Source organism: Rhizobacter fulvus, from assembly GCF_964020785.1.
This window is the reverse complement of the sequence record NZ_OZ224516.1, coordinates 3,211,171-3,434,056: the sequence shown is the minus strand read 5'-3', so window position 1 is coordinate 3,434,056 and position 222,886 is coordinate 3,211,171. Positions and strand designations below refer to the sequence as shown.

Here is a 222,886-nt window from a genome sequence, read left to right as displayed (position 1 = left end):
CGGCCCGGTCATGGTCGAGGATCAACGCCATCAGACCATCTCCTCGGCTTTGCGCTTCTTCGCGGCCTTCAGCGCCAGGCGGCGCTGCTCCGCCTTGAACTCGGGGCGGTCCTGGGGCACGCCCTGCGATGCCTCCCAGACGCCCGAGGCATGGGCACTGCCGGCACCCCCGAAGAACTCCTTCATCTGCTCGAAGCGCGCCTTGTTGCCGATCGCCGCGTTGATCACGGTCGCCAGCGACCCGGCGCCGGCCGGGCCCATCAGCGGGCGGGCCGAGATCAGGTTGGTGAAGTACAGCGCCGGAATCGTCAGCTCCTTGGCGGCCTGCACGATCGGCGTGGTGCCGATCGCGAGATCGGGCTGCCACTCGTGCATCGCCGCGAGGTCCTGTTCCAGCGAGGCGCGGAACTGAACGTGCACGCCCTTCGCTTCGAGCCACTGCCGGTCGGCGTCGCTCCACGCGGTGCGCGGGCAGGCGGTGCCGACATAGCGCAGGTCCGCGCCGCTCTCGACCAACAACCGCCCGACGAGCAGCTCCGACCCTTCGTACCCGCTCAGCGTGATACGGCCCTTGATCGGCAACGCCGCGAGCGCGCCCTTGATCGCCGGCAGCATCCGGTTCTTGACCGCATCGATCTTGTCCTGCGCGACGTTGACCGACTGGCCGATGGCCTGCAGCCAGGCCTCGGTGCCGTCGTGCCCCACGGGCGCCGAGCCGACGATCGGCCGCCCTGCCGCCTCGAACTCGCGGATGCTTGCGGTGTAGAACGGATGGATCGCCGCGACCGCCGAACAGTCGAGCGCCGCATAGAGCTCGCGCCATTCGCGCGTCGGCACCACCGGGCCCGCGGCCAGGCCCATCGGCTCCAGCATCATCCCGATGATCACCGGGTCGGCCGGGAACATCTCGCCCAGCAGCGCGATCGTCGGCTTGCTGGAGCGGCCTGCGCGCGGTGCCTGTACCGGTCCGGCCAGCACCTCGGCGCGCGCGTACTTCAGCATCGCGCCGGCGAGCACGTCCTTGGCCTCGGCGTGGGTCGGCACGCCGAAGCCCGGCACGTCGATGCCGATGATGCGCACGCCGTTGATCTCCTTCGGCAGGATCTGCAGCGGCACGCCGCTGGCGGTCGGCACGCACAGGTTGATGACGACGATTGCATCCAGCCTGGCCGGATCGGCCTGCTGGTGCACCGCCTCGCGGATGTCCTCGAACAGCTTGCCGGTCACCAGCGATTCGCTGTTGAACGGCACGTAGCCGACGCTGCGCTTCGCGCCGTAGAAGTGGGACGTGAACGTCAGGCCGTAGACGCAGCAGGCCGAGCCCGACAGGATCGTCTGCGTGCGCCGCATGCGCAGGCCGACGCGCAGCGCGCCGAACGCCGGGCACATGCTCTGAGGCTGGTCGTGCGGACCCGCCTTCGGGTCCTTGGGATAGTCGGCCGCGTAGCGATCGAGCACCTCGGACTTGCCCGCCGATTTCGCGGCGGCCAGCATCGCCTCGCCGCCCGAGTGGCAGCCCATGCCATCCCCTTCGATGGCGGTCGTCACTTTCAGCGGGACGATGGGGATCGTGGTCGCGGTGCCCACGGCTCAGACCTCGTCGTAGACCACTTCGAGGGTCTGCTTCGTGACCTCGGTCTTGCCGCACATGTCGAACTGCGTCGCGGGTTCGAGCACCACGTCGCGGCCGACCGACGCGGCCGAGAACAGCCCGAGCAGCGCGTCCTGCGTCATCGGCTTCGGCCGGATCGGCACCGAGGTGCCGACGTTCTCGGCCAGCTCGGCGAACATCGGGCCCCACGGCGAACCGGGCCGGCCGATGATCTCGTAGCTGGCGCTCTTGCGGCGGATGTCGTCGTTGGCCGGGATCACAGACAGCACCGGGATGCCGACCTGCTCGGCGAAGGCCGTGGCCTCGCCGGTGCCGTCGTCTCGGTTGATCACCATGCCGGCCACGCCGACGTTGCCGCCGAGCTTGCGGAAGTACTCGACCGCGCTGCAGACGTTGTTGGCGACGTAGAGCGACTGCAGGTCGTTGCTCGCGACGACGATGACCTTCTGGCACATGTCGCGCGCGATCGGCAGGCCGAAGCCGCCGCAGACCACGTCGCCGAGGAAGTCCAGCAGCACGTAGTCGAAGCCCCACTCGTGGAAGCCGAGCTTCTCGAGCAGCTCGAAGCCGTGGATGATCCCGCGCCCGCCGCAGCCGCGACCCACTTCCGGGCCGCCGAGCTCCATCGCATAGACGCCGTCGCGCTTGAAGCAGACATCGCCGATCGCGACCGCCTCGCCGGCGAGCTTCTTCTTCGACGAGGTCTCGATGATGGTCGGGCAGGCGCGTCCGCCGAACAGCAGGCTGGTGGTGTCGCTCTTCGGGTCGCAGCCGATCAGCAGCACCTTCTTGCCCTGCTGCGCCATCATGTAGCTGAGGTTGGCGAGCGTGAAGCTCTTGCCGATGCCGCCCTTGCCGTAGATCGCGATGATCTGCGTCTCCTTCGTCGGCTTGGCGGTGGACACCGGCGACGGCTCGACCGCGGCCTCGGCGCGCAGGTCGCGCATCATGATCGTGGTGGCGGTGCTCATGAGCAGGCCCTCCAGTCGAGATCGGCGAGGTGGACGAGCTGGGCGAAACCGTCGCAGGCGCGAACGAGGTGGTCGATCAACGTGCTCATGAGCAGTCTCTCCAGGCTAGGGTCATCTTCAGGCAGGCGGGATCGCCGAAGGCGGTGCGGTAGGCGGCATCGGCGCTGAGCGCGTCGTGCCGGTGGGTGATCAGGCCGGCCAGCGACAGTGCGCCGGACTCCGCCATGTCGCGCACCGCGACGAGGTCGGCCGGCTGCCACTGCGCGGCGACGCGGATGCGCGCCTCGCGCATGAAGGCCGGCGCGAACACGAACGACAGCGGTTTCTCGTAGAAGCCGGCGAGCACGACCTCGCCACCCGGCGCGAGGCGGGCGATCAGCGTGTCGAGCAACGCCGCGTCGCCGCTCACGTCGCAGATCGAGCGGTAGTCGCGGCGCGGGTCCGTCGACGGGTCGACGACCCGGTAGCCGAGGGCCCCGTCGCGCCGCGCGGCGTTCGTCTCCCAGACCACCGGCGCGGCGCCCGCCGCGACCGCGAGGCGGGCGATCAGGCGGCCGAGCACGCCGTGGCCGATGATCAGGTCGGGTTGCCGTTCGAGCGCACCGCCGGCAACGTGATGCGCGGTGGCGGCCAGGGCCAACAGGACGCCCTGCTCGCCGAGTCGCTCTGAAATCCGCACCGTGCGCGCACCCGGCAGCACGACGCGCGAGGCCGCGCCGCCGAACAGCCCGCGCACGTCACCGAAGCACTTGGCACCGGGCACGAACACGCAATCACCGACCGCCGCGCCGGAGCGCGCGCCGGCCTGCCGCACGCGGCCGACCGATTCGTAGCCCGGCACCAGCGGGTAGCCCATGCCGGGGAACGACGGCATGCGGCCGGTCCACAGCAGGCGTTCGGTGCCGGTGCTGATGCCGCTCCATTCGATGTCGACGACCACGTCCTCGTCCGTCGCGGCGCTCAGGTCGAGCCGACTCAGGGTCAGCACTTCCGGCTGCTGCAGCACGACGGCCAGCGCGTTCATGCGGCGCGCCTCGCGGACCGCGGGTTCGGGGGAGTGTCAGGTCGCGTTGTCATGTCGAGTGTCATCCTATGCTTACTGTCTGGAGTGTCAATCTTGATTTACATCAAAATCACACAGGGTTTTCACTGCCTCGACGGCGGGCGACCAGCAGGCGCGTCTGCAGCGGCATGCGCGTGGGCTGCTCGTGCACCGACTCGAAGCCTGCCGCGACGAGCATTGCGCGCAGCTCGGCGACGCGGCGCGGGCGGCCGCGGCCCATCGCCAGCAGGTAGAAGCCGAAGTACGCGTCGCCCATCGCCTCGGCGCCCCGCGTGCCGGCCATCGGCTCGGCCAGCAGCAGCGTGCCGCCCGCCGGCAGCGCGTCGTGCACCGCGCGCAGCACGGCCAGCGCGTCGGCGTCGTCGTGGTCGTGGATCACGCGCACCAGCGCGGCGATGTCGGCGCCGCGCGGCAGGGCATCGGTCAGGAAGCTGCCGCCGACAGTGCGGGCCCGGTTGCCCAGCGACGCGGCAGCGAAGCGCGCCCGCGCACGCTCGGTGACGGCGGGCAGGTCGAACAGCAGCAGGCCGAGCGACGGGTAGCGCTGGCCGACCGTCGCGAGGAAGCGGCCATCCCCGCCCCCGACATCGAGCAGGCAGCGGTGTCGATGCAACGGATACGCATCGAGGATCTCGTCGGCGACCAGCGGCTGCGACGCCGCCATCAGCGCGGAGTAGGCCGCGATGCGTTCGGCAGCGGCCGGATCGGGCGCGGGCGCATCGTCGTACGCCCAGTAGCGCGCCAGCGCGTTGGCGCGCCGCTCCTGCGGCGTCGATCGCAACAGCGCCACCGGGTCCGCGAGGTCCGCATACAGCGCCGCGTGGTGTTGCACCATGGCCGTGACGGCGGCGTTGCCGACCATCGGCGCGCCGAGTTCGCCCAGGCCGTAGCGCTGCCCACTGCGGTGCTCGAGCAGGCGCAGCGCCACCGCCGCGTCGAGCAGGCGGCGCGCTGCCTCCCCGGACAGGCCCAGGCGCGGCGCGAGCTGCGCCAACGCTTGCGGCCCTTCCGCCAGGATCTCGAAGATGCGCAGCTGCACGCAGGCGAGCAGCACCTGCGAATAGACGAAGCCCGAGACCAGGTCGAACAGCTCGCGTGCATGCCGGCGGGCCACCGGCCGCGTCAACGCGAACGAGGCGGCGCGGCGCTGGAACAGCGGACTCGCGAGCAGGCGGTCGCGCCAGGCCAGCCCGCGGTCGAGCCAGCCGCTCCACCGGGACATCGCGAGTGCACCGGGGACGCTGCTCATGCCCGGGACCGGTCTAGACCGTGACCCGCACCAGGTCTTCCGACATCGTCTGCGGCACCAGCCGCTCGGCCTCCAGCCGCACCAGCTGGCGCAGTTGCTCCGCACCGCGGCACTCCGGCACCGCGGCGATCGCGAAGCCGACGAGTCGGTCGAAGTGCGCGATGGCGCCGTCCAGGCCGAGTTCGCTCGCGGTGCTCGGGCGCAGCAGCGCCACGTCGCGGCCGATCGGCTTGCCCATCACGCGCGGGTCGCCGACCACGTCGCGGATGTCGTCGGCCGCCTGGTAGGCCTCGCCCAGCCACTCGCCGAGCGCGCGCCACGGCGCGGCTTCCGCGCCCGCAGCCTGCGCGCCGGCCATCGTGGCGGCGGCAAACAGCGCGCCGGTCTTGGCGCGCTGGTAGTCGGCCAGCGACACGCGCGGCTCGCATTCCCAGGCCTGGCCGGCGACGATGCCGCACGGCATGCCGACGCCGCGCGAGATCGTCGCGAGCAGCGGCGCGAGCCGCTGTGGCGATTGGCCGGCGTGGACCGCGAGCGTCTGGAACGCCAGCACGATCAGCGCGTCGCCGGCGAGCACCGCCAGGCTCTCGCCGAACGCATAGTGCACCGACGCGCGACCGCGGCGGGTCGGCGAATCGTCGAAGCACGGCAGGTCGTCGTGGACCAGCGAGGCGCAGTGGAGCAGTTCGATCGCCGAGGCCGCCGCTTCCGACAGCGCGGGGTCGTCGTCGCCGCAGGCCTGTGCGACCGCGAGGCACAGCTGGGGCCGAATGCGCGCGCCGCCGGGAAAGACCGCATGGCGGATCGCGCCGGCGAGTTTGGGCGGGCACTCGGCCGACTCGCCGGATGCAATGGCGGTGGCCAGGGCCTGTTCGATGCGCGTCATGGGCTTCATGAGATTCCGCCGTTGCCGGCGTGGCAGCTGAGGGAGGGTGTAACGGGCTCGCGTCGTCGTCGAGTGTCACGTAGCATAGACACATGCTTTTGACGCGTCAACCTGACACTCGACGGAGCTCCGGCCCATGAGCACGGCCCGCGTCGTCGTGATCGGCGCCGGCATCGGCGGCCTGGTCACGGCGCTCGAGCTGGCCTCGAACGGCGTCGACGTGACGGTGCTCGAACGCGCCGGCGGCCCGGGGGGCAAGCTGCGCGAGGTGGCGCCCGGCGGCGTGGCGATGGACGCCGGCCCCACCGTCTTCACGATGCGCTGGGTGTTCGACGAGCTGTTCGACGCGCTCGGGCTGCGGTTGGCCGACCACCTGACGCTGCAGCCGGTGTCGGTGCTGGCGCGGCACGCGTGGCGCGGCGATCAGCGCCTGGACCTGTTCGCCGACATCGCGCGCTCGGCCGATGCGATCGGCCGCTTCGCCGGCGCCGCGGAGAGCCGCGGCTACCTCGCCTTCTGCGAACGCGCGCGCGGCATCTATCGGGCGCTGGAGATGCCGTTCCTGCGCGGCACGCGGCCGACCCCGCTGTCGCTCGTGCGCCGGGCCGGCTGGCGCGGCCTGCCGGAGCTGCTGCGGATCTCGCCGTTCGCGACGCTGGCCTCGGAGCTCGGCCGCCACTTCACCGACCCGCGGCTGCGCCAGCTGTTCGGCCGCTACGCGACCTATTGCGGCTCCTCCCCGTTTCTCGCGCCGGCCACGCTGATGCTGGTCGCGCATGTCGAGCAGGACGGCGTGTGGCTGGTGGACGGCGGCATGCACCGCATCGCGCAGACGCTGGCCGCACTCGCGCGCCAGCGCGGCGCGACGCTGCGCTTCGACGCCCCGGTCGACGAGATCCTGGTGCGTGGCGACGCGGCCTGCGGCGTCCGTCTGGCCGACGGCGAGACACTCGCCGCCGACGCCGTCGTGTTCAACGGCGACGTCGCCGCGCTGACGAGCGGGCTGCTCGGTGGCGCCGTGTTCGACGCCTGCGCGCCGGCCGCGCCGACGCGTCGCTCGCTGTCGGCGCTGACCCTGAACCTGCTGGCCCCGACCGACGGCTTCCCGCTGTCGCGTCACACGGTGTTCTTCGCGGACGATCCGGCGCGCGAATTCGACGATATCTTCCGCGACCGCCTGCTGCCCGCCTCGCCGACCGTCTACGTCTGCGCGCAGGACCGCGGCGGCGACGAGATCGGCGCAACACCCGCCTCCGGCACCGCCGAGCGCCTGCTGCTGATCGTCAATGCGCCGCCGGTCGGCGACCTGCGGCCGTTCACCCAAGAGGAGTTGGCACGATGCGAAGCACAGACCTTCCGGACGCTGTCGCGCTGCGGCCTGCAGGTGACGCGTCACCCCGAGCACACGGTGCGGACGACGCCGCAGGACTTCGAGCGCCTGTTCCCGGCGACCGGGGGAGCGCTGTACGGCCAGGCCTCGCACGGGTGGGCGGCGTCGTTTCGCCGGCCGGGCGCACGCAGCAGGCTGCCGGGCCTGTTCCTCGCGGGCGGCTCGGTGCATCCGGGGCCCGGCGTGCCGATGGCGGCGCTCTCGGGCCGGCAGGCGGCGGCCAGCGTCATCGCGCAACTCACGGCGACGGGGCCGCAGCGCTCGCGCCGGCCTTCGACCTCCACGTCGGCGCCAACGGCTACGCCTGGTGGTACCTCGACGCCCTGAGCGACGACGGCGAGCACGGCCTGACGATCATCGCGTTCATCGGCAGCGTGTTTTCCCCGTACTACGCGCAGGCGCGGCGCGGCGGCCGCGGCGCCGACCCGCTGAACCACTGCGCCGTCAACGTCGCGCTGTACGGGCGGGGCGGCAGCCGCTGGGCGATGACCGAGCGCGGGCGCGGCCGGGTCTCGCGCGACGCCACGCACCTGCAGATCGGCCCGAGCGGGCTGCGCTGGTCGGGCGACGCGCTGCACATCGTGCTCGACGAGCTCGCGGTGCCGTGGCCATCGCGCATTCGCGGCTCGGTCACCGTGCAGGTGCCGCGGCGCTTCGACCACCCGGTCGCGCTGGCGCCCGGTCACCGCTGGTGCCCGATCGCGCCGGCCGCACGCGTCGAGGTCGCGCTCGGCGACACCTGCTGGTCCGGCCCCGGTTACCTCGACGCGAACCATGGCGACGCACCGCTGGAAAGCGCGTTCGAGCGCTGGGACTGGTCGCGCGCCCATCTGGCGGGCGGCGACAGCGTCGTGCTTTACGACGTCGCGCGCATCGGCCTGACGCCGTTGAGGCTCGGGCTGCGCTTCGACATGCGCGCCGGCGAGGTGTGTGCGATCGACCCGCCGCCCGCCGCGACACTGCCACCCACGCTGTGGCGAATCGCGCGCGGCGGGCGCACCGATGCCGGCAGCACGACGTGCGTCGTGCGGACGCTCACCGACGCCCCGTTCTACGCCCGCTCGTTGCTCGACGCGCGATGGCTCGGCGAGCGCGTGACGGCGATGCACGAGAGCCTGTCCCTGCCGCGCTTCGCGAGCCCGTGGGTGCAGGCAATGTTGCCGTTCAGGATGCCGCGCCGCGCGGGTTGAAGGGCGTCACCGGTCCGGAGCCGGTGGCTCGGGCGGCGGCGGCTTGCGCGCGGCCCGGTCGCGCTTGAGTCGCCACAGTTCCCAGACCGCCAGGCCGAGCACCACGCCGAGGACCAGCGTCATCTCGGCCGCGATGATCATCGCGGAGCTCATGTCGCGAGATCGGCCCCGCCGGACCGGCCCGACGCGCGCAGCCGGTCGCGCTGCTCGAGGCGCGCGAACAGCTCGAACGTCCACGCCACGCGCTCGACCAAGCTGCGGTTCGCAGGCATCGGCTCGGCCCGCGGCGATGCCGCGACCGCCGCGTCGACGAGGAAGCGGTTGGCCGGCAGCGGCGGCAGCGCCGCAGCCGCGGCGGACGGAGCCAGTTGCAGCGCCGCGCGCAACAGCAACCAGCTCTTGCGCGCGGCCGAGACGCGCGCGCGCCCGCTCACCGAATCGAGCCCGCGCCGCGCGACCTCGCGGCCGATCTCGGCGTACATGAAGCGCGCGGCGTTGATCCCGGGGCGGCACGCCAGGGGCAGCCGCGCGACGCCGCCATCGACGCGCGCATAAAGCGCCTCGGCCGCGTCGAGCACGCGGCGCACCACGCCGGCCAGTGCCGGGGTGAACACCGGCGCCGCGAGCCACGCATCGGGGTCGAGGCCGGCATCGAGCATCCAGGCGCGCGGCAGGTACAGGCGACCCAGGCGCGCGTCCTCGCCGACGTCGCGCGCGATGTTCGACAGCTGCATCGCGACGCCCAGATCGCAGGCCCGCGCCAGCCCCTCGGCCGAGCGCACGCCCATCAGCAGCGCCATCATCGCGCCGACCGTGCCGGCCACGCGGGCGGCGTACTCGTGCAGCGCGTCGAGCGTGTCGTAGCGGCGCCCCTGCAGATCCCACTCGAAGCCTTCGAGCAGCGCATCGAACAGCGCGGCGGGGATGTGGTGGCGGGCGACCACGAGCGCGAGCGCCCGGTCCGCCGGATCGTCCTGCGGCGTGCCCGCATAGGCCAGGCGCAGGCGTTCGCGCAGGCGCACGACCGCGTCGCCGCGCTCGTCGCCGGCATCGACCGCGTCGTCGGCGAGGCGGCAGAACGCATACAGCGCCGAGGCCGGCTCGTGCACGCCGCGCGGCAGCAGGAACGACGCGGCGAGGAAGGTCTTCGAGCCGTTGCGCAGCGCTGCGCGGCACGCCGCGAGGTCGGCGCGCGCGGCGGCGGCCAGCTCAGGCGGGCGCGACCCGAACACCGTCGCGAGTGGGGTCACGGGAAGCGGCGAGCTGGTCTGCATGGGGTACCACCGAGTCGAGTACGCGGGCCGAGGAAAGCACGCCGGGCAGCCCGGCACCGGGGTGCGTGCCGGCGCCGACGAGGTACAGGCGATCCAGTTCCTCGCTGCGGTTGTGCGGGCGGAACCAGGCGCTTTGCGTCAGCACCGGTTCGAGCGAGAAGGCCGCGCCGCGGAACGACGACAGCCGGTCCTGGAAATCCTGCGGCGTGAGCAGCCGCGAGGTCACGATCTCGTCGGCCAGGCCCGGCAGTAGCGTGGCCTGCAGGCGCTGCTGGATCGCCAGGCGGTACGGCTCGGCATGCGCGGCCCAGTCGGTGCCGCTCTGCAGGTGCGGCACCGGCGACAGCACGTAGAACGCATCGCAGCCCGCCGGCGCAAGCGACGGATCGGTGGCTGTCGGGCGATGCAGGTAGAGGCTGAAATCGTCGGCCAGCAGCTTGCGATCGAAGATGTCGGTCAGCAGCTCGCGGTAGCGCGGGCCGAGCGCGATCGTGTGGTGTGCCACGTCGGGGTACTGGCGCTTGGTGCCGAAATACCAGACGAACAGGCTCATCGAATAGCGCGCCTTCTCGATCCGAGCATCGGTCCAGCGGTGGCGGTGTTCGGCCGGCACGAGGTGGCGGTAGGTCCAGGCCGAATCGGCGTTCGAGACGACCACGTCGGCGGCGACCGTCTCGCCGTTGTCCAGCCGCACCCCGCTCGCCGCCCCGTTCGCGACCGTGATCTGCGCGACGCCGCAGTTGCAGCGCACGGACCCGCCCTGCCCTTCGATCAGGCTCACCAGTCCCTTGACGAGGCTGCCGGTGCCGCCCATCGGGAAGTGCACGCCCCAGCGGCGCTCCAGGAACGCGATCAGGCAATACACCGACGTCGTCGAGAACGGGTTGCCACCGACCAGCAGCGACTGGAAGGTCAGCACGACGCGCAGCCGCGCGTCCTTCACGTGCTTGCAGGCCAGCGTCCAGACGGTGCGGTAGCCCTCCAGCTTGAGCAGCGCCGGCAGCACGCGCGCCATGTCGGTCCAGGAGTCGAACGGCTGGTCGCCGAGCTCCTCGAAGCCGACCTTGAAGATCGCCTCGCTCGCCTTCAGGAAGCGCTCGTAGCCGGCCACGTCGCCCGGCGCGAAGCGCGCCACCTCGGCCCGCATCGCGGCCGCGTCGCCGCTGTAGTCGAAGCTCTCGCCGTCGTCGAAGCGGATGCGGTAGAACGGCGCGACCGGCCGCAGGTCGATGTCGTCGGCCATGCGCCGGCCGCAGAGCGCCCACAGCTCCTCGAACATGAACGGCGCGGTGATGACGGTGGGGCCGGCGTCGAAGGTGAAGCCGTCCTGCCGGTGCACATAGGCCCGGCCGCCGGGCGCGTCGAGCTTCTCGAGCACCGTGACGCGGTAGCCCCGCGCACCGAGCCGCACGGCGGCCGCCAGCCCGCCGAAGCCGCTGCCGATCACGATCGCGTGCGGCCGGTCCTTCAGGAGCGGGCCGGCAGAGTCCACGGCGGCTGCGGGTGTAAACATATTGCCATCGTAAGAGTGTCAGCGTAAATTGACAACATCGGATGACCACAGGCAATCCCGGATGCCCTCGACCCCCTGCCCGTCGAACGGAGCGCTGGCGTGAACGCAGCGCTCGAATTGCGCGACCTGCGCTGCGTGCGCGGCCAGCGCGTGCTGTTCAGCGGCCTGTCGGCCAGCGTTCGGGCGGGCCAGATGCTGCGCGTGCAGGGCGATAACGGCGCCGGCAAGACCAGCCTGCTGCGCATGGTCTGCGGCCTGGCCTCGCCCGATCACGGCGAGGTGCTGTGGCAGGGCCGCCCCATCGCGCGGCTGCGCGAGGAGTTCAACCTTCAGCTGGTCTACCTGGGCCACGCCCCGGCGTTGAAGGACGACCTGTCCGCGCTGGAGAACCTGCTCGCCAGCGGCGGGCTCGCCGGACTCGCCTGTTCGGAGCAGGCCGCGGCCGGCGCGCTGGCGCAGGCCGGCCTGCGCACGCAGGTGCGGCTGCCGGCGCGGGTGCTCTCGCAAGGGCAGCGCAAGCGTGTCGGCCTGGCGCGGCTGGCGCTCAGCACGGCCGCGGCGCTGTGGGTGCTCGATGAGCCCTTCAGCGCGCTCGACGAGGTCGCGTGCGCCTGGCTGCAGGGCCTGATCGGCGCGCAGCTCGGCCGCGGCGGCGTCGTCGTGATGACGAGCCATCAAGGCCGCAGCTGGGACGCCGCCCAGCCGCAGGTCGCCCTCACGCTGCCGCCGCCCAGATCGAATGCCGACGCGCAGATCGGCCGCATGATGGGCATGGGCCGATGAGTGCCATCGTGCTGACGCTGCCCGCGCCGGCCCGCCCGCCCGGGCTGCTCCGCGGCATGCGCTGCGTGTTCGTGCGCGACCTGCGCGGCGTGCTGCGCCGGCGCACCGATGCGGTCGCGGCACTGGTCTTCTTCGCGATCGTCGTCAGCCTGTTCCCGCTCGGCGTCGGGGCCGATCCGGCGCTGCTGCGCACGATGGCACCCGGCGTGGTCTGGGTCGCCGCGCTGCTCGCGTCGATGCTGTCGCTGGCGCGCCTGTTCGCCGACGACCACCAGGACGGCACGCTGGAGCAGCTGCTGCTGTCGTCCACCCCGCTGCCACTGCTCGTGCTCTCGAAGATGGCGGCGCACTGGCTCACTTCCGGGCTGCTGCTGGCGCTGGCCTCGCCGCTGCTCGCGTTGCAGTTCGATCTCTCGGGTGGCGCGATCGCCGTGCTCGCGGGCTCGCTGCTGATCGGCACGCCACTGCTGAGCCTGATCGGCGGCATCGGCGCGGCGCTGGTGGTCGGGGTGCGCGGCGCCGGCGTGCTGCTCTCGCTGCTGGTGCTGCCGCTGGTGATGCCGGTGCTGATCTTCGGTGCCGGCGCGGTCGGCGCCAGCGAGGCCGGCCTGGGCAGCGGCGCACACCTGTCGCTGCTCGGCGCGATGCTCGCGCTCGCGCTGGTGCTGGCGCCGCTGGCCGCCGCCGCGGCGCTGCGGATCTCGATCGACTGACCACGGCGCCGGAGCGACCCGCATGACCACGACCCGCAGCAACTGGTTCCGCTTCGCCGCCCCGGCAAGCTTCCACCGCCTGGCCGGCCTGGCGATCCCATGGCTCGGCGCGCTCGCCGCGGTGCTGATCGCCGCGGGGCTGGCGATCGGGCTGCTCGTCGCGCCCACCGACCACCAGCAGGGCGAGGCCTACCGCATCATCTTCGTGCACGTGCCGGCGGCGTGGATGTCGATGGTGATCTACGTCGCGATGGCGTTCTGGGCCGCGATCGGCCTGGCCTTCAACGCGCGGCTCGCGTTCATGCTCGCGAACGCGCTGGCGCCGACCGGCGCGCTGATGACCTTCATCGCGCTGTGGACCGGCGCGCTGTGGGGCCAACCGACCTGGGGCACGTGGTGGGTCTGGGACGCGCGGCTGACCTCCGAGCTGATCCTGCTGTTCCTGTATGTCGGCGTGCTGTCGCTGCACGCCGCGATCGAGAACCCGCGTCGCGCCGACCGCGCCGCCGGGCTGCTGGCGCTGGTGGGCGTCGTCAACGTGCCGATCATCTATTTCTCGGTCAAATGGTGGAACACGCTGCACCAGGGGGCATCGGTCAGCCTGGCCAAGGCGCCGAGCATGGCCACACCGATGCTGCTCGGCATGCTGGTGATGGCGCTCGGCTTCTGGGCCTACTGCATCGCGGTCTCGCTGGCGCGCGTGCGCGTCGTGATGCTGGAACGCGAGCCGCACACCGCGTGGGCGCGCCAGGCCGTGGGGGAGATGGCATGAACTGGTCGAGCTGGAGCGAGTTCGCCGCGATGGGCGGCTACGGGCTGTACGTCTGGGGCGCATTCGGCGTCACCGCGATCGTGATGCTGGGTGAGATGGTCTCGCTGCGTGCGCGACGCCGGGCCCTGCGCGGCGAAGACGTTGCGGCGCACGCGCCCGTCGACTACCGCGAGGGCGCCGCATGAAGCCGCGTGCCCGACGCGGCCTCGCGATCGTGTGCGGTCTCGCGGCGCTCGGCATCGCCTGCGCGCTGGTGCTGAACGCGTTCCGCAGCAACCTCGTGTTCTTCTTCAGCCCGACGCAGATCGCGGCCAACGAGGCGCCGCGCGGCCACCCGTTCCGGCTCGGCGGGCTGGTCGAGGCCGGCAGCATCCGTCGTCTGCCGAACAGCCTGACGGTGCATTTCGTCGTCACCGACCTGGCGCAGAAGATACCGGTCGCCTACACGGGCCTGCTGCCGGATCTCTTCACCGAAGGCAAGGGCGTGGTCGCGCAGGGCCGGCTCGGCGCCGACGGCGTGTTCCACGCCGACCAGGTGCTCGCCAAGCACGACGAGAACTACATGCCGCCCGAGGCCGCGCAAGCACTGGCGGAAGCGCGCAAGGGCGAGCTGCCGATCGCACCGAAGATGCCGTCGGACGGAGACCCGCGTTGATTCCGGAACTCGGTCATTTCGCGCTGATCGTCGCGCTCGGCTTCGCGCTGGTGCAGGGCGTGCTGCCGCTGATCGGCGCGGCGCGCGGGCACGGCACGCTGATCGCGCTGGCGCGGCCGGCGGCGCGCGCGCAGTTCGTGTTCATCGCGCTGGCGTACGCGGCGCTGTCCAACGCGTTCGTCGCCAACGACTTCTCGGTGCTGTACATCGCGCAGCACTCGAACTCGGCGCTGCCGCTGGTCTACCGCCTCACCGCGGTGTGGGGCGGGCACGAGGGCTCGATCCTGCTGTGGGTGCTGATCCTGGCCGGCTGGACGCTCGCGGTCTCGCTGTTCTCGCGCCAGCTCGACGACCGCACCGTCGCGCGCATCCTCGGCGTGATGGGCCTGATCAGCACCGGCTTCCTGCTGTTCACGCTGCTGACGTCCAACCCGTTCCTGCGCCTGCTGCCGGCCGCGCCCAACGGGCAGGACCTGACGCCGCTGCTGCAGGACCCGGGCATGGTCATCCACCCGCCGATGCTCTACATGGGCTACGTCGGCTTCGTCGTCGCGTTCGCGTTCGCGATCGCCGCGCTGATCTCGGGCCGGCTCGACGCCGCGTGGGCGCGCTGGTCGCGGCCGTGGACCACGGTGGCCTGGTGCTTCCTGACCTGCGGCATCGCGCTGGGCAGCTTCTGGGCCTACTACGAGCTCGGCTGGGGCGGCTGGTGGTTCTGGGACCCGGTCGAGAACGCCTCGCTGATGCCCTGGCTGGCCGGCACTGCGCTGATGCACTCGCTCGCGGTCACCGAGAAGCGCGGCGGCTTCCGGATGTGGACCGCGCTGCTCGCGATCGTCACATTCTCGCTGTCGCTGCTCGGCACCTTCATCGTGCGCTCCGGCGTGCTGACCTCGGTGCATGCGTTCGCGAGCGACCCGACGCGCGGCGTCTTCATCCTCGGCTTCCTCGCGCTCGTGATCGGCGGCTCGCTGCTGCTGTTCGCGTGGCGGGCGCCGCGCGTCGCCGCGATGGGCGCGGGCGCCGGCTTCGAGACCGTGTCGCGCGAATCGATGCTGCTCGCCAACAACGTGCTGCTGCTGGTGGCCTGCGCATCGGTGATGCTGGGCACGCTCTACCCGCTGGTGATCGACGCGCTCGGCCTGGGCAAGCTCTCGGTCGGGCCGCCCTATTTCAACGCGGTGTTCGTGCCGCTGATGGCGCCGGCGCTGTTCCTGATGGGCGTCGGCCCGCTGGCGCGCTGGCGCCGCGCCGCGGTCGTCGACCTGGCGCTGCGGCTGCGCTGGGCCGCGGGCGTGAGCCTGGCCACCGCGCTGCTCACGCCGCTGCTGCTCGGCCCGTCGGCGCGCGCGCTGTGGACGCCGATGGTCGGTTTCGGCCTGCTGCTGGCCGCCTGGATCGCCAGCACCGCGGTGCTCAACCTCGCGACGCGCCTGCGCGAGCATCCGGCGCCCGGCTGGTCGCGGCGGCTGCGTGCGCAGCCGGGCAGCTACTACGGCATGCTGCTCGCGCACGCCGGCGTGGCGGTGTTCATCGTCGGCATCACGGTCGTCGGCGGCTTCGCGGTCGAGAAGGACGTGCGCATGGCGCCCGGCGACACCGTGACGATCGCGCCGTACGTCTTCAAGCTCGAGGGATTGAGCGAGCACCGCGGGCCGAACTACCTGGCCGTGCGCGCGACGCTCGGCGTCACCGACGACGGCCGCCCGATCGGCACGCTGGCGCCCGAGCGGCGCGTCTACACCGTCAGCCGCTCGCCGATGACGGAGACCGCGATCGACCGCGGCGTCACGCGCGACCTGTACGTCGCGCTCGGCGATGCGGTCGGGCCGAATGCGTGGGGCATGCGGGTCTACTACAAGCCCTTCGTCGGCTGGATCTGGGGTGGCTGCCTGCTGATGGCGCTCGGCGGCGTGCTGGCCGTGCTGGACCGGCGCTACCGCGTGGTGCGTCGCCCGTTCGCGCAGTCCGCCCGCTCGGCGCTCGACCCTGCGCCGAGCCGGCGCCCCGCGCTTGCGCTGAAGGGCGCACGATGAAGCGCTACTTCGTGCCGCTCGCCGTCTTCGTCGTGCTGATGGTGTTCCTCGCGATCGGGCTGACGCTGAAGCCGCGCGAGCTGCCGTCCGCGCTGCTCGGCAAGCCCGCGCCGGCGTTCGTGCTGCCGACGTTGAACACGCCGACCACGTCGCTCTCGACCCGCGACCTGCGCGGCCAGGTCTGGGTGCTCAATGTGTGGGCGTCGTGGTGCGTGGCCTGCCGCGACGAGCACGCGACGATGGTCGAGATGGCCCAACTCAAGCTCGTGCCGATCTACGGCCTGAACTACAAGGACCAGCGCGCCGACGCGCTCGGCTGGCTGGCGCGCTTCGGCGACCCGTATGTCGCGTCGCTGTCGGACACCGACGGTCTGGTCGGCATCGACTACGGCGTCTACGGCGTGCCCGAGACCTTCGTGATCGACAAGGCCGGCGTCATCCGCGGCAAGTTCGTCGGCCCGGTCACGGCGCAGACGGTGCGCGACGAGATCGTGCCGCTGGTGGCGAGGCTCAACTCGTGATCGCGCTGCTGCGACGACTCGTGCTCGTGCTGCTTTTGGCTGCGCCGCCGGCGCTGCACGCCAACGAGGCCGCACCGCTCGCCGCCGACCCGGCGCTCGAGGCGCGCGTGCTGCGCGTGGCCGAGGAACTGCGCTGCCTGGTGTGCCAGAACGAGACCATCGCCGCGTCGCAGGCCGAGCTCGCGGTCGATCTGCGGCGCCAGATCCGCACGCGCTTGCAGCAGGGCGAATCAGAGGCGCAGATCCTCGACTTCATGGTGCAGCGCTACGGCGAATTCGTGCGCTACCGGCCGGCGTTCAGCCCGACGACCGCGCTGCTGTGGATCGGACCGTTCGCGCTGCTCGGCCTCGCCGCCTTCGTGCTCGCGATGAACATCCGGCGGCGACGCGACGATGCGCGGCCGGCCGACCTGAGCGACGCCGAGTCGCAGCGGCTCGCCGAACTGCTCGGGCCCGGGACGGTGCGGCCATGACCGGCTTCGCGCTCGGCGCGTTCGCACTCGTGCTGCTCGCCGGGCTGATGCTGCGCCCGGCGTGGCGGTCGACCGCCGCGGCCGCACGCGCGCGGCCTGCTCACCTCGACGTGCTGCGCGATCAACTGGCGGCACTCGACCAGGAGCCTGTCGGCAGCGCCGCCGACGAAGCACAACGCCACGCCGCGCGCCGCGAACTGCAGCGCCGTGTGCTCGACGAATCGACCGCAAACGAGACCGCGATCGACGCGAGCCGCTCGCCGCGCATGCAGTGGGGCGTGACGCTCGCGCTGCCGCTGTTCGCGATCGCGCTGTATGCAGCGATCGGCAATCCGGCGGGGCTGGTCGCGCAAGCGCCCCCGATCGCGACGGGCGCAGCGCCCGAGCCGGACGTCACGCCCGAGGCCGTGCAGGCGATGCTCGCCAGCCTGGCGCAACGTCTCGACAGGCCGTCCGCCGACCCGGCCGCCGATCTGCAGGGCTGGACCATGCTGGCCCGCTCGTATGCCGCGCTGCAGCGCTTCGCCGACGCCGAGCGCGCCTATGCCCGAGCGAGCGCGCTCGCGCCGCGCGACGCGCAGTTGCTGGCCGACCGCGCCGATGTGCTGGCGGTATTGCAGGGCCAGCGCACAGCCGGCGAGCCGGACCGGTTGATCGCCGACGCGCTGCGCCTCGACCCGAAGAATCTCAAGGCGCTCGCGCTTGCCGGCAGCGCTGCGTTCGAGCGCCGGGACTTCGCCACCGCGCGCCGCTACTGGCAGCGGGCGCTTGATCTCGCGCCGACCGGCGGTGAGTTCGCCGCGGGTCTGGAGCGCAGTCTCGCCGCCGCCCAGGACCACGGTGCCGAGGCGCCAGCGATCGCGACCACCGCGACCCCCGCGCCCGCTGCGGCAGCGGCGCGCATCACCGGCCGCGTCTCGCTGGCACCGGCGCTGACGGCGCGGGTCGCACCGACCGACACGGTGTTTGTCTTCGCGCGCAACGCCGATGGCCCGCGCATGCCACTCGCGATCGTCCGCCGCACGGTGGCCGACCTGCCGTTCGACTTCACGCTCGACGACAGCCTGGCGATGTCACCCCAGACGCGCCTGTCCGGCGCCTCCCGCGTGATCGTCGGCGCGCGCATCTCGCGCTCGGGCGATGCCCTGCCGCAGGCGGGTGACCTGCAGGGCGAGTCGGAGCCGATCGTGACCGACCGTGCGGGCATCGATCTGGTGATCGACCGGAGCCGACCGTAGCGCGACATGCGACACGCGCGGCGGCGCGCAGCTCCGGGCTCAGACCTCCGGGTCGTCCATGAGGACGCGGACTTCCTGGGCGCACCGGCAGGCCACCGCGATCTTCGCGGCCCAGTCGAGCGCGGCCTCGCGCGTGCCGACCTGGATGATCGAGAAGCCGCCGACCACGGCCTTGACTTCCGGCCACGGCCCGTCGGAGACGACGCCGTCGGAGCCGACGATGCTGGCCCGCTGCTGGTGGACCCCACCCCCGTGGATCCAGACGCCGGCAGCCTTGGCCTCGCGAACCACCGCATGCGCGGCCTCTGCGACGGCGGTCCAGTCGTCGTCCGGAATGTGGGCCATCGCACCGTCATCGAAAGAGATCAAGTACCGTGTCACCGCGCTGCTCCTCGTCGACGCCCATCGGGCCTTCCTGAACGACGAATCGGACCCCGCCGAATCGACGCTCCAGTGTCGACGCTTTCCGGCCTGGCCGCATCGGCCGGACCAGGCCACGCCGTCGCCTGTATCCTCGGCCCCTCAACTCGAAAGGACCAAGATGGCACTGGCAAAGAAGAAGCGCGTGGGCAAGAGAACCATTTCGGCGAAGCAGGTTCGCAAGACCGCCAGCGGCCGCAAGCGCCGCAAGGCCGACGGCACGCAGCCCTCGAAGGTGGTGTTTCCAGTCTCCGCACCCGCGGCGTCCTGACGCCCCACTGCGTCACCCGCGGCGCAGCGCCGCCAGTTCGGCCTCCAGCGCCGCGATCCGCCGATCCCGCAACTCGATCGCCGCCTGGACATCGGCGGCCTCGAACCGCTGAGGGATGTGCTGCGGGCAGTTCACATCCCAGGCGCTGACGGTGAACAGCAGAACCTGCTCGGGCCGCGCCCGGTAGCCGGCCGGCATCAGTTCCCGCGTCAGGGTGTCGTCGCCCTCGACCACGCGCGCCGTGCCCCAGATCTTCGTGCGACGGCGGTTCGCGTAGTCGATGAGGAACAGGTGCGCGCGCGGGTTCTCGGCGAGGTTGCCCTGCGTGATGTACTGGCGGTTGCCGGCGAAGTCCGCGAACCCGATGGTGTGCTCGTCCAGCACCTTCAGGAAGCCCGCCGGCCCGCCGCGATGCTGGATGGTCGGCTGGCCCTGGCCATTGGCCGTGGCCAGGAAGACGCTGGTCTGGGCCTCGATCTCGGCTTTCAGGTCCGGCGTGATGACGTGTTCCCACGAGCCGTTCTGTTCCATGCGGGCGTAGGCCGCACGCGAACCCTTTCTGGCCTGGATCGACTTGACGGCCTCGGTGAAGGCCACGTCGCTGGCAACGGGGGTGGGGAGGGGCGGGGAGGACATGAAGGACTCCAGGTGGGTTCAGGCCGGTGCATTCCGGTGAAGCGACTGTAGATATTCCCGTCGCTCGCCACTAGACTGCCATTTCGCGAACGTCCCTCTCGATAACTGGAACAATGGATCGCCTCGCCGACCTGGAGGCCCACCTCAAGACGCGCCTGATCACGCGATCGACCCGCAGGCTGGTGGTGACGGACGCCAGCTCGTGTCGCCGCGCCGATCGTCTTCGGGCGCCTGCACGTGCTGCCGGTGGCCGCGGCGTTTCTCGCGCTGCACCCCGAGGTCGACATCCAGCTTCGGCTAGGGGATCGCAACGTCAACCTGATCGAGGAGCATGTCGACGTGGCGCTGCGCATCGGCGCGCTGCCCGACAGCAACCTGATCGCCGCCGCCGAAGCCGGCCTGGGCCTGACCCGCGTGCTGTCCTACCAGGTCGCCGACGCGCTGCACGAGGGCCGTCTGGTCCGCGTGCTCGCCGGCGCCGAGCCGCCGGCCGTGCCGGCGAGCGTGCTCTATCCCGGGCAGGGCGACTGCCGATGAAGACCCGGGCGTTCATCGACTTCGCGCTGGACCGCCTGCGAAAGCGCCTGAAAGGGCGCGAGGCTGTACCCTCGAGGGACTGAAGGCCGCAGGAGCACCGCGATGCAGACCGAGTTTCTGAGGAGGGGCGGCAACCCATCGCCGACGGCGCTCCGCGGGTTCGCCGAGCTGTCCACGGCGGTCGTCTCCCCCTCGCGCCGATGAAATCGCGACGAGCCGGAAGCCCAGGGGGCATGGTGCAGGTGCGGGGCGCACGCGAGCACAACCTGAAGAACGTCGACGTCGACATCCCGCGCGATGCGCTGGTGGTCTTCACCGGCATCTCCGGCTCGGGCAAATCGTCGCTCGCGTTCGGCACGCTGTATGCCGAGGCGCAGCGCCGTTACTTCGATTCGGTCTCGCCGTACGCGCGGCGGCTGATCGACCAGGTCGGCGTGCCCGATGTCGATTCGATCGACGGCCTGCCGCCCGCCGTCGCGCTGCAGCAGCGGCGCGGCACGCCCGGGGCGCGATCGTCGGTCGGCAGCGCCACGACGATCTCGAACCTGCTGCGGATGCTGTACTCGCGCGCCGGCACCTACCCGCCGAAGCAGCCGATGCTGTACGCCGAGGACTTCTCGCCGAACACCCACCAGGGCGCGTGCCCGCAGTGCCACGGCCTGGGCAGCGTTTACGAGGTGACCGAAGCGCTGATGGTGCCGGACGACTCGCTGACGATCCGCGAGCGCGCCATCGCCGCCTGGCCGCCGGCCTGGCACGGCCAGAACCTGCGCGACATCCTGGTCACGCTCGGCTACGACGTCGACACGCCGTGGCGCGACCTGCCGAAGAAGGACCGCGACTGGATCCTGTTCACCGACGAGCAGCCGAGCGCGCCGGTCTATGCCGGCTTCACGCCCGCCGAGACGCGGGCCGCGCTGCGCCGCAAGCTGGAGCCGAGCTACCAGGGCACGTTCACCGGCGCGCGCCGCTACGTGCTGCACACGTTCGCGACGACGCACAGCGCGTTGATGAAGAAGCGCGTCGCACGCTTCATGGCCGGCCAGACCTGCCCGATGTGCCACGGCAAGCGGCTCAAGCGCGAGGCGCTCGCGGTGACCTTCGCGGGCCTCGACATCGCTGCGATGGCGGGGGTGTCGCTGAACCAGCTGGCCGCGCTGCTCGAGCCCGCGGCACGTGCCGGCGCCAGCGCCGCGCCACTCGCCGGCTCGCTGACCGCGGAGAAGCGGATCGCCGCGCAACGCATCGCGCAGAACGTGCGCGAGCGGGTGGCGACGCTGCAGGCACTCGGGCTCGGCTACCTGTCGCTGGACCGCGCGACGCCCACGCTGTCGCAAGGCGAGCTGCAACGCATCCGCCTGGCGACGCAGATCCAGTCGAACCTGTTCGGCGTCGTCTACGTGCTGGACGAGCCGTCGGCCGGCCTGCACCCGGCGGACGGCGTGGCGCTGCTGCGCGCCCTCGATCGCCTCAAGGCGGCCGGCAACTCGCTGTTCGTTGTCGAGCACGATCTGGCGGTCATTCGGCACGCGGACTGGATCGTCGATGTCGGCCCGGCGGCCGGAGAAGCCGGCGGGCAGGTGCTCTACAGCGGCCCGCCGGCGGGCTTGCGGCAGGTCGGCGCGTCGCAGACGGCCGCGCACCTGTTCGGCTCGCGCACCACGCGCCGGACGCCGGTGCGCGCCCCGCGCGAGCCCACCGGCTGGCTGCAGCTCGACGGCGTGACCCGCAACAACCTGCGCGGTGTCGACGCGGCGTTTCCGCTCGGCGTGCTGACCGCGGTGACCGGCGTATCGGGGTCGGGCAAGTCCAGCCTGGTGAGCCAGGCGCTGGTCGAGCTGGTGGCCGCGCATGTCGGCAAGGTGCTGTCGGCCGACGAGGACGACGCCGCGACGCCCCGGCCGGCCGCGTCGCCGACCGAAGGCCGGCTGACCGGCGACCTGCCGCTCGTCGAGCGACTCGTGTGCGTCGACCAGAAGCCGATCGGCCGCACGCCGCGCTCGAACCTCGCGACGTACACCGGCCTGTTCGACGGCGTGCGCCGGCTCTTCGCCGCCACGCCGGCGGCACGCAGGCGGCGCTTCGGCCCGGGGCGCTTCTCGTTCAATGCCGCCGGCGGCCGCTGCGAGACCTGCCAGGGCGAGGGCTTCGTGAGCGTCGAGCTCCTGTTCATGCCCAGCGTGTTCGCGCCCTGTTCGACCTGCCACGGTGCCCGCTTCAACGACGCGACACTGGCGGTGCGCTACCGCGACCGCCACATCGCCGAGGTGCTCGCGATGACGGTCGATCAGGCGTGCACCTTTTTCGCCGACGAGGCGGCCGTGCTGCGACCGCTGCGCCTGCTCGAACAGATCGGGCTCGGCTACCTGCGGCTCGGCCAGCCCGCGACCGAACTCTCCGGCGGCGAGGCGCAGCGGATCAAGCTCGCGACCGAGCTGCAGCGCGTGCAGCACGGCCGGACCCTCTACGTGCTGGACGAGCCGACGACCGGCCTGCATCCGGCCGATGTCGATCGCCTGATGAGCCAGCTGCACGGGCTCGTCGATGCAGGCAACACGTGCGTCGTGGTCGAGCACGACATGCGGCTCGTCGCGGCGAGCGACTGGGTCATCGATGTCGGGCCCGGTGCCGGTGACGAGGGCGGGCGGATCGTGGCGGCCGGGCCGCCGGCGCGGGTCGCCGCGGCCGCAACCGGCGCGACCGCGGGCTACCTGGCCCGCGCGCTGCGCTGACCGCGGCCGCGTTGTCGGACGACACCGGCAACGGGCTGTCCTGTTCTCCGTCGCGACCCGACGCGCCCTCGCTGCACGATGGGCGACCGACGACAGGAGACCCCCATGAACATCGCCGACCTGCTCAAGCAATACGCCGAGAGCCCGACCGACACCCAGGCCGACTTCGATGCCGTCGCGAAGGCGGTGCCGCCCTCGGTACTCGGCGACGGCATCGCCGACGCGATGCGCTCCGACAAGACGCCGCCCTTCGCCAACATGGTCGGCAGCCTGTTCGGCGGTTCCGACCCGCAGCAACGGGCCGGCCTGCTGAGCCAGCTGATCCGGGCCGCCGGCCCGGCGATCCTGTCGAGCATCGGTGGCGGCGCGCTCGGGCGGATCGTGCAGGGCCTGCAGGCGAAGGACGGCGCGGGCCAGCCGGAGGTCTCGCCCGCCGATGCCGCACAAGTGACCCCCGACGAGCTGAGGGAGATCTCCGCGACCGCCGAGAAACAGGACCCGGGCATCTTCGACAAGATCGGCGCGTACTACGCGCAGCACCCCGAGGTCGTGAAGGTGCTGGGCGGCGCCGCGCTGGCAATCGCACTCGGCCGCATGGCGAACCGCACCCCGCGTTGAGCCCTCTACGCCATTGCGGTTGACACCGCGCGCCTATACTGACCCGCACCGGCCCCTGTCACCTGCGCTCGACGTTTGCCGCCGCCCGATCACCGGGCTTGCACTCGAGCGTGGCAGGAGAGGCCCCCATGCAGCTACGAGTCGGTTTCGAGATCGCGTATCAGTGTCCGCAGCCGACGCCGATGATCCTGGCGTTGAGCGTGCACTACTCGCGCGCGTCGGATCTGGTGCGACCGGACCATCTGATCACCGACCCGCCGGTCGACGTGACGGCGTACCGCGATCTGTTCGGCAACTGGTGCAGCCGGCTGGTCGCACCCACGGGCCGGATGGTCCTGAGCAGCGATTCGGTGGTTCGCGACAGCGGCCTGCCCGACACGGTGGCGCCGTTGGCCCGCCAGGTCCCCGTGGAGCACCTGCCCGAGTCCACGCTGGTCTACCTGCTGGGCAGCCGCTACTGCGAGACCGACCTGCTGAGCGAGACGGCGTGGCAGCGCTTCGGCGACGGACCGACCGGCTGGGCCCGCGTGCAGGCGATCTGCGACTTCGTGCACCAGCACATCGAGTTCGGCTACCAGCACGCGCGCAACACCCGCACGGCCTGGGAGGCCTTCCGCGAGGGCCGAGGCGTGTGCCGCGACTACGCGCACCTGGCGATCGCGCTGTGCCGCTGCATGAACATCCCGGCCCGCTACTGCACCGGCTACCTGGGCGACTACGGCACGCCGCCGCCCTATGGCCCGATGGACTTCGCCGGCTGGTTCGAGGCCTACCTCGGTGACCGCTGGTACACCTTCGACGCCCGCAACAACACGCCGCGCATCGGCCGCGTGCTGATCGCGCGCGGACGGGACGCCTGCGACGTGGCGCTGTCGAGCACCTTCGGACCCAACACGCTCGACGGTTTCAAGGTGTGGACCGACGTGGTCTAGCCGCTCTCCTACACGGGCTGGCCGGTGTGGCTGACAGCGCCCGGGCAGGGGGCTCGTAGGATGGTCGCCATGACCAACGTCCTTTTCGTCACCACCAGTTGCGACGCGCTCGCGCCCGACCATCCCACCGGCCTGTGGCTCGAGGAATTCGCCGTCCCCTACATGGCCGCGCTCGAGGCCGGCATCGACGTCACCGTGGCGTCACCGCGCGGCGGCGCGGTGCCCCTCGATCCGAAAACCGAGCCGAACGACAAGCAGCGCAAGCAATGGGCGCCGGCCCTGGAATCGTTGCGCCACAGCGTGACGCTCGAGTCGGTGAAGGACCGGGCGTTCGACGCCGTGTTCATCCCCGGCGGACACGGCCCGATGATGGACCTCGCGCATGACGCGACGCTGCATGCACTGCTGGCCCGTCAGGACGCCGCCGGCCGGCTGATCGCCGCGGTCTGCCACGGGCCGGCCGCGCTCGTGAATGCGAAGCGCGCTGACGGCGCGCCACTCCTGAAGGGCCGCCGCGCGACCGGCTTCACCAACACCGAAGAGCGGCTCGCCGGCTTGAAGGACGTCGTTCCGTTCCTGCTGGAGGACGCGATGAAGGGCGCGGGTGCCGACTTCCACTCGGCGCTGGTGCCCATGCTCAGCCACGTCGAACACGAGGGCAACCTCCTCACCGGCCAGAACCCGCATTCCAGCGCCGCGCTGTCAGAGAAGCTGGTCGACGCGCTGACGAAACGCTGAGCCTGCCGCGCTCACGCCGGCGTCCCGGCGTGCGCGCCGCCGTCGGCGGGCACCGTGCGGCTCGACGCGATGATCCGCGCCGCCACCTCGCCGGGCCGTTCTTCGTGCACCAGGTGACCGGCGCCGGCCACGACATCGATCGACCCCCCGGTGCCGGCCGGCAACAGGGCGCGCACCCGTTGTGCATCGCGCGGCGGCACCGCGCGGTCGTCGGCGCCGACGATCATCGCGAGCGGCGTGCGCAGCCGTGACAGGTCGTTTGCGAGCGGGCGCAGGTCCCAGCGCGCCATCATCGCCAGCGCGCCCGCGGCGTGGCGCGGGTCGCGCACCAGCGCGCCGTAGAGCGCGATTCCCTCGGCGTCGAGCATCGAGCCGGTACCGCCGATCAGGCGCTCGACGGCGGCGCGGTCCCAGCGCCGGCGCGCAAACAGTTGCGCGGCGAGCGGGGTCGCGGCCATCAGCCGCGCGACCGGTGGGAACAGCACGCCCGGCAGCCCGGCCAGCGGCAGGAACGCGCCGTTGACCGCGACCAGCGCGCGCGGCGCCAGCGCGCCGTCGAGCACGGCGCGCGCACCGATCGCCGCCCCGGCCGAATGGCCGACGACCAGCTCGACATCGAGCCCGAGTGCCTTCACCAGCGCGGCAATCGCCTGCGCCATGCCCGGCAGGGTCATCTGCCGCGCCGGCGGCGTGCCGGTGAAGGCGTGACCGGGCAGGTCCATCGCGACGACGCTGTAGTGGCGCGCGAGCCGCGGCATCAAGCCGCGCCACGAGTGCGTGGAGGCGCCGGTGCCGTGGATCAGCAGCGCGACCGGCCCCTGGCCCATGCGCTGGACGTGCCAGCGCAGCAGGCCGACCCGGACCATCGTGCTGGCCTGACGATGCGGCCAAGCGATGCCGTCCAGCGCCATCGAGGGCAACGACGCCGCCATCCCCCGGCCCGTGGCTCAGCGCGCCGCACCGGCGGCCTGCACCGCCTGCGACAGCACGGCGGCGCCGGCGTGCGGCAACGGCAGGTAGCGCGCGCCCATCGCCGCGGCGATCTCGCGCGCCGTGTCCTGCGGCTGCGGCGAGGTGTCGAGCAGCAGCGCGGCGAAGCCGTCGCCGCGGATCAGGCGGCCTGCAGCGAGCGCGTCTTCACCGGCGCGCGCGCGGCCCGGTGTGCCGTCGCGCGCGATGTTGGCGCGGCCGTCGGTCAGCAGCACGACGACCGGCGTCGCGCCGCGGCGCCGCACCGACTCGGCCAGCGCGTGCGCGGACGCGATGCCGGCCGCCAGCGGCGTGCCGCCGCCGCCGGGCAGGCCGGCGAGACTGCGCTTCGCCCGCACCAGCGAACGGGTCGGCGGCAGCAGCAGCTCCGCACCCGCGCCGCGGAACGCGATCACCGCGACGCTGTCGCGCCGCACGTAGCAATCGGCCAGCAGCAGCTCGACGGCGCCCTTGGTCTCGGCCAGGCGGTGCAGCGCCGACGAACCGGACGCATCGACGACGAACACCGTGGTCGTCTCGCTGCGCTGGCGGAAGCGCCACAGGTGGAAGTCTTCGCGGCGCACCTGGATGCGGGCGGCGCTCCGTGCTCCGGCCGCCTCGGCCTCGCGGCGTCGCAGGGCCTGCCACGGCGCGGCCGCGCGCAGCGTCTCGATCAGGTTCAGGCGCGCGCCGCCTTGCGGCTCGCCACGCCGCACGCCGGTCGGGCGGCCGCGCCGGTTGCCGGTCTGCGACGCGCCGGCACGCCCGGCGGCGGGCGAGCGTGGCGTCTTCGCCGTGCCCAGCGCGAGCATCGCCAGCAGGCCGGGCGGCAGCGCGGCGAGCGCCGCTTCGAGCACGCGGTCGTCGATCGGACCGGCCGGTGTGTCGGGGTCGGCCTCGTCAGGGGGTGGCGGTGGCGGCGGCGCGTCGGCAGTGTCGGCGGGTGGCGGCGCCGCGGCCTGTTCGTCGTCCGGCGCCTCCGCGGGCGACTCGGCGTCGGGTGGCGGCTCGGTGGCGGGCAGGCGCGTCGCGCGCGGTGCGAGCACGAGCGCGGCCGCCAGCGACGCATCGCGCGCATCGACCGCGTCGCGGCCGTCGAGCGCGGCCGCCGCACGCGCGGCGCGGCAGGCCAGCAGCGGCGCGCGGACCGAGTCGATGCCGAGCGCCAGCGCCGCGCCGCACAGGCTCTCGACGAGGCTGCCGTCGATCCGCACCGCGGCGAAGCGGTCGCGGGCGGCGGCGACGTCGTCACGCGTGAACAGCGCCGCCTCGTCGGGAGCGGTCGTCGGCGGCAGTGTCAGGTGAAAGGCCAGCCGTTCGCGCAGGCGTGCAGGCAGGTGCTCGTCGTCGGCGATGCCTTCGTCCAGCGCGACCACGCCGATGCGGCTCGCGCTGCGCGCGCCGATGCCGTGGCGCTCGGCGACCAGCGCCTGCGTGTCGATGGCCGATGCGACCGCCGCGGCCGTCGACGCACCGAGCCGCTCGGCCATCGCCAGCAGCACGACCCCGCCATCGGCCTCGGCCAGCAGCCCGCGCTGGGCGACCGGCCGCCCCGCCTGCAGCGTGGCCGCGAGGTCGAGCCCGCCGAGCAGGCGATCGTCGTTGACGTGCAGCGGCACGCGGCGCCACGGCGTGTTTGCCGGCAGCAACCCGTTCAGCGTCGCCAGCCAGCGGTCACGCGCCGGCCCGGCCGCGCTGCGCAACGCGACACCGCCGAGACCGACCGGGTCGACCGCGAACAGCGCGGCGACGAGATCGGCCGACGCCTCGTCGCTCATGGACCGAACAGCTCCGCCACCGCGCGGTCCACGCGCACGCTCGAGCCGGCGTCGTCGAGCGGGTTGCGGCGCAGCCGGTGATGCAATGCCGGCGCCGCCACGCGCTTCAGGTGCGCGTCGCCGACCCGCGCGTCGCCCTGCAGCGCCGCGAGCGCGCGCGCGGCGCGGATCAGCGTCAGCTCGCCGCGCAGGCCGTCGGTGCCGAGCGCCATGCACAACTGGGCTGCGCGCTCGAGCGCCGCGTCCGGCACCTGCACGTCGCCGAGGCGGGCGCGGCCGGCGACGATCTGGCGCCGCACGCGCGCCTCATCCTTCGCCCAGGCCTTGCCGAAGGCGTCGGGGTCGCGCTCGTAGGCGTCGCGGCGCTTCACGACCTCGACCCGCGACGGCAGGTCCTGCGGCGTGCGCACCTCGACCGACAGGCCGAAACGGTCGAGCAACTGCGGCCGCAGTTCGCCCTCCTCCGGATTGCCGCTGCCCACGAGCACGAAGCGCGCCGGGTGGCGCACGCTCAGGCCCTCGCGCTCGACGACGTTCTCGCCCGACGCGGCCACGTCGATCAGCAGGTCGACCAGGTGGTCCTCCAGCAGGTTGACCTCGTCGACATACAGGAAGCCGCGGTTCGCGCGCGCCAGCAGGCCCGGCTCGAACGCCTTGACGCCCTGCGCGAGCGCGCGTTCGAGGTCGAGCGCACCGACGACGCGGTCCTCGGTCGCGCCGAGCGGCATGTCGACCACCGGCACCGGCACCAGGTGGCTCTTCAGCGCACCGTTCGCCTTGCGCGCCTCGCAGTCCTCGCAGCCGACCGCCAGCGCCGGATCACAGTGGTAGCGGCACTGCAGCACCGCGCGCATCGGCGGCAGCAGCGCTGCGAGCGCGCGCACCGCGGTGGACTTGCCGGTGCCGCGGTCGCCGAAGACGAGGACGCCGCCGATGCGCGGGTCGATCGCGGCGATCAGGATCGCCAGCTTCATGTCGTCCTGGCCCACGATCGCCGAAAAGGGAAAGACCAAGGCGCACTCCAAACCTGATGCGATTGCTCTGGTTCGCGCAATGTAAAGCGCAACAACACTTCAATCTGTCAGACTATTCTGACGGTACAACCTGTTCCGATCAAGGATTCTTCATGAGCCCTACCAATCGACGTGCATTCGTGATGACGGTCATCGGCGGCGGCACCGCCCTCGCCGCTTCCAGGGTCGCGGCCCAGGCCGCCGCGCCCGGCCTGTCCGAGGCCGATCCGCAGGCGGTCGCGCTCGGCTACAAGGCCGACAACACCAAGGTGGACAAGGCCAAGTACCCGCAGCACGCGGCCACGCAGATGTGCAGCGGCTGCAACTTCTTCCAGGGCAAGCCGACCGACGCGATGGCGCCGTGCCAGCTGTTCGCCGGCAAGCAGGTCGCCGGCAAGGGCTGGTGCTCGGCCTGGGCGAAGAAGGCGGCCTGAGCGGGCCCCGGCGCGCGGGGCGGCCGGTTACCATGCTTCGGCCCTGAGCCGACTACCTGCCCCCCCATGCGCCTGCTGCCGCGCGATCACCCGGATCGCCTGTCCCTCGCCGACGAAGTCCACGCGCGGCCCCCCGAGCCGCTCGAGACGCCGTCGCGCGCCACCTATGTCGCGGTGCTGGTCGAGCCCGACGACCGCGAGCGCGAACGCGCGCACCTGACCGCCCTGTGCGCCGCGTTCGGCGTGGCCGGTCCGCCCGAAGGGGCGACGCACTTCAGCGCGTCGCTCGGCCCGTTGCGCGCCAAGTGGGAACGGCACGGCGAGTTCTCGGGCTACACCTTCTTCACCGCCGGCCGCAGCCCCGAGCCGTTCAGCGAGCCGCCGACCACGCAGCTCCCGCCCGGCTGGCTCGCCGCGATTCCCGGCGCGACGGTGGTCGGCGCGCATGCCAAGCTGGTACCGGCCGAGGACACGCTGCCCGATGCCGCGCTGCTGGCGCGCCATTTCGGGCAGAACATCGTCGTCGGCTCGGGCGTGGGCGACGGCAAGGGCGTCGCGTACACCGACTTCCGCATCCACGAGGACGGCTGCTCCCGCTTCCTGGTGCTCGACCGTGGCTTCACGCCGCGCCAGGCGGGCCGCATGCTGCAGCGCCTGTTCGAGATCGAGGCCTACCGGATGATGGCGCTGCTCGCGCTGCCGATCGCACGCCAGCAGTCGCCGCGCATCGTCGCGATCGAGCGGTCGCTCGCGGCCCTGACCGACCGCATCGCCAACAGCGACACGCGTGACGCGACGGGCCACCAGGCCGGTGATGACGAGGCGCTGCTCCAGCAGCTGACCAAGCTCGCGGCCGAGGTCGAGAGCGGCCTGGCGACAAGCCAGTTCCGCTTCGGCGCCTGCCGCGCGTACTTCGAGCTCGTGACGCGCCGCATCGCCGAGCTGCGCGAGACCCGCATCGACGGCGTGCAGCCGATCGAGGAGTTCATGGCACGCCGCTTCACGCCGGCCGTCGCGACCTGCGCCACCGTGTCGCAGCGGCTGCATGACCTCTCCGAACGGGTCGCCCAGGCGAGCGCGCTGCTGTCGACGCGCGTCGAGATCGCGCGCGAGCGGCAGAACCAGTCGCTGCTGAGCTCGATGGACCGGCGCGCGAAGCTGCAGTTGCGCCTGCAGCAGACCGTCGAGGGCCTGTCGGTCGCAGCGATCGTCTACTACGTCGCCGGCCTGGCCGGCTACGGCGCGAAGGCGCTGAAGGCCGCAGGCGTGCGCATCGATCCGGATCTCGCAGTCGGCCTGGCCATCCCGGTCGTCGCCGTGCTGGTGATGCTGACGGTGCGGCGCGCACGGCACGGCGCCGGCGTCCACCACCCGCTGGACTGACGCGCCCGGCTCAGCGCGGCGCCCGCATCGGGCACTGCAGGAACAGGCGCGACAGCGTGTCGGTCAGCGCGACGCGCTCGGGCCCGTCGCTGTGCTGCAGGCCGGCCATCGGGCCGTGCAGCATCTTCTGGGTCAGGCCGCGCGACAGCGTCTCCAGCACCGCATCGATGTCGTCGCCTTTCGCCAGCATCCTGCGCGCGCGCTGCAGCTCCGACGCGCGCCAGCTTTCCGCCTGGGTCTGCAGCGCCTGGATCAGCGGCACGGTCTCGCGCGTGCCGAGCCAGCGCACGAAGTCCTGCACGCCCGACTCGATGATGGTCTCGGCCTGGCCGACCGCGGCGAGCCGCCTGTCGCCGCCGGCCTGCACGATCTGCGCGAGGTCGTCGATCGTGTACAGGTAGACGTCGGTCAGCGCGGCGACCTCGGCCTCGATGTCGCGCGGGACCGCGAGATCGACCATCAGCATCGGCCGCCGCCGGCGCGCCTTGATCGCGCGCTCGACCGCGCCGAGGCCGATCACCGGCAGCGGGCTCGCGGTGCACGAGACGACCACGTCGAACTCGGCCAGCCGAGCCATCGCATCGGCGAGACCGATCGCCTCGGCGCCGAAATGGGCGGCCAGCGCCTCGCCGCGCTCGAGGCTGCGGTTGGCGATCGTCAGCTGCCGCGGCGCCCGCGCCGCGAGGTGCGCGAGCACCGGGGCGGCCATCTCGCCGGCGCCGAGGAACAGCACCTTCAATTCGCCGAAATCCTCGAACAGGTTGCCGGCGAGCCGCACGATCGCGGCCGCGAGGCTGATCGTGTGCATGCCGATCTCGGTGCCGGTGCGCACCTCCTTCGCGACCGCGAACGAGCGCTGGAACAACTGGTGCAGCGTGGTGCCGAGCGTGCCGGCGGCACCGGCCTCGCGCACCGCGAGCTTCATCTGGCCGAGGATCTGGGTCTCGCCGATCACCATCGACGACAAGCCGCTCGCGAGCCGGAAGGTGTGGCGCGCCGCGCCCGCGTCCTCGTGGACGTAGAAGTGCGGCTGCAGGTCGTTGGCCGCCATGCCGCCCGCTTCGGCGAGCCAGCCGAGCGCCTGGCCGGCCAGGCCGCGCGCGTCGCCGCCGGCGCTGCCGACATACAGCTCGGTGCGGTTGCAGGTCGAGACGATCGCGACCTCGGCAGCGCGCTGCAGGCGTCCGCTGAAGGCACGCAGCGTCGGCACGAGCTGGTCGCCGGGGAACGCGAAGCGGCCGCGCACGTCCAGCGGCGCGGTCGTGTGGTTCAGGCCGAGCGCGATGACGGTCATGCGATCATCCGTTGGGTGCGCGCCGGGCGCGCGTCGCGGCGCCAGCGCAGCAGCAGGTCGCTGCCGTGCGCGAGGCCCGCGGCCAGCAGCCACGCCGCCGTCCACGCCGCGCCGGCCTCCTGCGCCAGGCTGCGCAGCGCGAGCATCAGGCACAGGCCCGAGACCAGGTTCAGCGCGAAGTCGCGCGGCGCCACCCCCTTGCCGCTGACGCGGTGGTAGAGCGCGAGGGCCGCGCCCTCGACGACGGTGAACGCGATCACCAGGTCGATGAGCGGCGCGATGACAGCGGCGTCGATCAAGCGGTTCTCCTCAGCCGAACGGACCGTTCAGCCTCACGGTCTGCCAGTTCAATGCCGCCGCGATCGCGACCCACGCCAGGTACGGCGCGAGCAGCCAGGCCGCGAGCTTCGCGAAACGCGCCAGCAGCAGGATCAGTGCCAGCACCGACAGCCACAGGAACGGCACCTCCCAGAGCGACCAGTCGGGCCGGTGCAGGCGGAAGTACAGCAGGCTCCAGAACACGTTCAGGAACCCGTTGGCCGCGAACAGCACCAGCATCCCTTCGCGCAGCGCGCGCGACGACGCGCGGCGCCAGCCGATCACGCCGGCGGCGGCGGCCAGCGCGAAGATCGTCGTCCAGATCGGACCGAAGGCCCAGTCGGGCGGCTTCCACGGCGGCTGCTTCAGGCTCGCGTACCACGGGCCCAGGTCGGTCATCAGCGCGCCGAGCACGGCCACCAGCAGGGCCGCGCCCGCGGCGATCGCGATCGGGCGCCAGCGACTCATACACGCGCCACCCCGAACAGGTGGGCCAGGTCCTTGAAGAAGATGCGCACATGGGCCAGCTTCTTGCGCCGCACCAGTTCCTTGTTCATGTACGACTCGAAGGTCAGCTGCTGCACGTCCCGGTCCTGGCAGATCGAGACGAAGCGCTCGCGCAGCCGGTCGCTCGAATACCAGAACCACTGCATGACGCCGAGGACGCGGAACACGGTGCCGTGCGCCTTCATGAAGCGCTTGCGGGCCAGCGCGAGCGAGCGCACGTCGCCGGTCGCGAGCAGCGCCTCGACCGCCTCGGCGGCGAGCCGGCCGCCGAACATCGCGTAGTAGATGCCCTCGCCCGATGCCGGCGCGACCACGCCGGCAGCGTCGCCGGCGAGCACCACGTCGCGGCCGTTGTCCCAGCGCGGCAGCGGCTTCATCGGGATCGGCGCGCCCTCGCGGCGCAGTGTCTCGGCGCCCATCAGCCCCGCCGCCTGGCGCAACCCGCCGACCGCGGCGCGCAGCGAGAAGCCCTTGTCGGCGCTGCCGGTGCCCACGCTCATCGTGTCGCCGTGCGGGAAGACCCAGCCGTAGAAGTCGGGCGACAGGCTGCCGCGGTAGTAGACGTCGCAGCGCGACGGATCGAACCCGCTTGGCGGTGCCGCCGGCGTGCGCAGGATCTCGTGGTACGCGAAGACGTATTTCGTGCGCTCGGCGCCGTCCACCGTCTGGCGCGCGACGGCCGACTTCGCGCCGTCGGCACCGACGATCGCGCGGGTCCGCACGCGGGCGGGCACGCGGGCGCGGCGATCGGTCGGCGACGGCTGCTCGAAGTGCACGACGCTGAGGCCGTCGGCATCGCGCGTGATCCGGTCGAAGTCGCCGATCCGCCGCTGCGCGCCACTGCCCGCGGCGCGTTCGCGCAGCCATTCGTCGAACTGGTCGCGGTCGACCATGCCGACGAAGCCGTTGTCGATCGGGATGTCGACCTTGCGGTCCTTCGGCGAGACCATGCGCGCCGCGGTCGCGCGCGCGACGAGCAAGGCGTCCGGAATGCCGAAGTCCTTGATCAGCCGCGGCGGGATCGCGCCGCCGCACGGCTTGGTGCGCCCCGCGCGGTCGAGCAGCAGCACCGAGCGCCCGGCGCGCGCCAGGTCGTGGGCCGCAGTGGCACCCGCCGGGCCGCCGCCGATCACGACGACATCGAAGGTTTCTACATCGGACATGGCGATCACCTTGCTTGCAGGGCCGGCTGGCCTTCGGGACGGCGGGGTGCCGACGATGCGACCGCGACGGAACGACCGAGCTGGGCGGCAAGCGCCGCCGCCGCGACGAACAGGAGGGCCTCGAAGGCGAACACCGCCGCATACGCATGGGCCGGCGTGCCGATCAGCCAGCGCGCGAGGTCGCTCGCGGCGGTACCGACCAGCCCGCCGAGGCCGAACGCGACCGCCTGCGCGGCGCCCCACAGCCCCATGCGCGTGCCTTCGCGGGCGTGCCTGCCCTCTCCGGCGAGCCGCATCATCGAGGCGATCGCGGCGATCGAGAACGCGCCGTTGGCGACGCCGAGCGCGAACACGTTGGCCCTGAACGGCCACGCCGGGCCGACGACGCCGGCCGCGACCAGCCCGAGCAGCATCAGCGCCGAGACCAGGCAGCCGCCGATCTGCCACGTCCGCAGCGAGCCGAAGCGCGTGCCGCGCCCGGCGAAGGCCGCGGCCAGCATGCCGACGAGCACGCCGGCGTGCTGGACTCCCGACAGCCCGGTCGACTGCCCCGGCGTGAAGCCGAACACGCTGCCGGCGAAGGGCTCGAGGATCAGGTCCTGCGCGCTGTAGGCCAGCATCGAGATGAACACGAAGAGCGTGAAGTGCCGGGCCACTGGTTCGGCCCAGACCTGCGCGAGGGCCTCGCGGAACGCCGGCTTCGGCGCGCCGCGTTCGGTGGCTTCGGCAGGTTCGACGTCCGGCGCGGCCGCGCCCTCGAGGCGCCAGGTCGCGACCAGCGTGAGCAGCACCGCGAGCACCGACACGCCCGCGGTGACCGCGATCAGCCGCGCCGGCGAGTACGGATCGAGCAGCCTGCCCGCGACGCCGGCGGTGACCGCGAAGCCGACGATCATCATCAGCCACACCGTGGTCGCGGCGGCCGCGCGCCGCGGCGCCTCGACCCGCTTGGCGAGCAAGGCCAGCAGCGACGTGCCGGACGCGCTGACGCCGAGGCCGATCAGCAGGAACGCAACGATGGCGAGCGCGATGCCGGCGGACCGTTCGCTGCCCATCCACGCGGTCGCGACCGCGGCGAGCGCGCCACCGAACGCGAGCACGGCCATGCCGCCGACGATCCACGGCGTGCGGCGCCGACCGATGTCGGAGCCGTAGCCCATGCGCGGGCGCGCGACCTGCACCAGGTAGTGCATCGCGACGAGGAAGCCCGGCAGCAGTGCGGGCAAGGCGAGCTCGACGACCATCACGCGGTTCAGCGTCGAGGTCGTCATCACGACCACCGCGCCGAGGCAGGCCTGCACCAGCCCGAGCCGCGCGATCGCCACCCAGCCGAAGGCGCCGCGGGTCATGCCGCGCCCCGCAGCGCGAAGGCGCTGACCATCATCCCGATCACGAACAGCGGCACGCCGAAGCCGCTGTACCAGACGGCGCGCTCGCTCGGCTGCTGCAGGAAGCGGCGCATCAGCACCAGCTGCAGCGCGATCAGCGCGGCCACCGCCACCGCGTGCAGCGGCTGCTGCCATGCGACGAGCAACCCCGTCACGCACAGCTGCGGCAGGATCATCACCCAGCACGCGATGCGCGCGGCCGACTGCACGCCGAGCTGCACCGGCAGCGACGCGATGCCCATCTGCCGATCGCCTTCGACCGACTTGAAATCGTTCAGCGTCATGATCCCGTGGGCCGAGACGCTGTAGAGCAGCGCCAGCGCGAGCGAGCGCAGCTCCGGCATGGCCCCGCCGGCCATCACCGCCGCGCCGGTGACCCACGCCAGGCCTTCGTAGCACAGGCCGCAGGCCGCGTTGCCCCACCAGCCGTTCTGCTTCAGGCGCAGCGGCGGCGCGCTGTAGGCCCAGGCCAGCAGCAGGCCGACCAGGCCGGCGGCGAAGCCCCACGGGCCGAGGAAGGCGGCGACCACCAGCGACAGCAGCGTCCACAGGATCGCGATCCCCAGGCCCCAGCGCCCGGGCATGCGACCGGACGGGATCGGCCGCTGCGGCTCGTTGATCGCATCGACATGCCGGTCGAACCAGTCGTTGACCGCCTGGCTGCTGGCGCAGACCAGCGGCCCTGCCAGCAGCACGCCGACGACGATCAGCGGCCAGCGCCCTTCGGTGGCGACGCCCGATGCCACGACGCCGCAGCCGAACGCCCACATCGGCGGGAACCAGGTGATCGGTTTGAGCAGCTCCGCGACAGCGGACAGAGCGGGTCGGGCCATGCAGACATACTGCGCCTGACACCTGAAGTCGTCAACCTGGATTTACACTCAAAGTGTCAACCCAGGATTTCGGTCACTCTTCGCCCGGCACGGGCGTCAGGTCGCCGATGTTGAAGCGCCGCAGCTTCACGTACAGGCTCTGGCGCGACAGGCCCAGCATCTCCGCAGCGGAGGCCCGGTTGTCGTGGGTGAGCTCGAGCGCCGCCTCGATGCACAGCTGCTCGATCAGGTCGGTGGTGTCGCGCACGATGTCCTTCAGCGGCACGCGGCCGACCAGCTCGGTCATCTGGCCCACGGAACGCGGCATCTCGCGGCCGGTGCCGGTGGTGCGCACCTCGGCGACGAGACGCCGGCTGACGTCGCGGATCGTGAAGCCCAGGCAGGGCTGTTCGCCCTCGGTGACCGCGACGCCGGAGATCTCGACCTCGGTCGAGGCGCCGTACTCGCCGCGCATCACGGTGGCGAACAGGCGCACCGCGCCGCGCTGGCGCAGGTTGGTGATCAGCACGTTCAGGTCGACACCGGTGCGGCCGAGCCAGCGCTCGAGCGACTGGCCGCGCACCTGCGTCTCGGTGGCCAGTTCCGCCAGGTCCAGGAACGCGTGGTTCGCGGTCATGATCAGGCCGTCGAGGTCGGTCACGACGAACGCGTCGGGCGCGCCTTCGATCAGCTTCATCAGCGCGCTCTGGCCGGCGCTGCCGCCGCCGGTGCGGGCCGCGGTGTCGAGCGGGGACACGCGCACCAGCAAATGGGCGGTCTTCTCCTGACGGAACAGCGAGGCCGACACGCGCATCTCGCCCTGCCCCTTCAGCCGCGCGCCGACGCTCTCGACATGGCCGGTGGCGCTGACGCGGCCGAGCATCGCCGGCACGCTGGCGGTGTTCTTGGCACCCGGGTCGACCTCGAAGCTGTCGGAGATCAGCCAGCCCGGCCGCGACGCTTCGACCCCGAACAGCGCCAGCGCCGCCGGGTTGGCCTCCTCGAGCTTGCCGGTGACGGCATCGAGGATCAGCACCGCCTCCGACGCCACCTGGAACAGCGAGCGGTAGCGCGTCTCCATGTGGCGCAGGCGCCAGTAGTCGCGTTCCATCGCCTGCTGGGCGCTGATCAGGCGCTGTTGCAACGCCGCGTTGGCGCGCAGGTCGCGGCCGAACACCACCGAACGAACGCCCGGCTTGCCACGCCCGCCCTGCTGGGGCAGCGCGATCGCCGAATACGACAGCGGCAGGTCGGCCCCGTCGAGCGACGGGTGGTTGATGTGGCGCCAGCGCGGCGCGGCGTTGGCGCGCGACTCGCGCAGCAGCGCCTCGACCTTGGGCCGGCTCTCGACCGTGACGGTGTCGGCCCAGGGCTTGCCGAGCCACTCGTAGTAGCCCTCGCGCAGCAGGTCGTCGCTGCCGAACGCGAGGTCCCGGATCACACCCTGGTCGTCGATGATCAACGCCACATCCGCGGCGGCCGCGATCAGCTTGCCGGCCATGTCGGCGCTCAGGTCGCCCAGCGTCTTCGCTGGCGCTTCGAACTCCCTCATGGAATCAGCTTTCCGGGTCGCAGACGCATCACATCCTCGTTCTGGTTCGTCGTGGCGGATGCTCTCGCGCGCAGCGAGCATCAACCGTGGGACTCGTGCGGCCGCGCCAGGCCGACGATCAGGCCTTCGGCGAGCGACGGTGCTTCGCGCCCGTCTATTGTCATGCCGTCCGCACCCACCTGCCCGACGAACTCGGGATGCACGCCGAACAGTGGGCCGCCCACCAGGATCGCGATGTCCTGATTGCAAGCCGCGTGCCTGACGGCCGCGATCGACGCCGTCAACTGCGGCAGGTGCACCTCGGCGCCGAGCGAGAAGCCGATCACGTCGAACCATTCCGCCTGGACCAGCGTGGCGGCGTCAGCGCCGGCCGCCCAGGCGCCGCCGGTCACGTCCCACCCGGCACGCCGGAAGAACTCCGCGACCATCACCAGCCCGAAAGTGTGCTGTTCGCCGGGGCTGGGCAGCAACAGCACGCGTCGACCCTGCACGGGGTGCTCCACGCTGCGACCCAGCGCCGGGCTGAGTTCGCGCAGCACCCGCTGCAGCCGGCCGAGGCCGACCGTCACGTCGGTGAAGCTGCACAGGTCGTCCTCCCACAGCTTGCCGAGGTAGCGCGCCGTCGGCGCCAGCAGGTCGAGGTAGATCTTCTCGACCGAGACGTCACGGGCGCGCAGCGTGTTGATGGTCGCGAACGCCACGTCCTCGTCGTGCGCGAGCACGAGCTTGGCGAACTGCTCGACATCCTCGGCGGTGAGCGCCTTGCCCGGCGCGACGGACCGGGCGACCGGCTCGGAGGCCGCGCGGTGGGCGAGCATCAGGCGCGGGATGATCTCCTGCTCGATCGTGCGCGCCAGCTGCGACATGCGCATGTCGTTGGCCGCGTCGGCCTGGCGGAAGCCGGGCGGCTCGGCCTCGCAGACCTGCGGGCTCGTGTCGGGCGGTGCACCGCCTCTGGTCGAACCCTCCCGTGCCGGATGTTCCTGCGGCCTGCTCTCCATCGACGGTCTCCTCGCGATGCTCTGGCGTTGCGCCGCGGGAAGATACCTCGGGCGCCACCACCGCGTCTGGGTTTGCGATGGTCGGGAAAACGGCGGGCGCCAACGTCGTGGTCGCGCGCGCCGTGGGGACAAGTTCTACTGCCGGCCCCGCGCAACGTCAATCGGGTTAGCGCCTTTGACAGCGCCGCGTGGCCTTGCCGCCAATATAGTGTCACGTTTGATTTACGTCTAGCCCGATTGACACGTACGAACGTCAGGTCTAGATTCGCCCTCAGCAGCACACCGAGGACGTCGATGCAAGCACGTGGGGCCCCCAGCACTGCGCCGAGTTCGTACCGGCCGCTCTACACGGCCGACGAGCGCCAGCGTCGCGACGCATCGGGCTGGACGCTGGTGCAGGGCGTGCTCGCGCCGGTGCAGTTCGTCGTCTTCCTGGTGAGCCTGGGGCTGGTGCTGCGCTACCTCGCCACGGGCGAGGGGCACGACGCCGCGGCCTGGTCGGTGGTCGTCAAGACGCTGACGCTGTACGCGATCATGGTCACCGGCTGCATCTGGGAGAAGGTCGTGTTCGGCCGCTACCTGTTCGCGCCGGCCTTCTTCTGGGAGGATGTGTTCAGCATGCTGGTGCTGGCGCTGCACACCGCCTACCTGGTGGCGCTGTTCACCGGCGCGCTCGGCGCGCGACAGCTGATGGTCCTGGCGCTCGTCGCCTACGCGACCTACGTGATCAATGCGACCCAGTTCATCCTGAAGCTGCGCGCCGCGCGGCTGGACCAGGCGCAGCGCGATCGCTCGGCCATCGCCGCGGGAGCGACGGCATGAGCCCGGTGATCCCCATCCGCGCCGAGGCCGCGGGCTGCAGCGACGCCCCGGTGCTGCGCGAGCGCGGCCAGCGCGAGGTGTTCTGCGGCCTGACCGGCATCATCTGGCTGCACCGCAAGATCCAGGACGCGTTCTTCCTCGTCGTCGGCTCGCGCACCTGTGCGCACCTGATCCAGTCGGCCGCCGGCGTGATGATCTTCGCCGAGCCGCGCTTCGCGACCGCGATCATCGACGAGCGCGACCTGGCCGGCCTGGCCGACGCGAACACCGAGCTCGATCGCGTCGTGACGCGGCTGCTCGAGCGCCGGCCGGAAATCAAGCTGCTGTTCCTGGTCGGCTCGTGCCCGTCCGAGGTGATCAAGCTCGATCTGTCGCGCGCGGCGTCGCGCCTGTCCGGCCGGTTCTCGCCGGACGTGCGCGTGCTCAGCTACTCGGGCAGCGGCATCGAGACCACGTTCACGCAGGGCGAGGACGCCTGCCTGGCCGCGCTGGTGCCGGGCCTGCCGGCCGCGCCGGCCGATGCGCCCGCGTCGCTGCTGGTCGTGGGCACACTGGCCGACGTCGTCGAGGACCAGTTCACGCGCCTGTTCGCGGCGCTTGGCATCGGCCCCGTGCAGTTCTTCCCACCGCGCCGGGCGGGCGCGATGCCGGCGGTCGGCCCGAACACGCGCCTGCTGCTCGCCCAACCCTTCCTGGCCGACACCGCCCGGGTTCTCGAGGCGCGCGGCGCGCAACGCCTGGCCGCGCCCTTCCCGCTCGGCGCCGAAGGCACGACGCTGTGGCTGCAGGCCGCCGCCACCGCATTCGGCATCCACGCCGAGGTGTTCGAGCGCGCCACCGCGCCCGGCCGCGCACGCGCTTGGGCGGCGGTGGCACGCCAGCATGTTCATCTGGCCGGCAAGCGCGTCTTCTTCTTCCCGGATTCGCAACTCGAGATCCCGATCGCGCGCTTCCTGGCCCGCGAACTCGGCATGCAACTCACCGAGGTCGGCTCGCCCTACCTGCACCGCCAGCACCTCGCCGAAGAGCTGGCGCTGCTGCCCGCCGGCACGACGCTGTCGGAAGGGCAGGACGTTGAAAAGCAACTCGACCGCTGCCGCGCCCGGCAGCCCGACATCGTGGTCTGCGGTCTCGGCCTCGCCAACCCGCTCGAGGCCGAGGGCATGACGACCAAATGGGCCATCGAGCTGGTGTTCACGCCGATCCAGGGCTACGACCAGGCCGGCGACCTGGCCGAACTCTTCGCGCGCCCCCTGCTGCGCAAGCTGAAGCTGGTGGCCTGAACATGCAGCTCACCCTCTGGACCTACGAAGGCCCGCCGCATGTCGGCGCGATGCGCGTCGCCACCGCGCTGCAGGATGTCCACTACGTGCTGCACGCGCCGCAGGGCGACACCTACGCCGACCTTCTGTTCACGATGATCGAGCGGCTGCCGAAGCGCCCGCCGGTGACCTACACGACCTTCCAGGCGCGAGACCTCGGCGGCGACACCGCCGAACTGTTCAAGAACGCCGCGCGCGACGCTTACGCGCGCTTCCAGCCGGCCGCGATGCTGGTCGGCGCGTCGTGCACCGCGGAACTGATCCAGGACGACCCGGGCGGCCTGGCGAAAGCGCTGAACCTGCCGGTGCCGGTGGTCGCGCTCGAGTTGCCGTCCTACCAGCGCAAGGAGAACTGGGGCGCGTCCGAGACCTTCTACCAGCTGGTGCGCGCGCTGGCCGGCCCGAACGCACCCGCTCCGGGCACGCCGCGGGCGACTCGACCGGCCGGCCAGCGCCCGAGCTGCAACCTCCTCGGTCCGTCGGCGCTCGGCTTCCGCCACCGCGACGACGTGACCGAGATCCGCGGCCTGCTCGACCGGATCGGCATCGACGTGCGCGTCGTCGCTCCGCTGGGCGCGACCGCGCACGACCTGTCGCGCCTCGGCGAGGCCGACTTCAACGTCGTGCTGTACCCCGAGGTGGGCGCGCTGGCCGCGACCTGGCTGACGCGGCAGTTCGGCCAGCCGGCGACGAAGACGATCCCGATCGGCGCCGCCGCCACGCGCGACTTCGTCGCCGAGGTCGCGGCGCTCGCCGGCATCGACCCCGCCGAGGCGCTGGCCGCGCTGCCTTCGCGCTCGACCTGGTACGCGCGCTCGGTCGACTCGACATACCTGACCGGCAAGCGCGTGTTCATCTTCGGCGACGCGACCCACGCGATCGCGGCTGCCCGGATCGCATCGTCCGAGCTCGGCTTCAAGGTCGTCGGTTTGGGCACCTACAGCCGCGAATTCGCGCGCGACGTGCGCGACGCCGCGAAGCTGTACGACGTCGAGGCGCTGATCACCGACGATTACCTCGACGTGGAAGCGCGCGTCGCCGAGCTGCAGCCCGAGCTGGTGCTCGGCACGCAGATGGAGCGCCACATCGCCAAGCGCCTCGGCGTCCCGTGCGCGGTGATCTCGGCGCCGGTGCACGTGCAGGACTTCCCGGCGCGCTACTCGCCCCAGATGGGGTTCGAAGGCGCCAACGTGCTGTTCGACACCTGGGTCCATCCGCTGATGATGGGCCTGGAGGAACACCTGATCGGCATGTTCCGCGGCGACTTCGAGTTCCATGAGGACGCCGCGCCGTCGCACCTGGGCGGACACGCGTCGCCCGTGGTGGCCGCGGCCGAACCGGTACCCGCTCCCGCCGCCGCGCCCGACGCGCCGCCCCAGATCGTCGTCGCCGAATGGGCACCGGAGGCCGAGCAGGAACTGCGCAAGATCCCGTTCTTCGTGCGCGGCAAGGCCAAGCGCAACACCGAGCGTTTCGCCCTCGAACGCCATGTCGCGTTGATCACCATCGAGACCCTCTATGACGCCAAAGCGCACTTCGCCCGCTGAGGTCATCGCGGTGCATCCGGCGATGCGCGTGGTCATCGTCACGATGGACAGCCACCTCGCGAGCGCCGCCGAGCGTGCGCACCGCGAACTCGCGCGCACGATGCCCGGATTGAAGCTGGTCGTGCACGCCGCGGCCGAATGGGGCGGCGACGCGGCGGCACTCGCGCGCTGCAACGACGACATCGCCCACGGCGATCTGGTGATCGCGACGATGCTGTTCATGGAAGAGCACTTCCAGCCGGTGCTGCCCGCGCTCAAGGCACGCCGCGACCACTGCGATGCGATGGTCTGCGCGATGTCGGCTTCGGAGGTGATGAAGCTCACCCGCATGGGGCGGTTCGACATGGCAGCGCCCGCGAGCGGCCCGATGGCGCTGCTGAAGCGGCTGCGCGGCAAGCCCGAGGCGAAGGGCAACGAGTCCGGCGTGAAGGCCACCGCCGGCGCGCAACAGATGAGGATGCTGCGCCGGCTGCCGAAGATCCTGCGCTTCATCCCCGGCACCGCGCAGGACGTGCGCGCGTACTTCCTGACCTTGCAGTACTGGCTCGCCGGCTCGGAGGCGAACGTCGCCAACATGGTGCAGTTCCTGGTCGACCGCTATGCCGACGGGCCGCGCAAGGCGCTGCGCGGCCTCGTGAAGCCGCTGCCGCCGGTCGAGTACCCGGAGGTCGGCGTCTACCACCCCCGCATGCCGGGCCGCATGTCGGCGGCGCTGGCCGACCTGCCGCGCGTCGCGACCACCGGCAAGCGCGGCACCGTCGGCCTGCTGCTGATGCGCTCGTACCTGCTGGCCGGCAACGCCGACCATTACGACGGCGTGATCACCGCGATGGAGGCGCGCGGGCTGCGCGTCGTGCCGGCGTTCGCGACCGGACTCGATGCGCGCCCGGCGATCGACGCGTTCTTCTTCGACGCCGGCCGGCCGACGATCGACGCGGTCGTCTCGCTGACCGGCTTCTCGCTGGTCGGCGGTCCGGCCTACAACGACGCGAAGGCGGCCGAGGACATCCTCGCCAGGCTCGACGTGCCCTACCTGGCCGTCACGCCGGTCGAGTTCCAGACCCTGGACCAGTGGGGCGGTTCGCCGCGCGGGCTGCTGCCGGTCGAGGCGACGATGATGGTCGCGATCCCCGAACTCGATGGCGCGACCGGCTCGATGGTGTTCGGCGGCCGCGGCAGCGCCGCGCACATCGCCTGCACCGGCTGCGCTCACGCCTGCACGTTCAGCCGCGTGGCGTCTTCGGGTCAACAGGACGCCCACGACATGCACAGCTGCATCGAGCGCGCCGACCTGCTCGCCGCACGCGTGGGCAGGCTGGTCGACCTGCGGCGCTCGGAACGCGCGGGGCGCAAGGTCGCCGCCGTCGTCTTCAACTTCCCGCCGAACGCCGGCAACACCGGCACCGCAGCGTTCCTGTCGGTGTTCGAGTCGCTGTTCAACACGCTGGCGGCGATGCAGCGCGAGGGCTACACGGTGGAGATGCCGGCGAGCGTGGACGCGCTGCGCGACCGCATCATCCACGGCAACGCGCAGCGCTTCGGCGCCGATGCGAACGTGCACGTGCGCATCCCCGCCGACGACCACGTGCGGCGCGAGAAGCACCTGAAGGAGATCGAGGCGCAATGGGGCCCGGCGCCCGGCAAGCAGCAGAGCGACGGCAGCCACCTGTTCGTCTACGGCGAGCGCTTCGGCAACGTCTTCGTCGGCGTCCAGCCGGCCTTCGGCTACGAAGGCGACCCGATGCGGCTGCTGTTCGAGAAGGGCTTCGCGCCGACGCATGCGTTCTCGGCCTTCTACCGCTGGCTGCGCGAGGACTTCGGCGCGCACGCGGTGCTGCACTTCGGCACCCACGGCGCGCTCGAGTTCATGCCGGGCAAGCAGAACGGCATGTCGTCCGGCTGCTGGCCCGACCGGCTGATCGGCGACCTGCCGAACTTCTACCTGTACGCGTCGAACAACCCGTCCGAAGGCACGATCGCCAAACGCCGCGCCGCCGCCACGCTGATCAGCTACCTGACGCCGCCGGTCGCCCAGGCCGGGCTGTACAAGGGCCTGGTCGACCTGAAGGCGCTGCTGGAGCGCTACCGCAGCCTGGAGCCGGAAGCGACGATCGAAGCGGACGAACTGGCGCTGATGATCCAGGCGCAGGCCGCCGACCTCGACCTCGCCGCGATGGAACCGCCGTGGGGCCCGGAGGCTGCCCCATCGATCGCGAACCTGAACGACGCGGTGCTCGAACTCGAGTACACGCTGATCCCGCACGGCCTGCACATCGTCGGCCAGGCGCCGACCGCGTCCGAACGGGTCGACCTGCTGCTCTCGCTGGCCGAGGCCTCGCACGGCGCGCGACCGGAGCGCGCGCTGGTCGAGGCGATCGTCGCCGGCACGTCCGCGCCTGCCGACCAGGACGCGCTGCTGCGCGAACTCGCCGCGGCCGACGCGCTGATGGCCGAAGACCACGAACTCGCCGGCATCCTGCAGGCGCTCGACGGCCGCTTCCTGCGCCCCGCCCCGGGCGGCGACCTGCTGCGCACCCCGGCGATCCTGCCGACCGGGCGCAACCTGCACGGCTTCGACCCGTTCCGCATCCCCAGCGCCTACGCGGTGCAGGACGGCGCGCGCCAGGCCGAGCGGCTGCTGCAGCGCCACCGGGCGGACGGCCATGCGTTCCCGGAATCGATCGCGCTGGTGCTGTGGGGCACCGACAACCTGAAGAGCGAAGGCGGCCCGATCGGCCAGGCGCTCGCGCTGATGGGCGCGGCGCCGCGCTTCGACAGCTACGGCCGGCTGGCCGGCGCGCAGCTGCTGGCACTCGAACATCTCGGCCGGCCGCGGGTCGACGTGGTCATCACGCTGTCGGGCATCTTCCGCGACCTGCTGCCGCTGCAGATCAAGCTGCTCGCCGAGGCCGCGCTGCTGTGCGCGCAGGCCGACGAGCCGATCGAGCAGAACTTCATCCGCAAGCACGCGCTGGCCTACCTCGCCGAGCACGGCGGCGACCTGGAGACCGCGGCGCTGCGCGTGTTCGGCAATGCCGAGGGTGCCTACGGCTCCAACGTCAACAGCCTGGTCGACAACAGCCGCTGGGACGACGCCGACGAACTCGCCGAGACCTACACCCGCCGCAAGGGCTTCGCGTACGGTGTCGCCGGTCGGCCGGTGCAGCAGGCCGCGCTGCTGAACAGCGTGCTCGCCGGCGTGCAGCTCGCCTACCAGAACCTCGATTCGGTCGAGCTCGGCGTGACGACGATCGACACCTACTTCGACACGCTCGGCGGCATCAGCCGCGCGGTGCAGCGCGCCAAGTCGCAGCGCGACGGCGCGGGCGCCGGGGTCGCGCCGGTCTACATCGGCGACCAGACCCGCGACGCGAACGGCGGCGGCACGGTGCGCACGCTGACCGAGCAGGTCGCGCTCGAGACCCGCACCCGGATGCTGAACCCGAAGTGGTACGAGGGCATGCTGAAGCACGGCTACGAGGGCGTGCGCCAGATCGAGGTCCACGTGACCAACACGATGGGCTGGTCCGCGACGACGGGCCAGGTGCAGCCGTGGGTCTACGAGCAGCTGAGCGAGACCTTCGTGCTCGACCCCGAGATGCGCGACCGGCTCGCGAAGCTGAACCCGACCGCCTCGGCGCGGGTCGCGAACCGGCTGCTCGAAGCCTCGGACCGCAAGTTCTGGAACCCCGACGCGACCATGCTCGCCGCGTTGCGTCGGGCTGGCGAAGAGTTGGAAGACCGGCTCGAAGGCGTGTTCATCGACACCAGAGAAGGATCTCCCGCATGAGTACCACCACGGTTCCGTTCCCCGACATCAAGAGCCCGGGCGTGCGGAAGAACCTGCGCCTCGACGGCGAGGGCAGCGTGCAGGTCGAGCTCGACCCGAACCTGAAGATCGGCAACGCCAAGGTGTTCGCGATCTACGGCAAGGGCGGCATCGGCAAGAGCACGACGTCGAGCAACCTGTCGGCCGCCTTCTCCAAGCTCGGCAAGCGCGTGCTGCAGATCGGCTGCGACCCGAAGCACGACTCGACCTTCACGCTGACCAAGAAGATGCTGCCGACCGTGATCGACGTGCTGGAGACGGTCGACTTCCACGCCGAGGAGCTGAGGGTCGAGGACTTCGTCTTCCCCGGCTACAACGGCGTGATGTGCGTCGAGGCCGGCGGCCCGCCGGCCGGCACCGGCTGCGGCGGCTACGTGGTCGGCCAGACCGTCAAGCTGCTGAAGGAGCACCACCTGCTCGAGGACACCGACGTGGTGATCTTCGACGTGCTCGGCGACGTGGTCTGCGGCGGCTTCGCGGCGCCGCTGCAGCACGCCGACCGCGCGCTGATCGTGACCGCGAACGACTTCGACTCGATCTTCGCGATGAACCGCATCGTCCAGGCGATCGGCGCGAAGGCGAAGAACTACAACGTGCGGCTCGGCGGCGTGATCGCCAACCGCAGCGCCGCCACCGACCAGATCGACAAGTACAACGACAAGATCGGCCTGAAGCTGGCGGCGCACTTCCCCGACCTCGACGTGATCCGCCGCAGCCGGCTGAAGAAGTCGACGCTGTTCGAGATGGAATATTCGCCCGAGCTGGAGCTGGTGCAGAAGGAGTACATGCGGCTGGCCGCCTCGCTGTGGCTGGGCACCGAGCCGCTCAATTGCGTGCCGATGAAGGACCGCGACATCTTCGACCTGCTGGGCTTCGACTGATGAGCCACCTCACCTACCAGGATCGGCGCGGCGAGATCGAGACCTACTTCGATCGCACGGCCGTGCAGGCCTGGGCGCGGCTCACGTCCGACGCGCCGGTCGGCCGCGTGCGCGCCTCCGTTCGCGCCGGCCGGGACCGCATGCGCGCGACGCTGCTCGGCTGGCTGCCCGACGACCTGCGCGGCCTGCGCGTGCTCGATGCCGGCTGCGGCACCGGCGCGCTCGCCGTCGAGGCCGCGCACCGCGGCGCCGAGGTGCTGGCGATCGACCTCTCGCCGACGCTGGTGAACCTGGCCCGTGAGCGCCAGCCCGAGATCCGCAACGCCGGCTCGATCGACTTCCGCGCCGGCGACATGCTGGCGCCGGAACTCGGCAGCTTCGACTACGTGGTCGGCATGGACTCGGTGATCCACTACGAGACCGGTGACGCCGTCAACGTGCTCGCCGGCCTCGCGCAGCGCACCCGCCGCGGGCTGCTGTTCACCTACGTGCCGAGCAGCCCGGCGCTCGAGGCGCTCCGTGCGATCGGCAAGCTGTTCCCGCGCGGCGACCGCTCGCCGGCCGTCGTGCCGGTGGCCGAACGCTGGCTGCACCACCGCATCGACCACGACGCGCAGCTGCAGGGCTGGGCGCGCGGGCGCACCGAGCGCATCTCGAGCGGCTTCTACACCTCGCAGGCGCTCGAACTGATGCGGGCCGCCGCGCCGGGCCGCCCCAAGCAAGGCCCGACCCTCCCGGAGGGTCGTTCGCCGTACTCGGCGAACGGGGTGTAGTCATGAACCCGGCACGCGCCGCCCTGCAGCTGAACTCGACGCTCGCGCGCCAGTGGGCGAAGGTCGGCACGCGCTTCCTGCCGTTCGCCGACGCCGCGAGCGCGGAGCTGCCGCTGTCGCGCCTGCTGCGGCTGTCGCTGTTCCAGGTGACGGTGGGCATGGCGATGGTGCTGCTGGTCGGCACGCTGAACCGGGTGATGATCGTCGAGCTCGGCGTCTCGGCGTGGCTGGTCTCGGCGATGGTCGCGCTGCCGCTGGTGTTCGCGCCGTTCCGCGCGCTGATCGGCTTCCGGTCGGACACGCACAAATCGGTGCTCGGCTGGAAGCGTGTGCCCTACATCTGGATCGGCACGCTGCTGCAGTTCGGCGGACTGGCGATCATGCCGTTCGCGCTGATCGTGCTGTCGGGCGACAGCCACGGGCCGGCCTGGATCGGCCATGCCGGCGCGGCGCTGGCCTTCCTGCTCGTCGGCGCGGGGCTGCAGACCACCCAGACCGCCGGCCTCGCGCTCGCGACCGACCTCGCGCCGGCCAACACGCGCCCGCGCGTCGTCGCGCTGATGTACGTGATGCTGCTGCTCGGCATGGTCGTCGCCGGCCTGCTGTTCGGCCTCGCGCTGCGCGACTTCAGCCAGATCAAGCTGATCCAGGTCGTGCAGGGCGCGGCGCTGCTGACGATGGTGGTCAACCTGGTCGCGCTGTGGAAGCAGGAGGCACGCAACCCCGCCAACCGCGCGCGCGGCGAGCCCAAGCCCTCGTTCCGCGAGAACTGGGCGCGCTTCGCGGCGCGCGGGCGATCGATCCGCTTCCTCGTCGCCGTCGGCCTCGGCACGGCGGCGTTCAACATGCAGGACATCATCCTCGAGCCGTACGGCGGCGAGATCCTGCACCTGCCGGTGGGCGCCACGACCGCGTTGACCGCGATGATGGCCGGCGGCGCGCTGGCCGCGTTCGGCCTCGCGGCGCGCGCGCTCGGTCGCGGCAGTTCGCCGCACCGGCTCGCCGCGTGGGGCGTGCTGGCGGGCCTGTTCGCGTTCTCGTGCGTGATCTTCGCCGAGCCGCTCGCGTCGCCCTGGCTGTTCCGCCTCGGCGCGACCTGCATCGGCTTCGGCGCCGGGCTGTTCTCGGTCGGCACGCTGACCGCGGCGATGAACCTCGAGACCGACGGCCTGAACGGCCTCGCGCTCGGTGCGTGGGGCGCGGTGCAGGCCTCGTGCGCGGGCCTCGCAATCGCCGCCGGCGGCGCGATCCGCGACCTCGTCTCGACGCTGGCGACCCAGGGCGCGCTGGGCACCGCGCTGGCGAGCCCGGCGACGGGCTACAGCTTCGTCTACCACCTCGAGCTCTATCTGCTGTTCGCGACGCTGATCGCGATCGGGCCGCTCGTGCGCAGTGCGCGCCGATCGCCAGCCGCTTCACCCGACCGGAAATTCGGCCTCGCCGAATTCCCCGGCTGAATTCGTTCCACACAGGAGACACCATGGGAACCGGATCCATCACCGCCTACATCGACGTGGCGCAGGTCGCCCTCTACGCGTTCTGGGTGTTCTTCGCCGGCCTGATCTACTACCTGCACCGCGAGGACAAGCGCGAGGGCTACCCGCTCGAATCGGACCGCTCCGGCGGCCGCATCCACGTCCAGGGCTGGCCGAGCGTGCCGACGCCCAAGACCTTCCTGCTGCGCGACGGCCGGGTGGTGCTGTCGCCGAACTTCCGCGAGACGACGCAGACCCTGGGCGGCTCGCCCTCGGCCGCGCACCTGGGCGCGCCACTCGAGCCGCACGGCGATCCGATGCTCGCGGCTGTCGGGCCGGGCTCGTACTCCGACCGCGCCGACATCGCCGACACCACGGTGGACGGCGACCTGCGCATCGTGCCGCTGCGCGCCGCGCCGAGCCTCGAGGTCGCGCACCGCGATCCCGACCCGCGCGGCCTGCCGGTGATCGGCGCCGACGGGGCGATCGCGGGCACGGTGACGGAGCTGTGGGTCGACCGCGCCGAGGTGCTGTTCCGCTACCTCGAGGTCGAGGTGCCGGCGGCCGGCGGCAGCCGCCGCGTGCTGCTGCCGATCAACTTCGCGCGCATCGGCGACCAGCAGGTCAACGTGCGCTCGATCCTGGCGGCGCAGTTCGCGCAGGTGCCCGCCACGCGGCACGCCGATGCGGTGACGCTGCTCGAGGAGGACAAGATCATGGGCTACTACGGCGGCGGCACGCTGTACGCCACGCCGGCCCGCCAGGAGCCGCTGCTGTGATCACGAATCGGCAGGCGCGCGCCGACGCGCCGGAGCACGAGTTCGAGGCCGCGCTCGGCCTGCCGGAACCGCTGCCGCGCGGCGAGCGCCTGCTGTGGCAGGGCGCGCCCGACTGGCGCGCGCTGGCGCGCGAGGCGATGCACCTGCGCATGCTCGCGGTCTACTTCGCGGTGCTGCTCGGCGCGCGCGCAGTCAACGTGCTGGCGACCGGCGGCTCCGCACTCGACGCGGGGCTGGCGATGCTGTGGCTGCTGCCGCTGGCCGGCGCGGCGCTCGGGCTGCTGGCGCTGCTGGCGTGGCTGGTGGCGCGCACCAGCGTCTACACCGTGACCGACCGGCGCGTCGTGATGCGGATCGGCGTCGTGCTCAGCATCACCTTCAACCTGCCCTACTCGCAGATCGAGTCGGCCGGGCTGCGGACGAATGCCGACGGCACGGGCGACATCACGCTGGTGCTCGCCGAGAGCGACCACATCGCCTACATCCACCTGTGGCCGCATGCGCGGCCGTGGCGCCTGAAGCGCACCGAGCCGATGCTGCGCGCGCTGCCGCAGGTGCAGGGCGTCGCGCAGATCCTCGCTGGCGCACTCGCCGCATCGGCATCCACCGCGCGGCCGGTGCGCGCCCCGATCCAGGTGCCGCTGCGGACCGCCGCGACCTCCCGCCACGAGCACGCCGACACCTCGGCGCTCGCGGCCTGACGCGATGAACGCGCACGTCATCCCGGGCGATCTGCGCGAGGCGGCAGCGCCGATCCGCTTCGCACGCGCGCCGCTGTTCGCGCTCGGCGCGATGGTGATCGCCACGGTCGTCACGGTCGCCGCGGTGCGCATCACCGGCGTCGGCGCGGTGCACGCATCGGACGCCCCGGCCGTGGCCACGCGCGCGTTCCGCTTCGAGGACCGGCCCGACGGCAGCATCGTCGTGCTCGACGCGACCGGGACGCGACTGGTCGAGACCGTCCCGCCCGGCACCAACGGCTTCCTGCGCGGCACGATGCGCGGCCTCGCGCGCGAACGCATGCGTCAGCACGTGAGCCCGGCGCTGCCCTTCACGATGATCGGCCGCGCCGACGGCGGGCTGACGCTGGTCGATCCGGGCACCGGGCGGCGCGTCGACCTCGGTTCCTTCGGCCCGGCGAACGCCGCCGTCTTCGCCCGCATCATGGCCGCGCCCGTGCGCTGACCCGAAAGGCTCCCGATGAACGCTACCGCCGCCTCCGCCCCCGTGGCCGCCAAGGGCCCGATCAACACCGCGACGCAGGCCGCGCTGCAGGACACGGTGCTGACCCCGCGCTTCTACACGACCGATTTCGCGGCGATGGACCGCATCGACGTCGAGCCGATCCGCGCGCAGTGGGAAGCGCTGATGAACGAGTTCCGCGCCGACACCAACACCGACCACTTCCAGCGCCCGGCCGACATGATGGCCGACTGCTCCGACCTGCCGCCGGCGCTGTACAAGGAGTTCTCGGAGTTCCTGATCAGCTCGATCACCTCGGAGTTCTCGGGCTGCGTGCTCTACGCCGAGATCCGCAAGCGGGTGACCAATCCGGACATGAAGGAATTGTTCGGCTTCATGGCGCGGGACGAATCGCGCCACGCCGGCTTCATCAACCAGTGGCTGAAGGACTTCGGCATCGGGGTCGACCTGGGCTTCCTCGCGAAGGCCAAGAAGACCACCTACTTCCGTCCGAAGTTCATCTTCTACGCGACCTACCTGTCCGAGAAGATCGGCTACGCGCGCTACATCGCGATCTACCGGCAGGTCGAGAAGCACCCGGAGCTGTGCTTTCACCCGATCTTCAAGTGGTTCGAGCTGTGGTGCAACGACGAATTCCGCCACGGCGAGGCGTTCGCGCTGCTGCTGCGCGCCAACCCGAAGCTGCTCACCGGCGTCAACAAGCTGTGGATCCGCTTCTTCGTGCTCGCGGTGTTCGCGACGATGTACGTGCGCGACCACCAGCGCCCCGAGATGCATGCCGCGATGGGGCTGGACGCGACCGCGTACGACTTCGACGTGTTCCGCATCACCTCCGAGATCACCAAGCAGGTGTTCCCGCTGACGCTCAACCTGGACGACCCGCGCTTCCATGCCGGCCTCGAGAAGCTGCGGTTGATCTCGGTCGCCACCGAAGCGGCGCGCGCCCGCGGCGGGCTCGTCGGCGGCGCGCGGCGCCTGGGCCTGACGCTGGCCGCCGGCCTGACTTTTGCGCGCCTGTACTGCCTGCCCGCGCAGCGCAACCCGCTGCCGCAGAACGCGCGCCTGGCGCCGACCTGGTAGGGGCCCGTGTCCGTCTACCTGCTGCCGGTGGCCTACACGCTGTTCGCGTGGTGGTTCAGCACGGGCGCGATCCTGTACCTCAACGGCCTGCCGCGCCGCACCCACCCGTGGACGATGCTGGCCGCGAGTTTGCTGCTCGGCATCGCGCTGCTTGGCCTGGCGGCCACGAAAGACGACGTGCGCGTGACCGGCGCCTACCTCGCCTTCACCTGCGCATTGATGGTCTGGGCGTGGCAGGAGATCGCGTTCCTGCTCGGCTACGTGACCGGGCCGCGCCGCACGCCCTGCCCGCGGGGCTCGACCGGCTGGCGGCGCGCCGGTTTCGCGCTGCAAACGCTGCTGCACCACGAGCTCGCGCTGGTCGTGCTCGGTCTGGCCGTGTTCGCGCTCACCTGGGGCGGCGCCAACCCGACCGGGCTGCTGACCTTCGCGATCTTCTGGGTGATGCGGCAGAGCGCGAAGCTCAACGTGTTCCTCGGCGTGCGCAACCTGAGCGAGAGCTTCCTGCCTCCGCACCTGGCCTACCTGCAGACCTACTTCCGCCGCGCGCCGATGAACGCGCTGTTCCCGGTCTCGGTCGCGGTCTCGAGCTGGCTGGCGGTCGAACTGTGGCAGGCCGCGGCCGCGCACGGCATCGGCGCGTTCGACGCCACGACGCTCACCTTCGCGGGGACGCTGCTCAGCCTGGCGATCCTCGAGCACTGGTTCATGGTCCTGCCGCTGCCGTCGCAGGCCCTCTGGAATTGGGGTTTACGCTCAAGAGCGACCGGGCCACCCGCCTAGAATCCGGCGGATGAAATCCATGGTCGGCTTGCCTGTCTGTTCGAGACCGAAAGGACGTGCGGCGTGAGCGACTCGACCTCCAAGCACCCCGACCTGGCGGCGCTCTCCCCGTGGGCGCCTGAACTGGCGAAGACCTTCGTCTCGCTGGCCAGCGACATCGCGCTGGTGATCGATTCCGACGGCGTGATCCGCAACGTGGCGCAGGGCGGCGCCGACCCGATCGCCCCCGGCGCGGCGCAATGGGTCGGCCGCGCGTGGATCGACACGGTCAGCGGCGAAACGCGCCCGAAGATCGAGAACCTACTGAAGGAAGTGGCCGCCACCGGCATCGCGCGACGCCGCGAGGTCAACCACCCGCTCGGCGCCAACGAAAGCATTCCGGTCGCGTACACCGCAATCCGGCTGGGCGTCGACGGCCCGGTGCTGGCCGCCGGCCGCGACCTGCGCGCGATCGCCGCGATCCAGAAGCGCTTCGTCGAATCGCAGCAGGAGATGGAACGCGGCTACTGGCAGGCGCGCCAGGCCGAGGCGCGCTACCAGCTGCTGTTCCAGGTCGCGACCGACGCGGTGCTGGTGGTCGATGCCGACACGCTGCAGATCATCGAGGCCAACCAGGCCGCGGCGGCGATGTGGAACCTGCCGGCCGAGCAGCTGAAGGGCCGGCCGATCGGCTCCGGCTTCGAACACCATTCGCGCGGCGCGATCAACGAATTGCTCGGCAACGCACGCGCCACCGGCAAGAGCGGCGAGATCCGCGCGCGCCTGCTCGGCACACAGACAGGCACCAGCGTCGTCGCGACGCCGTTCCGCGCCGACGATGCAATGCGCCTGCTGGTGCGGCTGCGCGCCCTCGACGCGGCGCCTGCCGCGGGCGCGCTGAACCAGAGCATCGCGCGCCTCGTCGACGCCGCGAGCGACGGCGTCGTCGTGACCGATTCGAGCGGCCGCATCCAGGTCGCCAACCCGGCCTTCCTCGAGCTTGTCGGCCTGGCCACCGAGTCGGACGCGAGGGGTCACCCGCTGATGAACTGGCTCAGCCTGGCCGATTCGCCACTCGCCGCGCTGGTCGCGAAGGTGAGGCGCGACGGCATCGCGCGGCATGTCGAGTCGTGGGTGCGGCGCAGCGGCGCGGACGCGGCGCAGATCGAGATCGCGGCTGCGCTGCTGACCGAAGGCGACCAGGAGTGCATCGGCTTCACGGTGCGGCGCGTCGCGCGCGCCTCGCAGCGGCCGGCGTTCGACGACACGCAGCGCGACGGCCTGGCTGCCGCGTTGCAGGCCGGCATCGAGACGCTCGCGACCGGCCTGGGTGAGCGCGCACTGGCCGACATCGTGCGCGACGCCACGCTGCTGGCCGAAGATCACTTCACGATGCTGGCGCTGCAGCGCACCGGCGACGACCTGCCGGCCGCGGCCGCGATCCTCGGCGTCAGCACCGACAGCCTCGCGCGCCGCCTGCAGCGCCGCGCTTCCTCGGACACGGGCGCGGCGTAGTGCTGACCAGCCCCGCGTTCGGCCAGGCGGATCTCACCAACTGCGAACGTGAGCTGATCCACCTTGCCGGCTCGGTGCAGCCGCACGGCGTGCTGATGGCGTTGCACGAGCCCGACCTGCGGATCGTCCAGGCGAGCGCCAACGTCGAGTCGCTGCTGGGGGTGCATGCCGAGGCGCTGCTGAACCAGCCAGTCACTGAACTCGGCGGCGACCTGGCGGCGCAGGTGCGCCAGGCCTGCGAGAACTCGGCCCCGCTCGCCGAGCCGGTGCCCTTGCGCTGCCAATTGCCGGTCGGCGGCGCGGCGCGCGATTTCGAGGGCACGCTGCACCGCGTCGGCGCAAGCACGCTGCTGGTCGAGATCGAGCCGACCGGTGCCGAACACGCCAGCGCCGAGACCGTCGACATCCCCGGCCCGCAACTGCGCGAACTGCTCGGCGTGGCGGTGCAGCGCTTCAGCAATGCCTCGGCGATCGGCACGCTGGCCGACAGCGTGGTCCGCTGCTTCCGCGACATGCTCGGCTACGACCGGGTGATGGTCTACAAGTTCGACCCGGACGGCCACGGCAAGATCATCGCCGAGGCACGCGACCCGCGGCTCGAATCGCTTCTCGGCCACCACTACCCGGCCACCGACATCCCGCAGCGCGCCCGCGAGCTCTACCTGCGCAACCGGTTGCGCGTGCTGGTCGACGTGCACTATGAACCGTCGCCGCTGGTGCCGCGCCAGCTCCCGGGTGCCGGCGAGGAGCTGGACATGTCGATGTGCCAGCTGCGCAGCATGTCGCCGCTGCACCTGCAGTACCTGAAGAACATGGGCGTCACCGCGACGCTGGTCGTCTCGCTGGTGCGCGAGGGCAAGCTGTGGGGGCTGATTGCCTGCCACCACTACGCGCCGCGCAACCTGCGCTTCGCGGTGCGCTCGGCGGCCGATTTGCTGGCCGAGGTGGCGGCCACGCGCATCGCGGCGATCGAGAACTATGCGCACGCGCAGGTCGCGATCCAGGTGCGCCGGCTCGAGCAGCGCCTGGTCGAGGCCACGTCCACCGAAGGCGACTGGCGACTCGCGCTGTTCCGCAACCCGCGCACCGTGCTGCAGCCGCTCGAAGCGACCGGCGCAGCGCTGTTCCACGACGGCGAGCTGCTGACGGCCGGCGAGGCGCCCTCGACCGCCGAGCTGCGCGCGCTGCTGCAGTGGGTCGATGGCCAGCCGGGCGACGGGCTGTTCAGCTGCTCGTCGGTCGCGCGTGCGAACCCGGCGCTGGACCCGCTGACGCCGACCGCCAGCGGGGTGCTCGCGGTGAAGCTGTCGACGACCAAGCCCGACTACCTGATGTGGTTCCGCAAGGAGCAGCTGCTGACGGTCACCTGGGCCGGCGATCCGTCCAAGCCGATGGTGGCGAACAACCCGATGGAGCTGTCGCCGCGCAGCTCGTTCGCTGCCTGGTCGGAGATCGTGCGCGGCACCGCGCTGCCGTGGACGAACAGCGAGCTCGCGCTCGGCCGCGCGTTCGGTGCCTCGCTGGTCGACATCATCGTGCAGATCAACGCGGTCCGGCTGTTGATCGCCGAGCACCAGATCGAGCAGATCCGCCGCACCGTCGGCAGCTCGGCCGAGCCGGTCGTGATCGCCGATGCGCGCGGGTGCGTGCTGTTCGTCAACGACGCGTTCGGCATGCTGTCGGGCCGCCACGGCGACGCCCGCAGCACCGAGGTGCCGAGCCTGTTCGTGCAGGCGCCGCTGGCCGGCAAGGTGCTGGCGACGCTGCGCGACGAGCGCCAGCCCTGGCATGGCGAGCTCGACCTGCGGCTCGGCGGCGACGCCGGCACGCTGCCGGTGACGGTGCGCGCCGAGGTCGTGCCGGCGCGGGACGGCTCGGTGCTCGGCTACTTCCTGATCGTGGTCGACCGCACCGGCACCCAGCGCGTCAGCGAGGCCCGCCTGCATCTCGAGCGCTCGCTGTCGCAGACGATCGCCCAGGGCGGCGTGCGCGACGAGGCGAACACGATCGGCCTGGGCGTGCCGAGCGATGTGATGGGCGCGATCCTCGCCAACGCCAGCCTGGCAGCGATGGACATCGCCGACGGCAGCACCGCCCCGGGCGTCGCGCCGCTGCTCGAGGAACTCGAAGCGTCGACCCGCCGGGCGGCGCAGCTGTTCGGCCGCATCCGCCTGTTCGACTCGTAGCGCGGGTCAGTAGGTCTCGAGGTGCAGGCGGCCCTGCTTCTTCAGTGACGAGCCGACGAGGTCCCAGTCGAGCCCGGCCTGGCGTGCGATGTCGTGGAGCGCCAGCACGACGCCCTCCTCCATCGCCTTGAGGCCGCACACGTAGAAGTACGCGTTCGGGTCGGCCAGCAGCGGCGCGAGGTCGGCGGCGCGCTCGCGCATCGCGTCCTGCACGTAGCGCTTGGGCTGGCCGACGGTTCGCGAGAACGCGAAGTTGATGTCCATGAAGTCCTTCGGCAGGCTTTGCAGCGGGCCGAAGTACGGCAACTCCTCCTTGGTGCGCGCGCCGAAGAACAGCATCAGCTTGCCGCTCTCGAACTTGCCCGACTGGCGCAGGCGGCGCCGCCATTCGGTCATCGCCCGCATCGGCGCCGAGCCGGTGCCGGTGCAGATCATCACGACGTGGCTCTTCGGGTGGTTGGGCATCAGGAAGCTGGCCCCGAACGGCCCGATCACCTGCACCGTCTGGCCCACGCTCAGGTCGCACAGGTAGTTGCTGGCGACGCCGCGCACCGGGCGGCCCTGGTGGTCCTCGAGCACGCGCTTGATCGTCAGCGAGACGTTGTTGTAGCCCGGCCGTTCGCCGTTGCGCGGGCTCGCGATCGAGTACTGGCGCGGGTGGTGGGCGCGACCGTCGACGTCCGTGCCGGGCGGCACGACCGCGATCGACTGGCCCTCGAGCACCGGGAACGGCATCGCGCCGAAGTCGAGCACGAGGTGGTGGGTGTCGTACTCCTTGCCGACCTCCGTCACCCGCACGTTGCCGACGACGGTGGCGGTGATGCTCTTGTCGGCCGCCTTCGGGCCGTAGAGGTTGGTGTAGGCGTGGGCCGCCGACCACGGCGGCAGCGTCGCGCCGTATTGCGCGCTGTTGAACGGCGCGTCGACCGCACCGACCGCAGCGGTGGCCGCCGTTTCGACGACCTCGACGGCGATCGCGCCGGCTGCGACCCCTTCGACCGCGAGCTGTTCGGGCGACAACTCGGCCGGCAGCTCGTCCCACAGAAGCTGCTCGTCGATCGGATAGGTCTTCACCCGCGGCACCGTGCGCCAGTTGTCGATCGAGCCGGTCGGGCACGGCGAGATGCAGGCCATGCACAGGTTGCACTTGGCCGCATCGACGACGTAGTTGCGCGAGTCGTGCGTGATCGCCTGCACCGGACAGATGGCCTCGCAGGTGTTGCAGCGGATGCAGATCTCCGGATCGATCAAGTGCTGCTTGATCACCTTTGCGTCAACGGCCATGTCCATGGGGTGTCGTCAGTCGAAACGCACGTACTCGAAGTCCACCGGCTGGCGGTTGATGCCCATCGCCGGCGGGGCGATCCAGTTGGCGAACCGGCCCGGCTCGACGACCCGGCCCATCAGCGAAGCGACGAACGCGCGGTCCTCGCGGCTGGGCAGCCACTCGTCCACCTTGGCGGCCCATTCTGCCTCGTTGACCATGCGGCCGTCCGGCGAGACCTTGACGCCCGACAGCGCGCCGATGTTGCGGTGGAAGGCCTTGTGCGGCGCCGTGAGGCGGTGCGGCACGCCGGCCTTCTCGAGCACCTTGTTCCAGCGGTTGATGCCGGCGATCGAGTCCTTGATGAAGTCGTCGCGCAGCACCTCGTTCAGCGCGTTGAGCATCGGCACTTCCTTCTCGACGAGCTGGCCGTTCTGCGCCTCGAGCACGCGGTAGGTCTGGCCCTTGAGCAGGTGATCGTCGTCGCGCTTGCCTTCCTCGAAGCGGCCCTTCAGGCCCGAGCTGTAGAAGGTGGCGGCGTTGCTCGACTGGTCGGCCCCGAACAGGTCGATCGTCACGCTGTAGTGGAAGTTGACGTAGCGCTGCACCGTGGGCAGGTCGATCACGCCGGCGGCGCGCAGCTTGCCCACGTCGTCGGTCTTGAGTTCGTTCATCGCCTGCGCGGTGCGCTGGATCACGCGCGAGACGCCGCTCTCGCCGACGAACATGTGGTGCGCCTCTTCCGTCAGCATGAACTTGGTCGTGCGGGCCAGCGGATCGAACGCGCTCTCGGCCAGCGCGCACAGCTGGAACTTGCCGTCGCGGTCGGTGAAGTAGGTGAACATGAAGAAGCTGAGCCAGTCCGGCGTCGCCTCGTTGAACGCGCCGAGGATGCGCGGGTTGTTCTCGTCGCCGCTGCGGCGCTCGAGCAGCGCGTCGGCCTCCTCGCGGCCGTCGCGGCCGAAGTGCTTGTGCAGCAGGTAGACCATCGCCCACAGGTGGCGGCCTTCTTCCACGTTGATCTGGAACAGGTTGCGCAGGTCGTACATGCTCGGCGCGGTCAGCCCGAGGTGGCGCTGCTGCTCGACCGAGGCCGGCTCGGTGTCGCCCTGCGTGACGATGATGCGGCGCAGGTTGGCGCGGTGCTCGCCGGGCACGTCGGTCCAGGCCTTCTCGCCCTTGTGGTCGCCGAAGTGGATCTCGCGGTTCGCGTCGCCGGGGTTCAAGAAGATGCCCCAGCGGTAGTCGCGCATCTTGACGTGGCCGAACTGGGCCCAGCCCTGCGGATCGACGCTGACCGCGGTGCGCAGGTAGACGTCGTAGTTGGTCGAGTTCTCGGGGCCGACGTCGTCCCACCAGTTGATGAAGTTCGGCTGCCACTGCTCGAGCGCGCGCTGCAGCGTGCGGTCCTCGCTCAGGTTGACGTTGTTCGGGATCTTTTCGCTGTAGTTGATCGTGGTGGTGCTCATGGGGTACTCCGTTTAAACCCGATTCCAGTCGAACGCGGCCTTGTCGCCCTTGCCGTAGACCTTGAGTGCGCCCTTGTCGCCGACCGCGTTGGGGCGCTGGAAAATCCAGTTCTGCCACGCGGTCAGGCGGCCGAAGACGCGCGTGAACAGGTTCTCCGGGCCGTTGAAGCGCAGGTTGGCTTCCATGCCGGTCAGGGCGTCAGGCGACATCGACACGCGCTCCTCGACGGCGATGCGGACCTCGTCGGCCCAGTCGATGTCGTCCGGGTTGCTGGTGACCAGGCCGAGCGCGAACGCGGCGTCGGCGTCGAGCGGCTGGCCGGCCCGGGCGCGAACGGCGTCGAGCGCGGGCGCTTCGTCGTAGAAGCGGCGGCCGAGGCGGCTCTGGCCGGTGATCATCGGGAACAGGCCGAAGTTCGCCTCCGCCACGGTGATCTTGGGCGCGCGCGCTTCGTCGTCCGGCAGCGCGAGGTGATAGACGCGGTCGCAGGCCAGCGCCAGTTCGAGCAGGCTGCCGGTGAAGCACGAGCCCGGCTCGATGAGCGCGAACAGGCTGCGGGACGAGACGTCGAAGCGGCTGAAGGTGCGGCGCAGCAGGCCGGTGGTCTCGCGCACCAGCCAGTGGTCCTGGTTCGCCAGCAGCACGGCGTCGCTCGCGAGCACGGCGGCGGCGTCGCCCTCGGTCTTGACCAGCCAGGTGCCGATCTCGAGCTCGTTGGTGCGCATCTGCAGGATCGCGTCTTCCAGTTCACGCGCCATCTGCAGCGGGTACCAGGCGGCGCCGGCCGCGACGATGGCGGCGACGTCGGCCGGCTGCGCGCCGCTCGGGCCCCTGACCGTGAACGTGGCGGTGCGCCTGGCGCGGTCGATCGCCACGTCGACATGGGTGTAGCGCAGCGCGTCGGGCTCGATCGTGCAGGCCAGCGGCGTCAGCGCGACGCCCTGCCCGTCGGCCGGGCGATCGCTCTGCGCGGCCAGTTGCAGCGCGCGCTCCTGGACCTTGGCCGCGAACTGGGCCGGCTTGGCGATCTCGTCGACCAGGCGCCAGTCCTTCGCGCGCTGCCCGCGCACGCCTTCGACGCTGGTGCAGAACAGGTCGGCGAGGTCGTGGCGCACATGGCGCTTGTCGGTCACGCGGGTCAGGCCGCCGGTGCCGGGCAGGACGCCGAGCAGCGGCACCTCGGGCAGGCTGACGGCCGACGAGCGGTCATCGACCAGGATGATCTCGTCGCAGGCCAGCGCCAGCTCGTAGCCGCCGCCGGCGCACGCGCCGTTGACGGCGGCCAGGAACTTCAGCCCGCTGTGCTGGGACGAGTCTTCGAGCCCGTTGCGCGTCTCGTTCGTGAACTTGCAGAAATTGACCTTCCAGGCATGGCTGGACACGCCGAGCATGAAGATGTTGGCGCCGGAACAGAACACCTTCTCCTTGGCGCTGGTCAGCACCACGGTGCGGACCTCGGGATGCTCGAAGCGGATGCGGTTGATCGCGTCGTTCAACTCGATGTCGACGCCGAGGTCGTAGCTGTTCAGCTTGAGCTTGTAGCCGGGGCGCAGGCCCGCGTTCTCGTCGAAATCCGCGGCCAGCGTGGCGACGGGACCTTCGAACTTCAGCTTCCAATGCCGGTAATCGGCGGGGGCTGTCCTGTAATCGACGCGCGGGGCTGGGGTCACGGGTGTCTCCTGTCAATAAGCACTGAAATGCACTTCTTGCGCTGGCAAGAGATGCAGAATAATGCATTTTTACCGCCGGTTCAAGGGATTTCTTCAGCCAGTTCCTCAAACAGTTGCTGGTGCAGGCCGAACGCCCGCCGGGCCTCCGCGACGAGCGCGTCGGCCTCGGACACCTCGGGCGCGAGCGATGCCAGGCCGGCGCGGAAGGATTCGGTCAGGGCGCGCGTCGCCAAGGTATCGCCGAAGTCGTAGAACGCCACCCCCTGCTCGCCCCCGAGCGCCGGGTTCCGCGCCACGACGCGCCGCAACATCTGGCCGCCGCTCAAGTCGCCCAGGTAGCGCACGTAGGCATGCGCGACCAGCAGCGCCGGGCGCCGCGCGTCCAACTCGTGCAGACGCGCCACGTACTGGCGTGTCGCGTCCTGCAGTGCCAGGTCCTCGGCCCACCGCGGCCCATGGAGGTGGCCCAGGTCGCGCGCGAGCGCAGTCGCCCGGAACAGGGCCGGCGCGTGGAGCGGCGCGATCAGCGGATGGCCGGCATGGCGCACCAGCGCGGGCTCGAGTGCGCCATAGATCGCGCTGAGGTTGCGCAGCAGCGCGCAATAGGCCGCCCGATCGACCTCTCCCCGCATCAGCGCGCCCATGAAGTGGCTGCGCTCGGCTGCGGTGTGCAGGGATCGGGTTTCGGTCTTGAGTCGCTCGGCGAGGGACGGGATCAAGCGGGACCGCCTCTCTCAGAAGCCGAACAGGTCGCCGCCGGCGCGGTCCGTCCAGGCGATCGGCGCCTCGGACCACGCGAGCAGGTACGCCCCGAAATCGCTCGCCATCTCGACCTGGGTGCCGGCCTCGATCACGCCGAACCCGCCGGCGAGCACCAGGCTGCCGTTCACGCGCACGCCGCCGCCGATCATGAAGAGCTCGAGCGGCGCTGCGGTGCGGAACGGCGGGATGCGCGTGCCGGGGATGAGCGTCAGCGCGCAGTGGCGGAAATCGTGCGCGGTGCCGCGGTAGTCGCAGATCAGCCGCCGCTGCACGCCCCCGACCCAGGTGGGCAGCGGCGCGATGTCCTTCACGGTGATGCTGACGGTCGGCTCCCGTTCCGGCTGGGGATTGCCGAACCGCGCGTCGCGACCGCCGGCGTGCAGGTGCGGGGCGTCCTCCCGGCCCTCCTCGGGCCAGTACAGCACCGGACCGTCCAGCCGCGACGCCAGCAGCGACGCGGTGTACGCAATCGCGTCGTGGGTGGAGCCGGGCAGGTTGATGCCGGCCTGGCCGGCCACCGTGGTTCCCGCATGGTCGGTCAACGCGCCGCTGAGCACGTAGCTGAAGGCCACGTCGACGTGCTGGTGCAGGCCCGAGGACGCGAGCGGATCGAAGCCGAGCAGCCCCAGGAACCGGCCCGACGCGCGGTCTTCGTGGGCAGCCGCGACGCGCAGCCCCGGTCGCGAGGCGTCGAGCCAGCGCAACTGTTCCTTGCGGGTGACGAACACGCCGGCGGTCTGGAAGGACACGGTTTCGACCATTTTCTGCATGTGCGGGGTCCCTGGTGACCGGCGGCGGCCGCCGGTCCATCGACAACAACGGTTCGCAGGATAGTTCCTCGACCGCACGGACGTATCGCGGTGCCTGCGTCCAATCTCCTGCCCAGCGCGTAGGAAGCGATGTCCCGGGATCAGCCCCTCCCCCCGGGTCGAGCTATTGGCGCATCGGGAGACGGCGATTAGGATCGTCAGTTCACAATCCGTTCGCACTTCCGGGATGAACTGCGCAGAGGACTTGGAGAGAGAGTCATGGTTCAGCGAAAGCCGACGCCCGCCGCGAAGCGATTGATCTGGCGCATCACCGAAGCGGCGCCGCTGGGCGAGTACGTCGACGCGGCCGACGTGGCGGCGTCCGCCGCGGCAGCGCGAACGGCCGCCTCGCCGGCGCCGACCCTGCCCGAGGCCACCGTGTCGTCGGGCGGCTGGGTCGTCTCGTCGTTCGAACTGCTGCACGGCGCGGACGTCACCGAAGGTTACGACACGGTGCCCGGTGAACTGTTCGACTCGTTCTTCTCGCCCTCTCCGCCGCCCGCGCCCGCCGCGGACAAGAAGCCCGGCAAGAAGGAGTGATGGCCCGCCGGCCCGCGCTTCAGGTTTCTTTACGCCGCCCATTCCCTTGAGAAGGCTGCCGTTGGCTGCATTTGCAGCGCGCGGATCGTGCAACTTTCCCCGCCGGCGCGCATCCGAGTGAAAGACAGCGGAATATACTGAACGCAGGGTTTCAATTGAGCAAGATTCACAGTGCCGACGGGCAAGACAAGGGGTCGTTGATGGGTGCCAAACTCAAGGTCGCCGGATGGCTGGCCGTCGGCGCGGTCGCCGGCGCGCTCACCACGATGCAACTCCAGGCCACTGCCCGCAACGGCGTGTCGCAGCTGCCGCTCGAAGAGTTGCAGCAGATGGCCGCGGTGTTCGGGATGATCAAGACCGATTACGTGGAGCCGGTCGACGAGAAGAAGCTGATCGGCGACGCGATCGGCGGCATGGTCTCCGGCCTCGACCCGCACTCGCAGTATTTCGACAAGAAGTCGTTCAAGGAATTCCGCGAGGCGACCACCGGCCGCTTCGTCGGCATCGGCATCGAGATGGGCATGGAAGACGGCCTGGTCAAGGTCGTGAGCCCGATCGAAGGCTCGCCGGCGTTCCGCGCCGGCTTGAAAAGCGGTGACCTGATCACCAAGATCGACGACACGATGGTCAAGGGCCTGACGGTCGACCAGGCCGTCAAGAAGATGCGCGGCGACCCGCAGACCAAGGTCATGCTCACGGTCTTCCGCAAGAGCGAGAGCCGCAGCTTCCCGGTGACGATCGTGCGCGAGGAGATCCGCACCCAGAGCGTGCGCTCCAAGATCGTCGAGCCCGGCTACGCCTGGCTGCGCGTCAGCCAGTTCCAGGACCGCACGGTCGAGGATTTCGCCCGCAAGCTCGAGGAGATCTACAAACAGGAGCCCAACCTCAAGGGTCTGGTGCTCGACCTGCGCAACGATCCGGGCGGCCTGCTCGAAGGCGCCGTCGCGATCTCGGCGGCGTTCCTGCCGGCCGACGCGGTCGTCGTCTCGACCAACGGCCAGATCGCCGATTCGAAGCAGACCTTCAAGGCCTCGCCGAGCGACTACCTGCGCCGCGGCGGCAGCGACCCGCTGCGCCGCCTGCCGGAAGCGCTGAAGAAGGTGCCGCTGATCGTGCTGGTCAACGAAGGCTCGGCCTCGGCCAGCGAAATCGTCGCCGGCGCGTTGCAGGACCACAAGCGCGCGGTCCTGATGGGCGCGCAGACCTTCGGCAAGGGCTCGGTGCAGACGGTGCGCCAGCTGTCGCCCGACACCGCGCTGAAGATCACGACAGCGCGCTACTACACGCCGAGCGGCGCGTCGATCCAGGCCAAGGGCATCGTCCCGGACGTGATGATCGACGAGACGGCCGAGGGCAACCTGTTCGCCGCGCTGCGCACCCGCGAAGCCGACCTCGAGAAGCACCTGCAGAGCGGCCAGGGCGCCGAACAGAAGGACGAGGCCCGCGAGAAGGCGCGCGACGAAGCGCGCAAGAAGCTCGAGGAAGAGGCGATCAAGCGTGCGGCCGCGCCCGCCAAGCCGCCGGTCGAATTCGGCAGCGCCGAGGACTTCCAGCTCGCGCAGGCGCTGAACCGCCTGAAGGGCAAGCCGGTGCTGGTCAGCAAGACCGCCGTCGAGCGCAAGCCCGAAGCCGACACGGTCAATTAAGACGAGAACGCACACTGGCGCGGACGCTGCATCGAGGCTGCGCGGCCCAGCGCCGGGCCGCTCCCAAGCGGACCGCGACCCGCGCGGCGGGTGGTGGCGGTATTCCGCCACCGGGTGCTCCATGAGTATGCTCGGCCGATGAACGACGACCAGTTGCTGCGCTACTCGCGCCACATCCTGCTCGACGAACTCGGCATCGAGGGCCAGCAGCGGCTGCTGGCGGCCCACGCGCTGGTGATCGGCGCCGGCGGCCTGGGCTCGCCGGTTGCGCTGTACCTGGCGACGGCCGGCGTCGGCACGCTGACGATCGTCGACGACGACACGGTCGACCTGACCAACCTGCAGCGCCAGATCGTTCACAACGTCGAGCGCATCGGCCGACCCAAGGCCGAATCGGCGGCGCAGACGCTGCACGGCATCAACCCCGACGTGCGGGTGAACGCGCTGCGCGAACGCGCCGACTCGGTTCGGCTGCACGAGCTCGTTGCGCAGGCCGACGTGGTGCTCGACTGCAGCGACAACTTCGCGACCCGCCAGGCCGTCAACGCCGCTTGCGTCTCGCATGCCAAGCCGCTGGTCTCCGGCGCCGCGATCGGCTTCGACGGCCAGGTCTCGGTCTACGACACGCGCGACGCCGTGCACCCCTGCTACGCCTGCCTGTTCCCGCCCGACGCGCCGTTCGAGGAGGCGCGCTGCGCCACCATGGGCGTGTTCGCGCCGCTGGTCGGCATCATCGGCAGCGTGCAGGCGGCCGAGGCGTTGAAGCTGCTGGCGGGCGTCGGCAGCTCGCTCGCGGGGCGGCTGCAGATGCTGGACGCGCGCCACATGGAATGGACCGAGATCGCGATCGCCCGCGCGCCCGAATGCGCAGTCTGCCAGCGGCCTTGATCAGGGCTTGAGCACGATCTTCGCCGCCGCGCAGCGCCCCTGGTCGAGGTCGACGAAGGCCTGTGCGCCGTCCGCGAGCCGCCGCTCCTCGACCCACGACAGGTCGCCGAACACGCCGCGCGCCAATGCCGCGACGGTCGCGCGCAGGTCGGCCGTCGTGTAGGTGTAGGTGCCCTGCAGCGTGATCTCGGCGAGCGTGAGCTTGCGCATGTCGATCTCGCTGGCCCAGTCCTGCAGCCCGATGTGCATGATCGCGCCGCCCGGCTTGACGGCCGCGAACGCCTGCTGGCGCGTGGCCTTGGCGCCGACCGCGTCGATCACGTAATCGAACGCGGCCTCGTCCAGCGGCGCGGTGCGCGGATCGACGACCGCGCAGCCGATGTGCCGTGCGATCGCGGCGCGCCGCAGCGCGTTGAGTTCCGTCATCGTCAGCGCCGCGACGCCGAGGTGCTTCAGCAGCAAGCCCGCGAGCATGCCGATCGCGCCGCCGCCGATCACCAGCACGCGGCACTCGTGCAGCGGGCGCGTCAGCACCCGCATCGACAGGTTGATCGCGTGCCACGCCGTTGCAGCCGGCTCGGTCAGCGCGGCGGTCGTCGCATCCATCTGCGCCGGCATCGCGATCAGCGACGCCGCCGGGATGCTCATGTACTCGGCATACGCGCCCGGCCGCGTCATGCCGACCATCGTGCGGTTCGCGCACAGGTTGTTGCGGCCCTGGACGCAGTACTCGCAGGTGCCGCAGACGATCAGCGGGTTGCCGGTCCAGCGCGTGCCGTGTTCGACACCGGGGGCCTTCGACTCGACGACGCGGCCGACGAACTCGTGGCCCAGCACCAGTCCGGGCTGTCGACGCGGGTCGTGGCCGTGCCAGGCGTGCATGTCGGAGCCGCAGATGCCCACGGCCTCGATCTCGAGCACGACTTCGCCGGGCGCGGCTTGCGGCATCTCGCGATCGAGCCACTGCATCTCGCCGGGCTGGGTGTAGACGAGCGCCTTCATCGGAATCTCCTGTTCATTTGGCGGTGAACCCGCCGTCGACCATCAAGGTCTGGCCGGTGATGTAGCGGCTCGCGTCGCTGGCGAGGAACACGGTCGCGCCATGCAGGTCGTCCAGCTCGCCATTGCGGCCGAGGCAGGTCTGCGCGGCGTTGCGCTGCGCGAGCTCGGGGTTGTCGAAGACGGCCGCGGTCAGCGCGGTCGGGAAGAAGCCGGGGCCGATCGCGTTGCAGGTGATGCCGTGCGGCCCCCACTCGCGCGCGATCGCGCGCGTCAGCTGGACCACGCCGCCCTTGCCGGCACCGTAGGGTGCGCCATGGTCGAACGCGCGGTAGCTCTGCAGCGACGCGATGTTCAGGATGCGTCCCCAGCCGCGCGCCTGCATGCCCGGGGCGAGCGCCTGGGTCATGAAGAACGGCGCCCCGAGGTGCAGGGCGAGCTGCGTCTGCCAGGCCGCAGGCGTGACCTCGGAGAACGGTTGGCGCAGGTTGACGCCGGCTGCGTTCACCAAAATGTCGACGCCACCGAGCAGCGCCTCGCCGCGCTTCGCGAGCGCGCCGATGGTCGTCACGTCGGCGAGATCGCCGGCCAGCGTCGCCGCGTCGATGCCGCGCGCTGCCAGGCGCTTCGCGGCAGCCGCCAGCTCGGCTTCGCGCCGCGCGACCAGCAGCACCCGCGCGCCGGCCAGGCCGAGCGCGGTCGCCATCGCCTCGCCGATGCCGGAGTTGCCGCCGGTCACGAGCGCGCGTTTGCCCTGAAGATCGAAAAGGACGCCGAGGTTCATCGGATCGCGGAATCGGCGCCCGGCCGATCCGCCTCCAGGTTCAGGTTCGCGGCGGGATCGCGCGGATGATCCGGTCGGTGTTCGGCCACGAAGGGGAAGCGCTTCTTCGCCTTGGTCGCTGTGGTGTTGGGATCGACGGCGCCCCGCACGTACTGCCGTGAGGCATCCGAAGGCGGCTGGTAGTCCCACGCGGACCAGCGTCCTTGAAGAAGCGACTCCTGCGCGAACAGCCGTCTCTGCTGCGACTCGAGGATGCGCGTCTCCAGCGCCTCGACATCCCACCGCGTGAGGATCTCGCCGCGCAACCGGTTCTCGGTGGTGGCGTGTTCCGGTCGCCCGGCGAGGTTGATGCGCTCGTCGGGATCGGCTTTCAGGTCGAACAGCATCGGCGGATCGTTGCGACAGTGCACGTACTTGAAGCCGTCCTTCCGCAAGATGCAGGCCGGCGCATAGACACCCTCGCCGAGGAATTCCATCATCACGTCGTCGCCGCGATGCTGGTCCGTCCCGTGCAGCATGCCCGCCAGGCTGATCCCGTTCAGCGGGTCCACCGGGGCGATCGGCTGTCCGTCCGAGACGAGGTCGTTGAAGGTGGGCAGCAGGTCCATGAGCGAAACGCCTCGCTCCTCGATGCGACCCTTCCTGACGCCGGGACCGGCAGCGATCATCGGAACACGCACCGACCATTCGAAAGGTTGGAACTTGAACCAAGAGCCTCGCTCGCCGAGCATCTCGCCGTGATCGGAAACAACGAACACGTAAGTGTTTCCGGTGGCCCCGATCCGATCCAGCACCTGCAGCAGTCGGCCAACCTGCGCGTCGAAGTACGAGGTCATCGCGAAGTAGGCGTGCCGAGCGACCCGTATCTGCTCCTCCGAGATGTCGTGCTCGTCGGCCCTGATGGTGTAGGCATAGCGCTGCGACCACGGGTCCCGGTCGGCGATCGGGATGAAGGGCACCGTCGGCATGACGATCTTGCTGTGGTCATAGAGATCCCAGAACGCCTTCGTCGTGATGAAGGGGTTGTGCGGGTGCGTGAAGGAGGCCCACATCAGGAAGGGCCGGTCGTCGTCCGACCGGGCCTTGTCGAACAGCCACTGCTCCGCGCGATACGCGACCTCTTCGTCGTAGTCGATCTGGAGATTGCGTTCGCAGAGGCCTGCTTCGACGATCGACCGAAGGCTCATCCGGGACGGCGAGTACGGTTGCCGGGTCTTCGTCCAGTCCGCGGTCCATCCGAAGTCGGAGGGGTAGATGTCGGTCGTCACGCGCTCCTCGAAGCCGTGCAACTGCTCCGCGCCCGCAAAGTGCATCTTGCCCGACAGGCAGGTTTGATAGCCCTGGTGCCGAAGGTAGTGCGCGAGGGTCAAGGTCGAGGACGGGAAATCCGCGGCGTTGTCATAGCAGCCGACCTCCGAAGAAAGTCGGCCGGTCAGCATGGCGGCCCGGGACGGTGCGCAGACGGGGTTGTTCGAGTAAGCGTTCAGGAAGGTGACGCCCCGCTCCGCCAGGCCGTTCAAGTGCGGCGTGACCAGTGCGGGCCCGCCGTACATGGGAAGAACCTTGGCGGTGAGTTGGTCCGCCTGGATGACGAGGATGTTCGGTCGTGACACGTTGAATCTCCGAAGGTCGATGGGCGACGCGCAAGGTCCCGCTATTCCAGCTTGATGCCGGCGGCCTGGACGAACGCTACCCAGTGCTTGTGTTCCGCGCGAACGAATGTCGCGAAGTCCTCCACCGAGCTGCCGATGGGCGAATCGCCTTGCGCGGCCAGTTGCTTCTTAACCTCGGGCGTGGCGAGCGCCTTTCTTGCCGAGGCGTTAAGTCGCTCGACGACAGCGGCTGGCGTGCCCTTCGGCGCCCAGAGTCCGAACCAAGTCGTGACCTCCACGCCCGGGATACCTGCCTCCGTCATGGTCGGCACCTCTGGCAACACGTCCAGGCGCTTTGTCCCGGTGACCGCCAGAGCACGCAACTTGCCGGCCTGGATGAACGACATCACGAGTTGCGGATTGGCCAGCATGTAGCTCACTTCGCCGGCAAGCAAGGCCGTGGCCGCCTGCCCGCCACCCTTGTAGGGGACGTGCAGGACGTTGATGCCCGCGGCGGTGCGGAAGACTTCGCCCGCCAGGTGCAGCGCGGTGCCATTGCCGGTCGACGCATAGTTGAGGCTTCCCGGACTGGCTTTGGCTGCCGCAACCAACCCGGCCACGTTGGCGGCCTTCAGCTGCGGCGAGGCGGTCAGCACCAGCGGACTGCTCGTCAGCTGGGTGATGGGCGCGAAGTCACCGATCGGGTCGTAGGGCAGCTTGGGGTAGAGACCGGCCGCAATGGCATGCGTCGCCACCGATCCCAACAGCATGGTGTAGCCATCCGGGGAGGCGCGTGCGACCAGTGAGCTGCCCAGCGTCCCGCCCGCACCGGCGCGGTTGTCCACGATCACGGCCTGCCCGAGGTCCGTTCGCATCTGTTCCGCGATCGAGCGCGCGACATTGTCGAGCGCACCACCGGCGGGAAACGGGACCACGATCGTCAGCGGGCGGGACGGAAAGGTCTGCGCCGAGGCGCAGGCCAGGGGCCCGGCCATCGCGATGGCGAGAAGACTCTTGAGCAGTGTTCGCGTACGCACGTCGTACTCTCCTTGTGGTTGAAGGAACGTCGACAATTCAAACGTCCACCGGGCTCCCGAGCTCGAACGTCTGGCCGGGGTAGTACTTGGCGAGCCGGTCGTCTGCCGTGCGGGCGTGCGCCTCCATGCCCTCGAGCCGCGAGATCCGCGCGGTGACCTCGCCGATGTCGCGCGCGGCCTCGCGCGTCATGCGCTGCCAGGTCAGCGTCTTCATGAACTTGTGCACCGACAGGCCGCCCGAGTAGCGCGCCGCGCCCTTGGTCGGCAGCACGTGGTTGGGGCCGCTGGCCTTGTCGCCGAACGCCACGGTCGTCTCCTCGCCGAGGAACAGCGAGCCGTAGCAGGTCAGCGTGCTCAGCCACCAGTCGAGATCGCGGGCATGGACTTCGAGGTGTTCGGAGGCGTAGCGGTCGGAGACGGCGGCCACTTCCTCGCGGGTGTCGCAGACGATCACCTCGCCGTAGTCCCGCCAGGCAGCGCCGGCGGCATCGCGCGCGGTCGGCGGCAGCGCATCGATCAACGCCGGCAGGCGCCGCATCACCTGTTCGGCCAGCGGCTTCGAGGTCGTGAACAGCCACGCCGGCGACTCGTGGCCGTGCTCGGCCTGGCCGACCAGGTCGCTGGCGACGATCGCCGGGTCGGCGGTCTCGTCCGCGATCACCGCCACCTCGGACGGCCCGGCGAACACGTCGATACCGACCTTGCCGAACAGGCTGCGCTTGGCCTCGGCGACGAACTTGTTGCCCGGACCGACGATCACGTCCGCGGGCTTTCCACCGAACAGCCCGTAGGCCATCGTCGCGATCGCCTGCACGCCGCCGAGCGTCATGATCACGTCGGCGCCGGCGCGGTCGAAGGCGTACAGCAGGTACGGGTGCATCGGCCCGCCACGGAACGGCCCCGAGCAGGCGATGATGGTCTTGACGCCCGCGGCCTTCGCGGTCGCCACGCCCATGTAAGCGGAGGCAATGTGCGCGTAGCGGCCGGCCGGCGCGTAGCAGCCCGCCACGTTGACCGGCAGCACCCGCTGGCCGGCGGTGACGCCGGCGTGCAGCCCCACCGAGAACTCGTTCAGCGAATCGCGCTGCGCCTTCGCGAAATCGCTGACCTGGCGGATCGCGAAGTCGATGTCGCGCCGAACTTGCTCCGGCACCTCGGCAGCGCGACGCTCGATCTCGGCGCGGCTGACGATGATCTCGCCGTCCCACTGGTCGAGCTTCTTCGCGTAGGCGCGCACCGCCGCCTCGCCGTTCGCCTGGATCTCGGCGAGCATGTCGGCGACGACCTTCTGCGCGGTGGCGGTTTCGGTCTCGGGCGTCTTGGTGGCAGTCTTGAGGTAGGTGATGGTCATGGAAGTCCTCCAGAGTTTGTAAGCGCTTACAGCGTGGCGACGAAAAAGGGCGGCCGCGGCCACCCTCTCGGCCCCACCGCTCAGCGGGTGCGGTTGGCGAACTCGTTCAGCTTCGCGTCGGCGCGCACGCGCTTCAGGTAGGTGTCGGTGATGAAATCGGCCGGCAGCGGCACCGTCTGGATCGCGCCGGTGCCCCGCATGAAGACCGCGATCTGGCCGAACCACGCGTCCGCGTCCGAGTTGCCGCGCGAGCGGTCGAGGCGGGCGAGCTGCTGCGTCAGGTCGAAGGTCGGCCGGGTGTCGAATTCCTTCTTCATCGACGCGTCGCTGATGGCCACGCCGCCCTGCTCGTAGAACTTCTTCATCATCGCGAGCGCCTCGGACTTGTTGGCGGTCATCCACTTCCACGCGCGCAGGTAGACGGCGAGGAACTTGGCGACGTTCTCGGGGTTCTGCTCGGCGTAGTCGCCGCGCGCGATCAGCGCGCCGGGGACGACCACGCCGGCCTCCTTGCCGCTGCACAGCACCTTGGCACCGGCCTTCTCCTCGAGCGTGTAGATGTTGGGCGCCCACAGGCCCGCCAGTTCGGCGTTGCCCGACGAGACCGCCGAGATGATCTCGGCCTGCCCCATGTTCTTGATCGTCATGTCGGACTTGGCCAGGCCGTAGCGCTTCAGGCAGGCCTGCACCGCGTAGTCGCCGGTCGAATTGGACGTCAGCAAGATGGTCTGGCCTTTCATCGAGGCGGGATCACGGCTGATCTTGTCGGCGACGTCCTTGCGCACGAGCAGCGCGTTGCCGGCCGACTCGTCGTTGGTCAGGCCGATGGTCTTGATGTTGAAGCGAACGTGGCCGAGCACGGCGGGAACGGACCCGGTGCCGCCCACGTCCCACGACTTGGAATTGGCCGCCGCGATCTGCGGCACGCCGGCCGGGAAGATGCTGAACACCGGCTTCAGCCCGACCTCGGCCCACCAGTTCTTCTCGGTCGCCACATAGAACGGCAGCGCCCAGTACAGCGCCGGCTGGTAGCTGACCTTGATCTCGGTCAGTGCAGGCTGCGCGTGCGCGGCGGCGCCGCCGATCAGCAGCGCGACGAGGGCGATGGGGCGCAGGCGCGCGAGCGTAGGGGTCGTCATGGTGAGTCTCCGGTCTTGTCGTTGAAATCAGTGCAGGTCGCTGCCGTGCTGGTCGCGCAGCAGCTTCCACACATGGGTGCGCAAGTGGACGAAGGACGGCAGGTCCATCACGTCCTCGATGCGCGGGTGCTGGTCCCAGTCCTCGGCCTCGCGGACTGTCTTCACGTCGATGATTTCGCGGATCGTGCCGGGGCGGGCACTCATCACCACGATGCGGTCCGCCAGGTACACCGCCTCTTCCACCGCGTGGGTGATGAACAGCACCGTGCGGGGGTGGCGGCGGGCCAGCCGCACGAGCTCTTCCTGCATCACGACGCGGGTCTGCGCATCGAGCGCGCCGAAGGGCTCGTCCATCAGCAGCACCTTCGGGTCGAGCACATAGGCGCGCGCGATCGCGACGCGCTGCTGCATGCCGCCGGAGAGTTGGTGCGGGTACGCGCGCTCGTAGCCGCGCAGCCCCATCAACTCGATGTAGTGCTCGATGCGGCGCTTGCGCTCGGCCGCGTCGATGCCGAGCGAGATCAATCCGAACTCGACGTTGTCCCAGACCGTCTTCCACGGGAACAGCGCGAACGCCTGGAACACCACCGCGCGGTCGGGACCGGGGTGGCGCACGACCTCGTTGTCGACGCTGACGCTGCCGCCGCTCGGGTGCTCGAGGCCCGCGGCCATGCGCATGCAGGTCGTCTTGCCGCAGCCGGACGGGCCGACAACGGCGACGAACTCGCGGTCGCCCACCTCGAGGTTCACGCCCTTCAGCGCAACGAACGCCTGCCCGTTCTGGTGGAACACGCGCTCGACGTTCTCGAATTGGATGATGGCCATGGGGCGGGTTTCCTTGCTCGTTCTGTCCTAGAGGCCGCGGCGCGCCTCGATCGCCTGCTGCGCACGGCGCAGGCCGATGTCGATCAGCATGCCGACGACGCCGATCGCGATCATTCCGCTCATCACCGTGGCGGTCGAGACCGAGGCCTGACCCTTGACCATCAGGTAGCCGACCCCGCTCGACGCGACGATCAGTTCGGCGCCGACCAGCGACTGCCACGCCAGCCCCGCCGAGATGCGCAGCCCGGCGACGATCGACGGCACCGCGGCCGGCAGCAGCACCTGCGTCATCGAGCGGAAGCTGCCCGCGCCGAGCATCTGCGAGGCCTCGATGTACTTGCGGTCGACCTGCTTCGCGCCGCGGTAGGTGTTGATCAGCACGGGCGGGAACGCGCCCATGAAGATGATCAGCACCGGCCCGCCGATGCCGGTGCCGAACCACAGCGCGGCGAACGGCACCCAGGCGATCGGCGCGATGAAGCGCACCGCCTCGAAGGCCGGCGTGACGATCCGGTCGATCCAGCGGAACCACGCCATCGTCAGCCCGAGCGGAATTCCGACGATGACTGCGAGTACGAAGCCCATGCCGAAGCGCTGAAAGCTGGACCACAGGTGCTGCGTCAACGTGAAGCCGGCGAACGGCTCGACCAGCAGCGTGGCGAAGCGCGCGACCACGTCCCACGGTGCAGGGAGGAACGCGCGCGTCGTCAGGCCTGACAGCGCCAGGCCGCTCCACAGCGCGAGGAAGCCGATGCTGCCGGCGGCGGTGAGCGCCCAGAAGCGCGCCGGGGCGAGGCGGGGTTCCAGCATCACCGCACCTTCCACGGCATCACGCGCCGCTCGATCCAGCCCAGGCCCAGGGTCATCAGCCAGCCGCTCAGCGCCACGCTGGCCATGCCGACGACGATCATCGCGGGGTAGATGTCCTGCGAGGCCTGGTTCAGGATCTGGCCGAGGCCCGCGACCGCGCCGACCAGTTCGGCCGCCACCAGCGTGGTCCACGACGCCTGCAACGACAACCGCAACCCCGTGAAGATGCTCGGCAGGGCGCCGGGAATCAGCACCTCTCGCCAATACCGTGGGCCGCGCACGCCGAGCATCGCGGCAGCCTCGAAGATCGGCCGGTCGATCTGGCGCACGCCGGTGAAACTGTTGATGACCGACGGCACGAACGCGGCGAAGAAGATCACCATGATCTTGGCCGCGTCGCCCAGGCCCAGCCAGACGATGGCGAGCGGGATCCACGCCAGCGGCGGGATCGGCCGCAGCACCAGGAAGATCGGGTTGACCAGGGCCTCGACCGTGCGGCTCGCGCCCATCGCCAGCCCGAGCGCGATGCCGATCGTCGACGCGACGACGAAGCCCATCGTCACCAGCGCCACGCTGCGCAGCACGTGCTCCAGCAGCGCGGCGTTGGCGTAGCCCTCGGTCGCGATCTGGCGCAGCGCGCTGCCGACTTCGAGCGGCGTCGGAAACGTGTTCGGCGAGACCCAGCCCGTCGCGGCCGTGCACACGTACCAGAGCAGCAGCACGACGCCGAGCGCGAGAAGCGCACGACCGGCCGTCACGAGCGAGCGCCCGGCGGCGGCACGCGTCGCAGGCACCGGCGGCGTCGCGGGCGGAGCGTTCATCTGAAGGGCTTTCATGGCAAGGCGAGTTTCTGTAAGCGCTTACAGTATCGATGCCCACCCTGACCAGGTCAAGGCGCGGGGCGCACCAATTCGTCAGTGTTTTCCCGTGAAACCGGCCATTCGCGCGGAGCGCCAACCGGGCGTGTAAGCGCGTACAGTCACGCCATGTCCACGCCGTCGCGCGCCCTGCCCACGATCGAAGCGGTCGCCGCGGCGGCCGGCGTGTCGACCGCGACGGTCTCGCGCGCGCTGAACCGCCCCGACGACGTGCGCCCGGCGCTGCGCGAGCGCGTCGAGCGCGCGGTCGCCGAGCTCGGCTACGTGCCGAACGCCGGCGCGCGCTCGATGATGCTGCGTCGCAGCGGAACGATCGGTGCGATCTTCCCGACCGTCGACAACGCGATCTTCGCCAAGGCGATCGGCGCGCTGCAGCGCCGCCTCTCGGAGGCCGGCCAGCAGCTGCTGATCGCGACCTGCGATTACGACCCGGACGCCGAGATGCGCCAGGCCGTCAACCTGGTCTCGCGCGGTGCCGACGCGCTGGCGCTGTGCGGCACCGGCCAGCGCCCGGAACTGCTCGAGTTCCTGCGCCAGCGCGGCCTGCCCTGCGTGCACGTGATGATGCTGTCCGACGACCCGGCGCTGCTCAACGTCGGCTTCGACAACGCCGCGGCGATGGCGCAAGCCGTGCGCTACCTGCTCGACCTGGGCCACCGCCGCATCGCGATGCTGGCCGGCATCACGCGGGACAACGACCGCGCGACGGCGCGGCTGGCCGGCGTGCGCAGCGCGCTCGAGGCGGCCGGATTGAAACTGCCCGCGAACCGGCTGGCGGAGCGGCCCTACGGCATCGCCGCCGCGCGCGACGGCCTGCGCGAGCTGATGGCCGTGTCCCCCGCACCGACCGCGGTGCTCTGCGGCAACGACGTGCTGGCCTTCGGCGCACTGCTCGAGGCGCAGCGCCTCGGCATCGAGGTGCCCAAGGCGCTGTCGATCGTCGGCTTCGACGACCTGGAGCTGGCCAACCAGTTGCAACCCCCGTTGACGACGGTGCGCGTGCCGGCCGAGGAGATGTGGCGCACGGCCGGCGACCGCCTGCTCGCCGCCCTGCGCGGCGAAGCCGTGCCGCGGCGCACCGAGGTCGAGGTCGCGCTGGTGGTGCGCGGTTCGACCGCGGCGGCGCCGCGCCGCTGAGCGGACTATTCCGCGGTGATCTTCGCCGCGACGATCACCTTGCCCCAGCGCTCGACCTCGCTCTTCAGGAACACACCGAAATCCTTCGGCCCGCGCGCATCGACGCGGAAGCCCTGCGTCTTCGCACGCTCGGCGATCTCCGGCGTTGCCATGATCTTCAGCGCCTCGGCGCCGAGCTTGTCGACGATCGCGTCCGGCGTGCTGGCGGGCACCATCAGCGCGGTCCAGCTTTCGACCAGCAGGCCCGGCATGCCGGCCTCCGCGGTCGTCGGCACGTCGGGCACGGCCGCATTGCGAGCCGCGCTGCAGATCGCGATGGCATGCAGCTTCCCGCTCTTCACGTGCGAGATCGACTCGGGAAAGTTCGAGAAGATCACGTCGAGCTGGCCGCCGATCAGGTCGGTGATCGCTGGGGCGCCGCCCTTGTACGGCACGTGCACGACATCGGTCTTGGCGATGTCGTTGAACAGCGCCAGCGTCAGGTGCGGCGGCGTGCCGTTGCCGCTGGACCCGGCATTGAGCTTGCCACCCTTGGCTGCAGCCACCAGGTCGGCGAACGTCTTGATCTTGCTGGACGCCGGCACCACGATCAGCATTGGCGAGCCGGCCAGCAGCGCGACCGGCTTCAAATCCTTCATGAAGTTGTACGGCGCCTTCGGGAACAGCGTGTAGTTCGCTGCGTGGGTCAGCGTGATCGCCAGCAGCGTGCTGCCGTCGCCGGGCGACTTGGCCGCCGCATCGGCGCCGATCTGGCCACCGCCGCCGGGCCGGTTGTCCACCACCACGTTGACCTTCCAGCGTTCGCCGAGCTGCTGGCCGACCAGGCGCGCCATCACGTCGGTCAACCCGCCGGGCGGGAACGGCACGATGTAGCGCAGCGTGGCGCCGGCCTTCGGGTAGTCGGTCGCCTGCGCCCACACTGCGCCCGGCAGCGCGCCGGCCGCCAACGCGCCCAGCATCCATTCTCGTCGTTGCACTGTTGATGTCTCCGTTAACGGCCCTGAAGGCTCTTGATGACTGCATCCCCTAATTCGAGACCCTCGGACTGCGCCTTGACCAGCAGCGCTTCGCGGCGCGCCCCGGGCAGGCGCACGCCGTCGTCGACCAGCATCTCGCGCACCAGCACCTCGACGCGGTCGAGGAAGCCCTCGCGGCCGGCCAACGCGTCCGGGTCGATCACGATGAAGGTCTGGCCGATGCGCGGCCGGTTGCCTTCGTCGACGAAGAAGCTCGACGCCTCGAAGCCGAAGTTCGCACCGATCAGCGCCGTGACGAGCAGCTCGACCACCAGCGCCAGCATCGCGCCCTTGGGGCTCGAGACGGCGCCGATCGGCAGCATCGAGCCGGCCAGCCCGGCTTTCGGATCGGTGGTCGGATGGCCCTGCGCGTCGAGCGCCCAGCCGGCCGGGATCGCCTTGCCGTCCTTGGCCGCAACCATCAGCTTGCCGCGCGCGACTTCGCTCAGGCTCAGGTCGATCATCAGCGGCACCGCGTCGCCGCGGCGCGGAAAGATCGCCGCGATCGGATTGGTGCCGAAGATCGGGTGCCTGCCGCCCGCAGCCGGCATCGCCGACGGCGAGTTCGCGAAGCCGAGCCCGACCATGCCGGCCTCGGCCGCCACGCGCAGGTGATCGATCACGACCCCGCAGTGATGGCTGTTCGTGACGCCGACGATGGCGATGCCGAATTCGCGGGCGCGCGCGACCGCCTCCTTCACCGCCAGCTCGCAGGCCGCGAACGCCAGGCCCTCCTGCGCGTCGACGATCGCCGCCGCGCCCTTGCTCTTTGCCACCCCCGGCACCGCCGCCCCGTTGACGCGGCCGTTGCGCAGGTGCGTGCTGTATTGCGGCACGCGGCTCAACCCGTGCGACGCCAGGCCCTGGGCCTCGGCCAGCACGAGCGCGCGGGCGGTGGCCTGCGCCATCGCGGCGTTCGCACCCGCCGCCTGCAGCGCGGCAGCGACGAGGCCGCGCGCCTCGTCCATCGTGACGCGAGCCATCAGCGCAACTCCTCGAGCACGCGCTGCGCGATCAGCGACGACACCCGCTCGTTCGACTCGGCACTCACACCGGCGATGTGCGGCGTCAGCACCACGTTCGGGCAGCCGGTGAACACGCCGCCGGCCGGCATCGGCTCGGCGTCGAACACGTCGAGCGCGGCACCGCCGAGGTGGCCGCTCTTCAAGGCCGCGGCCAGCGCCGCCTCGTCGACGACCCCACCCCGCGCCGAGTTCACCAGTACCGCGCCCGGCTTCATCGCGGCGATGCGCCTGGCGTCGAAAAGGTTGCGGGTCGAGTCGACCAGCGGGACGTGCAGGCTGATGACATCGGCTTGCGCGACCAGGTCATCGAGACCGACGCACGCCACGCCGGCTTGCGCGAATGCGGGATGGGCGGAGTCCATCACCGCGTCGTACGCGATCACGGACATGCCCACACCCTGGGCCAGCTTGGCGGTGAGCTGCCCGATCGAGCCGAAGCCGATCAGGCCCAGCGTCTTGCCGCCGACCTCGCGGCCGTTGCTCAGCGCCGCGCGCGGCCAGGCGCCCGCGATCACCTCCGGCGTCGCCTGGTAGGCGCCGCGCAGCAGCATCATCGCGGTCGCGATCACGTACTCGGCCACGCTCAGCGCGTTGGCGCCGGTCGCGGGGATCACCTTCATCCCGCGCGCCTCGCACGCCGGCACGTCGATGTTGTCGAGGCCCACACCGAGTCGCCCGACGACGCGGCAACGCGCCAGCGCCGCCAGCAACTCGCCGCGCACCTGGGTACGATTGCGCACGACGATCGCGTCGGCCGCCGCCGCTTCGGCATGCAACCGCGCCGGCGCGTCGACGAGCTTCGGGTCGTACAGCACATCGTGCTTCGCCCGCAGCGCGTCGACGGCGCGCTCGTCCATGAACTCCGTGATGACGATGCGCGCCATGGCGGTCAGGCGGATTCGAACAGGCGGGTCATCACGAACTCGCGATGGCCCAGCGCCTCGGCGGCCGTGAAGCGACCGTTCGCGGTGCGCAGCATGCACTCCAGCAGCTTGTCACCGGCCTGGTCGAGGTTGATCTCGCGCTGCAGCAGCCCCGAGGTGTCGACGTCGATGTGCTCGCTCATCAGGCGCACGGTGCGCGGGTTCGAGCAGATCTTGATGACCGGCACGATCGCGTTGCCGATCACGTTGCCCTGCCCCGTCGGGAAGAAGTGCACCGCGTAGCCCGAGGCCGCGCACAACGTCACCATCTCGGCCGCGGCGCTCGACGAGTCCATGAACCACAGGCCCGGATGCGTGGGCATCTCGGCCTTGTCGATCACGCCGTCGACCGTGCACTTCTTGCCGATCTTCTGGATGTTGCCGAGCGCCTTCTCCTCGATCGTCGTCAGGCCGCCGGCGATGTTGCCCTTGGTCGGCTGCGAGTCGGAGAGGTCGCTGGTCTTGTGGCGGTTGATCATGTCCTGGTAGCGGTTGAACATGAACATGAACTGGTCGCGCACCTCGGTGGTCGCGCAGCGCTCGGCGACGATCTTCTCGCCACCGGTGATCTCCGACGTCTCGCCGAAGCACAGGTAGTTGCCCAGCGGGTGCAGCTTGTCGAACGCGTTGCCGACGGTCGGGTTCGCGCCGCAGCCGGAGGTGGTGTCGCTCTCGCCGCACTTGGTCGAGACCCACAGGTCGCTGATCGAGCATTCCTCGCGCTGCTTCTCGCTGGCCCACTGCACGTACTCGCGCGCGGCCTTGCTGGCCTTCATGATGGTCTCGTGGTCGCCGTGGCCCTCGATGCCGAAGCCGATCACCGGCTTGCCGGTCTTGGCGATGCCGTCGACGACCTTCTTGGTCCAGCCGTCCTCGATGCCGATGACGACGACCGCGGCGACGTTCGGGTTGCAGCCCGCACCGATCAGCGTGCGGAAGTGCAGGTCCAGGTCGGCGCCGAATTGCAGGCGGCCATACGGGTGCGGGATCGCCATCGTGCCCTTGATGTTGTGGGCGACGGCTTCGGCCGACGCGTTCGACAGGTCGTCGAGCGGCAGGATGATGACGTGGTTGCGGACGCCGACGCGGCCGTTCTCGCGGCGGTAGCCGAGGAAGGTGGTGTTCTTGTCGATGATGGACATGATCGTGTGTCTCCTGCTTACCAGCGCTTGGTCTTGATGTTCTGAACGTGAGCGTGTTCGCCCGCCTTGATCGGCGCGACGACCTTGCCCATGTCGATGCCGTACTTCAGCACGGTGTCGCCGACGGCCATGTCCTTCAACGCGACCTTGTGGCCGATCGGGATGTCCTGCTGGGCCTTGACGTTGATCGTCTTGTCCTCGTCCATGATCCAGCCGGTCATGTCGGTGCCGGCCTTCACCCCTTCGACGACAACCACCGCGACGGTGTCGTGTGCGTCGTGCAATACGAAATGAATCATCTGCGTCTCCTGTTTGGCGATTCGAACAAGGCCCGATCTTAGGCGTGCGCAAGCACACGTCAAACGTGTCATCTAGATGACTTAGGTCACACAATTGATATGGATGTACACTTGGTTTCATGCAAGCCGTGTCCGCTCCGCTGTTCGAGGCCATCGCGCCCGAGACGGCCGGCATGCCGCTGTACCGGGTCGTCAAGCGCTCGCTGCTGAACGCGATCGAATCGGGCCACTGCCCCCCGGGAGAGACGCTGCCGAGCGAGACCGAGATCGCCGGCGCGATGGGCGTGTCGATCGGCACGCTGCGCCGCGCCGTCGACGAACTGGCCGCCGAGCACATCCTGGTGCGCCGCCAGGGGCGCGGCACCTTCGTCGCGACCCACAACACCGACCGGTTCCTGTTCCAGTTCTTCCATGTCGAGCGCGCCGACGGCCTGCGCGAGGCGCCGCTGGTCGACCTGGTCTCGTTCGAGCGGCTGCGCGCCGACGACGAGCCGGCCGAGGCGCTGCAACTGCGCACGGGCGACCCGGTGATCCAGATCGAGAACCGCCTGCGTCTGCAGGGCCACGCGGTGATCTACGACCGGCTCACGCTGCCCTCCAGCCTGTTCAAGGGCCTGACCGAGAAGCGCTTCCGCGAGCGCCCCGGCACGATCTACCAGCTGTACCAGTCGGACTTCGGCATCAGCGTGCTGCGCGCCCAGGAGCGCGCCCGCGCCACCGCGGCGGACCGCAATGCGGTGCGGGTGCTGAGCCTGCCGTACGGCCAGCCGGTGATGCAGGTGCGGCGCACCGCGCTGACCTTCGGCGATCGGCCGGTCGAGCACCGGATCTCGATCATCAACACCGCGCACCACGACTACGTGAATCTCTTGTCTCGACCCGCAGGCAAACATGACTGACAGCAGCAGCACCATCGACCTCACCCGCGCCGCGCGCGCCGCCGAGCAGGCGGCCTACGCGGCGGGAACGCACCTGCAGGCCTCGCGATCGCGACTGTCGGAGATCGTCATCACGCACCAGGCGCCGGCCGACGTGGTCGCCGCGATCGACCACGAGGCGCGCGGGCTGATCCGCGAGGTGGTGCTCAAGCACCTGCCCGATCATCATTTCCTCGGCGACAAGGGCCCGGTCGACGGGCCGTGCTGGGTCGTCGACCCGATCGACGGGCGCGCCAACTACCTGCGCGGCTACCCGCAGTACGCCGTCTCGATCGCCCTGGTAGGGGCCGGCGAGCCGCTGGTCGGTGTCATCTACGACCCGTGCCGCAACGAGTTCTTCGGCGCGATCCGTGGCCGAGGCGCGGTCCTCAACGCGCAGCCGATCCGGGCGGCTTCGCGACGCACCGCGGCCGAGTCGCTCGCGGCCACCGTGTTTCCGCGCGCCGCCAGCCCGCGCATGCCGGTCTACATGGCGGAGCTCGGCCGCATGCTGCGCGCGTTCAGCGGCGTGCGCCGTTCGGGCTCGATGGCGCTGGAGCTGGCCAGCCTGGCGGCCGGACGCATCGACGCGTTCTGGCAGCACGACATGGGTGCGTGGGACGCTGCCGCCGCGATCGTGCTGCTGCGCGAGAGCGGCGCACTGGTGACGGCGCGCGACGGCCGGCCGCTGCTCGAAAGCGCGTCGGTCATGGCCTGCACGCCGCCGCTGTACGAGCCGTTCCTGAGCCTGCTCGCCGAGGCATGACCGGGCGAGCTTTGGCTTAAGCTCGCGCAGATGAAGAAACACAACCTGACGGGCCGCAACTTCCCGACCGCGCAGCAGGACGCGGCGAAGGACGCGGCCAAGAACCTGTCCCGGTACGAGGGCCCCGAGAGCTCGTACAAGCTCGCGTTCACCGACTCGGCCTTCCTGCTGCGCGAGGAGATGCGCCCGGTGCGCATGCAACTCGAGCTGCTGAAGCCCGAGCTGATCCAGGACGAGCAGGGCATCCAGTCGACGATCGTGATCTTCGGCAGCGCGCGCATCGTCTCCGCCGAGGTGGCGCAGCGCCTGGTCGACGACGCCAGCGCGGCCGGCGACGAGGCCGCGCTGGCGATCGCGCAACGCCACCGGCGCATGTCGCCGTACTACGAGGAGGCGCGGCGCTTCGCGGCGCTCGTCACCGAGAAGTCCAAGCACCTCGAGACGCCCCTCTACGTCGTCACCGGCGGCGGCCCCGGCATCATGGAAGCGGGCAACCGCGGCGCGTTCGACCGCGGCGGCAAGAGCATCGGCCTGAACATCGTGCTGCAGCACGAGCAGGCCCCCAACCCGTACATCACGCCGGAGCTGTGCTTCCAGTTCCACTATTTCGGCCTGCGCAAGATGCACTTCCTGATGCGCTCGGTCGCGCTGGTGTGCTTCCCGGGCGGCTTCGGCACGCTCGACGAGCTGTTCGAGGCGCTCACGCTGATCCAGACCGGCAAGTCGCGGCGCCGCCCGGTGTTGCTCTTCGGCCGCGAGTTCTGGACCGGGCTGCTGAACTTCGACCTGCTGGTCGAGACCGGCATGATCAGCGCGCTCGACCTGCAGCTGTTCCGCTTCGTCGAGACCGCCGAGGAGGCCTGGGCCTTGCTCGAGGCGGAGTACGGCTTCGAGCTGAGGGAGAACGGCAAGGAGCTGCCCGCCGTCGACCTGTGATCGCTACCATCGCCGCATGAACGACAAGATCAGCCTGATCGGCGCGCCGACAGACATCGGCGCCGGCAGCCGCGGCGCCAGCATGGGGCCCGAGGCCTTGCGCGTCGCCAACATCGGGCCGGTGCTCGAGGGCCACGGCCTCGAGGTGATCGACCGCGGCAACCTCACCGGCCCGGCCAACCCGTGGCTGCCGCCGGTCGACGGCTACCGCCACTTGAACGAGGTCGTCGCGTGGAACCAGGCGGTGCACGACGCGATGTACGCCGAGCTGCAGCTCGGCCGGCTGCCGATCCTGCTCGGCGGCGACCACTGCCTGGGCATGGGCTCGATCAGCGCGGTGGCGCGCCACTGCCGGGAGGCCGGCAGGAAGCTGCGCGTGCTCTGGCTCGACGCGCACGCCGACTTCAACACCAACACGCTGACCCCGAGCGGCAACATCCACGGCATGCCGGTCGCATGCCTGTGCGGCTACGGACCGAAGGCGCTGACCGAGATCGGCGGCACGGTCCCGGCGATCAGCCCGAAGGTCGTCAAGCAGATCGGCATCCGCAGCGTCGATCCGGGCGAGAAGCGGCTGGTGCACCAGGCCGGTCTCGAGGTGTTCGACATGCGCTACATCGACGAGATGGGCATGCGCCACACGATGGAGCTGGCGCTGGCCACGCTCGACGCCAACACCCACCTGCACGTCAGCTTCGACGTCGACTTTCTGGATGCGTCGATCGCCCCCGGCGTCGGCACCACCGTGCAGGGCGGCCCGACCTACCGCGAGGCGCAGCTCTGCATGGAGATGATCGCCGACACCGGCCGCCTCGCCTCGCTCGACGTGATGGAGCTGAATCCGGCGCTCGACGTGCGCAACGGCACCGCGATCGTCGCGGTCGACCTGATCGAGAGCCTGTTCGGCAAGAGCACGTTGATGCGGCGCTGAGATCCGGCGCGGTCAGCGCGGGCGACGAGCCGGTGGTGCCGCCTCGTCGGCGGCGCGCTCCATGTCGCGCAGCAGGCGGTCGAGCCGGTCCTTGAGCTTCTCGGTCGAGAGCTTCTCGCGGAAGCGCTCCACCATCAGCGGCAACGCGAACGGGCTCGGCACGGCGAGCTCGACGAACTCCACCCGCTGGCGCCGCATGCGCGCCAGGCTCGCGCCGAGGCGGCGGATGTCCAGCTCCTGGCTCAGCACCTCGGTCTGCGCCTGCGTCAGCAGCAGGTTGCCGGCGTCGTACTTCGCGAACACCTCGTAGAACAGCGAGCTCGACGCCTGCAGCTGGCGCGTGCTTTTCGGCTGGCCCGGGTAGCCGGTGAAGATCAGCCCGGCCACGCGGGCGATCTCGCGGAAGCGTCGGCGCGCCAGCTCGCTGCTGTTCAGGCTCGCGAGCACGTCGTGCAGCAGCGCGTCGTCGCTGAACAGGCGGTGGTCGCGCAAGGGGACGGGGTCGACCGGCTCGGCGCTCAGCAGCTCGAAGCCGTAGTCGTTGATCGAGATGCTGAAGGTGTTCGGCGCGTCCTTCGCGAGCCGCCACGCGAGCAGGCTGCCGAGACCGATGTGCGCGTTGCGGCCGGCGAACGGGTAGACGAACAGGTGCCAGCCTTCGCGCGACCTGAAGCGCTCGATCAGCAGCGTGCCCGGCGTCGGCAGCTTCGACAGGCGCAGCTGCGTCTCCAGCATCGGGCGCGCGGCGACGAGTTCGGGTTCGCCGAAGTCGCCCTGGGCCACCTTGGCGAGCACCTCCAGCACCGAGTCGGCCAGCTCGTTCGACAGCGGCATCTTGGCGCCGGCCCAGCTCGTCAGCACGCCCTTGGGCTTGTCGGCACGGCGCACGTAGGCCGTCATGTCCTGGGTGCGGATGTACTCGAGCGTGCGGCCCGCGAACACGAAGCAGTCGCCGGCCCGCAGCCGCGCGACGAAGCCTTCCTCGACCACGCCGATGCGCCCGCCGGTGAGGTATGCCACCTGCATCACCGAGTCCGACACGATCGTGCCCACCTGCAGCCGGTGGCGCCGCGCGATGCCGCGGTCCGGCACACGGTACACGCCGTCGACGAGGCGCACGCGGTGGTACTCCGGATAGGCCGTGAGGCTGGCCCCACCCTGCACGACGAAGTTCAGCGCCCATTCGAACTCGGCCGCCGTCAGCTGGCGGTAGGCGTGCGCGGTGCGCACTTCGGCCAGCATCGGCGCAGCCTTGAAGCCGCCGCCGAGGGCCACGGTGACGAGGTGCTGCACCAGCACGTCGAGCGGCTTGGCCGGCGTCGCGCGCTGCTCGATCCGGCCGGCCTGGGCGGCGCGCCGCGCCGCCACCGCCTCGACCAGTTCGAGCGTGTTGGTCGGCACCAGCGTGACGCGGCTCGGGCGACCTGGCGCGTGGCCGCTGCGACCGGCGCGCTGCAACAGCCGCGCCACACCCTTGGCCGAGCCGATCTGCAGCACGCGCTCGACCGGCAGGAAGTCCACGCCCAGGTCGAGCGACGAGGTTGCGACCACGGCCTTCAGCCGCCCTTCCTTCAGGCCGAGTTCGACCCACTCGCGCACTGCCTTGTCGAGCGAACCGTGGTGCAGCGCGACCACGCCGGCCCACTCCGGCTTCTCGGCCAGCAGCAGCTGGTACCAGGCCTCGGCCTGCGAGCGCACGTTGACGAAGACGAGCGTTGTCGACGAGCGCTCGATCTCGGCGACGACCGGCAACTGCATCTGCTTGCCGAGGTGGCCGCCCCACGAGAAGCGACCCGGGTGATCGGGCAGCAGCGTGTCGATCAGGATCGTCTTGTCGACGCGGCCCTGCACCAGCACGCCGGGCGCCGGCGCGCCGCGCGCGCGGCCCAGCAGCACCTGCATCGCCTCGGCCAGGTTGCCCAGCGTCGCGCTCAAGCCCCAGACCGCGAGGCCGGGGTTCCAGCGTTTCAGCCGCGCGAGCGCCAGCTGCACCTGCACGCCGCGCTTGTTGCCCATCAGCTCGTGCCACTCGTCGACGATCACGGTGTGCACCGTGCCGAGCTCCGCCTGCGCGTGCTCGCGGGTCAGCATCAGGCTCAGCGATTCCGGTGTCGTGACGAGCACGGTCGGGAACCGGCGGTCCTGCCGCGCGCGCTCGGCGGATGCCGTGTCGCCGGTGCGTGCACCGAGGCTCCAGCACGCGCCGAGATCCTCCAGCGGCGCCTGCAGCGCACGCGTGGTGTCGGCGGCGAGCGCCCGCATCGGGGTGAGCCACAGCACGCCGAGCGGCGGCGCGTGTACGCCGGTCAGCGGCACGCCGAGCGCCGCGGCGCGGGCCAGCGCGCCGAACCAGACGGCGTAGGTCTTGCCGGCGCCGGTGCTGGCGTGCAGCAAGCCGCTGCGGCCCTCGGCCATCGCCGACCAGACCTCGCGCTGGAACGGGAACGGCGCCCAGCCGCGCGTGGCGAACCAGCCTTCCCCGGACGCGCTCACGTGGCCGTCTTCGCGCGCTGCGCGAGCGCCAGTCCGACGCGCGCGATCCGGCCTTCGTGCAGGGCGATCACCCGGAAGTGCGTGCCGTGCCAGTCGATGCTGTCGCCTTCGGCCGGGTCCCGGGCCAGGTTGTCGGTCAGCCAGTCGCGCAGCGTTTCGCCACCGCTCACGGGCATCGGCAGCTGGAAGAAGTCGAACACGTCGGCGAGCGGCAGGTCGGCGTCGAGCGTGAGCCGGCCATGCACCGCGCGGCGCTCGGGCGGCGGCGTCTCGGGCGGCTCGACGACGCCGAGCTTCTTCGCGACCCAGCCCAGGGTCGTGCCCTGCAGCAGCAGCGACGCGAGCACGACCGCGAACGCGACGTTGAAAAAGCGGTAGCTGTCGGGCACCTTCTCGATCAGCGGGAACAGCGCGAGCACGATCGGCACCGCCCCGCGCAGCCCGACCCAGCCGATGAACAGGCGCTCGCGGCCGCGGAACCGCAACGGCCACAGGCAGAGCCAGACCGCGAGCGGGCGCGCGACGAAGATCAGCACCGCGGCGATGGCCAGCGTCGGCGCCAGCGTCAGCAGCATGTCGTGCGGAGAGACCAGCAGCCCCAGCAGCAGGAACATCGTCGCCTGGGCGGCCCACGCGAAGCCGTCGAGTGCGGACGACGCCGCGTGCGATGCAGCTTCGGCCCGGGCGCGCAACCGCAGTCCGAACAGGTAGATGGCGAGAAAGCCCGAACCCTCGACCAGGCCCGCGGTCGCGAACACCGCCATCCCGGCCGAGACCACGATCAGCGAGAGCACGCCGCCGTGCTCGACATTCAGTGGCAGCTTGCCGAGCACCCACGCCACCGCCGCCCCCGCGCCGAGACCGATCGCAGCGCCGAAACCGGCCTGGCGCGCAAACAGGAGCGCCATGTCGCCGAATCCGGCATCCGCCTTCAGGGTCGCGATCAACGCGAGCACCAGGAACACCGCCATCGGGTCGTTCAGTCCGGACTCGAGCTCCAGCGTGGCCGAGACCCGTTCGCGCAACCGGACACCCAGCTGGCGCAGCAGCGAGAAGACCGCGGCGGCATCGGTCGAACCGACGATGGCGCCGAGCAGCAGGCCGTGACGCCAGTCGATGTTCATGACGGCCATGGCGACGGCGCCGACCAACGCGGCCGTCAGCGCGACGCCGACGGTTGCCAGGGCGAGCGCCGGTCGCACCCCGGCGCGGAAGGTCTCCATGCGCGTGCTGATGCCGCCTTCGAGCAGGATCATCGCCAGCGCCGCGTTGCCGACCCACGCGGCCAGCTGTGCGTTCGCGAAGCGCAGGCCCACCGGCCCGTCGACTCCCACCAGCATCCCGGCGATGAGGAACACGAGCAGGAACGGCAGCCCGAGCCGGGTCGACGCGACACCGGCCAGCAGGCTGATGAACACCAGCAGCCCGCCGGCCAGCAAGAGCAGGTTGAACGCATGCATCGCGGGTGACCTTAGCAGAGCGCCGGCGGGCACCGTGTCGGACGATGCGCTGCCGGCGCGCCGGCCGCGCTACGCGCTGACGATCCAGCCTTCGAGCGGGTCGATCGCGAGCGGCAGACCGTGGTTCGGGCGCGTGCTGGCCCAGGCGGCCTGCATCAGGCAGAACACGGCGTCGATGCGGTCGCCGCTGGCATCGGCGATCAGTTCCTCGCGCTGCGCGTGGGACAAGCGCAGCCGCAGGCCGAGGCGCGTGCGCCCCTGGTCGAGGGCGTCGACTGCATCGATGCGCGCAATCAGGCGGTCCGGTGTCTGCCTGACGCGCGTGTCGCTCTTGTACGAGCGCATGCCGAGGAGTTCGCGCGCCAGCAGGCCGGGGTAGCCTTCGAGGGCGACGCGGTCGGTGTCGCCGGCGTGCAATCCCGGCAGGTGCACGCCGGCCTCGACCAGCAGCGGCACGCCCGCGTGCAGCATGAACGCGACCGGCGGATTGACCCACTTCATCGACGGCGACGACCCCGCCGGCCCGTCCGACGCACGGTGCGCGAACTTGCCGCCGACGGGGCGAGCGTCGCAGAAGGCCTTGAAGGCCGTGCGGATCTCGTCGCGCGACAGCGCCGCGTAGTGCGCGATCAGCGGCGCCCACTGCATCGGCCAACCGAGCGACTCCACCAGTTCGCGCGGCAGGCCGAACGGGAGATCGAACACGCCGAGCCACGCCCCGGGCGTGCGCAGCCAATCCGAGAACCCGGCGAAATCGGCATGCCGCTCGATGCGGCCCAGGCGCACCACTCCGTTCGTCAGGTGACCGAGCGCGACCACGATCGGCTTGGCCGGCGTCGGCCGGCTCGTGAAATCAATGCCGGCAAGCGGGTAGAGTCGATGCGCATCCATGCCCCCACTCTAACGAGAGCACCCCGATGGCCGACGCCGACAGCAGCAAACCACCTTCCCCCGCCACGCCGCCGGCCGAGCCGAAGGAGCGGCTCGTCACCACCGAGCACACGCTGCAGGTCGGCAAGAAGACGCTCGAGTACACCGCCACCTGCGGCACCATCGTGCTGCGCGACTACACGCCGAACTACGACACCAAGGACGGCCAACCCGCGAAGCCGGACAAGGCCACCGCCAGCTTCTTCTTCATCGCCTACACGCTGAAGACGAAGAAGCCGGGCGATCTCTCGGCGCGACCCGTCACGTTCAGCTTCAACGGCGGCCCGGGTTCGAGCAGCGTGTGGCTGCACCTGGGGCTGCTCGGCCCGCAGCGCGTGGCCTGCGACGAGTTCGGTCACGCGCCGCCGCCGCCGTACGCGCTGGTCGACAACGAGCACACGTTGCTGACCGACAGCGACCTCGTGTTCATCGACCCGGTCGGCACCGGCCACTCGCGCATGGCCGAGGGCGAGAAGCCGAACGAGTTCCATGCCTACCAGCGCGATCTCGATTCGGTCGGCGAGTTCATCCGCCTGTACCTGACGCGCTACGGCCGTTGGGGCAGCCCCAAGTTCCTGATCGGCGAGAGCTACGGCACCACGCGCGCGGCCGGCCTGTCGCTGCACCTGCAGGACAAGCACGACATCTTTCTCAACGGCGTGATGCTGGTCTCGCTGGCGATCGACATGCAGACGCTGAGCTTCGACGAAGGCAACGAGCTGCCGTATGCCTTGTTCCTGCCGACCTACGCGGCCACCGCGTGGTTCCACCAGGCACTCGTCCCCGAGCTGCAGAAGCAAGCGCTCGCGGATGTGATCGCCGCGGCCGAGGCCTTCGCGCTTGGCGAGTACACCGCCGCGCTGATGCAGGGCGACCGGCTGGCCGGCGCGGCGCGCGACCGGATCGTGAGCCAGCTCGCACGATTCACCGGCCTCGGCGCCGAGTACCTGCGGCAGTGCGACCTGCGGCCCGGCGAGTTCCGCTACTTCAAGCAGTTGCTGCGCCACCGCGGCCAGACGGTCGGCCGGCTCGACTCGCGCTTCGTCGGACAGGACCGCGACGACGCCGGCGAGCACCCGGAGGTCGATCCGTTCATGAACGCCGTGCTCGGCGCCTACGCGGTCGGCATCAATCGCGTGCTGCGCGACACGCTCAAGTTCGAGGCCGATGCGCCCTACGTCGTGCACGCGCCGGTGTGGGACAAGTGGAGCTGGAAAGGCTTCGAAAACCGCTACGTCAACGTCGGCAGCAGCCTGCGCAAGGCGATGCAGGCGAACCCGCACCTGCGACTCTACGTGGCCAGCGGCTACTACGACCTCGGCACACCGCACGCCGCCGGCGACTACACGATCAACCATCTCGGCCTGCGCGACGGAGCGCGCGAACGCGTGCAGATCAGCTACTTCGAGGCCGGGCACATGATGTACATCCACCAGCCGTCGCTGGTGCGGATGGCCAAGGAAGTGCGCGCCTTCGTCAAGGGATGAGCGCTCAACGCGCTGCCGGCGGCGGACGCGATGCACGCAGGCCATTGCATGGGTCGGGCCGGTCCGGCGTGGCCGGCGTGGTGATCACGACGTCGTAGGCCGAGGTCGCGGGATCGCCCGGTTCCAGCAGCCCGATCGACACGCTGCGCGCGCGGGCCGCCGTGCCCAGCCAGCGCGGCACACCGACATCGCGCCGCACGTGGCCGTTGCCGGCGATCAGCACCGCGCCCCGCGCGGCATGGGACTCCAGCATCCGCGCCATGAACTGGTCGCGCGCCACCTGCGCGCCGACCATGCGCGCGGCCTGCGGCGCGTCGATCATGCCGCAGTGGCTCTCGACGATCGCACGCGCCTGGGCCGCATCGATATCCGGCGGCACGCGCGGCTCGAAGCCGAGTGCCGGCAGGCCGTCCGTCAGCACGCGGCGCGCGTCGTTCCGCGACACGTTCGCGGCGACGAGGGGCAGTCGGTACGCGATGGCCAGCGCGATGTAGGGCCGGTAGAAGGGCCAGGACCAGCCCTGCATCGCGGCGGTCGCCGGCGTGGCGGCGGCGATCACGGACTCGGGCGTCGCGTCGGTGCGCGCAAGCGCCAGGTCGAGGTCCGCTTGGCGCTCGCGGTCGAACTGCTCCATCAGCAACGCCGGCCGCGCCCCCGAGTTCAGCAGGTCGCGCAGGGCCTGCGCCCTCAACGCATGCTGCGCCGGGTTGTCGTGCACCTCGCCAAGCAGCACGAGCGGGCGCGAGCGAACCGCCGCGGCCAATGCGTCGGCATTGCTCGCGGACGGATGCGCGCAGCCGCCGAGCAGGGTTGCGACCACGATCGACAGGAACCAGCGGATGGATGCGGCCATGATGCCGCAGTGTGCCCGGCTCGCGCGATCCGCGCCTGCGCAGGGTCGCGCTACAGTGCACCGATGAACCCCATCCTCGTCGACGTCCTGCGCGGCAACGCCATCGAATCCACCCACTGCGGCGCGCTCGCCGTGCTCGACGCCGACGGCGCGGTGGTCGCCTCCCTCGGCGACATCGAGCGGCCGATCTTTCCGCGCTCGGCGGTCAAGGTGCTGCAGGCGCTGCCGCTCGTCGCCAGCGGCGCGGCGGACCAGCTCGTTCTGGGGGACGACGAACTCGCGCTGGCGTGCGCCTCGCACGGCGGCGAGGAGATCCACGCGCAGACCGCCGCGCGCATGCTCGCGAAGGCCGGTCTCGACGTCAACGCGCTGGAATGCGGTACGCACTGGCCGTACCACGAGGCGTCCGCGCGCATGCTGGCCGCACAAGGTCGTGAACCGAACGCGCTGAACAACAACTGCTCGGGCAAGCATTCGGGTTTCCTGTGCCTGGCCTGCGCGCTCCACGGCGGCAAGCCCGATCTGCGGCAATTCGTGCGGGGCTACATCAAGCCCGAGCACCCGGTCATGCGCGAAGTCACTGCAGCGCTGCAGGCGGCGACCGGCTACGACCTGTCGAACACGCCGCAAGGCACCGACGGCTGCTCGATCCCGACGTTCGCGATCCCGCTGCGGCACCTGGCCCACGCCTTCGCACGCGTCGGTACCGGTACCGGCCTGAACGCCGGGCACGCCGCCGCGGCCAGGCGGCTGCGCAGCGCGGTGGCGAGCGCGCCCTACCTGGTCGCGGGCCAGGGGCGCTTCGACACGCGCGTGATGGAGCGGCTCGGCGCGCGCGTGTTCTGCAAGGTCGGCGCGGAAGGGGTGTTCTGCGCCGCGCTGCCGGAGCGCGGACTCGGGGTCGCGATCAAGATCGACGACGGCAACAACGCGCGCGCCGCCGAGGTCGTGATGGCGGCGGTGATCGAGGCGTTCGTGACGCTCGACGACGGCGACGCGACCTTCATGCGATCCTTGAGCGACGCCGAGATGCGGAACTGGAACGGCATCGAGGTGGGACGTCTGGTGGCGACGCCGATCCTGCGGTCACTGCGGCGCTGAGCGCTCCGGGCCACTGGCGAGCAGCGCCTCCAGCGTCTGCAAGGTATCGGCCTCGTGCAGTGGCTTGTCGTCGCGGATGCGCAGCATGCGCGGAAAACGCACCGCAATGCCGCTCTTGTGGCGCGGGCTGCGGTTGATGCCCTCGAAGCCGAGCTCGAACACCAGGGTCGGCTTGACGCTGCGCACCGGCCCGAACTTCTCGAGCGTGTGGGCACGGATCACCTTGTCGACGCGCTTGAACTCCTCGTCGGTCAGGCCCGAATAGGCTTTCGCGAACGCGACGAGTTGCAGCGCGCCGTCCTGCGCCGGCACGCGCGCGGCGATTGCGTCGATCACCGCCTGCGCCTCGGCCGCGTCCGCCGGCGTCCGGTTCCAGACCGCAAAGGTGTAGTCGGTGTAGACGCTCGCACGCCGGCCATGGCCGGCCTGCGCGTAGATCAGCACGGCATCGACGCTGAGCGGATCGATCTTCCATTTCCACCAGGTGCCGTCGGCCTTCGTGCGGCCGGTGCCGTAGGTCGCGGCGCGGTGCTTGAGCATGAACCCCTCGACGCAGCGCTCGCGCGACGATTCGCGCAGCGCCGCGAGCTCCGCCCAGGTGGCGCGCGTCTCGAGCGGCGACAGCTGCATACCGGCGATGGCGCCGACCACCGCCTCCAGCAATGGGCGGCGCACCGACTGCGGTTGTGAGCGCTGGTCGACACCGGCCCATTCGAGCACGTCGTAGGCGATGAAACCGGCGGGCGCGTCGGCCAGCACGCGCTTGGTCAATGTCTTGCGGCCGATGCGTTGCTGCAGCAGGTTGAACGTGGCGGGCGCATCGTCCTTCCAGACGACGATTTCGCCGTCGAGCACGGTGCCGTCGGCCAGTTGCGCGGCGACCGCAGCGATCTCGGGGAAGCGCTCGGTCACGAGCTCTTCCCCGCGCGACCAGATCCAGACCTGGCCGGCGCGCTTGACGATCTGCGCGCGGATGCCGTCGTATTTCCATTCGACGAACCAGTCGGCCGGCGCACCGAGCTTGGCACCGAAGCCCGCCAGCGGCGCGTCCAGCTGGTGCGCGAGAAAGAACGGATACGGCTGGCCCGCATCGGCCGGACCGCTGGTACCGGCCGCGAGCAACGCCGCGTAGCGGGCCGGATCGGGCATCTGCCGCGCATCGGTGTAGCCCATCATCCGCTGCGCGACGATCTTGGCATCGAGCCCGCCGACGGCAGCGAGTGCGCGCTGCACCAGCAGCTTGCTCACGCCGACACGGAAGCCGCCGCCGATCAGCTTGGTCAGCAGGAAGCGCTCCGCCGTGTCGAGCTCGTCCCAGTAACGCGTGATGCGCTCGGCCTGCTCGATCGGCCCAAGGCCGCGCAGCGGCAGCAGGCGCTGCTCGACCCATTCGGCCAGGCCGATGTCGCTCGGATGGGTCGGCGGCGGGAGCACGTGGGCGATGGTCTCGGCCAGGTCGCCGACGGCCTGGTACGCCTCCTCGAACAGCCAGGGTTCGATGCCGGCGCGCTCGCAGGCCAGCGCACGCAGCACGGCTGTGGGCACCACCTGGCGCGGCTTGCCACCCGCCAGGAAGTAGACCGCCCAGGCCGCGTCGGCCGGCGGTGTGGTGGCGAAGTAGCGTTGCAGCGCATCCACCTTCGCACTCGTCGCGGTGGTCGCGTCGAGGTCGTTGAACAGGCGGGCGAACGCTTTCAATGGCGACGCCGCAGGCGCCGGGCTGCCTGCGCCAGATCACGGACGACGGGCCAGCGGTCGTACCAGCGCAGGTCGTGGATGTCGGTACGGGACGGTCGCTGATCGCCCAGTTGAGGCGTCGCAACCCAGGTCCGGAGTTCCGGATGCGCGGCCCGCAGCCAGCTGTACGCACCGTCCACGTGCATCGGTCCGCCCCGCGGGTCGCCGGCGGGCCGGCCGAGCATCGCCTCGAGGTACTCCGCGGCAATGCCGATCCACGGCGCGGACAGGCCCACGAAATGGGTGGTGCCGATCACGTCCGTCGGGGCCACCTGCTGGATCGACGCGTCCAGCGGCAGCGCACGGTCAAGCCGGTAGCCTCCGTAGAACATGCCCCAAGGCTGGTCCTGCAATGCACGCAATGCGGTCTCGATCGCGGCGAGACCCGCGGGAGAGAAGTCCAGGTCGTCCTCGAGGATCAGGATCCGCTCGCAACCCTCGGCGGCCGCGGCCTTCAGGGCGCCCAGGTGGCTGCCGAAGCAGCCGCGCGCGCCGATCGACGGGAAATCGCCCGGTGAGTCGGGACGCAGGGCCGGGAAGAGGCTCACCGGCGCCCGATCGAGCGACAAGCCGACGCGCTCCAGTTGGGTCTGCATCTCGATCCGGCGGTCGCTGCGGGACGCGAGATTGATCACGTAGATGCGGTCGAAACTGGTCAACGGGTTCATGCGATGGGCGATCGAGAGTGGAACGGGCGCGTCGATTGTCATCCGGCCAGAGAGTTGGCCATCGCGCTGCACGTGGTGCACGTGGTGCACGTCATGCAGCCCATCACGCGCCGACGGTGGGCATCGATTCCGCCACCTCCTCCTTCTCGTCCCCGTACTCCGTGCTGAACGCGCCCGCTTCCAGGCCCTGCTCGGTGAGCCAGCGCACCATCACGCTCTCGTAGCCGTGGGTGACGATGACGCGCTGCGCGCCGGTCGCGCCGATCGCGCGCTGCAGGCCGGGCCAGTCGGCATGGTCGCTGAGCACGAAGCCGCGGTCGACCGCGCGCCGGCGGCGGGCGCCGCGCAGCTGCATCCAGCCGCTCGCGAACGCGTCGCTGGCGTCGCCGAAGCGGCGTGCCCAGGTCGAGTTCTGCACCGACGGCGGCGCGATCACCAGGGCGCGCCTGAGCTCGCTCTTGTCGTTCACCTCGGTGACGAGTCGCGTCGGCGGCAGCGCCACGCCCGCGGCGCGATAGGCCCGATTCAGCGGGTCCACGGCCCCGTGGACGACGATCGGCCCGATCGACGGATCCACGCCGGCCAGGATGCGCTGCGCCTTGCCGAAGCTGTAGCCCATCAGCAGGCTGGCGCGGCCGGCCGCCGCATTGGCGGCCCACCAGCGGTCGATGTCGGCGAACAGCTCGCGCTGCGGTGCCCAGCGGTAGATCGGCAGGCCGAAGGTGCTTTCGGTGATGAAGCAGTCGCATCGCACCGGCTCGAACGGCGCGCAGGTCGCGTTGCCCTCGGCCGGATCGTCGACCGCGCCGGCGACGAAGTAGTCGCCCGACGCGACCCATACCCGCCCGCGGTGCTCGAGCCGCACCTGGGCCGAGCCGAGCACGTGGCCGGCCGGGTGCAGCGAGACGCGTACGCCGAAGTGGTCGACGGCTTCGCCATAGGCGAGCGTCTGCAGGTCGATCTCGCCAAGCCGTGCGCGCAGCACGCCCTCGCCGGGCGCCGCCGCGAGGTAGCGCGCATGGCCCATGCGGGCGTGATCGGCATGGGCGTGCGTGATGACCGCGCGCCCGACCGGCCGCCACGGATCGATGTAGAAGTCGCCCGGCGGACAGTACAGCCCTTCCGGGCGCAGCACCACGAGGTCGTCGACGAAGCTCATGCGGCATGGTAGCGACCGAGGTATGCCGACGGGCGAGTGCGCCGCTTCCGGCGGCAATCGCCTACGATCGCGAGCGGCGCGCTCCGACGCGCGCAGCACCGCATCCCTATGACCACCTCCACCGCACCGACCGCCTCATTGGACGCCTCACCGGACCTCACCCGCTCGCGTTTCGACGACGCGATGTCGACGCCGCAGATCCTGTTCAGCTTCCGGGGCCGGGTGCCGCGCAAGGTGTTCTGGCTCTACGGCGTGCTCGGGCCGCTGCTCGTGTCGGTGATGCTCGAGATGCTGCTCGGCATCGTCGGCGTCTCGGAGCGGCGCGCCGAGGCGCTGACGACGGCCCTGCTGATCTGGCCGTTCACGGCGGTCAGCGTCAAGCGCTGGCACGACCGTGACCACTCGGGCTGGTGGGTGCTGGTCTACCTCATTCCGGTGATCGGCTGGATCTGGACGCTCGTCGCGAACGGTCTGATGCGCGGCACGAGCGGCGCCAACCGTTTCGGCGCCGACCTGACCGCTGCCTTCTAGTAACGTTTGCCCGAGACGAACAGCACCACCCGCATCGCCGCGTAGGCCAGCCAGGTCAGACCGCGCGAGACGACCGACCAGCGCGTGATCGCGTCGGGCGCAACCCGGCGGCCCTGGGCGATCGCGTCCATCAGGTGGCCGCGCAGCTCGGCAGCGAACGCATCGTCGCGCACGAAGACGTTGGCCTCGCGGGCCAGCAGCAGGCTCAGAGGATCGAGGTTGGACGAGCCCACGGTCGCGAGCGCCCCGCCGGCGGCGTCCATCACCGCGACCTTGGCGTGCAGGAAGCTGGCGTCGTATTCGATGATCTCGATGCCCGCGTCGAGCATCATCGCGTAGACCGCGCGACTGGCGTGGTACTGCATGAAGTACTCGTAACGGCCCTGCAGCAGCAGCGTGATGCGCACGCCGCGCCGCGCGGCGCGAAGCAGCGCGCGCTGCAGCTGCACGCCGGGAATGAAGTACGCGTTGGCGATCAGGATTTCGGTCTGCGCCAGGCCGATCGCCAGCCGGTAGTTGCCCTCGATGCTGCGCCGGAAGCGCACGTTGTCGCGCAGCACCAGCGCGGCCAGCGCGCCTTCGCCAGGCGGCTGCGGCAGTGCGTTCTCGTCGTCGACGTCGCTGTTCAAGTGCTCGTCGGCCAGGTCGGTTCCGGCGTCGGCGGCCGCGATGACCGCCTGGAATGCGGCGGCGAAGTCCTGCTGCTCGGCCTCGCGCGCGACCTGCAGGCGCGCCCACAGGCGCTTCATGGTCTCGTGCATGTCCTCGACCAGCGGGCCCTCGACGCGCACCGAGAAGTCGAAGCGCGGCTGGTCGAGCGCGCCATGGTTGGGATCGTGGAAATCGTCCAGCAGGTTGATGCCGCCGCAGAAGCCGATGCGGCCGTCGACCACGCACAGCTTGCGGTGCAGGCGCCGCCAGCGCTTGGGCAGCAGCAGCCGCCAGCCGCGCGCCGGGTTGAAGATGCGCCAGTGCACCCGCGCCGCCTTCCAGCGCTGCTGCCACTCGGGCGGGATGTCGCCGGTACCGACGCCGTCGGCGACGACCTGCACGCGCACGCCGCGCAGCGCCGCCGCTTCGAGCGCCTCGGCGATCGGGACGACGCCGTACGCGACCTCGAACATGTAGGTCTCGAGCAGCACCTCGGCGCGCGCCGCGGCGATCGCCTCGCACATCGCCGGGAACAGCGCCCCGCCCCCCTTCAGCAACGTCAGCCGATGCGCCGGCCGCAGCGCGCGGGCACGGGTCGACGCGGTCATTCGAGCGCCAGTTCGGCGATCAGCGGCAAGTGGTCCGACATGCGTGCCCAGGACACGCCGCGCGGCACCGACGTGGACAGGCATTGGAGCCCGCGCACGTAGATGCGGTCCATCGAGAACACCGGCAGGCGCGACGGGAAGGTGTTGAAGCGCGCCGGCGGGTCGCCGGGCACGCCGGCGCGGTGCAGGCCGAACGCGCGCATCGGCGCGTCCAGCTTGGCGCCCCAGTCGTTGAAATCGCCGGCGACGATCAGCAGCTCGTCTTTCGGCACTTCGGCCTCGATGAATCGGGCCAGGCGCTCGACCTGGCGCACGCGGCTCGAGTGGATCAGCCCGAAGTGCGCGACGATCGCGTGCACCAGCACGCCGTTCCAGTGCACCGGCACGTGCAGCAGCCCGCGCTGCTCGAAGCGGTGGTCGGAGACGTCGTGGTGACCGATGTCGCCGAGCGGCCAGCGCGACAGCAGCGCATTGCCGTGCTCGCCGTGGGTCGTGGTGGCGTTGGTGCGGTAGGCGACTTCGTAGCCCTCCGGCGCGAGGTAGTCCGCCTGCGGCATGCGCGGCCAGCCGATCACGGTGTCCGGAAACTTCTTGGCTTCGGCGCGGTTCAGGAAGCGCACTTCCTGCAGGAACACCAGGTCGGTGTCGAGCGCCTCGATGCCCAGCGCCAGGTTGTGGATCTCCAGGCGCTTGCGCGGCCCGACGCCGCGCACGCCCTTGTGGATGTTGTAGGTCGCCACCCGCAGCACGTGGCTCGGGTGGAGGGTGCTCGGGGCGTGGCTGGCAACGGGCGGTCGAAGCATCATCGTCCAGCCAATTGCGGCAGTTGCAGGATCGCCTCGGCGTTCGAGGCCGAGAAGCACTTGTCGGCCGCGTCGCGCCAGGGCAGCCAGACCTGCGCGGTGTGCTCGCGCGGGCTCAGGACGACGGGCACGTCGCGCGGCACGCGCAGGCCGAAGACGTGTTCGGTGTTGTGGGTCACCCCGGGAGCATAGCGGTGCCGCCACACCGGATAGATCTCGTAGACATTGCGCAGCTGCCAGTCGCGCAGGTTCGCGAGCGGCACGGCCGGCGAACCGATCGCGATGCCCGTCTCCTCGAGCACCTCGCGCCGCGCGGTGAGTTCGTTCGGCTCGTCCAGCGCGTCCTTCGAGCCGGTCACGCTCTGCCAGAAACCGGGCTTGTCCGCCCGCTCGATCAGCAGCACGTCCAGCTCGGCGGTGTGGATGACCACGAGCACGGATTCGGGGATCTTGGGCGGTTTGGAGGTCACGGCGTGGCGATTCGATGCGAAAGACGATCGCGCAAGAAAAAGGGCGCGGAAATCCGCGCCCGTCGATTCTGCATCAGCGTGCGAATCGCCGCTTCAGCTGCCCGCGGCCTGCACGTTGCGCAGCCGGATGTGCAACTCGCGCAGCTGCTTCTCGTCGACCGCGCTGGGCGCGTTGGTCAGCAGGTCCTGTGCGCGCTGGGTCTTCGGGAACGCGATCACGTCGCGCAGCGACTCGGCGCCGGTCATCAGCATCACGAACCGGTCCAGGCCGATCGCGATACCGCCGTGCGGCGGCGCGCCGTACTGCAGCGCGTCGAGCAGGAAACCGAACTTCAGCTGCGCTTCCTCGGCGTCGATCTTCAGCGCCCGGAACACCTTGCTCTGCACCTCCTCGCGGTGGATACGGACCGAGCCGCCGCCGAGCTCGATGCCGTTGAGCACGACGTCGTAGGCCTTCGAGATCGCTGCGCCCGGGTTGGTCTCGAGCAGGTCCTCGTGGCCGTCCTTCGGCGACGTGAACGGGTGGTGTACCGCGCTCCAGCGCTGCGCGCCATCGTCGTACTCGAACATCGGGAAGTCCACGACCCACAGCGGCTCCCACGCACCCTGCGCGAGTTGGCGCGCCTTGCCGAAATCGCTGTGGCCGACCTTGACGCGCAGCGCGCCGATCGCGTCGTTGACGACCTTGGCCTTGTCGGCGCCGAAGAACAGCAGGTCGCCGTCCTTCGCGTCCGCGCGCTTCAGGATCTCGGCGAGCGCCGCGTCGTGCAGGTTCTTGACGACCGGCGACTGCAGGCCCTCGCGGCCCTTCGCGACGTCGTTGACCTTGATCCACGCCAGGCCCTTCGCGCCGTAGATCTTGACGAACTCGGTGTAAGCGTCGATCTCGCTGCGGCTCATCTCGGCGCCGCCGGGGATGCGCAGCGCGACGACGCGACCGCCATCCATCAGCGCCGGGCCGGAGAAGACCTTGAAGTCCACGTCCTTCATCACGTCGGTGAGTTCGGTGAACTCGAGCTTGACGCGCAGGTCGGGCTTGTCGGAGCCGTAGCGGTGCATCGCATCGGCGTACTTCATCACCGGGAACGCCGGCAGCTCGACGCCGATCGCGTGCTTGAAGGTGCTGCGGATCATGCCCTCGAACATCGTGCGGATCTCTTCCTCGGTCAGGAACGAGGTCTCGATGTCGATCTGCGTGAACTCGGGCTGGCGGTCGGCGCGCAGGTCCTCGTCGCGGAAGCACTTGGTGATCTGGTAGTAGCGGTCGAAGCCCGCGACCATCAACAGCTGCTTGAACAGCTGCGGCGACTGCGGCAGCGCGAAGAACATGCCGTCGTGGACGCGGCTGGGCACGAGGTAGTCGCGCGCGCCCTCGGGCGTGCTCTTGGTCAGCATCGGCGTCTCGATGTCGATGAAGCCGTTGGCGTCCAGGAACTTGCGCACTTCCATCGCGACGCGGTAGCGCAGCATCATGTTGCGCTGCATCGGCGGGCGGCGCAGGTCGAGCACGCGGTGCGTGAGCCGCGTCGTCTCCGACAGGTTGTCGTCGTCGAGCTGGAACGGCGGCGTGATGCTGGGGTTCAGCACCTCGATCTCCAGGCACAGCACCTCGATCTTGCCGCTGGTGATGTTGGCGTTGACCGTGCCGTCGGGCCGGGCGCGGACCTTGCCGACGATCTTCAGGCAGAACTCGTTGCGCACCTCTTCGGCGATCGCGAACATCGCCGCGCGGTCGGGGTCGCAGACGACCTGGACCAGGCCTTCGCGGTCGCGCAGGTCGATGAAGATCACGCCGCCATGGTCGCGGCGGCGATGGGCCCAGCCCATCAGGGTCACGGTCTGGCCCATCAGCGCTTCGCTGACCAGGCCGCAATATGTCGTTCTCATCGGATCACTCCTCTGCTTTCGGCAGATTGATTGGGCAGCGTCACGCGGTACACAGCGCGGCGCTCGGTTGGAGGGCTCTGCGGCGCAGCAGGCCGCGCCTTGGGCTGAGCGGATGCCGGCCGCCCAGCCGGGTCAATTTCGGGCCGGCTGCGCCACCGCAATGGCCGGTGCCGGCGGCACGTGCAGCGGCGGCGCCACCACGCCCATCGAGATCACGTACTTGAGCGCCTCGTCGACGCTCATCTGCAGCACGACCACGTCGGCGCGCGGCACCATCAGGAAGAAGCCCGAGGTCGGGTTGGGCGTCGTCGGGACGTAGACGCTGAGGTATTCGCCGGGCAGGTGCAGCGCGGCCTCGCCGCCCGGGCGGCCGGTGACGAACGCGATGGTCCAGCTGCCGCTGCGCGGGTACTGCACCAGCACCGCCTCGCGGAACGCGTTGCCGCTGCTGGAGAACAACGTGTCCGACACCTGCTTGACCGAGCTGTAGATCGACTTGACGATCGGGATCTTGCTGAGCACGCGGCTGCCCTGCCGCAGCCACCACTGGCCGACGATGTTGGTGGCGAACACGCCGGTGATCAGCAGGCCGGTCAGCATCACGATCACGCCCAGGCCCGGGATCTTCAGCAGCAGGTCGATCGCCGGCTCGGCGGCGGCCGGCAGCACCGCCTTGCCGGCATTGAGGAACCAGCTGAACACGCCATCGAGCAGCCCGAGCGCGGCCTGCAGCACCCAGATCGTGATGGCCAGCGGCAGCCAGACGAGCAGCCCGGCGATGAGGTATTTCTTCACGGCGATTCCCGGTCGGCACGCGCCGTCACTTGATGCTGGGCGGCGAGGCCGGGGTCGGCGCGGGCGCCGGGGCGGGCGCGGCTTCCGCCTTGGCGGGTGCGGCGGCCGGCGCGGCGTCGCCGCCAGCCGGCGCGGCCGGCTTGGCGGATTCGGCATCGCCGCCGGCGGCCGGCGCGGCGCCCTTGTCGCCACCACGGAAATCGGTCACGTACCAGCCCGAGCCTTTCAGCTGGAAGCCCGCCGCGGTCACCTGCTTGACGAAGGTCGAGGCCCCGCACGCCGGACAGACCGTGAGGACCGGGTCGGACATCTTCTGCAGGACATCCTTCGCGTGCCCGCAGGTGCTGCAGCGATAGGCATAGATCGGCATGGCCAAGCCCTTGATCTGAATAGAGAAAATGGGACGGAAAACCCAGAATTATACGTCGCGGCCCGCGGCGGGCCCGGCCCCGGCCGGTACGCTCAGCGCCAGTGCAGCCAGAGTTGCGACGCCAGCACGCCCAGCGCCGCGCCGGCCAGCACGCAGACCGTGCCGTAGAGCATCCGCCGGGTGCGCCGCTGCTCGATCAGCAGCGCCTCGAGCAGGCGCTGCTCGACCGCGGCGCGCGGCTGCAGCGCCTGGTGGATCAGCCGCGGCAACTCGGGCAGCAGCTGGACGTAGCGCGGCGCCTCCTTCTTCAGCCCCTCGACGAACCCGGCCCAGCCGATCTGCTGATTCATCCACTGTTCGAGGAACGGCTTGGCCGTGTTCCACAGGTCGAGCTCCGGATCGAGCTGGCGGCCCAGGCCCTCGACGTTCAGCAGCGTCTTCTGCAGCAGCACCAGCTGCGGCTGGATCTCGACGTTGAACCGGCGCGAGGTCTGGAACAGCCGCAGCAGCACCTGCCCGAGAGAGATGTCCTTCAGCGGCCGGTCGAAGTGCGGCTCGCAGACGGCGCGGATCGCGCCCTCCAGCTCGTCCACGCGCGTGTTCGGCGGCACCCAACCGGACTCGACGTGCAATTCGGCCACGCGCTTGTAGTCGCGCTGGAAGAACGCGATGAAGTTCTGCGCGAGGTAGTCCTTGTCGAACTCGGTCAGCGTCCCGACGATGCCGAAGTCCAGCGCGATGTAGCGCCCGAAGCTTTCCGGCGCGACCGAGACCTGGATGTTGCCCGGGTGCATGTCGGCATGGAAGAAGCCGTCGCGGAACACCTGGGTGAAGAAGATCGTGACGCCGTCGCGGGCGAGCTTCGGGATGTCGACGCCGGCATCGCGCAGGCGCTGCACCTGGCTGATCGGCAGGCCGTTCATGCGCTCCATCACGATCACGCCCTGGGTGCAGAACTCCCAGACCATCTCGGGCACCAGGATCAGGTTCAGGTCCTGCATGTTGCGGCGCAGCTGCGCGGCATTGGCGGCTTCTCGGACCAGGTCGAGCTCGTCGTGCAGGTAGTTGTCGAACTCGGCGACGACCTCGCGCGGCTTCAGGCGCTTGCCGTCGGCCGACGCCCGCTCGACCCAGCGCGCCAGCGTGCGCATCAGCGACAGGTCGTCGTCGATCACCGCGAGCATGCCCGGGCGCAGCACCTTGACCGCGACCTCGCGTCCGTCCTTGAGCTGCGCGAAATGCACCTGCGCGATCGAGGCACTGGCGACCGGCTCGGCGTCGAAACGCGCGAACACCGCGTCGATCGGCCGACCGAAGGCCTGCTCGACCAGCACGCGCGCCTGTTCGGCCGGGAACGGCGGCACGTCGTCCTGCAGCTTCGCGAGTTCGTCCGCCAGGTCGGCCGGGAGCAGGTCGCGCCGCGTCGACAGTACCTGGCCGAACTTGACGAAGATCGGACCCAGGCGCTCGAGCGCGAGCCGCAGGCGCACGCCGCGTGGCGCGTCGAGCCGGCGGCCGACCGTCATCACGCGCACCAGCAGCCGCACCCAGCGCTGGCGGAAGCTCGACAGCGCGAGCTCGTCCAGCCCGTAGCGCAGCACCGTGACGCAGATGACCAGGAGCCGTGCGAGGTGCCTCAACGCAGCCCCGCGTCCAAGGCGCCGCCGCGTCGAGCCGCGACGGAACCGCGGGCCGGCACTCGGCCCGAACCGCTCATGCGCGCGTCACCAGGCCGCCGAGGGTGCGCACCGCCTCGCGAACGCCGGCCGCCACGCCGCCGGCCACCCGGCCCAGCTCGCGCGCCGGCGCGGCGCCGATCACGCGCGCCAGATCGTCCTGCACGTCCCAGCGCAGGTTGTCGAACAGCCAGTTCAGGTCGGTGGCGAACGCGGCGTCGCCCGACACCTCGACCTTCGGACGCGCCCCGCCGATCGCCTGCACCAGCGCCAGGGCCGGATTGGACGCGTCGATCGCGACCTGCAGGGCCGGCTCGCCGCTCGGCGACTCGCCGCACCACTCGACCAGCCCGGCCGGCGTGACGCGGAACATCAATGCCGGCCAGGCCGGCAGCAACGTCGGCCAGCCCTCGAAGTGAAACTGCATGCAACGCCCCGCATGCGCGCGCAGCCGCTCGGTGGCGACCGCTTCGGAGGCGATCACATGGTTCGCGACCAAGGTCAGCCGCTCGATCGCAGCCTGTCCGAAGGCTGAATACATAGTGTGAAACATGCACGGATTGTAGGCACGGTGACTTCGGGCTCCCCCGGTTCACAGGCCAGAACGGGCGCGGTTTTTGATGGAGAATCGCCCGTCACGTTGCCGGCCCGGCGCGTAGGAAGGCACGCGGCATGCTTGGTTGGCGTGCCGGCTGCCGCAACGCAAGGGGCTGTCGACGCGATCTTGCCGCACGACGTGCAGCGCCGCCGTCGCTCCAGCCGGACGGTGGGCGGACCTCAGAACCCATGTTTGAAGACCGAACCTACAAGAGAACTTTCTACAGCGCGCCGCAGTCCGTGACGTCGTTCGTGGCTGCGTTCCTGGAACCCAGCATCACGGTGCTGACGTTCCTGGTCGCGACGCTCTATGCCGATGAACTGATCGACCGCCCCGCGCTGACGCTGTGTCTGCTGGTGTTCGCGCTGACGTTCCCAGGCCGCAACCGCTTCCGCGACAACCTGATCGCCGCCGGCGTCGACATCCTCTCGTCCTGGGTCATGCTGCTGGGCATCCTGGCGCTGTGCGGCTATGCGACCCGCAGCCTGCACTACTTCGAGAACAGCGTGCTGCTGAACTGGGCGGTCGTCACGCCGGTGCTGCAATGGCTCGCGGTCTGGATCGGCAAGCTGATCGTGCAGCGCCTGTCCGCGCGACCCGAGGCCAGGCGCTCGGCGATCATCGTCGGTGGCGGCGCGCTGGGCGTGAAGGTGGCAAAGGCGCTGACCGAGAGCGCCGACTACGGCGTGGACTTCGTCGGCTTCTTCGACGACCGCACCGACGACCGCCTGCACGAGGAGGCCAGCGTCAAGCGCCTGGGCGGCCTGAAGGACGTGGCGGCCTACGCCACCGAGCACAACGTGCGCGAGGTCTACATCACCCTGCCGCTGGGCTCGCAACCGCGCATCGTCGAGCTGCTCGAGGAGGTGCAAGGCACGACCGCGTCGCTGTTCTTCGTGCCGGACGTGTTCGGCATCAGCATCATCCAGGGCCGGCTGCAGGACATGAACGGCGTGCCGGTCGTGGGCATCTGCGAGACGCCCTTCACCGGCACGAACGAGCTGGTCAAGCGCATCAGCGACGTCGTGATCGGCTCGATCATCCTGATCCTGATCTCGCCGATCCTGCTGGCGATCGCGATCGGCGTGAAGCTCAGTTCGCCCGGGCCGGCCATCTTCAAGCAGCGCCGCAACGGGCTGGACGGCGGCGAGATCGTGGTCTACAAGTTCCGCTCGATGCGCTCTCAGGACAACGGCCCGGTCGTGCGCCAGGCGACCAAGGACGACCCGCGCATCACCCGGTTCGGTGCGTTCATCCGGCGCACTTCGCTCGACGAGCTGCCGCAGTTCATCAACGTGCTGCAGGGGCGGATGAGCATCGTCGGACCGCGCCCGCATGCCGTCGCCCACAACGAGCAGTACCGCCAGCTGATCAAGGCCTACATGGTCCGCCACAAGGTCAAGCCCGGCATCACCGGCTGGGCCCAGGTCAACGGTCACCGTGGCGAGACCGACACGATCGAGAAGATGCAGGCCCGGGTCGAATACGATCTGGAGTACCTGCGCAACTGGTCGCTGGGGCTGGATCTGCAGATCATCGTGCGCACGATCCGCCTGCTGTTCTTCGACCGGCATGCCTACTGAGCGATTGCCCAGGCTGCCGCCCCGCCCCGCGACCCGACCCGGGCCGATCGATTGCCGTCCATGTCCGCCACCGGAGACCCATCCATGCAACCTTACAAGGCCACCCTGCACCGCGTCACCTGTGTCTCGGCCGCGGCCGCGCTGCTGCTCGCCGGTGCTTCCGTCGCCCGGGCCGACGAGCCGAGCCCGTGGTACCTGGGCGTGAGCCAGGGGGTCACGCACGACTCGAACGTCTACCGCTTCGACGGCGGGCCGTCGGACAACTATTCGACGACGAGCCTGCTCGGCGGCTTCGACCAGCAGATCAGCCGCCAACGCGTGCACGCGAACGCGCGGGTCGGCTACAACAAGTACCAGAACGAAAAGACCCTCGACAACACCAGCTACGCGCTGAGCGGCGGGTGGGACTGGGCGACGCTCGAGAAGCTGTCCGGCAGCTTCAACGTCAGCGCCAGCCAGAGCCTGGCGCAGTTCAACGGCAACTCGATCCAGGCCAGCACCGACAAGAACGTGCTGAAGGCCGAACAGTTCAGCGCCGACATCCGCTGGGGCGGCGACGGGCTGGTGTCTCTGTTCGGCAATTACTCGCACAGCCGCGCGCGCTACTCCGGCATCCAGTCGCTGGTGTCGAACGCGACCACGGACAGCGGCAGTGTCGGATTCAACTATCGGATCGGCGCGTTCACGACCGTCGGCGCTGCACTTCGGACGACGCGCACGGACCTGCCGTACGGCATTGCGCCTCCTCCCGTGATCATCGGGAGCACCCCCCCGGTGCGCAACCCCGCGCTGGACGATCCCAACGCCTACCGCCCCGACCGCAGCACCAGCAACAACCTGGACCTGCTGGCCGACTGGCGCTACAGCGCGCAGACGAGCGTCAAGGCGCGCCTGAGCTATTCGCGCGTCACATACGACAACAGCAACCGCGATTTCTCCGGCCTGACCGGCGCGCTCGACGCCACCTACGCTCCGACCGCCAAGCTCGCCTTCAACGCATCGATCAGCCGGGACGCCGGCTCCAACACCACGTCGGCGACCTACTTCGATCCGGCCACCGGTCAGCAGAACACCTTCCAGACCGGCAGCAACCAGACCAGCGACACGCTGGTCTTCGGCGCCAACTACGCCGCGACCGCGAAGACGAACTTCTACGCCAACACGACGTACCGCCGCGGCAACAACAACAACTCGTCGTCGAGCGACCACTTCCGCACCGTCTCGGTCGGCGTCAACTACGTGCCGGCGCGCGCCTGGCAGCTCGGCTGCAACCTGTCGCACGAAGGGCGCAGCGCCGGCGCCTATTCGTACGACGCCAACGTCATCGGCTGCAACGCCCAGTTCACCTTGCGATGAACGACGCGCGCATCCTGCTGACGGGCGCCACCGGGTTCATCGGCTCCCACACCTGGCTGAGCCTGCTGGCCAGCGGCTTCCGTGTCGTCGGCATCGACGACTTCTCGAACAGCGCCACGCAGGTGCTGGACCGCCTCCAGACCCTGAGTGGCAGTGCCCCGGTGTTCGAGCGGATGGACGTGCGCGACGCCGGTGCGCTGGACGCGCTGTTCGCGCGCGAGCGCATCGACGCCGTCGTGCACTTCGCGGCCTACAAGGCGGTCGGCGAAAGCACCGCGAAGCCGCTGGCGTACTACGCGAACAACATCGGCGGGCTGCTGACCCTGAGCGAAACGATGGCGCGCCACGGCTGCAAGCGGCTGGTATTCAGCTCCAGCGCCACCGTCTACGGCAAGCCCGAATCGCTGCCGATCCGCGAGGACGCGCCGCTGGCCGCGATGAACCCGTACGGCGCCACCAAGCTGATGGGCGAGGACATCCTGCGCGACGTCGGCCGCGCCGACCCGGCCTGGGCGATCGCGCTGCTGCGCTACTTCAACCCGGTCGGCGCGCACGAGAGCGGCCTGATCGGCGAAGACCCGCGCGGGGCGCCGAACAACCTGATGCCCTACGTCACGCAGGTCGCGGTCGGCAAGCGCGCGCGCCTCCAGGTGTTCGGCAACGACTACGCTACGCCCGACGGCACCGGCGTGCGCGACTACATCCACGTGCAGGACGTCGCCGCCGGCCACGTCGAAGCGCTGCGTCACCTGCTCGGCAGCGGCCAGTCGATCACGGCCAACCTCGGCACGGGACGCGGCCACAGCGTGCTGGAAGTGGTGCGCGCGTTCGAACGGGCGAGCGGCGTCAGCGTGCCGTGCGATTTCGTCGCGCGCCGTCCCGGCGACGTCGATGCCAGCTACGCCGATGTCAGCCTGGCGAGCCGCGTGCTCGGCTGGACCGCGCAGCGCGACCTCGACACCATGTGCGCTGACAGCTGGCGCTGGCAGCGCATGAACCCCAACGGACTGGCGGGCTGAGCCGTCCCTGAAACAACGATCACGACGATGACCCCCATTTCCGTTCAACCCGTCATCATGGCCGGCGGCAGCGGCACGCGGCTGTGGCCGCTGTCGCGCGCGCAGCACCCCAAGCAATTCCTGGTGCTGCAGGGCAACCAGAGCTTGTTCCAGCAGGCGGTGCGCCGCCTCGCCTCGCTCGACGCCTCCGACATCGCGGTGGCCGCGCCCTGCATCGTCGGCAACGAGGAACACCGCTTCCTGGTGCTGGACCAGCTGCGCGAGCTGGCGCTGCCGCCTGCGACCGTGCTGCTCGAGCCGATGGGCCGCAACACCGCGCCGGCGATGACGCTGGCGGCGCTGCAGGCGCAGGAAGGCGGCCACGATCCGGTGCTCGTCGTCACGGCGGCCGACCACGCATACACCGACGAGTCGGCGTTCACCGCCGCGCTGCAGCGCGCCGTGCGCGCCGCGGCCGATGGCGCCGTCGTGACGCTCGGCATCGACCCGACCGGCCCGGAGACGGGGTTCGGCTACCTGCGCTGCATCGGCGGAGCGGGCGCCGAGCTCACTGTCGCGCAGTTCGTCGAGAAGCCCGACCTGGCGACCGCGCAGCGCTACCTGGCCGAAGGCGGCTATTTCTGGAACAGCGGCAATTTCGTCGTGCGCGCGTCGGTCTGGCTGGCCGCGCTGCAACGCTTCCGGCCCGACATCCTCGACGCGACCCGCGCCGCCTGGACCGGCCGCAGCGTCGATGCCAGCTTCGTGCGCCCGGACCGCACCGCCTTCGCCGCCATCCCGAGCGAGTCGGTCGACTATGCAGTGATGGAGCGCTGCCCGGAGTCGCCCGAGTTCGAGATCCGCATGGTGCCGATGAATGCCGGCTGGTCCGACCTCGGCGCGTGGGACGCTGTGTGGGAGGTCAGCCCGAAGGACAGTGCGGGCAACGCGAGCCACGGCGATTCACTGGTCAGCGACAGCCGCAACACGCTCGTGCACGCGACCAGCCGGCTGGTCGGCGTGGTCGGGCTCGACAACGTGATCGTCGTCGAGACGCCCGATGCGGTGCTCGTGGCCGACCGGTCGCGCAGCCAGGACGTGAAGGCCATCGTCGGCCGCCTGCAGGGCGCCGGCCGCACCGAGCACACGCTGCACCGCCAGGTGCACCGGCCCTGGGGCTGGTACGACAGCATCGATTCCGGCGCGCGCTTCCAGGTCAAGCGCATCATGGTCAAGCCGGGCGCGAGCCTGAGCCTGCAGATGCACCACCACCGCGCCGAGCATTGGATCGTCGTGTCTGGCACCGCCGAGGTGACGAACGGCGACCAGGTCATCCTGCTGAGCGAGAACCAGAGCACCTACATCCCGCTGGGCACGACCCACCGGCTCGCGAACCCGGGCAAGGTGCCGCTCGAGATCATCGAGGTGCAATCGGGCAGCTATCTGGGCGAAGACGACATCGTGCGCTTCGAGGACACCTACGGCCGCGCGCTGTAGTCACGCCCGCTCCACCCATGACCACCTCCGCACCCGGCTCTCCCGTCGTGGCCGTCATCGGCCTGGGGTACGTCGGCCTGCCGCTGGTGGTCGAGTTCGGCAAGCACCTGCGCACCATCGGCTTCGACGTGCTGGCCGACAAGGTCACGACCTGCCGCAGCGGCCGCGACCCCTCGCGCGAGATTCCTGACGAGGCCATGGCACTCGCGCTGCACGCCGAATACAGCGACGATCCAGCCGCCCTGCGCGATGCGGATTTCGTGCTGATCGCGGTGCCCACGCCGGTCGACGCCGCGCACATCCCCGACTTCGGCCCGCTGATCGGCGCGAGCCGCAGCCTCGGCCCGCACCTGAAGCGCGGTGCGACCGTCGTGTACGAGTCGACCGTCTATCCCGGTGCGACCGAGGAGATCTGCATTCCCGTGCTCGAGCAGACGTCCGGCCTGCGATGGAAGCGCGACTTCTTCGTCGGCTACAGCCCCGAGCGCATCAACCCGGGCGACCGCGAGCACATGCTCACGAACGTCCTGAAGGTGGTCGCCGGCGACACCCCCGAGACGCTCGAGCGGGTCGCGCATCTTTACGAACGTGTCGTCGAGCCCGGCGTGCACCGCTGTTCCAGCATCAAGACCGCCGAGGCGTGCAAGGTGATCGAGAACACCCAGCGCGACCTGAACATCGCGCTGATGAACGAGCTGGCGATCATCTTCGAGCGCATCGGCATCGACACCAGCGAGGTGCTGGAGGCCGCCGGCACCAAGTGGAACTTCCTGAAATTCAAGCCCGGCCTCGTCGGCGGGCACTGCATCGGCGTCGACCCGTACTACCTGACCCACAAGGCCGAGATGCTCGGCTACCACCCGCAGGTGATCCTGGCCGGGCGGCGCATCAACGACGGCATGGGCAAGTACATCGCCGAGCAGACGATCAAGCAGATGATCGCCAACGGCAGCCCGGTGAAAGGCGCCAAGGTCACCGTGCTCGGCCTGACCTTCAAGGAAGACTGTGCGGACCTGCGCAACAGCAAGGTCGTCGACATCGTCGCCGAGCTGCGCAGCTACGGCGTGCAGGTGTTCGTGCACGACCCGCAGGCCGACGCGGCCGAAGCGCTGCATGAATACGGGCTCGAACTCTCGGCCTGGGACGATCTGCCGCGCGCCGACGCGATCGTCGCGGCGGTGGCGCACCGCGCCTACCGCGCGCTGCAGTGCGACCAGATCGTCGCGAAGGCCGCGCTGCAGGCCTGCTTCATCGACGTCAAGGCCGGCTTCGACGCCGCTGCGCTGCGCAGCGCGGGCCTGACGGTGTGGCGGCTGTGATGCGCCCTCGCCTCTTCAACCTCTTCATCGGACCTTCGACATGATTCTCGTCACAGGCGGCGCCGGCTTCATCGGCGCCAATTTCGTGCTGGACTGGCTCGCGGGCAGCGACGAGCCGGTGCTCAACCTCGACGCGCTCACCTATGCCGGCAATCTGGAGAGCCTGGCGTCGCTGACGGGCGACGCGCGCCACGTGTTCGTCAAGGGCGACATCGGCGACCGCGCGTTGCTCGACAGCCTGTTCGCCGAGCATCGCCCGCGCGCGGTGGTGCACTTCGCAGCCGAGAGCCATGTCGACCGCAGCATCCACGGGCCGGCGGCGTTCATCAAGACCAATGTCGAGGGCACGTTCACGCTGCTCGAGGCGACGCGCTCGTTCTGGTCGGCACTCGATGCGCCGGCGAAGGTGGCGTTCCGCTTCCACCACGTCTCGACCGACGAGGTGTACGGCTCGCTGTCGAAGACCGACGCGCCGTTCACCGAGACCGACACCTACGAGCCGAACAGCCCCTACTCCGCCAGCAAGGCCGCGAGCGACCACCTCGTGCGGGCGTGGCACCACACCTACGGGTTGCCCGTCGTCACGACCAACTGCTCGAACAACTACGGGCCCTATCACTTCCCCGAGAAGCTCATCCCGCTGATGATCGTCAACGCCCTCGCCGGCAAGCCGCTGCCGGTCTACGGCGATGGCCAGCAGGTGCGTGACTGGCTCTACGTGAAGGACCACGCCAGCGCGATCCGCGCGGTGCTGGCCGGCGGCCGGCCGGGCGAGGTCTACAACATCGGCGGCTGGAACGAGAAGCCGAACATCGAGATCGTCCACACCGTGTGCGCGCTGCTCGACGAAATGCGACCCGACCCGGCCGGCAGCTACAGCCGGTTGATCACCTACGTCACGGATCGCCCCGGCCACGACCGGCGCTACGCGATCGATGCGCGCAAGGTCGAACGCGAACTGGGCTGGCGACCGGCCGAGACCTTCGACACCGGCATCCGCAAGACCGTGCGCTGGTATCTGGACAACGCCGGCTGGGTCGAGCACGTGCAGAGCGGCGCGTACCGCGAATGGGTCGACACGAACTACAGCGCGCGGGCCGCCTGATGAAGATCCTGCTGCTCGGCAAGAACGGCCAGGTCGGCTGGGAGCTGCAGCGCGCACTGGCGCCGCTGGGCGAGGTGGTCGCGCTCGACTTCGACACCCCCGGGCCGTTGCGGGCCGACTTCTCGCAGCCCGAATCGCTCGCCGCGACCGTGCGCGCCGTGGCGCCGCAGATCATCGTGAACGCCGCGGCGCACACCGCGGTCGACAAGGCCGAGAGCGAGCCCGCGCTGGCGCGCGCCCTGAACGCCACCTCGCCCGCGGTGATCGCCCGCGAGGCCGCCGCGCTGGGCGCCTGGCTGCTGCACTACAGCACCGACTACGTGTTCGACGGCAGCGGCAGCACGCCCTGGGTCGAGGACTCGCCGACCGGCCCGTTGAGCGTCTACGGCGCCACCAAGCTGGAGGGCGAGGACGCGATCCGCGCGAGCGGCTGCCGCCACGTGATCCTGCGCACCAGCTGGGTCTACGCGGCGCGCGGCGGCAACTTCGCGAAGACGATGCTGAAGCTCGCCCGCGAGCGGGACCGCCTCACGGTCATCGACGACCAGATCGGCTCGCCCACCGGCGCGGACCTCCTTGCCGACATCAGCGCCCATGTGCTCCGCGCAGCGGCGCAGCGCCCCGAGGTCGCCGGCACCTACCACGCCGTCGCCTCCGGCGAGACGAGCTGGTTCGACTACGCCCGCCACGTGATCGAGTTCGCGCGCGCCCACGGGCAGGACCTGCGGGTTGCGCCGGGCGCGATCGAGCCGGTGCCGACCAGCGCCTTCGTCACCGCCGCCCGCCGGCCCGGCAACTCGCGGATGAACACCGTGAAGCTGCGCGAGACGTTCGGCCTGCACCTGCCGGCGTGGCAGAGCGGCGTCGAGCGCATGCTGACCGAGGTGCTCGGCTGAGCGCCCCTTCCACTTCAACTGACTGCGCCATGACCCATCCCAATCGCAAAGGCATCATCCTGGCCGGCGGCTCCGGCACCCGGCTGCACCCGGCGACGCTGGCGATGAGCAAGCAGCTGCTGCCGGTCTACGACAAGCCGATGGTCTATTACCCGCTGGCCACGCTGATGCTGGCCGGCATCCGCAACATCCTGCTGATCAGCACGCCGCAGGACACCCCGCGCTTCGAGGCGCTGCTCGGCGATGGCGGCCGCTGGGGCCTGAACATCAGCTACTGCGTCCAGCCCAGCCCGGACGGCCTGGCACAGGCCTTCATCCTCGGCCGCGAGTTCATCGCCGGCCAGCCGAGCGCGCTGGTGCTGGGCGACAACATCTTCTACGGCCACGATCTGCAGCGCCAGCTCGAGGTGGCGGCCGCGCGCGCCAGCGGCGCGTCGGTGTTCGCCTACCACGTCACCGATCCCGAGCGCTACGGCGTGGTCGCGTTCGATGCGCAACGCCGTGCCCTCAGCATCGAGGAGAAGCCCAAGGCGCCGAAATCCAACTACGCCGTCACCGGGCTCTATTTCTATGACGAGCAGGTCTGCGACATCGCGGCCCAGATCAAGCCGTCGCCACGCGGCGAACTCGAGATCACCGACCTGAACGCGGTCTACCTGCGCCAGGGCGAGCTCAGTGTCGAGATCATGGGACGCGGCTATGCGTGGCTGGACACGGGCACCCACGACAGCCTGCTGGAGGCCGGCCAGTTCATCGCAACGCTCGAGAAGCGGCAAGGTCTCAAGGTGGCGTGTCCCGAGGAGATCGCCTACCGCTCCGGCTGGATCGACGCCGCGCAGCTCGAAGCGCTGGCGCAGCCGATGCTGAAGAACGGATACGGCCAGTACCTGAAGCGGCTGCTGGTCGATCGCGTCTACTGACTGAGGCACGCGCCGCGCCGGGATGCGCGGCGTGTTGCGAGGTGTGTGGACTCGTAACCCAGGTATCGACCTGCCCGGCCGTGCGCCAGCGGCGGTCGCGAATGTAAGAAGCCGCTACAGCCCCGAGCGTCGCTCCGCCTGAAACGCGACGCGCCGGGTCCGAATCCGTACGCGCGCCGGATCGGCACGTCCCCTGCACTGAGCCAGCCGTTCCTGCATCTGGCGCCGGCTCTCCGGCCACCGACGGCCATGTCCCTCCTGTCGCTCACGCATGACCCGCTTTGGTCGAGGCTGCGCTTACGGGAGGTTACTGACGAAACATCTCGCGGCCCCAATACCGTTCAAGGCCCGCGCCCGCCCTTCCGATACAGACATCACCAGCCGAACTGGATGCCAGCCGGGTGGTCCTTTCCCGCGAACCGCGCGTCTCGCGCCATACCGATTCCGTCGGTCCTCTCGCAGCCCTTCACCACAACGCACGTGCGCGCCGCGCGCGCGAGGTGGTGATCTCACGACGAGCAGAGACCGACATGAACCAGCACCGCAGCCCGACCCGCCCTCCCGTTGCAGCGCCGACCGCGCTGTGTGTCCTGTTTGCCGCCGTGCTGTCCGCTTGCGGCGGCGGCGATGGCGCCGCGTCGCTCGGTGTCGATTCGCTGACGGCCGACGGTTCGATGTCCCAACTCCAGGCCGCGGGCGGGAACGGCCGCGGGCGCAACAAGGACACGTCGACGACCACGACGACCACGTCGACCGCGACGCCGGCACCGGCGCCCGCGCCCGCGCCCGCGCCCGCTCCGGCCCCGATCGCCGAACCGGCGCCGGCGCCTGCACCGGCGCCTGCGCCTGCGCCTGCGCCCGCCCCGGCCCCGGCGACCTCGTCGTTCATGCCGTACATCGACACGAGCAAGCTGGCCGCCCCCTCCAATGGCGTCGGCACGTTCAATGTGGCAGCGACCACCGAGGTCGCACCCGCTGGCGAGGGCGCGTTCCGTACGACCTGCACGGTGTCGAAGATGAGCTTCGACGATCCGATCGTGTTTCCCGGCCAGGCCGGCAAGTCCCACTTGCACACGTTTTTCGGCAACACGGGTGTCAATGCCGACTCCACGCCAGAATCCCTTCGCACGAGCGGCAATTCCACCTGCCGTGGCGGCATCGCCAACCGTTCAGCCTACTGGGTGCCGACCATGATCGACACCAAGGACGGCACTCCGATCGTCCCCGACAGCATCGGCGTCTATTACAAGATGAGCTTGATGGGCGCCGCAGCGACCAACCCGATCCCCACCGGGCTGCGCATGATCGCCGGCGACCCGAACGCATCCGCCCCTCATCCCGACGTGTTCAGCATGCGCTTCAAGTGCATCGGCGGCCCGAACAATTCGAACGACCAGTACGGTTCGGTGATCCCGAACTGCGACGTCGGCGCGACGATGTGGAGCGAGATCTTCTTCCCGACCTGCTGGGACGGCGTCAATCTCGATTCGCCTGACCACAAGAGCCACATGAGCTACGGGGTTCTGGTTCCGGATCCGACGAGCACCCAAGGCTGGTTCATGCGCGTCTGCCCGGCGACTCATCCGGTTCCGATCCCTTCGATCACGTTCAACGTCGCTTACGTCGTGAAGGAACTGAACTCGCCGAAGCGCTGGCGGCTGTCGTCCGACAACTACGACCCCAGCCTGCCGGGTGGCTATTCGTCGCATGCCGACTGGTTCAACGGCTGGGACGCTACGATCAGCAACACCTGGGCCAAGAACTGCATCCAGAATCTGAAGGACTGCCACAGCCACCTGCTGGGTGACGGGCGGATGATGTTCTGACCCGCTCGATCGACGAACCGCAATGGATGCGTCCGATGGCTACCTGCAGGTGCCCTCGGACGCACAACTCATGAAAGTCCTGCTTCCTCTACTGCTCTGCGTCGCGGCCAATGCGTTCGCACTGACGCCCGTACCGACCGACCAGGAGGCCCAGCGCGCGCATGCGCAAGGGTCCTGCGGACGCCTCGGGCCCGGCACCGGCCTCAAGGAGGGCAAGGGCTGGATCGTCTCGATGTTGCCGGGCAAGCATGAGTTCCGGGTTCGCGGCGGGGGCAAGGTCTTCCTGACCGTGGCGAGGCAGTCGGTGCTCGATTTCGACGTCGGACGACCCTACTACATCGTCGTGGAAGGCGCCGCGCCGGACGCACAACTGGAGTGGAAGATCCCGGGCAGCGACTGGGGCCCGGTATCGAAGTATTTTCTTTATCCGCCTCAGAGATAGCGCGTTCGATCGGACGGACGGAATCGCTTGACCACCTTGAAGACGTCTTCCGAAGCGATGTGAGGCGTGCGAGCAAGGAAGTCGCTCATGGCCGCCAGTTCGGTCGACCGGTCGTAAGAGGTGGCCTGGCCCCGCACGCTGTGGTCCACCGCGATCTCGTCGACGATGCCCAACGTCAGACCCGCGCGTTCGAGTGCGACGGGCCAGACCAGATCCATGCCCCACATCTCGCTCTCGGCGTGAAACGGGATCAACAGGCGCGCGGCATCCCGGCTGAAAGACACCAGCGGCCCGCATTCCACGAAACGCGTCTGGCGTGCGGCGAGCCAGGGCCGACGCAGCGCGAAGGAATGGTCGAAATAGCTGTGCCATGCACGCGCCGGTTGTGCCAGGGCAAAGCCGAATGCTCGTTGCCGCAGGAGGAACGCGCTCAGGAAGCCCGGTTGCACGTGGATGTCGTCATCGACGACCAGCACGTAATCGAAGCGATCGACATCCAGACCGGCGATCAGGCTGTTGATCAGTGCGAACTTGGGGGTGGGTTGCTGGACGGTGAGCACGGTCACGCGCTGCAGCATCGGATCGTCGGTTGCTGAACCCATCGCCGCCCAGCGTTGTTCGACATCCAAACGGTGCCCGGCTGCGAACTCCCGAACCAGGTGAGCGGCCGTGTTAGGCCGATCCGCCAGGTAAACACCGAGCACCAGGACGCGCAGTCGAGAGGTGTCGGGACCCTGGTCGACCATCGGCAAGATCGAGCGCATGAACGCGCGGCGCGCCATCCGTTTGGACCAGTCCGAACGGAATACGCCCCGTACCAGTTTCCACAGCAACTTCATCGCGATCTTTTTTCGGGAGCCTCACTTGACCAGTTGGTAGTAGCCCATGCGACGCGCCAACGCCTTCAAGCGCTGGGTCGATTCGTACGCCTGTCGCGTCAACTCTTCAAACGGCATCGGAGACCGGACCTCGCGGATTTCCGTCGCTGGGGGAAGGTCGCCGGCCTTCAGCGCCTCGGGCACCCACCACTTGGCGACGCCACCGCCGTGGAAGCACTTCATGCGGTCGAAGTGCTCGACCCGCAGCACCGAGCGACCGGACGCGCCGAGTCGCAGCGCGAGCCGCTTCCACTGTGAATTGCGCCAGCAATGCCAGTGCTCGGGGTCGAGGTAGCCCCCACCCTCGCGCATCGCCAGCGCCGCCCAGACGATGGCCTCGATGTGCATCGCACGCGGCAGCGTCTTTCCGCCGAGCTTCTCGATCAGCCAGTCGAGCCAGTCGAGGTCGAAGCTGTTGCGCGCCTGCGCGACGCCGATGTCGACGTGGTGCGCCAATTTGATGTCATGGTCGTACGCGCGGATGACGACCTCGTGAGGCAACAGACAACTCGGCGGCTGGTGCATCAACAACAGGCCAGTGGCAGGCGTCGGCTCGAAGCGGAAGCGATTTGGGAAGTAGAGGTCCGGGTCGAGGATCACCATCTCGGCGGCCGGCGCAGCGAACAGCAGAGGGTCGGTGATCTTGCGCCAGCACGGATGCCCGAATCGAAACGCGGCGATGTTCGGGTGGCGCGTCAACGCCGAACTCGCCAGGTCGTCCGCTTCCTGTTGCGCACACACGCGCCAAGTGTGACGCGCGGGCACGTCGAGTTTTTGCATCGCGCCGACCAGGGCGGTCTTGTCGCCGTCGCCGTCGGTGATGAGCGTCAGGTCGATGTCGTCGGCGCTGTGCGCAACGAGGCTTTCCATGGCCTTGTCGGCATAAGGAAGCGACCGCGCGCTGAGGACGCAGTAGACCGATCGTCGAACGCCGGGTGATGGCTGGGAAGGGGTCATGCTGATGGAGTTTCCTGTTCTTGTCGGCTGTCAGCCTCGGGTCGCGTGGCGGGTGGCGGCGTCGCGGTACACCGCCATCATCCGCTCGACCTTCAGTTCCCAGTCGAATTGCTGCTTGATTTTGACCAGACCTGCGCGGCCCATGCGAAGCCGCAGAGGAGCCGATGCTGCCATGGCCGCCATCGCGGCGGCGAAACGATCGACCATGTCGGCGCGCGATCCCGGTGCGACCAGCACACCGCAACTCGGGTCCAGGTAGTCGAGCGGTCCGCCCCACGCGGTGGCGATCACGGGCTTGCCCATGGACATCGCCTCGAGCACGACCGCGCCGCCGCATTCCAGCAGGCTCGGCAGCACGAGGCAATCGGCTTGTCGAAGGCGCTGGGCGCACACGGCCTGCGGCATCCAGCCCGCGAAATGAACACGCCCTTCGGCCGTGTCGTCGGCGCCGGCGATCTGCAACTCGGCGGCGAGCCCTTCGAGGCTCGATCGTTCGGCCCCATCGCCCAGAATCCACAGGCGCATCGGCGCTCGCGTGCGCGCCTGGGCGAACGCCCGAAGCAGCAAATCCACCGCCTTCCAGTCGACCAACCGCCCCATGAACGCGAAGGTCACGACCTCGGATGCCGGCAGGTCCGCAACCTCCAGGTCGGCCGCGTTCCAGAGCCTCAGGTCCACCCCGTTCTCGACCAGCTCGACGACATGCGTGCACACGCCGGCGGGCAGCGCCTGCCGGGTGCGCAGGTTGGCCACCAGCAGGGTTGCGGCGCGGCGCTTGCCCGGCATCAGCCGATTCAGGAGGCTGGCCGCGCGGCGTCCCAAGCCGAGCAGCGCACGCTCGGCGGGGCCGCGGTTGCGCCGAAACGCCGGCGGGTAATCCATGCCGCCGTTCATCGGGCCGATGACGACGGGCGCACCGAGGTCGTACAGCATCGACGGCTCGCGCGGCGAAACGGGCATCGGTTGGTGCACCACGGTGATGCCGTGCTCGCGCACCAGGCGCCGCGCCTGCCGACGTTGGGCCAGCTGCGTGGACAGTCGCGACAGGAATCCGGTCGTGAAATACGAGATCTGGTCCGGCAAGCGTCGCCCGATCTGCCACATCGCGCGGTGCCATGCGGTGTCTTCGACATAATGGATCCGCTGTTCATCGGGAAACAGCGCGACCATTTCCTCCCGCGTGCGCGCATGGGTCAGCAGCCACACCGGGACGCCGCGGCCGCGCAGCACGCGGAAGTAGTGAAGCGGCAGCGCCGCCTCGCCGCCGAACCGGGCGGACGCGTGCTCCGCGGCAATCAGAACGCGCGGTTCAGCGCCCGTCATGGCGCGGTGTCCTGCGTGCCCGGCGCGATCGCCGCGGGTTCGACGATACGAGCCGGAATGCCGACCGCCGTTCGGTCCGTCGGCACGTCGCGCAGCACGACGGCGTTGGCGCCGACTTGCGCGTGCGCCCCGAGCGTTACCCCGCCGAGCACCTTCGCGCCGGCGCCGATGTCCACATGGCCGACCAGCACGGGGGCGCCCGCGAGCGGCCCGCCGGTTCCCAGCGTGACCTGCTGCATCAGCAGGCAGTTCGGACCGATCCGCGCATCGGGATGCACGACGATGCCATTGGGATGCGGCATCAGCAGGCCGCCGTCGATGCGGCAGACCAACGGAACGTCCGCGCCGGTGACGACGCTCCAGAAACGGTGGCGCAGCACGGCAAGCCAGCGCCGCAGCACGTGGTCAGGTCGGGCCGAATGACGCAACCGCTGGTAGGTGCGCAGGCTGGCAAGCAGTGAGCGAGACGGATCCCAGGCCCAGAATGCCTTGGCCTCGCGCGACCAATCGGGCGCGTGCGGTGATGGCAGCCCGCGCGGCGGCGCCGCCACAGTCGCGGCAGTCCCGGGGCCGGAACTGGAGTTCAAACCGTTCATGGAATCAGTCGGCTCCCAACAACACGCGCGCGGCCAGACGACGCCGCAACGACGCCCGCACCGCTCCACTGCTGGCGGTCACCGCGAACCCGCCGCGTTGATCCCACCAACCCCGCGCGCACAGCAGCAGCGCAGTGCATTCGTTGCCCAGATCCGTCACGCCGGCAAGATCGACGCCCAGACCGCGCTCGACATTCGTGGCGAGCTTCGCAAGCGCGCTTCGGAGCGCCTCCAGGTGCGCGCCATCGCGCCAATCGCCCTGCAGACGCAGAACGTCGCGGCGCGGTTCGCACAGTACGTCCAGACTGCCCACAGCGTGCGTATCCCGGCGGCGCGTGCGGATCGCATCTGGCAGCACGCAGGTCAGTAGCACGCTCAGCGCCGCCAATCCGTCGCGTGCATAGCGTCGCCACAGCGCCGGCTCCTCCTTGATGCGCCACAACCACTCGAGACCGGCGGCCTGCACCCAGCTCGGTGCTCGTTGGACGGTGCCGGCGGCAAAGTTCACCACCGCGCCCAAATGCGACAGCACCGGGGCCGCGAGTCGCGGCGCATTGTGCTCGATCCACGCCTGCCCTTTTGCCGCACCGAGCGCGACAACCACGAAGTGAGCGCCACTGCGGTTGATGCGGTCGATCTGCGCGTCGCTGCTCATCGCCTCGATCGATCCGAAGCCTGCCGCATCGAAACCCACGCAGCGCACGCCTCCCGCACGCTGATTGATCCGCTCGCAGGCCTGAGCTGCGGCGCCCGGCGGGCCACCGAACAGAAAGACGTCCACCGGCGGCCCCGCGTGCGCTGCGAGCGCCTCAAAGACATCGGCGCCCGAAACGCGTTCGCGAATCGGACGTCCCAATGCGCGCGCGATCCACACCAGTGGCATGCCATCGACCAGACTGAGATCGCTGTGCAACACCGAGTCGCGAAATGCCGCATCGTGCTGAGCCGCCATCGCGAAATTCAGGTTCGGAGTCGAGACGAAACAGCGTTGTCCGCCGAACGCGGCGTCACGGATGCGTTGCACGGCCTGAGCGATATCGACCGCGTCGAACGGCAGGCCGAGGATGCACACCAGCGTGCGGCCGAAATTGGCGCGGCGCGGCGGCACCGCGTGCTCGACGTGAGGGTCAGGACGAGCGGTCATCGCGCTTGGTGCGGACCCATTCGATCTGGCGCTTGGTGAACAGGCGAACATAGACCGGGATTTTCGCAGCGACGTACCCGGGGAGCCCAAGGAGTTCGCGCAGCGAGACGCTCTGCCGTCCATCGCTCGACCAGGCCAGCAGCACGCCCGCGACCAGCACCAGCAAGGCGGATACCGCCAGCGCGAAAGCGCGCGCGTCGCCCGCGAACCACCACCACAACCCGTCGACGAACGCAAAGCCCACGAGTCCCAGCATGAGTGCCGCGAGGGGCGGCACCATCAGGTCCAGTGCCATCGCCGCCAGCATGCCGTCGCGGCGCTTCAGGGCTTGCGTGAGCAAGCGCGGGCCCACGCTGGCGATGACCGACAAGTGACCATGCTCCCAACGCGTGCGCTGCGCGCGCGCGCCTTCCGAGTCGCTCGGGAACACGCTGCTGACCAGCGCCTGTGCGCAGAACAAGGGCGGTGAACCGGCGGCTGCGAGGTCCAGCCCGAGCTGCATGTCCTCGACGAGATGGCCGGTGGCCAGCGGCGCCGCCTGAATCAGCGGCCAGGGGAACGCCATGCCCGTGCCCATCAACTGGCACGGCCAGCCGAAGACCGAGCTGCCCAACGGGCGCAGGCGGTTCTTGATCCGCCATGCGAACTCGGCGATGCGCAGGCGCAACGGCGCACCCGGAGGCGCATGCATCAGGTACAGCGCCTGCACCGGACGACCGGTGCCCGCACATCGATTCGCCAGGCGCTCCAGTGCACGCGGCGCGACAATGCAGTCCGCGTCCACGATGATCACGACACCGGGGGGCGCCTGCTCGAGCCAGCGCACGCCGTGGTCGAGGGCATAGCCTTTGCCTCGACGTTGCAAGTCGGTGCGCACGGTGACTTCGGCACCGGCCGCCCGAGCAATCGCTGCGGTCTCGTCACTGCAGTTGTCGGCCACGACCAGCAGGCGATCCGCATCCCCCAGTTGCTCGCGAACGGCCCGGATCGCGGCGCCGATACCGGCAGCTTCGTCGTGCGCGGGCATCACCACCGCATAGGGCACGCGGCTCTGGTTTTCGACCGCGGGCGAAGATGCATGACGCTCGCGCTTCCACCCGGCAGCCACGACTTGCGCGCACAGGAGAACGGCGGGCCACGCGGCAACGCACGTCAGCAACAGCAGCACCAAGCCAACGAACTCGCGCGCGCTCACGCCGCGACCCTCGAAGCGCCAAAGAGCGCCGCCAGCTTCTCCGCTTCGCGATCGACATCGTGCCGGACCAGCACACGCGCATGCGCGGCGTCGCCCATCTGCTCGAGCGCCTCCGGCGCTGCACCGAGGCAGGCAACCATCGCATCGGCGAGCGCGTCGACGTCTCCTGCCGGGACCAGCCATCCATTCGTGCCGTCCTGCACCAGTTCCGGGATGCCGGCAACGTAGGTGGTGATGACGGGCCGGCGCAATGCCATCGCTTCCATGAGGACCACCGGCAGCCCCTCCGCGAAACTCGGCAGCACGAGCGCGCGCGCAGCGAGAATCTCGTCTCGGACCTGCGCGCTTCCGATCCAGCCGGTGATGCGAACATGGGCGTGCAGCCCCAATCGCTCGATCAGCGTCTCGATGTCTTCGCGCATCTCGCCGTCGCCGGCCAGCACCAGTTCGCAGGGCGTCCCGCGCAAGATCACCCGATGTAGCGCTTCCACAAGCAGCAGTTGCCCCTTCTGCTCGCAAAGCCGGCCCACGCAGACCAGGCGCTCAGCCTTGCCGCCGGAGCGCGCCACCGCCTGGTGAAACGCCGGCTCGAGACCGCAGTGGACGACCTTCACGCGCTCCCAGTGCGTCAAGGGCAGCCAACGAAACAACTGGCTGCGGCCGAACGAACTGATCGCCACGACGAACGCCGCATCCTTCCCTTTCTGGCCGAGGCCGAGGGCGAGCGGATGATCGAACTCCTCCGGCCCGTGCACGGTGAAGCTGTAGGGCGCACCGCCAAGCGCACGTGCCAACATCGCCACCTCGGCCGGGTTGGTGCCGAAGTGGGCATGCAAGTGAGCAACGCGCTCCTGCGCCGACCACGCGACCAGCACCGCCGCCTCGATCAGGTAAGCGAGGTGATGAAAAAGCGTGCGATCGGAATTTCGCCACATCGACCATGCCAGTCGTACTGCGCCGGAAAACAACCTCGGCCGCGTGAGCGCGAGGCGAAGCGCCGACCGCAACGGCGTCAGCCAGCCTCCTTGCAACAGGTACCTGGTTCGGGCGCGTTCGGCGACATCGGCCGGATCGGCCAACGCATCGTCCCAGCCGCGCACGGCGAAGCGCACGACTTCAAGCCCTTGGCGCTCGAGCGCCTGGATCTCGCGACGGATGAAGCTGTGACTAACCTTCGGATATTGGTTGATCAGGTACGCGACGCGCAGCCGGGAGGGCGGTGAGGTACTCATCATTTGTATTCGATCAGCACCGCGCGCCGCTGGCGAAGATGCATCCACCACGACTGAAAGAGTCCCTGCGCCTCCGGGAACTTGCCGAGCACCAGGAACAGGGCACGTGGCCAACGTGCGGGACCCAGTCCCGAAAGTCCGAGACCGAGCCGTGCCACCTGCAGCGGATAGACGAGGAATCCCAGCAATGCTGGCGGACCCCACGCGATGGCCGCGACGATCGTCGCGACGGGCATCAACGCCCCCCACACCCACGCGCTGCGCGCCTCGCGCATCCAATGGCGTTCGGGCGGCGCACCATGCAGGCGGGCCCCCTCGCCAAATGCGAAGCCCGCTCGCTTCGAACGTCGCCACCACTGGCCGAATCGGGTCATCGCCGCGTCGTGGCGCGTCATCTCCGCGTCGAGCCGCCAGATCCGCCACCCTCTCGCGCGCAGCCGGACACACAATTCGGGCTCCTCGCCGGCGATCAACTCGTCGCGGTAACCGCCGACCTGCTGCAGCGCATCGGCGCGCATCAGGACATCGCCGCCGCAGGCCTTGGTTTCGCCGACCGGCGTGTTCCATTCGATGTCGCACAGCCTGTTGTAGACGGAATGCTCGGGAAAAAGCTCCCGCCGCCGACCACAGACCGCGGCCACCTCGGGATTGGCTTGCAGGAATGCACCGGCGCGAGCAATCCACGCCTTGTCGACCTCGCAATCTCCGTCGACGAACTGCACGTGCTCGACATTCGGGAGCAGCGCACGCAACCGAATGCAGCCAGCGTTGCGGGCGCGCGCGGCCGTAAAGGGCTGCGTCATGTCGAGCGCCACCACGTCGGCACCCATGGCCCGCGCGAGGTCGGGTGATCCATCGGTCGAGCCGGAATCGACATAGACCAGCGCAGTCGCGTCGGGCAGCGTGGAAGCAAGGCAGCGGCGCAAGCGTTCGCCCTCGTTTCGACCGATGACGATCACGCCGACAATGCTCTGAGCGAACGGCGTCATGCCGCATCACCTCCGCCAGCGGCAGCAGGCGTACGGCGGGTTCGTGGCTTGACGACCGCCGGGACGCCAACGGCCAGGCAGTCGTCAGGGACATCACAGAGAACGACCGCATTCGCGCCGATCACGACGTTGTTGCCGATGCGGATCGGCCCCAGCACCTTCGCGCCGGCGCCGATGTCCACGTTGTCGCCGAAGACCGGCGCCGTGGGCTCGTCCAATCGCCCCAAGCCCACCACTACGCCGTTGCGAATCCGGCAGTTGGCGCCGAAGCGCGCATACCCGCTGATCACGATGCCGCCGAAATGATCGATCACAAAACCGGGCCCGATGACCGCCTCACACGGCAACTCGATGCCGGTCAGGATTTGCACGAACTTGAACAGCACTTTGTAGACCAGCGACAGCGGCTTGCGAAACCACGCCGGCCGAACGCCGTAGCGCCAGCGCCCGAAGCGGTACACGACCAGCGCCCAGAAGCCCTGTGCGCCGAAATCGCCGCCCTGCGCGCGGAGATCTTGCTTGATGTTCGCGAACACGTTCGAGGCCCTTCAGCGAGTCGGGCGGTGCGCCCAGCCGGTGCGACGCAGCAGCGACCACATCGTGGCGGTATGGAGCCAGAACGCCTGCACGCCGTGCAACGGGCGACGCCGCAGCAACCACTTGGTCGCGAGCAGTGCGTCCGCGAGCGTCCCCAGGATCACGTTGAGCCACAGGCCCCGGCGACCATGGTGCTTGCGGTAGTAGAGCAGGCCGCTCTCGATCTGCAGCGCCGAGATCTGCCGCCCACCCGACGTGAGCTCGCCCTCCGACTTGGCACTCTCCCCGCCAATGTGAACGACGGTCGTTTCCGGACAGTAGGTGACTTGCCAGCCGGCAGCCTTTACGGCGCGGCAGTGGTCGACCTCTTCGTAATAGAGAAAGTAGCGCGGGTCGAACAGCCCGACCTGATCGACCACCTTGCGGCGTACAAGGTAATAGCAGCCGGGCACCCAGTCACAGGGACGCGGCGACGCGTGGTCCCAGTCCATGTCATCGATCATCCGCGTGCGCGGGAACAGGCGATCCAGGCCGGCACGCCCGACGAACTCATTCCACGGCGTCGGAAAGTACCGGCAAGACGGCTGCAGCAAGCCATCCCGACCGACCAAGCGCACCCCGAGCAGCCCGCACTCGGGGTGGGCGTCGAGATAGGCCACCGTGCTGGTCACACCACCCGGCGCGACGAACGCATCGGTGTTCAGCAGCAGGAGATGGCGACCCCGCGCCAACGCCACGGCTTGGTTGTTGGCGCGCCCGAAGCCGACGTTGTCGGTATTGAAGAGCAGTTCGCAATCAGCAAAGTCGCGCCGCAGCAAGTCTTGAGAACCGTCGCGTGAACCGTTGTCGACGATGACGATCTGCAACCGCAGCCCGACGGCGCCCGCGCGCAGCGCGTCGACGCACGGCTGCAGCAGCGCTTGCGTGTTGTAGTTGACGATGATCGCCGAAACGTCGAAATCGTCCATCATCAGAGCGCAGCGGCTGCGGCGCGTCCACGGGGCTTGGTGGCGATGGCGACCAGGTCTTCTCCGACCTGCGCGCCTCGCCGTGTCAGCACGGTCTCGCGCACCTGCAGGAACCAGATGGCGCACTGATCGATGCTGCGTTGCATGAGGCCCTGTGCGGTTTTCGCGCTGGCATTCAAGGTGTAGCTTGCGCCCTGTGCCGAGGAGAAAACGTCGGCGCCCGCGATGGACTGCCGTTCGAACAGTGCTTGCATCGACATTGGATTGAACAGGTACAAATGACGCGGTTGCTCGAGTCCGCGCCAACGCGGTCCGAAATGCCGGTGACCCAGGCTGTCGGCATTCGGGGTCAGCAGCACCAGGCGGCCGCCCGGTTTCAAGATGCGCCAGCACTCCGCGAGAAAGTCCGCGGGCTCGCGAACGTGTTCGATCACGTGCCGCGCGGTGATCGCGTCGAACCGCTCGTCCTCGTAACGGATCTGGCTGATGTCGCCGAGTTCCACTTCGATGCCGTGGGTCTCGCGCGCATGGCGGGCAGCGTCGGGATCGAATTCGGTGCCCTGGCAACGCCAGCCGAGACGCCGCATGTGGGCGGCGAAGTCCCCGCTTCCACAACCGACATCGAGCAGCGCGCCCGGCGCGGTGTCGTGCAGGTAGGTATCGGCGTGTCGATCGCGTTCGGGTTCCAGGCGCAGCAACCTGGTAAACAGACGATCGAGCCGAGAGAAGGTCGGGGTCAGCCCTGCCGACCCGGGACTGCCGCTGGACGATGGCGCCGCGACCGTGTAGTAGTTTTTGTACGCAAGTACCAAGTCTTCGGCGATCACCATCGGATCCTGCCAGACGAGCCGGCAGCGTGGGTTGTCGCACTGCCGAAGGCTCCATTGCCCTGGAACGCCGAAGTAATGGTCAGGCACGCCTGCATGAACCTCGCGACCGGTGCCGCCGCACAGGGCACAGCACGGTTGGGGACTTCTGCGCAATTCGGGAGAGGGCGGCGGGGACGTGGTCATTCTCAAGTAGGATGCAGCAGATTGATGCACAAGCCGACACCGTACCCGACGGGCAACGCGACGAGCACCAACAGTTCGCGCTTGAAGTCATTGAGCTTCAAGCTCGCATTGAAGTAGTAGGTCATCAGGCCGTTGACGATCTGATGCAACGAAAACGCCCAGATGGCGCCGGCCACGCCGCCGAGCCTGAAGCCGACGAACAAGGCGGCGAACACGGCGAATGAACGGGCAAAGTTCAGGAACGCGACGTACTTCGGCTCACCGAGCGCGACATAGAGTTGCTGGCTCGCGCCGTAGCGCACCCACACGAGCGAAAGCGCCAGAATCTGCAGCATCCACCCGGCATCGCCGTAGCGGTGGTCGTACAAGATTCCGATCACCAGTTTGCCGCTGGCGGCGAGCACTCCCGCGACGAACAACAACGCCAGGTCGGTCGGGACGCGCAGTCGGTAGAACACTTCGCGCAATCGCGGCCGATCGTTGCGAGCGGTTTCGCTCAGGGCCGGCATGACCACGGTCGCATAGAGCTTCTGGAACACGCCCTGAACCGCGCCGACGATCGTGCTCGCGATGGCGAACTGGCCCAGCACGCTCGCTTGCACCAGACCGCCGAGCACCAGCCGATCGGCGTAGAGCGCAAAGACGCCGACAAACGAGGAGAAGAACACCCACTTGCCGAAGGCGACGATCTCGCCCAGCGCTTTCGGGTCCCAACCAAACCGATTGCGCTCGCCAGGCAGGATCAAATGGCTCAATGTCGTTCCGCACACCCCACCGGCCAACTGCCCGGCGATCAGCGACCAGATCGAGCCCGTCCACAGGCCGAGCACCACCATCGCGACCAGCGAGACGATCTGCGAGGTGAGATCGATCCTGATCAAGTGCCGTTGATTGAAGTGTCGCTCGGCGATCGCCGTGTTGGTGGACGCGAAACTGGCGATCACGATGGAAAACGACGACACGGCCAACACCCAGGGCAGGACCGGGTTGCCGTAAACGGTGTCAGGGCTGAGCAGGCCCTCGCGCCCGCCGAAGTAAATGGCAATCGCGACCACCAGCGCGAGGCCCCAGACAATGAATCCGCGGACGATCTGCACCGTCCATGCTGTATTGAGGAAGGTGGGGTCCTCGCCGCGCCGGCTTTGAACGATGTTCTGCGTGATGCCGAGGTCGGTCAGGAGCGCCGTGATCACATTGACCATCACGGCGATCGACATCAGCCCGAACATCTCGGGCGCCAGCAGCCGGGTCATGATGAGCGTACTGACGATCCGCAAGGTCTGGCTGACTGCGAACCCGCCGGCCGTCCAGCTACCTGCCCTCAGGACACGCTGCTTCAGGGAGCCGGTGGGCGCGGACATGCGCGTGTGCGCAGCGTCGACGGAGCCCTGGCTCACAGCGAGCGCGTCGCGAAACGCGACAGGCCGACCTGAACTGCAGGGGATTGGCGACGCACCGCGTCGGCATATCCGACGCTCAGGCCGACAATGCACCAGTACATGAGCGGAACGAACCCGACCGGACTGAGCGTGGCAATGGCCACCATGATCGCCGCCAGCGCAGACAGCAGCACACGTCCCTGCTGAAACAACTCCGCTTCTCGATCGGGCTGAACGCGCAGTGCTGCGATGATCGAGAACCCCGCCTTGGCGAACACGCCAACGAAGAGGGCCAGCCCGACATAGCCGCTTTGCAAGGCCACCATCAGATAGGTGTTGACGATGTCGATAAGGTTGCCGTTACGCAGTTCCTGCAAGGGTGCGGCAAACATGAACGTCGGGGAGCCGAGGAGCGGGTTCTGCGAGATCACAAGAAGCGACAGCTCGAACAGCCGCTGGCGATAGTCGACATTGGAGCTGTCCACATGACCGATGAACGGGAGATAGTCGATCAAAGACGAACCCCACGGCGAAATCATCACCGCCACCGCCACGGCGATACCCGCGCCAGCGAGCTTGAGCAGTCGCGTGCCAGGCCGAGGGCCTGACGCGGCGAACACGATCACGCCGACCAAAGCCCCGACCCATGGACCGCGGGACACCGACGCGATCAGCCCGATCAGCAACCCGATCATTCCGAACGTCCAGACACGGGATTGGGGCACGATGCGTCGAAGCGCCAGATGCACGAGCATGGCGATCATCATCACGTACCCGAGCGAGATCGAGTGGCCTGTCGTCACGACCGCACGCAAGGTCTGACCGCGGCCCAAATAGCTGCCGCCATTCCAATTCATGCCTAACGCGTCTGGAAGGGAACTGTAGAGCAGCCAGTGCTTGCTGAATTCGAAGGCTGCGATCGGTGCCATCAGCAAGGCTGCGACGACGAGCGACAGCAAAGCCTCGCGCCTCGCCGCCGTCGTTCGCACGGACCGGCTCGCCACGTAGAAGGGAAGGAGCACGTCGAGAAAAGCGTACAAGCCGTAGCGCATGGTGTTCGTCGTGGTATCGACCTGCCACTGCTGGTACAACTGCAGCATCACATATCCCAGCAGCAGCCAGTCGGCCAGCATCTTGCCGATGCGTGGCGCGTCCGCGCTGCGTCGGCTGAGCGCCCATGGCAGCAGCACCAGCAGAGACAGAAGGCGCGGGAAACTCAGCTCGAACAGTTGGTTCACGATGCCCAGACCGCTCAGGGCAGAGCCGAATGGTGGGACGGCGAACAGCACGAACAGGTATAGCGCAAAAGGCTGGCGCTCGCGCTGGCGGGCATACAGGAGCACCGGAATCAGCACCAAGGTGAAGACCCAGAAGTTGTGCGCCAGGAACGCGGCGCCCGTGACAACCAGCCATACGTTGCGCCGCCGAGCGAAATCTTCGGCGGCCATTCCCAACGCGATCACGGGCTTGCGGACCGTCACGAACGTAAGACCGCTCAGGAACAGGATCACGACGAACGCGCGCAGATACTCAGGCACGGTCACCCTTTCGCCCCGTCGCGAAGCGCGCGTTCGTATCCAGGTTTGTCGGACTCAGCATCAGCGGTGTTTTTGGAAGTTAGCGCGTGCGAACGGCACGCAGCCGCGATTGTGGCTCAGACCATGCTCGTTCTCCCCGATAGGGGCACCACAACCAGTGCACATCGCACGAGCCAGCGAACCTTGGCCGCAGGACGTCTGCGTCGTTGAACCAACGGCAGCAAGCTCGGTCACAATGGCTTCACCCGAGTTCGGATCATCGCCATGCAATCCAATCGAATCGCCGTTGTGCTCGCCGTCCTGATGTGCGGCGTCTCGGTCGCCGGTTTCACAACCCGGCCTTCCGCCAAGGCCTCCGACAAGGGCAAGAACCTGTCGCTGGAGACCATCGTCCCACGTGGCTTCGGAGACTGGACGCTCTTGCCCGACCAAGGCGCGCAGGTCGTGAACCCGCAAACCCAGGCACTCCTCGACTCGTTGTACAGCCAGATCCTCACGCGCAGCTACGTCAACAAGCAAGGCTACCGGATCATGCTGTCGCTCGCCTACGGCGACGACCAACGCGGCGGCTTGCAGGCGCATCGGCCGGAAGTCTGCTATCCCGCGCAAGGTTTCAAGCTCGGCACCATTCAGGACGGGCAGCTGCCGACCGCGTTCGGGGCGATCGACGTTCGCCGCCTGACCACCAGCCTCGGCGCCCGCAACGAGCCCATCACCTATTGGCTGACGCTGGGCGATACCGTGATTCAGACGCCATTGCAGAAGCGGATGGCGCAGATTCGCCTAGGCCTGACCGGCCAGATTCCCGATGGCCTGCTCTTCCGCATTTCGTCGATCGACAACGACAACGAGCGCGGCTTCCAGATGCAGCAAAAGTTCGTCGCAGACATGATGTCCGCGGTGCCGGCCAAGGAGCGCCGGGAGCTCAGCGGCCTCGCGTCCGGCGCGTCGCCGAGCTGACCGACCTAATCAGCTGGAGGCCGTTGCCGGCGGGCTCGGCGGCGGCGCTGCCCGACCAGGCAGCACCTTGTCCAGCACCATGTCCAGGCAGAAGAAGAACACCAGCGCAACCAGCATCAGCACCATGCCAGCGGCACCGTGCAGGAAACCCTGACCGGCCTCGTCGCCCATGTAGTAGGTCACCAGCACGAGCACAATGACGCGCACGATGTTCGCCGCGAACGCGATCGGCAGGATCGACGCCAGCATGATGGCCATGTGCAGCTTGGTCTTGCGCCCCATGATGTACATGAACAGCGTGCCGAGCGCGGACAGGCTGAACATCGAGTGCAGGCCCGAGCAGGCGTCGGCCACTTGCAGCTGATAGGGTCCGATCGAAAGGATCACTCCGCTGCGTGCGATCGGGTACCCGGCGGTGTACAGCAGGCTTTCGACGATGTTCGCGATCAGGCTCTTCAACGAGCCGGTGATCGCATCGACGAGCATGCCCGGCAGCGGGATCATGAAGACGAAGTAGATCAGCGGAAACCACGCCACGCGCACGGCGGCCGTGCCGCGCAGCAGCAGCAGCGCACCCGCGACCACGAACGGCTGCGCGCCGAATTCCAGGATCGAGATGTCGAAGACGCGACCGGCGAAGCAAATCAGCAACCCGAGAATGAACACCGGCCAGCCCAGCCACGGCACGGGGCGAACGGGAGCGTTGTCGATCTCGTGGCGCAGGGTCCAGAACAACCACAGCAGCACCATCAGGATGATCACGCCGTGGCCGTGGTCCTCGGTCTGCCAGATGCCGTGCGCGGCGCGCCAATAGAGCGGCGCGTACAGCGCCAGGAAGCCCGCGATCGCGAGCAGCCATTCGGCGGGCAGCTTCAGTCCCTCGGTCCGGCTGCCGTGGCCGGGCAGCACGGTGCTCACTCGGCCTTCCCCTTCGTCTTCGAGCGCGGAATGTCGTTGAGCACCGAGCCGACGACGCTGACGCCCGCGTTCATCAGGCCCTGAACCATGTCCGAGAATGACGCCACCTTGGTCTGCGCGCTGCGCGCCACGGCCAGGGCTGCGCCGGTGCGCACGGCGATCATCGCGGCGTCTTCACCTTCACTCAGCGCCGGCGTGTCGATGATGATGACGTCGAAGGTCGACTTCGCCTGGATCATGAACTCGTCGAAGTTCAGGCGGTTGATCAATTCCAACGGATTGGGCGGCACCGGTCCGGCGGGGAGCACGCACAGCCCGGCCAGATCGGGAATGCGGACGATAGCCTCCTCGCGCGAGCGGCCGGACAGCACCGTCGAAAAGCCGATCTTGTTCTCGAGGAAGAAGATTTCGTGCTGGCGGGGATGACGCAGGTCACCGTCGACCAGCAGCGTGCGTTCTCCCAGTTGGGAGAACACGACCGCCAGGTTGGCCGCCAGATGGCTGCGGCCCTCGCCACGCTCTGCCCCCACGACCGTCAACACCTGCCGCTGGTCGGCCTTGTCGAACCAGCGCAGCATCAGCTGACTGCGAACGGCCCGGAGTTCCTCGACGCGCGAGCTGAACGGCTCGTAAGCCGCCACCAGCTCCTCGCTGACCGGGCGCTTCTCGCCGGGCGCCTTGCGCAGATACGCATAGGCGAACTGCCGCGACAACGCGTACTGGATGTCGGCTTCGGTCAGCAGGCCCAGGCGCACGGCCGCGTCGCCGAAGCGCAGGTTGTGTTCTTTCTGGACCAGCAGCACGCGCTCGGCGTCCTCCGGCTTCAGCAGGCCGCTGTCGATCAGGATGCCGCCGAGCGAACGGCTGACCCGCGGCGCGCCCGACAACATGGAGACGGTCATCTTCATGAATGGGCTCCAGGTGCCGACAGCAGTGGCCGACCGGGCGAGGGCATGCCCCCGACCTGCAACATGCGGCGGAAGACCGGGCGCTTCGAGCCCTCGGGACGCAGCACGCCCAGCACGGGTACGCCGGCCATGACAACCATGTCCTCGGGATCGCGCACTCGGCGATCGATGTATTCCCAGCCCAGCGCCGCCAGAATGCCCAGCGCCAGGCCGCCCAGCACCGAGCCGATGATGCCGACGATGACCTTCGGGCGCGACGGCTCGAGCGGCTCGACCGCCGGGCTCAGCAGACGCGTGTTGGCCTGGTTGTTCTGGCTCTCGAGCGTGAACTGGCCGACCCGCGAGCTCACCGCATCGTAGGCGCGCTGCGCAGTGTCGACGTCGCGCTTGATGACGGCCTCGAGGTCGCGGTCCGCGCGCAGGGTCTGCAGCCGCTTCTTCTGCTCGTCGACCATCGCTTGCAGCTCCGCGACCTTCTGGTTCACGCTGCGAGTCTGCGTCGAGGTGCCGCCGGAGACGCGGCGCGACTCGGCGGCGATCTGTTGCCGCAACTCGCCGATCTGGGCTTCGAGCTGGATGCGGGTCGGGTGGTTCTTGCCCATGACGCCGCTGATCTCGGTCAAGCGCGTCTGCGCGGTGGCCAACTGACTCTTCAGCGCTTGAACCGCGGGGTTGAGCAGGATGTCCGGCGAGGTTTCCGCACCCGAATTCTGCGATCGGGTCGTCGCCTCGACACGCTCAGCCTGCGCGGCGCTCAATTGCGCGCTCAAGGCCTGATAGCGGGCGTTGTCCTGGTCGAACCGCTCGTCGGAAACAGCGATGCCCTTCTCCTGCTGGAACTGGGACAAGCGGGCCTGCGCTGCCTCGAGGTTACTGCGCAAGGTCTTGGTCTGTTCGTCGAGAAAGGTGGCCGACTGCCGAGCCGGTGCGACACGCAGTTCGACCGACACGTCCATGTACGCCTGCACGAACGCGTTCGCAGCCGCCTGTGCGAACAACGGGTCCTGGGCCGAGAACGCCACGTTGATGACATTGCTGCCCTGGGACGGCTGGACCGAGAGCCCGCGCTGCAGCAGGTTCGCGAAGTAGCGCTCGAGCGGGATCTTCGCGTTGGTCTGGTCGCGCCATTGCGCGACCGCGCTCGGCGAGCGCTCGACACCGAGCATCTTGACGACGCGCGAGGCGACCCGTTCGCTGCGCAGGATGTCGACCTGGGTCGCCATGTAGCCGGGTGCGGCCAGGCTGGGCGCGAGCGCCCCAAGCACCGGATCGATCCGCATCTCGACGATCATGGCCGATTCGGCGGTGTACTGCTTGGGCAGCAGCAGTGTCGTGACCGTGCCCGCGATGCTGACCACGATCAGCAGCGCCAGCACCAGCCATTTGCGCGCCCAGACGACGCGAAGGAGTTGTTTGATCGACATGTTGGCCGGCCCCGTTAGAACAGGGACTCCTTGACGTAAATCACGTCGTCGCGACCGACCGGATCGTTCATGCCGATGTCCATGATCACCACATTGCCGTTGGCGTCGCGACGATGGACCTTGATGCCGCGCTGGGTGCCGCGCGCCGTCAGACCGCCGCTCTGGGCAAGCGCCTGCATCAGCGTCATCCCCCGCTCCAGCTTGAACATCCCCGGGCGCTGGACTTCACCGTAGATGTACGCGCTCGGCGCCCGGTCGGCATAGATGATGTCGCCGTTCTCCACCTGCAGATCGAGTTCGTTCTTGCCGGACTGCAAGATCGCCGGCAGGTCGATGTCGAGCTTGATGGGACGACCATTGCGCGTTCCCACCAGCGTCACCACGTCGGCGCCGCCAGGGACCACACCGCCTGCGACCGCGATCATCTCCGAGACCTTCGCGCCTACCGTTTCGATGGGATAGCGCCCTGGCTTGGCCACCTGGCCCAGCACCGAAATCACGCTGCTGCGGATCTGCCCGACCTGGATCGTCACCTGCGGCCGCAACACGAAGCCGCCGTCGCGCAGCAGTTTGGCGATCTTCAGTTCGGCCGCCGAGACCGACAGCCCGCCGATCACGACGTTCCCGAGCAGCGGGAAGTTGATCTGGTTCGCCTCGGAAATGCGCCCGCCATCGACCGTCAGGTCCGGCTGCTGGAACACCGTGATCTTGACGACGTCGCCGGCGCCGAGGATGGCCTCCGGCTTCGGCGCCGAGGCGGCAGTGGCGGATGGGCTGGTCTGCGCGAAAGCACTGGAACAGAGTGCGAAGGATACGAGCAGCAGGCGAAGGAAGTTGCGCATAGGTGAATCTCTTGCTTCAATGGAATCAATGGTCGGCGCGTTGCGAACGGGCGCTCACTTGAATCCCTTGATTCCCTTTTCCAGGGTACCGGTATTCGGCGACGAAGCCGGCCCGGTGTTGATGGGTTCGACTTCGATCTGCGGTGCCGCGCTCGGCATCGAGCCGGACGGCAACGGCGGCGCAATCGAGGTGACCGGGGCCGCTTCCGATGCGGGCGCCGGCGGCGTGATTTCCCGCGCCCCGCCTTTCGCATACTCGCCGACGTATTCGATCTTCGAGGCGCCGCGCAGCGCCTTCAGGTCGTCCTCGACGACCTTGCGCTTGCGTTCGTTCCACAGGAACTGCTCGATCGCCGGCGTGGCTTGCGCCTCGTCCACCGGCTGGCTGCGCGAATTGACGAGCACCAGGACCTGCGCACCGGTCGGCGCACGGTTGAACATGGTCTGGCCGTCCTTCATCTGCGCGAACTTGTCCAGGTTGGCCAATGGCAACTGCTCGGCGGCGCGGACGGCCTGATTGGCCGTGAACTTGAAGTCGTTCTCGCGCAAGTAGGTGGCAAACTCGGTCACGCCCTTGGAGGCAGCGAGCTTCGCCTGCAGTTCCGCTGCCTGTTCAGGCTTGGCCTGAATCATCAGTTCCTGCAGGTTGTAGACCCGACGTTCGCGGAACAGCGCCGGATGCGCATCGTAATAGGCCTTGATCTCGGCCGCACTGGGCTTGGGTGCACCGTTGGCGATCTTTTCGGCGTAGGAACGCGCGATGATCTCGCGGCGCGCGGCCTCGAGTTGCTGAACCACGCGCGGATCACGGTCGAGTTTCTGATCCTGAGCCTTCTGCAGCGCAAGTTCCTGATCGATCAGGCGCTCCAGCGCGACTTTGCTGGCGGATGCCGCCTGTTCCGGCTTGAGGCCCCGCTGCTGCTGAAGCACGAAGTTGATCTGATGGACCGTGATCTCTTCCTTGTTGACCTTCGCGGCCGTTTGGGAAGCGGGCTTGTCCTTGTCCTTCTTGTCGCCGCAACCGGCCAGCGCCAGCGCAGCCACCGCGATCACCAATGCGGTGAGGGGCACGACCCGAAGACGGGCCAATGGCGCGGACGCGAAAAAACTTGATGTCATTCGAAAATTGCTCCCAAACCGTCAAATGGTGTGCCCGGCGACCTCGCGTTCGCGGTCCCGGCGAACGGGGACACGTCGACAAGGCGCCCGCCGACGTCACCTGCACAAGCCACTTGGAGTGTACTTGTGAAGCATGACCGCCCAGCAACCCCCTATCCGGGGAACCAACGCCACATGCACACGAGAAAACGTGAACTAGTCGCGCTCTCGGCGCGGCCGATTCACTTCACAGCAAGGCTTGGTGGCGCGCCAGCCGCCAGCCTTCAACCTGTTCGTTCGACCGCGTCAGCATCCAGAGTTCCCTGAAAGGTACGGCCACCCCGCCCGCAGACTCCCGGATCAAGCCGGAAAACTCGACACTGAGCACCGCATCCGACCCCAGCGACTCATAGCCGAGAAGGTGCGCCTGGACCGTCACCACCTCGGTCGAGGCTTCGCAGGGATCGGCCACCGCGCAGGCCGGCCGTTCCATCCGCAACTCGTCCAGCATTTCCGACGTGGCCAGCGCACCCAAGGCGACCATGTCGCCCCGATCCCAAGCCGACTGCAGATCGACGAACTGACGCCGCAGCAGCGCCGCGAGGCTGTCCACGTCCATTCCCGGCGGCAGCCGGACCGGCTCGGCCGGCGCGAACTGGCCGAGCCGCCGGACTCGCGGTGAACCAGCGACGGCGCGCACGGGGCTCCGAACGCGCCACCATGCGGCCAGTGCCGCTGCAGCGGCCAACGCGCCGGCGATCGACCATGCAGGCGCCGGCAGGTGGGCCGGCCAGCTCTTCATCACCAGGAGAGCCGCCAGCGCGGCGAGCGCCCCGACGGACGTCACGACGCGACTCAACGCCGCCGCGCTCGCATCGCTGGCGCACAGCAGCAGCAGCGCGCCGACGCACCAAAACGGCGACCGCCCGAACCGCAGCACGCTCAGCCGCGCGGTTTCAGCACTTGATGCCGACATGCAGCGCCACCACGCCAGCACTGAGGTTGTGCACGTCCACGTGCCCGAAGCCCGCATCCTTCATCATGGCCTTGAGTTCGGCTTGACCAGGATGGACCCGGATCGACTCGGCCAGGTACCGGTAGCTCTGCGAGTCGCCGGCGACCAGCTGCCCGATCCGGGGCAGCACGTTGAACGAATACCAGTCATAGGCCTTGGCGAGCGGCGGCGCGATCTTGGAGAACTCCAGCACGAGCAGACGGCCGCCCGGCTTCAGCACGCGATTCATCTCGGCCAGTGCGCGCTCCTTGTGCGTCATGTTGCGCAGGCCGAAGGCCACGCTGACCAGGTCGAAGCTTGCCGTGCCGAAGGGCAGTGCTTCGCCGTCGCAGATCAGCGTGGGCAGCACCAACCCTTCGTCCAGCAGGCGGTCGCGGCCCTGCCGCAGCATCGCCTCGTTGATGTCGGTATGGAAGACCGTGCCGGTCGGGCCGACCTTCTTCGCGAACGCCCGCGCCAGATCGCCGGTGCCGCCGGCGATGTCCAGCACGCGCTGGCCTTCTCGCAGATTGGCGACCGCGACGGTATAGGCCTTCCATGCACGGTGCAGGCCCATCGACATCAGGTCGTTCATCACGTCGTACTTCGACGCGACCGAGTCGAACACGCCGCGGACGCGACCGGCCTTCTGCGTCTCGTCGACCGTCTGGAAACCGAAATGCGTGTCGCTCATCGAAGGTCCATCAGTGACCGCCGCAGCCGGAAGACGCGGTCGCCGCGGGCTGCATCGGCGCGTCGCGGCTCACACCGGCCGCGGCGAGCCGGGCTTCGTACTTGCGCCACAGTTCGTCCTGCTGCGAGCCGAGGAAGTGCAGGTAGTCCCAGGAAAAAATTCCGGTGTCGTGGCCATCCGTGAAGCTCGGCTGCACCGCGTAGTTGCCGATCGGCTCGAGGCCAAGCAGGCCGACGTCACGCTTGCCCGTCTGCAGCACCTCCTGGCCCGGCCCGTGGCCCTGGACCTCCGCGGAAGGCGAATACACCCGCATCAACTCGAAGGGAATGCGATACATGGAACCGTCCTCGAAACTCACCTCCAGCGCGCGGGATTGCTGGTGCACGGTGATCGAGGTCGGTCGCAGTGTTTTCGCGGTGAGGCCAGCCATGCCTGAAGCGCCGGATGTGTCGAGATCGTAAGTGTAACGACGCCGTGACCCCTCGAAGCGCCAAGGGCTATGCCATCGCCTTGAACTGGACCGAATGTCGGGCTAGCGCACAGGAACCATATCCACGGCCCCGAGGTGCTTCAGCGCCGGCGCCAGCATGAACGGGCTGAACTTCGTTTGGCCAACGTAGTTGAGGTGAGTGCCGTCGGCGAACTCAGTGTCGGTCAGCGCGCGCGAACTGTCGTTCAGCGGGACGTGCAGACGATCGCAGATCGATCGCGCCGCGTCCGAAAAGGCCGCCGCAAAGGGCTGCCGATCGTTGAAGGCTTTCATCGGCAAGACGACCGCCTGCACCTCGATGCCGCGTGTTTGCAGGAGTCGGATGGTCTTCTCGAGAAATTCCGTCTGGTGTTGAATCGCACCGCGCCAGCCCGCATCGCCACCCATCAACACTTTCTGCAATTTCATGGCGTCTTCATCGGACTGAGGGCGCGATGGCACGCTGCCTCGCCCCGCTCGGGCGCGAAGCTCCTCGAACAGATCGGTAGGCAGCTGATGCAGAAAGCCGCTTGCGCGCGCAGACTCCTCGACGAATCGGCGCTGCAGCGGGAACAGCGGCTTGGGCGAAATGCCGACACTGGGCTCATAGTCGAACAGGCCGTAGCGCGCGAACAGTTCGTCGACAAACTTGCTGTCACGGGTGCCAGGCAACTTGTCTCGCGTGTCGAGGTGCGAGACGCCGAGAATGACCAATGTCTTGCCGCTTCCCGCTCGTCCCAGTCCACGATGATCCATCAGGTACCGTACCCACATGTACTGCTCGCGGAGATTGGCGGATTCGATCGCGAAGTTGTGAACCCGTTGGCGCGCATCCGCCGGCAGTTCCCAGGTCTTGACGGCATGCTGCATGGTCGATGATCCGATGTAGACCACGCCGGCACGCGCCAAGTCCGCGCGCGGCATATCTCGCAGGAGCAGGTACTCGCCCGAATCCCTCGAGAGCGGGTGGTACGCATACAACCCGTTCGTCCGCTGCCATTGCTCCAATTGCAGTCGGGCCGACAATGACTCCAGCGCGGCACTGTTCGACAGTGCACAGAGGCCCGCAAAAGTGGTTGCGATCACCAGAAGAAACAGAATCGACAGGCGCAACTGCTGCCGGCGCGGTGCAGCGAGGCTCGGCGCCCGGTGCGTCTGCAAGGCAGGGGCGTCGACACTCATTTCAAAAGCCCTGGTACAGGTTCAGCTGTCCTTGGCCGACGTAGACCATGCCGACCACGGCCACCATGGCCAGAAGTAACGTGAACACGAGCAAAGCGCCACGTGACCGAACCTTGATCGGCCAGCGTTTCAGCCAGTCCGGCTTGTTTGAATCGCTCATCGCCCCCCTCCCAAGAAGATGCCCTGTGCCACGCCCTTCAGCACGAGCACCTTGTCATGCAGATCGGGTGTGAAGAAGATGAAGGCGAAGCAGACGAAATGCAGCGTGACGACGATGGCCACCCACCTGATCCACTCAACCTGAAGGTACTTCTTCAGCCCCTTGCGCCCTGAGCGGCGAATGATCGACGCCTCCCAGATTTTCGTCGCCGAAACGCCGAACCCGTGCAACAGTCCGAACACGACGAAGTTCATCGTGCTACCGTGCCAGATGCCGGCCAGCAGGAACGCCACGAAGTAGCAGCCGTACGCTGCTGGTTGCGCCAGCGTCGCGCGTCGCTCGACGATGAACTTGTACATCGGCGTGAAAAGATAGTCGCGGATCCAGAAGCTCAGCGTCATGTGCTGCCGGGTCCAGAAGTCGATCATGTTTCGTGAGACATAGGGGCGATCGAAGTTCTCGGGCAGGCGCATTCCGAGCAACGCGGCTGCACCGATCACGATGTCGCAATACCCCGAGAAATTGAAATAGACGAACGCCGGATACGCGTAAAACATCGCGAGGAACTGGCGCGCCAGGTAGAAGCGCGAGGTTCCCCCCTGCGCGCCGTCGCCAAGCACGCGAAGCAGTGCTGCGTACGAGGCTTCGTAGATGGCTGTGCATGCCGTTGCGAAGATCACTACCTTGATCACGCCCAAGAAGATGCGCTGGTAAACCAAAAGCCGCTCTCGAGAATCCAAATCCATGGGCGCGGAGCGATCCCACTCGCGCGCGAAATCCTGGTAGCGCTGGATGGGACCAGCCAGCAACGTGGTGAAATTGGTCTGGTAGTTCAAATAGGTCCAAAGCGTCGGCGCCTCGATTTGTCCTTGCGCTGAGTCCACCACGAAGTGGATCTGCCGAAAGAGCATGTAGCTCAGCCCGACGATCGAGATGGGGTGATTCAGCCAACCGCTCGGCAGCACGAGTTCCAACGCCGTGTACTTCTTGAGAAAGACGAATGTGCCTGTCAGTAACGCCACATAGAGGCCGATTCCGATCGCGCTCGGCACCCGCCGCAACCAAACCGCTACGACGTAGCCGGACAAAAGGAAAGCGGACAACACGAGGAGCGTCCATGCGCTGGGCGGCTGATCGCCGATATAACTTGCCCACAGAAGGATGCCGGCGTTGGTCGACGCGAAGATCGACTGCCGGGCTGTGCGACCCGGAACGCAAAAGTAGATCGCACCAAGCAGAAGGACCAGAGTGATGAACGCGACACTCGAAACACTCATGCCTTGGCCGCGAGCTTTCGATCGACCAGTGCACAGAACGTCCCCAGGTTCTGCCCCGGCTCCTTGATCGCATTGCTCTCGGCAGCCGCGAATCGAACGCCGAACTTGCGCTCGACTGCGATGATCACGTTGATGTGCATCATGGAATCCCACCCATCGATGTCAGCCGAAGTCGTCGCCGGTTCGATCGTCAACTCGTCGTCGTCGAAGACATTCCGAAGGAGGTCCTGCACCTGCTTCATCGTTTCACTCATCGCGCAGTACCTCGATATGTGTGGTTAACGGTTGCCACGCGGACAGGTCGAGCTCCCAAAGCGTCGCCCCCTCTGCGCTGTTGCCGTTTGGCTGAAAGCCCAGTTCTTCATAATGCCGCGCCACCATGCTGTTCTTTGCCGACGGGATGTATTCGCCCTCCAGGCGTCGCAAACCACGTTGACGCGCTTGCTCGGCCAGATGGTTCAGCATTTGACGTTCAACGCCGCGCTTGAGGACGCGACAACTCATCAGCCACGTGTCGATGCGAAGCGCATCCGTTTCGGCGCGGGCCATCGCGACGCTGATCAAACCGTTGTCGCCAAAGCGGTCCGCGAGTGTGGCGCTGACCGTGACCCATTCGGGGTCACCGGACCTGGCCAACACCTCGGCCACAGAATAACGGCGCGTCGTGAGGTTGAACTGGTTGGATTTGTTGATCAGTTGCGTGCAGCGCTCGACCGTGTGCTCGTCGATCGACGCCAGGCGTGAGGTCATCCGCAGCGACGCCAAGTACCCGCCGATGTCGCCAGGCGTGGCCTGAAGCAACATCTCCCGCTCGGCATTGGCGCGGTAGAAGTCGGTGCGCTTGAAATCTTCAGCCTCGAGGAAGAGCGTCTGGAAGTATCGATGTCCCTCTAGCGCATATACGTAACCGGCAGGATCGACCGGCATCTCGGGCACACTGACTTCCGGGACGAGCTGGCGAACGATCGCCCGCTCCGCCGGGTTGTCGTCGACGAACACCAGCGAATCGAGCCCGATGTTCAGTCGCTGGGCAATGACGCGCAGATTGCTGGCCTTGTCATTCCAGTTCGCGACGAAGCACGAGATGTCTTCCAGACCGAGCACCATTTCGGAGTGGCGTTCGAAGGGCTCTTTCGCGTTGTGCTCGTCGTTCTTGCTGCACACCGCGAGAATGACGCCGCGTTGGCGCAAGGACAGCGCGTACTGTTGAAAGGAAGAAAACGCCTCCCCCTCCGGATTTCCTTGTCCAAGTTGTATTCCGCCGAGCCCATCGTCACCGATCACGCCACCCCAAAGCGTGTTGTCCAGATCGAGGACCAGACACTTCTTCGCCAGGCCAGTCGACGAAACAACAAGGGACGCGACACTGTGGGCATAGTCCACCTGCGCCTCCGGAGCGCACGGGAACTTGGCCACTTGGTAGTGGCGCGGATCAGCCCAATGAAGGCGGCCGAATCGCGACGCTAGGTGGTCGGCATCATGGATCGTCACGAACGGCGGCGCTCGATCGGCCAAGGCCAGGTTGACCCGGGTCACGAAGCCCGCGAAACTGGCGGGGTGACGGATCTCGTGGTTGTCGAGCGCCCGCACCGGCGGTAACTCGAAATTGTTCTGGATGACCTGGCATGCCCACCGTTGATGCGCGACCGACCACAGGGCGTGCCACTCCGCATACTCTCTCTCCACGGCCTGCGCCACTGCATCGCGGTCCGAATGCAATGTGGGGACATGCATCAGGTCTCGCGAGTTGGTCGCGAGAAAGATGAACTGCGGCGCGAATTCCGTAAGCTCCGATCCCGGGTCGAGGATCTCCTGACGAAAAGTGCCGTAGGGCACATGATGAATTCGAATCGGCACCCCCGCGGCAAAGCCGAAGAGTTCGATCATGGGCACCAGTTGGTCGACGGTGAAGCTGCTGAGCACCGCCACGCGCTTCGGGGCGGCGCCGGCATGACCCGCCAACGTCAACCGTTTGAGCAGACGCGCCAGCGCCTGAGCAGTCGTGAAGTCGAGACGGGGATCCGCTGCCTTTCGGAGGGTCTCCGTGGCCGCCCGCCAATCTTCCTTCTTGATGGCCTCCCGAATCCCCGTCACGAGGGATGTGGCATGCGCGTCTCGATCGGCGGGTGAGGTGGCGGTGATGAACGATTCAAGCAATTCGGGCAACGACAGGGTCATGATCAGGCCTTCTGACCGCCCAGCCTTCGCACCCGCCGCATCACACCACGCGAGTAGCGCAGCACCGCGGGCGGCACCCACTGCGCGAGATACTGATCGCGGCGCAGCGCAGCGGCCTCGCGACGGATCTGCGCGTCATCGCCGGGGCGCGCCGCGTACATCGTCGACAGATTGGGCACCTCCTCGTAGATCGCCTTCGACGCGGTGTAGTAGTACAGCGCGACAGACCGGCGGAGCACCCCGTCGGGCGTCGTGAGCGGATCGGGATGACCGTGGTACGAATCGGCGTCGGTATTGAAGATCACGCAGCGATTAAAGATCGGCGCCACGCTCTTGACCTTGGCTTTCATGTCGCGGCTCCACAGTTCAAGCGAACCGTTGTACTCGTCGCGCCAGTTCTCGTTGAGGTAGATGATCACGTTCATCCGCCGGCTCAGGTGCAGGCGATTGTTGATCCGGAAATCGGCGTGGATGCCCAGCTTGCCGCCCCGGCCGATCTCATGAAAGCCGCCGCCGACGAAGTACGGGTCGGGGAGCAGTCCCTCCATCGACGAGAGCCCCTCGAGAAACTCGAGGAAGGGCTGCGAATTGAAGAAGTCGAACGCTCGGCGGCAATAGTCATCGCAATCGGCCGGCAAGATCTGGCGCTTGTGATGACCCGCATAGCCTGCGTCGAACACCACGTCTGATGCCAACTTGTCCTGTGGGAAGTGCTCGAGCAACCCATGCAGCAGCTCCGGCGGCAGGAAGTTCTCGAGCACGATGTGGGGGAACGGCTCAGCGAAACAGTAGTCGCTCGACAGCGACTCGCCGATCTGGCGCGCCCGGGCCGGGTCGAGCTTGAGTCCGTCCGCAACGTCGATAGGCAATACTGGAGTCACACGCGTTCCTAACCTGCTGAATTCATTGAGCATTTAAGTATATCGACGCAGGATCAGAGATCGCGGCGACATCGGGCGAATCCCGTGCAGTGATGCGCACCCGCCCGCTCCCCGATCACACACGCCCTTACACCAGCACCCGCTCGATCCCGCCGTCGTTCGCGCGCTCCACGTAATCCGGCATCCAGTCCGCACCGAGAATCTGGTTCGCCATTTCGACCACGATGTAGTCGGCCTTGAGCAGGCCGTTGGTCAGGTCGCCGGTGTAGCGTGACAGGCCCTGGAGGCAACTCGGGCAGGACGTGAGGATCTTGACCGGCCCCTTCTCGGCAACGGCGCCGGTCGCACGCAGCGCGGCTTCGTCCTTGCGCAATTCCTCTTCCTTGCGGAACCGAACCTGGGTGGAAATGTCGGGACGCGTCACGCCCAGCGTGCCGCTTTCGCCGCAGCAGCGTTTGCTCTCGCGCACGTTGGGCCCGACCAGCGCCTTGACCGTCTTCATCGGCTCCTGCAGCTTCATCGGCGTGTGGCAAGGGTCGTGATAGAGATAGCCGCCGCCGGAGGCCGCCCCGAGCGTGATGCCCTTCTCGAGCAGGTACTCGTGGATGTCGATGATCCGGCAGCCCGGGAAGATCTTGTCGAACTGGTAGCCCTGCAGCTGGTCGTAGCAGGTGCCGCAGCTGACCACCACGGTCTTGATGTCGAGGTAGTTCAGCGTGTTCGCCACGCGATGGAACAGCACCCGGTTGTCGGTGATGATCTTCTCGGCCTTGTCGAATTGCCCCGAGCCGCGCTGGGGGTAGCCGCAGCACAGGTACCCGGGCGGCAGCACCGTCTGCACGCCGGCGTGCCAGAGCATCGCCTGCGTCGCCAGACCCACCTGCGAGAACAAGCGCTCAGAACCGCAGCCCGGGAAGTAGAAGACGGCCTCGGTCTCGCTGGTTGTCGTCTTCGGGTCGCGGATGATCGGGACGTAGTCCTTGTCCTCGATGTCGAGCAGCGCGCGCGCCGTCTTCTTCGGCAGACCGCCCGGCATCTTCTTGTTGATGAAGTGGATGACCTGTTCCTTGATCGGCGCGGTGCCGACGGTGGAAGGGGGTGCCGCCGTCTGCTTGTTCGCCAGCCCGCGCAGCAGGTTGTTGGCGATGCGCTGGGCCTTGAAGCCGATGTCGACCATGCCGACGCGCAGCATCTTGATCGTCTCGGGATTGGTCGCGTTCAGGAACATCATCGCCATCTTGTTGCCCGGGCGGAAGCTCTTCTTGCCCATCTTGGTCAACAGGTTGCGCATGTTCATCGACACGTCGCCGAAGTCGATGTTCACCGGGCACGGGCTCAGGCACTTGTGGCAGACGGTGCAGTGGTCCGCCACGTCCTCGAACTCCTCCCAGTGCTTGATGCTGACGCCGCGGCGCGTCTGCTCTTCGTACAGGAACGCCTCGACCAGCAGCGAGGTCGCGAGGATCTTGTTGCGCGGGCTATACAGCAGGTTCGCGCGCGGCACGTGCGTGGCGCACACCGGCTTGCACTTGCCGCAGCGCAGGCAGTCCTTCACCGAATTGGCGATCTCGCCGATGTCGCTGCGCTGCATGATCAGCGACTCGTGGCCCATCAGCCCGAAGCTCGGCGTGTAGGCGTTGGTCAGGTCGGCCTTCAAGCCTTCGCCGCGCAGCAGCTTGCCCTTGTTGAAGCGTCCTTCCGGGTCGACGCGCAACTTGTACGCGGTGAACTCCGCCATCTCCGCCTCGGTGAGGAACTCGAGCTTCGTGATGCCGATGCCGTGCTCGCCCGAGATCACGCCGTCGAGACTGCGTGCGAGCTTCATGATGCGCGCGACCGCCTCGTGCGCGGTCTGCAGCATCTCGTAGTTGTCCGAGTTCACCGGGATATTGGTGTGCACGTTGCCATCGCCAGCGTGCATGTGCAACGCCACCCAGACCCGGCCCTTCAGTACCTGGCCGTGGATCTTCTGGCACTCGTCGACGATGGGCTTCAGCGCCGCGCCGGCAAAGATGCTCTGCAACGGCGCGCGGATCTGCGTCTTCCACGACGCGCGCAGCGAATGATCCTGCAGTTCCTCGAAATACGTGCGCGTCGCGTTCGGCTCCTTCACGTCGAGATGCGTCAGCCAGTGCTGCCATTCGGCACCGACCTCGCGGATCAGGGAGAGCGCCTGCTGCACCCGGTCCTCGAGCAGCTCGGCCGACGCGATCTCGCCGGCGTCGTCGCTCTTGCCCAGCGGCAGGTCGCCCTTCTCGAAGAGCGCCTCGAGCGCCTCGACGAGCGCGAGCTTGTTGCGCAGGCTCAGCTCGATGTTGATGCGCTCGATGCCCTCGGTGTACTCGCCCATCCGCGGCAACGGGATCACGACGTCCTCGTTCACCTTGAACGCGTTCGTGTGCTTGCTGATCGCGGCGGTGCGCTTGCGGTCGAGCCAGAACTTCTTGCGCGCCTCGGGGCTGATCGCGACGAAGCCCTCGCCGGCGCGCCCGTTGGCCAGTCGCACGACCTCGCTCGTGGCGCGGGCGACTACGTCGGCGTCGTCGCCGGCGATGTCGCCGAACAGCACCATCTTCGGCAGACCGCCGCGCTTGCTCTTGGTCGCGTAGCCGACCGCCTTCAGGTAGCGGTCGTCGAGGTGTTCCAGTCCGGCCAAAATCGCGCCGCCCCGCTTGGCCTCGGCGAACATGAAGTCCTTGATGTCGACAATCGACGGCACCGCGTCCTTGGCGTTGCCGAAGAACTCGAGGCACACCGTGCGCGTGTGCGCCGGCATCTTGTGCACGACCCAGCGTGCGCTGGTGATCAGGCCGTCGCAGCCTTCCTTCTGGATGCCCGGCAGGCCAGCGAGGAACTTGTCCGTCACGTCCTTGCCGAGGCCTTCCTTGCGGAAGACGCGGCCCGGGATCTCGAGCTGCTCGGTGCGCTCCAGCGTCTTGCCCGAGGCGTCGAAGTAGCGCAACTCGAAGCTTGCCACGTCGACATCGTGGATCTTGCCCATGTTGTGGTTCAGCCGCGTGATCTCGAGCCACTTGGCCTCGGGCGTGACCATGCGCCACGACGCCAGGTTGTCGAGCGCGGTGCCCCACAGCACGGCCTTCTTGCCGCCCGCGTTCATCGCCACGTTGCCGCCGATGCACGAGGCCTCGGCCGACGTCGGATCGACCGCGAACACGAAGCCGCCGCGCTCGGCCGCATCGGCGACGCGTTGGGTGACGACGCCGGCCTCGGTCCAGATGGTCGCGACCTCGCGGTCCATGCCGGGCAGCGTCCGCATCTCGACCTCGGTCATCGCCTCCAGCTTCTCGGTGTTGATGACCGCGCTGTTCCACGTCAGCGGGATCGCGCCACCGGTGTAGCCGGTACCGCCGCCGCGCGGGATGATCGTCAGGCCCAGTTCGACGCAGCCCTTCACCAGACCGGCCATTTCGGCCTCGGTGTCGGGGGTCAGCACGACGAACGGGTACTCGACGCGCCAGTCGGTCGCGTCGGTCACGTGCGAGACGCGCGACAGGCCGTCGAACTTGATGTTGTCTTTGGCGGTCACGCGGCCCAGCACCTTCGCGGTGCGGCGGCGCAATTCGGCCACCGCCTCGAACTGCTGGGCAAACGCGGTGACCGAGGCACTCGCCAGTTGCAGCAATTCGCCGACCGCCGCATCGCGCTGCGGATCGGCCGCCGGCGTGCGGCGCTTCTCGACCTCGCCCAGCCGGTGATGCAGCGCATCGATCAGCAGACCTCGGCGACGCGGGTTGTCGAGCAGGTCGTCCTGCAGGTACGGGTTGCGCTGCACGACCCAGATGTCACCGAGCACCTCGTACAGCATGCGTGCCGACCGACCGGTGTTGCGCTCATCGCGCAGGCGGCTCAGCACCTCCCAGGCACGCGCGCCAAGCAGCCGGATCACGATCTCGCGGTCGGAGAACGAGGTGTAGTTGTACGGAATCTCGCGCAGGCGCGGCGCATGCTTCGCGGCTTGCGCCGCGGCGGTGATCTGGCTCAGCGGAGTGGGTGCGTTCATGGGGACCGGGCGCCTGTTTGCACCCGCGTTGGCACTTGAGGGCCGATGTTACCGCAGGCCATGTGGCACCGCAGCAATGCGGATTCGCACCACTGCGGTACGCCGCTGCGGATGGACCTGAGGTTCATCCCAATTGCGACACCCGGGCTTCACAGCGATAAACGCGCCTGTCATCAAGCGGACGCACACTTCGGGGTTGGCCACGAGCCCATCCCCAAACCTTCACGGAGCTGTCATGAAATTCAAATCTCTCGCAATCGCCTGCGGCGCCTTCGCGCTGGCCCTGTCGGGCCCGGCCCAGGCCCAGGTCGAGGTCCAGTGGTGGCATTCGATGACTGGCGGCCTGAACGAATGGGTCAACGACCTGGCCAAGGAGTTCAACGCCAGCCAGAAGGACTACAAGGTCGTGCCCACCTTCAAGGGCAACTACGACGAGGCGATGACGGCCGCGATGGCCGCCTTCCGCGCCGGCAACGCACCGCACATCCTGCAGGTGTTCGAGGTCGGTACCGCGACGATGATGGCGTCCAAGGGCGCAATCAAGCCGGTCGGCGAGGTGATGAAGCAAAGCGGCGTGGCGTTCGACCCGAAGGCCTACGTGCCGGCGGTGGCGGGCTACTACACCGCGTCGAACGGCGAGATGCTCTCGTTCCCGTTCAACAGCTCGACGACGATCTTCTATTACAACAAGGACGCCTTCAAGGCCGCCGGCCTCGACCCGAACAAGGCGCCGAGCACCTGGCCCGAGGTGGTCGCCGCAGCCGCCAAGCTCAAGGCCAACGGCAGCAAGTGCCCCTACAGCACCAGCTGGATGAGCTGGGTGCACCTCGAAAGCTTCTCGCTCTGGCACAACACGCTGTTCGCGACGCAGAACAACGGCTTCGGCGGCCCGAGCGCGCGGCTGGCGTTCAACTCGCCGCTGCACCTGCGCCACTTCGAGAACCTGGCCAACATGGCCAAGCAGGGTCTGTTCGTCTACAAGGGCCGCGCCAGCGTCGCGGTCCCGTCGTTCGTGTCGGGCGAGTGCGCGATGTTCACCGGCTCGTCCGGCTCGTATGCCGACGTGGCCAAGGGCGCGAAGTTCGCCTACGGCTTGGCCCCGCTGCCGTACTATCCGGACGTGGCTGGCGCGCCGCAGAACACCGCGATCGGCGGCGCCAGCCTGTGGGTGATGGCGGGCAAGAAGCCGGCCGAGTACAAGGGCGTGGCCGAGTTCTTCAAGTACCTCTCCAACCCCGAAGTGCAATCGGCCAGCCACAAGCGCACCGGCTACCTGCCGATCACGATGGCCGCCTACCAGCTGACCGAGAAGTCCGGGTTCTACAAGGACAAGCCCGGCACCGACGTGGCGGTGACGCAGATGATCCGCAAGACCACCGACAAGTCGCGCGGCATCCGCCTGGGCAACTTCGTGCAGATCCGTACCATCCTCGACGAAGAGACGGAAGCGATCTGGTCGGGCAAGAAGGAGCCGAAGCAGGCGCTCGAAGACGCGATGAAGCGCGGCAACGAGCAGCTCGAACGTTTCGAGAAGGCCAGCAAGGCCACCGCCGCCCAGTGAGCTGCCGGGCGATCCGTCGCCCTCCGACCGATCCGACCCCGCCGGCCTCTCCGGCGGGGTCGTTTCATTGACAGAATCCGAGCCTCATGGAAAAGCGCGTTCGCTTTCAATCCGCCTGGTTGCCGTGGGTGCTGCTGACCCCGCAGGTGATCATCATCGCGGTGTTCTTCTTCTGGCCGGCAGCACAGGCGGTGCTGCAGTCCATGCAGGTGCAGGACAGCTTCGGCCTGTCGACCGAATGGGCCGGTCTCGCCAACTTCAAGCAGCTGTTCGGCGACTCGGCTTACCTCGAGTCGTTCAAGGTCACCGCGATCTTCTCGGTGCTGGTGGCCGTGCTCGGCATCGCGATCTCGCTGGTGCTGGCGATCTTCGCCGACCGCATCATCAAGGGCGCGCTGGCCTACAAGACGATGCTGATCGTGCCGTATGCCGTCGCCCCCGCGGTGGCCGGCGTGCTGTGGGTCTTCATGTTCTCGCCGTCGATCGGCGTGGTGTCGTACGGCCTGGCCAAGTTCTTCGGCTTCGACTGGAACCACCTGCTGAACTCCACCCACGCGATGACGCTGGTGGTCGCCGCCGCCGTGTGGAAGCAGATCTCGTACAACTTCCTGTTTTTCCTGGCCGGTCTGCAGTCCATCCCGAAATCGCTGATCGAGGCGGCGGCGATCGACGGGGCGCGGCCGTGGCGGCGCTTCTGGTCGATCCAGTTCCCGCTGCTGACGCCGACCACGTTCTTCCTGCTCGTGATCAACATGGTCTACGCGTTCTTCGACACCTTCGCGATCGTCGACGCCACCACCCAGGGCGGCCCGGGCCGCGACACCGTGATCATGGTCTACAAGGTCTACCAGGACGGCGTGAAGGGCGGCGACATCGGCAGTTCGGCGGCACAGTCCGTCGTGCTGATGTTGATCGTCGTGTCGCTCACGGTGCTCCAGTTCCGCTACGTCGAGAAGAAAGTGAATTACTGAGATGGTCGAGCGCCGCGCCACGCTGGGCATCCTCGCCCACGCCATCATGATTCTGGGGATGCTGATCGTCGCGTTCCCGCTCTACCTCGCGTTCGTCGCGTCGACCCACGAGGCTCAGGAGATCGTGCAGGCGCCGATGCCGCTGCTGCCCGGCACGCACTTCTGGGAGAACTACAGCGCCGCCCTCACCGGCCACGGCGGCGGTGCGGGCTCGAATGCGCCGGTCGGGCGGATGATGTGGGTCAGCCTGGTCACCGCGCTGGTGATCACCTTCGGCAAGATCGCGGTCTCGCTGCTGTCGGCGTTCGCGCTGGTGTATTTCCGCTTCCCGCTGCGCGGGCTGTTCTTCTGGGCGATCTTCGTCACGCTGATGCTGCCGGTCGAAGTGCGCATCCTGCCCACCTACAAGGTCGTTTCCGACCTCGGCATGCTCAACAGCTACGCCGGCCTGACGATCCCGCTGATCGCCTCGGCGACCGCGACCTTCCTGTTCCGGCAGTTCTTCCTGACGGTGCCGGAAGAACTCGTCGAGGCCGCGCGCATCGACGGCGCGGGGCCGATGCGCTTCTTCTGGGACATCCTTCTTCCGCTGTCGAAGACCTCGATCGCCGCCCTGTTCGTGATCCAGTTCATCTACGGCTGGAACCAGTACCTGTGGCCGCTGCTCGCGACCACCAGCGAAGACATGTACCCGGTCGTCGTCGGCATCAAGCGCATGATCGCCGGCGGTGATTCCGGGAACGAGTGGAACATCGTGATGGCCACCGCGATCATGGCGATGCTGCCGCCGGCGATCGTCGTGATCTTCATGCAGCGCTGGTTCGTCAAGGGCCTGGTCGACACCGAAAAATAGAACTCCAGCAGAAGACACGCACATGGCATCCATCTCCCTTCGCAACGTCGTCAAGCGCTACGGCACCGGCCCGAAGGCCAACCCGGTCATCCACGGCGTCAGCGCCGAGATCGCCGACCACGAGTTCATCGTCATCGTCGGTCCGTCGGGTTGCGGCAAGTCGACCCTGCTGCGCATGGTCGCCGGCCTCGAGGAAATCACCGAGGGCGAGATCGCGATCGGCGGGCGCGTCGTCAACGACACCGAGCCGAGCGAGCGCGACATCGCGATGGTGTTCCAGAACTACGCGCTCTACCCGCACATGAGCGTGTTCGACAACATGGCCTACGGCCTGAAGATCGCGAAGGTGCCGCTCGACGAGATCAAGGTCCGCGTCGACAAGGCCGCGAAGATCCTCGAGCTCGGCCCCTACCTGCAACGCAAGCCGCGCGAGCTGTCCGGCGGCCAGCGCCAGCGGGTCGCGATGGGCCGGGCAATCGTGCGCCAGCCGCAGGTGTTCCTGTTCGACGAGCCGCTGTCCAACCTCGACGCGAAGCTGCGCGCACAAACCCGCCTCGAGATCCAGAAGCTGCATGCCGAACTGGGCGTCACCTCGCTGTTCGTCACGCACGACCAGGTCGAGGCGATGACGCTGGCGCAGCGCATGATCGTGATGAACGCCGGTCGCATGGAACAGATCGGCACGCCGGACGAGGTCTATCACCATCCGGCATCGACCTTCGTCGCCAGCTTCATCGGCTCGCCACCGATGAACCTGCTGAAGGGCCAGGCCGACGGCTCGCGATTCACGGCGGGCGGCCAGACACTGTCGCTGCCGGCCGCCGCGCCGCGCAGCGGCGAGTTGATCCTCGGCCTGCGCCCCGAACACACCGAGCTGAGCCAGACCGGCTCGGCCGGCTGGCCGCTGAAGGTCGAGGCGCTGGAGATGCTGGGTGCCGAACGCCTGGTGTACGGCCATGTCGGCGATTCGCTGTTCACGGTGCGGCTCGATGCGACGCTGGTGCCGCCGAAGGTCGGCGACATGGTGGCGCTGACGACCACGCCCGAGCACCTGCACTGGTTCGACGCGGCGACGACCCAGCGGGTGTGAGCACGATGCAGCCGTGGCCCTACCCGCTCTGGATCGCGCACCGCGGCGCCGGCAAGCTCGCACCGGAGAACACGCTCGCGGCCTTCCGCCTCGGCGCCGCGCTCGGCTATCGCGCGTTCGAATGCGACGTGAAGCTGAGCGCGGACGGCGTGCCGTTCCTGCTGCACGACGCGACGCTCGAACGCACGTCGTCCGGCACGGGCACGGCGGCGCTCGTCGACTGGAGCGGGCTGTCGCGCCTGGACGCCGGTGGCTGGCACAGTCGCGGCTACGCTGGCGAGCCTCTTCCCACGCTCGAGGCCATCGCCGCGTACTGCATCCGCAACGGCTTTGCGCTGAACATCGAGATCAAGCCCACCCCGGGCGCCGAAGTGGAAACGGGCGGCGTGGTCGCCGCGGAGGCCGCGCGCTTGTGGGCGGGCCAGACGCTGCCCCCTCTGCTCAGCTCGTTCCGCCCCGACGCACTGCAGGCGGCCCGCGAGGCCGCACCCGCGCTGCCGCGCGCGCTCCTGCTCGATACGCTGCGCGATGGCTGGTTGGACGAACTCCACACATTGCAATGCGTGGCCGCGGTGACGAACCACCAGATCATGGACGCCGCGTTGATCACCCGGCTTCACGCCGCCGATCTGCGTGCGCTGGTCTACACCGTCAATGAAACGGCCGACGCCGAGCGCCTCGCCGCACTCGGCATCGATGGCCTGATCACCGACACGGTCGACCGCTTCTCGCCCGGTCCGAGCGGCGTGCGCACCTAGGCCGATGCGCGCGCCGCGGCGGTGAGCGCGTAGACGCGCGTGTCGCGCGGCTCGCCCAGCGGGTTCAGCGCGTCGCTTCGCAGCGTGCCCTCCAGCGCGAATCCGGCGCGTTCGGCCACCTTCCAGCTGCGCACGTTCGTGTCGTCCATGCGCACTTCGACGCGCCGCGCCTGCAGTGTGTCGAACGCACAGCGCGTGAGTGCCCGCGCCGCCTCCGTGACATATCCGTGCCCTTGCCGGCTGGAGCGGCACCAGTAGCCCAGCTCGAAGCGGCGAACGCGCCAGTCGATTCGGTGCAAGCCGGTGCCGCCGACGAAGGCGCCCTCGCTGCCATCCGCATCCCGCTCGAACATGAACAGCGCCAGGTCCTCGCGCAGCAGGAACTTGCCCTGTATGCGGCGGCAATCGGCTTCGCTCTGGACGAGCGACGGCGCGGTCTGCGCCCACGGCATGAAGACGCGCAGATGGTCAAGCGATTCGCAGACCGCCGCGTTCAGCGCCGCGGCATCGTCGGCACGCGGCAGCCGCACGATCAGTCGGTCGGTCTCGATGCGCTCCGGCACCGGTTCGAGCAAAGGATCCATCACACGTCCTCCTGTCAGACGGGTTCGATCGCAGGGCGCGCGGACCGCACATCGGCCTCGGCGCCCAGCCAGTCGTGCTCGCTTTCGGGCTTGGGCAGGGCCCGCACCCGGCGGATCACCGGCGCGCGCCACGCCAGCAGCGCGAGCAGCAAGGCGCCACCACCCGCGAAGCCGAGCGCCGCGCGCAACCCGAACTGTTCTCCGAGCCAGCCGCCGAGCAGCGCGCCGGGGCCCGCGGGGATCAGGATCAACCAGCGCATCGTGCTCGTCATGCGCCCGAGCAAGTGCGGCGGCGTCACCGCCTGGCGAAGCGCCAGGAAGTTGATGAACACCAGCACCGCGCCGGTCGAGAACAGCATCAGCATCAGCGCGAACGCGGCGACTCCGAACGGCCCGACCGGTGCCACCGCCAGCAGCAGCCAGCCCGCGCCGCAGATCGCGACACCGAGCACCAGGCAGGGGCCGGGGCCGACCCGTGCACTGACGCGCCGGCCGACGACACTCGCCAGGATCGTGCCGACGCCCATGCCCATGTAGCTCAACCCGACCGCCTGCTCCGACAAGCCGAGCGTGCGCGTGGCGAAAAGGATCTGCACGACGACCGCGGCGTTGTGGCACATCTGCCAGACACCCACCGCGAGCGCGAGCGCGACCAGCAAGCGGTGCCGCAGCACGAAGCGAACGCCGGCACGCAGGTCGCGCATGAAATGGGCGTCGGCGCGCGGCCGCAGGTCCTCGACCACCACGATGCCGCGCAGGATCGCGGCCGAGACCAGCAGCAGCACCGCGTCGACCAGGAGCGCCAGCGGTGCGCCGACCAGCTTGATCAACGCGCCGGCCAGCCCCGGCCCGGCCACTTCGGCCCCCGAACCGGCGAGCGCATTCTTGGCGTGCGCCTCGACCAGCCGCTCGCGCGCGACCACCTGCGTCAGCACGATCTGCGCGGCCGTTCCGGCGATCGTGAAGACCGTGCCGAGCAGGAACGCACAGGCGTACATCCACCCCATCGAGAGCCAGCCCATCCACCAGGCGAACGGCACGCTGGCGACGACGACCGCGAGCAGCGTCTCGCCGGCGATGTAGACCGGCAGCTTGCGCACCCGGTCCAGCCAGACGCCGGTCGGCAGCGAGAACAGCACGAACGGCGCGATCTCCATCGCGGTCAGCAGCCCCATCTGGGTCGGGCTCGCGTGCAGCAGCACGGCCGCCGTCAGCGGCAGCGCCAGCATCGTGACCTGCCCGCCGAACGAGCTGATCAGGATCGACGTCCACAGGCGCCGGTAGGTCGCGTCGCGCAGCAGATCGTCGGCCGGCAGGCGCAAGCGGCCTCGCCAGCCGCGAATCGAATTCAACAAGACCTGTCTCATGGTCCTCACCTCTTTCGTCTTCTTCTCGCGGCATCGGGTGAGATGCCCTGATGGGTCGGTGGACCCGGTGCAGCGAAAAGAAGGGGCGTGTTTCCGATTCTTCCGCCGAGTTCTCAGCGGAAGCTCCTGGTCAGAAGCGGATGCCGAGAGGACTAATGCGCAGCGCCGAACTGCTTCAGCAGCCCGCGTGCGATGCCGGCCGGAGAGGCCGGTCGTTTCGAGTCGACGACGACGAGCCCGGGCGCGATGCCAGAGTCGAGCCAGACCGCGCCGACGCACGACTCACCGCGTGAAGCGGTGCGGGCGTGGGAGTGGAAGGCGGGGCTCATGGGTGGGCGGGTCAAATCGAGCCGAGATGGTAGCAGCGGGCAGCGGGCGATGACAAGCCGGCCGGGCCGGTCGGCGTTGCGCCGCATCCACTGCTTCGATGAGGCGGCGGCGGACGCCTCGCTCAGCTGCGGTAATCAGCGTTGATCTTGACGTAGTCGTAGCTGAGGTCGCAGGTCCAGACCGTGGTGGATGCGGCGCCGCGGTGCAGGTCGATCCGCACCGTGATCTCGCTCTGCTTCATCACCCGGGCGCCGTCCTCCTCGCGGTAGGTCGCCAGCCGGCCACCGTTCTGGACGACCGCGACGTCGTCCAGGAACAGGTCGATCTTCGTCTGGTCGAGGTCGTCGATGCCGGCATAGCCTACCGCGGCGAGGATGCGGCCGAGGTTCGGGTCGCTGGCGAAGAACGCCGTCTTGACCAGCGGCGAATGCGCGATCGCGTAGGCAACCTGGCGGCACTCGGTCTCGGTCTTGCCGCCGTCGATCTGCACGCTGATGAACTTGGTGGCGCCCTCGCCGTCGCGCACGATCGCCTGGGCGAGTCGGCGCGCGACCGCCACCACGGCGTCGCGCAGGCGCCGGCCGTCGCCGCTCTCGAACTGCGTGATCTCGGCGTGCCCGGCCTGGCCGGTGGCGATCAGCAGGAACGAGTCGTTGGTCGAGGTGTCGCCGTCGATCGTGATGCGGTTGAAGGACTGGTCCGCGGCGTCGGTGACCAGCGCCTGCACCAGCGCCGGCGCGATCACCGCGTCGGTCGCGACGAAGCCCAGCATCGTCGCCATGTTCGGCCGGATCATCCCGGCGCCCTTGCTGATGCCGGTGATGGTCACGGTACGGCCGCCGATCAGCAGTTGCGCGGAGGCGGCCTTCGGCACGGTGTCGGTGGTCATGATCGCCTCCGCCGCCTCGGCCCAGTGGTCGGCGCGCAGGTCGGCGATGGCCGCCGGCATGCCGGCGACGATGCGGTCGACCGGCAGGCTTTCCATGATCACGCCGGTCGAGAACGGCAGCACCTGCTCGGGCGCGATCTTCAGGTGGCCGGCCAGTGCGTTGCAGGTGGCGAACGCGCGGGCCAGCCCGTCCTCGCCAGTGCCGGCGTTGGCGTTGCCGGTGTTGATGACGATCGCCCGCGGCGCGGAGCCGCTGGCCAGGTGCGTACGGCACAACTGCACCGGGGCCGCGCAAAAGCGGTTGCGGGTGAACACGCCCGCCACGGTCGAGCCGGGGGCGATCGTCACCACCGTCAAGTCGCGCCGGTTCGCCTTGCGTACGCCGGCCATCGCAATGCCGAGCTCGACGCCGCGCACGGCGTACAGGGATTGGGGATCGGGGGCTTGCAGATTGACGGGCATGGCAGTCGATTCGAGCGGGGATGGCGGGGGATTGTGCATGCGGCCGCCCGACCCTGTAAGGCTTACGTATGGGCAAAGGTCGTGCACCTGCATTAGAGTCGGCCCGAAACATGCATCAGGTTGACGGTCCGTCGACAATTCGACGGCCGCACGGAATGCTGAATCACGTTGTCGGGAACCCATTGAATGCTGCCTTTCTTCGCTGACCTGGTGCTTCGCACCGACGAGGCGCGCCGAGATTTCGAGACCCATCCGGTCGTGCTGGACGCCGTCGCGCACGGCATGTCGATCGAGCGCTACCGCAAGCTGCTGCTGGAGCTGTACCAGGTGGTGTGGCACTTCAACCCGGTGTGCGCGGCGGCCGCGAGCCGCGTGACCGATGCCCATCGCCAGGTGCGCTACTTCCTGTACGAGCACATGCACGAGGAGTCCGGACACGAAGCGTGGGTGATGAACGACCTGGAAGCAGTGGGCGTCCAGCCGGACGACACCCGCGGTTACTGCCCGTCAGTGCATGTGCTCGCGCTCACCGGCTTCAATTACTGGTCGGCCGATCGGCGCCACCCGTGCTCGGTGCTCGGCATGATGTACGCGCTGGAGGTCATCGCCTCGGTCTATGGCGGCACGTTTTCGTCGGCGATCCGCGACTCCCTGCTGCTGGAAGGCGACCGCGGCGTCTCGTTCATCAGCTCGCATGCCACGATGGACGCCGAGCACATGATCGCACTTCGCCAGGTGCTCAACACGCTGACCGACGAGGCGGCGCGCGAGGCCATCATCGAGTCCACCCTCGTCAACTTCCAACAGATCACCGGGATCTTCGCGGCGATATGACCCCACACGAGAAAGCGCAGCTGACGGCGCTGATGACGCGCCCGTACAAGTACCTGCGACTGGAGTGGAACCCGGACCGGCAGGCGCTGCGCGTGCGCACCTACGTCAAGCCGATCCAGTGCTACAGCCTGGCGGGCATCGCCGAGATGCAACGGGTGCTCGACGACATCGAAGCCAGCCCTGGCCTGGTCAAGCACCTGGTCCTCACGTCCGACGTCACCGGCGTCTTCAACTTCGGCGGCGACCTGTCGCTGTTCGTGCTGCTGATCCGGGCGCGCGACGTGGATTCCCTGCGCATGTACGGCCGGCGCTGCGTGGAGATGGTGTGGTGGCTCGAGAACGCTTCCAAGCTGGGCGTGCACACGACGGTGCTGGTGCAGGGCGACACCTTGGGCGGCGGGCTCGAATCGGTGATGCCGTTCCACAAGATCATCTTCGAGCGCAGTGCTCAGGCCGGCTTCCCCGAGGTGCTGTTCAACCTGTTTCCGGGCATGGGCGCGTGGAACTTCGTGATCCGCAAGGCGGGGTTCTCGATCGCGAACGAGATGATCCTGTCGGGCCGCCTCTACACCGCCGAGCAGCTGATGCGGCGCCACCTGGTGGACGTCATCGTCGAGGACGGTGAGGGTGAGGCGGCGATCGAGGCGGTGCTGGCCCAGGTGCACCCGCGGCTGCGCGGCACGCTGGCGGCGCTGGAAGCCCGGCGCCTCGCGGCCCCGATCACGCGCGAGATGCTGATGGCGATCGTCGACCAGTGGACGACCTCGGCGCTGGACCTGAGCGACCGCGACCTGCGCCTGATGGAGCGGCTGGCGCGCGCCCAGGTGCGCAAGGCCGGAGACATCACCCGCGAAGGCGCCGTCGACGAGATCAAGCGCATGGAGCTGGATACGGCCTGGGGCGAGGAGCGCACCGGCATCACCGAGTGGTCGGCGCTCAACTGAGCGCCTGTCCACGGCCGTTCAGAGCCAGTTGCGCAGCAGCTCCAGCAGCTGCTCGCGCGTATAGGGCTTGGCCAGATGGCCATCCATGCCCGCCTCGCGCGAGCGCATCGCGTCTTCCTCGAATGCATCGGCGGTGAGCGCCAGGATCGGGACGCGGGGCGCCCCGCTCTTGGCCTCGCGGCTGCGGATCTCGCGCGCTGCCTGGTAGCCGTCCATCACCGGCATCTGGCAGTCCATCAGCACCACGTCGACATTGTTCAGTTCGAGTTGCGCCAGCGCTTCGATGCCGTCGGTCGCCTCGACGACGCTGACCCCGATCGACTGCAGCACCTCGCGCGCGATCATCCGGTTCACATCGTTGTCCTCGACGACCAGCACCACGCCCATCAGGCTCGACTCGCCGTCCAGGCCGCCGAGCGCCGACTCGCCCGGCGGCGCGTGCACGGTCTCGGGGTCGCGTTCCAGGTTCAGCGTGAAGCGGAAGCGCGAGCCGAAGCCCGGCCGGCTCTTGACCTCGATCGATCCGCCCATCGCCTGGACGATGGCCTGGCTGATCGCCAGCCCCAGCCCGGTGCCACCGCGCCGGCGACTGCGCGAACCGTCGACCTGATGGAATGGTTGGAACAGGTCCGGCTGCGCCTCGGCCGGGATGCCGATGCCGGTATCGCGGATCTCGAACGTGATGCCGACGCGCCTGTCGCGGGCCGGAACGGTGGACGGCGACAAGCGCAGCATCACGTCACCGCGCTCGGTGAACTTGATCGCATTCCCGACCAGATTGAGCAGCACCTGCTTGAGCCGCTGCGCATCGGTCAGCACCCAATCCTCGACATCGGGCTCGATGTCCAGGTTCAGCGTCAGCCCCTTGGCATCGGCATTGCCGCGGAACAGCGTCATCACCGAGAGCGCCATCGCATGCAGCGACACCGGCGCGTCGACGAGGCTGAGCTTGCCGGCCTCGATCTTCGAGTGGTCGAGCACGTCGTTCAGGATGCTCATCAGCGACGCGCTCGACTGAGACGCCGTGCGCACCAGGCGGCGCTGGTCCGGGTCGAGCACCGAGCGCCGCAGCAGCTCGAGCGAGCCCATCACCCCGTTCATCGGCGTGCGGATCTCGTGGCTCATCGTCGCCAGGAACTGCGACTTCGCGAGGTTCGCGCTCTCGGCGGATTCCTTGGCCAGCTGCAGCGACGCGTTCGCCGCATCGGCCTCGAGTGCGTGGCGAACGGCGCGCACGGTGGTGTCGCTGAACTGCTTCGCCGCCCGAACCATCGTGACGCCGTACAGCGCCACCAGCACCGCCAGCGGCACCGACCGCACCGACTCGGCGATCAGGGTGGCCAGGAACACGCTGCCCAGTTCGGGCACCGCGAGCCAAAGAAATGAGCGGCCCACCAGCGACATGAAGAACGCGGCTGTCGAGATCGAGCCGCAGGCGAACACCACATAGGCGGTGGCCGAGGTCCCGGACAAGTGCGCATAGATTCCGAACGAGCTCACGACCCACATCAGTCCGGCCAGCGCCGAGTTGCCCTCGAGCTGGCGCGTGGCGCGAGGCAGATCGGAATCCGGCAGGGTGTCGACATCGAAGCGGCGCGTGATCATGACGCGCCACACGCCGACCGCCATGCCGAGCAACGCGGTCGCGCCGGCGGCCACATAGAGGCCCGCGTAGTACCCCAAACCAGCCAGCACGACCACCGCGACGAGCTGCAACGGGACGCTGCGCGACGAGTTGTGCAGGGAGAGCCGCAACAACTCGCGTTGCACGGCCACATCGGTGACAGGGTCGTTGCTCATCCAGCGCCGAGCATAGCCTGCGCTGTGCGACACGACGCGCGCGGACGCTGATTTCTCCTGCGTCGCACGGGCACTTGGGTCAGACCGTCAGGCCAGACGGCCGTGACACTGCTTGTACTTCTTGCCGCTGCCGCACGGGCACGGGTCGTTGCGGCCGACCTTCGGCACCTCGTCGGCCAGCGTCGCCGGATCGGCCTCCTGCGAGACGCTGCCGTCCTCGTTCGGGTGGGTGTAGGTGACGTTGCTGATGCGCTCGGCCCGCTCCTCGATCGCCTCTGCAGCCTGCGCGACCTCTTCCTGCGACTGGATGCGCACCGTCATCAGCACGCGGGTCACGTCCATCTTGACGACGTCGAGCAGTTGGGAGAACAGCTCGAAGGCCTCGCGCTTGTATTCCTGCTTCGGGTTCTTCTGCGCGTAGCCGCGCAAGTGGATGCCCTGCCGCAAATAATCCAGCGCAGCCAGGTGCTCGCGCCAGTGGGAGTCGATCGACTGCAGCAGGATCATGCGCATGAAGGGCGTGAACTGCTCGAGGCCGACCCGCTCGACCTTCTCGTCGAACGCGGCATTCGCGGCGGCGACGACCTTCTCGACGATCTCCTCGTCGGTGATGGACGCGCTCTTCTCGACCTCGGCCTTGAGCGGCAACACGACGTGCCACTCGTCGGCCAGCACCTTCTCCAGGCCGGCCAGGTCCCACTGTTCCTCGACGCTGTCGGCCGGCACGAAGGTGCGCACCACATCGGTCATCGTGCTCTCGCGCAGGCTCGCGATCTGCGCGGCCAGACTCTGCGCCTCGAGGATGTCGTTGCGCTGCTGGTAGATCACTTTGCGCTGGTCGTTGCTGACGTCGTCGTACTCGAGCAGCTGCTTGCGCACGTCGAAGTTGCGCGCCTCGACCTTGCGCTGCGCGCTTTCGATGCTGCGCGTGACGATGCCCGCCTCGATCGCCTCGCCATCGGGCATCTTCAGCCGCTCCATGATCGCGCGCACGCGGTCGCCGGCGAAGATGCGCATCAGCGAGTCGTCGAGCGACAGGTAGAAGCGCGAGGAACCCGGGTCGCCCTGGCGGCCGGAGCGGCCGCGCAGCTGGTTGTCGATCCGGCGCGACTCGTGGCGCTCGGTCGCGATGATCCGCAGGCCGCCCTGGGCCTTGACGCTGTCGTGCAGGCCCTGCCACTCCGCGTGCAGCTTGCTCGCGTAGGCCGCCTTGTCGGCCTCGGTGGCGGTCTCGTCGGCGTCGAAGGCCTTGATCTGGTTCTCGACATTGCCGCCGAGCACGATGTCGGTGCCGCGGCCGGCCATGTTGGTCGCGATCGTGATCACGCCCGGACGTCCGGCTTGCGCGACGATCTCGGCCTCGCGCTGATGCTGCTTGGCGTTGAGCACGTTGTGCGGCAGCTTGGCCTGCAGCAGCAGCCCCGAAATCAGCTCCGAGTTCTCGATCGACGTGGTGCCCACCAGCACCGGCTGGCCGCGTTCGTGGCAGTCGCGGATGTCCTTGATCACGGCCTCGAACTTCTCGCGGCTGGTCTTGTAGACCAGGTCGAGTTCGTCCTTGCGGATCGTCGGCTTGTTCGGCGGGATCACCACGGTCTCGAGGCCGTAGATCTCCTGGAATTCGTAGGCCTCGGTATCGGCCGTCCCGGTCATGCCCGACAGCTTGCCGTACATGCGGAAGTAGTTCTGGAACGTGATCGATGCGAGCGTCTGGTTCTCGCTCTGGATCTGCACGCCTTCCTTGGCCTCGACGGCCTGGTGCAGGCCGTCGGACCAGCGCCGGCCGGTCATCAGGCGGCCGGTGAACTCGTCGACGATCACGACCTCGCCGTCCTGCACCACGTAGTGCTGGTCACGGTTGTAGAGGTGCTTGGCCCGCAACGCCGCGTACACGTGGTGCATCAGCGTGATGTTGGCCGGGTCGTACAGGCTCGCGCCCTCGGCCAGCAGGCCAGCCTCGCCGAGGATGCGCTCGGCGTTCTCGTGGCCGTCCTCGGTCAGGAACACCTGGTGGCTCTTCTCGTCGACCGTGAAGTCGCCCGGTTCGATCACGCCCTCGCCGGTGCGCAAGTCGAGCTCGCCGATCTGCTTCTTGAGTTGCGGGACGACGGCGTTGATGCGCACGTACATCTCGGTGTGGTCTTCGGCCTGACCGCTGATGATCAGCGGCGTGCGGGCCTCGTCGATCAGGATCGAGTCGACCTCGTCGACGATCGCGTACGACAGCCCGCGCGCGACACGGTCGGCCACGTCCTGCACCATGTTGTCGCGCAGATAGTCGAAGCCGAATTCGTTGTTGGTGCCGTAGGTCACGTCGGCCGCGTAGGCGGCCTGCTTCTCCTCGCGGCTCATCTGCGGCGTGTTCACGCCGACGGTCAGGCCGAGGAAGGTATACAGGCGCCCCATCCACTCGGCATCGCGGCGCGCGAGGTAGTCGTTGACGGTGACGACATGGACGCCCTGGCCGGTGATGGCGTTCAGATAGACCGGCAGTGTCGCCATCAGCGTCTTGCCCTCGCCGGTGCGCATTTCGGCGATCTTGCCGTTGTGCAGCGTCATGCCGCCGATCAACTGCACGTCGAAGTGGCGCATCTTGAGCACCCGCTTGCCGCCTTCGCGCACCACGGCGAATGCCTCGGGCAGCATCTTGTCGAGCGACTCGCCGGCCTTGAAGCGCTGCCGGAATTCGTCGGTCTTGGCGACGAGGGCGGCATCGTCGAGTGCCTCGAACTGCGACTCCAGTGCGTTGACCTGGGCCACGACCTGCCGGTACTGCTTCAGCAGGCGGTCATTGCGGCTACCGAAAATCGAGGTGAGGAGCTTGGGCAACATGCGGCGTCTGGGTTGGGAACGGGGCAGCGAGGCCGCTGGCGCGGGCCGCGGAACGCGTGGCGCCGCTCCGCTGCGGAGATCCGCTGAAAGTTCAGGCTAGGTGCGGTCGACCGGGCGCCAAACAAGGTTTCGCCGGCGCGGCGGAGCAGCCAAAGCTGTGAATTTTAACATTCAGCCCGCGGCCGACCGGGGGCCGATCAGCGCCGCGGGCGGGAGGACTTGGCGGCGGCCGCGAGCGGCGCGTCGCCGCCGGCGAGGAACCTGGCGGGATTCTGCGGCACGCCATCGACCAGCACCTCGAAGTGCAGGTGCGGCCCGGTGGAGCGTCCCGACGTGCCGACCTCGGAGATTACCTGCCCGCGCTTGACCAGGTCGCCAGCGCGCACCAGCACCCGCGAGTTGTGGGCGTACCGGGTCACCAGGCCATTGCCGTGGTCGAGCTCGACCAGCTGGCCGTACTCGGGATGCTGCTCGCTCGATAGCACGACGCCGCCGGCCGCGGCACGCACTGGCGTGCCGATGTCGCTCGGGAAGTCGAGCCCGGTGTGCAGCGCCGCGCGGCCGGTGAACGGGTCGGCACGGAATCCGAACCCGGAGCCGACGAGGCCGTCGACCGGGCGGCTGTTGGGGATCATCAGCGCGGTCAGCCGCGATTCCAGCAGACGGGATTCCAGCAGCGTGAAGACATCGGTACGCTGGTCGGCCTCGATGCTGACGGCGTCGAGCGCGTCGCCGAGTTGCTCGAGCGATGGCGCCACGCCGGCGGCCAGCGGCACGAACGGACCACCCTGCCCACCGGCGCGCGGAACCGACTTGAGTTCCTCCGGCTTGACGCCGACAGCGGTCGAGACGCGGTCACCCATGGCCTCGAGCCGGATCAGCTTGGCCTGGACCTCGCCGACCTTCTGCGCCATCGCGTCGAGGTTCTCGCGCATGAAGCGGTCGCGCTGCGCGAATTCGTCGCGCACCACGAACCGCACCAACTGGCTGACGACCGGCCAGCCTTCGCGCGCGGCCTTCAGGAAGACCAAGTTGTAGACCGTGCCGGACAACAGCGTCAGGCCGACGACCAGACCGAGCAGCGCGGCGCCGAGTTGCCAGCGGTTGAAGCGCAGCACGCGCGTGCGGGCCAGGCTGCCATGGGTGATCAGAATCTGCATCGCTACACTCCCTCGGGTGAACCCCAAGCATTCCTCGCGACCGCCGCCGGTCACACCCGATGCGCTGCGCATCGAGCAGGCACTGGCCCAAAGCGCGCCGCTCGCCCGCCTGCAACTGCTGATGCGCGACTCCAACGCCCGATTCGAGGCGATCCGCGCCGGCATGCCGTCCGCGCTCGCCGCGCACGTCCGGCCGGGCCCGGTCGACGAGAACGGCTGGTCGCTGCTGGCCGCCAATGCGGCGGTGGCCGCGAAGCTGCGGCAGTTGCAACCGCGCCTCGAAGACCTGCTGCGCGAGCGGGGGTGGGAGGTTAGCGCAATCCGGGTGAAGGTTCAATCGACATGACCGGCCGGTGCCGGCGCCACGCGCTGATCGCCGCGGCGCTGGCGCTCGGCCTGTCGGCGACGCCGACGCTGCGGGCGCAGGACGCGGGCACCTGGGAGTTCGACCCCCCGGCAGACACCTTCGATCCCGCCGCGCTGCTCGACTTGCGCCGCCTGAACGAACCGTTGGCCGGCGCGACCGGCTTCGTGCGGGTGGGACCGGACGGCAGCTTCGTGCGCGGCGACGGGCAACCGATCCGCTTCTGGGCCGTCAACACCGACACCGGCCACGGCCCGTTCGTCGCCAGGCCTCTCGGGCCGAAGACCGCGCCGGACCTGTCGCGCCATGCGCGCTTTCTCGCCAAGCGCGGCGTCAACATGGTGCGCCTGCACCGGCAGATCAGCCCCGACCTCGCCGCGCACCCGACTGCCGCGATCACGGACATCGACGAGGCCGAGCGCGACAGCATCTGGCGCACCGTCGCCGCGATGCGCCGCGAGGGGATCTACGCGACGATCTCCCCCTATTGGGCCGCGCGGATGAAGTTCGCGAAGACCTGGGACATCGCCGGCGGCGCCGGGCAGGCCGCGTGGGGCCTGCTGTTCTTCGACGAGACCTTGCAGACGGCCTACCGCACCTGGCTGAAGAAGCTGCTGACCGAAAAGAATCCGTACACCGGCGTGGCGCTGGCGCAGGACCCGAGCGTCGCGCTGATCCAGCTGCAGAACGAGGACAGCCTGCTGTTCTGGACCGTCGACTCGATCCAGGGCGCGCAACGCCAGGCACTGGAGACGCGCTTCGCACAGTTCGCGGCCGGGCGCCACGGCTCGCCCGAGAAGGCGCTCGCGGCCTGGGCGGGCGAGCGCGCACCGGGCGACGCGCCGGAAGCGAACCGCCTCGCGCTGCTGCCGATGTGGCAGCTCACGCAGGCGCCGCCCCGCGGCGGACGCGCCGCGCGGCTGGCCGACCAGACCGAGTTCTACGCCCGCACGATGCAGGCGTTCAACGCGCGCACCGTCGACTACCTGAAGCGCGAACTCGGCGTGCGGCCGCTGATCAACGCCGGCAACTGGCGCACGGCGAGCAACGCGCGGCTGGGCGACGCCGAACGCTGGTCGTACACCGCCGGCGATGTCGACGCCACCAACGTCTACACCGGCGGCCTGCACGAAGGTCCGTCCAACGGCTGGGCGGTCCTGAACGGCGACCGGTTCACGCGCGAGAGCGTGTTGCGCGATCCGGCCGCGTTGCCGATCAACCTGCGCCAGACGCAAGGGCGATCGATGCTCGTGACCGAAGGCGGCTGGGTCGCGCCGAACGGCTACGGCGCAGAAGGGCCGTTCCTGATCGCGGCGTATGCGTCGCTGACCGGCATCGGCGGCTACTACTGGTTCAGCACCGGCGAGGAAGGCTTCGCCCCGCCGCGATCGGCCAACGGCTACCTGCCGTCGCTGCAGAAATGGTCGTTCGCCGAGCCCGATGTGCTCGGCAGCTTCCCGGCTGCCGCGCTGGCGTACCGCAACGGCTACCTGAAGCGCGCCGCGCCGGTCGTCGCCGAGGGCCGGCCGCTCGACGACCTGTGGAAGCGCCAGGTGCCGGCCGTCGTCGAGGCCAACGCCTTCGATCCGAACCGCGATGCGACCCGCACGACGTCAGGCGGGTACGCCGGCGCGGTCCCGCCCACGACGTTCCTCGCCGGCCCGGTCACGGTCGCGTTCGGTACCGATCGCGCCGCCACCTCGACCACCGGGCTGGCGGGGCGCGCTGCGGCGGGCATCATCCGGGCGTCCTCAGGGCAGATCGTGATGGACGCGGCGCGCGGGGTGTGCACCGTCGACGCACCGATGGTGCAAGGTGTCGCCGCCCACTTCGCGGGCGCGCCGGTGCACCAGCTGAGCGACGTGCGCTTCGCGTCGACGAATGCCTTCGGCGCCGCGCTGGCGGTCACTCTCGACGGGTTGCCGCTGGCACGATCGCAGCAGGTCCTGGTGCAGTACGCGACGCAGAGCCGGCCGACCGGGTGGGCTCAGGTGCCGGTGCAGATCGCGCTCAAGGGCGCTGCGGCCGTCGCCGGCTGGGAGGTGAAATCGTTCGGCACGGCGCCGTGGCGGGTCGAGAACGCGCAGCTCGACGTGACGATCCGCAACCCGGCGCTGACCCGCGCCACCGCGCTCGACATGAACGGCATGCCGGTCGCCGCCGTGGCGCTCAAACGCAATGAGGCGCAGGTGGAGTTCCGCTTTCCGGTCGGGACGATGTACGTGGTGTTGCGCTGAGGGCGCATGGTGCCGGCTGTCGGGATCGAACTGACGACCTTCCGCTTACAAGGCGGTCCGCATGGTATCCAGAACGATCCAGCAGCGTTTGCAAGACCCTCACTCACCGGGCTACAGTGTCCAATAATGTCTTTGACCGCCCGCTAATGTCCGGCTATAGTGGTATCCGAAGTGGTATCCGGACGGGGCTCACATGGTTCGCGCGACACGTTGGACAGAAGAAAAAGTAAAGGCGCTAAAGCTTCCGGAGGGCAAGGCTGAACAGCGGGTGCTCGTCGAGCCTGGCCTGTACCTGTACCTCCGCGCTCGCTCGACAGGCGAAATTGCCAAGCAATGGCAGTTCCGAGCCCAGGTCGACGGGGTGCGGCGTTGGCTGTCCCTCGGTTCGTTTCCAGCAGTGGGGCTCGCTAAAGCCCATGCCGAATTGCTGACACACCGGGTAGCCCACGAGTCAGCCAAGAAAGGCGAGGCCGACCACCCCGTAACCGCCGCCCGGTTCGCCCGCAAAGCCGCTCGAGCGGAGCCGACGGTTGCTGAAGTCTTTGCCGAATGGCTCGACGACAAGCGCATGGGCAGCCCTCGCAAAGGTGGCGAGCCAGTGCGCGAGCGCACCATTCAAGTGCTGGTAGAGAACTTCAACGCGGACATCCGCGACCGCATCGGCGACGGGAAGATCGCCAAGCTGAGTCGCGAGGGAGTTCAAGCCTGCATCGATGCGCCCCGGAAGCGCTCTGCGCCGGGTGCTGCCGCTCATGTGTTCCGAACACTCAAGGGCCTGACGAACTTCGCGATCAAGCGCGGGTACATCGAGGGCGCCGATCCCATGCGGGGCATAGAGAATCCCCGCCCCTACCGCCCTGCCCCGGTGAATGCGGCGAGCGACGCCGAGGTACTGACCCTGCTGCGCGCGGTGGAGGACTCCAAGCTGTGGGAGGCGACCAAGCTGGCGATTGACTTCCAGCTTCTGACTGGCGCCAGGCCGACCGAGGTCCGCCTCCTGACGTGGGACGAAATCAGCGAGAAGCGGTCGCTTTGGACGATCCCGAAGGAGCGCTTCAAGTCCGGGCGCGAGCACCGGGTGCACCTGTCGCAGCAGGCGCTAGCCGTTTTGGAGCGCGCCAAGGTCATCAAGGGCTCGAGCCCATTCGTCTTTCCGGGCTCCAACGCCAACGAGAAGAAGACGGCCGGCGCCATGGAGAAGATGGCGATAGCCCGGGCTCTGTCGAGGATCGCCAAGCGCACCGAGGAAGACGGCGGCAAGAAGCTGAGCCCTCATGATTTGCGCCGCACCTTCCGCACCATGCTGTCCCGCATCGGGGTGGCCCCTCACGTCGCCGAGCTCTGCCTCGGGCACATCGAGAAGGAGACGATGCGGCGCGTGTATGACGGTCACGACTACACGTCCGAGATGATCGACGCCTGGGATAAAGCCGGCGCACACATCGCGGCCCTGCGCCGCGGCAGTGCGCAGGTCATTCCCATCATGAAGGGCCGCGCATGACTCGCTCTCTGCCGAAATCTGCAAGCCGATTCAGCCGGGCACAAGCAATTCACGAGGCTGCACACGCAGTCGCGCGGGTCTACGTCGGCGCGGAGATTGGGTCGGCCACCGTCACCACCGACGGCGGCGGATTTGTGCGCGGTACCGGTGAACCATGGAAGTGCAGATGGTCTGGTCAACACGCGGGATGGGCGTATTTGCTGGTGCTCTTTGCCGGAGGCTACGCGGAAGCTCGCGTCAGCAAAAGGGCGGCCGCTACCGTCTTTCTCACCAACGCCAAAGACGACGCCCAAGAGGCGCAGCAGTCTCTTGAGATGCTTGTCGCTCAGGCTTTCGCCTCGGATCAAAACGCAGCTTGGCTTCGCGCAGAAGCGGACACGCGCGAGTTTTTGAAAGGGCATTGGCCGGCCATTGAGCGCGTTGCGGACGCGCTGCAGGCAGACGGCCACGTCAGCGCGTCGGAACTCGTGAATCTTGTTGAACTGGCGCCTCAGCAGTCCTGAGGCAAATAGCGAGGCCCCGAAGTGGTAGCGCACGACGAGGCCTCTGACCACAACGCACCCCCATGAAAGGAACGTGCACCATGGCTACCCAGACTTTAGGGCATACCCCGAAGCCAATCCGAATCGATACGACCTGGATGAACAAGGACGCCGCGCGCGTTTCTGCGGCGCAGGCCGCGCGCTTGGCCCACTACAACCAGCGGAAGGCACGCCCGTCTAACCGGAATATCGGCCCCGGCCCCACATTCACGCGCCTGCGGTTTCACGCCTATTTCCTGTGTACTGACATCGAACTTGAGCCTGGGACGCTCGTCAATGGAACGCCGGTCCCGGCCGGCTCACGACTGGTCAACTATCCTCTCGCACGGCCGATCACATCGCGGCGCCATGCGAAGAAGAGTCTCGCGAAGATTCGCCATCGCGTTCCCGGTGCTTATGTTGTCGAGTCCCGGCGCGCGGTGCCGAATGCGAAGGCGAACTGCCCAGTTCGTCTGCTCCTGTCCTGCGAGCAGAGCCAGGGGGTGCGTCATGCGTAAAGCCACTGGACCTACCCGTCGCGCATCGCAGGAACTGCCGGTGCCTGTTCACGCTGGTCGCAAGGAGTTGTTGATGCTCATGACCGAGCAGAGCAGCGGAAAGGGCGGAATATCTACGTACTACTCCGGGAGTCGTGCTCAATTCGTACTGGCCGGGATACCGAACGATCTGTTTCCGACCACCAAAAAGGCGACAGCTTTTCGCCTGAACCCGGGAGACAGTTGTTGGTTCGGGGGCGACGTACCGGCGTTCTTGATGCGCACCGAGCTTGGCTACGACCTAGAGATTCAGTGGGGCTACAAGGGGCCGTACAAGTGCGCCCACCCGGCATTGCAGGCGCTGGCGCACGCGATGAGCGCGAGACTTCGCGAGCTGACATTTGCTGCCGACTTCTACTCGCGCCGAGACGTGCCGCTCGAGAAACTCGCAGCCGCGCGGCCGCACTTTGACTACATCACGAACACACCGGTGGTGTTCGGCGACGAGTTCCACAAAAGTCTGACGATCGGCCGCCTGAGTTCGTCGATGTGGCACGACATTCTGTCCGGCGAGATCCTGCCGGACAAAGCCCCGTCGACGCCGGCTAGTGATGCGCAGGCGGACCAGGGGTTCCAGAAGCTGATGCGCTCGATATCGGACAGCTAGCGCACTTTTCGCCGCGCCTAGCTCTCGGCTGATCCCCGAGGGTGACAACCGGGTTCCCTTGCCCGGCTGGCGCGGCACCTCTCCCAAGGACGCAGAAGGGCTATGCGATGAAGGGACTCGACTACTGGCGTCTTGCGGATGACTTGACCATTCCGGAGGCCGCTGCCCTGATAGTCGGAGTTGACCCAGGGTCCATGATCGTCAACCCACGAAACACCAACGACGTGTCGTTTCGAGAGGTGCTGGACGGACCGATCGCCGGACCAACTACGACAACGCCTAGAGAGTACGCGGCAGCACTGCAAGCACTAAAGCGGGCGGTACTAACTGGCCGCTTGGAGGTGATCGTCATGCGAGACGCCTGGCAACGACTGCTCGGCGAGGTTGAAGGCGACGACGAGCGGCTCCCCAAGTCCATTCGCGTTGTGGAGCGCGACCACGGCTTGGACCCGCGCTACCGAGCTCGCAAACTGCAACCGAACAGCGCAGAAATCATTACGTTGTTGGAGCCACACTGGGGCAGCACCATTGTCGGCGTGCAAGAAGTGCGACGTTGGCTCAACGAGCGCGGCATGAAACCCTCGTTCTTCTTTCCAACGGACACATCCGTTCCTGAGTATCTTGACCCTTGTAGCCCGCGGTACTCCTCGAGGCTCGCTGCGGCCGTGCACGCCTGGATCGCCGTCGGCGAACCGAAGGGACAGTCACCAAAGAAGGCGCTCTTGGACTGGCTACGCAAAAACCGGAGTGCCTATGCCGATCTAAACCATCCTAACGGTGAAGTGAACAACGCCGGGATCGAAGAGTGCGCCAAGGTGGCCAATTGGAAGCCTGATGGTGGAGTGCCGAGGACGCCAGGCTGACCGGCACCCACCCCTCAAACCCGCGCCGGCATTAGGTTTGCCGAGTTCGGCAAGTTCATTAGGGGTCGACTTTTCTGAACTCGACCTCCTAGTCTGTTTAGGCGTCGTCCGCTGAAATCCGTTCCATGTCCTCGGCTGTCCGAGGGCGTCCAACCAAGGAAGGCGACGTATGGAACGGCATCTCAGATCCCCTCTCGATATTCTCCGACCCCCTGCGGTCACTGGCGCATCGGGCCAGAGCAGGAGCACCCTTTACGCCAATGTGGCCCAGAGACTATGGACCCGACCGGTCAAGCTCGGCCCGCGAGCTGTCGGGTGGCCGGCCGGCGAAGTGGAGGCCTTGAACGCCGCACGCATCGCAGGCAAGACCGACGCCGAAATTCGGTCGCTCGTGTGCAGTCTCGAAGATGCGCGTAAGGCGGGGTTCTGACTCATGGCCGCCCCTTCGCCGGCGCTCGCACGAGCGCAAGACAACACGTCCACAAATGATGAAGCCCCGAGTACGGCAAATACTCGAGGCCTCGAAGTCCAACAAACGCACCTCGATTCTGACAGCCCGGCCGACAAGGTCAAGAGGCTGGCAACGCTGACCGCAAAGCTCGCACTTTCCGGCTATGCGCTCACGCAACTAGCCGACGGCCCGTATCTGGTAAGCCGATGGGACCGCACTCGGGAACTGCCGTCACTCTCCGAAGTTGATGCTTTCCTCGTGCAGATCGGCGGTGCCGCATGACACCCATCGCCGTGTATGAAGCCATTCGCCAGACCACCGGCGCGGCGCCGCAGGACATCAAGCCCCAAGGCCTGACCCGGTTTGCGACATCGAGCCGTCCGAGCAACCGTGACGGTTGGGTCCGCGTCCTTCCGGGTGGCATCGTGCGATTCGGATGCTGGCGCCAGGGCGTCTCTGGCTGGTGGCGGGACGGCGCTGCTGATCGAGCAGCTAGGCCGCCGCGCGACGAGGCCGCCGAGCGCGCAGCCGCGGCAGAACAAGAACGCCAGCGCCGTCGTGCCGCGCGTGCCAACGCGGCAATCTTCGACTCTGCGGAGCCACTCAGCCGCAACTCGCCCGTTGGCCGGTACCTCGTCAACCGCGGCCTCGGAAAGCTCGGCGCATGCCCTAAAGCACTCCGCATGACCACCCTGCCCTACTTCGCAGACGGCAAGGAGGTAGCTCGCTACGCGGCGATGGTCGGCGCAGTCACCGATCCGGCCGGCAAGTTGGTCGCGCTGCATCGAACCTACGTGAGCGCGGACGGGACGAAGGCCCCCGTGGGTCAGCCGAAGAAGCTCAGTCGCACGAGCGGCTTGATCGGCGGCGCCTCAATCAAACTCTTTGCTCCGACCTTGATCGACGGCACGTCCGTGCTGGGCGTGGCCGAAGGCATCGAAACCGCCCTGGCCTGCTACCTGGGATCGGGCATCCCGACCTGGTCGTGCATGAATGCTGGCGGCGTTCGGTCGTTCGAGTGGCCGGCAAGCTTGCAGTCACTCGTCGTGTTCAGCGACAACGACGCGAAGGGTGTCGGCCAAGCGGCAGCGCACGATCTTGCTGGGCGAGCCGCTGCAGCCGGGCTCGAGGTGCGCGTCCTGATCCCGGACGAGGTCGGAACTGACTGGCTTGACGCCTACGTCGCAGGGGGTTCGCAATGAGTGCCCGCTTGCAACATGCCTTGCAGGAGCCGATCGCCGATGGCTGGCCCGACGACGCGCTGCCGCTCACCGCGAAGCTGGATCCGCCACAACCGTTTCCGATGGATGCACTGCCCGCGGTGTTGGGCGACTACGGTCGAGTCATCCAGCGATGCACGCAAGCGCCCGATGCAATCGTCGGCAGTAGCCTCCTTGCTGCGGCGAGCTTGGCGGTGCAGCCCTTCGCCAACGTCATGCTGCCTCATGGCTCTATATCGCCGTTGAGTCTCTTCATCGTGAGTGTTGCCGAGTCGGGGGAACGAAAGTCTGCGGTCGACCGGCTCGTTCTTCATGCTCACTCGTCGTTCGAAAAGTTGAAGTCGGACGAGCACCGCGAAGCTGAGGAGCGACGCAGCAAGCTGTCGAAGGCAGACAAGGAAACCACGAGCATCCCCCGGGCGGCGGTGTTTCTGGCCTCTGACCCGACCGTCGAGGGCCTGTGCAAGTTGCTCGAGGCCGGCCTGCCAAGCATCGGCGTATTCAGTGCGGAAGGCGGACGATTTCTTGGCGGACACGGCATGTCCGACGAGTCAGCCCTCCGGACTGCGGCCGGCCTCAGCTTGTTCTGGGATGGCGCACCGGTCGATCGGGTGCGGTCGGGAGACGGGTCGTCGAAGTTGTTCGGCCGGCGGGTCTGCCTGCATCTCATGGCACAGCCTCGGGCGACGTTCGCCTGGCTGAGCAATCCCGTTCTGCGCGATCAAGGGCTGTTCTCCCGTTGCCTGGTTGCGTACCCAGACAGCACCGCCGGCACGCGGATGTTCCGGAATGAGCGGGCCGACGAAGCGCCAGCATCAGCAGCCTACGTGTCGCGCATGACTGAGTTGCTCGAAGGCCAGTGGCCGATCAACGAGTTCCATGAGTTGGACCCGAAGTGCCTGGGCATCGCCGACTCGGCGAGGCGGCATTGGATTGAGATTCACGACCAGATTGAGCGAAGCATTCCCGCCGACCTCAAGCCGGTGCGTGCGCTTGCCTCTAAGGGTGCGGAGCACTTGGCGCGCATCGCGGGCGTGTTCACGCTGATCGAAGACTCAAACGCGACGCGGGTGAGCGAAGAAGCCATGCAACGCGCCGCCAAGCTGATCGAGTTCTATCTAGACGAGGCGCTGCGCTTGGCCGGAGTGCAGCCGCTGCACGAGAAATCAGAGTCGGCTTCCCTGTTGTGGTCGTGGCTCGTCGCGCATGGCAAGCGGCACGTCACGCTGCCTGAGTTAGTGCAATACGGACCGAAGAAGTTGCGCAAGGCGGACACGATGCGCAGCACCATTGATGTACTTCGCGACCACTACATGGTCCGCAAGGTGCCCGAGGGGCTGGTTGAGTTCGACGGCAGAGCGCGCAAAGAAGCATGGGAGGTGCGGCTGTGACCTTCAGGCTTCGCATCCCCGGTCGAGACGACATCGAGCCCGCGCCCCCTGCTAAACCGGCTAATCTGCTAATCGACTCTTCCGCCCTGAGCGAGCCTCAGGTTAGCGGATTAGCAGGATTAGCCGACCCGGCGGCGAACGACGATGCGCAGGAGGACGGCTGGGCGGAGGGCGACCCGTCCCTCGACTTGGATGGCACTGAGGCAGTCGAGTGGGACGACGCCGCGGGGCCGGCGCCGTGGACGTCCGTTGAAGCGGCTACGCTGCAACGACGGAAGGCGCGAATTGCGTGGCTCGGTCACGGTGCGATCGCTAGCCGCTTGGCAGAGATGCTGCTGCAGCGCGACAGAGATGAAGATGACCGCCGGCTTTGCGTGGAGTGCGCCCACATCGGACCTGGGTGGCGATGTGCTCGTCGCGAGGCGGTCCTTGCAGACCAGCTTCAGCGGTGCCCTGCATTTGCGTCCCCAACGGGATGACCGCTGTGGTGGTGGCGCGCTATGGAGTCCGGTCGGTTCCCGCCTTTCTGGGGAAAGGCAGAACCGCCGCGCCTGGCCCCGATGGCGGCGGAGGCGCAGGGGCAACCGCCGGCTCTGCCTCCTTCCACGGAGGGTTCCCAGCGCCTTTTGCTGAACCAGGCGAAGTCCTTTCCTTCTCGTTCACCCGATCTCGCGCGAGGCGATCGGCCGCAAGCATTGGGGCGCACTGACGTTGTCTGTGCGTGCCGTTGAGGTGTCGCTCAAGGCCCAATGGGATCGAGTAGCCGCGCGAATAGGGGCCGGAGGAACCTTCGCCGCAAAGCGGACAGTAGGCACGCACGGTGCCCGGGAAGTCGCCCATCTGCTCACCGGGGCGCTTGTCCGAAAGGTCGATGACCTTCCGTGTCAACCAGTGGAGCCAGTCGAACAGGTCTTTGCGCGTAGACACCTGATAGTGAGTCGTGAGCAGGCTACGGGCGTTCTCGGGCATCAATTCGATGATGGCCGTCCGGGCGAACCAGAGCTCGTCCTCCAGCCTTCGAATTTTTGCGTCGCGGTCGTCGGGTGAGGTTGAACGGTAACGTGGCATCGTCAGACCCCCTGTGCGGAAGGATACGCCCACACCCATGGCGCTCGACGTGACCGAAGGCGTCTGCCTCGTCCGGGGCAATCAAACCCCCTCAATCTGAGGAAGTGCAGAGCAAGGGGGTGGAACTCCTTAGTCTGTTTGAGAAACTATGTTTGACAAACAGACCTAGGTGCCGCATGCTCTTGTCATCCGAACTCTCATGGAGAACGCCATGATTTCCGAAGACGAAGAACTGGGCTTGGCGCGCCGGGCATATGCGGCCTACTTCAAGGCCGGCAACAACGTCCAGCCATCTCAGCGTTTGAGCGGCGTAAAGAAGGCTGGCAGCCTGAAGTACGTCGTTCTGCGCGACAGTGAAAACGTGTTGGCCGTCTACCGTGTCCGCAATGACGGCGTCTTGAAGGGCCTGAAGCGCTGGCCCGCAGAGCTCCTCACCTGACCCCCGGAGCGATGTCGGACCAATCTCGAGACGCCTGGATGTTGGCCTTCATCGACGAGGCCAATGCGCTGCTGCCCGAGCCGCTGCCGAAGAACTTCGCCTGGACGCTGGCGCTGAGCCGCTGGGTCGCGAACACGGAACGCTCGCCGGCCACGGTCGCGTTGGAATGGTTCAAGGCCCGTCCGCAGCCCCCGAAAAGGGCCGGATGATGTTCGTCGATGTCGTCCCGATGCGCCACCGCGGCGAGAAGCTCTCGCAGACCATCCTCGCGATGACCGACGCGGTGCACGGCGATCTGACGATCGTGGCGGTTCCCTGGCGCCCGCTGTGGGCTCCGAACGAGAAGCCGCAGCCCACGCGGCTCGCCAAGCTGCAGAAGCCAGGCGCGAAGCCTGACGAGACGCTGCTGCCGCCGCTGCGCGACGCACGGATCGAGCGGATGAAGGGGAACGACTTCGTCGTGTTCGGCACTGAGGATCTCGGGTCGCTGTCGAAGCCGGAGTCGTTCCCGCAGTCCTGGTGGTGCCGGCTCATCGCCGCAGAGCAGACCGACGTGCCGGGGAATGGGCTGCGCCTGTAAACGCGAAGCCCGGGCGTCGCATCACCGCGCTGACTGACGCCTCGATGTTCTCAGCAGCCCGCCGGAAAAATCGACAGGGGGACGCGGGTCCGGAACACTGCAGTGCTTCCGCGGCTGGCTTGAAAGCCCGCCCCTCGAACAATCTGACACAGGTGTAACGCGCGTGGCCAATGATTCCGGTCAAGTGCGCACGATTGCGCGCCGATACACCCATCACTGGCTCTCAGCTATCGGCCTCGCAGTCAGAGAACTAACCCCTTCCAAGGAAATTATGAAACTCCAAGCCAACTTATACGCACTTTCAGCGCTCATCGTCGCGCTACATGCCGCTCTTGAAGCTCCACCGTCGAGCCCGCCGGCAGAACACGCGCTCTGTGACACTCACAACCGCGCGGCACCGGGTTGCCGGCACGACGAGCACGACGGCGAGCCGGCGGAGCCGCGCGGGCCATCTTTGCGCGGGCCAGCCGCAGCGTTCGGCGCCACCGGTCCGACTGGGCCGGTGAACACGGTCATCAACGTGGCGACCGGCTCGATCGGCGTCGCGGGTCTTCCGCCCGGCGCCCTCACCTGAGGGCTCTTTCCGCTCGGCCGCTCTTGCCGACACCTAGAATCAGCACATGCTGAAGCGCTTCGGCCACTGGATCATCTTCATCGCCCTGGTGCTCCAACTGGTGTCGTGCGTCTTCTTCGGGCGGTCCAACATGCCCGAGGTTCCGTTCTAGTCGACCGGCACGATTGACCGCGCCATTTGGTTGCGCCGGTCCTGCAGCGTGCGGATCAAGGTCCGCTTCTCGTCGCCCGGGCGGTCGCTCTAACTCTTGGGCCTCTTTTTGTCCGGCGACGGGAACATCTCATCGAACAGCTCCCCCGGGACAGCGGTCTCGACCTCCTCTACGTCTGTCCCGCTCAGTAGGTCGAACGACGAGACAAGCCAGCCACCGTTCGTTGACACCTCGGGCAAGTCGGTCTGGGATAGGCGCTCGGGTTGAGGTGGCGCCTCGGGGTCTACCCATTCGCCAAACGGAGCGCGCTCGCTTATGCGCCAGACCATTCTCTTTGGCCTGGACGGCAGCCCATGAGCAGACTTGAACGTGGCCACGATTGATAAGCAGCAGCACTGGTCTCTTGTGACAGGACCGTTCGATGCTACGACCAGGCAGCGAAGACTTAAAGGCTCGCGCTGCACTATCGACCCGGGAAGACTACTGACGCGGCTCACGACTCAGCCTGTTCAGGGTACAGGTCAGCCATGACGGAGGGGTCCAACTGCCTAGATCCGATGATCTGTACCGGCTCTCGCTCAGGGTGTGCCGCCCGGCACCACCAAGCCTGAGGGAACGTCTTGAAGACACGTTCCGTCATTCCCTCTTCCTCGATGCCAAAGAGAATGAAGCTGTCGCCACTCATCCGAGTTAGACGGACGTGGTCCAAGGCCGGCAGCAGCATCTCGAAGCGCTTGTCATCTGCCAGCACCGCAATGAATACCACCTCCTTGCCCGGGCCGAGCCGCGACCTGACGGTCAGTTCGCCAATGACGCGCTGAGCCGCCTTGATGGCCTCCCGGGGCAGCTTCTCGCCCTTTAGCCGTAACCGAACGACTTCTACCCTCATAGCTCCCTTCAGAGGGCCGCTGGAGGGGGCAGGATAGGCGTTAGCCAGGCGTCAACGGCGCGGGCCGGTTCGAGGCTGGACAGGTGCTCGTCCTTCCACAGTTCAGCGGCCACGTCCTCAAGCTGTCCGGGGTTGATCGAGCGCCAGCGGTAGTGCAGGCGGTGGGCGGCAATCGCAATCCACTCGGGCGGAGTTAGGTGATGGTCCATGATCGTCTCCGGTTGAAGACGGACTACTGTACATAACCACAGTGCCACGAGCGATTGAGTTTCGCAATCAATTTCTGGTCATTGATCGTGTGTCTGGCAGTGTGTCGGACGGCGCCTTCAGCGTGAGGCGCGCTTCTCTGTCGCGCCCGCCTGCGACCGGGGCGGAATATCCGATCAGCGCCACTTGCGCGTCGATAGGAGCCTCCCATGTCCGATGACCAGACAAACGCTAGCGGTCAAGATCGCAAGCGCATCAACGTCAACCAAGACTACGAACTGAGGGACTGGTCGAAGAAGTTCGGAGTCACGCCCGACCGATTGAAAGAAGCGGTAGCCGCAGTCGGCGATCGAGCCGAGAAGGTTGAGGCATACCTTAAGGGCGGGCGCTGAGATGCTTGCCTGCACGGATTGCGGCACTAACTATCAAGAAGCAACCGGATGGGCGCCAGGCGTATGCGGTCAGTGCCTTGCCGACCAGATCGAAGCGAGCCTGATGCTTCAGTTGCTGGGGCCTCGTAAACCTGCGAAGCGCGCGGATGAATTGCGCGAAGACGCGGTCGTCGAGCCGGTGCCAGGGCGGCGCACAGCGTGAGCGCGATGCAGAAGATTCCGAAGGACGAGTGGATGCCGCGCTTCGCCAAGAAGCTGAGGGAACTGCTGCCGGAGGTGTCTGGCAACGAAGCGATGGAGTTAGCCCTAGCCGAGGCGACGTACCCCGAAGCAGAGGATCTGACGCCCGAAGAGGCAGTAGAAATCTATCTGCTTGAAGAACCGCCCGCGGACGTCGGGCACCCGGCACAGAACGGTCGATGAGGGGCGTGCGCGATACATGAGCGCGGACAAGGACCTTTGGGTAACTGAGTTCGTTAAAGAACTCGTCCTCCGCGCACATCCGCCAATGCCGAAGAAGTCCGCAATGAAGGCTGCGCTGAACCTGTGGCCGTACCGGAGCACTCAGGCACCTGAGAGGTCAGCGCGCGATTGGGCAGCCTCGCGTCGAATCCGATAGTCAATCATCTGGGAAACGAAGGAACACGATGCTGCTCGTCCTAATTGGCTTGGTGCTGGTCGCGCTAAAGGCCACCGCGATTGGCCCCTTTGCTGAGTGCCCTTGGTGGCTTGCAGTCGCCCCATTGGTGCTTGCAGTCTTGTGGTGGAGGTTCTCCGACGCGACAGGGCTTGATAAGCGCCGCGAGATGAAGCGGATGGAGGAGAGAAAAGCTGAGCGTCGCCGCAGCGCCTTGACCGCGACAGGCCAGAGCCCCGAAGCCGAACGGGCCTTGGCCGCTCGACAGCGTGAAATCGATCGTGTGGAAGGCCGACGCGCAAAGGACCGGCAAAAAAATCGTGACTCCATACTGGGGAGCCGGTTAGACAGCGAGCAGCCTGAGGTAACGAAACCAGGCGCGAAGTCGCCGGATTAGCGTTTTGCCGCAACGGTGCGTGGCTTCCGTCGGCGACCTGCCGGGCCTGGGGATGGACCGGGCCCCTGTCCAAGACGCCTCGGTTTTTTGCGGTCAGAAGGGCATCTGACGTACCGAGGGGATGCGTCGTCAGCCAACGTTGTGAGTTCTAGACGATGCGTCTTGTGCCGTTTGAGCTGAAGTTCGAGCAGGTGGAAGAGACCTTCTGGCATTGGGAGACCGTCCTCATAGTCTTGCCATCGTTCGGGCGACACAAAGATGAGAGACGCCGCCTGGGCTTGGTTCATGCTGGTCTCTTCACGTATCGTCCTGATGGTTTCAGGTTTCGGATTCCTGTGGGTCCGCGGGGGCCACAACCGAATCGGGCTCGCGTTCTTTGCCATCAAAGCTAACCGAACGTCGTCCCACTTGAGCAGCATCGGCACGACGCCCTGGTCAGAGCCTCGGATGCAAGCAGCCAGCCCAATATCTGAATCAGCGCCTGCGGCCCTGTAGTCCACTATCGTCGACTGAATGGAGGATCGCGCTCGGTCTACGTGTTCCGCGGCCAGATTTCGAAGAGCCATGTGCACCTCTCCCAAGCCCTGCACGCTTCGCCGCGCGACTCGGCGAACGTCAATTTTCTCTGGTTGCTTTTCCAGAACGTGAGCCTTGAAGCCCGCGTCTAACGCGAGGATGGCGCGGTTCCCGTAAAGCCTCACCGCCTCAACCCACCCGTTCGCATCTTCCTTAGACGCATCGCCGCTTTCAAACCCGTGGATCGCATTAGCTTTGTGCTGCACATAGTTTCTCAATTCGTACATGAACTGATAGTCGAAGCTTCGGTCGTACAGCTTGGACAGTTCCGCCTTCGCAGCCTTGCCGAAACTGGGCTCGAGCCCGAGGCACTTGAAGTCTTGAACGACTTGGTCGGCGTAGCTACGCATGGCGGTCAGCAAGTTCACGACGTGTCGATTGGCCGTCTCGATATTTCGAGACAAGTCGGAGTATTCGTACTGCGGCTCGGTCGTGGCGCGCAGGCCAATCTCGGTCAGGGCCTGCTCCAGCGATAAGAAGTTTCCCAGGAGAAGCTCGTAGCGCTGTTCGAAGTACAAAGCCTCGGACAAGACTTCTCGGGCCTGTGCAAGTTCCTTGTACCGCTCCTCCGGGATGCTCAACTGCAGGTGCGGTCCTAGGACGCGCTGTTCGAGGATGTACTCGGAAGTCATTTGGCGCCTTGCCCACGGGTGTTACGGCTCGCCCGCCATTGCCAAGGGGAGATGACGCCCTCGTCGCTCCACAGGCCCACATACTCGCGCCTAGCCAGCACCTCCATCGCCTGAATCTGCGGGTCGCTAAGGTAGCGTGTGTATGCCCAGGCCATCCCTGATCGAACCATCGCTGCGTTGGCGTCGGCGCCTTCGCAAATCACACGAGCCACAGTTCGCCCGTACCGGTCGCGAGCCGTCGGTCGAATCTCCGCGTTCCTGCGAAAACACAGGTCCGACAGGTGCCGCTTGCTGCGCTTACCAAATGGCTGACCCTTTTCAGGCGCATCGATCTCGGCAAGGCGAACCGTTAGAGCTTGCTGCCCTTGGTCTGTCTTGCATCTGACCTTCAAGGTGTCGCCATCAGAAATGCCGATCACTACGCAGAGCAATGTAGGCAAAAGCATCGGGCAGACTAGAGGAACCAGTTGTAGAAAAAGAAACCTGCGAGGAAAACCACTCCGAAGAACAGGCCCAGAAACGTGACGATCATGACGCGGCTTCGCTCCCGCCGGTCTGTCTTGTCCATTCTCGTAGCACCGTACCTGGGAAAGGCAGCCAAGACTGAAAGGCAGGCTAGCCCCGATGCCGCGAGGCTAGACAGAAGACACAAAACGGCAAACCCGATCATCCATTGCATGCGCGGCGCAACGAACACCTTCTCAACAAACGCGACGACTACCAGGAGGATTGCTGTGTCGAGCGTCGAGATGTGCTTCAGAACATCAAGCTGCGCCTTGTGCTGATCGATGATGCTGGAGTGCAGCTCCGCCTCGGTGAACTCACCAGGCTGGGTGTCCGGCGGGGTTCTGGCCCTCTTCACGGCGAAGCTAGTACCTTCGCCTTCTCGGCGTCGAATTCCTGCTGCGTGATGACGCGATCATCCAGCAACTTCTTCAGATTCGTGAGACGTGTGAACTTGGGGTCCACTCCCGGAGCAGAAGCAGTGGTCGAAGCGGGCTTGGCTACGCAAGCGAACACAATCTCCACTCGCGGGAAGTTGCCCAGGACGTGCGGCGGCACGGAGGTTCGCTCTCGGAGCGGCTGCCCCACTTTTCCCTTGCGATCGCAAAACTCGGTCATCCGCTGTTCGGCGTCATCCCGCACTGTCTGCAGCGACACGAACCCTGTACCACCCTGCCGGAATACACGGTACTCCTCACCGCCGCCTCTGTCGGTGGTGATTACCGCCTCTTCCCCTGAGTAGACCGCGCCGTCGAACATTGACTTGCTCGATACCACAGGCTGAATCGTTGGGCTTCCCGCACAAGCGAAGAGCAGGGCCGCCAAGGGCAATAGGAATGTCGTGCTGAGTCGCATCTGACGAGACTACTACGCTGCACGGCCACATTGGCCAGTCGTTCAAGGGATGGTGTACGGACACCACAGCCCCCGTTGCGATGTGATGAGTCAGCCGCCGATGCCTTGCCCGGCAGCGACTGCTTCCCAGCTTTCTTTTTTAGCCGGGTCGCCGCCCTTAAACCGGTAGCGTCCACTGGAGCTGTTGACCACATGGCCCACTGGCGGTTGGGACGGCATCACGGGCTGCCCGGTCATCATGTCCACGATGTAACCCGGCTTCTTGATTGGCGTCTGAAAGCCATTGATCATCACGATGTCCTGCCCACCATCGACGTGCATATAGCGCGGGCGGGACGCGTCGGCGGACTTCACTTGGGCGGCCCCATTGATGTTCGCAACGTTCTCTGCGGCAGTCCCGCGCAGCGCGGCAATGCCCAATGCGTTCTTGTCAGAAGCGGCATGCGTGAGAGCGCCGATGTCCTGGCCGCGCATCACCACCGAGTTGCCCATTCGCTCACGGGCGAGGTCCGTGCGGTCCTTGGCGCTGGCGCGGATGGTCTGGCCCAAGTTGCTGATGTCCGCGATCCCCTGTTGGGTGGTGCCTTGGTCCTGAGTGCCGGCGAGTTGGCCGTAGGCGCTCCGCGCTGTCGCCCGCTCGCGGGTCGAGCTCCCGAGTCGAGCAGCGCTCTCCAAACGGTCAAGCGGGTTCTGCCGCGCAAGGCGAGCATTTCGCTCCTCGGTCGCGCTATCTTTGAAACCACCTAGGCCAGGCGTCGCGTCGTTGACGTTCGCAACTGATGCGCGCAGTGCGGTTAGGTCGCGGTCTGACGCAGCGCCTCGCGCAACGGCGGCTGCGTCTGTCCCAACGGTCGATACTCCGTAGCCCGACTTCGATCCGGACGCCGAGCCGTCGGTAAAGCTGTTCCCGTCGCGCGTGTAGATATCGGCGATGCCACCAGCGAGTGCCGGCGGCGGGTTCACGAAACCCCGCCCAGCGCCGGCCCTGCTGTCTCCCGCAGGAATCGGCTTAGGCGGCGGCGCGGCGATGCCCTGTGACGCCGGCTTGAAGCGTAATTGCTCAGCGCGATCACTGGAGAGTTGGTTGTCGCCGTCGGTGACGAAGTTGAACGCCCTATTAGCAGCGTCAGGTGCGAAGTAGCCCGCGGCCCCGCCCGCGATTCCGAGTAGAGGGGATACGACTGGTGCGAGGGGACCCGTCAGGCCACCAATCGCAGCACCAGTAAGTGCGCCGATACCAGCGCCGCCGATGCGTCCCGCACCCTCTGCCACGCGACCAATCTGATCGATGCCGGTCATGCCGGGCGTGAGGATGTCCCGGCCCGCCAACAATCCCTCAGCGCCGACGGTCAGAGGTAGATTCGACTTGCCTGCGAGCTTCACTGCGCCAGCCGCCGCTTTGCCGACTGCGCTCATGGGACCGCTGAGGTTGCGCGATGGGATTGCGCTATTGAGCGCTGAGCGACTGGTGTCGACGGCAGAACCGATGGCTCCCCGTGCGGCAGCGAGGCGGGATGGTTGTGCCCCGACAGGCGAGGGAGGTGCCGCAATGCCTTGAGGCGGAGCAGCAATCGATGCGGCAGCCGGAGAACCAACGAACTCGGGCGGAACGTAGCCCGGAGCCATGGGACGAACGCCAAGGCCAGGGATGCCGCCGGGCGACGGCGCTGCGCGCCCATATGCCGTGCGCGGATCAGCGATTGGCTTGGCTGTTCCGAGCTCGGTCGCCTGGCCGACGGGAAGCATCGGACCCTTAGTCGCTGGGACCGGACCCGCAATGCTCTGTACCGAACCAGGCGGTCGGCGCGCCGCTAGCGGCTTCTGACCGAGTGCAGTACGCGGGTCACGATATGGGCTGGGCCCAGCAATGCCGAGGTCGTTCATGTCTGTCTCCGTCAGGCCGTCTCGGCCGATTCGTCGTGGTTGATGCCACCCGCCGGGACGGCGGTGGCGGGTGGTTCGGAGGAAGGACCGCGGCTCTGTTTGAGCTCTCGTTCTCGTTCTGCGGCACAGGGGTGGCAACGACCCCGCTGCTGCATGGAGGTCTTGAACTCGGGCAGGCAAGGGGCGCAGTAGTCGACATCGAGCCGAGCGACGAGCTTGACCTCTCGTTGGCCCCGATACTTTCCCAGGTCGCGCCTTCGAGCGATCGGAAGTCCGGCACAGTAGCTCAGCACCAGCCAGTCGATCCAGTTCTTGTCTCCATCCCAGCAGGCAGGGGTCGGAGGCGGGTTCGCGATGACTACCTGAACCGCTCGATGCGGGCGCACCAGCCCCTGACGCGCCTCGAGGATGCGCGATTCCATGTCAGGGTTTTGGTTCGCCTGCATGGCCGTCTGTCAGGCCTGGGCGGGGCGCCGATACGTGGCGCTGCGCGGGTCATCCTGAAGCATCTTCTGGAACCACTTCGGGTCGCGAGCCGCATCGGCCGCCTTTTGGGCGTCAGCGGCCTCGCGTTCGTGCTTGTCCGCGCTCAGCAGCAGCGCCGTCTTCTCAAGTTCTCCGGACAGAGTGCCGCTAACCTCAGCCCCCGCCAGGATCGCGGCGCGGTGAAACATAGGCGGGATGTCGCCGAACTCGGCGGGGACCACGGTGGTGTGGCCGGCCGTGTTGGCAAGGTGGATGAGGTTCTCCGGGTCCGGTGATCGGAATTGCATGGCAGTTTTTCCTTTGGTTGGGGGACGGGATGCAGTGACGGGAGCCGCTGCGGACTGACTCGGCTTGGCGGTAACCAGGGTGGCCGCCGCTTGTCTGGTGATGGCTGGCGCGTCGGCGCTTTCCGTGGCAACCACGCAGGCAACCTGCGGAGATTGCGCGCGCTCCCAGGCGTCTCGCTTCGCGCGCTTGAGAATCGCGACGTGGCTGACGCCGTGGGCGGCGGCAATCTCACGGACCGACCGGGCGGTGGTGCGATATGCGGTCTCGACGCTGTGCCAGTCGATGGCGGCTGGCGCGGTAACTTGGCCGGGGTCGACGACTGAGCTCATGCTGCAGCCCCCTGTTCGCGCAACCAGGCCCTGACCTCGGAAGATTTCCAGCGCGAACAGCGACGAGAGATTTTTCGCGGAGCGGGGAAGGTTTTGGCACGCACGCGAACGTAGATCGCGGTGGCCCCCAGGCCCGTCAGGGCACTCACGGTGTGACGCGAGAGTAGCGCGTCGGGGTCGGCGGCAGCGGGAGCCTGCAGCGCCACAACCTCAGCGCTTCGACGCTGCTTGCGTGCTCGTTGCTGCGCACACTGATCGGTGTCCGGAACGTGTTCATCAACGGTGCAGAAAGTTCTCATAGGCACCCATCATGGGGGGCCAAGTTCTGTGTTTTTGTGGGCGAACGAACCCGGCTCAGTGGCTGGTCGGATAGACCAACCAGCTACGCGCAAACCTCAGCATTTATTAGCATTCCTGAGCAATCGACGAGTCGCACGCCCGCCGATTACCGCGCCGGTTCCACCGCCGATTGCCCTCAAAGGTTCATCTATGTCTACGGTTTCGCGGAGTCGACTGGGACGGTTACCGTGCCCTGTATGCCTCTGGTTTGGTGCAAACCAGCTCGCAAACCTGCGCGCCACTAACCTCCGGCCAAGCTGGTTCCCGCCGCAACCTTGAGCGAAACCTTGAGCCGGTGCACTTGCGATCACTCCCGTACTTCCGCGTTGCGCCGCGGGCACCCGTTCAGGGGGGAGTCTGTTGTTGTGTGGCCCCCCAAACGGGGCACTGCCAAGCCTCGGGCGCGGTGCGAACATTTCCGCATCAGTACAGGGGAACCATCATGATGACGACTGTGGCTGCCAATGACGTGTTCGTGAAACGTGCGAGCGACTCGCTCAGGTGCGGCGAGCTTGGGGGCGAGATTCCGAAGGGGCATCATGGCCCGCTGTTGCTATCGGGAACAGGCCGCATCGTGTGGTGGACAGGACGAGTTGCGATTGGCCTTCGCTACGAACCGCCGCGATACGTAGAGTGCCATGCTGAATCGGCACTTTGGCTGCAGGGCGTGCTGCTGAGGTCCGCCTAGGGACGAGCGGGGCATTTGAGGCGCCTGGCACGCTCACGCGCCGTTTGTCGGCTGCTCAGATGTCAACATGGGTCAACAGACTTTCGGCCTTCGGTAACCGCGTCGCCAACGCCAGGGAGGCCGGAAAGCGATTAGCCAATTAGCCGCTTTAGCAGGCTAGTTGGGTTTCGAGATGCGAGCGGGAGACCCCTTCTCGGGTGCTGACGAGTGCTGACTTTTTGCTGATCTGCTGCTGAGGTCCGCCTTCGCAGGCGCCGGCACATAGCGCAACGGCAAATCGTCGGCGTCGACGCTATCGCCGCTCAATCGGCGAATGACCTGGAGGCGCTCAGGCGGCCAGGTGACCTCCGGTGTTCGGTGCCCGTCGACCAACATCGCGAACGCTTTTTCCCACTGCGCATTATTCATGCGGCCTAGCGTAGGGACCTGCCAGTAAGTATGCGGTGGGTGGCGCTCCGAACCTCCAGTGCTACGAACAGGTGGACTTGTCGATCAGCAAGTTACCGACGTGTTGACCGTAAGCCGTGCCGAAGGTCAAGTAGTACGACATGCCTTGCTCGAATCCATAGCGGTTCATCCCCACAGCGCACGTCTTGGCGATCTTGTCGCGGAAGACTTCATTTCGAACTAGCGTCAACTCGGACTCGCTAAGGCGCCGCTCGATGCGCGCAACGTAGTGAACGGCAAGTTGCTTGCCCCGAGCCGCCGCGCTGATCGAAAGAGTGTCCTCGTCGCCCTTCGCGGAGGGACTCGCATTAATCGTGTTCGCCGCACTAACCACGATGTCCTCGACAACGACGGATGGGTCCACGCCAAGCCATGCCCGAAAGCGTCCCCAAGCCGAAGGGTAAGGAAACTGGTTTGAGAGGGAAACGCGTTCGGCAGCCACTGGCGCGTCGGCCGGCGAATACGCTCCGATTTGCTGGGGAAACTTCTTCGCGCACTCGTACCGGGCGATCCTGACGCCCGTGTCGGTTGGCAGCTTGACCGCCTCCGCGATGCAGCTCTGTAGGTCTCCCGGCGCACAACCAAGCAGCGTGGCAAGCGTGGCGCATGACAGCGTGGCGCAAATCACCGGCCTTGACTTCATGATGCTTGTCCCTTCCGCCTTAAGACCGGGCCAGTGGCCGCGCGAAGACCAGAGTTTGAATTCGGGGCGCGAGGTGCGGTATCCCGCAGTCGTGAGCCCGCCGGGAGAGGAGGCCGCCGGGCTACTTGAGGCGCGTTAATGGGGGCGCCTCTTTGCACACCGTAGCTAGGGTGATTCAGCCCCTAGCTAGGCGACGGAGAAAGAGAATCCGTCTCGCGGGTCCATACCGGTCGGCAGAGTCGCGTCTGCGCCAGCCATGAAAAAAGCCGCCCAAAGGCGGCCGTATTCGGAGGCGGGGAGCTACTTGTCCAGAGCCTGATAAAACTCCTTTATGGAGAGCCCCACTTGGCGAGCCATGTACATCACAAGTGTGTCGGCAAACGGCTGTATGTGCGGATCAATAGTGAGTTTACGAAATGGCGGCGGAGTCGACCTTACCCACTGCTCGTGACCGCCCTCGGTGTTCCGATGCTCGAAGCCGAGGTTCTTGGCGATTCGCCGGACCTCTTTCGCAGTCAGCGGTCGCTTCCACCGACTCACGCAAAGGCGGGACGCATAGGTAATGCCTCTGCATAGGCATACCCACGTTTAGCTGACTCTCTCCGAGCTCTAAACTGGCAGAGCCTGTATTGGATTCGATGCCAAAGCGGCGCCTTGCGGGTCAGAAGCTCAGCAGCATGAGGCAGGTCGACAGCAAACGCTTCCTGCACATAGCTGTTGATTTGGCCATGCAATCGTTGGGTCGCATCCTCAAAGGAGTCGCCTTGTGCCGCGAGTGTGAAGTCGATGCAAACCGCAACATACACGTCGCCTTCGCGTCGCGCCATACAGCGAACGATCAGGTCTTCGGGGTGCATGCAATCTCCTTGGGTCAAACGCTCGTAGCCAACGCTGCGAACGGCTGCACTGAGCCTTCAATGCAGACAAACGCAGCCTAGACCGCGTTTCGGACCGGAGTGTCGCACATGCTGCGCTGCACCATGTGTCAGAGAAACCCTTGTCCGACACCCTATATGTGGGGTCTAGCACGCGACGCAACACTACATCTCAAGTCGCAGCGCCGGACCTACCGATCCGGCGCCAAGAGCGTTGGTATCCGAAATGGTATCCGGACAGGGGATTGTCGCTGCAAAGTCAGTGAGTACTATGTCTGCGAATCGGTGTTTTAGTGGTGCCGGCTGTCGGGATCGAACTGACGACCTTCCGCTTACAAGGCGGGTGCTCTACCAACTGAGCTAAGCCGGCGCGCTTCCGGTCAAGCCGGAAGGCGAGGGAAAAGTATACGAGGCGCGGTCCTACTTGATCCGCTTGAGCGAGGGGCGGGACCCGCCGCCGGGCGGATCGGGCGGCGGCTCGTCGACCGACGACCCACCCTTTCCCTTGGCTGGCGCGGGTGCGTCGGTGAGCGCCAGGCGCGGTGCCGCGCGCGGCGGCGTCACGCTCGCCGGCGTTTCGCCGGAGACGGTCGACGGCGTGGCCGTTGCCTCCGTCGGCATCGGGAACGCCATGCCCTGCCCGTTCTCGCGCGCATAGATCGCGATCACGTGGTCGATCGGCACGACGATCTCGCGCGAGCTGCCGCCGAAACGCGCCTTGAACTCGATCGTCTCGTTGCCGAGCTTGAGCGCGCTGGTCGCCTCGAACCCGACGTTGAGGACGATCTCGTTGTTCTTCACGTACTCGCTGGGCACCTGCACGCTGGCGTCGACGAACACCGCCACGTACGGCGTGAAGCCGTTGTCGGTGCACCAGTCGTGCAACGCACGGATCAGGTAGGGGCGGGTCGACGATCCCGCCGTGGCCGGGGCGATCGGGGGGCTGCTCATGGGATCACGCCCTTACTTGCGCATCACCTTCTCGGACGGCGTCAGCGCCTCGATGTAGGCCGGGCGCGAGAAGATGCGTTCGGCGTACTTCAGCAGCGGCACGGCGTTCTTCGACATGTCGATGCCGTAGTAGTCGAGGCGCCACAGCAGCGGTGCGATCGCGACGTCGAGCATCGAGAAGTCGTCGCCGAGCATGTACTTGTTCTTCAGGAAGATCGGCGCGAGCTGGGTGAGCCGGTCGCGGATCTGCGAGCGCGCCTTCTCGAGCTGCTTGTCGGTGCCCTTCATGCCGCGCGATTCGAGCATGTTCACGTGCGCGAACAGCTCCTTCTCGAAGTTGAACAGGAACAGCCGCACGCGGGCGCGCGCCACCGGGTCGCCCGGCATCAGCTGCGGGTGCGGAAAGCGCTCGTCGATGTACTCGTTGATGATGTGCGACTCATACAGGATCAGGTCGCGCTCGACCAGGATCGGCACTTCGTTGTATGGGTTCATCAACGCGATGTCTTCGGGCTTGGCGAACAGGTCGACGTCGCGGATCTCGAAGTCCATGCCCTTTTCGAACAGCACGAAGCGGCAGCGGTGCGAGTAGGGGTCGGTCGTTCCGGAGTAGAGCACCATCATGGCGGCGGATCCTTGGGTCGGGCCGCACCGGGTTCACCGAGGCGGCATGTCAAAAACGGGAACGCAGTGGTCAGCCGGTTCGGCGTGCCACTGCGCGCGGTGCCTGCTGCCCGGTCAGGCGGCAGGCCGGGACGACGTCACTTCACGTCTTTCCAGTACGAGGCATTGAGGCGCCAGGTGAACACGGTCAGCACGCTCAGGAACAGCAGCACCCACACGCCGATACGCACGCGGTGCTCCTGGGCCGGTTCGCCCATCCATTGCAGGTACGCCACGAGGTCGCCGACCGCCTGATCGTAGGCATGCTCGTCGAGCTTGCCGGGCGAGGTCTTCTCGAAGCCCTCGAAGCGGTGAATCGTCTTGCTCGGGTCGTGGTGGTCCTTTTCTTCCACGAACTTCGCGACCTGCTGACCTTGCAATTCCCAGAGCACGTGCGGCATCGCCACATCGGGGAAGGCCATGTTGTTCCACCCGGTCGCCTTGGTGTCGTCGCGGTAGAACGTGCGCAGGTAGGTGTAGAGGTAGTCCGCGCCGCTGCCCTTGCTGATGTCGGCGCGCGAGCGGGCGATCAGCGTCAGGTCGGGCGGCGCGGCGGCGAGCCATTCCTTGGCCTGCTTCGGATCGAGCGAGACCTTCATCGTGTCGCCCACCTTGTCCGCCGCGAACAGCAGGTTCTTCTTGATCTCGTCGTCGGTCAGGCCGATGTCGTGCATGCGGTTGTAGCGCATGTAGCTCGCCGAGTGGCAGTTCAGGCAGTAGTTGACGAAGAGCTGGGCGCCGTGCTGAAGCGCGGCCATGTCCGACATCTTCTCGGTCGGGAACTTGTCCCACGCGTAGCCGCCTTCGCTGGCGGCGGCGCCGGTGATGAAACCGAACGAGACGAGCAGGGAGAGAAAGAACTTTTTCATTGTGTGAGTGCTCCGGCGCGTCGGCTCAGTGGGCGGCGTAGGTCACGCGATCGGGCACCGGACGGAAGGTGCCGATGCGGCTCCACCACGGCATCAGCAGGAAGAATCCGAAGTACACGAGCGTGCCGAGTTGCGAGACGTAGTTGCCGACGTCCGACGGAGCCTGCGAACCGAGGTAACCCAGGATCAGGAAGAAGAACACGAACACGCCGTAGAGGACCTTGTGCCAGCTCGGGCGGTAGCGGATCGACTTCACCAGGCTGCGGTCCAGCCAGGGCAGGAAGAACAGGATGATGACCGCGCCACCCATCACGACCACGCCCCAGAACTTGGCGTCGAAGTAGTTCAGCAGCGCCACCGCGACCAGCGCGCCGATCGCGACGATCAGCTTGCCCATTGCGCTGAAGCCGCCGCGCACGATCGCGAGCACGGCCGCGATCAGCAGAATGGCGGACAGAATGTGGACCATCAGATCGGTGGTCGCGCGCAGCATCGAGTAGAACGGCGTGAAGTACCAGACCGGGGCGATGTGCGCCGGGGTCTTCAGCGGGTTGGCCTCGATGAAGTTGTTGAACTCCAGGAAGTAGCCGCCGCCGGTCGGCGCGAAGAACAGCACCGCGCTGAAGACCATCAGGAACAGGCTGACGGCGAAGATGTCGTGCACCGTGTAATACGGGTGGAACGGGATGCCGTCCAGCGGCACGCCGGCCGCGTTCTTCTTCGCCTTGATCTCCACGCCGTCCGGGTTGTTCGAGCCGACCTCGTGCAGCGCAATGATGTGCGCGGCCACCAGGCCCAGCAGCACCAGCGGCACCGCGATCACGTGGAAGCTGAAGAAGCGGTTGAGCGTCGCGTCGCCGACGACGAAATCGCCGCGGATCAGCAGCGCCAGGTCCGGGCCGATGAAGGGCACGGCCGCGAACAGGTTGATGATGACCTGCGCGCCCCAGTAGCTCATCTGGCCCCACGGCAGCAGGTAGCCCATGAAGGCCTCGGCCATCAGGCACAGGAAGATGCCGCAGCCGAAGATCCAGACCAGCTCGCGCGGCTTGCGGTAGGAGCCGTACATCAGCCCGCGGAACATGTGCAGGTAGACGACGATGAAGAACGCGCTCGCGCCCGTCGAGTGCATGTAGCGGATGATCCAGCCGCCCGGCACGTCGCGCATGATGTACTCGACCGACTCGAAGGCCTTGGCCGCATCGGGCTTGTAGTTCATCACCAGGAAGATGCCGGTGACGATCTGGATCACCAGCACCAGCATCGCGAGCGAGCCGAAGATGTACCAGAAGTTGAAGTTCTTCGGCGCGTAGTACTCGCCGACGTGCTCGTTGTAGAGCTTGGACAACGGGAACCGGTTGTCGACCCAGTTCAGCAGCTTCTGCCCCGCCGTCGCGTTCGCGGGGGCTTCGTGGTATTCGGCCATGTGGTGATGTACTCCTGGGGTGCCGTCTTGGTGCCTGGGGTCAGCGTCGCTCGCGCGCGTCCGCTCAGGCCTTCTTGTCTTCGCCGATGATCAGCCGGGTGTCCGACAGGTACATGTACGGCGGCACTTCGAGATTGTCGGGAGCAGGCTTGTCCTTGAAGACGCGGCCGGCCATGTCGAAGGTCGAACCGTGGCACGGGCAGAGGAAGCCGCCCTCCCAGTCGTTCGGCAGCGAGGGCTGCGGGCCCGGCACGAACTTGTCGCTCGGCGAGCAGCCGAGGTGGCTGCAGATGCCGACGACGACCAGGTATTCCTTCTTGATCGAGCGCCACTCGTTGCGCGCGTACTCCGGCGTCTCGGCGAAGTTGGTGCGCTTGGAGTTCGGATCGGCGAGCGCCTTGTCGAGCTTGGGCAGCTCGGCCAGCTGCGCCTCGGTGCGGCGGACGATCCACACCGGCTTGCCGCGCCATTCGACGGTCATCTTCTCGCCCGGCTTCAGGCCGCTGATATCGGCTTCGACAGCGGCGCCGGCAGCGCGTGCGCGCTCCGACGGCTGGAAGCTCGCGACGAACGGAACGGCGGCAAAGCCGGTACCGACAGCCCCGGCGCAGCTGGAAGCGATGATCCAGGTGCGTTTGCTGCTGTCGATTTGCTGGTCACTCATAGGGATCCTCAACGAGACTTCTGAAGGCTTCAGGCAGGGTCAACCCGCGATTCTAGCGGACGTGTCAAGGCGCTTGACTTCATCACGACCTTCGGAATACTACGCGGCGACTGACCGCAACCATTGCGCGTCAGCCTTCTGCCTGCAGTGACCCCCAGGAGTGCTCAACATGTCGTTCGCAACGGAGTTCAAGCAATTCGCGCTCAAGGGCAATGTCGTGGACCTTGCCGTCGGCGTGATCATCGGCGCGGCGTTCGGAAAGATCGTCGACTCGGTCGTCAAGGACCTGATCATGCCGATCGTCGGTCGCCTGTTCGGCGGGCTCGACTTCTCCAACTTCTTCGTGATGCTGGCCAACCCGCCCGCGGGCTACAACGGGCCGATGACCTACGAGGCGCTGACCAAGGCCGGCGTGCCCTTGTTCGCGTACGGCAACTTCATTACCGTGGCGATCAACTTCATCATCCTGGCGTTCATCATCTTTTTGATGATCCGGCAGATCAACCGGCTGAAGCTTGCCGAAGCGATCACGCCTGCAGCTGCAGCTGCGCCGGCCACGCCGGAGGACGTGGTGTTGCTTCGGGAGATCCGCGACGCCCTGCGGAAGTAGGGTCCCCGCCCGCCGAGGCGCGGCGTTTTCGGGCCATACTTGATGGCCGCGCAGCTGGCCATCCCGCAATTCGCCTGCGCGGCAGCGCCACGCCATGCCCTTCTGCACGAGATGAGCTTCATCGAACCTCGCTTGCGAGCCGCCCTGGACATTGCCTGCGGGCAACTCCGGGCCACGCTGACCGCGGTAGCGACCGAGCTGTCGGAAAGCCTGGGCACCGCGCCGCACGCCGGCCAGCCCACCGGTGATCTGGCGCTGCAGAATGCCGCCCGGTTCGACCTGCGGCGCAACAAGCTGGCGCTGCACGCGGCCTTCGATCAGTCGCTCAACGAACGCATCGCTCAGGAACTCAAGCCGAAAGAGGAATCCAAGCGCACCTTTGCGTCGACCAACTGGCAGTCCCTCACGCTCGTGGACGAGAGCGAGGTCGAAGGCCAGATGATCGCGACGCGCCTCGGCCAGCAGATCTGGCACGCGTGCGAAGCCGAGCTCCGCGATCTGGCCGCATACATGGCCTCGTTGCTGCAGAACGAGGCGGCCGACCAGGAGCGCAACCCGTTTCGCGCCGACGTCGTCGGCGCTGCGCTCTACAAGGCGATCGAGGCCACCTCCGACCAGCCCGAGACCCGCAAGTTGCTGGCGCGCGAGTTCGGCAACGCGATGGCCAAGGCGATGCCGGCGTGCTACGCGCAGATCGTCCAGGGGCTGCAGAGCCGCGGCATCCAGCCGATGGCGCTGGCAGTCCGACAGGTCGAAGGGCCGGGCAACCAATTGCCGGGCGTGACCTCCGGCTACGCGACGCTGAGCAGCACGCGCGGCCAGTTCGACGCGGGCGCTTCGAGCGTGCAGGGGACGTCGACCTCGGGCTACGGCGCGCGTTCCAGCCAGGGCGGTCCGACCACCGGACTGGGGAGCGGACATTCCGGCAGTGGCGCCTCGTCCCGCTCGGATGTGGCCTCGCAATCCGGTGCGGTGGTGGCGGACGCGCAGTTGATGGCCTTGCTGCGCCACCTGACCGCCGCCGCGAGCCGCCCGGGCGAGCTCGACAGCATCCTCGCCGCCTCGCGCTTCGGCGCACCGGACGCCGCCAGCGCATCGACCTATGCCCCCGCCGGCCCTCGTCCCGGCGGCGTCGGCACGGTCCCGGTCGCGTCCGACGGCATGACCGGGCTGATGGCGGTCAACCTGATCCGCGCGCACCGCGAGGAGCTGCTGCAGGCCTCCACCGGCAAGCTCGATCACATGGTGATCGACGTGGTCGGCAGCCTGTTCGACCAGATCCTCTCCGACTCCCGGGTGCCGCCGCAGATGGCGCGCCAGATCGCACGGCTGCAGCTCCCGGTGCTGCGCGTCGCGCTGAACGACGCCACGTTCTTCTCGTCGCGCCGCCACCCGGTGCGGCGCTTCGTCAACCGGATCGCATCGCTGGCGTGCGCATTCGAGGATTTCGAGGACGGCCCGGGCAAGCACTTCCTCGACCGCGTCCGCGAACTGGTGCAGGAGATCGTCGAAGGCGACTTCGACCAGATCGAGCTCTACGGCGCCAAGCTCGGCGCGCTCGAGGATTTCATCGCCGACCAGACCGACGAGCAGGTGCGCCAGGGCGGCACCGTCGCGACGCTCGGCAACAAGGAGGCCGAACTGCGCCTGCAGCAGCGCTACATGCTGCAGTTGCGCGCCTCGCTGCTGCCGCTGGCATTGCCGGACTACCTGCAGGATTTCCTGCCGCAGGTCTGGAGCCAGGCGCTGGTGCTCGCCTCGAACCGCGACGGCGCCGACTCCGACCGGTCGCTGCGCTACCGACGCGCCGCGCGCGACCTGGTGATGAGCGTGCAGCCCAAGGGTTCGCCGCCGCAGCGGCAGAAGTTCCTGATGCAGCTGCCGCAGCTCATGAAGGACCTGAAGGAAGGCATGGCGCTGATCGGCTGGCCCGAGGCCGCACAGCGCGATTTCTTCTCGCGCCTGCTGCCGGCGCACGCGGCGTCGCTCAAGTCACCGCCGCTGAGCGAGCTCGACCACAACATGCTGGTCAAGCAACTCGAAAACATCTTCAACATCCCGGTGCCGGTTTCGAACACGCTGTCCCCGTCGGACCCGGTGCCCGAGGTCGACGCGGAGGTGCTGGCCAAGCGTTTCTCGCCGGAGGAGGCGCAGCGCGTCGGCCTGATCACCGAGAGCGCGGTCGACTGGTCCGGCACCGTCGACATCGACCTCGGCCAGGATGCCGGCCCGGATTCCGGCAACTCGATCAGCGGGGAATCCGCGCCCGCCGATTTGCCGGGCATCGACATCGACATCGCGTTGTCCAGCGCCGACCCGCCGGAGCCGACCCGCGGCCCCCAGCTGATGGACCATGTGCGGCTCGGTTTCGCCTACCAGATGCATCTCAAGGACGAGTGGCAGAAGGTGCGGCTCGCGCATGTCAGCGCGGCGCGCAGCTTCTTCGTGTTCACGCGCGGCCGCAAGCACCAGGAGACGATCTCGATGACCGCGCGCATGCTGGCGCGGATGTGCGAGACCAACCGCTTCCGCGCGGTCGAGAGCGCGTACCTGATGGAACGCGCCACCCACCGGGCGCGCCGCCAGCTGGCCGCGATGGCCGCGCCGGCGGCAGGCGCCCCGGCCTCGCGCGTCTGACCGGCTCCGTCAGGCGGCGAGGCGCCGAGCCATCCGCAGCGCAGCGGCCAGGCTGCGCGGATCGGCCCGGCCGGTACCGGCAATGTCGAACGCGGTGCCATGGTCGGGGCTGGTGCGCACGAACGGCAACCCGAGCGTGACGTTCACGCCTTCTTCGACGCCGAGGTACTTGACCGGGATCAGCCCGTGGTCGTGGGTCATCGCGACGACGATGTCGAACTCGCCCGGGTGACCCGGCGCGTTGCGCGCGCGCATGAACACGGTGTCCGGCGCGTAAGGCCCGCTGGCCGCGATGCCCTCGGCGCGCGCCGCCTCGATGGCCGGGCCGATGAGGCGCAGTTCCTCGTCGCCGAACAGCCCGCCCTCCCCGGCATGCGGATTCAGGCCCGCCACCGCGATGCGCGGCGCCGGCTGCCCCCAGCGCGCGGCGCTGCGGTGGGCAATGCGGATCGTCTGCAGCACCGCGTCGAACGTGACCGCCTCGATCGCACGGCGCAGCGACAGGTGGATCGTCACCAGCACCGTGCGCAGTTCGTCGTTCGCCAGCATCATGCGCACCGGCGGCGGCGTGACACCCGGCGCCGACAGTGCCTGCAGCATCTCGGTGTGACCCGGATAGCCGATGCCCGCGGCGGCCAGCGCCTCCTTGTGGATCGGCGCGGTCACGATGCCGGCGATCTCGCCGGCCAGCGCCAGCTCGACGGCACGCGCGATGCACGCGCCGGCGGCGGCACCCGCACGCGCATCGATGTGGCCGAGCGGGGCGGCCAGCAAGTCGGTCGGCAAGCCGGCGACGGGCAACACCGGCAGGCACCCGGGAGGCTGCGCCAGCGCATCGGCCGGCGTCTCGACGCGCGCGACCGCGAGCCGACCGCCGGTCAGCGCCGCGGCACGGCGCATCACTTCCACGTCGCCGAGCACGAGGCAGCCGGCCGCGTCCGCGGTGCGGAACAGCTTCGCGATGATCTCCGGCCCGATCCCGCAGGCGTCGCCCATCGTGATCGCCATCGGCCGCGCGGGCACGACATTCGATTCAGTGGTCATGGGCGCCATTGTCGCGAATCGCCGATCGGGCTCGTCGATAATCGGTGCTCCGCTCGGACGCACGGCGTCGCCCCCACTTCACTCTCGAGGCCCCCGCATACCGATGCGCAAAACCTGGCTCGTCTTTTCGCAGGCCGTGACCGTCGCGGTTGCGGTGTTGTTCGTCGTCGCAACACTCAAACCCGAGTGGCTGCACCGTGGGATCGGCTCGGCCACGCCGAGCATCGTCTCGATCACGACCAGCCCGGCGACCGCCTTGCCCACTGCCCAGGGCGTCGCACCCGTGGTGACGAGCTACAGCGCCGCCGCCAAGCGCGCCTCGCCCGCGGTCGTCAGCATCACCGCCAGCAAGGCGCCGCCACGCGGCGCCCGCAGCGACGACCCGGTGTTCCAGTTCTTCTTCGGCGATCGCGCGCGGCCCGGGCGCGGCGAGCCGCAGATCGGCCTGGGCTCGGGCGTGATCGTCTCTGCCGAGGGCTACTTGCTGACCAACAACCACGTGGTCGATGGCGCCGACGACATCGAGGTCATGCTGACGGACGGCCGCCAGGCCCGCGCCAAGCTGGTCGGCACCGATCCGGAGACCGACGTCGCGGTGCTGAAGATCGAGCTCGAGCGGCTGCCATCGATCACCTTCGGCGACGCGGACAAGCTGCAGGTCGGCGATGTGGTGCTCGCGATCGGCAACCCGTTCGACGTCGGGCAGACGGTCACCTCCGGCATCGTCAGCGCGCTGGGTCGCAACAAGCTCGGCATCAACACCTTCGAGAACTTCATCCAGACCGACGCCGCGATCAACCCGGGCAATTCGGGCGGCGCGCTGGTCGACGCGGCGGGCAACCTGCTCGGCATCAACACCGCCATCTATTCGCGCACCGGGGGCAGCCTGGGCATCGGCTTCGCCATTCCCGTGACCACGGCGCGGCAGGTGATGGAGGCCCTGATCAAGGACGGCCAGGTCACGCGCGGCTTCATCGGCGTGGAACAGCGCGATCTGACGCCCGAGATCGCGCAAACCCTGAACCTGCCGATCCAGCAGGGCGTGCTGATCACCGGCGTCGTGCAGAGCGGCCCGGCGAGCGCGGGCGGGTTGCGGCCGGGCGATGTGGTCGTCAGCGTCGCGGGCACGCCGGTCGCGAACAGCTACCAGCTGCTCAATGCGGTGGCGGCACTGAAGCCGAAGGCCGTCGCAACCATCGGCGTCCAGCGCGGCGGGCAGGCCCTGACCGTCGACGTCACGATCGGGCAGCGACCCCAGCAGCGCACCGCGCTGCGCCGCGAAGAGTAGGGTCAGGCGCGGGTGCTGGCGTCTTCGGCGGGCGCCTGCGTGTGCTTGATGAAGAAGCCGGCGGCGATGATGCCGACCTCGTACAGGATCACCATCGGGATCGCCAGCGAGAGCTGCGAGACCACGTCCGGCGGCGTCAGCACTGCGGCGATGATGAATGCCAGCACGACGAAGTACGAGCGGAACGCCTTCAGCTTGTCGATGCTGACGACACCCAGGCGGGCCAGCACCACCACCGCGATCGGCACCTCGAACGCCGCGCCGAACGCGATGAACATCGTCAGCACGAAGCTCAGGTAGGCCTCGATGTCCGGCATCGCCGAGACGCTCTTCGGCGCGAAGCTCTGGATGAAGGTGAACACCTTGCCGATCACGAAGAAGTAGCAGAACCCGACGCCCATGAAGAACAGCAGCGAGCTGGAGACCACCAGCGGCAGCACCATCCGCTTCTCGTGGGTGTAGAGGCCCGGCGCGACGAAGGCCCAGACCTGGTACAGCACGACCGGCAGCGCCAGCATGAACGCGGCCATCAGCGTGATCTTCAGCGGCACCAGGAACGGCGAGATCACGCCGGTGGCGATCAACCCGGTGCCGGTGGGCATGTGGGCGGTCAGCGGCGCGGCCAGCAGGTCATACAGGCCTGCCGGGCCGGGCCAGATCGTCAGCACGCCGAAGCAGATGCCGATCGCGATGCACGAGCGCACCAGGCGGTCACGCAGTTCGACCAGGTGCGAGACGAACGGCTGCTCGGTGCCCTCCATCTCGTCGGGCTTGTCGGGGGTGGTGCTCATCGCATCACGCCGTCGAGCGCGGCGGCCGGAAGCGCGCCACGCGCGCGGCGCCCGACTGCGCCTTCACCCGCACGCCCGCGCGCTGCTTGTACCACTGCGGCGTGGCACCGCGCTTCAGGCGCCAGTTCTTCTTCGGGTGCTTGTACGCGGGCGGTGGCGGCGTCCAGGTCTCGTGCTGGCCGCTGTTCGGCGGCAGGATGCCGTTGGCCTCGTTCCACGTGCTTTCCAGATCGGACTTGGTCTCGTTCATGTGGCTCGAGACGGTCTTCTCGACGTTGCGCGCCGCATCCTCGAACTCGGTCTTCATCTTCTTCAGCTCTTCGAGCTCGATCGAGCGGTTCACCTCGGCCTTGACGTCGGCGACATAGCGCTGCGCCTTGCCCACGAGGTGGCCGACCGTGCGCGCGACCCGCGGGAGCTTCTCCGGGCCGATCACGATCAGGGCGACCGCGCCGATCAGCGCGATCTTGTCGAAGCCGAAGTCGATCACGTCCGGATCACGACTTGGTCTTCGCTTCCACGTCGACCGTGTTGGCGTCGTTCGCCCGCGTCGTGTTGACCTGCGCCGGCGGTGCGGCCGGCGTCTCGGTGGTGGTCGAGCCGCCGTCCTTCACGCCGTCCTTGAAGCCCTTCACCGCGCCGCCGAGGTCGGCGCCGATGTTCTTGAGCTTCTTCGTGCCGAAGATCAGCACGACGACCAGCAACACGATCAGCCAGTGCCAGATGCTGAATGAACCCATGATTTTTTCTCCAAACGACTTTCGTGGAATTCTAGGGTACCGGCTTCGGAATCACCCTTTGGCCCAAGGGCGGGGGCCGCCCATGACATGCATGTGGACGTGCTGCACCTCCTGGCGCCCGTCTTCGCCGGTATTGATCAGCGTGCGGAAACCGTTCGTCACGTCGAGCTGGCGCATCAGGTCCGGCGCCATCGACAGCATGCGGCCAAGCAGCGGTGCGTGGCGCTGCTCGAGCTCGTACATCGTCGCGACATGCTCCTTCGGGATCACCAGCACGTGCACCGGCGCCCACGGCGCGATGTCGTGGAACACGAGCAGTTCGTCGTCCTCGTACACCTTGCGCGCCGGGATCTTGCCGTCGACGATCTTGCAGAAGATGCAATTCGGATCATGGCTCATGACGCGCTCACTCCGGCATCGCCCGGCGATCGTTGAGCGCCAGCCAGCCGCGGATCACCCGGTACAGGAACCAGATCGAGATGACCGCCCAGGCGATCCAGCCCGGCACCAGGAACAGCAGCCACAGCGGGATCGTCACGACATACAGCACGCCGGCCCACAGCACGCTGCGGATGCGCCACCGGAAGTGCGACTCCTGCCAGGTGCCGCGCGCGTCGTCCTTCTTGACCAGGTCGAGGATGAACGCGGCCAACAGCAGCACGATGCTGGCCTGCACGCCGGGCAGCACCGCGCCGATCGCGACGATCGCGTGCAGCGCATAGCTGATGTGCCCGATCGTGCGCAGCGAATCGTCGCGCTGCACCGTGCCGCTGCCGTTCTCGATGATGTCGTTCATATCCCGTCCCTCTCCCGCTGCTGCGACCGTCGGGCCGCGAATTCTTCCAGGCCCGACTGGCCGCCGCGGCGCTCCATCTCGGCCAGCACGTCGGCCGGCTTCAGGCCGTAGGCGCTGAGGGCCAGCATGCAGTGGAACCACAGGTCGGCCACCTCGGCGACGATCTTCGGCCCCTCGCCGTCCTTGCAGGCCATCACCACCTCGGTGGCCTCTTCGCCGATCTTCTTCAGGATCGCGTCGTTGCCCTTGTGGAACAGGCGCGCCACGTAGCTCTTGTCCGGGTCGCCCGACTTGCGCGATTCGATCACGCCGGCCAGGCGCTCCAGGGTGTCGTTCATGGTGGCTGTCATTTGTAGATGCTCTGCGGGTCTTTCAAGACCGGGTCCACCGCTTTCCATTCGCCGTCCTTCAGCTGCTGGAAGAAGCAGGAATGGCGACCGGTGTGGCAGGCGATGCCGGGCTCGTGCGGCGCGTGGCCGAGCTGCTCGACCTTCAGCAGCACCACGTCGTTGTCGCAATCCAGGCGCACTTCGTGCACCTTCTGCACGTTGCCGCTCTCCTCGCCCTTGTGCCAGAGGCGCTGGCGCGAGCGGCTGAAATACACCGCCTCGCCGAGTTCGGCGGTCTTGGCGAGCGCCTCGCGGTTCATGAACGCGAACATCAGCACGTCGTTGCTGCCGATCTCCTGCGCGATCGCCGGCACCAGGCCGTTCGCGTCCCACTTGATGTCGTCCAGCCAGTTCATGGAGCCAGTGTAGTGGTGCCGGTGAAGCCTCGCTCCTCGGCGAACCACCGCAGCACCGGCAGCGTGCCCGGCAGCACCGGCGCCACGCGCACCGGCAAGTTTTGCCAGGCCATCGCCTGCCGCTCGCGCATCTCGAACGAGCCGGTCCAGTCGAACACCTTGCAGAAGTGCAGCCGCACGCGCGCATGCTCGTAGTCGACGATCTCGACCTTCCACGGCTGCACCACGCCGATCTCGATGCCGATCTCTTCAACCAGCTCGCGCCGCAACGCCGCCTCGACGGTCTCGCCGGCCTCCAGCTTTCCCCCCGGGAATTCCCAGTAGCCGGCGTAGACCTTGCCTGCCGGGCGAGAGGTCAGCAGGAACTCGCCCTGTGGGTTGATCAAGACCCCGACGGCGACATCGACCGGCTCGCGCTGCGTCATGCGTGATGCCGCCCGGCGTAGTCCTTCGCGAACTGGAACGCGACGCGCCCGGAGCGCGAGCCGCGTTCCAGCGCCCAGACCAGGCTCTCCTGACGCGCCGCGGCGATCGCGTCCTCCGGCACGCCGGCGCCGCGCAGCCACTGCGCGACGATCGCGAGGTACTCGTCCTGGCTGAACGGGTAGAAGCTGACCCACAGGCCGAAGCGCTCGCTCAGCGAGATCTTCTCCTCAACGACCTCGCCCGGGTGCACCTCGCCGTTCTCCAGGTGCTGGTAGCTCAGGTTCTCCTTCATGTACTCGGGCAGCAGGTGGCGGCGGTTGCTGGTGGCGTAGATCAGCACGTTGTCGCTGGCCTGCGAGACCGAGCCGTCGAGGATGGACTTCAGCGCCTTGTAGCCGGGCTCGCCCTCGTCGAAACTCAGGTCGTCGCAGAACACGATGAAGCGCTCGGGGCGCTCGGCGACCAGGTCGACGATGTCGGGCAGGTCGACCAGGTCGGCCTTGTCGACCTCGATCAGCCGCAGCCCGCGGTCGGCGAACTCGTTCAGGCAGGCCTTGATCAGCGAGCTCTTGCCGGTGCCGCGCGCGCCGGTCAGCAGCACGTTGTTGGCGCCGAAACCATCGACGAACTGCTGCGTGTTGCGCAGCAGCCGTTCCTTCTGCGGCTCGACCTCGACCAGCGAGCTGAGGCGGATCGGCGCCACGTGGCGCACCGGCTCGATCACGCCCGAGCCGCCTCGCTTGCGGTAGCGGAAGGCGATCGAGGCGGCCCAGTCGGGGTCGGTCAGCGGATGCGGCAGCACCGCTTCGAGCCGGCCGAGCAGCGCCTCGGCGCGGGTGATCAGGTGCAGCAGGGGGTCGAGGGATGAAGACATGCGGCGGCAGTTTAGCGGCGCGTCCGCCGCTGGGTCAGAGTCGGCCGACGAGCTTCGGCCGCGGTTGCAGCTCGAACACCCGGTCGGGCGCCGCCGCGTAGACGCGCTCGCCCGGCCGCGGACGGATCGCCTGCATGCCGGTGAAGGCGCCGAACGCCGGCAGCACGCCGACCCGCTCGGAGAACCAGAAGCATGGCAGTCGGTGCCAGTCGTGCGCCCGCCCGCCGACGCTGACACACGGATGCAGGTGCCCGGCGAGCACGTAGGCGCCTGCCATCGGGCGCGGGTGGTGGGCGAGCGCGAGACCGCGCAGCGCGACCGGCTCGTCGAAGGGCTGGATGTCGAGCACGGCCGGCGGATCGCCGGCGCGGTCGTCGTGGTTGCCGCGCACCAGCGTCATCTCGACCGGGCCGTGCAGCTCGCGCCAGCGTCGCACGGTGGCGAGCGTGTCCGGCGCGAGCGAGCGCGCCGAGTGCAGGAAGTCGCCGAGGAACACGACCCGCTTCGCGTCGAGCCGCTGGATCAGCCGGCTCAGCACGCCCAGCGTCTCGCCGGTGGTGCCGGCCGGCACCGGCACGCCGAGCTGGCGGAAGCTGGTGGCCTTGCCGATGTGGGCGTCGGCAACGAGCAGCGTGTCGCACTCGGGCAGGAAGACCACCTTCTCCGGCAGCAGCAGCAGCGTCTGGCCGGCGACCTGCAGCGTGACGGTCGCCACCCGGTCCATCGCCGCGTCGCTCAGGAGGCCAGCATCCGCAGCGCGGTGTCCAGGTGCTCGGTCGGGCTGCGCTTGAAGCCTGAGCGCGCGAACAGCTGCAACCGCCCGACCGCGAAGGCCTTCAGCACCGAGGCCTGCGCGTTCGCATCGACGGTCGGCGTCGCCGAGCCCGACGCGTCGGCCATGCCGCGCAGGCTCTGCCGCAGCTGCGACTCGAAGCGGTCGAAGAACTGGTTCATGCGCGCGAGCAATCGCTCGTTCTCGAACACCAGCGCGTCGCCGACCATCACGCGCGCCATGCCCGGGTTCTTCTCGGCGAACTGCAGCAGCACGGTCAGCATCTTCTGCGCCTGCACCAGCGCGACGGTCTCGCGCTCGTGGATCTGGTTGATCAGCGTGAACACGCTCTGCTCGATGAATTCGATCAGGCCCTCGAACATCTGCGCCTTGCTGGCGAAGTGACGGTAGAGCGCCGCCTCCGAGACATCGAGCCGGGCCGCAAGCGCCGCGGTGGTGATGCGGTCGGCACCCGGCTGCTCGAGCATGTTCGCCAGCGTCTGCAGGATCTGCACGCGGCGTTCGCCGGGCTTGGGCCGTTTGCGGACCGGCGCTAAGGCGACGACAACGGGCGACACCTCGGCCGCTGCAACGCCGTCTGTCGGTTCCGCGGGTTCGGGCTCGCCGGTGTCTGAGTTGGAAGTCATCCGAGCGTGAGCAACTGTTGCAGCGAGCGAATTTTGGCACACACATACCGCGGGCTCGGGCAAGGGTGAACACCAACTTCGCGAGGCTTGAAACCGGCGTTGGAACCGCTGCTGGCGCCGCCTCGCAGGTGCCCGCGGTAGCGCCCCTCGAGATAACGGCGCATCCAGGCGGTCTGCATGCCGACGCTGCGCGCGGCCTTCTGGTTCTCGAGCATGTCCTCGACGAGCACGCAGTCGACCGGCCGCACCCGCAGCCGCACGGCGATGTGGCGGAACAGACGAGCATCGGGCTTGGGGCGCAGCTGGCCGAACATCGACATGTCCTCGATGCTGATGACGCCGTCGAAGAGCGGCGTCAGCCGCAGCGTGTCGAGCACGCGCATCGTGTAGTCGCGCGGCGCGTTCGTCAGCACGTAGCGGCGCCCGGGCAGCCGGGCCAGCGCGGCGCGGTCGTGCAGGCTGGTGCGCAGGCGCTGCTCGAGCCCGGGATGGCGGTGCGTGGCCTCGAGAAAATGCGCGGCCTGGACGCCGTGGTGGCGCACCAGCCCCAGCAGCGTCGCGCCGTAGCGGCTCCAGTAGTGCTGGCGCAGGCGCGCGGCCTCGGCCGGCGCCAGGCCGAGGTGGCCGACCATGTACTCGTTCATCGCCAGGCTGGTCTGGCCGAATGCGGCGTGGCTGGCGTCGTGCAGCGTGTTGTCGAGGTCGAACAACCAGACGCGGGTGCGCGGACGGGCAGCCTGGCGCTTCATGCCGCCACCTGCCGCGAGCCGCGCGCGCTCAACCCCCAGATGCTGCCCATCAGCAGCGCGCCGCCGAGCCACTGCCCGGCGCTCAGATGCTCGCCGAGGAGCAGCGCCGACAGGGCGACCGCCGTCAGCGGCTCGACCAGCGTCGCGACCGTCAGCGCGGTCGGCGTCAGCCGGGCCGCGCCCCAGCTGAACGCGAGCAGCGCCAGCGCCGCGGTGACGACGCCGAGGTAGAGCAACCAGGCTTCGGGCGCGACCTCGGCCGGCCAGGCCAACGGCCGGTACAGCCCTGACAACCCCATCACGACGGCCGCGACGACTGTCAGGCAGGTCGTCATCGGCCCGGCGCCCAGGGTCTGCGACATGCGCCCGCTGACCAGCGTGAACGCCGCGTACAGCATCGCCGACGCGATCGAGAAGCCGACGCCGGCGAGCATCGTGGCCCCAGGCAGCGCCTCGCTCGTGCCGCCGTGCCGCGTGACGATCAGCCCGGTGCCCGACAGCGCCGCCGTCAGCACCGCGAGCAACGATCCATCCAGCCGCTCCTGACCGCGCGCCACCGCGACCGCGGTCACCAGCACCGGCGCGAGGCACAGCGAGATCAGCGTCGGGATCGACGCCCCGATCCGCTCGATGCCGAGGAACCAGCACAGCACGTACAGCGCCATGCAGGCACCCGAAGCGATCACCAGACCGATCTGAGGCCGCACCGCGCGCCACAGCGCCGGCCGCCCGAACACCGCCAGCAGCACGACGCTGCCGACGACGAAGCGCCAGAACGAGATCGTCTCGGGGCTGAAGCCGTGCCGCGCGATCAGCAGGTTGACGACGAGCGCGCCGGTGCCCCACAGCGCCCCGGCCGCGCAGGCGGCGAGCAGCGCCGCGGTCGAGCGGTCGGATGTCAAGAGCTCAGTGGGAACGGATCATGGTGCCGTAGGCCTGCTCGGTCAGCACCTCCAGCAGCATCGCGTGCGGCACGCGGCCGTCGATCACGTGGACCGTGTTGACGCCGTTCTTCGCTGCGGCGAGCGCGGAGTCGATCTTGGGCATCATGCCGCCGCTGATCGTGCCGTCGGCGAACAGCTCGTCGATCTCGCGCGCACTCAGGTTGGTCAGCAGCTTGCCGGCCTTGTCGAGCACGCCGGGAATGTTCGTCAGCATGATCAGCTTCTCGGCCTTCAGCACCTCGGCCAGCTTGCCCGCGACCACGTCGGCATTGATGTTGTAGTTCTCGTTGTCGGCGCCGAAGCCGAGCGGCGAGATCACCGGGATGAACTGGTCGTCCTGCAGCGCCTTGACGACGCTCGGGTCGATCGACTCGATCTCGCCGACATTGCCCATGTCGTGCACCTTGTTCGGGTCCTTCAGGTCGACCATCTTCAGCTTGCGCGCGCGGATCAGCCCGCCGTCGCGACCGGTCAGCCCGACGGCCTTGCCGCCAGCGACGTTGATCAGCCCGACGATGTCCTGCTGCACCTGGCCGGCCAGCACCCACTCGACAACTTCCATCGTCTCGTCGTCGGTGACGCGCATGCCCTGAATGAACGTGCCCTTCTTGCCGACCTTGGCCAGCGCCTCCTCGATCTGCGGGCCGCCGCCGTGCACGACGACCGGGTTCAGCCCGACGAGCTTGAGCAGCACCACGTCCTCGGCGAAGTCCTGCTGCAGCGCCGGGTCGGTCATCGCGTTGCCGCCGTACTTGATCACGATGGTCTTGCCGTGGAACTTGCGGATGTACGGCAGCGCCTGCGCCAGGATCTCGGCCTTGTCGCGCGGCGAGATGTGGGACAGGTCGGGGGCGTCCGCAGGGCTGGCGGGAGCGGTTTTCGGCGCGTCGGAAGTCATGGTCGGCTCGGCAGGGCGAATGAAAATCGATTGTAGGGGCCGGGGTCGGTGACGACTGCCAACGAAATAATGCGCGCGCGCAAGCTTGACGGCACAATCGCGCTCACTCCATGCACCTCACCACGCTCCTCCCCGTCCGCCCCATCGCCTTTCTCGGGCAGGTGCTGATCGCGGCATTCGAGGCGGCACGCGGGCAATGGCAGTTCCGGCTCAAGGATTTGGGCCGCGTGATGGCCGATTGCAGCGCGCGGGCCGTGCCCATCGTCACGGTCGTCAACGTGCTGGTCGGCGCGATCCTGGCCTTCGTCGGCGCGGTGCAGTTGGTGAAATTCGGAGCCGGCATCTACGTCGCGGACCTGGTCGGCATCGCCGTCGCGCGCGAGATGGCCGCGATCATCACCGCGGTCGTGATGGCCGGCCGCACCGGCGCGGCATTCGCGGCCGAACTCGCCACGATGCAGGCCAACGAGGAGGTCGACGCGCTCGAGGTGCTGGGCCTGAACGCGGTCAACTTCCTGGTACTGCCGCGGGTCACGTCGCTGCTGCTGATGATGCCGCTGCTGTATGTGTACGGCTGCGTGACCGGGCTGATCGGCGGGATGGTCGTGGCTGGCGGCATGCTCGGGATTTCGCCCGCGGCCTACCTGGACCGCACGCTCGACGCGCTCGACTGGTCGCACCTCGGCCTGGGCTTTTCGAAATCCTTCGTGTTCGGCGCGCTGATCGGCATGGTCGGCAGCTACTTCGGCCTGTACGCGCAGCGCAATGCCGAGGGCGTGGGCGTCGCGACCACCAACGCGGTCGTCGTCAGCATCGTCGGCATCATCGTGCTCGACGCCGTGTTCGCCATCTGCGCGAACGCGCTGGGGATCTGACCGATGACGGCCCTGCTCTCGGTCAGCAACCTCGAGATGCGGTTCGGCGAGCGGCTGATCCAGACCGGCATCAACTTCGACGTGGAGCGCGGCACGATCTTCGCGATCATGGGCGGCAGCGGCTGCGGCAAGAGCACGCTGCTCAAGCACCTGGTCGGCCTGCTGCCGCCCGCCGAAGGCACCGTCACCTACAACGGCATCGACTACTGGGCCGCCGACGAGGAGGGCCAGGCGCTGCTGCGCACCGGCTTCGGCATGCTGTTCCAGAGCGCGGCGCTGTGGTCGTCGATGACGATCCTCGAGAACGTCTGCCTGCCGCTCGAACAGGCGGGCAAGCTCGACGAGGCACAACGCGAGGCGCGCGCCCGCGAGGTGCTGGAATGGGTCGACCTCGGCAAGTTCGCCGATTTCTTCCCGTCCGACCTGTCCGGCGGCATGAAGAAGCGCGCCGGGCTGGCGCGAGCGATCGCCACCGAGCCGCCGCTGATCTTTCTGGACGAACCGTCCGCCGGCCTCGACCCGATCAGCTCGAAGCGCCTGGACGACCTGGTGCTGATGATCCGCGAGCGCACGGGCGCCGCGGTGGTGTTTGTCAGCCATGAACTGCCGAGCCTGTTCGCGATCGCCGACGACGGCATCTTCCTCGATGCCGAGAGCAAGTCGCCGATCGCGCACGGCTCGCCGCGCGTGTTGCGCGACACCGCGACGCATCCGACGGTGCGCGCGTTCCTGGCGCGCGAAGAGCCGCCGCCCGTACCATCCGCAACCACGCCTACCACCGCCACACCATGAAACGCAACGCCCTGTTGATCGGTGCCTTCGTGCTCGCCGCGCTCGCGATGGTCGTGATCGGCGTGCTCTGGCTGAGCGGCAACGACCTGTTCAAGAAGCAGCAGGAGGCGATGATCTATTACAAGGGCAACGTCACCGGGCTGTACGTGGGCGCGCCGGTAGGCTTCCGCGGTGTGTCGATCGGCCAGGTCGAGAACATCGACATCCAGGTCGACAGCTCGACGCTGAAGGCGCTGGTGCCGGTGCGCATCCGGCTGCGCACCGACGCGCTGCACTTCAGCGGCGCCGAGAAGGGCGCGCCGGTCGACCTGCCGACATTGGTGCAGCGCGGGCTGCGCGCGCGGCTGGTGGCGCAGAGCTTCGTGACCGGGCAGAAGTCGATCGAGCTCGATTTCGTGCCCAACACGCCGTCGACGCTGGTCGGCGGCGGCAGCAGCAGCCGACCGGAGATCCCGGCGCTGGCCGAGCGCTTCGGCGCGCTGTTCGACCAGGTGGCCGAACTGCCGTTGGCCGACACCGTGCAGGAGATCCGCGACACCGTGAAGGAGCTGCGCGGCACGCTGAGTTCCGTGCAGCGCACGCTGGATGGCACGCAGAAGGTGCTGGCCAGTGCCTCGAACGAAGTCGGTCAGGCCGGCAGCGCGTCGCGCGAGACGCTGCGGGTCGCGAGCGAGGCGATCAAGCAGGTGCAGGTCAACTCGGCGGCGACGCTCGCGTCGATCACGCAGTTGTCGGATGCAGCCAAACAGACCGTGGTCGCCGCGCAGCCCGACCTGCAGCGCACGCTGGCCGGCACGCGCGAGGCGGCCGAATCGGCCAAGATCGCGATGAACCGCGTCGCGGAGATGACCGCGCCGGACGCCGCGCTGCGCGCCGATCTCGACGCCGCGCTGCGCGACCTGTCCCAGGCCGCGCGCGGCCTGCGCGACTGGAGCGAATTGCTGGAAGAGAAGCCGAACGCCGTCATCTTCGGGAACAAACGCGAATGAAACTGCTGCACAAACTCGCGCCGGTCGCGCTGGCCATCCTTCTCGCGGCCTGCGCGTCGCCGTCGCCGGCCCCGGTGCTGCTGACGCTGCCGCCGGTCGTCGTGCCCGCGGGGTCCGCGGCGCCGACGACACCGCCGGCGACCGCCTCGGCGCTCATCGCGGTGCGGCGCATCGCGATTCCCGAGTACCTCGTCGCCCGCCGCGTCCGTTACCGCGCCGACGCCGCGACGCTGGCCGAGTGGCCCAACACCTACTGGGCCGAGCGGATCGAGATCGGCGTGTCGCGCGAGTTCGCGTCGGCGCTGCGGCAGCAGCTGCCGGGGTGGACGATGTGCGACACGACCTGCGGCGACCACGTGCCGTCGCTGGCCCTGCAGGTCAACATGGTGCCGATGGACTACCTGCGCAGCGGCCAGAAGCTGCAGGCCAGGGCGCGCATCACGCTCAGCGGCGCCGGCACGCCGGCCAAGGTGCTGGCGACCCGCGATCTCGGCGTCGACATCCCGTCGAACGCCGACACCCCGCAGGGCCACGCGCAGACGATCTCCGCGCTGATCGAGAAGGTCGCGGCCGAAGCCGCGACGATGGTCCGCGACGCGAAACCCTGATCAGAAGTGGATGCCGCGCATCATCTCGGCCATCGCCATGGCCTCGGGTGACAGCGTGGCTTTTCCGCCCTTCTCGCCCTTGGCCGCGGCGCTGTCCGGGAACATCCGGAAGGTCGTGTTCATCAGGATCTGGGTGATGCGCGGCACCGCCGCGTGCAGCAGCTCGACCGAGATGCCCAGGCGCGTGGCGACGCGCACCGGCTTGTCGACGCAGGCCTGCACGATCAGGTCCGACGCCTCGTCGGTCGACAGCAGCGGCATGTTGTCGTAGATCTTGGTCGGCGCGGTCATCGGGGTGCGCACCAGCGGCATGTTGACCGTGGTGAACGTGATGCCCTGGTCGGCGAACTCGCTGGCGGCGCAACTGGCCCACGCGTCGAGCGCAGCCTTCGACGCGACATAAGCGGAGAAGCGCGGCGCGTTCACCAGCACGCTGATCGAGCTGATGTTGACGATGTGACCACGCTTCTTCGCGACCATGCCGGGCAGCAGGCCGGTCGTGATGCGCAGCGAACCGAAGTAGTTCAGCTGCATCGTGCGCTCATAGTCGTGGAAACGGTCGTAGCTGGCCTCGATCGCGCGGCGGATCGAGCGCCCGGCGTTGTTGATCAGGAAGTCGACGCCGCCGTGGTCGGCTTGCAGTTGCGCGACGAAGGCCTTGCAGCTCGCCTCGTCGGCGATGTCGGCCGAGTAGACGTGGACGATCGCGTCCTTGCCGGCCTCGGCGAGGATCTCCCGGCGGGCCTCCTCGAGCTTCGCGGCATCGCGCGCGCAGATGATCGTGATCGCGCCGGCCTTGGCGAACTTGACCGCCGCTGCCAGGCCGATGCCCGACGAGCCGCCGGTCACCAGCACCACCTTGCCGCCGACCGTGCCGCGCAGCGACTTGTCGATCAGCAGCGCCGGGTCGAGATGCCGCTCCCAGTAGTCCCACAGCCGCCACGCGTAGTCGTGCAGGTTCGGGCACTCGATGCCCGAGCCCTTCAGCGCCGCCAGCGTCTCGCGGCAGTCGTAGCGGGTCGGGAAGTTGATGAAGGTCATCATGTCGTCGGGCAGGCCGAGGTCCTTCATGACCGCAGCGCGCACCCGGCGCACCGGCGCCAGCGCCATCATTCCCTTCTTGACGCTCTTCGGGATGAAGCCGAGCAGCGCCGCGTTGATGAACAGGTTCATCTTCGGCGCGTGGGCGGCCTTGCTGAAGATGTCGAGCACGTCGCCGACGCGGTACCCCTTCGGGTCGACCAGGTGGAAGCACTTCTTGTTCAGGTCGGCCTTCGAGTGGCTGATGTGGTCGAGCGCGGCGACGACGAAATCGACCGGCACGATGTTGATGCGCCCGCCCTCCAGGCCGACGCTCGGCATCCACGGCGGCAGGATCTGGCGCATGCGCTGGATCAGCTTGAAGAAGTAGTACGGGCCGTCGATCTTGTCCATCTCGCCGGTCGTCGAGTCGCCGACGACCAGCGCCGGGCGGTACACCGTCCACGGCACCTTCGATTCCTTGCGCACGATCTTCTCGCTCTCGTGCTTGGTCATGAAGTACGGATGGTCCAGGCCTTCGGCCTCGTCGAACATGTCCTCGCGGAACACGCCCTCGTACATGCCGGCCGCGGCGATCGAGCTCACGTGGTGCAGGTGGCCGGCATCGATCGCCTTCGCGAACTCGACCGCGTTGCGCGTGCCTTCGATGTTGACCTTGACCTGCGACGCTTCGTCCGCCGACAGGTCGTAGACCGCCGCCAGGTGGTAGACGTGATCGACCTTGCCCTTGAGCCTCTTGATGTCGTCGGCGGCGACACCGAGCTTCTTGGCCGTCAGGTCGCCGTAGACCGGAACCGCCTTCGCCTTGGTGGTGCCCCAGTACTCGAGCAGCCCCGCGACCTTGCCTTCGCTTTCCGGACGCAGCAGGAAGGAGACGGTCGCGCCGCGCCGCTCGAGCAAGGTCTTGACCAGGCGCTTGCCGATGAAGCCGGTCGCGCCGGTGACGAAATAGTGCATGGGGTGTTCCTCCGTGGGCGCTCAAAGTGGCAGCGCGCATTCTTGACCAAACCCCTGTGCGGCTTGCCTGCGATTTACCCGGATCGGCAGCCCGCAAATTAGGATGCGCTCCCTATGACAGCTGCCTATAGTCGGCGCGATCAACACACACAGGACTCGCACCATGGTCAAGAAGCTCAAGCAGATGGCTGACAAGCAAGCCGCCTCCACCGGTCGCCTGTTCGACAGCGCCCTGGCCGGTCAGGTGAAGGACTCGGCGCAGCAGATCTGGCTCGCCGGCATGGGCGCGTTCTCGCGCGCGCAGGCCGAAGGCACCAAGGTGTTCGAGGCGCTGGTCAAGGAAGGCACGAGCCTGCAGAAGAAGACCACGTCGGCGGCGGAAGACAAGATCACCGAAGTCACCAGCCGGATGAGCAGCATGGCCGGCGACGTGCAGGCCAAGGCGGGCCAGCACTGGGACAAGCTCGAAGGCATCTTCGAGGAGCGCACCGCCAAGGCGCTGAACAAGCTCGGCGTGCCCTCGGCCAAGGACGTGGAGGCGCTGATGGCGCGCATCTACGAACTCAGCACCAAGGTCGCGAAGCTGTCGAAGGCCGCACCGGCCAAGGCCACCGCGAAGAAGACCGCCGCCACGCCGGCTGCCAAGGCGCCGGCCAAGAAGGCGGCGGTCAAGCGCGCGGCCGCCAAGAAGGCCACGGCCGCCTGAGCGGGCGAACGATCGACCGGACGGGGCGCTGCGGCGCCCCTTCTCATGTCCGCCAGGCGCGCGGTTGATCGCCAACTTCTGTTTCCCGTCTCGCTTCCCCCATGACCCGTTCCCCTTCCCCGCGCATCGGCCTGGCGCTGGCCGGCGGCGGCCCGCTCGGCGCGATCTACGAGATCGGCGCGCTGTGCGCGCTCGAAGAATCGCTGGCCGGCCTGGACTTCACCGAATGCCACAGCTATGTCGGCGTCTCGGCGGGCGGCTTCATCGCGGCCGGCCTGGCCAACGGCATGACGCCGCGCGAGTTGTGCGCCTCGTTCATCGAGAACGTCGGCGCCGCGCACGACATCTTCGAGCCGGCACTGCTGATCCGCCCGGCGTGGGGCGAGTTCGCACGCCGCCTCGCGACCCTGCCGGGCCTGGCCGCCGGTGCGGCGCTGCGCTACGCGTTCACGCGGCGCTCGCTGTCGAGCACCGTCGAACGACTCGGGCGCGTGCTGCCGACGGGGCTGTTCTCGAACGCGATGGTCGACGTGCAGCTGCGGCGCCAGTTCGACGCGCCCGGCCGCACCAACGACTTTCGCCAGCTGAAGCGCAAGCTGGTGCTGGTCGCGACCGACCTCGACAGCGGCGAGTCGGCGCCGTTCGGTCAGCCCGGCTTCGACCACGTGCCGATCTCGAAGGCGGTGCAGGCCAGCGCCGCCCTGCCGGGGCTGTTCCCGCCGGTCGAGATCGACGGTCACCACTATGTCGACGGCGCGCTGAAGAAGACGCTGCACGCCTCGGTGCTGCTCGACGAGGGCCTGGACCTGCTGATCTGCCTGAACCCGCTGGTGCCTTTCGACAGCACGCACGCAAGCCACCCGCGCGTGCTTTCCCGCGCCGGCGAGCCGATTCCGCGGCTGGTCGACGGCGGGCTGCCGGTGGTGCTGTCGCAGACCTTTCGCACGCTGATCCACTCGCGGCTGGAAATCGGCATGAAGGGCTACGAGCGCAGCCACCCCGACACGACGATCGTGCTGTTCGAACCGGACCAGCGCGACCCCGCGATGTTCCTGGCCAACACCTTCAGCTACTCGCAGCGCCGCATGCTGGCCGAGCATGCGTACCAGCAGACGCGCCGGATGCTGCGCTCGCGCCGCGGCCGGCTCGCCGCGCAGCTCGCGCCGCACGGCGTGCGGATCGACGCGGCGGTGCTCGACCAGCCGCGTCGCCTGCTCAGTCCGGCGCGCGCCGCCACGCGCAACACTGCGCAGGCACTGCACCGGCTCGAGGAAGTGCTGGACGACCTGGACGACGTGCTGGTGGCACACGGCGCCTGAACCGCGCCGCCCGGATCAGCCGAGGTAGCGCGATTCGAGGTGGCGCCTGAAGTGCGCCGGGTTCAACGCCTCGCCCGTCGCACGGGCCGCCAGCTCGGCGGTCGGCCAGCGGCTGGCCTGCGACCAGATGCGCTCGCGCAGCCAGTCGAACGCCGGTGAGAGGTCGCCCGCGGCGACACGCGCATCCAGCTCGGGATGCGCCTGGCGGATCGCCGCGAACCACTGCGCCGCGTACATCGCGCCCAGCGTGTAGCAGGGGAAGTAGCCGAACGCGCCGCCGGTCCAGTGCACGTCCTGCAGCGGGCCGTCGCGGTAGTTGCCCCGGGTGTCGACGCCGAGCAGCGAGCGCATGCCGTCGTCCCAGCGCGCCGGGATGTCGTCGGCCGCGAGGCTGCCGTCGATCAGCTCGCGCTCGATGCCGTGGCGCAGGATCACGTGCGCCGGGTAGGTCAGCTCGTCTGCGTCGACCCGGATGAAGCCGGGTTCGACCCGGGTCATCAGCCGGTGCAGGTTGCCGGGCTCGAACGCGGGCTGGTCCCCGAAGTGCTTGCGCAGCAGCGGCGCCAGCAGGTCGGCGAACGGGCGGCTGCGGCCGAGCTGCATCTCGAAGCTCAGGCTCTGGCTTTCATGGATGCCCATCGAGCGCGCGCGCGCCACCGGCTGGCCGAGCCACTCGCGCGGCAGGCCCTGCTCGTAGCGCGCGTGACCGGTCTCGTGGATCGTGCCCAGCAGGCTCTGCATCAGGTCGTCTTCGCGGTAGCGCGTGGTCAGCCGCGTGTCCTCCGGCACGCCGCCGCTGAACGGGTGCGCGCTCTCGTCGAGCCGGCCGGCGTCGAAATCGAAGCCGAGCAGTGCCATCACGTCCAGGCTGAGCGCGCGCTGCGCCGCCTTCGGAAACGGACCGATCGGCGCGATCACCGCCTCGCGCGCCTGGCGCTCGCGCACCCGGGTCACCAGGCCCGGCAGCCACTGCTGCAGGTCGCCGAACACGCGGTCGATCTCGGCGCTGGTGGTGCCGGGCTCGTACTGGTCCATCAGCGCGTCGTAGGGCGCGAGGCCGGTCTCGTCGGACAGGCGCTGCGCGACTTCGCGACCGAGCTTCAGCACCTCGCGGAAGTTCTCGAGAAAGCCCGTCCAGTCGTTCGCCGGACGCTGGGTGCGCCAGGCGTGCTCGCAGCGCGCGCCGGCGCGCGTGAGCGCCTCGACCAGCGATTGCGGCAGCGCATTCGACGCGCGCCACTCGCGCCGGATCTCGCCGAGGTTCGCGCGGGCGAACGGATCGATGCCCTCGCCCTCGGCGCGGCGCAGCAGATCGACCAGCTTCGGATCGGTGCGCAGGCCGTGCAGCAGGCCCTCCATCTCGGCCAGCGCGTTGGCGCGGGCGGTGTTGCCCTTGGGCGGCATCATCGCGGCCTGGTCCCAGCTGGCGATGGACTGCAGGTGGCGGAAGTGGTGCATCCGCGTCCAGAGCGCGGTCAGTTCGTCGTAGGCGCTGTTCATGGGCGTCAGTGTACGAACTGACCCGGCCAGAACCAGAGCATCGCAGCCGTCATCGTCACATAGCGGCCGAACTTGCCGATCGCCATGTAGAACACGCAGGGCCAGAACGGCAGCTTCAACCAGCCGGCCACCGCGCACAGCGGATCGCCGACGACCGGCAGCCATGACAACAGGCAGCCCTTCGTGCCCCAGCGCGCGAGCCACCGCAAGGCGCGCGCGTTCGGCGGCTTGTGATGACTCATGCGTTCGTAGGCGGCCTCGGCGCCGCGGCCCATCCACCAGGTGACGGCGCCGCCGAGCGTGTTGCCGGCGGTCGCGACCAGCACGGCGGGCCAGAACATGTCGGGATTCAGCTTGACCAGTCCGAACACCGCCGGCTCGGAGCCGAGCGGCAGCAGCGTGGCGGAGATGAAAGCGACGATGAAGACGGTGCTGAGGCCGAACTTCGGCAACGCGAGCAGCGCCATCAGGGAGTCGAGCCATGCTTCCATTGCGGCGGATTATCGCCAGCGCGCACACCGGTTTCCCGTAGGACGTGGCGCTGCGACGCGCCGCTATACTTCTGCCTCCTTTTTCAGCAGTCGCGCCACCCTCCTCCCATGCAGATCGGCCACATCGAACTGGCGAACCGTCTCTTCGCCGCGCCGATGGCCGGCGTGACGGACCGGCCGTTCCGCCAGTTGTGCAAGCGGCTCGGCGCGGGCTATGCGGTCAGCGAGATGGTGACCTCGCGCAAGGACCTCTGGAACAGCCTGAAGACCAGCCGCCGCGCCAACCACGATGGCGAGGTGGCGCCGATCGCGGTGCAGATCGCCGGCACCGACGCGCAGATGATGGCCGAGGCCGCCGCCTACAACATCGACAGGGGCGCGCAGATCATCGACATCAACATGGGCTGCCCGGCCAAGAAGGTCTGCAACAAGTGGGCGGGCTCGGCGCTGATGCAGGACGAGCCGCTGGCGCTGGCGATCGTCGAGGCCGTGGTCGCGGCCTGCGTGCCGAAGAACGTGCCGGTCACGCTGAAGATGCGCACCGGCTGGTGCGCGGCCGAGCGCAACGCAGTGCGCATCGCGCGCGCCGCCGAGGCCGCCGGCGTCGCAATGGTCACGGTGCATGGCCGCACCCGCGAGCAGGGCTACAAGGGCCAGGCCGAGTACGACACGGTCAGTGCGGTGAAGGCGGCGCTGCGCATCCCGGTGGTCGCGAACGGCGACATCGATTCGCCCGAGAAGGCGCGCGACGTGCTCGCCGCGACCGGGGCCGACGCCATCATGATCGGTCGCGCGGCGCAAGGCCGGCCGTGGATCTTTCGCGAGATCGCGCACTTCCTCGAGACCGGCGAACACCTGCCCGCGCCCGAGGTGGCACAGGCCAAGGCCTGGCTGCTCGAACACCTGCACGACCACTACGGCCTGTACGGCGAATTTGCGGGCGTGCGCAGCGCGCGCAAGCACATCGGCTGGGCAGTGCGCGCGCTGCCCGGCGGCGAGGCGTTCCGCGCCCGCATGAACCTGCTGGAGAGTTGCGAGACGCAGGTCCGCGCCGTCACCGACTGGTTCGACGAGCTGGCCGACACACACCGCCTGCTGCCGCGCGCCCTCCCCGAAGACCAAGCGACACAAGAAGAAGCATTCGCATGAAGAAACCCACCCACATCGAAGAGTGCATCCGCGACAGCCTGGAGATCTACTTCAAGGACCTGCGCGGCGTCGAACCCGCGGCCATGTACGAGATGATCCTCGGCGTGGTCGAGAAGCCGCTGCTCGACGTCGTGATGAAACACGCCGAGGGCAACCAGAGCCGCGCGGCCGAATGGCTCGGCATCAACCGCAACACGCTGCGCCGCAAACTGCTCGACCACAAGCTGATCAAATGAACGCTCCTGCAAAATCGCAACTCACCGCGCTGCTGTCGGTCTCCGACAAGACCGGCGTCCTCGAATTCGCCAGGTCGCTCCACGCGCTCGGCATTAGGCTGCTGTCGACCGGCGGCACCGCGAAGCTGCTCGCCGACGCCGGCCTGCCCGTCACCGAGGTGGCCGAGCACACCGGCTTTCCGGAGATGCTGGACGGCCGGGTCAAGACCTTGCATCCGACCATCCACGGCGGTCTGCTGGCGCGACGCGACCTGCCAGAGCACATGGCGGCGATCGAGAAGCACGGCATCGCGACGATCGACCTGCTGGTCGTGAACCTGTACCCGTTCGAGGCGACGGTCGCGAAGTCGGGTTGCACGCTGGAGGATGCGATCGAGAACATCGACATCGGCGGCCCGGCGATGGTGCGCTCGGCGGCGAAGAACTGGAAGGACGTGGCGGTGCTGACCGACGCCGCCCAGTATCCGCAGGTGCTGGCCGAGTTGCGGTCCGAGGGCGCCGTGAGCGCCGCGACGAAGTTCGCGCTGTCGGTCGCGGCCTTCAATCGCATCTCGAACTACGACGCGGCGATCAGCGACTACCTGTCGTCGTTGCAGCCCGATGGCTCGCGCGCCGCATTCCCGGCGCAGTCGAACGCGCGCTTCGTCAAGCTGCAGGACCTGCGCTACGGCGAGAACCCTCACCAGAGCGCGGCGTTCTACCGCGACCTGCACCCCGCGCCGGGCTCGCTCGTCACCGCGAAGCAACTGCAGGGCAAGGAACTCTCGTACAACAACATCGCCGATGCCGACGCGGCCTGGGAGTGCGTGAAGAGTTTCGACGTGCCGACCTGCGTGATCGTCAAGCACGCCAACCCGTGCGGCGTCGCGATCGGCGCGAACGCGGCCGAGGCATATGCGAAGGCCTTCAAGACCGACCCGACTTCGGCCTTCGGCGGCATCATCGCGTTCAATTGCGAGCTGGACGGTGCCGGCGCGGCGCTGGTGGCCAAGCAGTTCGTCGAGGTGCTGATGGCGCCGAGCTTCACGCCCGAAGCGCTGGCCGCGTTCGCCGCCAAGCCGAACACGCGGGTGCTGCAGATCGCCCTGCCCCCGGGCGGTGCGACCGACTGGGAGCAGGGCCGCAACGCGCAGGACGTCAAGCGTGTCGGCTCGGGCCTGCTGATCCAGACCGCCGACAACCGCGGCATGACGCGGGCCGAGCTGAAGTGCGTCACCGCCAAGCAGCCGACACCGGCACAACTCGACGACCTGCTGTTCGCGTGGAAGGTGGCGAAGTACGTGAAGAGCAACGCGATCGTGTTCTGTGGCGGCGGCATGACGCTCGGCGTCGGCGCGGGCCAGATGAGCCGCATCGACTCCGCGCGCATCGCCAGCATCAAGGCCGGCAACGCGGGCCTGACGCTGCAGGGCTCGGCAGTCGCGAGCGACGCGTTCTTCCCGTTTCGCGACGGTCTCGACGTGGTGATCGACCAGGGCGCAACCTGCGTCATCCAGCCCGGCGGCTCGATGCGCGACGACGAGGTGATCAACGCAGCGAACGAACGCGGCATCGCGATGGTGCTGACCGGCGTGCGGCATTTCCGTCACTAAATGAAGCTCCCCGAGGTCGCGGGCCTCGCTCTCGCCGCCGTCGCGCGCCTGATCACCGGCGCGCAGGGCCACTGGTATGGCTCGCCGCCCAAGGCCGAGCAGCGGATCTATTTCGCGAACCACCAGAGCCACTTCGACTGGGTGCTGATCTGGGCCGCGCTACCGCGCGATCTGCGCACCGTGACGCGGCCGATCGCGGCACGCGACTACTGGACTTCGTCGCCGCTCAAGCACTGGATCACGCGGGAGATCTTCAACGCGGTCTACGTGAGTCGCCAGCGCACCGACGACGAGGACCCGCTCGAGCCGCTGATGGAAGCGCTGCGCCACGGCGATTCGCTGGTGATCTTCCCGGAGGGCACGCGCGGCAACAAGGTCGATCCGGCCCCGTTCAAGGCCGGCCTGTTCCACCTGGCCGAGGCCTTCCCCGACGTGCAGCTGATCCCGGCCTGGATCGACAACGTCCAGCGCGTGATGCCCAAGGGCGAGGTCGTGCCGGTGCCGATCCTTTGTTCCGTGACCTTCGGCAAGCCGCTGACGCTGTTCCCCGGCGAGGACAAGCGCACGTTCCTGGAACGCGCGCGCAATGCGGTGATGGCGCTGCGGGCGGTGCACTAGATGGGGGCGCTTCGCAACCTCACCGTGTCGCAGCAGGTCGGCCTGCTGTTCCTTGCGCTGTTCGGCGTGCTGACGATCGTGACCGTGGTCGCGTTCACGCGCACGCTGCGCGACCGCAGCGACGCCGAACTCGACGCGCACGAACAGTTCAAGCGCGACCTGCGCGCCGTCTGGGCCGGCTCGGTGCTGTTCTGGATCTCGTGGGTCACCGGCGGCATCGTCTCGACGCTGCTGTTCGGGCTGGTCTCCTTCCTCGCGTTGCGCGAGTTCGTCACGCTGACCCACACCCGGCGCGGCGACCACCGCAGCCTGCTGCTGGCCTTCTTCGTCGTGCTGCCGTTGCAGTACGTGATCGTCGCGAGCGAACAGTTCGACCTGTTCACGGTGTTCATCCCGGTCTACGTGTTCCTCGCGATCCCGGTCGTCAGCGCGCTGGGCAACGACCCGCAGCGCTTTCTCGAGCGCACCGCGAAGATCCAGTGGGGCATCATGGTCTGCGTCTACGGCATGAGCCACGCGCCGGCGCTGCTGCTGCTCGACCTGCCGGACTACCGCGACCGCGGCGCGTTCCTGGTGCTGTACCTGGTCGTCGTCGTCGCGGTCGCGCAGATCGTGCAGGAGACCGCGAGCCGCCGCCTGCGCCGCCGCCCGGTGGCGCGCGCGATCAGCCGCTCGTTCTCCTGGCGGGCGTGGGCCATCGGCGCCGGCGTCGCCGCGGTGGCGGGCGGCCTGCTGTACTGGTCGACGCCGTTCAAGCCCTGGGCCGCGATCATCATGGGGCTGATCGCCGGCGGCAGCGGCACGCTCGGCGAATTCGTGATGCAGGCGCTCAAGCGCGATGCGGGTGTGCGCTCGTGGGGCGGCAAGGCCTCGGTGACGGGCGCGGTCGGGCTGCTCGATCGCGTCGCGCCGCTGTGCTTCGCGGCGCCTGTGTTCTTCCACGCGGTGCGCTGGTACTTCGGCCTGTAGGCTGCGAACCATGCGCATCCTCGGCATCGACCCCGGTCTGCGGACCACCGGCTTCGGCGTCATCGAATCGGTCGGCTCGAAGCTCCACTACGTCGCCAGCGGCACGATCAAGACCGAGTCGGTCGTGTCGGGCTCGCTGCCGGAGCGGCTGCGCGTGATTTTCGACGGCGTGCGCGAGATTGCCGCGCGCTACGAGCCGACGTGCGCGTCGGTCGAGATCGTGTTCGTGAACGTCAACCCGCAGTCGACGCTGCTGCTCGGCCAGGCCCGCGGCGCCGCGCTGACGGCGCTGGTGACGGCCGACCTGACCGTCTCCGAATACACCGCGCTGCAGATGAAGAAGGCCATCGTCGGGCATGGGCAAGCGCGCAAGGAGCAGGTGCAGGAGATGGTGATGCGCTTGCTTTCTTTGCCGGGGTTGCCGGGGAAGGACGCGGCGGATGCGCTGGGATTGGCGATCTGCCATGCGCATGCGGGCTCGTCGTTGGCGGCCTTGGCTCGAAGCGCCACGCTGGCGCCGCGTGCGCATGCGCAGTATCGGCGGGGGCGGACTTACTGAGCTTCTTGCTTGCGTGTTTGCATGCTTGCGACGGTTGGCGCGCGTCGGGCAGGCGGCACCCACCACCGGAGCACGTCGTCGGAAGGGCTTCCACCTGTGCCGCAAAGGCGCGCCCGGGTGGGCTGCGCAGCCTCTGGGAAGCCTCGAGCAGCGCAGAGTGTGTGGCCGCGCGCGCAGCGCGCCTCGTGATCTGACTTCCGAGCGCCTGTCTGAACGGAGCGAACGCAGTGAGCGTAGTGAGTTGGCGAGGAGGACAGTACGCCCGAGCAGCGCAGAGCAGTCGCCGCGCAGCGGCGACCGCCTCCGAGAAGCGGAGCAGCCCACCCGGGTGCGCCTTTGCCGCCACGACTGCAAAACCGAGCGCGGTCTCGGCCACAATCCACCCCCTATGTACGCCCTCTTCGAAGAAGCCGGAAAGTTCCTCGCCGGCCGCGTGATGACGGAAGCCGACACCTCGATGCAGATCGAGCTCGACTCCGGCAAGCGCGTCAAGGTCAAGTCAGCCAACGTGCTGCTCAAGTTCGAGAAGCCGCAGCCGGCAGACCTGATCGCCTCCGCCCAGACCATCGCGAAGGAGATCGACCTCGACCTGGCGTGGGAATTCGCGCCTGAAGATGAATTCAGCTTCGGTGACCTGGCGCGCGAGTACTTCGAAGCCAGCGCCGGCATCGAGAAGCAGGCCGGCGCGCTGTTCCGGCTGTTCGAGGCGCCGCACTACTTCCGCCGGCTCGGCAAGGGCCACTTCAAGAAGGCACCGGAAGAGATCGTCAAGGCCGCGTTGCTCGGCATCGAGCGCAAGAAGCAGGTCGCCGCGCAGATCGAGGCCTGGGCCGGCGAGCTGGTGCGCGGCGAGTGCCCGCCCGCGGTGCGCGAGCAGCTCTACAAGCTGCTGTTCAAGCCCGACAAGAACGCGCCCGAATACAAGGCCGTCGTCGAGGCCGCCAGGCAGTCGCAGAAGCCACCGCTCGAGCTGCTGAAGGCGGCGGGCGCGATCGACTCGCCCTACCAGTTCCACTGGCGCCGCTTCCTGTTCGAGAACTTCCCGAAGGGCACCGGATTCCCGCCGCTGCAGGCGCCGGCGATCAAGGAGACGCTGCCGCTGGCCGCGGTGCGCGCGTTCTCGATCGACGATTCGCAGACGACCGAGATCGACGACGCGCTGTCGGTGCAGGGGCTGGGCAGCGGCAGCGTGGTGTTCGGCATCCACATCGCCGCGCCGGGGCTGGCGTTCGCGCCCGACTCGCCGGTCGACGCCGTCGCGCGGGCACGCCTGTCCACCGTCTACATGCCGGGCCACAAGCTGACGATGCTGCCGGACGACGTGGTGCAGGCCTACACGCTGATCGCCGGACGCGAGTGCCCGGCCGTCTCGCTGTACGTGACGA

The 222,886-nt window shown here is 68.4% G+C and carries 222 protein-coding genes and 1 tRNA gene (2 of these 223 running past the window's edge); 95 read left to right on the top strand and 128 right to left on the bottom strand.

The genetic code is table 11. The features are described from left to right. The 6 genes from bchZ to ACWH49_RS16430 all read right to left on the bottom strand — a co-directional run. Positions 1–31, bottom strand: the start of a protein-coding gene (gene bchZ, locus ACWH49_RS16455; RefSeq protein ID WP_448172437.1) for a chlorophyllide a reductase subunit Z. Its footprint begins 1,451 nt before the window's first position; only the first 31 of its 1,482 coding nucleotides appear in the window; its start codon is at positions 29–31; its stop codon lies beyond the left edge, outside the window. After that, positions 31–1,587: a chlorophyllide a reductase subunit Y gene (gene bchY, locus ACWH49_RS16450; RefSeq protein WP_448172436.1), complete on the bottom strand. Its 1,557-nt coding sequence runs from the start codon at positions 1,585–1,587 to the stop codon at positions 31–33. Before bchY ends, bchZ begins: the two co-directional genes overlap by 1 nt. A gap of 3 nt (positions 1,588–1,590) precedes the next feature. Further along, a complete protein-coding gene (locus tag ACWH49_RS16445) occupies positions 1,591–2,583 on the bottom strand; it encodes a chlorophyllide a reductase iron protein subunit X (protein ID WP_448172435.1) in 993 nt (330 codons plus the stop codon). A gap of 85 nt (positions 2,584–2,668) precedes the next feature. Continuing rightward, the gene (gene bchC / locus ACWH49_RS16440) at positions 2,669–3,607 is read right to left on the bottom strand and encodes a chlorophyll synthesis pathway protein BchC (RefSeq protein ID WP_056461966.1); all 939 of its coding nucleotides are present in this window, start codon (positions 3,605–3,607) and stop codon (positions 2,669–2,671) included. Between the two features lie 109 nt (positions 3,608–3,716). Further along, positions 3,717–4,895, bottom strand: a complete 1,179-nt coding sequence (locus ACWH49_RS16435) for a methyltransferase (RefSeq protein ID WP_448172434.1) — start codon at positions 4,893–4,895, stop codon at positions 3,717–3,719. 13 nt (positions 4,896–4,908) lie between these two features. Continuing rightward, positions 4,909–5,781: a polyprenyl synthetase family protein gene (locus ACWH49_RS16430; protein WP_448172433.1), complete on the bottom strand. Its 873-nt coding sequence runs from the start codon at positions 5,779–5,781 to the stop codon at positions 4,909–4,911. 136 nt (positions 5,782–5,917) lie between these two features. Here ACWH49_RS16430 and crtD point away from each other — a divergent pair, with 136 nt between their 5' ends. Both crtD and ACWH49_RS16420 read left to right on the top strand, forming a co-directional pair. After that, positions 5,918–7,498, top strand: coding sequence for a 1-hydroxycarotenoid 3,4-desaturase CrtD (crtD, locus tag ACWH49_RS16425; RefSeq protein WP_448172432.1), 1,581 nt, complete (start codon positions 5,918–5,920; stop codon positions 7,496–7,498). 47 nt (positions 7,499–7,545) lie between these two features. Further along, the gene (locus ACWH49_RS16420) at positions 7,546–8,361 is read left to right on the top strand and encodes a carotenoid 1,2-hydratase (protein WP_448172431.1); all 816 of its coding nucleotides are present in this window, start codon (positions 7,546–7,548) and stop codon (positions 8,359–8,361) included. A 6-nt stretch (positions 8,362–8,367) separates the two neighbouring features. Here the strand turns inward: ACWH49_RS16420 and ACWH49_RS16415 are convergent, their stop codons facing one another. The 3 genes from ACWH49_RS16415 to ACWH49_RS16405 are packed head-to-tail and all read right to left on the bottom strand — an operon-like array spanning position 8,368 to position 11,127. Next, a complete protein-coding gene (locus ACWH49_RS16415) occupies positions 8,368–8,514 on the bottom strand; it encodes a hypothetical protein (RefSeq protein WP_448172430.1) in 147 nt (48 codons plus the stop codon). After that, on the bottom strand, positions 8,511–9,611 hold the full coding sequence (locus ACWH49_RS16410; protein ID WP_448172429.1) for a phytoene/squalene synthase family protein: 1,101 nt from the start codon (positions 9,609–9,611) through the stop codon (positions 8,511–8,513). Before ACWH49_RS16410 ends, ACWH49_RS16415 begins: the two co-directional genes overlap by 4 nt. Next, on the bottom strand, positions 9,571–11,127 hold the full coding sequence (locus ACWH49_RS16405) for a phytoene desaturase (RefSeq protein ID WP_448172428.1): 1,557 nt from the start codon (positions 11,125–11,127) through the stop codon (positions 9,571–9,573). Before ACWH49_RS16405 ends, ACWH49_RS16410 begins: the two co-directional genes overlap by 41 nt. A 120-nt stretch (positions 11,128–11,247) precedes the next feature. Between ACWH49_RS16405 and ccmA the strand changes: the two genes are divergently transcribed. Genes ccmA through ccmI form a run of 9 tightly spaced genes read left to right on the top strand, consistent with a single transcriptional unit; the run spans position 11,248 to position 18,339 of the window. After that, positions 11,248–11,931, top strand: coding sequence for a cytochrome c biogenesis heme-transporting ATPase CcmA (ccmA, locus tag ACWH49_RS16400; protein WP_448172427.1), 684 nt, complete (start codon positions 11,248–11,250; stop codon positions 11,929–11,931). Beyond that, a complete protein-coding gene (ccmB, locus tag ACWH49_RS16395) occupies positions 11,928–12,644 on the top strand; it encodes a heme exporter protein CcmB (RefSeq protein ID WP_448172426.1) in 717 nt (238 codons plus the stop codon). The genes ccmA and ccmB overlap by 4 nt, the downstream gene beginning before the upstream one ends. 22 nt (positions 12,645–12,666) lie before the next feature. Beyond that, entirely contained in the window at positions 12,667–13,416 is a 750-nt protein-coding gene (locus ACWH49_RS16390) for a heme ABC transporter permease (RefSeq protein WP_448172425.1), read from the top strand. Then, positions 13,413–13,601, top strand: a complete 189-nt coding sequence (gene ccmD / locus ACWH49_RS16385) for a heme exporter protein CcmD (protein WP_448172424.1) — start codon at positions 13,413–13,415, stop codon at positions 13,599–13,601. Before ACWH49_RS16390 ends, ccmD begins: the two co-directional genes overlap by 4 nt. After that, a complete protein-coding gene (gene ccmE, locus ACWH49_RS16380; protein ID WP_448172423.1) occupies positions 13,598–14,071 on the top strand; it encodes a cytochrome c maturation protein CcmE in 474 nt (157 codons plus the stop codon). Before ccmD ends, ccmE begins: the two co-directional genes overlap by 4 nt. After that, entirely contained in the window at positions 14,068–16,107 is a 2,040-nt protein-coding gene (locus ACWH49_RS16375; RefSeq protein WP_448172422.1) for a heme lyase CcmF/NrfE family subunit, read from the top strand. The genes ccmE and ACWH49_RS16375 overlap by 4 nt, the downstream gene beginning before the upstream one ends. Further along, on the top strand, positions 16,104–16,628 hold the full coding sequence (locus ACWH49_RS16370) for a DsbE family thiol:disulfide interchange protein (RefSeq protein WP_448172421.1): 525 nt from the start codon (positions 16,104–16,106) through the stop codon (positions 16,626–16,628). The genes ACWH49_RS16375 and ACWH49_RS16370 overlap by 4 nt, the downstream gene beginning before the upstream one ends. Then, positions 16,625–17,101: a cytochrome c-type biogenesis protein gene (locus tag ACWH49_RS16365; RefSeq protein WP_448172420.1), complete on the top strand. Its 477-nt coding sequence runs from the start codon at positions 16,625–16,627 to the stop codon at positions 17,099–17,101. The genes ACWH49_RS16370 and ACWH49_RS16365 overlap by 4 nt, the downstream gene beginning before the upstream one ends. Continuing rightward, positions 17,098–18,339 (top strand): c-type cytochrome biogenesis protein CcmI, encoded by a 1,242-nt coding sequence (ccmI, locus tag ACWH49_RS16360; RefSeq protein WP_448172419.1) that lies wholly within the window; start codon positions 17,098–17,100, stop codon positions 18,337–18,339. The genes ACWH49_RS16365 and ccmI overlap by 4 nt, the downstream gene beginning before the upstream one ends. Positions 18,340–18,378: 39 nt before the next feature. Here the strand turns inward: ccmI and ACWH49_RS16355 are convergent, their stop codons facing one another. Further along, positions 18,379–18,684, bottom strand: a complete 306-nt coding sequence (locus ACWH49_RS16355) for a YciI family protein (protein ID WP_448172418.1) — start codon at positions 18,682–18,684, stop codon at positions 18,379–18,381. Here ACWH49_RS16355 and ACWH49_RS16350 point away from each other — a divergent pair. Further along, positions 18,674–19,030: a hypothetical protein gene (locus tag ACWH49_RS16350; RefSeq protein WP_448172417.1), complete on the top strand. Its 357-nt coding sequence runs from the start codon at positions 18,674–18,676 to the stop codon at positions 19,028–19,030. The genes ACWH49_RS16355 and ACWH49_RS16350 overlap by 11 nt on opposite strands. 12 nt (positions 19,031–19,042) lie before the next feature. Here ACWH49_RS16350 and ACWH49_RS16345 read toward each other — a convergent pair whose 3' ends face one another. Further along, positions 19,043–19,666 (bottom strand): pyridoxamine 5'-phosphate oxidase family protein, encoded by a 624-nt coding sequence (locus ACWH49_RS16345; RefSeq protein ID WP_448172416.1) that lies wholly within the window; start codon positions 19,664–19,666, stop codon positions 19,043–19,045. A gap of 237 nt (positions 19,667–19,903) precedes the next feature. On the opposite strand from ACWH49_RS16345, the gene ACWH49_RS16340 reads away from it, so the two are divergent. The 5 genes from ACWH49_RS16340 (at position 19,904) to ACWH49_RS16320 (ending at position 25,223) form a co-directional block, all read left to right on the top strand. Then, complete coding sequence (locus ACWH49_RS16340) at positions 19,904–20,203, top strand: LysR substrate-binding domain-containing protein (RefSeq protein WP_448172415.1); 300 nt, start codon at positions 19,904–19,906, stop codon at positions 20,201–20,203. A 200-nt stretch (positions 20,204–20,403) separates the two neighbouring features. Continuing rightward, complete coding sequence (locus ACWH49_RS16335; RefSeq protein WP_448172414.1) at positions 20,404–22,935, top strand: excinuclease ABC subunit A; 2,532 nt, start codon at positions 20,404–20,406, stop codon at positions 22,933–22,935. Between the two features lie 105 nt (positions 22,936–23,040). Then, complete coding sequence (locus tag ACWH49_RS16330) at positions 23,041–23,553, top strand: hypothetical protein (RefSeq protein WP_448172413.1); 513 nt, start codon at positions 23,041–23,043, stop codon at positions 23,551–23,553. A 128-nt stretch (positions 23,554–23,681) separates the two neighbouring features. Beyond that, entirely contained in the window at positions 23,682–24,485 is an 804-nt protein-coding gene (locus tag ACWH49_RS16325; RefSeq protein ID WP_448172412.1) for a transglutaminase-like domain-containing protein, read from the top strand. A 69-nt stretch (positions 24,486–24,554) separates the two neighbouring features. Next, positions 24,555–25,223, top strand: coding sequence for a type 1 glutamine amidotransferase domain-containing protein (locus tag ACWH49_RS16320; protein WP_448172411.1), 669 nt, complete (start codon positions 24,555–24,557; stop codon positions 25,221–25,223). An 11-nt stretch (positions 25,224–25,234) separates the two neighbouring features. On the opposite strand, the gene bchO is transcribed toward ACWH49_RS16320, so the two are convergent. Genes bchO through bchI form a run of 3 tightly spaced genes read right to left on the bottom strand, consistent with a single transcriptional unit; the run spans position 25,235 to position 28,983 of the window. After that, positions 25,235–26,155 (bottom strand): alpha/beta fold hydrolase BchO, encoded by a 921-nt coding sequence (bchO, locus tag ACWH49_RS16315; RefSeq protein WP_448172410.1) that lies wholly within the window; start codon positions 26,153–26,155, stop codon positions 25,235–25,237. Positions 26,156–26,170: 15 nt separating this feature from the next. Continuing rightward, entirely contained in the window at positions 26,171–27,970 is a 1,800-nt protein-coding gene (locus tag ACWH49_RS16310; RefSeq protein ID WP_448172409.1) for a magnesium chelatase subunit D, read from the bottom strand. Continuing rightward, positions 27,967–28,983: a magnesium chelatase ATPase subunit I gene (gene bchI / locus ACWH49_RS16305; RefSeq protein WP_448172408.1), complete on the bottom strand. Its 1,017-nt coding sequence runs from the start codon at positions 28,981–28,983 to the stop codon at positions 27,967–27,969. The genes ACWH49_RS16310 and bchI overlap by 4 nt, the downstream gene beginning before the upstream one ends. Before the next feature lie 113 nt (positions 28,984–29,096). Here bchI and ACWH49_RS16300 point away from each other — a divergent pair, with 113 nt between their 5' ends. Both ACWH49_RS16300 and ACWH49_RS16295 read left to right on the top strand, forming a co-directional pair. Then, positions 29,097–29,417 (top strand): high-potential iron-sulfur protein, encoded by a 321-nt coding sequence (locus ACWH49_RS16300; RefSeq protein WP_448172407.1) that lies wholly within the window; start codon positions 29,097–29,099, stop codon positions 29,415–29,417. A gap of 66 nt (positions 29,418–29,483) precedes the next feature. Continuing rightward, on the top strand, positions 29,484–30,800 hold the full coding sequence (locus ACWH49_RS16295) for a DUF3422 family protein (protein WP_448172406.1): 1,317 nt from the start codon (positions 29,484–29,486) through the stop codon (positions 30,798–30,800). Positions 30,801–30,810: 10 nt separating this feature from the next. On the opposite strand, the gene hemA is transcribed toward ACWH49_RS16295, so the two are convergent. The 8 genes from hemA to ACWH49_RS16255 all read right to left on the bottom strand — a co-directional run bounded on the left by hemA (position 30,811) and on the right by ACWH49_RS16255 (position 38,835). After that, the gene (gene hemA, locus ACWH49_RS16290) at positions 30,811–32,094 is read right to left on the bottom strand and encodes a glutamyl-tRNA reductase (RefSeq protein ID WP_448172405.1); all 1,284 of its coding nucleotides are present in this window, start codon (positions 32,092–32,094) and stop codon (positions 30,811–30,813) included. Next, a complete protein-coding gene (locus tag ACWH49_RS16285; RefSeq protein ID WP_448172404.1) occupies positions 32,091–32,393 on the bottom strand; it encodes a hypothetical protein in 303 nt (100 codons plus the stop codon). The genes hemA and ACWH49_RS16285 overlap by 4 nt, the downstream gene beginning before the upstream one ends. Positions 32,394–32,403: 10 nt before the next feature. Then, positions 32,404–32,880 (bottom strand): TspO/MBR family protein, encoded by a 477-nt coding sequence (locus ACWH49_RS16280; RefSeq protein WP_448172403.1) that lies wholly within the window; start codon positions 32,878–32,880, stop codon positions 32,404–32,406. Next, positions 32,877–34,082 (bottom strand): geranylgeranyl diphosphate reductase, encoded by a 1,206-nt coding sequence (locus tag ACWH49_RS16275; RefSeq protein WP_448172402.1) that lies wholly within the window; start codon positions 34,080–34,082, stop codon positions 32,877–32,879. Before ACWH49_RS16275 ends, ACWH49_RS16280 begins: the two co-directional genes overlap by 4 nt. Positions 34,083–34,087: 5 nt before the next feature. Next, complete coding sequence (locus tag ACWH49_RS16270) at positions 34,088–35,431, bottom strand: BCD family MFS transporter (RefSeq protein ID WP_448172401.1); 1,344 nt, start codon at positions 35,429–35,431, stop codon at positions 34,088–34,090. After that, positions 35,428–36,303 (bottom strand): chlorophyll synthase ChlG, encoded by an 876-nt coding sequence (chlG, locus tag ACWH49_RS16265; RefSeq protein ID WP_448172400.1) that lies wholly within the window; start codon positions 36,301–36,303, stop codon positions 35,428–35,430. Before chlG ends, ACWH49_RS16270 begins: the two co-directional genes overlap by 4 nt. Before the next feature lie 73 nt (positions 36,304–36,376). Beyond that, positions 36,377–37,834: a transcriptional regulator PpsR gene (gene ppsR / locus ACWH49_RS16260; RefSeq protein ID WP_448172399.1), complete on the bottom strand. Its 1,458-nt coding sequence runs from the start codon at positions 37,832–37,834 to the stop codon at positions 36,377–36,379. 80 nt (positions 37,835–37,914) lie between these two features. Then, positions 37,915–38,835, bottom strand: coding sequence for a cobalamin B12-binding domain-containing protein (locus ACWH49_RS16255; RefSeq protein WP_056461877.1), 921 nt, complete (start codon positions 38,833–38,835; stop codon positions 37,915–37,917). Between the two features lie 294 nt (positions 38,836–39,129). On the opposite strand from ACWH49_RS16255, the gene bchF reads away from it, so the two are divergent. From bchF to ACWH49_RS16185, 14 genes are all read left to right on the top strand, one after another. Continuing rightward, positions 39,130–39,657 (top strand): 2-vinyl bacteriochlorophyllide hydratase, encoded by a 528-nt coding sequence (bchF, locus tag ACWH49_RS16250; RefSeq protein ID WP_448172398.1) that lies wholly within the window; start codon positions 39,130–39,132, stop codon positions 39,655–39,657. Continuing rightward, positions 39,654–40,940 (top strand): ferredoxin:protochlorophyllide reductase (ATP-dependent) subunit N, encoded by a 1,287-nt coding sequence (locus ACWH49_RS16245; RefSeq protein ID WP_448172397.1) that lies wholly within the window; start codon positions 39,654–39,656, stop codon positions 40,938–40,940. The genes bchF and ACWH49_RS16245 overlap by 4 nt, the downstream gene beginning before the upstream one ends. A gap of 2 nt (positions 40,941–40,942) precedes the next feature. Beyond that, complete coding sequence (bchB, locus tag ACWH49_RS16240; RefSeq protein WP_448172396.1) at positions 40,943–42,526, top strand: ferredoxin:protochlorophyllide reductase (ATP-dependent) subunit B; 1,584 nt, start codon at positions 40,943–40,945, stop codon at positions 42,524–42,526. Continuing rightward, the gene (locus ACWH49_RS16235; RefSeq protein WP_448172395.1) at positions 42,498–46,316 is read left to right on the top strand and encodes a magnesium chelatase subunit H; all 3,819 of its coding nucleotides are present in this window, start codon (positions 42,498–42,500) and stop codon (positions 46,314–46,316) included. The genes bchB and ACWH49_RS16235 overlap by 29 nt, the downstream gene beginning before the upstream one ends. Then, complete coding sequence (gene bchL, locus ACWH49_RS16230) at positions 46,313–47,236, top strand: ferredoxin:protochlorophyllide reductase (ATP-dependent) iron-sulfur ATP-binding protein (protein WP_448172394.1); 924 nt, start codon at positions 46,313–46,315, stop codon at positions 47,234–47,236. Before ACWH49_RS16235 ends, bchL begins: the two co-directional genes overlap by 4 nt. Next, positions 47,236–48,009 carry a magnesium protoporphyrin IX methyltransferase gene (gene bchM, locus ACWH49_RS16225; RefSeq protein ID WP_448172393.1) on the top strand — a complete coding sequence of 258 codons (774 nt, stop codon included), beginning with the start codon at positions 47,236–47,238 and terminating at the stop codon, positions 48,007–48,009. The genes bchL and bchM overlap by 1 nt, the downstream gene beginning before the upstream one ends. Positions 48,010–48,011: 2 nt before the next feature. Next, entirely contained in the window at positions 48,012–49,466 is a 1,455-nt protein-coding gene (locus ACWH49_RS16220; RefSeq protein ID WP_448172392.1) for a PucC family protein, read from the top strand. A 23-nt stretch (positions 49,467–49,489) separates the two neighbouring features. Next, positions 49,490–50,263, top strand: coding sequence for a photosynthetic reaction center subunit H (gene puhA, locus ACWH49_RS16215; RefSeq protein WP_448172391.1), 774 nt, complete (start codon positions 49,490–49,492; stop codon positions 50,261–50,263). Further along, entirely contained in the window at positions 50,260–50,964 is a 705-nt protein-coding gene (gene puhB / locus ACWH49_RS16210) for a photosynthetic complex putative assembly protein PuhB (RefSeq protein ID WP_448172390.1), read from the top strand. The genes puhA and puhB overlap by 4 nt, the downstream gene beginning before the upstream one ends. A gap of 4 nt (positions 50,965–50,968) precedes the next feature. After that, complete coding sequence (gene puhC, locus ACWH49_RS16205; RefSeq protein ID WP_448172389.1) at positions 50,969–51,448, top strand: photosynthetic complex assembly protein PuhC; 480 nt, start codon at positions 50,969–50,971, stop codon at positions 51,446–51,448. 15 nt (positions 51,449–51,463) lie between these two features. After that, on the top strand, positions 51,464–52,546 hold the full coding sequence (gene acsF / locus ACWH49_RS16200; protein ID WP_448172388.1) for a magnesium-protoporphyrin IX monomethyl ester (oxidative) cyclase: 1,083 nt from the start codon (positions 51,464–51,466) through the stop codon (positions 52,544–52,546). A gap of 6 nt (positions 52,547–52,552) precedes the next feature. Then, on the top strand, positions 52,553–53,329 hold the full coding sequence (gene puhE / locus ACWH49_RS16195; RefSeq protein WP_448172387.1) for a putative photosynthetic complex assembly protein PuhE: 777 nt from the start codon (positions 52,553–52,555) through the stop codon (positions 53,327–53,329). 63 nt (positions 53,330–53,392) lie between these two features. After that, positions 53,393–54,823 (top strand): transcriptional regulator PpsR, encoded by a 1,431-nt coding sequence (gene ppsR / locus ACWH49_RS16190; protein ID WP_448172386.1) that lies wholly within the window; start codon positions 53,393–53,395, stop codon positions 54,821–54,823. Then, positions 54,823–57,009, top strand: a complete 2,187-nt coding sequence (locus tag ACWH49_RS16185) for a GAF domain-containing protein (RefSeq protein WP_448172385.1) — start codon at positions 54,823–54,825, stop codon at positions 57,007–57,009. Before ppsR (ACWH49_RS16190) ends, ACWH49_RS16185 begins: the two co-directional genes overlap by 1 nt. A 6-nt stretch (positions 57,010–57,015) precedes the next feature. On the opposite strand, the gene boxA is transcribed toward ACWH49_RS16185, so the two are convergent. The 5 genes from boxA to ACWH49_RS16160 form a co-directional block, all read right to left on the bottom strand. Next, on the bottom strand, positions 57,016–58,299 hold the full coding sequence (boxA, locus tag ACWH49_RS16180) for a benzoyl-CoA 2,3-epoxidase subunit BoxA (RefSeq protein ID WP_448172384.1): 1,284 nt from the start codon (positions 58,297–58,299) through the stop codon (positions 57,016–57,018). Positions 58,300–58,308: 9 nt separating this feature from the next. Continuing rightward, positions 58,309–59,742 (bottom strand): benzoyl-CoA 2,3-epoxidase subunit BoxB, encoded by a 1,434-nt coding sequence (boxB, locus tag ACWH49_RS16175; RefSeq protein WP_448172383.1) that lies wholly within the window; start codon positions 59,740–59,742, stop codon positions 58,309–58,311. A 12-nt stretch (positions 59,743–59,754) separates the two neighbouring features. Beyond that, positions 59,755–61,413 (bottom strand): 2,3-epoxybenzoyl-CoA dihydrolase, encoded by a 1,659-nt coding sequence (boxC, locus tag ACWH49_RS16170; RefSeq protein ID WP_448172382.1) that lies wholly within the window; start codon positions 61,411–61,413, stop codon positions 59,755–59,757. An 80-nt stretch (positions 61,414–61,493) separates the two neighbouring features. Further along, the gene (locus ACWH49_RS16165) at positions 61,494–62,132 is read right to left on the bottom strand and encodes a biliverdin-producing heme oxygenase (RefSeq protein WP_448172381.1); all 639 of its coding nucleotides are present in this window, start codon (positions 62,130–62,132) and stop codon (positions 61,494–61,496) included. Positions 62,133–62,147: 15 nt separating this feature from the next. After that, complete coding sequence (locus ACWH49_RS16160; protein WP_448172380.1) at positions 62,148–62,945, bottom strand: cupin domain-containing protein; 798 nt, start codon at positions 62,943–62,945, stop codon at positions 62,148–62,150. A gap of 258 nt (positions 62,946–63,203) precedes the next feature. Between ACWH49_RS16160 and ACWH49_RS16155 the strand changes: the two genes are divergently transcribed. From ACWH49_RS16155 to ACWH49_RS16145, 3 genes are all read left to right on the top strand, one after another. Then, complete coding sequence (locus tag ACWH49_RS16155) at positions 63,204–63,524, top strand: hypothetical protein (RefSeq protein WP_448172379.1); 321 nt, start codon at positions 63,204–63,206, stop codon at positions 63,522–63,524. A gap of 200 nt (positions 63,525–63,724) precedes the next feature. Then, positions 63,725–65,170 carry a S41 family peptidase gene (locus tag ACWH49_RS16150; RefSeq protein ID WP_448172378.1) on the top strand — a complete coding sequence of 482 codons (1,446 nt, stop codon included), beginning with the start codon at positions 63,725–63,727 and terminating at the stop codon, positions 65,168–65,170. Between the two features lie 138 nt (positions 65,171–65,308). After that, positions 65,309–66,058 carry a HesA/MoeB/ThiF family protein gene (locus ACWH49_RS16145; protein ID WP_448172377.1) on the top strand — a complete coding sequence of 250 codons (750 nt, stop codon included), beginning with the start codon at positions 65,309–65,311 and terminating at the stop codon, positions 66,056–66,058. Here the strand turns inward: ACWH49_RS16145 and ACWH49_RS16140 are convergent, their stop codons facing one another. The 9 genes from ACWH49_RS16140 to ACWH49_RS16100 all read right to left on the bottom strand — a co-directional run bounded on the left by ACWH49_RS16140 (position 66,059) and on the right by ACWH49_RS16100 (position 75,416). Next, positions 66,059–67,060 carry a galactitol-1-phosphate 5-dehydrogenase gene (locus ACWH49_RS16140; protein WP_448172376.1) on the bottom strand — a complete coding sequence of 334 codons (1,002 nt, stop codon included), beginning with the start codon at positions 67,058–67,060 and terminating at the stop codon, positions 66,059–66,061. Positions 67,061–67,073: 13 nt separating this feature from the next. Then, a complete protein-coding gene (locus ACWH49_RS16135) occupies positions 67,074–67,841 on the bottom strand; it encodes an SDR family NAD(P)-dependent oxidoreductase (protein WP_448172375.1) in 768 nt (255 codons plus the stop codon). Further along, positions 67,838–69,454, bottom strand: coding sequence for a choline-sulfatase (gene betC, locus ACWH49_RS16130; protein WP_448172374.1), 1,617 nt, complete (start codon positions 69,452–69,454; stop codon positions 67,838–67,840). The genes ACWH49_RS16135 and betC overlap by 4 nt, the downstream gene beginning before the upstream one ends. A 41-nt stretch (positions 69,455–69,495) precedes the next feature. Beyond that, the gene (locus ACWH49_RS16125; protein ID WP_448172373.1) at positions 69,496–70,470 is read right to left on the bottom strand and encodes a Bug family tripartite tricarboxylate transporter substrate binding protein; all 975 of its coding nucleotides are present in this window, start codon (positions 70,468–70,470) and stop codon (positions 69,496–69,498) included. A 37-nt stretch (positions 70,471–70,507) separates the two neighbouring features. Continuing rightward, positions 70,508–71,821, bottom strand: coding sequence for a sulfopropanediol 3-dehydrogenase (hpsN, locus tag ACWH49_RS16120; RefSeq protein ID WP_448172372.1), 1,314 nt, complete (start codon positions 71,819–71,821; stop codon positions 70,508–70,510). 80 nt (positions 71,822–71,901) lie between these two features. Beyond that, the gene (locus ACWH49_RS16115) at positions 71,902–72,960 is read right to left on the bottom strand and encodes an ABC transporter substrate-binding protein (protein WP_448172371.1); all 1,059 of its coding nucleotides are present in this window, start codon (positions 72,958–72,960) and stop codon (positions 71,902–71,904) included. A gap of 27 nt (positions 72,961–72,987) precedes the next feature. Then, positions 72,988–73,785, bottom strand: a complete 798-nt coding sequence (locus tag ACWH49_RS16110; RefSeq protein ID WP_448172370.1) for an ABC transporter ATP-binding protein — start codon at positions 73,783–73,785, stop codon at positions 72,988–72,990. Between the two features lie 27 nt (positions 73,786–73,812). Next, positions 73,813–74,595: an ABC transporter permease gene (locus tag ACWH49_RS16105; RefSeq protein ID WP_448172369.1), complete on the bottom strand. Its 783-nt coding sequence runs from the start codon at positions 74,593–74,595 to the stop codon at positions 73,813–73,815. Continuing rightward, on the bottom strand, positions 74,595–75,416 hold the full coding sequence (locus tag ACWH49_RS16100; RefSeq protein ID WP_448172368.1) for an ABC transporter permease: 822 nt from the start codon (positions 75,414–75,416) through the stop codon (positions 74,595–74,597). The genes ACWH49_RS16105 and ACWH49_RS16100 overlap by 1 nt, the downstream gene beginning before the upstream one ends. A 165-nt stretch (positions 75,417–75,581) precedes the next feature. On the opposite strand from ACWH49_RS16100, the gene ACWH49_RS16095 reads away from it, so the two are divergent. Then, positions 75,582–76,610 carry a LacI family DNA-binding transcriptional regulator gene (locus ACWH49_RS16095; protein ID WP_448172367.1) on the top strand — a complete coding sequence of 343 codons (1,029 nt, stop codon included), beginning with the start codon at positions 75,582–75,584 and terminating at the stop codon, positions 76,608–76,610. A gap of 5 nt (positions 76,611–76,615) precedes the next feature. On the opposite strand, the gene ACWH49_RS16090 is transcribed toward ACWH49_RS16095, so the two are convergent. Genes ACWH49_RS16090 through ACWH49_RS16070 form a run of 5 tightly spaced genes read right to left on the bottom strand, consistent with a single transcriptional unit; the run spans position 76,616 to position 81,015 of the window. Then, complete coding sequence (locus ACWH49_RS16090; protein WP_448172366.1) at positions 76,616–77,569, bottom strand: Bug family tripartite tricarboxylate transporter substrate binding protein; 954 nt, start codon at positions 77,567–77,569, stop codon at positions 76,616–76,618. Positions 77,570–77,601: 32 nt separating this feature from the next. Beyond that, a complete protein-coding gene (locus tag ACWH49_RS16085) occupies positions 77,602–78,609 on the bottom strand; it encodes an Ldh family oxidoreductase (RefSeq protein ID WP_448172365.1) in 1,008 nt (335 codons plus the stop codon). Continuing rightward, complete coding sequence (locus ACWH49_RS16080) at positions 78,609–79,535, bottom strand: hydroxyacid dehydrogenase (RefSeq protein WP_448172364.1); 927 nt, start codon at positions 79,533–79,535, stop codon at positions 78,609–78,611. The genes ACWH49_RS16085 and ACWH49_RS16080 overlap by 1 nt, the downstream gene beginning before the upstream one ends. A 5-nt stretch (positions 79,536–79,540) precedes the next feature. Beyond that, positions 79,541–80,716, bottom strand: coding sequence for a UxaA family hydrolase (locus ACWH49_RS16075; RefSeq protein WP_056461791.1), 1,176 nt, complete (start codon positions 80,714–80,716; stop codon positions 79,541–79,543). Positions 80,717–80,733: 17 nt separating this feature from the next. Continuing rightward, positions 80,734–81,015, bottom strand: a complete 282-nt coding sequence (locus tag ACWH49_RS16070) for a UxaA family hydrolase (protein ID WP_056461788.1) — start codon at positions 81,013–81,015, stop codon at positions 80,734–80,736. Between the two features lie 119 nt (positions 81,016–81,134). Here ACWH49_RS16070 and ACWH49_RS16065 point away from each other — a divergent pair, with 119 nt between their 5' ends. The 4 genes from ACWH49_RS16065 to rocF are packed head-to-tail and all read left to right on the top strand — an operon-like array spanning position 81,135 to position 84,565. After that, entirely contained in the window at positions 81,135–81,914 is a 780-nt protein-coding gene (locus ACWH49_RS16065; RefSeq protein ID WP_448172363.1) for a GntR family transcriptional regulator, read from the top strand. Further along, complete coding sequence (locus tag ACWH49_RS16060; RefSeq protein WP_448172362.1) at positions 81,907–82,698, top strand: inositol monophosphatase family protein; 792 nt, start codon at positions 81,907–81,909, stop codon at positions 82,696–82,698. The genes ACWH49_RS16065 and ACWH49_RS16060 overlap by 8 nt, the downstream gene beginning before the upstream one ends. Before the next feature lie 30 nt (positions 82,699–82,728). Continuing rightward, positions 82,729–83,634 carry an LOG family protein gene (locus ACWH49_RS16055; RefSeq protein ID WP_448172361.1) on the top strand — a complete coding sequence of 302 codons (906 nt, stop codon included), beginning with the start codon at positions 82,729–82,731 and terminating at the stop codon, positions 83,632–83,634. Positions 83,635–83,650: 16 nt separating this feature from the next. Next, positions 83,651–84,565, top strand: a complete 915-nt coding sequence (gene rocF / locus ACWH49_RS16050; RefSeq protein WP_448172360.1) for an arginase — start codon at positions 83,651–83,653, stop codon at positions 84,563–84,565. Between the two features lie 12 nt (positions 84,566–84,577). On the opposite strand, the gene ACWH49_RS16045 is transcribed toward rocF, so the two are convergent. The 3 genes from ACWH49_RS16045 to ACWH49_RS16035 all read right to left on the bottom strand — a co-directional run bounded on the left by ACWH49_RS16045 (position 84,578) and on the right by ACWH49_RS16035 (position 89,409). Beyond that, entirely contained in the window at positions 84,578–87,058 is a 2,481-nt protein-coding gene (locus ACWH49_RS16045) for a ligase-associated DNA damage response DEXH box helicase (RefSeq protein WP_448172359.1), read from the bottom strand. After that, entirely contained in the window at positions 87,055–88,518 is a 1,464-nt protein-coding gene (locus ACWH49_RS16040) for a potassium/proton antiporter (RefSeq protein WP_448172358.1), read from the bottom strand. The genes ACWH49_RS16045 and ACWH49_RS16040 overlap by 4 nt, the downstream gene beginning before the upstream one ends. Positions 88,519–88,587: 69 nt before the next feature. After that, positions 88,588–89,409, bottom strand: coding sequence for a DUF429 domain-containing protein (locus tag ACWH49_RS16035; protein WP_448172357.1), 822 nt, complete (start codon positions 89,407–89,409; stop codon positions 88,588–88,590). 26 nt (positions 89,410–89,435) lie between these two features. On the opposite strand from ACWH49_RS16035, the gene ACWH49_RS16030 reads away from it, so the two are divergent. Beyond that, the gene (locus ACWH49_RS16030; RefSeq protein WP_448172356.1) at positions 89,436–90,935 is read left to right on the top strand and encodes a S10 family peptidase; all 1,500 of its coding nucleotides are present in this window, start codon (positions 89,436–89,438) and stop codon (positions 90,933–90,935) included. 4 nt (positions 90,936–90,939) lie between these two features. Here the strand turns inward: ACWH49_RS16030 and ACWH49_RS16025 are convergent, their stop codons facing one another. Then, positions 90,940–91,788: a ChaN family lipoprotein gene (locus tag ACWH49_RS16025; protein ID WP_448172355.1), complete on the bottom strand. Its 849-nt coding sequence runs from the start codon at positions 91,786–91,788 to the stop codon at positions 90,940–90,942. 63 nt (positions 91,789–91,851) lie between these two features. Here ACWH49_RS16025 and ACWH49_RS16020 point away from each other — a divergent pair, with 63 nt between their 5' ends. Then, a complete protein-coding gene (locus ACWH49_RS16020; RefSeq protein ID WP_448172354.1) occupies positions 91,852–92,889 on the top strand; it encodes an asparaginase in 1,038 nt (345 codons plus the stop codon). Here ACWH49_RS16020 and ACWH49_RS16015 read toward each other — a convergent pair. From ACWH49_RS16015 to ACWH49_RS16005, 3 genes are all read right to left on the bottom strand, one after another. Further along, positions 92,875–94,587, bottom strand: coding sequence for an ATP-dependent DNA ligase (locus ACWH49_RS16015; RefSeq protein ID WP_448172353.1), 1,713 nt, complete (start codon positions 94,585–94,587; stop codon positions 92,875–92,877). The genes ACWH49_RS16020 and ACWH49_RS16015 overlap by 15 nt on opposite strands. Beyond that, the gene (locus tag ACWH49_RS16010; RefSeq protein ID WP_448172352.1) at positions 94,584–95,294 is read right to left on the bottom strand and encodes a glycosyltransferase family 25 protein; all 711 of its coding nucleotides are present in this window, start codon (positions 95,292–95,294) and stop codon (positions 94,584–94,586) included. Before ACWH49_RS16010 ends, ACWH49_RS16015 begins: the two co-directional genes overlap by 4 nt. Before the next feature lie 103 nt (positions 95,295–95,397). Continuing rightward, complete coding sequence (locus ACWH49_RS16005; RefSeq protein WP_448172351.1) at positions 95,398–96,453, bottom strand: ligase-associated DNA damage response exonuclease; 1,056 nt, start codon at positions 96,451–96,453, stop codon at positions 95,398–95,400. A 108-nt stretch (positions 96,454–96,561) separates the two neighbouring features. Between ACWH49_RS16005 and ACWH49_RS16000 the strand changes: the two genes are divergently transcribed. After that, complete coding sequence (locus tag ACWH49_RS16000) at positions 96,562–96,984, top strand: DUF805 domain-containing protein (protein ID WP_448172350.1); 423 nt, start codon at positions 96,562–96,564, stop codon at positions 96,982–96,984. Here ACWH49_RS16000 and clsB read toward each other — a convergent pair. The 8 genes from clsB to ACWH49_RS15960 form a co-directional block, all read right to left on the bottom strand. Then, positions 96,981–98,243 carry a cardiolipin synthase ClsB gene (gene clsB / locus ACWH49_RS15995; protein ID WP_448172349.1) on the bottom strand — a complete coding sequence of 421 codons (1,263 nt, stop codon included), beginning with the start codon at positions 98,241–98,243 and terminating at the stop codon, positions 96,981–96,983. The two genes, ACWH49_RS16000 and clsB, sit on opposite strands and share 4 nt — an antisense overlap. Next, the gene (locus ACWH49_RS15990) at positions 98,240–99,046 is read right to left on the bottom strand and encodes an endonuclease/exonuclease/phosphatase family protein (protein ID WP_448172348.1); all 807 of its coding nucleotides are present in this window, start codon (positions 99,044–99,046) and stop codon (positions 98,240–98,242) included. Before ACWH49_RS15990 ends, clsB begins: the two co-directional genes overlap by 4 nt. Then, the gene (nudB, locus tag ACWH49_RS15985; protein WP_448172347.1) at positions 99,046–99,516 is read right to left on the bottom strand and encodes a dihydroneopterin triphosphate diphosphatase; all 471 of its coding nucleotides are present in this window, start codon (positions 99,514–99,516) and stop codon (positions 99,046–99,048) included. Before nudB ends, ACWH49_RS15990 begins: the two co-directional genes overlap by 1 nt. Before the next feature lie 93 nt (positions 99,517–99,609). Then, positions 99,610–101,403, bottom strand: a complete 1,794-nt coding sequence (gene aspS / locus ACWH49_RS15980) for an aspartate--tRNA ligase (RefSeq protein ID WP_448172346.1) — start codon at positions 101,401–101,403, stop codon at positions 99,610–99,612. Positions 101,404–101,535: 132 nt separating this feature from the next. Next, complete coding sequence (locus ACWH49_RS15975; protein WP_448172345.1) at positions 101,536–102,198, bottom strand: DUF502 domain-containing protein; 663 nt, start codon at positions 102,196–102,198, stop codon at positions 101,536–101,538. A 25-nt stretch (positions 102,199–102,223) separates the two neighbouring features. Beyond that, complete coding sequence (locus ACWH49_RS15970; RefSeq protein WP_448172344.1) at positions 102,224–102,568, bottom strand: FmdB family zinc ribbon protein; 345 nt, start codon at positions 102,566–102,568, stop codon at positions 102,224–102,226. Between the two features lie 92 nt (positions 102,569–102,660). Next, the gene (gene ubiB / locus ACWH49_RS15965; protein ID WP_448172343.1) at positions 102,661–104,208 is read right to left on the bottom strand and encodes a ubiquinone biosynthesis regulatory protein kinase UbiB; all 1,548 of its coding nucleotides are present in this window, start codon (positions 104,206–104,208) and stop codon (positions 102,661–102,663) included. 73 nt (positions 104,209–104,281) lie between these two features. Continuing rightward, positions 104,282–104,797, bottom strand: a complete 516-nt coding sequence (locus ACWH49_RS15960; RefSeq protein WP_448172342.1) for a hypothetical protein — start codon at positions 104,795–104,797, stop codon at positions 104,282–104,284. A 233-nt stretch (positions 104,798–105,030) separates the two neighbouring features. Between ACWH49_RS15960 and ACWH49_RS15955 the strand changes: the two genes are divergently transcribed. The 8 genes from ACWH49_RS15955 to rfbA all read left to right on the top strand — a co-directional run bounded on the left by ACWH49_RS15955 (position 105,031) and on the right by rfbA (position 114,516). Beyond that, positions 105,031–106,425: an undecaprenyl-phosphate glucose phosphotransferase gene (locus ACWH49_RS15955; RefSeq protein WP_448172341.1), complete on the top strand. Its 1,395-nt coding sequence runs from the start codon at positions 105,031–105,033 to the stop codon at positions 106,423–106,425. An 84-nt stretch (positions 106,426–106,509) separates the two neighbouring features. Continuing rightward, complete coding sequence (locus ACWH49_RS15950) at positions 106,510–107,781, top strand: hypothetical protein (protein ID WP_448172340.1); 1,272 nt, start codon at positions 106,510–106,512, stop codon at positions 107,779–107,781. Further along, the gene (gene galE, locus ACWH49_RS15945) at positions 107,778–108,800 is read left to right on the top strand and encodes a UDP-glucose 4-epimerase GalE (protein WP_448172339.1); all 1,023 of its coding nucleotides are present in this window, start codon (positions 107,778–107,780) and stop codon (positions 108,798–108,800) included. Before ACWH49_RS15950 ends, galE begins: the two co-directional genes overlap by 4 nt. A gap of 27 nt (positions 108,801–108,827) precedes the next feature. Beyond that, positions 108,828–110,276, top strand: coding sequence for a mannose-1-phosphate guanylyltransferase/mannose-6-phosphate isomerase (locus tag ACWH49_RS15940; RefSeq protein WP_448172338.1), 1,449 nt, complete (start codon positions 108,828–108,830; stop codon positions 110,274–110,276). A 17-nt stretch (positions 110,277–110,293) separates the two neighbouring features. Next, complete coding sequence (locus tag ACWH49_RS15935; protein ID WP_448172337.1) at positions 110,294–111,595, top strand: nucleotide sugar dehydrogenase; 1,302 nt, start codon at positions 110,294–110,296, stop codon at positions 111,593–111,595. Between the two features lie 40 nt (positions 111,596–111,635). After that, complete coding sequence (gene rfbB, locus ACWH49_RS15930) at positions 111,636–112,700, top strand: dTDP-glucose 4,6-dehydratase (protein ID WP_448172336.1); 1,065 nt, start codon at positions 111,636–111,638, stop codon at positions 112,698–112,700. Then, the gene (rfbD, locus tag ACWH49_RS15925) at positions 112,700–113,596 is read left to right on the top strand and encodes a dTDP-4-dehydrorhamnose reductase (RefSeq protein WP_448172335.1); all 897 of its coding nucleotides are present in this window, start codon (positions 112,700–112,702) and stop codon (positions 113,594–113,596) included. Before rfbB ends, rfbD begins: the two co-directional genes overlap by 1 nt. A 29-nt stretch (positions 113,597–113,625) precedes the next feature. Continuing rightward, entirely contained in the window at positions 113,626–114,516 is an 891-nt protein-coding gene (gene rfbA / locus ACWH49_RS15920; RefSeq protein ID WP_448172334.1) for a glucose-1-phosphate thymidylyltransferase RfbA, read from the top strand. A gap of 466 nt (positions 114,517–114,982) precedes the next feature. Here the strand turns inward: rfbA and ACWH49_RS15915 are convergent, their stop codons facing one another. Then, positions 114,983–115,477, bottom strand: a complete 495-nt coding sequence (locus ACWH49_RS15915) for a hypothetical protein (protein WP_448172333.1) — start codon at positions 115,475–115,477, stop codon at positions 114,983–114,985. A 55-nt stretch (positions 115,478–115,532) separates the two neighbouring features. On the opposite strand from ACWH49_RS15915, the gene ACWH49_RS15910 reads away from it, so the two are divergent. Both ACWH49_RS15910 and ACWH49_RS15905 read left to right on the top strand, forming a co-directional pair. Then, entirely contained in the window at positions 115,533–116,342 is an 810-nt protein-coding gene (locus ACWH49_RS15910) for a DUF1996 domain-containing protein (RefSeq protein WP_448172332.1), read from the top strand. Positions 116,343–116,364: 22 nt separating this feature from the next. Then, positions 116,365–116,784, top strand: a complete 420-nt coding sequence (locus ACWH49_RS15905; protein ID WP_448172331.1) for a hypothetical protein — start codon at positions 116,365–116,367, stop codon at positions 116,782–116,784. On the opposite strand, the gene ACWH49_RS15900 is transcribed toward ACWH49_RS15905, so the two are convergent. The 13 genes from ACWH49_RS15900 to ACWH49_RS15840 all read right to left on the bottom strand — a co-directional run bounded on the left by ACWH49_RS15900 (position 116,775) and on the right by ACWH49_RS15840 (position 130,533). After that, on the bottom strand, positions 116,775–117,623 hold the full coding sequence (locus ACWH49_RS15900) for a hypothetical protein (protein ID WP_448172330.1): 849 nt from the start codon (positions 117,621–117,623) through the stop codon (positions 116,775–116,777). The two genes, ACWH49_RS15905 and ACWH49_RS15900, sit on opposite strands and share 10 nt — an antisense overlap. A 21-nt stretch (positions 117,624–117,644) precedes the next feature. Beyond that, positions 117,645–118,532 carry a hypothetical protein gene (locus ACWH49_RS15895; protein ID WP_448172329.1) on the bottom strand — a complete coding sequence of 296 codons (888 nt, stop codon included), beginning with the start codon at positions 118,530–118,532 and terminating at the stop codon, positions 117,645–117,647. A gap of 117 nt (positions 118,533–118,649) precedes the next feature. After that, on the bottom strand, positions 118,650–119,942 hold the full coding sequence (locus ACWH49_RS15890) for a glycosyltransferase family 4 protein (protein ID WP_448172328.1): 1,293 nt from the start codon (positions 119,940–119,942) through the stop codon (positions 118,650–118,652). After that, the gene (locus tag ACWH49_RS15885) at positions 119,939–120,538 is read right to left on the bottom strand and encodes a serine O-acetyltransferase (protein ID WP_448172327.1); all 600 of its coding nucleotides are present in this window, start codon (positions 120,536–120,538) and stop codon (positions 119,939–119,941) included. The genes ACWH49_RS15890 and ACWH49_RS15885 overlap by 4 nt, the downstream gene beginning before the upstream one ends. A 4-nt stretch (positions 120,539–120,542) precedes the next feature. Further along, positions 120,543–121,682 carry a WecB/TagA/CpsF family glycosyltransferase gene (locus tag ACWH49_RS15880; protein ID WP_448172326.1) on the bottom strand — a complete coding sequence of 380 codons (1,140 nt, stop codon included), beginning with the start codon at positions 121,680–121,682 and terminating at the stop codon, positions 120,543–120,545. Continuing rightward, positions 121,666–122,877, bottom strand: coding sequence for a glycosyltransferase family 2 protein (locus ACWH49_RS15875; RefSeq protein WP_448172325.1), 1,212 nt, complete (start codon positions 122,875–122,877; stop codon positions 121,666–121,668). Before ACWH49_RS15875 ends, ACWH49_RS15880 begins: the two co-directional genes overlap by 17 nt. Next, positions 122,874–124,109: a glycosyltransferase family 4 protein gene (locus tag ACWH49_RS15870; RefSeq protein ID WP_448172324.1), complete on the bottom strand. Its 1,236-nt coding sequence runs from the start codon at positions 124,107–124,109 to the stop codon at positions 122,874–122,876. Before ACWH49_RS15870 ends, ACWH49_RS15875 begins: the two co-directional genes overlap by 4 nt. Beyond that, complete coding sequence (locus ACWH49_RS15865) at positions 124,109–125,098, bottom strand: glycosyltransferase (protein ID WP_448172323.1); 990 nt, start codon at positions 125,096–125,098, stop codon at positions 124,109–124,111. The genes ACWH49_RS15870 and ACWH49_RS15865 overlap by 1 nt, the downstream gene beginning before the upstream one ends. Beyond that, positions 125,095–125,634, bottom strand: a complete 540-nt coding sequence (locus tag ACWH49_RS15860; RefSeq protein ID WP_448172322.1) for a serine O-acetyltransferase — start codon at positions 125,632–125,634, stop codon at positions 125,095–125,097. Before ACWH49_RS15860 ends, ACWH49_RS15865 begins: the two co-directional genes overlap by 4 nt. A 12-nt stretch (positions 125,635–125,646) precedes the next feature. After that, the gene (locus ACWH49_RS15855; protein ID WP_448172321.1) at positions 125,647–126,603 is read right to left on the bottom strand and encodes a glycosyltransferase family 2 protein; all 957 of its coding nucleotides are present in this window, start codon (positions 126,601–126,603) and stop codon (positions 125,647–125,649) included. Between the two features lie 2 nt (positions 126,604–126,605). Then, positions 126,606–127,430, bottom strand: a complete 825-nt coding sequence (locus ACWH49_RS15850) for a class I SAM-dependent methyltransferase (RefSeq protein WP_448172320.1) — start codon at positions 127,428–127,430, stop codon at positions 126,606–126,608. 188 nt (positions 127,431–127,618) lie between these two features. After that, positions 127,619–128,977: an oligosaccharide flippase family protein gene (locus ACWH49_RS15845; RefSeq protein ID WP_448172319.1), complete on the bottom strand. Its 1,359-nt coding sequence runs from the start codon at positions 128,975–128,977 to the stop codon at positions 127,619–127,621. Between the two features lie 32 nt (positions 128,978–129,009). Continuing rightward, complete coding sequence (locus ACWH49_RS15840) at positions 129,010–130,533, bottom strand: O-antigen ligase family protein (protein WP_448172318.1); 1,524 nt, start codon at positions 130,531–130,533, stop codon at positions 129,010–129,012. 264 nt (positions 130,534–130,797) lie between these two features. On the opposite strand from ACWH49_RS15840, the gene epsI reads away from it, so the two are divergent. Further along, the gene (gene epsI, locus ACWH49_RS15835) at positions 130,798–131,493 is read left to right on the top strand and encodes an exosortase-associated protein EpsI, B-type (protein WP_448172317.1); all 696 of its coding nucleotides are present in this window, start codon (positions 130,798–130,800) and stop codon (positions 131,491–131,493) included. Between the two features lie 9 nt (positions 131,494–131,502). Here the strand turns inward: epsI and xrtB are convergent, their stop codons facing one another. From xrtB to ACWH49_RS15760, 15 genes are all read right to left on the bottom strand, one after another. Beyond that, positions 131,503–132,411 carry an exosortase B gene (gene xrtB, locus ACWH49_RS15830; RefSeq protein WP_448172316.1) on the bottom strand — a complete coding sequence of 303 codons (909 nt, stop codon included), beginning with the start codon at positions 132,409–132,411 and terminating at the stop codon, positions 131,503–131,505. Continuing rightward, positions 132,408–133,319 carry a chain length determinant protein tyrosine kinase EpsG gene (gene epsG, locus ACWH49_RS15825; protein ID WP_056461660.1) on the bottom strand — a complete coding sequence of 304 codons (912 nt, stop codon included), beginning with the start codon at positions 133,317–133,319 and terminating at the stop codon, positions 132,408–132,410. Before epsG ends, xrtB begins: the two co-directional genes overlap by 4 nt. Continuing rightward, positions 133,316–134,743, bottom strand: coding sequence for a chain length determinant protein EpsF (gene epsF / locus ACWH49_RS15820; protein WP_056461657.1), 1,428 nt, complete (start codon positions 134,741–134,743; stop codon positions 133,316–133,318). The genes epsG and epsF overlap by 4 nt, the downstream gene beginning before the upstream one ends. Positions 134,744–134,757: 14 nt before the next feature. Continuing rightward, on the bottom strand, positions 134,758–135,585 hold the full coding sequence (gene epsE, locus ACWH49_RS15815; RefSeq protein WP_056461654.1) for a polysaccharide export protein EpsE: 828 nt from the start codon (positions 135,583–135,585) through the stop codon (positions 134,758–134,760). Positions 135,586–135,639: 54 nt separating this feature from the next. After that, entirely contained in the window at positions 135,640–136,656 is a 1,017-nt protein-coding gene (locus ACWH49_RS15810) for an EpsD family peptidyl-prolyl cis-trans isomerase (protein WP_235580310.1), read from the bottom strand. A 274-nt stretch (positions 136,657–136,930) separates the two neighbouring features. Beyond that, positions 136,931–137,659 carry a TIM44-like domain-containing protein gene (locus ACWH49_RS15805; RefSeq protein ID WP_448172315.1) on the bottom strand — a complete coding sequence of 243 codons (729 nt, stop codon included), beginning with the start codon at positions 137,657–137,659 and terminating at the stop codon, positions 136,931–136,933. Further along, positions 137,640–138,371, bottom strand: coding sequence for a bifunctional demethylmenaquinone methyltransferase/2-methoxy-6-polyprenyl-1,4-benzoquinol methylase UbiE (gene ubiE / locus ACWH49_RS15800; protein WP_448172314.1), 732 nt, complete (start codon positions 138,369–138,371; stop codon positions 137,640–137,642). Before ubiE ends, ACWH49_RS15805 begins: the two co-directional genes overlap by 20 nt. 10 nt (positions 138,372–138,381) lie before the next feature. Then, the gene (locus ACWH49_RS15795) at positions 138,382–138,801 is read right to left on the bottom strand and encodes a gamma-butyrobetaine hydroxylase-like domain-containing protein (protein ID WP_448172313.1); all 420 of its coding nucleotides are present in this window, start codon (positions 138,799–138,801) and stop codon (positions 138,382–138,384) included. 102 nt (positions 138,802–138,903) lie between these two features. Next, positions 138,904–140,022 carry a hypothetical protein gene (locus ACWH49_RS15790; RefSeq protein ID WP_448172312.1) on the bottom strand — a complete coding sequence of 373 codons (1,119 nt, stop codon included), beginning with the start codon at positions 140,020–140,022 and terminating at the stop codon, positions 138,904–138,906. Between the two features lies 1 nt (position 140,023). Further along, a complete protein-coding gene (locus tag ACWH49_RS15785) occupies positions 140,024–140,182 on the bottom strand; it encodes a hypothetical protein (RefSeq protein WP_157615209.1) in 159 nt (52 codons plus the stop codon). After that, positions 140,179–141,459: an MBOAT family O-acyltransferase gene (locus tag ACWH49_RS15780; protein ID WP_448172311.1), complete on the bottom strand. Its 1,281-nt coding sequence runs from the start codon at positions 141,457–141,459 to the stop codon at positions 140,179–140,181. The genes ACWH49_RS15785 and ACWH49_RS15780 overlap by 4 nt, the downstream gene beginning before the upstream one ends. Beyond that, entirely contained in the window at positions 141,456–141,701 is a 246-nt protein-coding gene (locus ACWH49_RS15775) for an acyl carrier protein (protein WP_448172310.1), read from the bottom strand. The genes ACWH49_RS15780 and ACWH49_RS15775 overlap by 4 nt, the downstream gene beginning before the upstream one ends. Positions 141,702–141,705: 4 nt before the next feature. Continuing rightward, positions 141,706–143,637 (bottom strand): HAD-IIIC family phosphatase, encoded by a 1,932-nt coding sequence (locus ACWH49_RS15770; protein WP_448172309.1) that lies wholly within the window; start codon positions 143,635–143,637, stop codon positions 141,706–141,708. Between the two features lie 2 nt (positions 143,638–143,639). Further along, positions 143,640–144,551: a 2OG-Fe(II) oxygenase gene (locus ACWH49_RS15765; protein WP_448172308.1), complete on the bottom strand. Its 912-nt coding sequence runs from the start codon at positions 144,549–144,551 to the stop codon at positions 143,640–143,642. Between the two features lie 94 nt (positions 144,552–144,645). Continuing rightward, positions 144,646–148,539, bottom strand: coding sequence for a DUF3683 domain-containing protein (locus ACWH49_RS15760; protein ID WP_448172307.1), 3,894 nt, complete (start codon positions 148,537–148,539; stop codon positions 144,646–144,648). A gap of 235 nt (positions 148,540–148,774) precedes the next feature. Here ACWH49_RS15760 and ugpB point away from each other — a divergent pair, with 235 nt between their 5' ends. The 5 genes from ugpB to ugpQ all read left to right on the top strand — a co-directional run bounded on the left by ugpB (position 148,775) and on the right by ugpQ (position 153,772). Then, positions 148,775–150,100, top strand: a complete 1,326-nt coding sequence (gene ugpB, locus ACWH49_RS15755; protein WP_448172306.1) for a sn-glycerol-3-phosphate ABC transporter substrate-binding protein UgpB — start codon at positions 148,775–148,777, stop codon at positions 150,098–150,100. An 86-nt stretch (positions 150,101–150,186) separates the two neighbouring features. Then, positions 150,187–151,071 (top strand): sn-glycerol-3-phosphate ABC transporter permease UgpA, encoded by an 885-nt coding sequence (gene ugpA, locus ACWH49_RS15750; protein WP_448172305.1) that lies wholly within the window; start codon positions 150,187–150,189, stop codon positions 151,069–151,071. A gap of 1 nt (position 151,072) precedes the next feature. After that, on the top strand, positions 151,073–151,924 hold the full coding sequence (gene ugpE, locus ACWH49_RS15745; RefSeq protein WP_448172304.1) for a sn-glycerol-3-phosphate ABC transporter permease UgpE: 852 nt from the start codon (positions 151,073–151,075) through the stop codon (positions 151,922–151,924). 22 nt (positions 151,925–151,946) lie between these two features. Further along, complete coding sequence (locus ACWH49_RS15740) at positions 151,947–153,014, top strand: sn-glycerol-3-phosphate import ATP-binding protein UgpC (RefSeq protein ID WP_448172303.1); 1,068 nt, start codon at positions 151,947–151,949, stop codon at positions 153,012–153,014. 5 nt (positions 153,015–153,019) lie between these two features. Further along, a complete protein-coding gene (gene ugpQ, locus ACWH49_RS15735; RefSeq protein ID WP_448172302.1) occupies positions 153,020–153,772 on the top strand; it encodes a glycerophosphodiester phosphodiesterase in 753 nt (250 codons plus the stop codon). Here the strand turns inward: ugpQ and ACWH49_RS15730 are convergent. From ACWH49_RS15730 to argJ, 4 genes are all read right to left on the bottom strand, one after another. Next, the gene (locus ACWH49_RS15730) at positions 153,769–154,356 is read right to left on the bottom strand and encodes a GNAT family N-acetyltransferase (protein ID WP_448172301.1); all 588 of its coding nucleotides are present in this window, start codon (positions 154,354–154,356) and stop codon (positions 153,769–153,771) included. The two genes, ugpQ and ACWH49_RS15730, sit on opposite strands and share 4 nt — an antisense overlap. A gap of 14 nt (positions 154,357–154,370) precedes the next feature. Further along, positions 154,371–155,723 carry an MFS transporter gene (locus ACWH49_RS15725; RefSeq protein WP_448172300.1) on the bottom strand — a complete coding sequence of 451 codons (1,353 nt, stop codon included), beginning with the start codon at positions 155,721–155,723 and terminating at the stop codon, positions 154,371–154,373. Positions 155,724–155,875: 152 nt separating this feature from the next. Beyond that, a complete protein-coding gene (locus ACWH49_RS15720; RefSeq protein ID WP_448172299.1) occupies positions 155,876–156,052 on the bottom strand; it encodes a hypothetical protein in 177 nt (58 codons plus the stop codon). 122 nt (positions 156,053–156,174) lie between these two features. After that, entirely contained in the window at positions 156,175–157,404 is a 1,230-nt protein-coding gene (argJ, locus tag ACWH49_RS15715) for a bifunctional glutamate N-acetyltransferase/amino-acid acetyltransferase ArgJ (RefSeq protein WP_448172298.1), read from the bottom strand. Positions 157,405–157,590: 186 nt separating this feature from the next. Here argJ and ACWH49_RS15710 point away from each other — a divergent pair, with 186 nt between their 5' ends. Further along, a complete protein-coding gene (locus ACWH49_RS15710) occupies positions 157,591–158,238 on the top strand; it encodes an iron-containing redox enzyme family protein (RefSeq protein WP_448172297.1) in 648 nt (215 codons plus the stop codon). Continuing rightward, entirely contained in the window at positions 158,235–159,182 is a 948-nt protein-coding gene (locus ACWH49_RS15705) for a crotonase/enoyl-CoA hydratase family protein (protein ID WP_056461597.1), read from the top strand. Before ACWH49_RS15710 ends, ACWH49_RS15705 begins: the two co-directional genes overlap by 4 nt. Positions 159,183–159,200: 18 nt before the next feature. Here ACWH49_RS15705 and ACWH49_RS15700 read toward each other — a convergent pair whose 3' ends face one another. From ACWH49_RS15700 to ACWH49_RS15690, 3 genes are all read right to left on the bottom strand, one after another. Next, positions 159,201–160,982, bottom strand: coding sequence for an ATP-binding protein (locus tag ACWH49_RS15700; protein WP_448172296.1), 1,782 nt, complete (start codon positions 160,980–160,982; stop codon positions 159,201–159,203). Between the two features lie 87 nt (positions 160,983–161,069). Further along, the gene (secA, locus tag ACWH49_RS15695; protein ID WP_448172295.1) at positions 161,070–163,814 is read right to left on the bottom strand and encodes a preprotein translocase subunit SecA; all 2,745 of its coding nucleotides are present in this window, start codon (positions 163,812–163,814) and stop codon (positions 161,070–161,072) included. A gap of 197 nt (positions 163,815–164,011) precedes the next feature. Next, the gene (locus tag ACWH49_RS15690; RefSeq protein WP_448172294.1) at positions 164,012–164,974 is read right to left on the bottom strand and encodes a M23 family metallopeptidase; all 963 of its coding nucleotides are present in this window, start codon (positions 164,972–164,974) and stop codon (positions 164,012–164,014) included. Here ACWH49_RS15690 and ACWH49_RS15685 point away from each other — a divergent pair. From ACWH49_RS15685 to ACWH49_RS15620, 14 genes are all read left to right on the top strand, one after another. Beyond that, positions 164,958–165,320, top strand: a complete 363-nt coding sequence (locus ACWH49_RS15685; RefSeq protein ID WP_448172293.1) for a DciA family protein — start codon at positions 164,958–164,960, stop codon at positions 165,318–165,320. The genes ACWH49_RS15690 and ACWH49_RS15685 overlap by 17 nt on opposite strands. Beyond that, the gene (locus tag ACWH49_RS15680; RefSeq protein WP_448172292.1) at positions 165,317–167,575 is read left to right on the top strand and encodes a hypothetical protein; all 2,259 of its coding nucleotides are present in this window, start codon (positions 165,317–165,319) and stop codon (positions 167,573–167,575) included. Before ACWH49_RS15685 ends, ACWH49_RS15680 begins: the two co-directional genes overlap by 4 nt. Before the next feature lie 193 nt (positions 167,576–167,768). Beyond that, positions 167,769–169,076 carry a tyrosine-type recombinase/integrase gene (locus ACWH49_RS15675; protein ID WP_448172291.1) on the top strand — a complete coding sequence of 436 codons (1,308 nt, stop codon included), beginning with the start codon at positions 167,769–167,771 and terminating at the stop codon, positions 169,074–169,076. Beyond that, positions 169,073–169,579, top strand: coding sequence for a hypothetical protein (locus ACWH49_RS15670; protein WP_448172290.1), 507 nt, complete (start codon positions 169,073–169,075; stop codon positions 169,577–169,579). The genes ACWH49_RS15675 and ACWH49_RS15670 overlap by 4 nt, the downstream gene beginning before the upstream one ends. Before the next feature lie 80 nt (positions 169,580–169,659). Beyond that, positions 169,660–170,115: a hypothetical protein gene (locus ACWH49_RS15665; RefSeq protein WP_448172289.1), complete on the top strand. Its 456-nt coding sequence runs from the start codon at positions 169,660–169,662 to the stop codon at positions 170,113–170,115. Between the two features lie 73 nt (positions 170,116–170,188). Beyond that, positions 170,189–170,761: a hypothetical protein gene (locus ACWH49_RS15660; RefSeq protein ID WP_448172288.1), complete on the top strand. Its 573-nt coding sequence runs from the start codon at positions 170,189–170,191 to the stop codon at positions 170,759–170,761. A 107-nt stretch (positions 170,762–170,868) separates the two neighbouring features. Next, complete coding sequence (locus ACWH49_RS15655; RefSeq protein ID WP_448172287.1) at positions 170,869–171,624, top strand: hypothetical protein; 756 nt, start codon at positions 170,869–170,871, stop codon at positions 171,622–171,624. Positions 171,625–171,793: 169 nt separating this feature from the next. Then, positions 171,794–172,054, top strand: a complete 261-nt coding sequence (locus ACWH49_RS15650) for a helix-turn-helix transcriptional regulator (RefSeq protein WP_448172286.1) — start codon at positions 171,794–171,796, stop codon at positions 172,052–172,054. Positions 172,055–172,057: 3 nt separating this feature from the next. Beyond that, on the top strand, positions 172,058–172,357 hold the full coding sequence (locus ACWH49_RS15645) for a hypothetical protein (protein ID WP_448172285.1): 300 nt from the start codon (positions 172,058–172,060) through the stop codon (positions 172,355–172,357). Beyond that, positions 172,354–173,277, top strand: a complete 924-nt coding sequence (locus ACWH49_RS15640) for a DUF7146 domain-containing protein (RefSeq protein WP_448172284.1) — start codon at positions 172,354–172,356, stop codon at positions 173,275–173,277. The genes ACWH49_RS15645 and ACWH49_RS15640 overlap by 4 nt, the downstream gene beginning before the upstream one ends. An 8-nt stretch (positions 173,278–173,285) precedes the next feature. Further along, positions 173,286–174,686, top strand: coding sequence for a YfjI family protein (locus tag ACWH49_RS15635; protein WP_448172283.1), 1,401 nt, complete (start codon positions 173,286–173,288; stop codon positions 174,684–174,686). Positions 174,687–175,965: 1,279 nt separating this feature from the next. Next, positions 175,966–176,193: a hypothetical protein gene (locus ACWH49_RS15630; RefSeq protein WP_448172282.1), complete on the top strand. Its 228-nt coding sequence runs from the start codon at positions 175,966–175,968 to the stop codon at positions 176,191–176,193. Positions 176,194–176,231: 38 nt separating this feature from the next. After that, the gene (locus ACWH49_RS15625; protein ID WP_448172281.1) at positions 176,232–176,402 is read left to right on the top strand and encodes a hypothetical protein; all 171 of its coding nucleotides are present in this window, start codon (positions 176,232–176,234) and stop codon (positions 176,400–176,402) included. Beyond that, positions 176,402–176,773 (top strand): hypothetical protein, encoded by a 372-nt coding sequence (locus ACWH49_RS15620; RefSeq protein ID WP_448172280.1) that lies wholly within the window; start codon positions 176,402–176,404, stop codon positions 176,771–176,773. Before ACWH49_RS15625 ends, ACWH49_RS15620 begins: the two co-directional genes overlap by 1 nt. Before the next feature lie 1,218 nt (positions 176,774–177,991). On the opposite strand, the gene ACWH49_RS15615 is transcribed toward ACWH49_RS15620, so the two are convergent. Together ACWH49_RS15615 and ACWH49_RS15610 are read right to left on the bottom strand one after the other, a co-directional pair. Continuing rightward, on the bottom strand, positions 177,992–178,387 hold the full coding sequence (locus ACWH49_RS15615; protein ID WP_448172279.1) for a hypothetical protein: 396 nt from the start codon (positions 178,385–178,387) through the stop codon (positions 177,992–177,994). A gap of 8 nt (positions 178,388–178,395) precedes the next feature. Then, complete coding sequence (locus ACWH49_RS15610; protein ID WP_448172278.1) at positions 178,396–178,596, bottom strand: hypothetical protein; 201 nt, start codon at positions 178,594–178,596, stop codon at positions 178,396–178,398. Between the two features lie 207 nt (positions 178,597–178,803). Between ACWH49_RS15610 and ACWH49_RS15605 the strand changes: the two genes are divergently transcribed. From ACWH49_RS15605 to ACWH49_RS15595, 3 genes are all read left to right on the top strand, one after another. Further along, positions 178,804–178,986, top strand: coding sequence for a DUF3606 domain-containing protein (locus ACWH49_RS15605; protein WP_448172277.1), 183 nt, complete (start codon positions 178,804–178,806; stop codon positions 178,984–178,986). A 198-nt stretch (positions 178,987–179,184) separates the two neighbouring features. Then, positions 179,185–179,409, top strand: coding sequence for a hypothetical protein (locus ACWH49_RS15600; RefSeq protein WP_448172276.1), 225 nt, complete (start codon positions 179,185–179,187; stop codon positions 179,407–179,409). 224 nt (positions 179,410–179,633) lie between these two features. Further along, entirely contained in the window at positions 179,634–180,020 is a 387-nt protein-coding gene (locus tag ACWH49_RS15595) for a TIGR04438 family Trp-rich protein (RefSeq protein ID WP_448172275.1), read from the top strand. Here ACWH49_RS15595 and ACWH49_RS15590 read toward each other — a convergent pair. From ACWH49_RS15590 to petA, 16 genes are all read right to left on the bottom strand, one after another. Continuing rightward, positions 180,017–181,228: a hypothetical protein gene (locus tag ACWH49_RS15590; RefSeq protein WP_448172274.1), complete on the bottom strand. Its 1,212-nt coding sequence runs from the start codon at positions 181,226–181,228 to the stop codon at positions 180,017–180,019. The two genes, ACWH49_RS15595 and ACWH49_RS15590, sit on opposite strands and share 4 nt — an antisense overlap. After that, positions 181,225–181,674: a thermonuclease family protein gene (locus ACWH49_RS15585; RefSeq protein ID WP_448172273.1), complete on the bottom strand. Its 450-nt coding sequence runs from the start codon at positions 181,672–181,674 to the stop codon at positions 181,225–181,227. The genes ACWH49_RS15590 and ACWH49_RS15585 overlap by 4 nt, the downstream gene beginning before the upstream one ends. An 8-nt stretch (positions 181,675–181,682) precedes the next feature. Next, positions 181,683–182,090, bottom strand: a complete 408-nt coding sequence (locus ACWH49_RS15580) for a hypothetical protein (RefSeq protein ID WP_448172272.1) — start codon at positions 182,088–182,090, stop codon at positions 181,683–181,685. Then, positions 182,087–182,491: an SHOCT domain-containing protein gene (locus tag ACWH49_RS15575; RefSeq protein WP_448172271.1), complete on the bottom strand. Its 405-nt coding sequence runs from the start codon at positions 182,489–182,491 to the stop codon at positions 182,087–182,089. Before ACWH49_RS15575 ends, ACWH49_RS15580 begins: the two co-directional genes overlap by 4 nt. A gap of 186 nt (positions 182,492–182,677) precedes the next feature. Beyond that, on the bottom strand, positions 182,678–184,003 hold the full coding sequence (locus ACWH49_RS15570) for a hypothetical protein (RefSeq protein ID WP_448172270.1): 1,326 nt from the start codon (positions 184,001–184,003) through the stop codon (positions 182,678–182,680). 479 nt (positions 184,004–184,482) lie between these two features. Continuing rightward, entirely contained in the window at positions 184,483–184,893 is a 411-nt protein-coding gene (locus tag ACWH49_RS15565) for a hypothetical protein (protein WP_448172269.1), read from the bottom strand. Positions 184,894–184,926: 33 nt separating this feature from the next. Continuing rightward, entirely contained in the window at positions 184,927–185,574 is a 648-nt protein-coding gene (locus ACWH49_RS15560; protein ID WP_448172268.1) for a hypothetical protein, read from the bottom strand. Next, entirely contained in the window at positions 185,571–185,873 is a 303-nt protein-coding gene (locus ACWH49_RS15555; RefSeq protein ID WP_448172267.1) for a helix-turn-helix transcriptional regulator, read from the bottom strand. Before ACWH49_RS15555 ends, ACWH49_RS15560 begins: the two co-directional genes overlap by 4 nt. Before the next feature lie 1,197 nt (positions 185,874–187,070). After that, positions 187,071–187,691, bottom strand: coding sequence for a hypothetical protein (locus ACWH49_RS15550; protein WP_448172266.1), 621 nt, complete (start codon positions 187,689–187,691; stop codon positions 187,071–187,073). Positions 187,692–188,227: 536 nt separating this feature from the next. Continuing rightward, positions 188,228–188,548: a hypothetical protein gene (locus ACWH49_RS15545; RefSeq protein ID WP_448172265.1), complete on the bottom strand. Its 321-nt coding sequence runs from the start codon at positions 188,546–188,548 to the stop codon at positions 188,228–188,230. Between the two features lie 312 nt (positions 188,549–188,860). Continuing rightward, positions 188,861–188,936, bottom strand: a tRNA-Thr gene (locus ACWH49_RS15540). A 50-nt stretch (positions 188,937–188,986) separates the two neighbouring features. After that, positions 188,987–189,517, bottom strand: a complete 531-nt coding sequence (locus ACWH49_RS15535) for a ClpXP protease specificity-enhancing factor (protein WP_448172264.1) — start codon at positions 189,515–189,517, stop codon at positions 188,987–188,989. 12 nt (positions 189,518–189,529) lie between these two features. After that, positions 189,530–190,141: a glutathione S-transferase N-terminal domain-containing protein gene (locus ACWH49_RS15530; RefSeq protein WP_448172263.1), complete on the bottom strand. Its 612-nt coding sequence runs from the start codon at positions 190,139–190,141 to the stop codon at positions 189,530–189,532. A gap of 137 nt (positions 190,142–190,278) precedes the next feature. After that, positions 190,279–191,049 carry a cytochrome c1 gene (locus tag ACWH49_RS15525; RefSeq protein ID WP_448172262.1) on the bottom strand — a complete coding sequence of 257 codons (771 nt, stop codon included), beginning with the start codon at positions 191,047–191,049 and terminating at the stop codon, positions 190,279–190,281. A 25-nt stretch (positions 191,050–191,074) separates the two neighbouring features. Then, complete coding sequence (locus ACWH49_RS15520; RefSeq protein ID WP_448172261.1) at positions 191,075–192,475, bottom strand: cytochrome b; 1,401 nt, start codon at positions 192,473–192,475, stop codon at positions 191,075–191,077. 64 nt (positions 192,476–192,539) lie between these two features. Further along, positions 192,540–193,139 (bottom strand): ubiquinol-cytochrome c reductase iron-sulfur subunit, encoded by a 600-nt coding sequence (gene petA / locus ACWH49_RS15515; protein WP_448172260.1) that lies wholly within the window; start codon positions 193,137–193,139, stop codon positions 192,540–192,542. Positions 193,140–193,308: 169 nt separating this feature from the next. On the opposite strand from petA, the gene mscL reads away from it, so the two are divergent. Together mscL and ACWH49_RS15505 are read left to right on the top strand one after the other, a co-directional pair. After that, on the top strand, positions 193,309–193,749 hold the full coding sequence (gene mscL / locus ACWH49_RS15510) for a large conductance mechanosensitive channel protein MscL (RefSeq protein ID WP_448172259.1): 441 nt from the start codon (positions 193,309–193,311) through the stop codon (positions 193,747–193,749). A 42-nt stretch (positions 193,750–193,791) separates the two neighbouring features. Continuing rightward, positions 193,792–196,386 carry a DUF1631 family protein gene (locus ACWH49_RS15505; RefSeq protein WP_448172258.1) on the top strand — a complete coding sequence of 865 codons (2,595 nt, stop codon included), beginning with the start codon at positions 193,792–193,794 and terminating at the stop codon, positions 196,384–196,386. Positions 196,387–196,395: 9 nt separating this feature from the next. Here ACWH49_RS15505 and pdxA read toward each other — a convergent pair whose 3' ends face one another. Continuing rightward, complete coding sequence (pdxA, locus tag ACWH49_RS15500) at positions 196,396–197,430, bottom strand: 4-hydroxythreonine-4-phosphate dehydrogenase PdxA (protein WP_448172257.1); 1,035 nt, start codon at positions 197,428–197,430, stop codon at positions 196,396–196,398. A 103-nt stretch (positions 197,431–197,533) separates the two neighbouring features. On the opposite strand from pdxA, the gene ACWH49_RS15495 reads away from it, so the two are divergent. Beyond that, a complete protein-coding gene (locus ACWH49_RS15495; RefSeq protein WP_448172256.1) occupies positions 197,534–198,718 on the top strand; it encodes a trypsin-like peptidase domain-containing protein in 1,185 nt (394 codons plus the stop codon). Positions 198,719–198,720: 2 nt separating this feature from the next. Here ACWH49_RS15495 and tatC read toward each other — a convergent pair whose 3' ends face one another. Genes tatC through argB form a run of 14 tightly spaced genes read right to left on the bottom strand, consistent with a single transcriptional unit; the run spans position 198,721 to position 207,100 of the window. Further along, on the bottom strand, positions 198,721–199,509 hold the full coding sequence (gene tatC, locus ACWH49_RS15490; protein ID WP_448172255.1) for a twin-arginine translocase subunit TatC: 789 nt from the start codon (positions 199,507–199,509) through the stop codon (positions 198,721–198,723). 4 nt (positions 199,510–199,513) lie between these two features. Beyond that, positions 199,514–199,999: a Sec-independent protein translocase protein TatB gene (tatB, locus tag ACWH49_RS15485; RefSeq protein WP_448172254.1), complete on the bottom strand. Its 486-nt coding sequence runs from the start codon at positions 199,997–199,999 to the stop codon at positions 199,514–199,516. A gap of 7 nt (positions 200,000–200,006) precedes the next feature. Beyond that, complete coding sequence (gene tatA, locus ACWH49_RS15480) at positions 200,007–200,249, bottom strand: Sec-independent protein translocase subunit TatA (RefSeq protein WP_056461553.1); 243 nt, start codon at positions 200,247–200,249, stop codon at positions 200,007–200,009. Between the two features lie 51 nt (positions 200,250–200,300). Further along, positions 200,301–200,648, bottom strand: a complete 348-nt coding sequence (locus ACWH49_RS15475; RefSeq protein ID WP_056461550.1) for a histidine triad nucleotide-binding protein — start codon at positions 200,646–200,648, stop codon at positions 200,301–200,303. A 7-nt stretch (positions 200,649–200,655) separates the two neighbouring features. After that, positions 200,656–201,045 (bottom strand): DUF4870 family protein, encoded by a 390-nt coding sequence (locus ACWH49_RS15470; RefSeq protein WP_056461547.1) that lies wholly within the window; start codon positions 201,043–201,045, stop codon positions 200,656–200,658. Continuing rightward, positions 201,042–201,395 (bottom strand): phosphoribosyl-ATP diphosphatase, encoded by a 354-nt coding sequence (locus tag ACWH49_RS15465; RefSeq protein ID WP_448172253.1) that lies wholly within the window; start codon positions 201,393–201,395, stop codon positions 201,042–201,044. Before ACWH49_RS15465 ends, ACWH49_RS15470 begins: the two co-directional genes overlap by 4 nt. Further along, positions 201,392–201,790 carry a phosphoribosyl-AMP cyclohydrolase gene (gene hisI / locus ACWH49_RS15460; protein ID WP_448172252.1) on the bottom strand — a complete coding sequence of 133 codons (399 nt, stop codon included), beginning with the start codon at positions 201,788–201,790 and terminating at the stop codon, positions 201,392–201,394. Before hisI ends, ACWH49_RS15465 begins: the two co-directional genes overlap by 4 nt. Then, a complete protein-coding gene (locus tag ACWH49_RS15455; RefSeq protein WP_448172251.1) occupies positions 201,787–202,215 on the bottom strand; it encodes an NUDIX domain-containing protein in 429 nt (142 codons plus the stop codon). The genes hisI and ACWH49_RS15455 overlap by 4 nt, the downstream gene beginning before the upstream one ends. Next, positions 202,212–203,090, bottom strand: coding sequence for an ATP-binding protein (locus tag ACWH49_RS15450; RefSeq protein WP_448172250.1), 879 nt, complete (start codon positions 203,088–203,090; stop codon positions 202,212–202,214). The genes ACWH49_RS15455 and ACWH49_RS15450 overlap by 4 nt, the downstream gene beginning before the upstream one ends. Positions 203,091–203,124: 34 nt before the next feature. Beyond that, on the bottom strand, positions 203,125–203,814 hold the full coding sequence (gene pdeM, locus ACWH49_RS15445; RefSeq protein ID WP_448172249.1) for a ligase-associated DNA damage response endonuclease PdeM: 690 nt from the start codon (positions 203,812–203,814) through the stop codon (positions 203,125–203,127). A gap of 11 nt (positions 203,815–203,825) precedes the next feature. After that, positions 203,826–204,509 carry a nucleoid occlusion factor SlmA gene (slmA, locus tag ACWH49_RS15440; protein WP_082548626.1) on the bottom strand — a complete coding sequence of 228 codons (684 nt, stop codon included), beginning with the start codon at positions 204,507–204,509 and terminating at the stop codon, positions 203,826–203,828. Further along, entirely contained in the window at positions 204,506–205,258 is a 753-nt protein-coding gene (locus ACWH49_RS15435; RefSeq protein ID WP_448172248.1) for a pyrimidine 5'-nucleotidase, read from the bottom strand. The genes slmA and ACWH49_RS15435 overlap by 4 nt, the downstream gene beginning before the upstream one ends. After that, entirely contained in the window at positions 205,255–206,160 is a 906-nt protein-coding gene (locus tag ACWH49_RS15430) for a DMT family transporter (RefSeq protein WP_448172247.1), read from the bottom strand. The genes ACWH49_RS15435 and ACWH49_RS15430 overlap by 4 nt, the downstream gene beginning before the upstream one ends. Positions 206,161–206,164: 4 nt before the next feature. Then, positions 206,165–207,100, bottom strand: a complete 936-nt coding sequence (gene argB / locus ACWH49_RS15425; RefSeq protein ID WP_448172246.1) for an acetylglutamate kinase — start codon at positions 207,098–207,100, stop codon at positions 206,165–206,167. 110 nt (positions 207,101–207,210) lie between these two features. Here argB and ACWH49_RS15420 point away from each other — a divergent pair, with 110 nt between their 5' ends. From ACWH49_RS15420 to ACWH49_RS15405, 4 genes are read left to right on the top strand one after another with little or no spacing between them, the layout of a single operon-like run. Then, positions 207,211–207,975 (top strand): MlaE family ABC transporter permease, encoded by a 765-nt coding sequence (locus ACWH49_RS15420; protein WP_448172245.1) that lies wholly within the window; start codon positions 207,211–207,213, stop codon positions 207,973–207,975. A gap of 3 nt (positions 207,976–207,978) precedes the next feature. Next, positions 207,979–208,767 (top strand): ABC transporter ATP-binding protein, encoded by a 789-nt coding sequence (locus tag ACWH49_RS15415; RefSeq protein WP_448172244.1) that lies wholly within the window; start codon positions 207,979–207,981, stop codon positions 208,765–208,767. Continuing rightward, on the top strand, positions 208,764–209,756 hold the full coding sequence (locus tag ACWH49_RS15410) for an MlaD family protein (RefSeq protein WP_448172243.1): 993 nt from the start codon (positions 208,764–208,766) through the stop codon (positions 209,754–209,756). The genes ACWH49_RS15415 and ACWH49_RS15410 overlap by 4 nt, the downstream gene beginning before the upstream one ends. Then, complete coding sequence (locus ACWH49_RS15405) at positions 209,753–210,364, top strand: PqiC family protein (protein ID WP_448172242.1); 612 nt, start codon at positions 209,753–209,755, stop codon at positions 210,362–210,364. The genes ACWH49_RS15410 and ACWH49_RS15405 overlap by 4 nt, the downstream gene beginning before the upstream one ends. Here the strand turns inward: ACWH49_RS15405 and ACWH49_RS15400 are convergent, their stop codons facing one another. Beyond that, positions 210,365–212,362, bottom strand: a complete 1,998-nt coding sequence (locus ACWH49_RS15400; protein ID WP_448172241.1) for an SDR family oxidoreductase — start codon at positions 212,360–212,362, stop codon at positions 210,365–210,367. A gap of 163 nt (positions 212,363–212,525) precedes the next feature. On the opposite strand from ACWH49_RS15400, the gene ACWH49_RS15395 reads away from it, so the two are divergent. Both ACWH49_RS15395 and ACWH49_RS15390 read left to right on the top strand, forming a co-directional pair. Continuing rightward, complete coding sequence (locus ACWH49_RS15395; RefSeq protein WP_448172240.1) at positions 212,526–213,068, top strand: phasin family protein; 543 nt, start codon at positions 212,526–212,528, stop codon at positions 213,066–213,068. Between the two features lie 101 nt (positions 213,069–213,169). Continuing rightward, a complete protein-coding gene (locus ACWH49_RS15390; RefSeq protein WP_448172239.1) occupies positions 213,170–214,387 on the top strand; it encodes a patatin-like phospholipase family protein in 1,218 nt (405 codons plus the stop codon). 15 nt (positions 214,388–214,402) lie between these two features. Here the strand turns inward: ACWH49_RS15390 and ACWH49_RS15385 are convergent, their stop codons facing one another. Continuing rightward, a complete protein-coding gene (locus tag ACWH49_RS15385) occupies positions 214,403–215,887 on the bottom strand; it encodes a carboxypeptidase M32 (protein WP_448172238.1) in 1,485 nt (494 codons plus the stop codon). 5 nt (positions 215,888–215,892) lie between these two features. Beyond that, the gene (locus ACWH49_RS15380; protein ID WP_056461493.1) at positions 215,893–216,378 is read right to left on the bottom strand and encodes a YqaA family protein; all 486 of its coding nucleotides are present in this window, start codon (positions 216,376–216,378) and stop codon (positions 215,893–215,895) included. 108 nt (positions 216,379–216,486) lie between these two features. On the opposite strand from ACWH49_RS15380, the gene dusB reads away from it, so the two are divergent. The 7 genes from dusB to ACWH49_RS15345 form a co-directional block, all read left to right on the top strand. Continuing rightward, positions 216,487–217,527 (top strand): tRNA dihydrouridine synthase DusB, encoded by a 1,041-nt coding sequence (gene dusB, locus ACWH49_RS15375; protein WP_448172237.1) that lies wholly within the window; start codon positions 216,487–216,489, stop codon positions 217,525–217,527. Beyond that, positions 217,524–217,763 carry a helix-turn-helix domain-containing protein gene (locus ACWH49_RS15370; RefSeq protein WP_056461487.1) on the top strand — a complete coding sequence of 80 codons (240 nt, stop codon included), beginning with the start codon at positions 217,524–217,526 and terminating at the stop codon, positions 217,761–217,763. Before dusB ends, ACWH49_RS15370 begins: the two co-directional genes overlap by 4 nt. Beyond that, entirely contained in the window at positions 217,760–219,355 is a 1,596-nt protein-coding gene (purH, locus tag ACWH49_RS15365) for a bifunctional phosphoribosylaminoimidazolecarboxamide formyltransferase/IMP cyclohydrolase (protein ID WP_448172236.1), read from the top strand. The genes ACWH49_RS15370 and purH overlap by 4 nt, the downstream gene beginning before the upstream one ends. Continuing rightward, positions 219,356–219,973 carry a lysophospholipid acyltransferase family protein gene (locus ACWH49_RS15360; RefSeq protein WP_056461481.1) on the top strand — a complete coding sequence of 206 codons (618 nt, stop codon included), beginning with the start codon at positions 219,356–219,358 and terminating at the stop codon, positions 219,971–219,973. It abuts the gene before it with no gap. Beyond that, positions 219,974–220,942: a phosphatidate cytidylyltransferase gene (locus ACWH49_RS15355; RefSeq protein ID WP_448172235.1), complete on the top strand. Its 969-nt coding sequence runs from the start codon at positions 219,974–219,976 to the stop codon at positions 220,940–220,942. Between the two features lie 10 nt (positions 220,943–220,952). After that, a complete protein-coding gene (ruvC, locus tag ACWH49_RS15350; RefSeq protein WP_448172234.1) occupies positions 220,953–221,501 on the top strand; it encodes a crossover junction endodeoxyribonuclease RuvC in 549 nt (182 codons plus the stop codon). Between the two features lie 388 nt (positions 221,502–221,889). Further along, a protein-coding gene (locus tag ACWH49_RS15345) for a ribonuclease catalytic domain-containing protein (RefSeq protein ID WP_448172233.1) crosses the window boundary here: on the top strand, positions 221,890–222,886 show its beginning. The gene runs 1,058 nt beyond the window's last position; 997 of the gene's 2,055 nt are visible here — the first part of the coding sequence; the start codon lies at positions 221,890–221,892; its stop codon lies beyond the right edge, outside the window.

Excerpts from the sequence above, each read along its gene's own strand:
- slmA (WP_082548626.1), bottom strand. The coding sequence starts at position 204,509 with ATGACTTCCAACTCAGACACCGGCGAGCCCGAACCCGCGGAACCGACA.
- ACWH49_RS15645 (WP_448172285.1), top strand. The coding sequence starts at position 172,058 with ATGGCCGCCCCTTCGCCGGCGCTCGCACGAGCGCAAGACAACACGTCC.
- ACWH49_RS15955 (WP_448172341.1), top strand. The coding sequence starts at position 105,031 with ATGTTTGAAGACCGAACCTACAAGAGAACTTTCTACAGCGCGCCGCAG.
- ACWH49_RS15390 (WP_448172239.1), top strand. The coding sequence starts at position 213,170 with ATGACCCGTTCCCCTTCCCCGCGCATCGGCCTGGCGCTGGCCGGCGGC.
- ACWH49_RS16080 (WP_448172364.1), bottom strand. The coding sequence starts at position 79,535 with ATGGCGCGCATCGTCATCACGGAGTTCATGGACGAGCGCGCCGTCGAC.
- ACWH49_RS15475 (WP_056461550.1), bottom strand. The coding sequence starts at position 200,648 with ATGAGCCATGATCCGAATTGCATCTTCTGCAAGATCGTCGACGGCAAG.
- ACWH49_RS16235 (WP_448172395.1), top strand. The coding sequence starts at position 42,498 with ATGACGCCAAAGCGCACTTCGCCCGCTGAGGTCATCGCGGTGCATCCG.
- ACWH49_RS16075 (WP_056461791.1), bottom strand. The coding sequence starts at position 80,716 with ATGTCCATCATCGACAAGAACACCACCTTCCTCGGCTACCGCCGCGAG.
- ACWH49_RS16010 (WP_448172352.1), bottom strand. The coding sequence starts at position 95,294 with ATGAACCCGTTGACCAGTTTCGACCGCATCTACGTGATCAATCTCGCG.
- puhC (WP_448172389.1), top strand. The coding sequence starts at position 50,969 with ATGAACGCGCACGTCATCCCGGGCGATCTGCGCGAGGCGGCAGCGCCG.
- epsF (WP_056461657.1), bottom strand. The coding sequence starts at position 134,743 with ATGTCGATCAAACAACTCCTTCGCGTCGTCTGGGCGCGCAAATGGCTG.
- pdxA (WP_448172257.1), bottom strand. The coding sequence starts at position 197,430 with ATGACCACTGAATCGAATGTCGTGCCCGCGCGGCCGATGGCGATCACG.
- ACWH49_RS16065 (WP_448172363.1), top strand. The coding sequence starts at position 81,135 with ATGCAAGCCGTGTCCGCTCCGCTGTTCGAGGCCATCGCGCCCGAGACG.
- ACWH49_RS15720 (WP_448172299.1), bottom strand. The coding sequence starts at position 156,052 with ATGAGCCCCGCCTTCCACTCCCACGCCCGCACCGCTTCACGCGGTGAG.
- ACWH49_RS16070 (WP_056461788.1), bottom strand. The coding sequence starts at position 81,015 with ATGATTCATTTCGTATTGCACGACGCACACGACACCGTCGCGGTGGTT.
- ACWH49_RS15970 (WP_448172344.1), bottom strand. The coding sequence starts at position 102,568 with ATGCCGATCTATGCCTATCGCTGCAGCACCTGCGGGCACGCGAAGGAT.
- ACWH49_RS16390 (WP_448172425.1), top strand. The coding sequence starts at position 12,667 with ATGACCACGACCCGCAGCAACTGGTTCCGCTTCGCCGCCCCGGCAAGC.
- ACWH49_RS15585 (WP_448172273.1), bottom strand. The coding sequence starts at position 181,674 with ATGCTTTTGCCTACATTGCTCTGCGTAGTGATCGGCATTTCTGATGGC.
- ACWH49_RS15400 (WP_448172241.1), bottom strand. The coding sequence starts at position 212,362 with ATGCACTATTTCGTCACCGGCGCGACCGGCTTCATCGGCAAGCGCCTG.
- ACWH49_RS15795 (WP_448172313.1), bottom strand. The coding sequence starts at position 138,801 with ATGGCTGGCCTCACCGCGAAAACACTGCGACCGACCTCGATCACCGTG.
- ACWH49_RS16295 (WP_448172406.1), top strand. The coding sequence starts at position 29,484 with ATGCGCCTGCTGCCGCGCGATCACCCGGATCGCCTGTCCCTCGCCGAC.
- bchO (WP_448172410.1), bottom strand. The coding sequence starts at position 26,155 with ATGGCGGCGTCGTTGCCCTCGATGGCGCTGGACGGCATCGCTTGGCCG.
- ACWH49_RS16415 (WP_448172430.1), bottom strand. The coding sequence starts at position 8,514 with ATGAGCTCCGCGATGATCATCGCGGCCGAGATGACGCTGGTCCTCGGC.
- bchC (WP_056461966.1), bottom strand. The coding sequence starts at position 3,607 with ATGAACGCGCTGGCCGTCGTGCTGCAGCAGCCGGAAGTGCTGACCCTG.
- ACWH49_RS15630 (WP_448172282.1), top strand. The coding sequence starts at position 175,966 with ATGATTTCCGAAGACGAAGAACTGGGCTTGGCGCGCCGGGCATATGCG.
- ACWH49_RS15655 (WP_448172287.1), top strand. The coding sequence starts at position 170,869 with ATGAAGGGACTCGACTACTGGCGTCTTGCGGATGACTTGACCATTCCG.
- ACWH49_RS15760 (WP_448172307.1), bottom strand. The coding sequence starts at position 148,539 with ATGAACGCACCCACTCCGCTGAGCCAGATCACCGCCGCGGCGCAAGCC.
- ACWH49_RS15650 (WP_448172286.1), top strand. The coding sequence starts at position 171,794 with ATGGAACGGCATCTCAGATCCCCTCTCGATATTCTCCGACCCCCTGCG.
- ACWH49_RS15595 (WP_448172275.1), top strand. The coding sequence starts at position 179,634 with ATGCTGCTCGTCCTAATTGGCTTGGTGCTGGTCGCGCTAAAGGCCACC.
- ACWH49_RS15640 (WP_448172284.1), top strand. The coding sequence starts at position 172,354 with ATGACACCCATCGCCGTGTATGAAGCCATTCGCCAGACCACCGGCGCG.
- ACWH49_RS15435 (WP_448172248.1), bottom strand. The coding sequence starts at position 205,258 with ATGAAGCGCCAGGCTGCCCGTCCGCGCACCCGCGTCTGGTTGTTCGAC.
- ruvC (WP_448172234.1), top strand. The coding sequence starts at position 220,953 with ATGCGCATCCTCGGCATCGACCCCGGTCTGCGGACCACCGGCTTCGGC.
- ACWH49_RS15710 (WP_448172297.1), top strand. The coding sequence starts at position 157,591 with ATGCTGCCTTTCTTCGCTGACCTGGTGCTTCGCACCGACGAGGCGCGC.
- ACWH49_RS16445 (WP_448172435.1), bottom strand. The coding sequence starts at position 2,583 with ATGAGCACCGCCACCACGATCATGATGCGCGACCTGCGCGCCGAGGCC.
- ACWH49_RS15465 (WP_448172253.1), bottom strand. The coding sequence starts at position 201,395 with ATGACAGCCACCATGAACGACACCCTGGAGCGCCTGGCCGGCGTGATC.
- ACWH49_RS16100 (WP_448172368.1), bottom strand. The coding sequence starts at position 75,416 with ATGAACGCTCCGCCCGCGACGCCGCCGGTGCCTGCGACGCGTGCCGCC.
- ACWH49_RS16160 (WP_448172380.1), bottom strand. The coding sequence starts at position 62,945 with ATGCAGAAAATGGTCGAAACCGTGTCCTTCCAGACCGCCGGCGTGTTC.
- ACWH49_RS16275 (WP_448172402.1), bottom strand. The coding sequence starts at position 34,082 with ATGTCCGATGTAGAAACCTTCGATGTCGTCGTGATCGGCGGCGGCCCG.
- ACWH49_RS15385 (WP_448172238.1), bottom strand. The coding sequence starts at position 215,887 with ATGAACAGCGCCTACGACGAACTGACCGCGCTCTGGACGCGGATGCAC.
- ACWH49_RS16105 (WP_448172369.1), bottom strand. The coding sequence starts at position 74,595 with ATGCTGGAACCCCGCCTCGCCCCGGCGCGCTTCTGGGCGCTCACCGCC.
- ACWH49_RS15405 (WP_448172242.1), top strand. The coding sequence starts at position 209,753 with ATGAAACTGCTGCACAAACTCGCGCCGGTCGCGCTGGCCATCCTTCTC.
- petA (WP_448172260.1), bottom strand. The coding sequence starts at position 193,139 with ATGAGTGACCAGCAAATCGACAGCAGCAAACGCACCTGGATCATCGCT.
- ACWH49_RS16270 (WP_448172401.1), bottom strand. The coding sequence starts at position 35,431 with ATGACCCGCGGCGCCTTCGGCTGGGTGGCGATCGCGCGGCTCGGGCTG.
- chlG (WP_448172400.1), bottom strand. The coding sequence starts at position 36,303 with ATGGCCCGACCCGCTCTGTCCGCTGTCGCGGAGCTGCTCAAACCGATC.
- ACWH49_RS15705 (WP_056461597.1), top strand. The coding sequence starts at position 158,235 with ATGACCCCACACGAGAAAGCGCAGCTGACGGCGCTGATGACGCGCCCG.
- bchL (WP_448172394.1), top strand. The coding sequence starts at position 46,313 with ATGAGTACCACCACGGTTCCGTTCCCCGACATCAAGAGCCCGGGCGTG.
- tatC (WP_448172255.1), bottom strand. The coding sequence starts at position 199,509 with ATGAGCACCACCCCCGACAAGCCCGACGAGATGGAGGGCACCGAGCAG.
- ccmE (WP_448172423.1), top strand. The coding sequence starts at position 13,598 with ATGAAGCCGCGTGCCCGACGCGGCCTCGCGATCGTGTGCGGTCTCGCG.
- ACWH49_RS16280 (WP_448172403.1), bottom strand. The coding sequence starts at position 32,880 with ATGAGTCGCTGGCGCCCGATCGCGATCGCCGCGGGCGCGGCCCTGCTG.
- ACWH49_RS15785 (WP_157615209.1), bottom strand. The coding sequence starts at position 140,182 with ATGAGCGATTCAAACAAGCCGGACTGGCTGAAACGCTGGCCGATCAAG.
- ACWH49_RS15625 (WP_448172281.1), top strand. The coding sequence starts at position 176,232 with ATGTTGGCCTTCATCGACGAGGCCAATGCGCTGCTGCCCGAGCCGCTG.
- ACWH49_RS15740 (WP_448172303.1), top strand. The coding sequence starts at position 151,947 with ATGGCATCCATCTCCCTTCGCAACGTCGTCAAGCGCTACGGCACCGGC.
- epsE (WP_056461654.1), bottom strand. The coding sequence starts at position 135,585 with ATGCGCAACTTCCTTCGCCTGCTGCTCGTATCCTTCGCACTCTGTTCC.
- epsG (WP_056461660.1), bottom strand. The coding sequence starts at position 133,319 with ATGAAGATGACCGTCTCCATGTTGTCGGGCGCGCCGCGGGTCAGCCGT.
- ccmD (WP_448172424.1), top strand. The coding sequence starts at position 13,413 with ATGAACTGGTCGAGCTGGAGCGAGTTCGCCGCGATGGGCGGCTACGGG.
- ACWH49_RS15535 (WP_448172264.1), bottom strand. The coding sequence starts at position 189,517 with ATGAGCAGCCCCCCGATCGCCCCGGCCACGGCGGGATCGTCGACCCGC.
- ACWH49_RS15505 (WP_448172258.1), top strand. The coding sequence starts at position 193,792 with ATGGCCGCGCAGCTGGCCATCCCGCAATTCGCCTGCGCGGCAGCGCCA.
- ACWH49_RS15780 (WP_448172311.1), bottom strand. The coding sequence starts at position 141,459 with ATGAGTGTTTCGAGTGTCGCGTTCATCACTCTGGTCCTTCTGCTTGGT.
- ppsR (WP_448172399.1), bottom strand. The coding sequence starts at position 37,834 with ATGAGGGAGTTCGAAGCGCCAGCGAAGACGCTGGGCGACCTGAGCGCC.
- ACWH49_RS15670 (WP_448172290.1), top strand. The coding sequence starts at position 169,073 with ATGACTCGCTCTCTGCCGAAATCTGCAAGCCGATTCAGCCGGGCACAA.
- ACWH49_RS15765 (WP_448172308.1), bottom strand. The coding sequence starts at position 144,551 with ATGCTCAATGAATTCAGCAGGTTAGGAACGCGTGTGACTCCAGTATTG.
- purH (WP_448172236.1), top strand. The coding sequence starts at position 217,760 with ATGAACGCTCCTGCAAAATCGCAACTCACCGCGCTGCTGTCGGTCTCC.
- ACWH49_RS15470 (WP_056461547.1), bottom strand. The coding sequence starts at position 201,045 with ATGAACGACATCATCGAGAACGGCAGCGGCACGGTGCAGCGCGACGAT.
- ACWH49_RS15770 (WP_448172309.1), bottom strand. The coding sequence starts at position 143,637 with ATGACCCTGTCGTTGCCCGAATTGCTTGAATCGTTCATCACCGCCACC.
- ACWH49_RS16245 (WP_448172397.1), top strand. The coding sequence starts at position 39,654 with ATGAGCCCGGTGATCCCCATCCGCGCCGAGGCCGCGGGCTGCAGCGAC.
- ACWH49_RS16135 (WP_448172375.1), bottom strand. The coding sequence starts at position 67,841 with ATGAACCTCGGCGTCCTTTTCGATCTTCAGGGCAAACGCGCGCTCGTG.
- bchM (WP_448172393.1), top strand. The coding sequence starts at position 47,236 with ATGAGCCACCTCACCTACCAGGATCGGCGCGGCGAGATCGAGACCTAC.
- rfbD (WP_448172335.1), top strand. The coding sequence starts at position 112,700 with ATGAAGATCCTGCTGCTCGGCAAGAACGGCCAGGTCGGCTGGGAGCTG.
- ACWH49_RS16355 (WP_448172418.1), bottom strand. The coding sequence starts at position 18,684 with ATGGCCCACATTCCGGACGACGACTGGACCGCCGTCGCAGAGGCCGCG.
- ACWH49_RS16335 (WP_448172414.1), top strand. The coding sequence starts at position 20,404 with ATGAAATCGCGACGAGCCGGAAGCCCAGGGGGCATGGTGCAGGTGCGG.
- ACWH49_RS16060 (WP_448172362.1), top strand. The coding sequence starts at position 81,907 with ATGACTGACAGCAGCAGCACCATCGACCTCACCCGCGCCGCGCGCGCC.
- ACWH49_RS16435 (WP_448172434.1), bottom strand. The coding sequence starts at position 4,895 with ATGAGCAGCGTCCCCGGTGCACTCGCGATGTCCCGGTGGAGCGGCTGG.
- puhA (WP_448172391.1), top strand. The coding sequence starts at position 49,490 with ATGGGAACCGGATCCATCACCGCCTACATCGACGTGGCGCAGGTCGCC.
- ACWH49_RS15885 (WP_448172327.1), bottom strand. The coding sequence starts at position 120,538 with ATGAACGGTTTGAACTCCAGTTCCGGCCCCGGGACTGCCGCGACTGTG.
- ACWH49_RS15665 (WP_448172289.1), top strand. The coding sequence starts at position 169,660 with ATGGCTACCCAGACTTTAGGGCATACCCCGAAGCCAATCCGAATCGAT.
- ACWH49_RS15555 (WP_448172267.1), bottom strand. The coding sequence starts at position 185,873 with ATGAGAACTTTCTGCACCGTTGATGAACACGTTCCGGACACCGATCAG.
- ugpB (WP_448172306.1), top strand. The coding sequence starts at position 148,775 with ATGAAATTCAAATCTCTCGCAATCGCCTGCGGCGCCTTCGCGCTGGCC.
- ACWH49_RS15865 (WP_448172323.1), bottom strand. The coding sequence starts at position 125,098 with ATGACGCCGTTCGCTCAGAGCATTGTCGGCGTGATCGTCATCGGTCGA.
- dusB (WP_448172237.1), top strand. The coding sequence starts at position 216,487 with ATGCAGATCGGCCACATCGAACTGGCGAACCGTCTCTTCGCCGCGCCG.
- ACWH49_RS16155 (WP_448172379.1), top strand. The coding sequence starts at position 63,204 with ATGGTTCAGCGAAAGCCGACGCCCGCCGCGAAGCGATTGATCTGGCGC.
- ACWH49_RS15525 (WP_448172262.1), bottom strand. The coding sequence starts at position 191,049 with ATGAAAAAGTTCTTTCTCTCCCTGCTCGTCTCGTTCGGTTTCATCACC.
- ACWH49_RS15565 (WP_448172269.1), bottom strand. The coding sequence starts at position 184,893 with ATGGAATCGCGCATCCTCGAGGCGCGTCAGGGGCTGGTGCGCCCGCAT.
- ACWH49_RS15730 (WP_448172301.1), bottom strand. The coding sequence starts at position 154,356 with ATGGATCCTTTGCTCGAACCGGTGCCGGAGCGCATCGAGACCGACCGA.
- ACWH49_RS16430 (WP_448172433.1), bottom strand. The coding sequence starts at position 5,781 with ATGACGCGCATCGAACAGGCCCTGGCCACCGCCATTGCATCCGGCGAG.
- ACWH49_RS15880 (WP_448172326.1), bottom strand. The coding sequence starts at position 121,682 with ATGACCGCTCGTCCTGACCCTCACGTCGAGCACGCGGTGCCGCCGCGC.
- ACWH49_RS16325 (WP_448172412.1), top strand. The coding sequence starts at position 23,682 with ATGCAGCTACGAGTCGGTTTCGAGATCGCGTATCAGTGTCCGCAGCCG.
- ACWH49_RS15570 (WP_448172270.1), bottom strand. The coding sequence starts at position 184,003 with ATGAGCGCAGTCGGCAAAGCGGCGGCTGGCGCAGTGAAGCTCGCAGGC.
- tatA (WP_056461553.1), bottom strand. The coding sequence starts at position 200,249 with ATGGGTTCATTCAGCATCTGGCACTGGCTGATCGTGTTGCTGGTCGTC.
- argJ (WP_448172298.1), bottom strand. The coding sequence starts at position 157,404 with ATGCCCGTCAATCTGCAAGCCCCCGATCCCCAATCCCTGTACGCCGTG.
- boxA (WP_448172384.1), bottom strand. The coding sequence starts at position 58,299 with ATGGACATGGCCGTTGACGCAAAGGTGATCAAGCAGCACTTGATCGAT.
- ACWH49_RS15845 (WP_448172319.1), bottom strand. The coding sequence starts at position 128,977 with ATGTCCGCGCCCACCGGCTCCCTGAAGCAGCGTGTCCTGAGGGCAGGT.
- ACWH49_RS15700 (WP_448172296.1), bottom strand. The coding sequence starts at position 160,982 with ATGAGCAACGACCCTGTCACCGATGTGGCCGTGCAACGCGAGTTGTTG.
- ACWH49_RS15620 (WP_448172280.1), top strand. The coding sequence starts at position 176,402 with ATGTTCGTCGATGTCGTCCCGATGCGCCACCGCGGCGAGAAGCTCTCG.
- ACWH49_RS16140 (WP_448172376.1), bottom strand. The coding sequence starts at position 67,060 with ATGAAGGCGCTCGTCTACACCCAGCCCGGCGAGATGCAGTGGCTCGAT.
- epsI (WP_448172317.1), top strand. The coding sequence starts at position 130,798 with ATGCAATCCAATCGAATCGCCGTTGTGCTCGCCGTCCTGATGTGCGGC.
- ccmB (WP_448172426.1), top strand. The coding sequence starts at position 11,928 with ATGAGTGCCATCGTGCTGACGCTGCCCGCGCCGGCCCGCCCGCCCGGG.
- ACWH49_RS15935 (WP_448172337.1), top strand. The coding sequence starts at position 110,294 with ATGACCACCTCCGCACCCGGCTCTCCCGTCGTGGCCGTCATCGGCCTG.
- ACWH49_RS15990 (WP_448172348.1), bottom strand. The coding sequence starts at position 99,046 with ATGCTTCGACCGCCCGTTGCCAGCCACGCCCCGAGCACCCTCCACCCG.
- ACWH49_RS15725 (WP_448172300.1), bottom strand. The coding sequence starts at position 155,723 with ATGAGACAGGTCTTGTTGAATTCGATTCGCGGCTGGCGAGGCCGCTTG.
- ACWH49_RS16095 (WP_448172367.1), top strand. The coding sequence starts at position 75,582 with ATGTCCACGCCGTCGCGCGCCCTGCCCACGATCGAAGCGGTCGCCGCG.
- ACWH49_RS15420 (WP_448172245.1), top strand. The coding sequence starts at position 207,211 with ATGCACCTCACCACGCTCCTCCCCGTCCGCCCCATCGCCTTTCTCGGG.
- ACWH49_RS15895 (WP_448172329.1), bottom strand. The coding sequence starts at position 118,532 with ATGGAAAGCCTCGTTGCGCACAGCGCCGACGACATCGACCTGACGCTC.
- ACWH49_RS16150 (WP_448172378.1), top strand. The coding sequence starts at position 63,725 with ATGGGTGCCAAACTCAAGGTCGCCGGATGGCTGGCCGTCGGCGCGGTC.
- ACWH49_RS15890 (WP_448172328.1), bottom strand. The coding sequence starts at position 119,942 with ATGACGGGCGCTGAACCGCGCGTTCTGATTGCCGCGGAGCACGCGTCC.
- ACWH49_RS15495 (WP_448172256.1), top strand. The coding sequence starts at position 197,534 with ATGCGCAAAACCTGGCTCGTCTTTTCGCAGGCCGTGACCGTCGCGGTT.
- ACWH49_RS15900 (WP_448172330.1), bottom strand. The coding sequence starts at position 117,623 with ATGAAGTTGCTGTGGAAACTGGTACGGGGCGTATTCCGTTCGGACTGG.
- ACWH49_RS15790 (WP_448172312.1), bottom strand. The coding sequence starts at position 140,022 with ATGAGTGTCGACGCCCCTGCCTTGCAGACGCACCGGGCGCCGAGCCTC.
- ACWH49_RS15675 (WP_448172291.1), top strand. The coding sequence starts at position 167,769 with ATGGTTCGCGCGACACGTTGGACAGAAGAAAAAGTAAAGGCGCTAAAG.
- argB (WP_448172246.1), bottom strand. The coding sequence starts at position 207,100 with ATGACTTCCGACGCGCCGAAAACCGCTCCCGCCAGCCCTGCGGACGCC.
- ACWH49_RS15610 (WP_448172278.1), bottom strand. The coding sequence starts at position 178,596 with ATGGACCATCACCTAACTCCGCCCGAGTGGATTGCGATTGCCGCCCAC.
- galE (WP_448172339.1), top strand. The coding sequence starts at position 107,778 with ATGAACGACGCGCGCATCCTGCTGACGGGCGCCACCGGGTTCATCGGC.
- clsB (WP_448172349.1), bottom strand. The coding sequence starts at position 98,243 with ATGACCGCGTCGACCCGTGCCCGCGCGCTGCGGCCGGCGCATCGGCTG.
- ACWH49_RS15605 (WP_448172277.1), top strand. The coding sequence starts at position 178,804 with ATGTCCGATGACCAGACAAACGCTAGCGGTCAAGATCGCAAGCGCATC.
- ACWH49_RS16025 (WP_448172355.1), bottom strand. The coding sequence starts at position 91,788 with ATGGCCGCATCCATCCGCTGGTTCCTGTCGATCGTGGTCGCAACCCTG.
- ACWH49_RS15870 (WP_448172324.1), bottom strand. The coding sequence starts at position 124,109 with ATGAGTACCTCACCGCCCTCCCGGCTGCGCGTCGCGTACCTGATCAAC.
- hemA (WP_448172405.1), bottom strand. The coding sequence starts at position 32,094 with ATGACCGTCATCGCGCTCGGCCTGAACCACACGACCGCGCCGCTGGAC.
- ACWH49_RS15960 (WP_448172342.1), bottom strand. The coding sequence starts at position 104,797 with ATGTTTCACACTATGTATTCAGCCTTCGGACAGGCTGCGATCGAGCGG.
- ACWH49_RS15910 (WP_448172332.1), top strand. The coding sequence starts at position 115,533 with ATGAGCTTCGACGATCCGATCGTGTTTCCCGGCCAGGCCGGCAAGTCC.
- bchF (WP_448172398.1), top strand. The coding sequence starts at position 39,130 with ATGCAAGCACGTGGGGCCCCCAGCACTGCGCCGAGTTCGTACCGGCCG.
- ACWH49_RS15520 (WP_448172261.1), bottom strand. The coding sequence starts at position 192,475 with ATGGCCGAATACCACGAAGCCCCCGCGAACGCGACGGCGGGGCAGAAG.
- ACWH49_RS16255 (WP_056461877.1), bottom strand. The coding sequence starts at position 38,835 with ATGGAGAGCAGGCCGCAGGAACATCCGGCACGGGAGGGTTCGACCAGA.
- ACWH49_RS16310 (WP_448172409.1), bottom strand. The coding sequence starts at position 27,970 with ATGAGCGACGAGGCGTCGGCCGATCTCGTCGCCGCGCTGTTCGCGGTC.
- ACWH49_RS15660 (WP_448172288.1), top strand. The coding sequence starts at position 170,189 with ATGCTCATGACCGAGCAGAGCAGCGGAAAGGGCGGAATATCTACGTAC.
- ACWH49_RS15380 (WP_056461493.1), bottom strand. The coding sequence starts at position 216,378 with ATGGAAGCATGGCTCGACTCCCTGATGGCGCTGCTCGCGTTGCCGAAG.
- ACWH49_RS15410 (WP_448172243.1), top strand. The coding sequence starts at position 208,764 with ATGAAACGCAACGCCCTGTTGATCGGTGCCTTCGTGCTCGCCGCGCTC.
- ACWH49_RS15690 (WP_448172294.1), bottom strand. The coding sequence starts at position 164,974 with ATGCAGATTCTGATCACCCATGGCAGCCTGGCCCGCACGCGCGTGCTG.
- ACWH49_RS15450 (WP_448172250.1), bottom strand. The coding sequence starts at position 203,090 with ATGTCTTCATCCCTCGACCCCCTGCTGCACCTGATCACCCGCGCCGAG.
- ACWH49_RS16300 (WP_448172407.1), top strand. The coding sequence starts at position 29,097 with ATGAGCCCTACCAATCGACGTGCATTCGTGATGACGGTCATCGGCGGC.
- bchB (WP_448172396.1), top strand. The coding sequence starts at position 40,943 with ATGCAGCTCACCCTCTGGACCTACGAAGGCCCGCCGCATGTCGGCGCG.
- crtD (WP_448172432.1), top strand. The coding sequence starts at position 5,918 with ATGAGCACGGCCCGCGTCGTCGTGATCGGCGCCGGCATCGGCGGCCTG.
- pdeM (WP_448172249.1), bottom strand. The coding sequence starts at position 203,814 with ATGGACCGGGTGGCGACCGTCACGCTGCAGGTCGCCGGCCAGACGCTG.
- rfbA (WP_448172334.1), top strand. The coding sequence starts at position 113,626 with ATGACCCATCCCAATCGCAAAGGCATCATCCTGGCCGGCGGCTCCGGC.
- aspS (WP_448172346.1), bottom strand. The coding sequence starts at position 101,403 with ATGAGAACGACATATTGCGGCCTGGTCAGCGAAGCGCTGATGGGCCAG.
- ACWH49_RS15530 (WP_448172263.1), bottom strand. The coding sequence starts at position 190,141 with ATGATGGTGCTCTACTCCGGAACGACCGACCCCTACTCGCACCGCTGC.
- hisI (WP_448172252.1), bottom strand. The coding sequence starts at position 201,790 with ATGAACTGGCTGGACGACATCAAGTGGGACGCGAACGGCCTGGTGCCG.
- ugpQ (WP_448172302.1), top strand. The coding sequence starts at position 153,020 with ATGCAGCCGTGGCCCTACCCGCTCTGGATCGCGCACCGCGGCGCCGGC.
- acsF (WP_448172388.1), top strand. The coding sequence starts at position 51,464 with ATGAACGCTACCGCCGCCTCCGCCCCCGTGGCCGCCAAGGGCCCGATC.
- ACWH49_RS15560 (WP_448172268.1), bottom strand. The coding sequence starts at position 185,574 with ATGAGCTCAGTCGTCGACCCCGGCCAAGTTACCGCGCCAGCCGCCATC.
- ubiE (WP_448172314.1), bottom strand. The coding sequence starts at position 138,371 with ATGAGCGACACGCATTTCGGTTTCCAGACGGTCGACGAGACGCAGAAG.
- ACWH49_RS16055 (WP_448172361.1), top strand. The coding sequence starts at position 82,729 with ATGAAGAAACACAACCTGACGGGCCGCAACTTCCCGACCGCGCAGCAG.
- ACWH49_RS16330 (WP_448172413.1), top strand. The coding sequence starts at position 23,041 with ATGAACATCGCCGACCTGCTCAAGCAATACGCCGAGAGCCCGACCGAC.
- ACWH49_RS16110 (WP_448172370.1), bottom strand. The coding sequence starts at position 73,785 with ATGGCCATCATCCAATTCGAGAACGTCGAGCGCGTGTTCCACCAGAAC.
- ACWH49_RS16090 (WP_448172366.1), bottom strand. The coding sequence starts at position 77,569 with ATGCTGGGCGCGTTGGCGGCCGGCGCGCTGCCGGGCGCAGTGTGGGCG.
- ACWH49_RS15415 (WP_448172244.1), top strand. The coding sequence starts at position 207,979 with ATGACGGCCCTGCTCTCGGTCAGCAACCTCGAGATGCGGTTCGGCGAG.
- ACWH49_RS15940 (WP_448172338.1), top strand. The coding sequence starts at position 108,828 with ATGACCCCCATTTCCGTTCAACCCGTCATCATGGCCGGCGGCAGCGGC.
- rocF (WP_448172360.1), top strand. The coding sequence starts at position 83,651 with ATGAACGACAAGATCAGCCTGATCGGCGCGCCGACAGACATCGGCGCC.
- ACWH49_RS15950 (WP_448172340.1), top strand. The coding sequence starts at position 106,510 with ATGCAACCTTACAAGGCCACCCTGCACCGCGTCACCTGTGTCTCGGCC.
- ACWH49_RS15805 (WP_448172315.1), bottom strand. The coding sequence starts at position 137,659 with ATGTCGGCATCAAGTGCTGAAACCGCGCGGCTGAGCGTGCTGCGGTTC.
- ugpA (WP_448172305.1), top strand. The coding sequence starts at position 150,187 with ATGGAAAAGCGCGTTCGCTTTCAATCCGCCTGGTTGCCGTGGGTGCTG.
- ACWH49_RS16020 (WP_448172354.1), top strand. The coding sequence starts at position 91,852 with ATGAACCCCATCCTCGTCGACGTCCTGCGCGGCAACGCCATCGAATCC.
- mscL (WP_448172259.1), top strand. The coding sequence starts at position 193,309 with ATGTCGTTCGCAACGGAGTTCAAGCAATTCGCGCTCAAGGGCAATGTC.
- boxB (WP_448172383.1), bottom strand. The coding sequence starts at position 59,742 with ATGAGCACCACCACGATCAACTACAGCGAAAAGATCCCGAACAACGTC.
- ACWH49_RS15680 (WP_448172292.1), top strand. The coding sequence starts at position 165,317 with ATGACCGGCCGGTGCCGGCGCCACGCGCTGATCGCCGCGGCGCTGGCG.
- ugpE (WP_448172304.1), top strand. The coding sequence starts at position 151,073 with ATGGTCGAGCGCCGCGCCACGCTGGGCATCCTCGCCCACGCCATCATG.
- ACWH49_RS16035 (WP_448172357.1), bottom strand. The coding sequence starts at position 89,409 with ATGGATGCGCATCGACTCTACCCGCTTGCCGGCATTGATTTCACGAGC.
- ACWH49_RS15455 (WP_448172251.1), bottom strand. The coding sequence starts at position 202,215 with ATGACGCAGCGCGAGCCGGTCGATGTCGCCGTCGGGGTCTTGATCAAC.
- secA (WP_448172295.1), bottom strand. The coding sequence starts at position 163,814 with ATGTTGCCCAAGCTCCTCACCTCGATTTTCGGTAGCCGCAATGACCGC.
- ACWH49_RS16145 (WP_448172377.1), top strand. The coding sequence starts at position 65,309 with ATGAACGACGACCAGTTGCTGCGCTACTCGCGCCACATCCTGCTCGAC.
- rfbB (WP_448172336.1), top strand. The coding sequence starts at position 111,636 with ATGATTCTCGTCACAGGCGGCGCCGGCTTCATCGGCGCCAATTTCGTG.
- ACWH49_RS15550 (WP_448172266.1), bottom strand. The coding sequence starts at position 187,691 with ATGAAGTCAAGGCCGGTGATTTGCGCCACGCTGTCATGCGCCACGCTT.
- ACWH49_RS16320 (WP_448172411.1), top strand. The coding sequence starts at position 24,555 with ATGACCAACGTCCTTTTCGTCACCACCAGTTGCGACGCGCTCGCGCCC.
- ACWH49_RS15775 (WP_448172310.1), bottom strand. The coding sequence starts at position 141,701 with ATGAAGCAGGTGCAGGACCTCCTTCGGAATGTCTTCGACGACGACGAG.
- ACWH49_RS15575 (WP_448172271.1), bottom strand. The coding sequence starts at position 182,491 with ATGTTCGACGGCGCGGTCTACTCAGGGGAAGAGGCGGTAATCACCACC.
- hpsN (WP_448172372.1), bottom strand. The coding sequence starts at position 71,821 with ATGACCATCACCTACCTCAAGACTGCCACCAAGACGCCCGAGACCGAA.
- ACWH49_RS15370 (WP_056461487.1), top strand. The coding sequence starts at position 217,524 with ATGAAGAAACCCACCCACATCGAAGAGTGCATCCGCGACAGCCTGGAG.
- ACWH49_RS15615 (WP_448172279.1), bottom strand. The coding sequence starts at position 178,387 with ATGAGGGTAGAAGTCGTTCGGTTACGGCTAAAGGGCGAGAAGCTGCCC.
- ACWH49_RS16030 (WP_448172356.1), top strand. The coding sequence starts at position 89,436 with ATGGCCGACGCCGACAGCAGCAAACCACCTTCCCCCGCCACGCCGCCG.
- ACWH49_RS16350 (WP_448172417.1), top strand. The coding sequence starts at position 18,674 with ATGTGGGCCATCGCACCGTCATCGAAAGAGATCAAGTACCGTGTCACC.
- ccmI (WP_448172419.1), top strand. The coding sequence starts at position 17,098 with ATGACCGGCTTCGCGCTCGGCGCGTTCGCACTCGTGCTGCTCGCCGGG.
- ACWH49_RS16040 (WP_448172358.1), bottom strand. The coding sequence starts at position 88,518 with ATGCATGCGTTCAACCTGCTCTTGCTGGCCGGCGGGCTGCTGGTGTTC.
- ACWH49_RS15355 (WP_448172235.1), top strand. The coding sequence starts at position 219,974 with ATGGGGGCGCTTCGCAACCTCACCGTGTCGCAGCAGGTCGGCCTGCTG.
- ACWH49_RS16000 (WP_448172350.1), top strand. The coding sequence starts at position 96,562 with ATGACCACCTCCACCGCACCGACCGCCTCATTGGACGCCTCACCGGAC.
- ACWH49_RS15855 (WP_448172321.1), bottom strand. The coding sequence starts at position 126,603 with ATGGACGATTTCGACGTTTCGGCGATCATCGTCAACTACAACACGCAA.
- ACWH49_RS16220 (WP_448172392.1), top strand. The coding sequence starts at position 48,012 with ATGAACCCGGCACGCGCCGCCCTGCAGCTGAACTCGACGCTCGCGCGC.
- ACWH49_RS15360 (WP_056461481.1), top strand. The coding sequence starts at position 219,356 with ATGAAGCTCCCCGAGGTCGCGGGCCTCGCTCTCGCCGCCGTCGCGCGC.
- ACWH49_RS15395 (WP_448172240.1), top strand. The coding sequence starts at position 212,526 with ATGGTCAAGAAGCTCAAGCAGATGGCTGACAAGCAAGCCGCCTCCACC.
- ACWH49_RS16370 (WP_448172421.1), top strand. The coding sequence starts at position 16,104 with ATGAAGCGCTACTTCGTGCCGCTCGCCGTCTTCGTCGTGCTGATGGTG.
- ACWH49_RS16345 (WP_448172416.1), bottom strand. The coding sequence starts at position 19,666 with ATGTCCTCCCCGCCCCTCCCCACCCCCGTTGCCAGCGACGTGGCCTTC.
- ACWH49_RS15545 (WP_448172265.1), bottom strand. The coding sequence starts at position 188,548 with ATGCACCCCGAAGACCTGATCGTTCGCTGTATGGCGCGACGCGAAGGC.
- ACWH49_RS15905 (WP_448172331.1), top strand. The coding sequence starts at position 116,365 with ATGGATGCGTCCGATGGCTACCTGCAGGTGCCCTCGGACGCACAACTC.
- ACWH49_RS16085 (WP_448172365.1), bottom strand. The coding sequence starts at position 78,609 with ATGGCTCGCGTCACGATGGACGAGGCGCGCGGCCTCGTCGCTGCCGCG.
- ACWH49_RS16005 (WP_448172351.1), bottom strand. The coding sequence starts at position 96,453 with ATGAGCTTCGTCGACGACCTCGTGGTGCTGCGCCCGGAAGGGCTGTAC.
- ACWH49_RS16115 (WP_448172371.1), bottom strand. The coding sequence starts at position 72,960 with ATGACGACCCCTACGCTCGCGCGCCTGCGCCCCATCGCCCTCGTCGCG.
- ACWH49_RS15590 (WP_448172274.1), bottom strand. The coding sequence starts at position 181,228 with ATGACTTCCGAGTACATCCTCGAACAGCGCGTCCTAGGACCGCACCTG.